This window comes from bacterium (assembly GCA_016702305.1).
In the GTDB taxonomy this organism is placed as follows: Bacteria; Electryoneota; RPQS01; order RPQS01; family RPQS01; genus JABWCQ01.
On the sequence record JADJEH010000001.1, the window covers coordinates 57,672 to 288,357 of the forward strand.

Here is a 230,686-nt window from a genome sequence, read left to right on the forward strand (position 1 = left end):
GATAGCGCCGCGAGAGCGCGCCCGGCTGTGGGGGCACCGCCCGCATCGCCCCGAAGCATAGAGTTTACGAATTTCCCCCCGGAATCTCAAGCTGACGGACGGTTTCGCCAGTGGCAAGACGCCGACACGGCGTCCGAAAATGTGAAGGGACTAACACTTCATCCCCTTGTTTCTGAACGCCATTGTCCCCATCTTAAAGAACCCCCCATTTTACAGCTTTTTATCCATTTTAATAGGAGTTCCCATGCAAGATATGCGAGTTGGCCCCAGCCCCGGGATGGTCCTGCGCATCTTTGGTGCGATCATATTGGTGATCATCGTCCTGCGCTGCTTCACCGTGATCCCCGCCGGTCACGTCGGCGTCGTGGATTTCTTCGGCAACGTGTCGGCTGAAACGCTGAAGCCCGGTATCAATTTCCGCAATCCGCTCTCTGCCGTCCACAAATTCTCCGTGAAAACTCAGGAGAAAAAAGAAGTTATGGTCGTCCCCTCGAAAGAGGGTCTGTCCGTTACTCTCGAAGTATCTGTGCTCTACCATTTGAACCCCGAGACTGCGGCGGAAGTCTACAAGACCATCGGCCCCGACTATCAGACCATCATCTTGGAACCCAATTTCCGCTCTTTGACCCGCGGCGTCACCGCCGGGTACGAGGCCCGGGCGCTGTACACCTCCGAGCGGGAGGTGCTGGCCCAGCAAATCAAGGATGAGCTTGAAAAGGCCGTCGCCCCGAGAGGCATTACCATTGAAGCCACGCCGCTCCGGCAGGTCAGCCTGCCGCCCAACCTGACCGCGTCCATCGAGGCCAAGCTCCAATCCGAGCAGGAATCTCAGCGGATGGAGTTCATCCTGACCAAAGAGTCCCAGGAAGCCGACCGCAAGCGCATCGAAGCGCAGGGTATCGCCGACTTCCAGAAGATCGTCTCACTCGGTTTGAATGACCAGTTCTTGCGCTGGAAAGGCATCGAAGCTACTGAAAAATTAGCAACTTCCACCAATGCCAAGGTCGTGGTCGTGGGCTCCGGCAAGGACGGCCTGCCGATTATCTTAGGCAATCAGTAGGCCAATCGAAACGCCCATTTCGTAAAATCACGAAACTGCACGAGGCGACCGCAAGGTCGCCTCGTTGTTTACTGGCCGCCGTCCTCCGTACAAAGGGGACGGTCCCGGGATACGGGTCAGACAAACCTCCGGTCCGCTGCGTACTTCCCGCCGCCGATGAACATGAGGGCGGCGAAGCTCGCAAGGTAGATGGCTGCCTTTTCCCAATTCCCATCGCCTGCACCAAGATGCTTGAAGAGTGCCGTGCCCATGGTGAACGACAGCAAAAATCCCCACACCCGGGTGCCCAACCCAAGCGCGATGCAAAATCCGCCAACCAACTCGCTAATCACCGCCGCCCACGCGAACGCATCGGGATACGGGAAGCCGATCTTCGCCACGCCTTCGATAAATTTCTCTGAGGGGGGCATCTTGCCCAACCCGTGTGCCAACGCGATGCTCAGTCCGGTAATCAACCGCATCACCAACAGCCCGAAATTCGCGGCGTCCGACTTCAGGCTCTCGCCGCCAAACAGTAGTCCCTTCACAACTCTTCTCCCGCCAATTGTCTTTCCGAACGCGTTTCCGTAGATTGAACAAACGGCAATATACGGATTTCCCCCAATGAAAACACTCGGTCTGATCGGCGGCACCACCTGGCACTCCACGGTGGACTACTACAAGCTCATCAATGCGATGGTCGCCGAGCGGCTGGGCGGCTTGCAAGCGGCGCGACTGATTCTCTATTCGATGAATTTCCACGAGTTCTATCATGACAACCAGTCCGGCGGCTGGCCCGCATCCGAGCGATTCCTGAGCCGGATCGCCCAGAAACTCGAGGCTGCCGGTGCCGACGGGCTGATGCTCTGCGCCAACACACCGCACATGGCCGCCCCCGCCGTGCAGGACTCCATCGGCATTCCCTTGATTCACATCGTCGAGGCCACCGCCCGCGAAATTTCCAAACAAGGCCAGTCGCGCGTCGCTTTGCTCGGCACAGTCTTCACCATGGAGCAGCCGTTCTACCGTGAGATCATGGCCAAAGCCAATATCGAAATCGTCGTCCCCGAAGAACCCGTGCGCGATTGGATTCACAACACCATCGTCCACGAGTTCGGTCAAGGCATCTTCACTGACGAAACGCGCCAGGAATATCTGCGCATCATGGAATCGTTCAAGACCGCCGGCGCGCAAGGCGTCATCCTCGGCTGCACCGAAATCCCCATGCTCATCAAACCCGAAGCCTGCCCCTTACCTGCCTACGACACCACCGTCATCCATTGCAAGGCCGCGGTGGATTGGATGCTGGGGTAGTTCCTCTGCTTCTGTTTTCCCCCCAAATTTCGCCGCGAAATTTGGGGGGACTAAGAAGGGCTTCCGCTCTCCCCCCGCGATGCGCGGGGGGACAAAGGGGGGTTCTGTTTCCCCTCAGTCCTCTGGGGGGATAAAAGGGGGGTCAAGCACCCAAGCGCCTCCACTTCCACCTGCTCGCTTTTCTATTTGATATTTTCTATTTTCCCGTCCAGGCCACGAAAATGACAACGCGAATTCTATCTGTATTCAGTCTTCTGAAGCGGGTGGGGTTCGTGTTTTTGTTGTGTGCGCAAGTGGTGTTTGCGCAATGGACGGAACCTGAGCCAATGGAGCCTGATTTCGGCACGGCCATGACAGCCGTTTGGATCAGCAATGATGGCTTACGGCTCTATCTTTCGGCAGGCTTGGCTTTTGTCGGATGGACAGAGCGAGACAGCGTCAATGGAGAATGGGGCCAATGGGCCGCCCTGCCACCGCATATAAATGCCTCCAATACACAAACCTCAATGTGCGAAAGCCCGTCGGGCGATACGCTGTATTTCACGAGCAACAGTGATGAGCGGGGAGATGGCTTTGGGTGGATGGACATCTACTATTGTGTTCGCACAGATACGGGCTGGGGACCCGCATTAAACGCAGGGCCGAATGTCAACGGCACTGGCCGCGAGTGGTCGGTGGGGATTAGCCGTGACGGTTCGATGCTGCTTATAGCGGGGCAAAACCCACCAGAGGCCGCAAGTCACAATCTATACTTCTGTCAACGCCAGTCGGACGGCACATGGGGGCCGAAGATTAGTTTCGGGCCAAACATCAACACGGCGCGGGAGGAAGAACATCCGAGCCTGTCGCCGGATAACCGCAAGTTGTACTACTTCAAACTTGGACCGAATGGGGGTGACATTTGGGTGAGCGAACTTGTTGACTCAATTTGGGCAGAAGGCGTGCAGTTACCTGCACCCGTCAACTCGGAGCAAACCGAGATGAATCCGTGTATCGCGAACGATGGCAGAACTCTTTGGTACCGGAGGGGTCTGCTTCAGCCGGGCTATCGAATCGTAACATCAATTGACACGACGGCAGTAGGCCTTGGCCCGCAGGAATACGTATCAGTAGACGAGTATGAACTACATGCCTTCCCCAACCCCTTCAATTCCTCAACCCACATCACACTAACCTTGCCGCCGCACATTTATCACGCGGAGTTGCTCGTGCACAATCTGCTCGGGCAGGAGGTGATGATGCGCGAACTGAACGCAGAAAACGGTCATGCCGAGTTCGCCCTCGATGGAACAAACCTCGCAACCGGAGTATATCTCGTATCAGCCCGAGCAGGCGAGCGCATCGTGACACAAAAGGTGATGCTTTTGAAATGATGAATGCTGAATGGGGGAGAGCAGAACAAAAAACGGGCCGGTCAGTTGACCGGCCCGTCCATTTCTGCAAGGGCGGAAGGCATTCCGCCCGCAATCATCAACTAACTCTTCGCCACCAGCTCCAACGACTTCTTCGGGTTCATCAGCTTGACCGTGCGGTCGCCGGCCTTCTGCTCGTCCGCGCCGTTGATGATCAGGTCGCGCAACTGCGATGCCGTCAAATTCGGATTGATGGCCAGCAGTTTGCCGGCCAGATTCAACACCTGCGGCGAACTCATCGAAGTACCGTTGAGCTTCATCTGCGTGCCGCCGGGCACATAACTCAACACTTCAAAGCCGTTGCCATAAACATCCACCTTGCCAAAGCTCGTGAAGCTCGTCTCTTCGCCGGCCTGATCCACCGCGCCAATCGAAATGATGTTCGGCAGATCATAGCTCGACGGATAGAACTCGGCAAATTCGTTGTCGAGGTTCGAATTGCCCGCGCTGGTGATGAACAGAATGTTCGGCGCGTTCATAATTGCGTTCTTAAACGCCGTGTCGCCAATCGTATAGATCTTGCGTGCCAACGCCTTGCGCTCTTCCACCGTGCCGCCCGCGTTGTTCGCTTCCAGCGCAGATTCAATGCTCGACAGCGAACCGCCCCAGCTCATGTTGACCGCGCGCACGCCGTTCTTCTTGAAGTAATCAATCGTCTCAACCAGCGCCGCCGCATCCTTCGTCGCCTGCTCAATCGTCGGCGTCTCCGGCTGAATGCGATGGTCAAACGTCAGACGCGCGCCCAGAATCCGGCAATACGGATTGCCCGCCGCCGCGATACCTGCTACGTGCGTGCCATGGCAGTAGTTGCCGTAAAGACCAATCGCCTCGATAAACGGCTGTACGTCTTCCTGCTTCAGCGTCGAGATGTACTTCTTGATCTCAGTCGCCTCGTCGCTCTCAACGGCCGACTGCACATCGCCCAGACCCTTCATCCAACGGCGCATCTGATCTTCGTCGGCCTTCATCTCGTAGTTGCCAATCGGGAACAGCAGGGAAGTCTCCTTGTTCGAGTGCAGATCCCAGGCGATGCCGTGCACGTCGTCCACGAATCCGTTCTGGTCGTCATCCTTGTTGTTGCCCGCGACTTCTTTGTCGTTGACCCACATCTGACCAAGCGGTCCGAAAATATTATAGTCCACGCCCGAATCCCAGACCGCCAGCGTCACGGGCTTGTAGCTGCCGCCCTTGGGCAGGTCCACGTTGCGGTCGGCCCAGATGTCGGCCTTCTGCACGTTGTGAGCGTCAATATACTCCGACAGCGCCGCAATGAAAATCTGCTTCTTGGGAATGTAATAGCGCAGAGTAAAGTACGGGCTCAACAGGCCTATTGCATTATCCTGCGTCATCTCACCATTCGTCAAATCCAACTGCGGCTGCAAACCGGCTTCCAAGCCACCGACCACGACTGCCGGCGAAGCCATCTCGGCCGAGCCCTTCTGCGCCTTGACGTTGGCTTCCACAACCTCGTAAGGCATGTTGGCCAGCATCGAGCGGATTTCCTTGTCAACATTCTGATCGTAGTTCTCGTTGCCCTTAAGCTGCGCCTTGGCAATCGCCCGGCCCACCATCGCCGTCGTGTGCTTGGCGGCTTCCTTGTCCTCAAGCGCGATGCGAAGGTTCACATATTCAAGGTAGCGCGCCCAATCGTTCTCGATCATGGCAATCGTACCCAGACTCGCGTACATTCCTTGCAGCGTCGCCTTGTCGGAAATCTCGTACTTCTCGAGATCGGCCAGAATGTCTTCCTTGACTTCGGCGGCGAGCTTCTTGATCGCGGCGTCGTCCTCGATGAACGACACAACCGACTGATCAATCTTATACGTATGCCGCGGCAGGTCGTCGAGTTTCTCAATCTTGATTTTCTGAGCCAGCGCTGCAGATGACAGCAAGCCCAGCATTACCAACAGCACCCAAGTGCGTTTCATGTTCTTCTCCGTGCGGGAAAGTGAATTGGAAAGTTTGAAATATGAAGTCTGAAGTCAGAAGTCACGGCGGCAGGATTCTTGAACTGCCTCACAGGGGCGAGATGCTTCCGGAGCTTCGGCCCTGCGGCAATCGGTCCAGCGGCCACGCAAGCTCATGAGATTAGATACCCGTTTGCCCCGCTTTGTGGCAATGGAGCAGGGTGGAAGGGAGGAGCGTGCCGAAACGGCTTGCCGGTTTCAAACCGTAGCGCCGCTTCCAGTGAATCGAACCAGGGGCGAAAACCGACTGCCGCCAGCTTCGCTGGTTGGACATTCAGGCTACCCAGCAGGAGCTCCCGACCCATCTCACCAAAGATAGTATTTACAACAAATTCCGGAAGCGGAGCCCACGTGGGTCTGCGTAAAACTCGCCCAAGGGTCTCCGTAAATTCTTTATTGCTTAGCGTTTGACCTGAAGCCACATTTACAGGGCCCACCAGCCGTTCGTCGTACATTGCCCACAAAAACACCGCGAGGAGGTCGTCGAGGTGAATCCAGCTCATCTGCTGGCGCCCGGTGCCGATCCGGCCCCCGAGCCCCAGTTTGAATGGGAGGAGCAACTTCGGGAGGGCACCACCCCAACCCGAGAGGACCATGGCGATGCGCGGATGCACCACCCGAATGCCAGCCGACCGCGCTGGATCGGCAGCCGCCTCCCACGCACGGACCACATCGGCGAGAAAGCCCGGCCCCTGTGGCCCGTCCTCGGCTAACGGAGCCGTTCCCGGCGCATAGAGACCCGTACCGGACGCGCTGATCAGAACTTTCGGCGGCTGCTTCAGCTTGGCCAGCGATTCGGCGATCAGGCGCGTGCCGCGCGTACGGCTGTTCAGAATCTCGCGCTTAACGCGGTCGCTCCAGCGCCCGCCGCCGACATTCTTCCCCGCTAAATGCACCACGACATCAAAGCCCTCGAGCTTCTCCGTCTCAATTTCCCCGAGTTCCGGATTCCAGTAGATTCCTGCGCCGCCGCGTGATCGCACTAACGGTGTGACGGCGTGACCACCGGTTGTCAGGAAGTGCGTCAATCCTTGGCCGATCAGCCCGGACGCTCCGGTAACGGCCACCTTCAGCCGTGGCTGACCTGCAAACTTCGCGTGGCGCGTCAAGTCAATCCACGTGCGCTCGTGCCGCCATGGGAACGAGGTGTTTACCATCCAGTCAACCTGCGATCTGCCTGCCAGCGCTCCGAATTTCCCCAGCGGAAACTCGTAGTCAATCCGGTCTTCCAATTCGCTGCGGCCGTCATCGCGATCCGTGCACAGATGCAGGTGAACCCACTTGCGAAATGGCCCGCGTTCCTGCTCGTCAATGAACTGCCGTCCCTCGACAATGCTGTGATGCTTGGCCAGCCATTTCATCTGGAACGGGCCGGCGGGCACCAGCAGCTCGCGGCGGCTGCCCTCACGGACTTGCTCGTCACCCCACGTGACCTTGATCGCCGACCACGGTGGAGTGAGGCGCTCAAGGGCCCCTATCCGCATATGCCACGCGAACAGCTCGGCCGCGGGCACCGGAAAAATACTCTTCAGTCTGAATTGAGGCATTCTGGACCGCGTGGCTGCCTAATGTGGATAACCCCGTAATATACAACTTCCTGAACCAAGGTGAAAGGCCACCGATCCGCTGACGCTGCGGAGATGAGAAATCTTCGGTTGAACGGTTGAATTCCGAGGAGTCATTCCGTATCTTTTTTGATTGACTGTCAGCTGAACTTCCGCTTCCCTACCCCTTACTTTCCCCTATGGCTCTGATTTTCAAAGGCTCGCCCGAACCCACGCTGGGCGTCGAGTGCGAACTGTTGCTGATTGATCCGAAGACCTGGCGCGTCGTCAACCGCGCCCCGGAACTGTTGGCCGAACTCGGTCCCAATGAGTGGGCCAAACCGGAAATGCTGCGCAGCATCATCGAGGTCATCACGTCGCCATGCCGAACCGTGGCTGATGTCAAACGCGAACTCGTAGACAAATTCCGTATCGTCGAGGCCGCTGCCAACCGCTTGGGCATGACCACGTGCTTCGTCGCCACGCATCCCACCTCGCAGTGGGAAGAGATGGTTATTACCGACAATCCGCGCTATGTGAATCTGGTCAACCGCATGCAGTGGCCCGCCCGCCGCGCCATGATCATGGGTTTGCATGTGCACGTCGGCGTGAAGTCCGCTGAAAAAGCGATCGCCATCTTCAATGCGATGACGACGTTTCTCCCGCATCTCCTGGCGCTGTCCGCCGCGTCGCCCTATTTCATGGGCGAGGAGACCGGACTCGCCTCCTCACGCATCAAAGTGTTCGAAGCGATGCCCACCGCCGGACTGCCGCAGCGCATGCTCAATTGGGCCGAGTTCCAGCGTTTCATGAAGACTCTGATTCACGCCGGCGCGATTCAGTCCATTCAGGAAATTTGGTGGGACGTGCGCCCGCATCCAAAATTCGGCACGCTGGAAATCCGCGTGTGCGACGGCACACCCGATCTTGACGACGTGCTCGCGCTCGTGGCGATGTCGCAATGTCTCGTCTGCTACCTCGAAGACCTCTATGACAACGGCGAAGAGCTGCCGATTCATCGCTACTGGTTCATCAAGGAAAACAAGTGGCGCGCCACGCGCTGGGGGCTCGACGCCGATATCGTCCACTCCGACGACGGCACCACGCGCCATATGCGGGATGACCTGCAGTTGCTCGTCAAGGCCCTTACGCCGTACGCCATTCAGCAGAATTGTCTCGAAGAGCTGAACCACATCGCCACGATCATTGATCGCGGCGGAAGCTACGACCGCCAGCGCGCCGTTTACCGCAAGACCGAGAGCTTCCCGGCCGTCGTCGAGTCCGTCGTCAACGAATTCCACGAGAGCGTCAAGCGCGCCTAAGGTGCGTCCGTGAGCGACAGACTCTCTCCCGAAGTCAAGCGCCTCGGTTGGGTTTCGTTTTTTACAGATGTGTCGAGCGAAATGCTCTACGCCGTGACGCCGATCTTCCTGACCACCGTGCTCGGCGCGGGGCCCGGCGTCGTCGGCGTGATCGAAGGCGTTGCCGAAGCGACCGCGAGCATTCTTAAGGGTCTCTCCGGCTGGTATTCGGATCGCATTCGCCGACGTCGGCGCTTCATCCTCGTCGGCTATGCGCTGTCCGCATTCGCCAAGCCACTGATCGCGCTGGCCGGCTCGTGGCTGTTCGTGCTCGTCGCGCGCTTTCTCGACCGGTTGGGCAAAGGCGTACGCAGCAGCGCGCGGGACGCCTTGATCGCCGATGTTACGCCCGCCGCGTTGCGCGGACGCGCATTCGGTTTGCATCGGGCCATGGACACGGCGGGCGCGCTGCTTGGCGTCGCGGTGACGCTCCTGATCATGGAGCGTTTCGGCGGTACGGGCAAGCCCGAAATTCTCCTGCGTAATCTCTATTGGCTCGCGTTCCTGCCTGCGCTGCTCGGCGTCCTGATCATCTTTTTCGTCCGCGAGCCGCGCCGCGAGCAGAGCGCCTCCCCGGGCATGGCGCCGACCGGGCGCAAACCCCTTGGCAAATCGTTCTGGTGGATTGTCGGTCTGGCGTCTATCGCTTATCTCGGTTTCAGCAGCGACGCCTTTCTGATCCTCAAGGCGCGTGACGGCGGCCTGACCGTGACGCAAGTGCTGATTGGCTACCTGCTCTACAATCTCAGTTACACACTCGCCGCGTGGCCGGTGGGTAAACTGGCCGACCGGTTGCCCAAAGAGCTGCTGATTGCCGTCGGACTGTTCATCTACGCGCTGGTCTACTTCGGTTTCGCCGCCCTGGATTCGCGCTGGCTTGTCTTCGCGCTGTTCGCCGCCTATGGATTGTATGCCGCGCTGACCGAAGGGGTTTTCCGGGCGCTGATCGCCAACGTCGTTGCGCCCGACGTCAAAGCCACTGCGATCGGACTCTTTAGCATGATCACCGGCATGCTCGCCCTCATCGCCAGCCTCGCAGCCGGATGGCTATGGGAAAACGTCTCCGCCGACACGCCGTTCCTACTCGGCGCAGCCTGCGCCTTCATCGCGGCCTCGGGCTTCCTGTTCCTGCGCGTCAAACCGGCCGCCGCCGCTTAACGCGCTCTTCCTTCTACTTCCGTTCCCTTCACACTTTTTTACTTCTTATGCAGCGCGAATATCACAAATGGTACAGTCCGGCCCTGGGCCGCGAAATGGAATTGCTCGCCTTCGGGCATTACGGCCGACCCCTGCTCGTCTTCCCGTCGGCCCAAGGCCGTTTCTTCGATTACGAATGCAATCACATGATCGAGACGATTCGCGGCACTATCGAGGCCGGCGGCGTCAAAGTCTTCTGCGTGGATGGCATTGACTCTGAAAGCTGGTTCAATAAAGGAATGTCGCCCGACTTGCGCGTCAAAGCGCACGGCTACTACGAGCAGTATATCACTCACGAAGTCTTTCCCTTCATTCACGCGCACTGCCACTCGCCTAATATGCGCATCGCGGCGACCGGATCAAGCTTCGGCGCGTATCACACGCTGAACTTCGCGCTTAAATACCCGTGGAATTTCAGCCATGTGCTCTGTCTGTCCGGCAACTACGACATTCGCGAGCGACTGGGCGGCTATTACGACGACAGCTTCTATTTTCAGAATCCGATGGACTACCTGCCCAATCTGACCGATCATGACACGCTGGAAGCTATCCGCCGCATCAAGATCGCCCTCGTCGTCGGGCAAGGCGCGTGGGAAGGCAATTGCATTGACCAGACCAAGCGCATTTCGGCTATCATGAATGACAAGGGTATCGCGCACCATCTCGATCTGTGGGGCGCCGACACGCCGCACGATTGGCCGTCGTGGCGCCGGATGATCTCCGTCTATATTCCGCAGATTGACTAATCTTTCACACACGCATGTCTCACCCCGACAATCTTCCGCACACGCTGCGCCGCATCGGTCTGACGCTCGGCAACGAATACGCCTGGCCGCTGGCCTATGAAGCCCTGATCAAAAAACTCGGATCGCATCTGAACTACCAGGGCCGCCGCTTTGACTTTGAAGTCGAACGGCTGACGATTGAACCGTTCAGCCTGCGCGAACCGGTCCTGCGCCACGTCATCATTGACCGCTTGGGATACTGGCACATGACGGTGCGCGAGTGGCTCAAGAAAGCCGCGCTCGTCAACGATTCCCATACCGTCAACAATCCGTTCACGTTTCAGTCCATGGAGAAACACTCGGCCTACTGCGTGATGATTCGCCTCGGATTCGACATTCCCGAAACGTGGATGATCCCGCAAAAAGAGTGGGATCCCGAAGACGACCGTGTGAAAGTCACGACGGAAACCTATCACAAGATGTTCGATCTTGAAGATATCGTCGCCAAGACCGGCGGCTATCCAGTGTTCATGAAACCCTATGACGGCGGCGGCTGGCGCGGCGTGTCGCATATCCGGAACCGTCACGATCTGCAGCGGGCCTATGACGAATCCGGCAAGCAGACCATGCACATTCAGAAGGGCATCACTGACTACGAAGTCTTCTGCCGCTGCCTGGGCTGCGGCCCGCAAATCCTGCCGATGCGCTATGATCCTGATCAGCCGCTGCATAATCGCTATCGCATCGAACACGGTTTCCTGAACGAGTATCAGGGCGAGTACTTAACGAAATTGACGCGCATCATCAACGCGTTCTTCGGCTGGGAATACAACTCGTGCGAGTCGCTCCTGCGCGGTAAGGATATCTATCCGATCGACTTCGCCAACGCCGTTCCCGATACGTCGCTGGTGTCACTGCACTACTACTTCCCGTGGGCAATCAAGGCACTCGTGCGCTGGTCGCTCTACTGCGCGGTCACCGCACGCAAGACGCGCATTGATTTGCAGACGCGCGACTATTTCGCTATCGCCGACCGCGACATTCCGTTCAGCGAGAAGCTCGATCTCTATCACGATCTCGCGCAGCGCTACTTCGAGGCCGAGCGCTTCGACGTGTTCTGCGCGTCGCACCTCGCGCAGCTCGATCAACTTACGCTCGATTTCTTCCAGTCGGGAGAATGGGATAACATTCTGATCGAACGCTGCCGCCGCTCCTTCCCCGCGCATGAACAGGAACAGTTCATCGCGCACTATCGCGGGCTGATCGCCTATTGGTGCAAGACCGAGCACGATCGCCTCGCACAGCTCTAACCGAATGTCCGAGAAAACTTCCGTTATTATTATCCGCGCGCCCGCCGATACACCTGCGGGCGCGCCGCTCTTTATCGCCGGCGATTTCAACGGATGGTCGCCCGGCCATCCGCTGTCGCGCCTGAAGTCAGCGCCCGACGGCACGTTCCGCTTTGACTTGCCAAACGACCTCGAACGCGCCGAGTTCAAATTCACGCGCGGTTCGTGGGATTCTGTGGAGTGCTCCGCCCAGGGCAAACAGATTGACAATCGCGTTTGGACAAGCGACCACTCCAACGGGACTCTGACGCTCCAAATCGGCGGTTGGTGTGATGTGCATCCCGCGGCCGCCGCCTGGCGTCCGACGCATACCGTCGTCGGCGATCTGCGCGTGATCCGGGACATCTTTTCGCCGCAGCTCGGCAGCATCCGCGACATCTACGTTTGGCTGCCGCCCGAATACGACGCGCGCAAATCCGAACGCTATCCCGTCCTGTATCTCCACGATGGACAAAACCTGTTTGATGAAGTCGAGGCCTACAACCACGAGTGGGGCGTGGATGAAGTCTCCACGGAGCTCGCGGAACGCGAAAACCTGCGCCATATCGTCGTCGGTATTCCCAATATGGGGCTATCGCGCATGCACGAGTACTCACCGTGGGAGGATGACTTCCGCCGATCGCGAGGCTGGGGTGAGCGCTACGTCCGTTTCATTGTGCAGACGATTAAGCCGCAAATTGATGCACAGTACCGCACACTGCCTGCGCGGGAGTGCACAGCCGTCGGTGGCTCGTCCCTGGGTGGCCTGATCTCACTTTATGCGGGACTAACGCGCCCCGATGTCTTTAGCACGGCGTTGTGTCTCAGCCCTTCAATGAACATCGCCGGCGGCCGCATCCTGAAACTTGCGACGACCTTCTCTGGCGACGTGCGCTTCTGGCTGGACTACGGCGAACGCGAATTCGGCGGCTTCCGCGGTCTCTCCGAGCAGATGATTGAGGCCGTGCGCGAGTGCGGCCGCCTGCTCAATTCAAACGGCGCCCGTGCCCGCGTCCTGATAGACCCCGAGGGCGAACATGACGAAGCATCGTGGCGCAAACGCCTGCCCGACATTCTGCGCTGGTGGCACGAACGTCTGCCCAAATAACAACGAAAAGCCCGGCTCAAACGAGTCGGGCTTTTTCGTGTCAAACGGCGCCGGTGCTACTCTTTGGCTTCCGGCTTGCGTATCCCTTTCAAATGCTGGTCGAAGAACTCGACCTGCTTGCGGTACTCGGCGATGACGTTCTCGCGATTGGCCGAACCGTGACCTTCATTGGCGAAGATCAGCGTGTCGCACGGCGTGCCCAGCTCGGCGAGCTTCGCCGCGATCTGCCGCGCTTCGCCGACGGGGACACGCGGATCATTCGCTCCGTGCACGATCAATAACGGCGTCTTAATTAAATCAGCCTTGTGAATCGGCGAAATCTCGTGCAAAAACTCCGGATCGGTGAGCGGGCCGTACTCCGCCTCCCGCAGCGCGCGGCGGTACGGTGCGGTGTTCTCAAGGAAAGTCTGGAAGTTCACGATGCCGACATTGTTCACCGCCGCGTTGTAGAGATCAGGATATTCCGTGATCATGCCCATGGCCACATAGCCGCCATAGCTGCCGCCGCGAATCGCAATCATACCCTGCTGCGTGTAGCCCCGCGCGATCAGCCAATCTGTCGCGGCCTTGTAATCCTTCAGCGAGTCCTTGCGCTTCTTATAATTGTCCATGGCGAGGAACTCGCGGCCATAGCCTGACGATCCGCGCGGATTCAACGCGAGGATACCGTAACCGTTCAGCATCATGTATTGGAAATTGCGAATGAAACCCGGACGGAATTGGCTCTCCGGTCCGCCGTGCGCTTCGACAATGAACGGCACAGGCTTGCCTTCTTCATACGATGCGGGCAGATAGAGAAACCCGGAGATCTCCAAACCGTCAAAGCTCGGCATGCGCACCAAGACCGGATCTCGAAACAGCTTCGGATCAATGCCGGCATACATGGATTGCGTGAGCTGCGTCAACTGCTCCGTCTGCGGATTCCAGCGGTAGACATCCGGCGCTTTAGTCGGACTCGAAAACGAAAGTATCAGTTCGCCCGTCTCTACGAATCCCGCGACGTTCAAAAATCCGTCCAGCTTCGGCAGCTTGACCTCCTTGCCCGTCGCCACTTCCCGCACCTTCATGCGGCCCCAACCGTCTTCATTCGTCGAACCCGCCATGTACTTGTAGTCGCGCGAGAAACCCACGCCTTCGCATTCCCACTTCGGGTCCAGCCAACCGTCACTCACGAACGTCACCTTCGGCGAGCCCAATGTCATCTTGGCCAATCGCGACATCCCTTCCGGATTGTCGTTGCAGACCAGCCAGATGTTCTTGTTGTCAGGCAGCAGCGTGATCGAACCGTAAATCACGTCGCTTTTGTCCTTAGTGAACGTCGTCCACTTGCCCGTCGTCAAGTCCAAATGGTGCAGATCGTTGTTGACATTCGACGTATAGGTGCCGATAATCATCTGCTTGCCGTCGTCCGACAGCTCGGCAATGTAATTCGTGCCCTTGACGCCGTCAAAAATTTTCTTCGTCGCGCCGGTCGTAATGTTCATTTCGTAGACGAAGAAATCCGTTCCGTTCTCTTCGTTTGACGTGTAGAATATCTTCGAATCGTCGCGCTGCCAGACCACTGAGCCGAATTGCACCTTCGGCTGATTCGTCAACTTGAGAATCTGGCCTGTCTTGACGTCCATTAGATAAAGCTGGGAATTCTCGTCGCCGCCGACGGATGCCGAGATTATCGCGACATGGCCGTTGCGCGCGAGATCAAAGCCCTCGATGCCGTCTTCAAACGTCGTCAACTGATACGGCCAGCCGTTTTCTGTGATGCGATACACCTGCGATTCACCCGACGCCGACGACATCACATACACGTCCTTGCCGTCCCAACTGTTGCCCGCCGGGCTCCAATTGCTGATCTGCAAAAACGTCGCGATGTCCGGTATATACTGTCCTTCAGACAGCAGCGTGGCCGGCGGATTGGCGAATGCCGCCGAGCAGCCGACAAGGAGTAACAATGCCAAACGCTGAATCATGAGTGGGTCCTTCTATGCTGATTTGCGTGGAAACTGGTCAGACTTGTATGCCGCAAACAGGTGCTTGCACTTGTTGCGCTGGTATTTTCCGGTAGATGTTACGGGGAATTCGTGGCCGAACACCACCACCTTCGGGCACTTGTGCGGCTGCAGCTCGCCATGACAGAACGCGATGATCTCCGATTCGGTAAGCTGCGCGCCGGGCTTTAAGCAGACGTACGCGCCAACCTCTTCACCGTACCAGTCGTTCTCAAAGCCGACCGCCATCCCCTTGTCTATCCCCGGAATTTTGGCCAACACCTCATCAATCTCAAAGGGCGATATGTTCACGCCGCCGCGAATAATCAGCTCCTTGATGCGACCCGTAATGAAGAAAAACTTGCGGCCGGCTGAATCGAGCTTGTAAAATCCTTCGTCGCCCGACCGGAACCAACCGAACTCAAACGTCTTCTCGTTGATCTCCGGCGCCGCGAAATAGTGCTTCATTACATTGACGCCGCGAATCACGATCTCGCCCTTCTGCTCCGGTGCCAGCGCCTGCCCCTTGTCGTCGTGAATCTCCATCTCGTTCTGCGGAATCGGAACACCGATGGACGGAAAGCCAAATTCCCGCAGCCACTGCCGATGTTCGCCATCCGACAGCTCCACCGGCAGAAAACATGAATAACAGGTTGTCTCCGACAACCCGTACCCGTGAACGATCCGCAGCCGGAACCGATCCTCAAACGCCGCGGCCAGTTCCACGGTCAGCGGCCCGGCCCCGCAGATAATATGACGGAAGTTCGGGAGTGAAAGTTGCTGACCGTCCAGGCTCTTCTCGTGCAGCAGGAATTGCAGCAGCGTCGGCACGACGCTGACCACCTGGACATCCTCCTGCGCGATGCGCTCGAAGAAATGCGGGCTGGAAAACTTCTGATTGAGCACCACTGTGCCCCCGTAGTAGAGCGGGGTCATCAGGGTCACCACTGTGCCGTTCACGTGATGTATCGGCAGGACGCACATCATCCGCTGGCCCGCGGTTAAGCCGTGCCATGCCGAAATCCCCTGCGCGTCCGTCAGCAAATTCTGCTGGACGAGCACGACGCCCTTCGGATTGCCTGTGGTGCCTGACGTGTAGACGATCAGCACATCATCTTCAAGGCCAACCTCGGGAAAATCGAGCGGCGCGCCCGAATAGCGCTCCAGTTCGTTCGTGAAGTGGTGATAGTCCGCCTGCGCCGCGCCGCCCGTTTGCACAATCGTCTTGAAGAGTGGCAGCCGCTCGCGCAAATGCGCGATGCGTTCAAGATACGGTGCGCGCACGAAGGCAAGCTTGGTATCCGAATTCGCCAGAATGTACTCCACACGGTCATCCGTCTCGCCCAAATTGACAGGCACAACCACCGCGCCCATCGTCCACGCGGCGACATAGTGCAGCACCGTTTCCGCGTGATTGTGTGAAACCGTCGCGATGCGGTCGCCGCGCCCGATGCCGTGCGCCTGGAGCAGTCGTATCGTCCTGTATACCAATTCGGCGAACTCGCGATAGCTCCACGAGTAGCGCGTGCCCGCATCGTCGTAGAAGATCAGATACGGTTGATCCGGCCGAGCGGCCACTTGCGCCCGCAAGAGCGCCGCGACATTCTGATACGGAAGAAGGGAGAGAGCGACCGCTCCCTCCCCCAATCTCCGTGCATGTGCAATCTTATCACTTAACGAACTCAATCGGCCTCCGTTACTTGCCCGGTTCGTAAAATCACATTGCCTATCAGCGAGACTTCTGTCAGAGTCGTTACGTGAACCCGCCTCGCCCCAAGTCCAAAATAGTCTCTTCGGGTCACATTTTCAACCCAAGCCGCGCTCGATGACGGCCAGCACTTCAATTTCAGGCGTCTGCGGAAAGAAGTCCACCGGCTGCACCGACTTCGCGGCCCAGCCATGTTCCTGCAGAATCCTCAAGTCCCGCGCCAGCCGCGCCGGATTGCACGAGAGGTACACGATCCGCCGGGCGCCGGAGGCATTCAGATGCCCCAGTACGTCCGGGTGACAGCCGCTGCGCGGTGGATCAAGAATGACCAGATCGTCGGCGGTCATGTGCCGGGCCATCTTGCCCAGCAGTCGGGCCACTTCCCCTTGGTGAAAGCGTGCCACTGCCCCCGGCCGCAGGGCGGACAGCGCGGCAAAGGCACTTTCCGAAAATCCACTCTGCTCAACCACTTCTAATGCTGCGCCGTCCGGTACGGCTGCAAAGCCTAGCGCCCCGTAGCCTCCATACAGGTCCCACACCGTTTTGGGTCGCCACGAGTCGCGAAAGGCCGCCAATTCCCGCAGGACCAAATCCGCAGAAGACTGGTTTGCCTGCGAAAAACCAGCCGGATGGACCGCGATAGGGTGGCCCAACCATCCAACGTGAATGGAACTGCTCTCCTCTTCTCTCCAAAACGTGCCTCGGCTCTCCACTAAGCCAGACTTTGTCCCAGTCGCCGCCCATATCCCTCCGTCCAACGGCCACTCATCGGCAAGCTCAAGAAATTCCAAGACATCGGACTCTGACACGCGGCTGGTATAGATCGCCAGTGCTGCCGCTCCGGTTTCGGCGCGGTAGAGCGTAAGCCGGTTCGGCACAATCTCGGGCCGTACGGTCTTGAGGTCTCGTACCTCCGCGAATATCCCGCGCAAGGCCACCCGAATCTCCTCGTCGGCTAATAGGCAGTCCTTGATCGGGACGATCCGGGCTTCCCGCGCCGCCAATGCGTACCCGAATTCCATACTGCCTCGCGCCGTCGGCAGCACATTCAGCGTCAGCCGATTGCGATAGCCCCACGGCTGTGGACTGGGCCACATTTCCGCGACCAACTCCGGCTCAACCACTCCGCGCAGCACGCGTCGGACGAGTCCGGTCTTTTCCCGGACCTGTGCCTCGTAGACGACGATGCCCCACTCGGAAGCCGGACAAGTTTTGGCATGCGGACAGGGGTGGTTCCAACGCTCCGGCGACTTGCGCAGAATCTTGACCTCGCGCGCTGCGGGAGGTTTGGCCGTCAGATCCGGTATGAAGGCCACGCGGTCCCCCGGCACCACGCGTTCCGCAAAGAATATCTGTTCCCGTGCCTTCACGATTCCACGGCCATCGCTCGACAGTGCCGTAACGTCCCCGGCTATCCGGGTTGTCGCAGCACTTTCAGGTTTAAAGTCGGGCTGGAGCGATTCTTGCCGTTCTTCTGGAGGGTTAGAGTCCGGGGCTGGTTGTTTGGGCACGGATACGGTCACTTTCTGTTACGGTTTGACAACCGATAAGTTATGAAAATTCTGGGAATTGTGGTAGCCCGACGGGGATCTGAGCGCTTGCCCGGCAAAGTGCTCCGCGACCTCGTCGGCAAACCGATGCTGCTGGAGGTTCTTGCCCGCGCCGGACGCGCCAAGCGCCTCTCCGGGCTTGTCGTGGCCCTGCCCGACAATAAGAACGATGACGCCATCGAAGCCGTCTGCACGAGCAACGGAATCTACTGCTTTAGAGGTGCCGAGTACGATCTCCTCGACCGTGTCTATCGTACCGCTATTGCCTACGGCGCGGAAATCGTTGTGCCGCTGCGATCGCATTGCCCCCTGCTTGATCCCGATCTCATTGACGAGGCGGTCAAACGTCTTTTGGACGATCCGGCTGCGGATTGGTGCACCAATCGCTTCCCATTGCCGACTTTCCCGCAGGGTCTGGAGGTTGACGCCATCCGCATCGAGACGCTGCGCGTCGCTTGGCAAGAAGACAGCCACCCCGGATCCCGCCAGCACGTCGAAGGCTATCTCTTGCGACGCCCCGAACAATTCACGACCGCTACATTCGCGTGCGAGACCAATCTGGCCGACGCACCTTGGTCCGTGGCCACATTGCAGGACCTTGATCGTGTGCGTACGATCTTCGAAAAATTCAACGGTTCCGCATTTACGTGGCGCGAGGCTCTCGATGTCTGGCAAAGCATGCCGCGCGACAGTCAGCCCACCGAATCCGGCACACATCAATACTGGTACCAGAGCGAAGCCTAACTCTTTTCCGACATGATTACATTTCGAGCTAATCGTCCGCTGCAAGCAGCACCCGTATCGCCCCTAACGCCGCGCAGCGTGCTTGTAATCGGCGCCGAAAATTCGCTCGCCTACTATCTGGCGCACGCGCTGCGCGACGGTGGAACCGCCGTTGCAGTGCAGGCCGTTTCCCCCGAGACGATTCTCGCCGCCCGCCGCTCATTCAATGTCATTGAACAGCCGCTGGCCGATCTGCGCTTCGCAGAGCAATTGCAGCAGTTGCAGCCTGACGTTATCCTCTATGCACCGCCCGAACCGGGCCACGGCCGCAATAACTGGCGGCCCCTCGAAGTATTCAATCGCGTCGTCAGTCGTGTCGTTTCCGTCTGCGACGCGACGCGGAGGTTTGCGCCCGATGCGCGGCTGTTGCTGTTGTCGTCGGCCGACGTCTACGGCGAGTGCGGCTCGCCCGCGCAAGAAGAGCAGCCGCTTATGCCGGCAACGCTCACGGGGCGCTACTATCACATGGCCGAGCAAATCGCGCAGGATTTCTCCGCGACGCACCAGTTGAAGCTGATCATCTGCCGCACGTCGTCCGTCTATGGCCCTGCCGTGCGCAACAACCCTGTGCATGACCTGATCATGAATCTGCTGGGGCCGCAAGGCACCGACAACCATGTGCCGCTGGACCCGCATGCGTTGCGCGATCTCCTGCACGCAGGCGATTTCGTGGAGGCCGTCAAACTCCTGCTGGCACAAACCGCCTGCGGCGTCTACAACGTGGGTTCAGGCACCACGCACTCATTGGAAGAACTCAATGTGCAACTGTGCGATTTGCTGGAACTCCCGCGCCTGTTCCATCGCGCCGAACCGCAGCCGCATCTGCCCCAACGGCAATGGCTCGCCACGACGCGCCTCGAACAGTTGGGATTCAAACCCGGAGTCCCGCTATTAGAAGGTCTGCGCGGCTACATCGGCTGGTGGAGCGGCATCCAGGCGGCATAGCTGATCCCGTCTAACGAAAATGCAAAAAGCCCACTTTCACGAGTGGGCTTTTCATTGTCATGATGGCGGCGGAAAATCGGCTACTTCAGCAAAACCAATTTCACCACACTTGAGACCCGGGTGGCCGTCAAAGATATTCCTATTTTTGCTCAAGCCTGCTCTGTTCCACCATGACGTCACGCACTTCCTGCATCAGCGGAGCGATCATCTCCGCTGAGAAATCGAAGTGAATACCCGCCGCAGAAAATAGCTTCGGCAACGGACGCGATCCGCCCAGCGCCAAGCCGCTCTTGTAACCGCGCAGCGCTTCCGCCGGATGCTTGCGCGACTTGCTCCACATTTGCAGCGCACCCAATTGCGCAATGCCGTATTCAATGTAGTAGAACGGCACTTCAAACAGATGCAGTTGCGCGTGCCAGCGATAGTCACGGGCTTCTTCATGGCCGCCGTGATCGGCGCCCGCGCCAAAACGCTCTACCAACGAACGCCAATAGGCGCGCCGTTCATCGCGCGTGTGCTGCGGATGCGTGTAGATCCAATGCTGAAACGCGTCAATCGTGGCAATCCACGCCAGAAGCCCGAGCTTGCCCTCAAGCTCCGTACGGATCGTGCGCGCCTGATCGGCCGCACCATAGAATTCGTCGAGAGCGGGCATCGCCAGAAGCTCCATGCTCATCGAGGCCACTTCGCTAAACTCCATCGGAGCGCTGCGGTATGAATAGAGGAACGCATCCGAGGCCGCGAACGAGTGAAACGCGTGACCGCCTTCATGCAGCAGCGTGAATACGTCGTCGTTTGTGCCCACCGCGTTCATGAAAATGAAAGGAACGCGCGCTTCGGCCAAGTCGGTCTGATAACCGCCCGGCGCTTTTCCCTTGCGGCTTGACAGGTCGAGAAGGCCCAAGTCGTGCATCTTGTCAAACTGACCGCCAAGTTCACCGTCCACACGATGAAAAACCCGCGAGCAGCTCTTGATCAGTTCATCAGCGGTCCCGAACGGGCGTAACGGAGGACGCCCGTAAGGATCACATTCCATGTCCCATGGCCGCAGCGTTTCGACGTTGAGCGCCAAGCGTCGCCGTTGCGCCGCTTCGCGCACGACGGGCACAACTTGTGCGGCCACCGCATCGTGATAGGCCTGGCAATCGGCCGGAGTGTAGTCAAAACGCTCCAACGCGCGAAACATATAGTCGCGGAAATTCTCGAAGCCCGCGTTCAGGGCGATCTGGTGGCGCTTGGCCACCATCTCGTCAAAAATATCTTCCAGCTCATCTCGGTCTTGCAGCCGCCGCTCCGCCACCAACCGGTACGCCTCTTCCCGCACCGCGCGGTCCGGCTCTTCTAACAGCGCCAGCGCGCGCGGAATCGTAATCTCGGCGCCGCGCCACATCACGCTCATCGCCCCAAACAGCTTCTGATACTGCTGCGAAAGCCGTTCAATCTCCGTTTCAATCGGCACATTCTCCTCGCGAAACAGTTCCACGGCGTTCCGGCACGACCGCATGAACACCTCGTATCTCGGAGGTAGACTCGCCGCAAAATCACTGCCGACAAGTTTGCGATTCAGGCGATCGGACGCAGCCTTCTTGCGCGGCATGATCTCTTCAATGAAATACATGTACGCTCGCTCGGCCGATTCATCGTCCGTGGCGCACGTCATGCCAATGTAGCGCCGCGAACTCTCTTCGCCGAGAAAGGCCGACAATTCACTTTCGTCCTGAATCCACGCCTCCAAGTCCGCCGCGCAGGAAAGCAGTCGCCCTTCAAGTTCGCGAAAAAACGGTTCAACATCATCCCAAGTCTGTAACGTCAATGCCGCCGGTAAATAGCGCCGTGGAAATTCCGGCGCGGGTCGGCGCAATTCGCCCACGCGATTCTCAGTCTGTACCATTCCGACTTCCATCTCCTGCTGAGTGACGCTGCGTTCAGCGATTTGCCGTTACAAAATAAAATCCGACCGAATCGAGGGAGGTCGTATCCAGGTAACCCGTGTCGGTAACCGTGGACAGAATCATCGAGTTAAGCGGTGTCGCCGGGAACTCCATGCCGCGCCACACCGTATAGCTCGACGCGCCGGTGGCCGGCTGCCAATGGAGCTGCACACCCGTGTCCGTCATTACTGCGGTCAGCTCCTCAGGCGGCAGTATGCCAGATGCTAAAATGCACACATCGTCTACCGCGGCCTCCACAAGCGATCCGGAGCCTTGATCCTGCGCAATCACGCGAATCTGCACCTGGCTTGTCAACGGAACGTAGTCGCCAATGACAAAAATCAGCCGCCGCCACTCTTCCCAGTCAGTCAGCTCGTGAAGCATTGGCGTCCACGTTGCGCCGCCGTCGGCAGACGCGTCAATGTCCAAGAAATCTTCGCCGGGGTTGTTGCCAAGATCATTGCTGTACCATACATACATTTCGGCGACCACGCCTTGTTCGGAACTCAAGTCCCACACCGGCGACAACAGCGTCGTCCGGCCGCCATCCACGTCGTTGCTGCCCGCCGATGATCCGGCGATCCCGTTTGTGACAAAACAGTTCACACCCGCCAGCGTGTGATCGTCACCGGGCTGAACAACCGAGCCGCTATTCACCGTCTCTTCGGGATCCATCCGGCCCCACTGCCCCGAGGAGGCGTTGTCGCCCGGCGCACCCGCAGTCCAGCCGTGATCGGCGCCTTCAAAATCAAAACAGAAAAGCTCCGTCGGCATGTAGAAATCAACCGTCGCATCGGCGGTCAACAAAACGGACGCGTCACTCGCACCACGTGTACCCAGCGCGCGCAGCTCGTACTCATTGCCCGTTGGCAGCAGCAGCGAATAGAATCCATCGCCATCGCTGGTGACCGGAGCTACGGGCGCATTTAACACGGAAACCGGAATGTCCGCAAGCGTCGCGCCACTCGCGTCAAACACATGACCCGAGACCGTCGCCGTTGGAGCCGACGTCAGTTCCACGTCGAGCACGAGTGTGTCGCCCATAATAACCGCTACGTTGTTGATCACCTGCGTGATATAGCCGAACTTGCTGAACACTACCGTGAACGTTCCTTCGCTTGATCGCAGCAAGTAGTCGCCCGTAGCTGAAGTCATTGCCGTGCGGCCAGTTTCGACGATCCGCGCTTCCACGCCGACCACAGGGGTGCCCCCTGCGGTCACATTGCCCGCGATCATACCCAGATTGTAAACGGCGTTCACCGCCGCATAGCCGTCAATGAACCCATACCCCCACGTATTGTCATCGCCCGTGGAGCCGTAGCCACTGTCAATCGCCGTGTTGATCAGCGCTTCCTTGATGGTCACCGGATCACAGTCGGGGCAGGCCTGCCGCATCAATGCCACGATGCCGGCGACGTGCGGTCCAGCCATCGAAGTGCCGCTGAATGTTCCGTTGTATCCGCCGCCCGGGACGGACGAGTAGACATTTACACCCGGTGCAACGATCTCAGGCTTGATGAATGTCCCGGCACAGGGGCTTGGTCCGCGACTCGAGAAGCTGGCAATTGCGTACGGCGGCGAGTCGCCCGCGGCAACGTCGGCCGCGCCGACCGAAAAGAACTGCACCTCGCTCAGGGCGTGAATCGCCGGGCTGCGGTGCGTACCGGCCGCGGGACCTTCATTGCCCGCGCTGAAGGTCACCACGCAACCAAGCGCCTCAAGATTCACAATCGCCGTGTTCCAAAAATCAAAGCACTGCGAATAGCCCGGGAAATTCTGATTGACGCCCCAACTGTTCTGCACGATATCCGGCACGTCGGTAAGCGTCGCTGAATCACCGTCGGGATTGGCGAACCACTGAAACGCGTTGATGACATCGTTATTGAAGTCGTTGCTTACGCCCTGATCAATCGCATTGCACGCGATCCACTCCGCATCGGGAGCGCTGCCGACCGTGTTCGTATCGCCGTTCGAAATCTCGCGGCCGCAGATCGTGCCCATTACGTGCGTACCGTGCGAATTGTTGTCTTCGGGGAAGTTCGTGCCGCCGCCCAGCACGTCAAGCCATGCCGCAGCCGGTGGCGAAGTCAATCCGCGCCACCGCGCCGCCAGCGCCGGGTGATTTCCGTCCACACCAGTGTCCAGATTGGCCACCAGCACGCCTTGACCGGTGATACCCATCTCACGGTTGACTCGCGTCGCGCCGATCGCATCCTGACCCGGCGTCGTCTGCTCATCCAGAGGATTGCGCACCGGACGGCGCGTCTCATCTTGCTCCGCGCCGCCGCCGTTGTCGCCGCGAATCGGTTCGATCAACACCGCTTCGAAGTTCTCCGACAGCGCTTTGATGTCGCCGCGATCCTTCAATGCGTTAAAAAACTCCGGCGTCGCATAAATGACGAACAGATTCTCGATCCAATATGCCGTGTAACCGGCGACCTGCCCCTGCGCTTGCGCACGCTTCAGCTCGGCTTCAAATTTTGGCTGCGTCTGCCGCGCGTTTTCCCGCAGTGCATGGTATACCTGCTCGTACCGTTCTACTCGCCCCGCGCCTTTGGCGTGCAAGGCCGCGTCCAGCGCGCGTACGTCCAACGGACTCTCAAGGATCACAATGCCGGACACGAACTCGCCCGCCCGCGCCTGATTAAGTTGCCATTCGAAATTCGGCGATACCTCCGCCGCACGCGCCGCGCAAACAAAGGCGCCCCACACGAGTACTGTCCACAGCATGCTTCTCATTGATTGCCTCGTCAAAAGGGTTGTTGGTGTCCGCTATTGCTCTGATATGATGATGAAGTACTGCGGACCGCCTTGCGTGGCCGCGACCGTGTACTCCGTCGTCGTCGTCGTGCCAAGCTGCGCGCAATTCAGCAGCGTAGGCGGCCACTCCGTGCCGCTCCACACCGAGTAGAATGTTGCGTTGTCCGCCGGAGACCAGCGCAGGACCACATCCGCGCCCACCGGTGTAATCGTCAAATCGTCCACAGCGACCGGAGGCAGCAAACCGCCCGCGTCAATGGTCACCGGTACGTCCACTGTCCCGTGCACCGGGTCATTCGATGTCAATCGCAGCGTCGCCACTGTCGGACCTGTCGGAACACAGCACGATGACAGCCGCAGCGTCACGACGGACTGCTCGCCGATGGCCACGGTGCCGGAAACGGGAATCGTCTGCAGGGCCGACGTGGGACAGTACGACACAGCCATATTGCTCGCCATGTACGCCCCGTTGAAAATCACGGTGCCGCCGTTGGTGCGGTCGCTGTTCTGCCAGCCGATTGTCGCCGATTCCAGACGCGCAGCGCCCATATTGCCATATTGATACACGATCCGGCCGTCGGCAGTCAATATCACTTCGAAATTGTATACGCCGCCGCCGCTGAAACTTTGCACATTCTGGAAGGAAATCACGCAGCTATCCGTGTTGTTGGTCCAGCGGCGCACATTCGTTCCCGCGCGCTGCGGACTTAGGTCATCCCACCAGCAAGCCAGCAGATTTTCCGGCGCTGTGTTATTCGGCAACTGCAAATTGGTGTATGACGTCGCGCCGGTTGCCGTGGACGTGAACGACAACCAGCCGTTCGCCGCCACGCGGATCTGCGAGTAAGTCTGACCGAAGAACGGAAACGTGAAGCCCAAAGCAAATGGCCCCAGGTTCTGATCGTCCGAAGCAAATGTAATCGCCGTTCCAATCGTGCTGATATCCACCCAACTAACGGCCGGGCCGCCCGGCGCATTGCTGTCACTCCAACGTCCGCCCCCGATCGGCGCACCATAGTGACTCGTGCTGAACGGAACCTCTGCCGAGCTCCAGCTCAACGCCAGCTCACCTGTGTTGCCGATCGTCAGATCCACATCGTAAGTGCCACACAGCGGCACAGCCTGCGTCAAGGCATTCGGTGTCACCGTAATCTCCGGACGCGGCAGCGGCGTCAACTGAACGTCCAACAGCGTCGGCGTGCCGTCCACCACGACGATGTTGTTCACCACTTGACTGACATAGCCTGGCGCGCTGAACGTCAAGGCATACGTCCCGGGACGCAGCATGCGAAAATAATCGCCGTGCAGCGCCGTGCTGTAGGTCAAATACGGAATGTTCGCCAGCATGATGTTCGCCCGCACCGGCCCACCGGATTCCGCGTCCGTCACAAAACCGCGCACGCCTTCACGCGCCTCGAGCAGGTACTGGATCATGCTCTCGCGATTGTCGTTCCACAGACTGTCAAGCGCACTCTCCGGACCGGATTTCGTGTTAGAGATTTCAAACGTAACCTCCTTGTCGCCCATCCACACGTAATTCCAGTCCTGCATCCCGCCCGATACATGATACCAATCCGCGCCGTTGCTCGTGCCGTCCGGCGGAAACTCCGGACTGTTGAACAGCGCGTCGCTATGCGAAGAGTAGACGTACGCCAGATGATAAAACAGCGCATTCTCCGGAGTGGGGGAGAACGTGTCCGTACCGTTGTAGTTGCTGTCCCACGGATAATTGGCTACCATCGCGCCGCCGTGAAAATTCGCCGAAAGCACAAAATTGCGAGTCGCCGTAAAATTCATCACCGCCGCTGTCTCCGGCGCGCGGCCGGCCACCGTGTTGACGGAATCCCACACCCGGTCCGGGAAATCGCGGTTCAAATCTATACCCTGCGAGTTCCACCGCTGACCAAGCGTGCCCACGTCGCGGCCGTCGGGATTCATCAGCGGCATGATATAGATTTCGTAATCCTCGACGAGCTCTGTCAGCACCGGATCGGTGCCGTAACCCGTCAAAAGAGTATCTATCAGCTTCATGCAATTCTCAAGCCCGGTCAGCTCGTCGCCGTGCATCGCTCCGATGTACTTCACTTCAATTTCCGCTTCGTCCGTTCCCACATTGTCCGAAATCTTCGCCATCAGCATCGGCCGTCCGCCGGGCGTCGTGGCAATGCTCTGGTAGGAAAACAAGTTGCCATACGCTGTCGTATAGCTATTGAAGTCCGCTTGTATCTGCGCGTTTTCGTGATACTGATCCAGTGCGCCGTGCTCCTCGCGCACTTCCGGCAGCCAAGCCATCACGAACCCCCGCGCACGCAACGCCTCAAAATCCTCCGGTAACAGATAAACATGGGCCTTCGGGCCCTTGTAGTGATCAAAAATACCGCCCGCGTCCTGAATTATCTGCGCGTCGAGCGGCGACGTGATTTCGATCTCCGCCAGTCTGGAATTCAACATATTCTTCAATACGGGCCGCGCCTGCGACATGGACTGGATTCCTGATAAGCCTGCCAGCGCCAGCGCCAACATGATCCTGAACCGTAACATCTTTTCAATCGTCCTAAGTTAATATGCGTCCGGCTGTGGGGTGCAATTCGATCCATTCGCTCCACGATCCGGAATAGAGTTGTATTTTGTAGTAGCCGGCCTGATCGAGCGCCAGCAGCAACTGACAGGCTGTGACTCCCGACCCGCAATACGCCGTGACAGGTTGATCGGGCGTTATACCCTGGGCCATAAGCTGCGCCCGCAGCTCCTCGGGACTCTTCATGTGCGCGGGCGAACCGGTGATCAGCGTTCCTAACGGAATGCTGCGCGCGCCCACGATATGCCCGGCGCGCTTATCGAGTGCTTCGACCTCGCCGCGAAAACGCTCCACAGCCCGGGCATCGAGCAGCACCTCACCGCGCTGCAATCGGTATTCGACGTCCCGCGCACTAAGCATCAGGCCGGGCCGCGAATGAATTGCGTAGGGCTTGACCACTGCCCGCGTCGTTTCCGTGGTCTCCACCGGTCGGCCTTCGTCCTGCCATTTGGCCAGACCACCGTCAAGCACCGCGACATCGTCCACTCCGATCCACCGCAACAGCCACCACAAACGCGCTGCAACCTTGAAGCTCTCGCGCTCGGTCGCGATCACGCGTTTCCCTTGTCCAATGCCCTTGCGCGCCAGCCGTTCCACCAGCTTCTCGGGTGTGGGCAATGGATGCCGGCCCCGCCGCGCGTCGCCGATTTCCGACAGATCGCCGTCCACGTCAATGAATATAGCTCCGGGCACATGGCCCGCGAGATAGTCCGCATATGCCGCCGCCGAATCCTGGTGCACCCAGGCCAGATGCGCCACAACAATGTCTTCGTCGTTTAAATGCTCCGCCACCCACTCCGTCGTCACGACTGTTTGCATTATGGGAGATGCTCCACAGTCACGTGGAAGAAGCCCTTGGTGGGGTGCAGCGGCAGCGCCAGCGGCACCGTGACCGTCGTATCGGTTGTCACCGCCAAAATCGTCATGAAATTCCCGTCTTGTAAGGAGTCCGTCTTTACCGTAAATAAACCCATACCGTCATAGCTCCAGGTCAACCGCAAACTGTCCGCGGTCGCCTTCAGAGTCAAATCGTCAATCGCCGCCGGCGGCCCGCCAAGCTGCGGACCGTGGTAACCCTGATCCGCAACACCGGCATCGGCCAAAAAGTCCACGCGAGTTGTGCCCACTGGCGCTGTCGCCAACGTATCCGCCGCATTGACAGACGGCGAATCCTCGATCCCGCCCGCCGCCATCTGTTCAAGATAGAAATCGTAACCCGTTCCGCTCACAAATTGCGGATCGATCTGTATGTTGCGGTAACGGTCGCACGGATCGCCGTTCGCGTTCAAACTGTCCAACGCGCCGACGCCGACGGGCGCCTGCGCCGGTGAATTGGCGAAGAACACGAAATTGCCGCTGTCGTTCTGCGCAACACAGTTGAATTTGACCACGCTGGTCGGCGCGACGAAGAAGAATATCCCGTCGCCGTGATTGGCCGAGATGATATTGTTCTTGATCTGCGACGAACCAAAACGCATGTACATGCCCGCACCGTCCACGGCACTGTTACCTGCCAACGTGTTAAACTCGGCCGTTGTGGTAATGCCGCTAATGAACAGGCCACCGCCCGCGCTCCCCGCACTGTTGCCATAGATCAGGTTATTGCGCAAAATCAGCGGTGAGGAGTCGAGGTGAATGGCGCCACCCGCCGCTGCCGCGGAATTCTCATGGAACCGGCAATTTTCAATGATGCCCGATGCGCCGAAGGCCAGTACAGCACCTCCGGCCGTCGCACTGCCGAACGAAAAATCGCAGCCGCTAAGGGTCAGATTGGTCCCCGATTGCACGTCAAAGATTCCGCCCGAGTCCGCCGAGCATTCCCGAAAAACGCAATCCGAGAATATCGGTGAGCCGCCCACGCAATAAACCGCGCCGCCGCGAAGCGCACCCGCGCCTTTGATCGTGCTGCGTGAAAACTGCGGAGAGACCTGATTCAGATTCAGCGCGCCGCCATGAATGCGGTCCGTTGTCAGTGCGCGCGCTTCGCTGATTTTGACAAAGTCGCACACGCTCGCACCCGCATTGCCGCTGAGCGTCAGCCCGCGCCAACGGCCCGGATTCGTCGCCGTGAGCGTCGTGAACTCGATCGAATCTACCGCCGTCCCCTGCGCCGTCAAGATGCCTTGAATATCCAATCCGCTGGGACCACAGAACAGCATTACCGTCCCCGGCAGCAATGTGAGATTGTCCGTGGCCTCAACCACTGCATCCGCGACAATCTTGACCGTGTCCGGACCCAACGTCCCGGAAAGTGGTCCAAATGCAAACGGAGTAGCGGCGCCTGCTGTGCCCTCGATTGCACCGGCATCCGGTAACGTGCCGGTTGGTACCGGCCGCGCGTTGCCGTAATGATCCACCGCCACCGTATTCCAATTCCCCGCGCCTATCGCAACGCTGCCGCTGCCCGGTGACCAGTCACCAAGAGCCGTGTCGGCAAACTGCGGTTCGCCAAGCACGTTGAAATACGTGTCGCAGAGGTCGCCGTTGGCATTGACCGTCACGACCTGACCGAGAAACTCCGGAGCTTCAGCCGGATTGTTGCCCGCATATTCCAGCGGCCCGGAGATAACGGAATAGGCAATCCGCGAATCCTCCGCCGCGCTGAAATACGCCGCGCTGCCTTGCGACAGCGCAATGATCGAATTCTCCATATCCACGACCGACGATTCCACGCGGACGCCGCCGTTCGTGTTGCCGGCAATTGTGCTATGCACAACGTCGATATGGCTGCTGTTCGCGGCCGCCACGCCGCTGCCGCCTAACAGCGCGCCGTTTTTCACGATCAGGCAGTTCTCCGCGCGCAGCGTGCTCTGGTTCGCCGATACTCCGCCGCCCGTCGAGTCCGCGCTGTTGCCACTCATCTCGCAAGCCAAGAACTGCGCGTCCGCCGCTTCCCACAGATGCACCGCTCCGCCGTCCGCCGTCGCGTGATTCGCCCGAATCCGGCAATTCGTCAGCGTCGGCTGTGACTGCCGTATCGAAAGTCCGCCGCCATTGCCAAGGCTGTTATTGCTGTCAAAATCACACCCGTTGAACGCCGGATGAGCGTTGTTGCGCAGGAACACGCCGCCGCCGTAAAGTCCGGCCGTATTCCCGACCACCGTGCAGCTATTAAACGTCGGCGCCCCGTCGAGCGTAACCCAGATGCCCGCCCCCTCGCCCTGAGCCGTATTGCCGCGCACTTCGCAAAATTCAAACAGGCCATTCGACGTTTCACGGTAGCTGTGGATACCGCCGCCATCGTCGGCCGAGCGATTCCGCAGCACCTGACAGCGAACCATGTGCGGTGATGATTCCCACAGGTAGACGCCGCCGCCATCGAAATTGCTCGTATAGTTGTCCGCAAGAATGCAATCGTATATCTGCGGCGTCGAGCCCTCGCATGCCAATCCACCGCCGTGCCCGCGACCCTGGTTATTGGTCAATATCGAACTGTCCAAGCGCGCCTGCGAGTTCTTGAACATGATCCCGCCGCCGTTGACGTTGGCGAAATTGCTGTCCATCGTGCAATGCGCAAAAACCGGCGTACTGCCACGGACGTAAACTCCGCCCCCGCTTCCCGTGGCGCGGTTCTTGTAAAAGCGAGTGTGCCGCACGTCGCTTGCCACCGAATTGTGCAGAAACAGCCCCGCGCCCTCGGCCCGCGAACTGTTAAACGAGAGGTCGCACGAGTCCAGCCGCAACGTCGAGCCGGTCACATAAATGCCTCCGCCGGCAAGCTCGGCGCGGTTGTACCGAAAGCTGCAATGCTCAACACGAACCGTCGTACCGCCGCTCACGTATAACGCGCCGCCCGAACTGTCCGCGGACAGGGGGCCAGGTGCATAAGCGAATTCAATGGCCGCGTACCGGATGAAGCTCGAATCGTCCGCGTTTGGCATGTTGATCCCGCGCCACTTCGCTGGATTCGTCAGCGTGTCGGTCGTGAACACCACCGAGTCTTCCGCTGCGCCCTCCACACCAAGATAGCCCGATACCAACAGGCTGTACGCGCCCGCAAAATAGACGCGCACTCCCGGCGCAATCGTCAAACTGTCGCCGGTCGCGACCGTAACATTGCCTTGCACAACATACGGACTGCCCAGCGCCGCCCAGTGGCCCTCAATATTCCCGGCGGCCACGAATGTCGTGTCCGCCCGCAACACAGAGGCGCTGCAGGCACCCAGCAGCGCCGCCAGCACAATGCGCCATGTCCTATCCCATAACATTCGCCTGATCATCAGCCCGTCCCTGTCGTCAACATTACATCCGGCATCTCTGGTTCGCACCCATCCATACAATTTGCAACCGATTCCGGCTGAATGCAAGCTCGCGACCGACAGCATGTGCATTCACCGGATCCAATGATTGATACTTAAATACAAATAAAGTAATAACTTACGTTTAAACACAAATTGAAAATTCCGACGTCCAATCGAACCACGAGGAGTCTGTGGCCCTTCGCTGCCCAAAAAGTAATGCACGTCAGGCAATTTGCTTGCATCTCTTGTTGCAAAATCACACCTTTAGAAACTTACTGGATTCCCGGGTCTTTCATTGAGGAGCTGCACGATGTTCTATGGGAAGAAGACTATCCTGGCGTTGACATGGATCTGCGCTACGCTGATGCTGGTAGGTTCAGCATTCGCGGTCACCGAAGCCGACATTATTCGCCTAAAGGCGAAGGCGGCACGCGGCGAAACCTTTACACAGGCAGAACGCCTTCTGGCCGACCAGGCCAGACGGGAGTTCGGCAGCCTGTTTGCGCCCCCGCGTGTGCCCGACGCGCCGCGCCTGCCGAACAACACACTGGACGAATACATCATCGCGGATGTGCCCTATGAGTGGGTAGACATCACTGAGGTGGGTAACGATGCGGAACTCGTCAACGACGACCAATCGGTCGGGCCGTTCGATCTGGGCTTCTCGTTTACCTACTACGAACAGACGTTCACGCAGGTCTATATGACCTCAAACGGCTGGTGTACCTTTGATGATCAGGGCGGATGGGCCTCATATTCCAATATGGAGATTCCGGACGGCTTTGAGCCCAACAACGCAGCTTACATCTTCTGGGATGACCTCTATCCCCCCAATGGCGGCCAGTACTACTACTACGCCGACGAGGCCAACCAGCGGTTCGTGATGACTTGGGTGGATGTACCCCACATCGGTACAACCGATGAGTTGTATACCTTCCAGATCATCCTTACGCCCGACGGCAACATTCGCTACAATTACCAGCACGTGCATGAAGGCGGGATCTACGGAAACTTGTCGTGCACGGTCGGTATCGAAAACAGCACCAGCGATGAAGGCGTCCAGCGCTGTAATGAAGGCACTGGTGATCTGCCCTTGTCGGAAACCTCGGTCCTCGTCGGTCAGCCCGACGGTGTGCCCGGTCCGGTCACCAACTTGGCCGCCGTCGTGAACGATCATGACGTTACGCTTACTTGGATCGAACCGACTCAGGATACGAACGGCAATCCCGTGACTTTGACGAATCTCGAGGTTTGGATCGGCCGTCCCGGTCAAGGTGCCCTCGTGACCACGGTGGCGCCCGGTGCGCAGTCCGTGACGCTGACTAACCAGAACGACGGATCGCGGACGATGTATGTGCGGGCCTTTGCCACACCGTATTACGGGGGCTCAGACTTTGTCAACATCATCGTCGGAACGCCGAGCTATGCGAATAACTTTGACGTAGACGAAGGCCTCTGGACGACCGACAATGGCTGGTACTGGGGGACGCCGACCAACCCCATTGGACCGCTGCCCTATTCGGAGCCCAACACATGGGGGACCGACTTCGTGGCTGGCTATCCTGATGAGGCCGATTACTCGCTGTATCTCGATGTCGGCCTCACGGTGGCAACCGAAGACGCCGAAATGGAATTCTACGCCTGGTTCGACAACGAGTTCTTCTGGGACGGCTGTAACATGAAGGTCTCCCTGGACGGCGGTGAGACTTGGGAAATTGTTGAGCCCGAAGGCGGCTATTCTGTAACCATGCTTAACGAAGGCACGGCCAATCCGCTCGCCGGCGAACCCGCCTGGTCTGGTCAGTCCGACGGTTGGACGTACATCGATATTCCGCTTGGCCAATACGTCGGCCAGGCGCCGCTGTTCCGACTCCATTTCGGTTCCGATGAAGTTGTCTCCGGTTACCCCGGTTTCTACTTCGATGACATGATTATCTGGGGCCTCGCCGAACCCGTGCTCTCGACTGTCTCGGGCTCGATTACCATGGACGGCGGTGCCGGAAGCGTAACCGCCGTAACCGTCCGTGCCGACGGCTTGGGCAGCCCAAGTACGCATCCGCTCGGCGACAATAGCTTCACGATTGATAACGTGCTCGTCGGTAACCGCCGGATCCGCGCCACGCTTGACGGATATCACACGGCGCAGACGCAAATCGCCGTGCCCGAAGGCGGTATCAACGGCGTCAACCTCACACTGACCCGCCTCGATCCGCCGCCGGCCACGAACCTTGTCGGCACCGTTAACAGCGTATCTGGTCTGTGCAACCTGACCTGGACAGCCGCTGCCGATCCCCTCGTGGACGAGTATCACATCTTCCGTCGCCTGGCAGGTGATCAGGACTATGTGCAAGTCGGTACGTCTCCCACAACATCGTTCTCGCAGACCCTGACGGCGGATGGCATCTACCAATATACCATCACCGCCGTTGACCTCAATGTCTCCACGCCGGTCGAATCCGAGCCCTCAAACGTCGTCACGGTGCTCTTCGGCGAACTGCCGGTAACGTCGCTTGGGGCCAATGGCAACTTTGACGATCGCATTCGCCTGTCGTGGCTCACGCCCGGCACGCTCGAGGGCACGGAATTGGGATACGATGACGGCTCCGCCGAGCAGTTCTACGTCGTGGCCTTCCCCGCCGGTCCGGAAGATTACTTCTGCGTGCGCATGACGCCGCCCGATGACGCCAGCTATCCGATTCTGTTGTTTGGTATCAATATCTTCGTTGAAGACCAGCTCAATGTCCCGTGGATAGCGCTCTGTCCGCCCAGTGCCGCCTTTGAAGGTCCGGACATCACCGCGCCGCTGTATGTATGGACCGATCTGCACGCCGATGAAACCCCCGGCTGGATCTATGCAGAAACCGCAGGCGACGCGTTTCTGACTGAGGCCGGAGATTTCTACATCGTCTACCAGTTCCCCCAGGGTCAAGATGATCAGCCTGCGGTCGGTTCCGACCTCAATGAAGTTGACAACCGCTCGTATTGGACGCAGACACCAAACGACTTCTGGAACCTGTGGACCGCGCATGACTGGATGATGCGCGCCTGGCTGGGTGGACCCCCGCCGGAAGACCCGGGTGCGAACCATGCCCCGCAGGACTACTATCTGCTTTCGACCGGCTCCGCGACCGGTTATTCCATCGAACGGGTCGCGTCGCTCCCGGTCGTGGGGAACCGTCCCAATCCGACCGAAATTACGTCGCGCGACGTTGACGAGATTCGCGCCGCCGGGCCGCGCCGCCCAATCGTGACCAATACCAACCCGCTCGACCGCTGGTTTGCGCCGTATGTGCAGGCTCCCGAGGTCCAATTGGTATCGCGCGAAGGCCGGGACGCCCTCGACGACATCGTCAACTACCGTGTCTATCGCGACGGCACGATGATCGCACAGCCTGTTGAAACCAACTACACGGACCTTAACCGCATCGAAAACACGTCGTACAGCTATCATGTAACGGCGATGTACGATAACGGTATTGAATCCCCGCCGTCGCCGACGCGCACCGCGATGTGCAACATGGAACCCGCGGCTCCGACCGGGTTGGTCGGCACCCCGCAGGGCAATACGCAAATGGTGCTGGCGTGGGTCGGACCGACGACCAATGCCGACGGGTCGCCCTTGGTGGACCTCGCGCAGTATCGCGTCTATCGCAACGGCGAACAGATCGCCACGACCGCGCCCGGTACGACCACCTACGTTGACACACCGCCGCAGAATGACGGCTACTACACCTGGACGGTTACGGCTCTGGACGAAGTTCCGAACATCTCGGCCCCCTCTGATCCCTATGTCGGTGCGGTCGTGCTACCCTATGAATCCGTGGACTACGAATGGGTAGACATTGAAGGAAACGGCACCGAAATCGTCTTTGACTGGTGGGGCGCAACGGCCGGCCCGTTTGACCTCGGCTTTGCTTTCCCCTACTTCGAACAAGAGCATACGCAGGTCTGGATCTCGCCGGGCGGCTGGGCGGCCTTGGTCGAGCTCTTTGGCGGCTTCTATTCAAATCAGAACCTGCCCGCTCCGTTCGAACCGCATGGCGCAATCTATCCGTTCTGGGATGAACTCGCCGCCGGACTCGACGGTGGCCGTGTACTCTATCTTCAAGACGATGGCCGCTTCATCATCTCTTGGCTGGATGTGCCGCACCTGTGGGACTTCACCTTCCGCTATACCTTCCAGTTGATTCTGGATGACAACGGCGGCGCTACGTTCAACTACCACACGATACCCTCCGATGCATGGCCCGGAAATCAGGACTGCACCGTCGGCGTCGAGGACCAGACCAGCACCAGCGGCGTCAACGTCTACTCATACGGCGTTGGCGACATCGCGCCCGTCTCCGAAACGGCTATTGCCTTCTGGGGCGGCCCCTCGGGTGAGATTACCGGATTGATTCGCGAGTTCGGTTCCAATGTGCCGCTGGGCAACGTTGAAGTCCGAGTGGATCAGGTGCCTGATGTGTTTGTCACCTCCGATGCCGGTGGATTGTACGTGCTCGAAGTGGAACCCGGCACCTACACTCTCCGGGTGCATCGCCAAGGCTATTGCGACCAGGTGGTCAACAACGTCGTCGTCGTTGAAGACGGATCGGCCACCAATAACTTCAGCATGCGTCAGCCGAATGCCACCTTCAGTGTCACATCACTGAATATTCTCTCGGTGACCGGACAAAACGCCACGGCGTCGTTCGAAATCACGAACCCCGGAGCCACCTGCGATCTTGAATACACCATCACCGCAACCCAGCCGTGGCTGTCCGTCACTCCGGCTACCGGCGATGTTCAGTCGAATCAGACGCAGACGATTAACGTGACCGGTGCGACAGCCAACTTCGCTCCCGGCGACTATACCGCGACCATTAACGTCGCGCACAACGACAACAACAGCCCGCTCGCGATTCCCGTCACCATCAGCGTCGCTCTGTCGCATGACGATGCCGCGGAAATCCCGACCGCCTTCGCGCTGCACCAGAACTACCCGAACCCGTTCAACGCGACCACCGTTCTGCGCTTCGATGTGCCGACGGAAAGCCGTGTTGAGGTCGTGCTGTACAACGTGCAGGGCCAGGAGGTCGCACGGCCTGTGGATCAACTGATGGCCGCCGGCCGTCACGAAGTCAACTTTGACGCCGCCGGTCTGCCGACTGGTATGTATCTGGCCAAAATGTCCGCTGCAGACTTCTCGGCCGTTCAGAAGATCGTCCTGCTCAAATAACCGAGCATGACAAGTGGATCATGGCAACAGCCCGCTTCGGCGGGCTGTTGCCATTTCAAGAGGCACGGAATCTGCGCTATTGCTTTACGTTTATCTCGGCTTTCTGCTATACACGTCCACAACAAGCGAGGTTCGATCCGACTTGGCTACCATAATGATTTGTTTTTCAAACACTTCATTTAACAAGAGTGAAAGACAGACCACCCCTAAGGGGTGGAATCTGCCGTTACCCCGTTCCCTGTGGGCGGCAACCCTGTGCACTCTGCCCGGTACGGCCTTAGCCTACGATCCGCTGTTCACCGTGAACACCTTCTGGATTGCCATGGCCGGACTGTTCGTCGCCGTGACGTTGGCCGGAATCTGCGTCCACGCCATCCGGAAGGCCTTGAAACTGTCCACGACCGATGAAACAACCGCGTGGGAATCGCTGGCTGCAAACGTCGCCGAAACCGTTCTCCTGCTCGATAAGAATGGCGTGGTGCTCTACACCAATCGTCCAAACGAATGGACAGGCGCCTTGGTCGGCGAGCCATTCGATCAGCGATTGCATGATGATGACCGCCGGAAGTGGGCAAGCTACCTCGCCGAAACCGATGCCTCGGCCTGCGCCAACGTCGTCTTTCACGTTACTGCCGCGAACGGCGCCGAACTACTCTGGGAAGTACGGCTCTCGCCCGTGCCCGACGGACCTTTGGGCGCAAAATTTCTGGCCTGCTGCCGCGATATCACCGAGCGCAATCGCCGTGACTCGACACAAAACGTCCTTTACAAAATCTCGCTCGCAGCGTCACGTATCGAGTCCGTGCGCGATCTCATGTCTGTGGTCGTCACTCAGCTCAACAAGCTGACCGATACGGCTAATTTCTACATCGCCCTATATGACCAGGCAACGGGCCTCTATTCTAAACCGCGCTGGCGTGACAACGGCGATTCAGGGTCCATCGAAACGCCTCAGCTTGATCTGACCGGCGGATTGACGGACTACGTCCGCACCACCGGCAAGCCGCTGCTGATGAATGAGGAAAACCGTGCCCGCCTGCGCGAGGTCATCGGGATCAAGAGATGCGGATCGCCCGCCGCCTGCTGGCTTGGGATTCCGCTGCGCACCAATGCCGGCGTCGTCGGCGTGCTCGTTCTGCAATCATACTCTGACCCGCATCGCTATACCTATTCCGATGTCGCCTTGCTTACGATTGTCGCGGGCTCGCTGGCCCGTGCTATCGAACGCCAACGGGCGATCGGTGCACTCAGACAGCGCGAAGCTAAGCTGCGCCTGCTCACGGAGCGCCTGCCCGCCCTGATCTGGTCGCAGGACGAGGCCGGGTACATTACACACGTCTCCGGCGCCGCACTCGATGTTCTCCAAGTCCCCGCCCCGGATTGGCTGGGCCGCAAAATTACCGACTTGCTCGGCTGCGGCAAAGGAAACGAATTCGCTTTGGAAGCCGCCCGGCTGGCCGTCGCTCCAGCAAAACTGCATCTGACCGGAGTGCATCGCTCGTTTGACGCCACCGTGGAAGCGGTCTTTGACGAAACGGGGCACTTCATGGGTGCAACCGGGGTTGCGCTCGATGTCACCGAACGCGATCATGCCGACGCCGAACTGCGGCGGTTCTTTGACATCAATGCCGACAGCTTTGTAGTCTTGGACCAGCAAGGGCGGGTGCAGCGAATCAATGAGACGTTCAGCGCCACGACCGGCTATAGCTGGGACGAGTTCAATGCCAAAACGCTCGCCAACGTTGTGCATCCCGACGACGCCGTCGCCGCACAGGCCGACATGATCGCCGTGTTCGGCGGTGTTCCACTCATTGGCCGCGAGCTGCGCGTCGTCTGCAAAGACGGCTCCTGTCGGTGGATGTCGTGGAATGCCGTGCTCGGCGAAGACGGCCGGATTTACGCCAGCGGCAAAGACATTTCGCATCGCCGCGAAATGGAAATGGCGCTCGTCGAACGCGAAGAACAACTGCGGCTCTTCGTGCGGCACTCGCCCGCAGCGTTGGCGATGTTCGACAACGACATGCGCTACCTCGTGTGCAGTGAACGATGGATTCAGGATTACCGCTTGGGGAATCGCGATATCATCGGCAAAACACACTATGAGGTTTTCCCTGAAATTGGCGAAGAGTGGAAAGCGGTCCACCGCCGCTGCCTGCGCGGCGCGACCGAAGAGTGCAGTCGAGAACCTTTCGCCCGCGGCGACGGTACGCTCGATTGGGTGCGCTGGGTCGTCAAACCCTGGCTCTCCGGCGACGGCAACATCGGCGGCATCATCATGTTCACCGAAGTTATCACCTCGCAGGTCGAAGCCGAAGTCGAACTGGAGAGGTCACGCAGTCTCGCCCGCCAAATCGTGGATTCGTCGCTCGATGCCGTCGTGGCCGTTGACCATCACGGCGCCATCACCGAATGGAATCCGCAGGCCGTTGAAATCTTCGGCTACACGCGGGACGAGGCCATAGGTCAGCAAATTGATGAACTGATCGTGCCGGAACGCTTCCGCTCCGAGCACCGCAATGCCTTCAACAATGCGCTGCATGTCGGCCAACGCGACACCACAAACCGGCAAATTCAACTGCCTGCCCGCCGCAAAAACGGAAGCGAGTTCACCGTTGAACTCTCGATCGGTACCATCGCCCTCGGGGATCGCCGGCACTTCTCGGCATTTATTCGCGATGTCACCGAGCGTGAAGCCCGGGAAACTGAACTGCGCGAAAATAGAGCGCGGCTCGCCGATGCGCAGCGCATTGCCAAACTGGGCTTCTGGGATTGGGATGCGCAGAAGGACGAGATGCAGATCAGCGCCGAGAAGCTCGAACTCTACGCCCGGCCAGGACTCAACAGCCCAATTACCTTTGCGACCTTTCTCGACATCGTTCACCCTGACGACCGTGCAGTGATTCTCGAACAGCATCGGCAAATGGACGAAGGGCTCGATCACTTCGAAATGCAGTATCGCATCGTGCGAGCGTCCCATGAAATTCGTCACGCGTTCAGTCAAGGCGAAGTCGTGCGCGATGCCTCCGGACGTGTCATCCGCATCTTCGGAACAACCCTCGACGTCACCGAACGCGTCCGCGCCGAATTGCGCCTCAAAGCCAGCGAACAACGCTTGGCCCTCGCGCTTGAAGGATCGTCTGACGGATTCTGGGACTGGAATCTTGTCACGGGCGAGTGCTACTGCAGTTCCCGCATCGTGGAATGGCTCGAATGTACGTCCGCAGAGTTCGTGCATACCACCGAGTTCGTAGATTCGTTCATGTCGCCTGAAGACCTACAGGGCTTCAATCACGCCTTCGCCGAACATGTCGCCGGGCATACCCCTCAGCTTCAGGTCGAAGAACGCTTCCTCACCAGAAACGGTAAGGTTGTCTGGCTGCTCACGCGCGGCAAAGTAATGGAATGGGACGAAAACGGCAGGCCGATGCGCGCTGTTGGAACGTGCACCAACATCACTTTGCGAAAGAACATTGAAACACGCGCAGCACAGCTCGGACAAATCCTTGAAAATGCCACAAACGAAGTCTTCATCGTAGACGTCGAGTCCGGCAGAATCCTCGAGGCAAACCGGCGTGCCCTGGCAAACATTGGCTATTCGCTTGAAGAGGTTCGCGAACTCTATGCGCAGGACATTGCCGAGGACAAATCTCCGCTCAGCCAACGTGAACACGTGCAGGCAATGCTGAACGGCGAAGCCGACGAAATGCGCAATTTGGGCATCCGCGTCCGCAAAGATGGAACGACCTACCCCTTTGAACACGTCGTGCAGTTGATGGAATGGTACGACCGCAAAGTATTCGTCTCCTTTGGAACGGACATCAGCGCGCGCCTGAATGCCGAACAAGAGTTGGGCCGTCTCGAAGGGCAATTGCGGCACGCGCAGCGACTGGAAACAATCGGCACGCTGGCCGGAGGTATCGCGCACGACTTCAATAACATCCTGACGCCGATCCTGGGCTATGCCGACATGGCGGCTGCTGATCTCGAACCCGGCTCCCGCGGTCGCCGCGACATCGAACAAGTGATTCAGGCCGCCTATCGCGCCAAAGGTCTCGTTCAGCAGATCCTCGCCTTCAGCCGCCAATCGGGTCAGGCTAAACAGCCGCTGCGGGTTGATCTCGTCGTCAAGGAAACCCTTCACTTGCTGCGCGCGTCGCTGCCGCCTAATGTCGAACTTACGCAGAATATCCACTGCGTCGGCAACGTGCTCTCGGATCCGACCTTGATCAATCAGATCGTCATGAACTTGTGCACGAACGCGGCACAGGCCATCGGCGCAGACGACGGCACCATCGGTGTTACGCTGACATACGAGGCCGTCACGCCCGTTGCAAACCCAGACGGCAATACGCTCGCGCCCGGGGAATATGCCGTGCTCACCGTGGCCGATTCCGGCGGCGGCATGGACGAAGAGACGCTCGGACGCGTCTTCGAACCGTTCTTCACGACCAAGGAAGTGGGGCAGGGGACCGGCCTCGGACTGTCCGTCGTCCATGGCATCGTCGCCGCGCATGCAGGTGCTATTCGCATTCAGTCCGCGCTCGGCAAAGGCACGCGCGTGACCGTCTGGCTGCCCCTCTATGGAGCAATCGAGCTCGCCGCCGTCTCCTACGATCCCGCGAAAATCAGCGGCACCGAGCATATCATCCTCTGCGACGACGACGAGACCATTGTTCTGCTCGGCAAAGAGATGCTCGAGTCGTTCGGCTACAAAGTGACCGCCGTCGCCGATCCCGTGGCCGCATTGGCCGCGCTCCAGGAGGCAGCACCGCGACCGTCCGCAATTGTCGTGGACGATGTCATGCCGATTCTCAGCGGCCGCGACGTTGCCCTCGCCGCGCACGACTTCGATCCAGATCTTCCCGTTATTCTACTGTCGGCCAGCGCCATGCACAGCCCCGATCCGCACACAGGTTCCGTGGTCCTGGCAAAACCGGTGAGCGCCAATGAACTCGCGCAAGCTGTTCGCGACGCCATTGATCTCGCTACTCAGAAGGCACTTTGTAAGGAGTAACCATGATTCGCATCCTCGTCATTGACGACGATCCCAACGTCCGCCAAATGCTCTGCAGCATGCTCGAACGAGAAGGATTTGAAACAGAGACCGCCGTCAACGGTCACCAAGGCATGGCTCAATTTCGCGCCAACCCGGCCCAATTGGTCATCACCGACATCATTATGCCCGAACAGGAAGGGATCGAAACCATCCGTCAACTCAAAACGGAATTCCCCGACGTGCCGGTCATCGCAATGTCCGGCGGCGGCCGAATCGGGCCATCCGACTACCTGAGCATGGCAAAACTCCTCGGGGCCGCCTACACCCTGTCCAAGCCCTTTGATCGCGCCCAATTGCTGATCGCCGTCCGCGACGTGCTCGGCGCGTCGCTGGTCTGATGTAAGAGCCCCTGTCCATGGGGCATTTTGCCCGCATGGAGAGGCACCGAGGACTTCCCGCTGGTTCTATCAAACCAAATTTCGCTGCGAAAAAAACTACACACTTGTTAATCAGGCGCTTAGAGCCTGTTCCCCGATCTGCCCACGTGGTGAGATTCTCACCGATCTCCCCATGCTCGCTTGACTTCCCCCCCCTCCCGTGACTATACTTAGTCGTGCATTTCATCACTTTGCACAGCCACGATTATTGACCCTGTACGATAAGTTTGTCATGAACCCACATTAGGAGATTTCGATGAAGTTGAGAATGATCTGTATGGCTCTCGCGCTGATGGCGCTGGCGTCGGTTAGCTTCGGCCAGTTTAACGCGGTGTTGTACACCACGGACACGTTCACGACGGGTTGCGACGGTGGCGATATGCTGCCGGACGGTAGCCCCGTGGTGTCGGTTTATTGGGATGCGAACAACAACGGCCCGGACGCGGCCGACGTGATTGCCCCTGACGCCGTGCAGTCGGTGTACGCGTTGAATGGCAACGACTATTTGGGTATTCCGGGCGCGTTCTATACGGACCCGGCGTTCACGTACAATGCGTTCACGCCTGCCGTGAGCAAGTTCTACGTGGTGGTTAATGCTCCGTCGGCTCGTTACACTTCGCGTGTTTTGACGATTCCGAACGCCTACAGTGAACACGACCTGACGGGTTCTTGGACCTGCCAAGTGACCGTCGTCCCCTGCGACGAACCGACCGAAATCAATATTGAGACCGTTGGTGGCCGCGACTTCCTTCCGGACGGCGCGACCTACACGAATTGCTTCGGCGCTTGCGCCGGCACGACTGTGACCATCTGCCTCGGTCCGTTGGCTCCGGACGAAATGCCGATTGCCGGTTTTGGTGAGTGCCAGGGCACGCCTGCATCGTTCTCGTTCGGTCAATGGCAGTATGTCGGTAACGCAATTTCTGGTATGTGGTGCTTGCAGCTCGTTATTGAGACCGAAGGCTGCATCTGCTTCCGTCTGGATGACATCCTCGCCGCTGAGCTTGGCAGCTTTGATGCCGTCGCGCGTGACAACAGCGTTGAACTGCGCTGGAACACGATTTCCGAATCCAACGTCGAAAGCTTCTCGGTCCTGCGCAAGATCGCCGGCCACGAGTCGTTCGACCTGATTGGCAATGTCGCTGCGGCCAACTCGGCCACCGGTGCGACCTATTCGTTCGTGGACAACGGCGCTGTCAACGGCACGTCGTATGAATACACGCTCGAAACCGTCAACCTGAGCGGCTCGCGTGAATCGTGGGGCGTTATCGCTTCGGCCACCCCGTCGGTTGACGCGGCCGTTGTGACGGAATACGCTCTGCATCAGAACTACCCGAACCCGTTCAACCCCTCGACGAACCTCGTGTTTGACGTGGTGGCTGAGAACGTCGTGAACCTGACGGTTTACAACGCGATGGGCCAGGAAGTTGCTTCGTTGGTGAACGGCACGATGGCCGCTGGCCGTCACACCGTTTCCTTCGACGCCGCCAACCTGACGTCGGGTCTGTACTTCTACACGGTGAAGATCGGCAACGAGTTCACCGCCACGAAGAAGATGCTGTTGGTTAAGTAAGCTTACCCCTTACCTTATGCAACGGGCCGCCCATTCGGGCGGCCCGTTGTTGTTTGACTTCCGACTTTTGCAAGGCTATATTGTGTTAGGTAGCTCGTAAAAAAGAACTCAATTGAGTCCGAGGTTGCCATGAGACTCGTTTCCTTTCTGTTCTTATGCATTGGCTTGTCTGCAATGGCGAAAGCACAATTCAACGCAATCCTTTACACGACTGAACCTTTCCGTAACAGGTGTCTTTCGAATTGCTGGTCGTACGTGCCCGAAAATCCGGCACACATGGTAAAAGTGTTCTGGGACCACAACAACAATGGTCCGGATGCCTCCGACCCGCTGGCTCCCGGCGCGGTTCAGAATGTCTACCACTTGAACGGTGCCGAATATCTTGGTATTCCCGGGGCGTTCTATACGGATCCGGCATTTACGTACAGCTCCTACACACCTAATCCGAGCAGGTTCTACGTTCAGGTCGAGATATATTGGGTCGAATGGTTTTCCGAAGTAATCACAATCAATCCCGGATACAGTGAACATGATCTAACAGGAACATGGTCCTGTTGGACCGAAGGTGTTCCGTGCCAGTCTGATGATGTTCATTTCTATTCTGATCCGTGGAACGACCCGGCGGAGGCATGTTTGAGACTGTGCGCTTACTTTCCAACCCCGATTTGCTTTCACGAACGAACTGAAGATGAGCGCCCTGTCGTTACGGTCGTTCCCTTATATCCCAGTTGCGCGACATTCAGCAACTGCTATGAAGATTGTTGCCCCGCTTCGTTTGCTTATGATGACGCCGGCTGGACGTATTTCCCCGAGCAGGCCACATGGTGCAATTGGATCTACCCGACGACCTACGGCTGCGCATGTTTAGTGGAGCAGTACCTTCCGGTCGAGTATGGCGCGTTCGAAGCATTGCCACGCAATCAAGCTGTGTTGGTGCAGTGGTCAACTGCGTCTGAGCATGACGTCGCCGAATTCAGGTTGTTCCGTGATGGCGATTTGATTCATCGAGTCGCGGCCTCTAACTCGGCGACAGGGATGCAATACGAGTTTCTTGACGAAGATCTCACCAACGGGACGCCATACACCTATTCGCTTGTTGTGGCCAACCTTGATGGATCGCTCGACCATTGGCCCACGACTGCCAGCGCATCACCGGTTTCCGACGCGACAGTCGTGTCCGAGTACGCGCTGCATCAAAACTACCCGAACCCCTTCAACGCCATGACGAGCATCGAATATGACGTTGCATCAGACAATCATGTGACGCTCGCGGTGCGCAACCTGTTGGGGCAGACGGTCGCGGAGTTGGTGAACAGCGGACAAGCCGCTGGCCGTCACACCGTCAGCTTCGACGCTGCCAACCTGACGTCGGGTCTGTACTTCTACACGGTGAAGATCGGCAACGAGTTCACCGCCACGAAGAAGATGCTGTTGGTTAAGTAACCAGCGTAGACGCTGGACCCAGTGCCGCTGGCGCGTGGGCCTGACGCTGTTGGATTTGCATTAGCGGGCCGCCCAATTGGGCGGCCCGTCGTTGTTTGCGAATTTCGTGCGAATCAGGGTATCCACTGCCGCCCTCACGGGGCAGTAGTGTTGCCATTCGTAAACAAATCTCCCGGACGTACCTGAAAATAAAACGAAATTGTGCCAAGGGCTTGCCTTGCCCTGAAAATGAGCGTAAATTCACTGGTTACCTGTTTTCCATATCCGCCAAGTCCTCATGTAACCGTAGGTGAAACAATATGAAACGTTGGTCCCGGATCGTATTTATTGGACTCTGTCTCCTGGCCGCCTCGTGGGCGGGTGCTGCGGAGTTCTCTTCGGCGCTGGAAGAAAAGCTCACGACCGTCAAGCCTGATGACTTCATCAGTTCGATCGTCATCCTCCCCAGTGCGGTAGACATTCGCGCACTCGACAATGCGCTGCACGCGCGTAAGGCCACCGTCGCCGAGCGCAATGCCGAGGTCATCTCGGCGCTGAAGTATAACGCCGCGCAAAATCAGCCGGCCTTCCTGTCCGAACTGGATGTCATGACCCGCGACGGCGTTGTCAAAGGCTACACGCCCTACTGGATTGACAATCTCGTGGTCATTTACGCGCAGGCGCAGTATCTCGAATCCTTGCGCATCCGCGGAGACATCGAATTCGTCACGACGAACTTCTCACCGGAACTGATTGAACCGCTGCGTATTCCCGAGAAGGGCGCCGATATGCGCGCGCCGCATAATCCGCTCGACACCGAAACCACCACGCCCGGCCAGAACGCCATCGGCGCTACCCGCGTCAATCGCGAACTGGGTATCACCGGACAAGGCGTGCTCGTCGCCAATTGCGACACGGGTGTGGATGGTACGCACCCTGCACTCTCCGCGCGTTGGCGCGGTAACTTCGCGCCCGTCAGCGAATGCTGGCGCGATGCCGCCGGACTCGGTCACGCTACGCCCCAGGACGGCAACGGCCACGGCACGCACGTCATGGGCACGATGGCCGGACGCGCCATCTCCGGCGTCGATACCAACACCGTCGGCTCCGCGCCGAACGCCCGTTGGATCGCGACCAATACGATTAACCAGGGCACCGGCTCCAATTTCGACAACGACGTGATTGCCGACTATCAGTGGTTCGCCAATCCCGACGGCAATATCAACACCACCGCCGATCTGCCCGACGTCATTCAGAATTCGTGGGGCGTGCACTCCGGCTTCGCAGGCTACTCACAGTGCGACACGCGCTGGAACTCCTTCATCCTGAACTGCGAAGCGGCCGGTCCGGTTGTCACGTGGTCTGCCGGTAATGAAGCCAGCTCCGGTCTCCGCACGCCGGCGATTCACTCAATGAGCGCCTATCAGATTTTCTCGGTCGGCGCCGTAGATGCCCAGGACGGTGCAGCACCGTATCCGATCGCCAGCTTCTCGAGCCTCGGACCCACGCCGTGCACTCCCGCCAGCCCCGATAACATCAAGCCCGAAATCTCTGCGCCCGGCGTCAACATCTATTCGTCCGTGCCGGGCGGCGGCTACAGCGGGACATACTCCGGCACCTCGATGGCCGGACCGCACGTTGCCGGCGTCGTTGCACTCATGCGCGAAGCCTGCCCCGATTGCGATCACATCACAATCAAAGACGCGATCATGACCACGGCCCTCGACCAAGGCACGGTCGGTCAGGACAATACCTACGGCCATGGCGTCATTCAGGCGTACGAAGCCGTCTTGGCCGTCTCGAATCTCGGCCGCATCGGCGGCGTGGTTACCGATGGCGCCAGTCCATTGTCCGGAGTGAAGGCCTATATCGCCAGCGCCGGCGCGCAAACGCTCACCGATGTCAGCGGTCAGTATTACATCGCTCTGTCGGAAGGCACCTACTCCGTCGAATACTCCAAATTCGGCTATGTCACGCAGACCATCGGCGGCTTGACCGTCGTGATTGACGACACAACCGTTCAGAACGTCACCTTATCCTTAGCCGCCACTGGCATTCTGTCCGGTGTCGTGACCGATTGCTTCGGCGCTCCGGCCGTGGGTGCGACAGTGGAACTACTGAATGTTCCGGTTGCTCCGACCACGACCAACGGCTCGGGCTTCTACTCCTTCACGATTCCGCAGGGAACGTACGATGTGCAGGCGTCCGGCGCGGGCTGCGGTGAGGCCACGGTAGCAGGCGTCGTCGTAACGGCCAATACCACTCAGAATATCACATTGCCGTCTGACCCGGCGTACGACTGCAGCGCGCCCGACGCGGGCGGCTATAGCGCTTGCGAAAACGGCGATGCCACTGGCCCGGTCTTCAATTGGTTTGAAGTCGCACCCAGCGCTGGCGGCCCCGGCACCGCGACGACGATCACGCTCGATGATGCCGGCCAGTCCGTTGCGCTGCCCTTCACGTATCGTCACTATGGTGTGGACTACAACAGCGTCTGGATCTGCTCGAACGGCTATGTGAATCTCGGCGGAACGAGCACGGCCTACGACAACGAAGCGCTGCCCAGTGCGACCATCGGTGCAGCCGTTGTTGCCTTCTGGGATGACCTCTATCCGCCTGACGGTGGCCAGATTGCCTACTATCACAATGCGGCTGAAAACGCCTTCATCATCGAGTGGTACCAAATCTCGCACTTCCCGTCGGGATCCAACTCGCCTGAGACGTTCCAGATCTGGCTCTACAATGCGGCAACCAATCCCGGACCCAACGGTGATAGTCAGGTCCGCATTCAGTACCAAACAACATCCAACATCACGAGCAACTCCGTCGGTATCGGCAGCGCCGCGGTCGGCAGTACCTATGCTTTCAATGGAACGCTCGACGTAACGTCGCAAGGCCTCGAGAACAGCCGGGTGATTACCTATGGCGGGTTCACGGTGCCTGAGTTGGGCACAATCTCGGGTACGGTGACGGATGGCTCGAATCTCCCGCTCGCCGGCGTGTCGGTTACCGTGCAAGGCTATCCGCAGAATGACATCACGGATGCCAACGGCCTCTACAGTCTCACGCTCACACCGGGCAGCTATGACCTGGACTATGCGAAGCTCGGCTATGGTCCGCAGACGCGCACGGGCGTCGTCGTGGTAGATCAGCAAATTACCGACGAAGACGTGCAGATGTTTGCCTTGCCGGTTGTGACGTTTGTGGATGAAGACTTCGAAACGGGCGCACCGGGCTGGACCCACGACGCCGCGGCGGGTTGGGTGGACAACTGGCATGTTTCCACCGAGCGCGCGCTGTCGGGCACGCAGTCGTACAAGTGCGGTGATGTTGCCACTGGCAACTATGCGAACCTCTGCGACGCTCGTTTGACGTCTCCCGTGTGGTCGAACCTCCCGGCTTCAGCGAGCTTGAGCTTCGCGGCGCAGATCGAATCGGAAATCTCCGGCGTCTATGCGGACTCAGCCTATGACGGCGGCTGGGTGGAAATCTCCGTTAACGGCGGCGCGTGGACCAATATCGTCCCGACGCCTGCCTATGACAAGACGTTCCGCTATCGCGCAGGCGGCGGCAATCCATACAGCGGCCCCGTCCCCGGTGGGCGCTGCTATGCCGGTACGATTACGACGTGGACGAACTACACTCTTGATCTCGCCGCGTACGAAGCCCAAAGCGTGCAGCTGCGCTTCCGCTTTGGTTCTGATGCCGGTACCAACCGCGAAGGCTGGTACGTGGATGACATCATCGGCACCGGCTACGGCGACGCCGTTCCCGATGCACCGGCCAACCTGACCATCGCCGTCAGCGGCACGGATCTCGTGTTCCGCTGGGACGGTACCGGCCCGCTCTATCACCTGATGAGCGCTGCCACATCGGACGGCCCGTACGAGACGATTGCCGGAACTACCGCCGCCACCACGTTGACGATACCCGTGCCCGCCGACGGGACGCGTTACTACGTCGTTGTGGCCACCAACGGCTTTGCCGTGTCGGCGCCCTCGATGCCGCGCAGTTTGAATTTGCGCTGATCGCAGATTCCCATGCATCACAAAAAGGCCCTCGCGCAAGCGAGGGCCTTTTGTCATAAGGAGTATTCCGTTGTCCGTCTTATCGCACCCGCAGTGCCCGCGCGTCGCGCCGGATTGCTAAAGGAATGTAGTCGCCCCGCCGCGCCACAACCGCCAGATGATAGCGTTCGCCGATCGTCAACGCAATGGTCGCCGTGGTTGCCGTGCCCGGCACTTCAGCCTGCCACGCCCACACCGAATCCTCGGGCTGCGCGCGATAAATGTCGTACGCGTCGGGCTCGAACGGATGGCCTAACACATCGTCCGTCACCGCCATCCAATAGAGACGCAGCGAGTCACCCTCCACGTGCAGGGTCAGGTCCTTCGCCGCCGACGGCGGTGCGTCCGGCGCGGATGCAACCAGCAGCATCTGATCAAAAATCGCCTTCCATCCCGTGGACAAAGCATTCTTGCCCGGAGTCCGCACCGTGACCGTGTTGTAACCTGTGTTCAATGTCACCGTGTTGCCCCACAGAGTATCCGTGCGCTCCCAGCTCTGATACAGCGTGTTCAAATACATATCCGTCGTCGCCAGCGCCGCCTGACCGTTCACTTCAATGCTCACCTGCGCAGCGTTGCTTGTGCGGCCGAAAAAGAACGCTGTCTGGAAACTGCCGCCAGTCGGTGCCCAAAACGGAAGTGTCACGAAGCTCGTCCCATTCGCGCCCGTCAGCACATACGCCGCCATCCGGCCCCACGGATTCGTATTGTCGTGCCGAATCCAATCCCGACACCACTCTTCCTTGATCCGCGCGCCTGACCAACTGATATGCCGCAAAATCTCAGGCTCAAGCCGAAACCAATAACGATAGTGTAACAAACTATCCGCCACCGCCACGCCGCTAACTTCCGCCGCCGCGGTAACCGCATAGTCGCCTTCATACAGCCCCGCCGGAACGCGGACTCTGCCGGTCAATGTCCGCAGCGCCGTAGCATACGGAGTGGGACCGGCCCACGGACATGGCAGGCCGTCAATCGAAATCGTCGCCGTTTCCGTTTCGTGTAATCCATGCAGCTCAATATCCAGCGTATCCCCGGCGCTGACAATATTGCCAATGTCCACGCGCACGGGTCTGAACCACAGCGTCGGCCCGCCCAGATATTCCCAGGCCGAATCCACGGTGTCCAGCCCCGCGTCCGTCCACATGATCAGCGGATAAGTGCCCATAGGCAGCGAATCGGCCATGCCGAATGTCGCGTCAAAAATCGAATCGGGATTGACCGTCAGGAATGAGGTCTCGTGCAACTCGAGCGGTGTGTCGCCTAACTGTGCGCCATACACCGCCACCTGCGGATCCAGCCCTGAACCAATAATGCGCAGTGTTTCACCCGCATGCGTCGCCTGATCGCCGCTTTCGTCCACGGCCCGCCATGTCGGTCGCTCAAGATACGCGTAAGCCATTGTCCGATAGTGCCCCGCCAGATTATTGAAGCGGCCCACCTCGGTATCGTAATGCAGACTCGTCGTGAATGGAATCGGATCGTTATTGTGCCAGCGATAGGCCGCCGCTGTGTCCGCCAAATAGGCTACGCAGCCGTGCAGCGGCAATTGCGTATAGACGGGCGTCCAATAACGGCCGCCTTTGAAATAATCCTCCGTGCCGGTTCCGTGCCACGTCGCCGTGGACTCGCCGTCAATGTAAAAATACTCATCGCCTTCCAGCACGTGATTGTCCGGCTGCTGCATGTCCTGAACCGTGCCGACAAAATTCCCCGCGCCTTTGAAATCAGCGATTACGTAGTTCTCCCACAGCCGCGTAGGATCAGCCTCGCGGTACTGCCCCGTCAACCGGTACGGACCGACATCACCATTAGCCGTCTCAATCGTGAAGGCGAACGGCTGCGCCTGCGGCGTGCGGTTCTCAAACTCAATGTGCAGCTTGCGGTCCGTCACAATGGGCAAATTGAAATAGAGCGAATCCCCCGTCTTGCCCGCGCCTGTGGATTGAAATATGCGCCAGCCAATCGGCGTCGCCCATGCCACCGACAGCGGGCCTTCAATATCTGGCAGCGGATAACCGTCGGTGAAGACGCGCACCCAGAAATTCTCGAACACAGTCTGCGTGCGATTCTGCAATCTGAGTAGCATCCTCCGGGTCTGCCCGTTAAGCTCCTTATCGTACACCGTCACCGTCTGCCCGATCCCCAACACTCCCGACGTATCGTGAAATGCGTCTCGCGTCACGTAGATCGGCGTCGCCGGAGTCGTCAAGCGCGCCGCCAACGAATCGAGATGTTCCATATAGTCGGGACTCGGTGGCATCGTGAAGGATGGCACCTGCGTGCCCGCCGGCAACTTCAGTACCGTCACGTGAAAGTAAATGTCCCACGCGTCGTTATACGTTATACGCAGATGATTCTGAAACGGAATCGGTACATAGCAATAATATCCGCCCGACGAACTGTCGGCCACCGGAGGCAGGAACGGAGACATGTCGCCGAACGGTGCCGCCAGCGGTGTGTCAATTATGGCCGTGGCGAGATTGTCAACATACAATCGCCAGCGCCACTGCGGAGTGGTATTGTCCTGAGTCCACCACATCGCCGTCACCACGCCCGGTCCCTCGATATCGCACAGCTTCTGATAGCCGTCCGGGGCCGTCCCGTAATAATAGCCCAGATCACTGTTACTCCCATTGCGCGCCCAACTCGAAAAATGCACAACCTCGCCCTCCAGCGGCCACGACAGCCGCTCCGGGTGAAGCATGTAGTCCCAATACGACTGACCCCAAACCACAGCGGCTGGAATCAGAAATAACATAAGCCTCACGAAAATCATGCGGTCCCTTCAGTAATATTCATTCTGACCATAAGTTAGTTGCCAACCCAAGCCAGTGCAACGTCCGGGAACGCTCCACTTTTATTTGTACCATTGTATGTCTGGCCTGAAAGTGTTAATATTATCCAACCTGTCCAATTTTTTGTCTTTGTTTTATCAATATTTAAGAAGACGCTTGTATGGAATTGCTGCTTGCACCGTGGCCATGGTATGTCAGTGGACCCTTGATCGGCCTGACTGTGCCTCTCCTGCTGATCCTTGGCGGGCGAGTCTTCGGAATGTCCTCCAGCCTGCGCCATATCTGTGCCGCCGTTTACCCCGCTAAGGTCGAATACCTGAACTACGACTGGCGGCGCGAAGGCCTGTGGCTCATCCTCATGGTCGCCGGATTGGTCATCGGTGGATGGATCGGCGGTAACCTGTTGCGCGCGGACAATTCCGTGGACCTGGCCGGTGCCACCGTCAATGAACTCGCGGCACTCGGAATTTCCGACATTCAAGGTCTGGCCCCGCCCTCACTCTTTAGCTGGTCCGCGTTGCGGACTTGGCCGAGCATCTTACTCCTTGTTGTTGGCGGCTTCTTGATCGGATTCGGAACGCGCTGGGCCAACGGCTGCACCTCTGGTCACGGCATCACCGGCCTGGCAAACCTGCAATGGCCCTCGCTGCTCGCCGTCATCGGGTTCTTCATCGGCGGACTGCTCGCCACGCACCTGCTCTTCCCCCTGATCTTCTAATGGCCAAGAACAACAACAAACCCTTCAAGCTCTCCCTGCGTCAGACGATCATCTATCTCGCGCTGGGCATCTACTTCGGTATCATCATCTCCAAGTCCGAGGCGATCTCGTGGTTTCGCATTCAGGAGATGTTCCGCTTTCATTCGTTTCACATGTACGGCTTGCTGATGGGCGGTGTCGTCACGGCGGCTTTTTGCCTGAAGCTGATTCGCTCCTTCGGCATCAAGAACATTGACGGTGAAGCCATCGAAGTACCGCCCAAAGAAACCGAAACTTGGAAGGCCTATCTGCTCGGCGGCGCCTGCTTCGGAATCGGCTGGGCTTTCACCGGCGCCTGCCCCGGCCCCCTCTATACGCTGGTTGGTACCGGCATGACCATTATGCTTGTCCCGCTGTTCTTCGCCCTCGTCGGTGCGTGGACATACGGCTATCTCAGACCCAAACTGCCGCACTAAACACTCGATGTACTTCCGTCAGATTGAAGACCCGTATCTCGCGCAGTACGCCTACCTGATTGGCTGTCAACGCACGGGCCAGGCGCTGGTGATTGACCCTGAGCGCGACATCGATGTCTACCTCAATATCGCAGCAGAAAACGGCCTCACGATCGTCGCCGCAGCCGAAACTCACATTCACGCTGATTTCGTCAGCGGCACCCGCGAACTGGCACGGCGGATTCCAATAACGGCGTACCTGTCCCGCGAAGGGGGAGCCGATTGGCAATATGAATGGAAACCGGCTCTGCCCAGTCGTGTCCGGCTGATCCAGCACGGCGACAGCTTTCGGATTGGCCATATCGAAGTCCAGGCGGTGCACACGCCGGGCCACACGCCTGAGCATCTCTGCTACCTGGTTACCGACCACGGCGGCGGTGCCGATGAACCCATGGGCATGGTCAGCGGGGACTTTGTCTTCGTCGGCGATGTGGGGCGGCCTGACCTGCTCGAGTCGGCGGCCGGCGTCGTCGGTGCCAAAGAACCGTCGGCCCGGGCGTTGTATCGGTCCCTGATGGATTTCATGACGCTGCCCGACTATCTGCAAGTCTGGCCCGGACACGGCGCAGGCTCGGCCTGTGGCAAAGCCCTCGGCGCTATTCCCGATTCCACCGTTGGCTACGAACGCCGCTTCAATCCCAGTCTGCGGGCCGCGCAAAGTGGGGAAGAGCGCTTCGTACGCGAAATCCTGCACGGTCAACCTGAACCGCCGCTCTACTTTGCTCAGATGAAGCGCTGGAACAAACAAGGTCCGCCGCTGCTGCCCGAGTCGTTTCTGCTCGAACGCTTCCTGCCCGAGCGCCTGCCGACTTTCGCGGATCATGCCGAAACCGTTGTGATTGACACGCGTGAGGGCGCGCAATTCCGCGCCGCCCATGTGCCGGGCAGCGTCTGGCTGCCGCTTTCGAAGAGCTTTGCCAGCTACGCGGGGTCGTTGATTCGCGCCGAACAATCCATCGTGCTGCTCTGCCACGAAGCCCAGGCCGACCTTGCCGTGCGCCTGTTGTGGCGAGTCGGTCTCGACAATATTCTCGGCTTCGTCGCACTATCCGACTATCACGCGTGGAGCGGTGGTACCGTGCTCGACGCGATGAATACTTTTACCTTCGCGCAGGCGCTGGCCTCCGACGGTTTGATCGTAGATGTGCGTGCCGAAATTGAATACGACGAGGGCCATCTGCCCGATGCCGTATCGCTGCCCTATGCGCGCATTCTCACTCGTCTCGACGAACTCCCGAACGAACGCCTGCTCGTTTTCTACTGCTCAGGCGGCAGTCGTTCCGCGGCAACGGCATCCGTGCTCGCCCGCCTCGGCTATCGCGTTGCAATGATTGATGAACCTCTCGAAGCCGCCGCCCGCCTGCTGGTCAGCGAGCACGCAGCCTCATAGAACGATCAAGCACTTCCCTGAAACGCCAGCGGGCCAGAGAATCTCTCTGGCCCGCTTCTTTATTCAGTGTCCGCCGCAGCAGGGTGGAGGCCCGTGATCAGCCGCTAATCCCGCTACGCCGCGCCATAACAGCACAATCGCCGTCGCCGCCATCAGCGCACCTGCCGCCGCATTGCCGTAACGGCTGTAACGCGCCGGAATGCGTTTGATCAGCGCACCCAAACCCAGCAAAGCAGGCATCGTCCCCACGCCGAACGCCTGCATGATCAACATGCCGTTCCACGGAGAATCGGCCGCCGCCGACCGCGCCACCATGGCATAGAGTACACCGCACGGCAACAGCGCCGCCGCCGCGCCCAGTCCCGGTGACATCCACTTGCCCCAGCGCAACGCCCGCTTCGACATCGCTACCGAGATCTTTGATAAGATCCCGCCCGATGTCCTTGAGAAATACGCGAATCCTAAGGCGGCCAGCATCAGCACGCCACCCGCCAGCGATACCCACGCCGCGGCGCGCTGCAATCCAACCTGATTCATAAACAGCGAACCAAGGGCAGCCGCGAGGACACCCAGCGCAGAATACGACAGCAGCTTCCCGAGCGAGAAGCCCAGCGGCGCCCACGCGCCGCCCGTCATCTTAGAGCGGCAGCCCAGCGTCGCCAGCGGACCGCACATGCCGATGCAATGCGCGGAACTCAGCAGTCCCACAACAAACGCCGGCACGATATCTACAGTAAAGGCGTTCATGTTAGTTCACAAATAGTGCGATGCGGTCGTGAAATACCTTCTCGCCCCGCGACAGCTCGGCCACGCACTCCCACGCGCCGCGTTTAAGCGGCTGCGGAGTCCGTACCGCATACTGACCGTTGCCCATCGCCAATACGCGCACGGCTTCCATATCAAGACCCTTGTCGGACGGACGGTAGAGTGCGCATGAGCCCAGCAACGAATCGCAGGGCAAGCCCGCCGCGTCAATCACCGACAATACCACCAGCGAAGCATCGTCAAGCGCCGCCGCCGTCACCTTCCAACCTGTGCGCAGCGTGGCTTGCTTCTCGCCCACCACCTGCTTCAAATTCGCGCCCTTCTCGTAATAGTGATCCGTCACGAGTTCCGGCGGATTCTGCATCGCCACGGTGACCAGCACCGCGTTCATCGCAATCGTCGCCGTGAGTATCGAAATGATAATCATCGGCCACAAGTTCTTGTCGAGAAATTGCTGAATCTTCGTACGGGAAATCTCTGTCATCGTTGTCCCCTGTTTCGTTCCCTCATGCATGCCTACTTCCCGGTGTATACAGGCCCCAGGAATTTCGCGACCGCTTCACCGATCTCTTGCGTCCCGTCCATCAGCTTGAATTCAAGCGGCGTCGCCGCTGACTTGATCTGATCCCGCTTGATCAGCACAAAGGCTTCGGCCTTGATACGCTCGCCGGGCTTGATCAGGAACGGCTCGCCCAGAACCATTAATTGCGCGGGCACGTCGCTCGCCAATTTCACCGTCACCGTCCGCGTCCGCGTGTCCGTGTTCGTCAAGTGCAATTGAAGCATGTTGCGCACCAGACCGTCTTCCTGCACCAGGTACGGCGTGCCCGCCGAGCGCACCACTGCGAAGTCCACGATTTCCCGCGACGACAGACGCACGATGAACATCGTCGTCACCAACGCGAACACGACCATATAAAGTATCACACGGGGCCGCACATACTTGCGCGACTTGTGCTCGATACCCGCCGCCGAATCGTAACGGATCAAGCCAACCGGACGGCCGATCTTGCTCATCACCGTGTCGCAAGCGTCTATACAGGCCGTGCACTGAATACACTCGAGCTGCAGGCCGTTGCGAATGTCAATGCCGGCCGGACAAACCTGCAAACAGCGCTTGCAGTCCACGCAGTCGCCCTTCTGTTCCGTCTCGCCGCGCCGCATCGGCGCCCGCGGTTCGCCGCGCACCGGATCGTAACCGATGATCAGGCTGTGCTCGTCCAGGAACACCGACTGAATGCGGGCGTACGGGCATAGAAAGTGGCAGAATTGCTCGCGGAACCACGCAAAATTGAAATACGTGATCGCCGTCATCACCACCGCTACCGCCATCGCCGTCGGATGCGCTGCGCCAAACGTCCAGAACATCTCGTAAGATGCCTGCGGACCAATAAAAAACGCTGTGAAGCTCAAACTCATGGCCGACGAAATCAACCAGAAGATCAGATGCTTCGCCGCCTTCCGGGTCCAATAGGCGTCGTCATGCTCGCCGTTGTCCAGCGCCCGCCGTTCACGCGGATTACCCTCGAGCCAGCGCTCCACCCGATAGAAGATGCCGTCCAGATAGACCGTCTGCGGACAGGCCCAACCGCACCACAACCGGCCGAACATCGCTGAGAACCAGAATAGCGCCAAAACGCTTAACACCAGCAGCAGCGCCAACAAATACAAGTCCGTCGCCAAAAAGGTCTGTCCGAAAAACGAGAACCGGCGGCTCACCAGATCGAACAGCATGAACGGCTGACCGTTCATCGAAACCCACGGTGCCAACAGATAAAACAGGATCAAGACCGACGTGACGACATTCCGCCGCTTCGTCCAGAACCCTTTGGCCGGTTCATGATAAACCCATTTCCGCTTGCCGTGCGAGCCGATCGTGGCGCTGCGCTCCGGCATATGCGGTGAGTTCATCACCGGCAATTCAGTCTTCTTTTCCACATTGCTGTTCCCCCTCCCCTGGAGACCTTTCGCTGTTACAGCTTCTGCGTCGTATCCGGCGCCGCTGCTTGTTCCTTCGGCGCTCGAATCGTCGCCATGTCGTACTGTTCGCCTTCCGGCTTCTTACCGGCCGTCGGCGGAGGTTGGTTCCATAAGGTCATCACGTACGTCGAAATCATCTTGATCTTGCGGTCGCCCAGAATCGGACCCCACGTCGGCATACCTTTCGCAGCCACGCCGTTCGTGATCGTCGCGATAATCTGATCTTCCTCGGGACCGTGAATCCAGTAAGCGTCCGTCAGATTCGGGCCGATCCCGCCCTCACCGTAACTGCTGTGGCAGGACACGCAGAAGATACCGAAATACTTCTTGCCGGCGCCTACAGGATCCGCATCGTACGCACCCGACGCCATCAGTTCGGCCTCGCGCATTTCGGCAACCGTCGCCGCCTGCGCAACGTCCCGCGCCAGATAGTCCTTCGGAAGCAGATTAAACATGTGCACCAGCGGCGTATAAACCACCGCAAACACGACGCACATCAAGAATAACTGCACCCACCACTTCGGCAGAGGATTGTCCGCCTCCATGATCCCGTCGTATTCGTGCTCCAGCAACTGCTGCTCGGGGATGAAATCGCCCGGCAGCAGCTCTTCAGGCTTGTGATCTTGCTCTTTATGGCTCATGAGGAAAGTCCTCTCGTTGATTTCATGTCCTGCTCCTGCTCGTCGTCGAGCTCCAGCGGAAGGTTGCTCTCATTCTCAAACCGGTTCTTGCGGCCGGCATACGTCCACACCAGCACAGCCGTGAACGCGACCAGCATAATCAGCAGCGAGATGATGGGCCAAATGCTTGGCCCCGTGTTGGAGAGTACGTCGCGCAGCATCGCTTAACGTCCCGCCAGCAGATTCACCGGCTGCTTGCCCATCCGCTGCAAATACGAGATCAGGGCCACCATCTCCTTGTCTTCAAGGCCGATAATGCCTTCCGCCTCCAACCGCTTGCCGATCTCGGCAGACTGCTTCTTCATGGCCGCCTGAGCGCCGGCAATGTCATCCTTCGTGTAGGGCACGCCAACGACCGCCAATGCGCCCATCTTGGCTTCGGTATTCGACGTGTTGAGCGCATTCTCAGCCAGCCACGTATACGGCGGCATGATCGAACCCGGTGACGTCGAGCGCGGATCCATGAAGTGCAGATAGTGCCAATGATCCGGATACTTTCCGCCCACCCGCGCGAGGTCCGGGCCGATGCGCCGCGATCCCCACTGGAACGGATGATCGTATTCAAACTCGCCCGGCTTCGAGTACTCACCGTACCGCAAAATCTCATCGCGCAGCGGCCGAATCATCTGCGAATGGCAGTTGTAACAGCCCTCGCGGACGTAGATGTCACGGCCCTCCATTTCCAACGGCGTGAGCGGAATCGCCGCGCTCGCGTGCACCGGTACATAGCTCTTGGGCATCAGCAGCGGCCCGATCTCAACGATGCCGCCGATCGTGATAAACACAACCACAATCATCGAAAACGCAAACGGCTGGCCTTCCAGAAGATGGTGCCACGAGTTCGCGCCCTGATAGACCGTCGGCTTCCAGGTGGACTGCGCGGGTGCCGTCGCCTGTTCGTCTTCAGGCGCCGGAGCCCGTTTCACCGTCAGCCACACGTTGTAGCACATCAACAGCGCGCCGCTCAAATACATCAGACCGCCCAGCACGCGAGTATGGTAGAACGGAAGAATGCGCTGCGTCGTCTCGACGAAATTCGGATACTGCAACAAACCGTCCGCGTCAAACGCCCGCCACATCAAACCCTGCATGATTCCCGCGGTCCAGATCGGCACGATATAAAGCAAGATTCCGATCGTCGCAATCCAGAAGTGCGTCGTCGCCAGACTCTTTGAATAAAGTTCGGTCTTCCACAGCTTCGGAACAAGGTAGTAAAACATGCCGAATACCATGAAACCTACCCAGCCCAATGCGCCGCCATGCACGTGCGCCACCGTGTAGTCCGTGTAGTGCGTCAGCGAGTTGATCGCCTTGATGGACATCATCGGGCCTTCAAACGTGGACATGCCGTAGAACGTAACCGACAGCACGAAGAACTTGAGAATGGGGTCCTGCCGCACTTTGTTCCACGCCCCGCGCAGCGTCAGCAAGCCGTTCAGCATGCCGCCCCACGACGGCGCGATTAGCATAATGCTGAAGACCGCGCCCAGCGTCTGCGCCCAATCCGGCAGCGCCGTGTAATGCAGATGGTGCGGTCCCGCCCAAATGTATAGAAAAACCAGCGCCCAAAAGTGGATGATCGAAAGACGGTAGCTGTAGACCGGACGATTCGCGGCCTTGGGCAGGAAGTAATACATCATGCCGAGAAACGGCGTCGTCAACAAAAAGCCCACCGCGTTATGACCGTACCACCATTGCACCAACGCGTCCTGCACACCCGCGAAAACCGAATAACTCTTCAAAAATGTCGCCGGAATCGCCAGACTGTTCACGATGTGCAGCATCGCAATCGTCGCCACCGTCGCGATGTAAAACCAGATGCCCACGTACAGATGCTTCTCACGGCGCTTAATGATCGTGCCGAAGAAATTGATCGCGAACACCACCCACACCAAGGCTATCAGAATGTCTATCGGCCATTCCAGCTCCGCGTATTCCTTCGACGTACTGATGCCTAACGGCAGTGTCACCGCCGCCAGCACAATGATAATCTGCCAGCCCCAAAAATGTATTCGGGACAGCGTGTCGTTGAACATGCGCGTCTTCAAGAGTCGCTGCATCGAGTAATAGACGCCTGCAAATACCGCGTTGCCCGCAAACGCGAATATCACCGCGTTCGTATGCAGCGGCCGCAAACGACCGAACGTTAGAAACGACGTCCCAAAATTGAGCTGCCAGAACGCCAACTGCCCCGCCACGATCACGCCCACAAGCATGCCAACTACGCCCCACAGCAGCGTCACGATGACAAACTTTCGGACGATATCGTAGTCGTACCGATAGGTTTCCATGGACATACGGTTACTTCCCGTCTTTATGTGAATCCAATTTCTGATCGTCAAGAAGGATACGGTGCGCCGGGCTTTCAAGGTCATCAAACTGACCGCCGCGCACCGCCCATAAGTAAAAGCCCACGAACGCCAGGATAAACACCACGGCCAGGGCCATCAACAAGTACAACACGTTCACGGCTTCGAGCCCCGGACGGCCAGCGTCAACACCGTGACCGACGACAAGGGCATCAGCAGAGCCGCCCATAACGGCGAAATCAGGCCGGCCATCGCCAAACTCGCCCCCAAAGCGTTATAGGCCACGGCGATCACCACGTTGCGGCGGATCGTGCGCATCGTGTTATGCGACAATGACACCAATTCCGCAAACGCCAACGGACCGCGCCGGGAAACAAACACGTCCGCCGCGCTGCGCGCCACGTCCGCCGCGTCGGCCGCCGATACGCCAATCGTCGCACGCGACAGCGCCGCCGCGTCGTTCACACCGTCGCCGAACATCGCCGTGCGTGTGCCCGACTGCTCAAGTTCCACCGTGCGCGCTAATTTCTCTTCCGGCGTCACTTCGCCGCGCGCATGCAAAATCCCCAGCGCCGCCGCCACCCGCGCCACTTCGATCGAGCGGTCGCCGCTTAACAACTCAATTTCAATCCCCGTATTGCTCAACGCTGTCACCGCCCGCCGGGCGTCCGGCGATATCGGATCGGCCACGGTCAGCACCGCTGCAAGCACTCCATTCCGGGCCGCGAAAACATTCGCCTGAATATCCCGTGCCCAGTCTGCATCGAGACACTCACACTCCCGCAGGAAGCGCCGCGATCCGATCACCAACTTGTCTCCTGCCACGGTGCCGGCAATACCCTGCGCGTGCACCGTAACGTCCCGCACGTCAAGCGGCAAGGCATCCGTGCGTCTCAGCGCCTGACCGACCGGATGCACGGAATAGCTTTCCAGAGCGGCGATCAGCGCCAAAACATTCTCACGCTCGTCGGTTCGACAGTCCGGCGCAAACACGGCCTCAACAAGTTCCATCTTGCCCGAGGTCAGCGTTCCCGTCTTGTCCAGCAACGCATGCCGCACCGTTGCCGCACGTTCAATCGCTTCCGCGGACTTGATAAATATTCCCCGTTTCGCCGCGCGACCCATCGCCACCGATAGCGCCACGGGCGTCGCCAGTCCTAAAGCGCAGGGACAGGTCACCACCAGCAGCGCTGCCACGTTCCACAGCGCTCGCGTCGGGTCAAGCTGCCACCAGAGCACCAATGTCGCCAGCGCCAGCAGCAGGACCGTCGCCACAAAATATCCCGCGATGCGATCATGCAAGCGAACGATCTGCGCCCGCGCACTGGCCGCCTGCCGCACCATCTCCGCTAATTTAGACAGCCGCGTGAACGCTCCCACCGCCGTCGTCTGGACGCGCAGCGGCATCGAGACAATCTGCGAACCCGCGTAGACCGGATTGCCCGGCTCTTTCAGAACGGCATCCGCTTCGCCGGTCAGGTGCGCCTCCGTCACCCAACCGTTTTGCAAAGCCACACCGTCCACCGTGATAAGATCACCCGGCAGAAAGAGCAGCGTATCCCCGCTCTCCACGGCGGCTAACGCAACCTCCTCAATCTTGCCGTTCGTCTCGCGGCGCACCGTCTGCGGCGCCTGTTCCATCAACGTCTCCGCGGCATCCGCCGCCCGCGACGACGCCCGACTGAGCAGCATCCGGCCAACCAACAGCAGAAAGATCAAGACCGATAAACTGTCGTAGTAGACTTCGCCGCGGTTTTGCACCGTCGCCACGACGCTGACCGTCATGGCCGCGATGATCCCGAGGCTGATCGGCAAATCCATGTGCAGCATGCGTGCTCGCAGCCCTGCCACCGCGCCACGATAAAACGGCATCGCCGAATACAATACCGCGGGCAGCGCCAGTCCGAAGCTCACCCAGCGGAATAACGTAGCCAGATTCTCTTCAATGCCTGTGAACTCACCGGCATAGAGCGCCGCCGCCAGCAGCATGATGTTCCCAGCCACCGCGCCCGCCACGCCCATCCGCAGGAGCAGACTCCGCGTCTCCTTCTTGCGCGCCTGCGCGACCGTGTCTTCCGAAAGCGGATGCGGAGTATAGCCGAAGCTATCCAGCGACTGCGCCAGCGTACTGAGCTTCACCTGCACTGGATCGAATACGATCTCGACGACACTGCGGCCTAAATCCAATTGCGCGTACGCCGCTCCGCCGCGCTCAAGCAGAACTTTCTCCACAAGCCACGAACAGGCCGCGCAATGCACTCCCTCGAGGTAGAAACGCAGCGCCACCCGCCCTTCAGGCCGCGCCTGGCTGTATCGTATCAAAAACTCGGGGTCGTCAAAGAAGCCAAAACTCTTGCCGGTAACCCTGGCCGGACCGCGCTTCCCCGCGCCCAACTCCTCCCGCAAAGCATAGTAATCATCAAGATCACTATCGTGCAGAATCGCGTACACCGCCTCGCAGCCCGCGCAGCAAAACACGGCCGACGCACCCGTCCGTCGAGCCGGCGGGACGGCGAGTCCGCAGTGCGCGCAGCCGGGTTCAAGACTGGTGCTAAGGGATGCTTGCGTGGCGGTGCGGGACAAGGGAGAGGAGTTCGAGAGGCGTGGTTTTTGGAGTGCTATGTAAAATGTTCTGCTCAACCTAACTTTGCCCGTTTCATCAAAGGCAAAGTTGACAAACTCAGTCCATTTCTAACATGTTGTTTTGGGGTCTCACTCAAGCACTATCGCTATGCACAATCGAACACAGTAGTTACAAGGAGCAACGCCGCCATATCATCTTTATCATAATGCTTCATTGCCGCAAATGCAACCCCGCGCGTGCTTACCGTTCGCGTGATCCTGTACCCCCAAAAAACACACGAGCCGGGTGGTCACCCGGCTCGTGCGTTCAATCAACAACTACGTCTACGGCATGGCCGAGCGCACTCGCAGCCGCAGCACCTGCTCAAATGCTGTACCGTCCGGCACAACGCACATCGTGTCCGTGGTCGTAAGCACTGTCTGCCAGACATCGGCACTTATCTCGCGTTCCACCACGAAGCTCAATCCGTCGGTTTGACATAACCGTGCCAAATCTCCGCCATGCGACCACGTCAACGCCATACCCCCGCTGTCGTGAACACACACCGCCAAATCAAGCGGCTGCCATAAATTCTGTCCGTGCGCAGTATGGAACGCTCCGATTTCCGCAAGCGACAGGTCCGGGTCGCACGCGAGCGTCGGATCCGCCGCATCCAGGCATGGCGAATTCTCACTCAAATGAAAATTCTCGCCCCCCAGATCCGCATAGAGCGGATCCCGATACAGATTCAGCCGATGGTCTACCGCTTCATCCAGGTGATTGGTCGAATCCACGACGTTCAGACCCGTCGGCCCTTGATTGCGGTCGCCATTTGCATATTCAAAGTCCCGTGTGTCGTTCCCGAACATATTGCAATACGACACATCCGCGGTCCCGCTATTGCGGAAGTAGAACGCCGTTCCATTGTGCGTAATCTGCGACGAGTTTACGGCCGCCCGCGAGTCACCCACATAAAAAGCTGCTCCGTACGGTGCGTCGTTCTGCACGAGCGTGCACCGCTCAAATCGGCTCGAATCATTCGTCAAGATCGCCGCACCGCCGCCCACCCCCGCTTGATTACCGTGCAGAACTACCCGGTTGAACTCCAGTCCACCTCGCTCGATGAAAATCGCGCCGCCATTCACACTGCCGAAATTGCTGCGCATCTCGATTTCCCCCAGCGCACCCGAGCTCGATTGCGCGAAGATCGCCCCGCCTGACTGAGCACTGTTGTAACTCAGGTTCCCCAAGGCGGCCGTCACCGTCGAATTCAACACCAACAGCGCGCCGCCCTCTTCCACCGCTGTGTTCTCCTGCATGCGGCAGTCCGCGATCGTAATCTGCGAATTGCGGGCGTGTACTGCGCCACCCGCCGTGGCGCTATTGCCGACAGCATATATTCCCAGCAACGTCAGCGTCCCGCCTTCTACCGACAACGCACCGCCTAAATTGGCGCTGCAATTGATTAGCGAACACTCGCGCAGCGTCAATTGCTGGCCGGGCTCAACCCGCGCCGCACCGCCAACGCTCGCCGAACAATCAAAGAACTCACAATTATTTAACGTCGGAGCGCCGGCCGCCACGCGCAAGGCGCCGCCCGTGCCGCCCGCCGAACAGCGCTCAAACCTACAGCTATTCAATTCCGGCGCGCAACCCCCAAAGAAACCCGCCGCGCCGCCGCTCGTGTCCGTGCCCAACACCGCCGCATTCAAGATCATCGCATGATTCACGCGCGACGCCGAAGCTGCCGGTCCGTAAAACCGCACGCCGCGCCAATGCAGCCGGTCTTCTTCATCCTCTGAATGCAGCGTCACCGGCTGCAATGGGTTTCCGGCAACGAACAGCTCACCGTAGACGAGAATGCCGTAAGGCCCCATGAACCGCAATTCAGTCCCGGCGCTGATCTCCCACCGTGAACCGAACGGCACGATCAAATTCCCAAAAACCCGATAGCTTCCCGATGCCAGCACTCCCGATTGTGAGCCCCATAAGCCGCTGCCCTGCCCGTTCTGCATCGCCTCGACGCAGCCCATGTCCGGCAACGAACCGCTCGGCTCCGGCCGCGAAGAGCCCGGAAGATCGCTCACCGCCGCAGTCAATGCTCCCGCATTGACCGCCGGGCTTGCACCCCCATCCGTCCGTAGCGCATACGGCTCCGCACCTGTCCCCACGAATCCCGGTTCGCCGAATACATTGCCATAGCCGTCGCACGTTTGACCGTTAGCATTAGTAGATGTCAACTGCCCAAATCCGTCCGCAATCACCCCGGCATACTCCGGTATGCCCGGCTGATAGAACAGCGAGTTGCGCAATATCCACGGCAGCGGCGTTGCCACCAAACCCGATCCCGTCGGCGCGCCGCCGTTACCAGTTTCAAAATCAGCATTCGCGACAATCGAATTCAGCAGAGTCCCCTGCGAATTCTCCGCATACAGGACATGCCCGGCCCCGGCATAGTTGTCCACGATTGTGCAATGCTCCACCAGCGGCGTGGCATCTCCCACATACAGCGCTCCGCCGCGCGAACGCGACTGATTGTCCGTGATCAGGCAATTGAGTATGTGCGGCAGTCCCTCAAACAAATACAGGCCCCCACCCAAACTGTCCGCCAAATTGCGCTCTACGCGGCACCGCTCCACGTCCGGCGATGACAACCGCAGCGAAATGCCGCCGCCAAACAGCTCCGCATGGTTATCGCTGATCCGGCAATTGCTCATATCAACGTCGCATGAATACGCGCTGATGCCGCCGCCCAGCGAATCGGTGGTATTTCCGGCAATGGTACAGTCCACGAAGCGTGGATTACTCTCGATCGCGCCGACCCCGCCGCCGCTGCCTGCCGACTGGTTGTTCTCGATCAAGCAGCGGGTGAACACAGGCTCGCATTGTAATCTGCAGAACACTCCGCCGCCCGATCCGCCTGTCGAATTTCCCCGAATGACACAGTCTGTCAACGTCGCCCGCGAGAACCGGCTGATTTTGACGCCGCCGCCGCGATCCGCCGCAAAGTTGTTCTCAAACAGACAGCGCGTGAATGTCGCGTTGGAACCATTGCGGTAGCAGTGGATACCCCCGCCGTCGTCCGCCGACCGATTGCCCACGAATTGACAGTCTGTAAACCGCGGCGCAGCTTCCCAGCAATACGCGCCGCCGCCATCACGAAGCAGCGTGACATTATGGGCGATGCGGCAAGAGTCCAATGTAACCGCCGCTAAACTGTCATAAAAATAAAGTCCGCCGCCTTGCGAGGCGATCGAGGTGTTCCCTTCAAAAACACAACGGCGGAAGCTGGCCTGGCCTGAGGCCATCACTGCTCCGCCGCTGTTGAAACACGAGTTGTCGCGAAACTCGCAATCAATATAAGTCGGTGCGCCGCCCCGCGAGTGAATTGCGCCCGCTTCCTTACCCGATGTATTCCGCTCAAATTCGCAGCGCTCAAACCGCGATAGCGTCGAACCGTTTACAAACGCCGCGCCGCCATCTTTATCCGCCTGATTGCGAAAAAAACGACAGTCCGTGCAAATAGCACCCGTACCGCCCGTAACGAATAGCGCGCCGCCGTTCAGCGTCGCCCGGTTGTTCTCAAAAAGGCAATGTTCAAACGTCACGACCGAGGCGCTGCCCAGAAACACGCCGCCGCCCGTGCTGTCGCTCGAACTTGTCAACCGTGCCACGCCATCTTCGATCCGACAATAGCGAAATTGCGTGCTGTCAGCACCAATGAGCCGCAGACCCTTCCAGCCAGCTACGTTACCGCGCTCAGCGCGAAACACGATTGAGTCCGTCTCCGTACCCAAGGCGAGCAGATGCCCGTTCACCGTAAATTTATGGTGCCCCGAAAATTCCACAATAACGCCGGCCTCGACGACCAGGCTGCTACCATTGGGCACGGTGATACTACCCGTCTGGATCACATACGGACTGCCCGCCTGCGTCCACGTGCCGGACACGTTGCCCGGCACCACGAGCGTTCGCCCGTAGCCCGGGATGGCCAGCGCCAACCACAAAACCGCGATTCCTCGGAGTCCCAACGCGCAAAAAATTCGCAAACTTCGTCCTCATCCGTACTTAGTCACGTAAACAGGCCCGCAAACGCGGGCGGAATCGCGGCTTGTCATCGTTGCCACATCTATAGGAAATATACTTGCCCGACACCGCATGAGTCAAGGAGTTTCAACCAAATTGTGAACTTTGAGTCAGTTTCAGACCCATCGCTCCAATATCGTTGCCGTCTGTGAAACTCGACAACTTCGAAACCTCTAATCTTAATATAAACAACTCGCAACCGTCAACAGACGAAAGCCGCTCGGGCCGGCCTGCCCGATGCCTCTTGCCCAATCTCTTGCACGGCAACTCGCCCCCACAAAAAAACCGGCCAAGGGCCGGTTGATCCACGCGAACTCCGTGACGCAAGCCTCGCCCGACTGGCTGCTACCCTCCGCGCAGCACCGTCCGCAAATGCGCTTGCAGGACAATCCCCAGAACCACATAGCTGGCCGTCAAAATCCACGGCGCCGCAATCAGCCCCAGCATGGACACCAGCACGATATTCGCAATCACATTCAGGACCACGATCAGCACGATCCACGGAATAGCATATCGCGGTTGGCCCAGACCTACCAGAATGTTCGCCCCCGTGCTGAATAACGGTTCCAACAGCGCCGCCGGCAACAAGAACAGCACGAACGGAATCGCATCCGCGTACTTCTGCCCCAAAAGCATCGGGATCACCGGATCAGCATAGAGCCACAGGGCCACCGTCGCCGGTACGCCGACCGCCCACACGCCCATCAGGGCAACCTTGAGTTTCCCAGCCAGTTTCGGTAGATTGCCCTCCGCCGCCAACCGCGCCGCCATCGGATACAACAGGAAATTCATCGCCTGCGACATCAACGCGAACAGGCGCAGAAATGTCTTTGCCGCAATGTAGGGAGCCAACAACGCCGGATTAAGCACCGCGCCGAGAATCAGCAGATCTCCCTGCTGAAAGTAGATATCCCCGATCGCCAGCATGCCCGTCCACTTGCCGTAGCTTGTAGCCTGCCGATAGTCGCTGACGATGAACGTCGGTTTGAGAACAACCGGATAGCAAATGATGCCCGCCAGCGACGACAGCACGATCGCCCCCGTGTTCACCATCAGCGCCGTCTCAGCGTCATTCAGCAATCCCCGTTGGGCCAGCACGATGAAGCCCAGCAGACTTCCCATGAAGTAGCAGGCTTCGATGACAAACACCCGCCGCAGCTTGGACTCGGCCTGGCCCAACGCCATCGCCAAGTCGCGCGGCACCAGAATCAAGAGCGAAAAACAGGTCAACGCCGTTTCCATCGGTGACAAGCCCAAGGCCGGCAGGATCACCACACCCGCCGCGATGCCGAGTAAGGTCGTCAACAACGAGAGCCCGACGATTGCTCCCAGCACCGCCTGACCGGCACCTGACGCCCAACGCTGCACCAGCGTCAACGCCCATAGGCCGCGAGTGCACATGGCCGCCACATTCAAAAAGGCCCAGGCCACTCCATACGACCCGTATTCCTCCACCGGCAGCGCCCGCAGCAATACAAAGATGACCCCCAACCCATAGATGGCCGGGAGCCCCTTGATCGCCAAGGCCCATCCGGCGCGCACTAACGCCCCCGGGCCGCCTGCCTGGTGCACGAACCTCTTCACGTCCCTCGGATTTCCTCTGAAAAAGCCCAATTTAGCAACATTCCGCCGAACTTGATAGTCCGCCGGGAATCATTTCGGCGGCTTTGTGCGTTAATATGGGGTAACACTAACCGGATTATTCTCTTGTTCCTCCGCTTACTCTTCTGTCTTGCTCTTCTGGCCACGCAAGCCCTCGCGCAACGTCCCAACTTCTCCATCACCGGCACCGTCACCGATTCCCTGACTCGGGAACCCCTCGAGTATGCCACCGTCATGCTCCACCGCGCCGCCGATTCTACCCAAGTCACCGGAATCGCCTCCGACCGCCATGGTGGCTTCCAGCTCGATAGCCTGCGCCCCGGCGACTACTTCGCACGGGTCAGCTTCTTAGGCTACGATCTCAAACCCATCACCGGCATCAAACTTTCGCGCGAACGTCAGCATGTGGACCTGGGCAATATCGCTCTCGCGCCGACAGGTCTGGTCGCTGACGAAGTCAACATCACCGGCGAACGACTGTCCGTCGAATACCACGTCGAAAAGAAAGTCATCAACGTCGCCAAACAAAACATTGCTCCGACCGGGACGGCAGCCGATATCCTGGCCCAAGCTCCGTCGGTCTCGGTGGATATCGAAGGCAACGTCAAACTGCGCGGCAGTTCCAACTTCACCGTGATGATTGACGGTCGCCCGTCAATTCTCGAAGCCAATGATGCGCTCCAGCAGATCCCGTCCGGAACGATTGACAAGATCGAGATCATTACCAATCCCTCCGCCCGCTTCAGCGCCGAAGGCACGGCTGGGATCATCAATATCATCCCGCTCAACCGCTCCGCCATGACCTCCGGTTTGATCAATGCGCGGACCACTATTGATGAGCGGCGCGGCCTCGACTTCACCTTCACGCGTCCCGTCGGAAAAGTCGGTCTGACCGTCGGCGGTAACGTCGGCATTGGCCGCGATCCCGGCGAGTCGCGTTCCGAAACCCGCACGACTTTCGAGGGCACGACGGCAACCGTGAACACCAACGGCTCATCCACGGGCAAGCGCGACAACATGGGTCTCCGCGCCGAAGTGGACGCGCCGCTCAGCCGCCGCGCCGGTCTGGTCGTCGGCGCGCGCTTCGGCACGCATAACTTCGGACGCGACGCCGCTCTGGAGCACACCGAGTTTAGTTCCGTGGACCCCACTGCCCTGAATTCCACCACCAAGAGCGGCTTCGACCGCAAGATGCAGCACATGCACGGATTCGCCGCTTTCAAACAACGCTTCCCGCAGGAAGGACGGCAGTGGTCCGCCGAAGTCAACATCGGCCATCGCGGTGGGGAAGAGGAGAATCGAACCGAACAGTTTGACTCCGCCGATCGTCTCATCAACGGCGTCATCGCCCAAGAAGATGATCCGGGCGGACGCATCGAGGTCAAAACCGATTACGTCCATCCCTTCAGTCAGCAGCGCAAGATAGAAACCGGTCTCTCATCACAATACAGCGCCGCCAAAGACGATAATCGCTCACTCGAGTTCGACACGACCACCGTCAGCTACACAAGCAGCGGGCAATACGACACGGACACAGACTTCCGCCGCAGCCTGCACGCGGGCTACGGGATGTACGCCGACAAACTTTCGTCTATCGAGTACCAGATTGGTCTGCGCACCGAATATCTTAGCCGCTCGATTGACGAAAATAACTCGCATCAGACGTTCGCGATTGACCGACTCGATCTCTTTCCGTCCCTGCACACGGCCATGTCCCTCGGCGGAGCCAAACAGTTGACGGGCGGCTACACCCGCCGCGTCGAGCATTCCCGCCCGTGGTACCTTGAACCGTTCCTGACCTGGGATAACGCCTACAGCGTGCGTCAGGGAAACCCTGATCTCTTACCCGAGTTCACCGACTCCTATGAGTTCGGCTACCAGACGGAACTGTTTGGTCAATTCACCTCCGCTGAAGCGTTCTACCGGGTCAAACACCATCACGTCGAGCAGCTCCGCACCGTGTACTCCGAAAATGTCACGCTCACTACGCCCGAAAACGTCGGACGGCAATTCTCCCTCGGTACGGAACTGCGCACCGATGTCACCGTGCGCAAAGGCTGGTCGCTGAATCTCTCCGGCAACCTCTATGAACAGCGCCTGAAAGGCAGTGCCGCCGGCCGCAGCTTTGATGAAAGCAGTCTCACTTGGGATGCCAAACTTAACAACATCACGGCGCTCGCCAAATCCACGCGCATTCAGCTCGATCTGAATTTGAATGGACCGACCGTAACGTCCCAAGGTGATACCGAGCCCTTCGTCACGGCCAACGCCGCGATCAGGCAGGAATTCTGGAATCGCTCGCTCAACATCGCCCTGCAAGTGCGCGACATCTTCGCCTCCGCCAAACGCGAGTCCACGTCCATGTCCCCCGGCTACTACAACTACGAATATCTCAAACAGGACGCGCCCGTCGTCACCCTGAGCGTAAGCTACGTTTTCAACAACTTCAAGAAGCAAAACGGCCGCAACGAAGACGGCGGCGACGACTTCTAAACTCGCACGCCCTGTACTCGAGCAAAAAATAAACGGGTTAGCTTCAACAGCTAACCCGTTTCGCATTTCTCGAAAGAATGCGTATCACACGATGTGAATCCCCGCATCGGTCAGCAGGCTCATCGCCCATTCCGATTGCGCTTCGTCTGTCAACAGGATCTTTACGGTCACATTGCCGTCGTTGGTCATGCGCTCCACGCCTTCAATTCCGACGCGTGCTTCCGCCAAGACGCGCGCCGCACTGGCGAAAACCTGCACATTGTTTCCGCAATCCAGCCACAGCTCGCGGCCGTGCGACTTGCGGTCTTCCACCGGTGCCGGAGCAACGGGTTCCTCGACAGCATAAGACTCGTCCGGCGACCAGGTCGGTTCATAGACCATTTCGTCTTGTTCCGCAACCAACACCTCCACTGCTTCCTCATGCAGGGCAACCGGCGCACTCACCGGCGGCTCGTAGGCAGGCAGCGGCTCGGGCATCGGCACCGGCGCGGGCTTGATGATCTCCGCCACCGGCTCGGGCGCCTGCACTTCGGCGGCGGGCGCCTGCGCTGTCATCGCCAGCGGCTTGGTCTCCTGCAAACAACTGCGCGTGCGAGCGAGCAGTTCGCGGACCATGTCGAGATTCGGCGTGGTCTCGCTCTCGCCAATATTCTGCTCCAACTGCTCCAACGTCTGCCACACATTGTTCAGCATTCCAAGCACGCGTTCAACCGACGGCTTGCCCGTGACGGCTTCCGCGGTCGGTGCGCTGGCGATCTCCGGCATCGTCCGCAGCTCGCCTACCTGCCGCATGAGCTGCGACATACTGTTGCCGAGCTTGTCCGTTTCAATCTCTTGCCGCAGCATCTGCAAGTAGCCCTGGTAGGCGTCCAGCGCGCTTAACACATCCGTCTTGCACACCGTCACTTCTTCAACCCACTCCGCCTGCTCACGGCGTGACATGCCGCCCAAGTATTCGAGCATCGCCGTGCTCAACAAAGCGGCCCGCGCGTCCAGCACGTCCGAACTTTCACACCAGAATCGCACCACCGGCAACATTGCCAATCGCGGCATGTACGCCACGTCCGCCAACCGCCGGTCATGCTGCTGCGGGCTGTACGCCGACACCTCCGCGCCCAGTGAGCGCAGGACCTCATGCAGCAGCGAGAACGGCTGCAAGTCCTCAATACTCGACGGCGTTAATCCCACCAGACGCTGACCGTACAGATCTTCAACGCACGTACTGGCAGGCTTATATTGATCCAGCAATCCGGTGAAGCCGATGCTCACGTAATGTACGTCGTCGCGATTGAATTCGCGAATCAGACGCAGCGCTTCCGATACCGGACGACCAAACTCGCAGATCGTCGTACCCTGTTCGCAGCCGCTGATCGTCTCACGCAGATTCCATATCTGTGAAGCATTGTGCCGCGCGATCAACACAAGATCGGCGCGCCGCAAGCCTTCAAACAGGTTATCCGTCATCGTGTTGACGGTCGCGATGCCCTGCAGTTCCGGATACTTCATCTCCGAACTGACAATCGCGATCTCGCATTGCGGGAAGCGCTTCTGCATTCCCATGGCCAGCCGTGCGCTCCACCCGTCCGGGGCGACCAAGCAGACTCGTTTGAATCCTGACATGTATAGCGTCCTTCCGCTAAGGCGTACATAGATTTCTTAACCGCTTCGCAAATTGCAAAGCCTGTACCGCCGCCAAAGCGCTCGCCCATTTCGTCTAAACCCCCGTATTTCGGCTCCGTTTGGACGGAATCGGCACCCCGAAAGAGTGGGGCAGGGCACTTTCTTCCGTCCGCCCGCGCCAACTTTGGCCCCGCCTGCCTCATGAACTTATCCAAAATAAAACGGGCTAGCCGCGCTGGCTAACCCGTTTCCTTGCCCCAATTCCATCCCGTTACGCCGTTGCACCCGCCTGTTTGTGGCCGCCGGCCATCCACTTCCGTGTTAACAGCAAGCCTAACGGTGACGCCAGCGCGATCAGTCCGTAAACCGTCCACAGCATCCCGCTATTCTGTGCGCCGTGCTCGGGTATGAACGCCTCAAGCATTAGGCCGGAATAGAATCCGGTGGTGAACTTCGCCAGAAACCACGGAATCCCCGCCAATCCCATATAGGCCCCCACGCGACCAGCCGGCGCCAACTCCGCCACGTACTCGAAAAAGCGGCTCGACCAGATCGCCTCACCCATCGAGAACACGAGAATATACAAAATCAACAGCGTCACATCCGGCGCGGGCGAGAGAATGAATGTTGAAGCCGCCGAGATCACCGTCCCGACCACCATCATCGAGATAATATTCACCTTGCGCGTCAGCGCCGCCACCAGCGGCACGGCAATCGTGATAATCAACGGATTGAGCGCCTGAAACCACTCGTAGCGCGAGCCCACGGACTCCGGGAAACAGCGCATGATATAGTGCGGCATCGTCAGCCATTGGTGCGCGAACATCGTCCGCACCGGCAGCAGCACAAAGATGAACGCCATGAACCGCGCGTCGAGAATCGGCAGCGCTTTGATCTTCTGCCCGAGCGATACCTGTTCCGCCGGAACAGGAGCCACCTCAACGACCCGATCGCGATCCTCGACCTTCTTCGTGAACAACAGCAGGATGGCCAGCAGCACAACGCCATTGACCGCCGCCATTGTCCAAAACACCGCCTCGATGCCGCCGTGTTCGCGAATGTAGGGCGACATGAAGCTCTCGATCATGATCCCGAAATTCATGATCGCGTAGACCAAACTGTAGCTGATTGCCGAGGTGCGCGGATCCGAAAACTCCTTCGCGCCCGCATACAGCGTCGGCTGCAGGACGCCTGTGCCCAGGGCCATCAGCGCCAAACTCGACCACAGCAAAACACCCGTCGCGTCAAACAGCGGACTCGACGTCAGAAAAACGCGCCCGATCAGCAGCAGCAAGAGCGACACCATCAGCGCCTTGCGCACGCCGAGCCGGTCCGACAAAAAACCGCCGAAAAACATGAACAGCGTCACCGCGCCCGTAAAAAACGAAACTGCGATGCCTGTGTAATGATCGGTCAGACCGAGCTGATCATGAATGAACAGCGTCAGTAGATTGAGAATGCCAAAATAGGCGATGCCGTCGCCGAAATTGACCAGATTGACCAGCCAGTAGGCGCGCGAAGCCCCGAACATGATCCGGGCGCTCTCGCGCAGCGTGAGATTTTGATCGGCGGAGTGGGAGGGTGAGGTCACGGGTGATAACGTGCGGTTGGAGTGAGGTACGTCATATCAAAGTGCATAACACGTTCAAGTTACGCTAACATTTCGAAATCGTCAAGCGCCGGTCTCCTTGCCCCTTGACGGGCGGTATTTCGTTCGGGTCTGGGCGGCAAACTTAGCCGCTGTCCAATCCGCCGCGGCCGGTACCTCGGCGGACCCACCTGCGCGCAGGCGGTAATCCAGTCAGCCTTTTCAGAGTTCCTGACCTCCTAATCGCAAACTTGCGCATCCGGTGCGCCGCCGCCGATCCCGACGTTGCCAAACCAATACATGACCAAGAGCTTGGCATAAGGATTGTTTACTTGGCCAAAACGGTCGGAAATGAGCAGATTCCTGTCACAAGTTCTTCAATTGATTGTGCTCGCCCATCGCTCCGATCCGTCACGCGAGCCGCACCATGTCCGGGGGGGACCGGTAGCGCAATCTCGTAATCAAATTGCAACAACATAGAGTGTGAGTCCGGGTATGAATCCGCTAATCCTTGGTTTCCCCGCCCGCCCGCTGCGAATTCAGCACAATGGCCCCCGCACGGCCGTCCTGCCACTCGCCAGCCTCATCTTCATTTTGATGTGCTCGCCGCTGCTCGCCGACACCACGCAGGTTGATCCTGTTGACCTGTCGGCCCTGTCGTTGGAAGAGCTGATGAACATCGAGATTACCTCCGTTTCCAAAAAAGCCGAACCCATATCGAGTGCCGCCGCCGCCGTATTCGTGCTCACCGCCGACGACATCCAGCGCTCCGGTTTCAACAGCATTCCCGAATTGCTGCGACTCGTCCCTGGACTTCAGGTCGCTAAAATTGACCTCAGCGACTGGGCCATCTCGGCCCGCGGCTACGCCGGACAGTTTGCCAGCAAGCTATTGGTCATGGTGGACGGTCGCAGCGTCTATTCACCCTGCTTTTCCGGTGTCTTCTGGGATCAGCTTAGCATGCCGCTCGAAGACATCGCGCGCATCGAGGTCATCCGAGGCCCCGGTGCCACCATGGGAGCCAATGCCGTAAACGGTGTCATCAACATCATTACCAAGGACGCCCGGCAAACGCAGGGAGGCGTCGTCAACGCCGCTGCCGGCAATAACGAAAAAATCTCCGGTAGCGCCCGCTACGGAGGTAAGCTCAGCGACCGCACATTCTACCGAGCATACCTCAGCGGCTTTGATCGCTCGCAGGACGGTGAAGCCACTCTTACGGGCCGCGATGACTATTGGAACGACCTGCGCATCGGCCTTCGCTTGGACCATGACTTCTCGCCCCGCACCCAATTGTTGCTCGAGGGCAACTGGTACGACCTGAATACCCGGCACGAAGTCAACGCGCCCGAACTCACCGCACCGTACTACTCCTACCCCGAAATGGACGCGTACTACCGCGGAGTGTATTCCATTGCCCGCCTGAAACGGCAACTCAGTCCAACTTCCGACGCCACGCTGCAAGCCTATATGGACGTAACCGACGGCAAAACGCTCTTCTATACCGAAGAGCGCAGCACGATAGACGTTGAGTTCAAGCACAGCCTGCAACCGTTGCCGCGCAACACCTTCGTATGGGGACTTGGGTATCGTAATAGCCAGGACTTTCTGCCCGGCCTCACGGACCCCGAGCGTTTCACGCTCGAACTCTTCAATGCCTTTGGACAGAATGAATGGAATGTCATTCCGGGCCGACTTCGCCTGATCGCAGGCTCCAAGTTCGAGCACAACACCTATACGAAGTGGGAAATACAGCCCAGCGTGCGTACTGTTTGGAGCCCCCACACAAACCACACGATCTGGGCCTCAGCTTCCCGCGCCGTCCGAACTCCGTCCCGCGGTGAACGTTCGGCCTCGATCGGACTGGTCACCATTCCACCCATGTCCGCGCTGAACCCGTCGCCGCTCCCCATTCTGAGCGCCGTAACGGGCAGCGATGATTTTACGTCCGAAAAATTGAACGCCTATGAAATTGGCTGGCGCTCACACCTGAACAGGATCACCAACGCTTCGGTAGACGTTTTCTACAACGACTACGCCGACTTCCGCTCAGCCACCTATGGCGCACCCATCCCGATGCTGACCGAACCGGTGCCGTACATGCTGCTGCCCGTCGTCCTGAACAATGCCAGTGAAAACAGCAGCTATGGTTGTGAAACTGCGGCGGAATTCCGACTCGACAGATTTTGGCGGCTCATCGCGTCCTACAGCTACCTGCATCAGCAGGAAGGCGCAAGTCAACAGCAGACTGCCCTCGGCACCGAATTCATCTACCCCAAGCATCAGGCCGTGCTGCGAAACTCCTTTGACATCGGTCGTCACGTGCGGCTCGACGCCGACGCACGATATGTCAGCAAGCTCACAAACTCCGAAATCGGCGAATATTACACCGCCGACGTTCGCATCGGATATCTACCCGTCGAGTCCGTCGAGGTCTTCCTCGTTGGCCAGAATCTGTTCGAAGAATACCATCAGGAGTTTGGGACGCCGATCGCCTTTCAGTCGCTGCCCGCGCAGATTGAGCGCACCGTCTACATCGGAACACGCTGGAACTTCTAAACCCTTCAGACGGAATCTCGTTTCGAATCTAACGTGACGACTGCAATCTCACATAGCCGCGCGCACACGACCTTGCGGCTAACAATGCCCATAACGGCGCTCTGGCTGGCGCTGCTCTGGCTCGCGCCCGCGCGCGCCGCCGACGACGGACCGACCGAGTACCAGATCAAAGCCGCGTTCCTGTTCAACTTCGCCAACTTCACGACCTGGCCGGATAGCACGTTTTACGACGGCACAGCGCCGTTCGTGATCGCCATTCTCGGTGACGACCCGTTTAACGGCGCGCTCGATCCGGTCCAAGGAAAAGTCATCACCAGCGGACGCACCATCCGCATCGAACGGGCCCAAACGCTCGCCGATCTCACCCGCTATCACATGCTGTTCGTATGCGAATCTGAACGCAACTCGCTTTCTGAAATCATCGCCGCCCAGCAAGGCCGCGCCGTCCTCACGCTAAGCGATGACAAAGGAGCATGTGACCACGGAGCCATGATCGGCTTCTTCAACGAGAATAACAAGATTCGCTTTAACGTCAATCTGAGAGCCGTCGAGGCATCCCTCCTGCGCGTGGACCCGCGCGTCCTGAAACTGGGACGCATCATTGCCGGAGGCGATCAATGACCTCCGCTGTCCCGCGCAAGAAACCGATAAAGAACCTTCGCCGCTGGCTCATCAACATGTCGATCCAGCGCAAGATCACGCTGATCATCGTCGCCGTCACGCTGATTGCCGTCGCCTTGACCACTGCGTCCTTTATGGTCTATGATAACATAGTCGCCAAAAAGCAGCTCGCCGTACGCATGACGACCTTGGCGGACATGATCGGTGACAACTGCCTGGCCGCGTTGACGTTTATGGACCCCGATGACGCGGAACGCACGCTCAAATCGCTGGACGCTGACGCCAATATCGAAGAAGCTGCCGTCTGGGACGCGCAAAACAACCTGTTCGCGCTCTATCAGCGCAACAAAGGCGCGCGCGTGCCGATACTTGGCCTCGACGGCCACTACTTCACCAAAACCCATCTGACCGTCACCCGTACGCTGCAATTCAGCGGCGGAAACGTCGGCCGCATCATGATTCGCTCGAATCTCCAGCATCTGGTCTCGCGCCAACGTCAGTATAGTGCCATCGCCTTCCTACTCGCCATGCTGTCACTCGGTATCGCCACGCTACTCGCGGCAAAGTACCAGCGAATCATCTCGAACCCGATTGTCTCGCTTGCCGAAGTCGCGCGCGGTGTTACAGAAAGCCGCGACTATTCCGTGCGCGCGCATCGTCTCGGCAATGATGAAGTGGGACTCCTCATCGAGTCTTTCAACAACATGCTGTCCGAAATCCAGCGCCGCGATAGCGACCTGCTCCCGCGCGCAGGTCGCCCTCCAGGAACGCGCCGTTGAACTCCAACTCGAACTGACTGAACGGCAGCGCGCCGAACAGGAAGCCGCCCGCATGCAGGCCTTCCTGCAAAATGTTATTGATTCGATGCCCTCCGTGCTCGTGTCCGTGGACACTCGATATCGCGTAACCCAATGGAATCTCCGCGCCGAACAGGTCACGGGCGTCAGCCGCGAAGCCGCACTCGGGCAGAACGTCTCCAATGTGTTCCCCGATCTGTGATGAGTCCTGCAATTCCATTGAGAGTGCCATCGCCACACGCCAGCCGCAGAAGCGCGAACGCGTCCCCATGCCCCTTGGCGACGACGGTCGCGTGGTGGACGTCACGATCTATCCGCTCGTCACCACCAGCGTGCAAGGCGTCGTGCTCCGCGTGGACGACATCACCGACCGCGTGCGCATGGAAGAACTGATGACGCAGACCGAGAAAATGATGTCAGTCGGAGGCCTGGCCGCCGGCATGGCGCACGAAATTAATAACCCGCTTGGCATTATACTGCAAAGCGCGCAGAACATCAAACGCCGCACATCGGGTGACGTCGCCAAGAACCACGAAGTAGCCCGCCGAGTGAACATCAGCCTCGATGTGCTCGCTCAATATATGGAAGAGCGCGGCATCTTCGAGTTCCTGAAAGATATTGACGACGCCGGCAAACGCGCCGCCGCGATCGTGAGCAATATGCTCAACTTCAGTCGCCGAACCGAATCGGAACGATCGAGTGCGAAGATCGAAGACCTGCTCGATACGTCGGTTCAACTCGCCGCAAATGACTACGATCTCAAAAGAAATACGATTTCCGAACAATCGAAATCGTCCGCGACTACGGCGATGGTGTCCCGCCCGTGCCATGCATTGTCACCAAACTCGAGCAGGTGTTCCTGAACCTGCTCAAGAATGCCGCCCACGCGCTCGCCGAATTCCACGCCGGAGATCGGCCGCGCATCACCTTGCGCACGAGATTGCAGAAGAACAACGTCCGCATCGAAATTGAAGACAACGGACCGGGTATTCCTGAAGACGTGCGACGCCGCGTATTCGAGCCTTTCTTCACAACGAAAGAAGTCGGTACCGGCACGGGCCTCGGCCTGTCCGTTTCATTCTTCATCGTAGCCGACAACCACGGCGGTACAATCGAAGTCGAGTCCGAACCCGCTCAGGGTGCACGTTTCATCATAACGCTACCATTGAACCAAGCATGATCATCCACAGTGCGGAGTGTTACGCAGCATGAGCGAACTGCAAATCCCTTACGGCGGCGCACAACCTCAGAGAATCCTGACTATTGACGACGAACCTGGTGTTCGTCGCTCGCTCCGAGCCTATCTGGAAGACAGCGGCTTCGACGTGATTGAAGCCGGCAACGGCCGCGAAGGCATCGAAAAGATCCGCTCGGCCGCGCCCGACCTCGTGCTCTGCGATCTGCGCATGCCCGAAGTGGACGGCCTCGATGTTGTCCGGTTCGTCGGTGAAAATCTGCCGGAACTGCCAATCATTATCGTCTCCGGCACCGGAGTCATCGGAGACGCCGTCGAAGCCGTGCGCATGGGCGCCTGGGACTATGTGCTGAAACCTGTCGAAGACATGGCCGCCTTTGAGCACATCATCGTCCGGTCACTCGAACGCGCCGCTCTGCGCCGCGAAAACAGGCAATACAAAGAACACCTGATTGACGAAGTCCGCCGCCAGACAGCGGAAATCCGCGACCAAGCCGAACAGCTTGAGAGCATCAACTCCGCGCTCCGTAACGAAATCGCCGAACGTCAACGCGCTGAATTCAGTATTGCTGAGAGTGAACGCCGCTACCGCGAACTCGTCGAGAATTTGCAGGAAGGCCTCTGCACCGTCAACCCAAAGACGGAATTCACCTACTGCAACCCGGCCATGGGCCGGATATTCGAAATGCCGGCTGCCGAACTCGTGGGCCGCAGCGTCTACGACTTTCTCACCGAAGAAGGTCGCACACGCATGAAACAGCAGACGCGGGAACGCTCGCAAGGCCGTCACGGTCACTATGAACTTGAGATTGACACGCCCTCCGGTAATATCAAACATGTCATCGTGCGCTCACGTCCGCTGTACGACACCAATGGCGACTATTGCGGCGCCACGGCCATCGCCCAGGACATCACCGAGCAGAAAAAGCTCGAAAGTCATCTGCGACATGCTCAAAAGATGGAGACGGTCGGCACCTTGGCAGGAGGAATCGCTCACGACTTCAATAACATCCTGACGCCGATCCTCGGCTTCGCCGGAAATGGCCGTCGCCGATTGGGACGACAAGGTCAGTCGCCGAGAACATCGAGCAAATTGTCACTGCCGCACTCCGCGCTCGTGATCTTGTCAAACAGATTCTCGTCTTCAGCCGCCAGACTGAAAGCACGCGCGAACCAACCGAAATTCACCTGATTGTACGCGAAGCTGTTAAGCTGCTGCAGTCCACGCTCCCCGCCAACATTGAAGTGATCGAAGACGTGGACAAAAGCTCAGGACTCGTGATGGCCGATGCGACTCAAATCCACCAGCTCGTCATGAACCTCTGCACCAACGCCTACCACGCCATGGAGGATCACGGGGGAGAGCTCGAAGTCAGTTTGCAGCGCTGCGAAGTGGACCGCGACTTCGCGGAAGCCTATCCCAGCCTGAAACCCGGACCACATCTGCGGCTGACCGTCAGCGACACCGGCTGCGGCATGACGCGTGATCTGCTCGAGAAAGTATTTGAACCCTTCTTCACGACCAAGGGTGTGGGCAAGGGTACAGGTCTCGGCCTGTCGCTGGTTCATGGCATCGTCGCCGAACACTCCGGTCAGGTCACGGTGTATAGTGAGCCCGGCATCGGCACGACATTCCACATCTACTTGCCACAATTCACCGGCGGTGTTGCCTCGGTCGAAGAAACGTCTACCGCGCTGACCGGCGGGGCCGAACGCATCCTGTTTGTGGATGACGAAGCGCCAATCGTCAGAATGGCCGAAAAGGCCCTTCGCAAGATGGGCTACCACATCGTCACCTCTACCAGTAGCCCAGCAGCACTCGAATTGCTTGAATCCGATCCCACGGCATTTGATCTGCTCATCACAGACCTCAATATGCCACAGCTTAACGGACTCGCGCTGATCGAACGCGCTCAGGAAATCCGGCCTGATCTTCCCATCATCCTGGCCAGCGGTTTCAGCGAAAGAGTCACGCACGAGAATTGCGCCAAATATGGTATCCGCGAGTTCTTGATGAAACCGGTCATCGCCAAGGACCTGTCTTCCGCCATCCGCCGCGTCCTGGATTCTGAACCAAAACTCAGCTAACTGCACCGACACACACAGCCTCACTGAGCACAGTACCGTATCCCCGGCAGGGCCACGGTCTTCCCAACGAGAAAAGGTAAGTAGATGATTCTACTTACCTTTTCTCATGGTAGCGCGTACGGGATTCGAACCCGTGTTACCGGCGTGAGAGGCCAGCGTCCTAGACCCCTAGACGAACGCGCCGAAGGGAATCGCAAATATAAGATTTTACCAGCTATAAGTCAAGGCTGGGGTTTTGAATGCCCGCAGTCACGACCATATTGCGTCTTGCTGGCCGCCACCCGGCTATTTAGTTGATTTGCTCAACTGGGGCGATTTGTTTAGATTGTGTGAGCAAACCCACCACCAAGCCCCGCGCCCAGCGGCAACGAACCGGTTAACCCACCCACGGCAACCGCCAATTCCGGACTAAACACATGAGATTGGACAGAATCCTGCAAGCGCTGCTCCCCCACGATGAGCAGTTTTTCGCCTTGTTCGAAGAATCCGCGCACAACATCGTGCTGGCCTCCGAAACCCTGCTTCGCCTGCCCGGAGCCACCCCCGAAGAGCGCATTGACATTGTCGCCCGCATCAAGAGTCTTGAACACATGGGCGACTCTGTTACTCACCGCATCTTCTCGGAACTGAACGGCACGTTCGTTACGCCGATTGACCCCGAGGACATCCACGTGCTCGCCTCATCGCTCGATGACATCCTCGACAACATGGACGGCGGGGCTGGCAGGTTCGTCCTCTATAAGGTCAAGGTCTGTCCGCCCGAGATGCTGAAGCTCATCGAGTGCCTGAACGCGTCCGTCGTCGAACTCGAACGCGGCGTGCACCTCCTGCGGCGCATGAATAATCCAACCGAACTGCGCTCGGTCATTGAACGCGTCAATAACCTCTTCGAACAGGTCAGCGACCCCATCGAGGTCATCAAGCTCAAGGAGATCTTCGTGGCCTTCGAAACGGCCACCGACCGCTGCGAAGACGCCGCCAACGTGCTCGAGACCATCCTGATTAAACACGCGTGATGGTGAAATCATGACGATGCTCGTCATCACCATTATTCTCGTCGCGCTGGTCTTCGACTTCCTGAACGGATTCCACGACTCCGCGAATTCCATCGCGACCATCGTGTCAACGCGCGTCCTCACGCCCCGCAAAGCGGTACTGTGGGCGGCCTTCTTCAACCTCGTCGCCGCCTTCTTCTTTGATGTCCACGTCGCGAAGACCATTGGCAAGGGTCTGGTCGAACTCGCCGCCATCAATGAATACGTGATTCTCTCCGGTTTGCTCGGCGCCATTACGTGGAACTTGATTACCTGGTACTACGGCATTCCCTCAAGCTCGTCTCACGCGCTGATGGGTGGCTATGCAGGCGCCGCCATCGCCCACGCCGGATTCGATTCGATTATCTACTCGGGCTGGACTAAAACAGTCGTTTTCATCGCCGTCGCCCCGCTCATGGGCATGGTCATGGGGTTCTTGCTCATGGCGGTGGTCATGTGGCTCTTCCACAAACGGCGCGGCTCCAACGTTAATCGCGGATTCCGACGCATGCAGCTCGTCTCAGCCGCGGCCTACAGCATCGGACACGGCACCAACGACGCCCAGAAAACCATGGGCGTGATCACCGGGCTGCTGGTCACCGCCGGCGTGCTGTCGAGCTTTGAAGTCCCCTACTGGGTGATTCTCATGTCGCACTTCGCCATCGCCCTCGGCACGCTCTTCGGCGGCTGGCGCATTGTGAAGACGATGGGTACGAAAATCACCAAGCTGAAACCCTCCGGCGGCTTCTGTGCCGAAACGGCCGGTGCGATCACATTGCTCGTGACCGCCTTCTCAGGCATCGCCGTCAGCACCACGCACACGATCAGTGGTGCCATCATGGGTGTCGGCGCCACCCGCCGCGCGTCGGCTGTCCGCTGGGGACTCGCGGGCAACATCGTTATCGCCTGGATCTTGACCATCCCCGCCTCCGCTCTCGTCGGTGCGGTCGTCTCATTCATTATCGCGTTGTTCGTGTAACGCGCGGGACACATACCTGGAAACGCAAGAGCCGGTCAACCGGACCGGCTCTTGCTGTATTCAAACTGGCGCTGGCTACTTCGCGTCCATCGCCAGGCCGCCGCGCTTCGAGAACATAATCGCGCCCGCCAGCACCGCCAACGAGACGGCCACGACTGCGTAACCGCCGCCCGTGCCGTACATCACCACCGTGCTCGGCGCAATCAAGATCGAAACAAGATTCATCACCTTGATCATCGGGTTCAGCGCCGGACCCGCCGTGTCCTTCAGCGGATCACCCACCGTATCACCAATCACGCCGGCCTTGTGCGCATCGGTGCCCTTGCCGCCCAAATAGCCGTCTTCAATCTTCTTCTTGGCGTTGTCCCACGCGCCGCCCGCGTTCGACATAAACACCGCCATCAACTGACCCGTCAAAATACAGCCCGCGAGGAAGCCGCCCAACGCGTAAGGCCCAAGCCAGAAGCCGCACAAAATCGGCGCAAAAATCGCCAACAGTCCCGGTCCCAATAGTTCCTTCTGGGCCGCCGCCGTTGAAATCTCCACGCAACGCGCGTAGTCGGGCTTACCCTTCTCACCAACACCCTTATATTCCATGATCCCTGGAATCTCGCGGAACTGACGGCGAACCTCTTCCACCAGCAGCACCGCCGCGCGCGACACGGCCCGAATCGCAAACGATGAGAACAGGAACGGCACGGCACCGCCGAGCAACAGACCGATGAAAATCTCCGGCAGGTTTACCTGAATACCCTTCGTCAGAATTTCCGGGTCCTGCACCGCCACCGTGTCAATGTAGGAACGATACAGCGCCACCGCCGCAATGACCGCCGTCGCAATCGCAAAACCCTTCGTCAACGCCTTCGTCGTATTGCCAACCATATCGAGGCGGGCGACGATATTGTGCGCCGCGTGATTCTTCGAACCGTCCGCATTAATCAATGCGCCCGACATTTCGAATACGCCGTTAGCGTTATCCGAAATCGGTCCGAACGTGTCTTCTGCCAGCACGTAGCCCGTCGTCGCCAACAAGCCCAGACCCGCTAACGCAATCGCGTATGCCGCCATCGCCGGATCGTGGAACAAGGCGTATGCACCGTAAATCGTCGCCGCAATCGAAACCGCCGACCACACGGAAGACTCCAGACCTTCCGCCAAGCCGGACAGAATCAACGTCGCCGGACCTGTCTTGGCGGCCGTCGCAATTTCCGTCACAGGCTTCTTCTCAGCTGCTGTAAAGTACTCTGTCAGCTTGCCGATCACGTAGGTCAGCACGATACCAAAGAACGTTGCCAAAAATGCGTAGAACCAGAAGTCGCTCACGATGCTCGCCAAATCCGGGTTCGCTCCCGCCGGCACCGGCGGCAATCCCGTGCGGAACACCCAATAGGCCACCGCCAGGAAGCCCAGCGACGCCGCAACGATTGAAACCGTCGCACCGCGGCTGATCGGATCCATCGGGTTCATCTCCGGATCATCTTTGCCCTTAACGGCCATGATGCCGATAATCGAAGCCACAACACCCACAGCGCGCACGAGCAGCGCGTAGATGACCAGCTTCAACGTGAACACGGACGTGAACGAACCCGCCGCCATCAAACCGCCGAAGCCGTTCGCCGCCAGCGTGCCGCCCACTGCGGCCGCCAGAATAATCGCGGCTACCAGCGTCACTTCGTAAGATTCAAACACGTCGGCGGCCATACCGGCACAGTCACCGACGTTGTCGCCCACGTTGTCCGCAATCGTCGCGGCGTTGCGCGGATCGTCTTCAGGAATACCCGCTTCTACTTTACCTACCAAGTCCGCGCCGACGTCCGCCGCCTTCGTGAAGATACCGCCGCCGACACGCATAAACAACGCGGCCAGCGATCCACCGAAGCCGAAGCCCACCAGCACGAACATCGCGTTCTCCTGGTAGACCATAAACGTAATCGTCGCGCCTAACAGACCTAAGCCCACCGTGAACATGCCTGACACTGCACCTGCCGTGAACGCGATCTCCAGCGAACGCTTGAAGCTCGTCAACGCCGCATGCGCCACGCGCATGTTCGCCTTTACCGCCACGCCCATGCCCACGTATCCGGCCAGATACGACGCCGTCACACCCAACAAAAACGCCAACGCCACGCCGATACCCAGACTCGTGGCCTCATCGGGCAGGATGGTCTGGTATTGTGACTTGTACAGGAAGAACAGGCCGATCGTAATCAGGATGACCAGCGGAATCATCGTGCGCACCTGCCGCGCCAAATACGCGAATGCGCCTTCCTGGATCGCCTTGCCTACGCTTTGCATGCGCTCGCTGCCCGGACTCTCACTATTCGTCTTGCGCGACCAATAGTAGCCGAACACCAGCGCCAAGATCGCGCCGCCCAGTACAATGTAAAGCGGCAGCCACGCGTCCGGACCGAACGGCAACTGAATCGCTTCACCGTGGCCGCCGGCACCGCCGCCGTGGCCGTGATTCGGAGCCAGCATCGGCGCCGACGGAACACCATCCGTCGGAGAGGCCACAAGCGTCGGACCGAATACAAGGAAACCCGCACTAAGTACGACCAGTGCGACGATCAGCCACATCGGCTGCCGCCGGCGTCGCCCGAAGTTCTCATTCTTCTTCATGGACACCCTTTGGGTTGTTCAAGATTTAACTATCTAACAAAAAAGAAATTAGGAACAATATGGAAGGGACAGAAGCAAGAGCCCCGGAGCGCTGTTGAAGAACGTTTCGGGGCTCACCAGGTCGGGGAGGTCATGCGGGCCGGGTCACACCAACTTCGCGCAATCTGGCACAAAGATAATCATTTCATCCGCGTTTGGCAATGGAAACAGAGGAGAAACATACATTTCAGGACGAGGTCTGACAACTTAATCGCACCCAAAATAGCCCATTGGCGTTATCTGCGAACGGCAACCTGATAGTGAAGCAGCGGATCAGGCGGAAATGGCAAAATGAATGACGGTTCCATCGTCAGCAGACCGGTCGGGACGTAGATCATCCCGTCAGGGGATTGCATGAGTTCATATTGCCGAGCTCCTGGAATCTCCGTCCATCGGAAGTGCAGCAAACCGTCGGCGTACAACAAGGTCAAATCGTGAATCGTCGGATCAATGACCTTGGCTGCGAGCCGCACGCGCGTGCCATTGAAATTGTCCTGTGCCAGCACAAATTCTCCGGCTTCAAGCGGTCTGTTGAGTGCGCAGATACCGTGCACGCCGTCCATCATCACCATTGAGCCGACTTCGCCGAACGTCATCCCACCCACGGAGTCCGTACTCATGACCGAGATGTGATGCTGCCAACTCGCGTAGAGATTGACCGTCATGTCTCCTGCCCAGGGGATGTTTCCGCCGGCCACGGGCAGAACTTCCTTGAAGGCCCAAAGATTCACAGGCATGCAGGCGTCAGCAATATGGTTGTGATCATTGTCCGGCAGGAACCAGAACATGTCCGACAGATTGTGATGCGGCGGAAGGTGCACATCATTCGTATTAACTAATAGTCCGCTGCCCAGCCACGGACTTGTGACATAGTCTATTCCCCGCGCTTCGGCAAGAACCTCGAAACCCGGCATTCCCAGACTGGCATATTCGCTGAAAAGAATCTCGGGAAGTCCGTCCAGATTGATATCCATCATGGCCAATACTTTGTGGCCCAGCGTGTCGAGATAGTACTGAAAGGCGGGGTCCGGCCCGCGCGCCATTGAATAGAAATACATCGGCGGATTGTCCGGCGGCGCGAAAATGCGCGGTGGAAGCACAGCGAAGACTTCGCCTTCAATTAGATCGTAGGCGAATACTCCGGCTTCTCCGGTCATGGGAAATCCACCGCAAACCACTGCCAGTGAGTGACCGGGCGGCACGAGTGGACTCGCCTCAAACAACTTCATGTCCGAGGCTCGATGGTCAAATTGAAATGTGGACCAGACGTTTTCTCCGAATCGAAAACCCACTAACGAATCCACGCCTGCGACACGGTTGGAGTCAAACAGGATGTAGTACTCATTGCCATTTGTGAATGACGGCCACAGTGGGCGCACTGCGCAATCCTCTTCGCCGATTTCGGCGATGCGTGCCTCCATGTAGGCAATATCCTGTGAAGCTACGAAGCGGTACTCCGGATCGTCATAGCCCATGCCAATTGCGTTCTTGTAGGCCAGCTCACAGCGATAAGCATCCAACTCCCGAGCGTTGTCCGTCGGGTGTTGGGCGGTAGTCTGCTTCTTGTGCGCCCATTCGTGAATCAGAGTTTCTTGCAGATACTTCTGACTTCCCGGAGCCAGCCATTCGGTCAGCTTGTTGCTGTTGATCGTCATCTGATCGTTGTAGGGACTCTCAGTCATGTCAATGGTTGCTTCAGCATACTCGCCTGGTCCCATTGGGAGCGCATCTATGCGGCCCGTGGACAACTGCCATTGCAGTTCCGCGGCGATGACCGCCCCAAATGCGGTTTGATTTCCATTCCCGCCGTTCCATGAGAATGAAATGGGCGGCCCGCCGGCAATCGTGTTTATGGCCGATTGAATCTGGGCAATCTGCTGATCGGAAAGATTGCGGGTGTAATCCACTCCAAGCGGGCGCGGCACGCCCGGGACCGATAGTGTCTCTTGAGCGGTGAAGGTTGCAGCCAGTACGATCAGAAGCAATCCGATCCACGTCTTGACAGATCTAAGATGGTGATTCGTCCACATCTCAAACTCCTTTCTGGCGGTTCCGCGATAAAAAAAGGCAAACTCCCGCGGTGATTGCTAACGGGAATTTGCCCAGATTGATGCAGAACTCGCTGACGCCCGCCAAGCAACGTTCTGTTATGCTAAAATGCTACGACGTTATCCCGCCAATGTCAAGTAGCCTGTGCTTTACCGTATCTTTTTTGTGTACGCTACTTGTGCCCAAAAACAGCCAATGCTTATGGTTGCAGTTATCTGCCATGAACCAGAGGTAATAGGCACTTTCGATATTAAAGTCGCAATCCACTTTCCGCAACAAAAAATCCCCGGGCAAAAGACCCGGGGATTAGACAAGCGCTATCGCAAACTTCAACCTAACACAGCCTGGTCGTATTCCCGCTCAAGACTTTCCATCAGTTCCTTCACCGACACAATCTCCGTCACGCGGTGCGCATTCGCCCCCGCAAATGCGAAACCATACTTCAGATTTCCGCGTTTGGCATTCTGCAGTGCCATCGCGATGCAGTACGGAGTATTCGGATAGTTGCAGGTACGAATACAATGATAAGGGCAGGCGTGCGGCATGCGCTCGCCGCGCTCGACCGAATCAATAAAGCTATTCCGCAGCGCCCGGCCCGGCATGCCCACCGGACTCGAGATAATCGTCATGTCGTCCGCGGTCGCCGTTACATAACACTGCTTGAAGGCGTCCGATGCGTCGCACTCATGCGTCGCCACGAACCGCGTCCCCATCTGTACGCCGGCGGCGCCCAAGCGCTCGAACTTCAGAATGTCAGCGCCTGTGTAAATTCCGCCGGCGGCAATCACCGGAATCGGTCGGCCCGACTGCACGGCATAAGGCTCTACGGCTTCAATCACATCCACCACCAGCTTTTCCAGCCGATAGTCCGGCGAGGCAATTTGCTCTTTAGAAAACCCCAGGTGCCCGCCGGCCAGTGGCCCTTCCACGACTACCGCATCCGGCACCACCGAGTACTTCTCGAGCCAGCGCTTGCAGATCATCGCCGCCGCGCGTCCGCTCGATACGATCGGAGCGAGTTTCGTCTGTGAATCGGCCGGGCGCATCTGCGGCAGATTCAGCGGCAATCCCGCGCCCGAGAAGATCACGTCAATTTTCTCTTCAATCGCCGTGCGCACCATGTCCGCGTAGTTCGTCAGCGCGACCATGATATTTACGCCCAGTATCCCCGCGTCGCTTCCCGAGCCTTGCGAATCTCCTTGCGCAGGGCCCGCATATTCGCTTCCAGAAAATCCGTATAAAAATCCGGCCCGGCCATCCCCACTCCGGCGGTCGCAATCACGCCCAGTCCTCCGGCATTGGCCACCGCTGCCGAGAGCCCGGACAGCGATATCCCGACCCCCATACCACCCTGAATAATCGGGCGCTCGGCAATCAACTCGCCCAAAGATAATGTTTTCAAACGCTACGGCTTTCTCTATTGGCTTTCTCCGCCTCTCGACCCGTGTCGCCAAAGCCCACCAGACCCGAGAGTAAGGCATATCTTACCAAGATATTGAATTCTTGGCGCACATGCCACTCCGTATGCTCCTCGTCCCCGCCGCCTCGCCGCATTCCCTGTCAGTTTTCTGGGGGGGATCACCCAAACAGAATCACAACGTGAAGCCCCACGCGCCAGCGGCAAAGGGTCCAGCGTCCACGCTGCTTACTGGCCTGGATGGCCGTACTCTGCGTTGTCCCGCCGCTCAAAATGGTAGCGGTACTCCTCGTCACGGATCGTCGAGTCCCAGACTCCGGTCAACTTCGCTGTCAGCACAAACACCAAGAACACGCCGGCCACGATCAGGGCCAATTGCCGGGCATTCACCTTCGTCTGCGGCGTCGGGCCAAGGGTAATGCACTCCTTGATCGGGCACGCCGTTTCACAGCGCAAGCAGCCTGTGCATTCCGGCGAAATGATTCGCAACTTCGCGGCTACGGGCAAGCGCGACGGGCAGGCCTTGGTGCAGCGGTCGCAATCAATACAGGTCTCCGTGTTGCGGCGAATCTTCAGCGGCGAAGCCCATGAAAACAGGCCCAGCATCGCGCCGTAGGGACACCAGTAGCGGCACCAGAATCCTTCCACAAAGATACTTCCGATCATCAGAACTGCCAGCACAACGAGGCCAAGCACCCCGATCTCCACGAAGAACAGCAGCATCTTCACATCAGCCAACTGATTGTAAGGGCTATTCATGAAGCCTGCCATCCCGCGCGTGCCCATCATCACAAATGCCGACAAAAACAGTCCAAGCAAAATGTACTTCAAGCTCATCAGCGGATAGTCCAGCCAGCGGGGCAGTAGGAAATTCCGTTTGAACAGCTTGCGCCCCAGCAGCGCCAGTCCTTCGCTGAGAGTTCCCACTGGACACACCCACGCGCAAAAGGCCTTGCGCGCCAAGAAGGCCATCGCGATGAAACACAGAACGAGAATCGCCGAGGCCGGATGAATCAGATTCAACTGGCCTCGCGCAAACCAATCTATCACGCCCATTAGCCCCGAGATGGGCAGCCACGCCTCCACACCTGCCGGACGCGACGTCAGCGGACCGTCTCCGCCCATTTCCAGTGCGCGCACAAACCACCAGAACTCGATGCCCAGCCAGACATTGAGCGCCGCGAAGGCCAACTGCGTGATATGCCTCGCCGTCCAGAAGCCTTTGTAGACCTTCCCCTTGGCCGTCCCCGGTACCGGCGACTTCGGCGTTCGAGCTAACTCAATAATATCCATAGTTTCCAGACCTGCAATGACCTATTTTGGATTCAATAATCCATAATTCTACTGTAGTATACGAAATTCCTGTCCGCAAGTTGTCACAGAATTGTCATTTTTCGTGAACAATACGGAAGACACGGCGCTATGCCTCCCGGCGGGAAGCACTGTCTTTATATAGGTGGCAATTGTCAGCGACCGCTGTGCTTTTGCGGTTGTTCGTTCTACGTGGTTGGCACGCCATGGCGAGTCGTGCCGCACCCCTCCAAACAAAAGCACCCGCGACTTTGCTCGTGGGCGCTTTTGAAATTGGAGTGCGGTACACCTGCGGGCCGCCATTGAAACTTTTCATAACCTGTTCGGCTCGCATCGTTTGTAAGCATCCGTCCGATTGATGCTTCTGCTAAATAGTACATTTGGAGTTCAACATTGCAAATCAACCTGTGCCGCGTGATCCGCGGCGGACTGGTCGCGGGCTTGCTGATTATCATCAGCGCGGTCACTATGGTGCCGGTGGTCGGCGACGACATGAACATGGCACTCGCGCGCTTCAATTTGCCGCCGCTTAGTCTGGGCGCGATGGTCTATTTCGCGTTCGTCTCAATATCCATGGGCATTCTGCTGGTGTGGCTCTACGCCGCCCTGATTCCCCGGTTCGGCAAAGGCCCAAAGACCGCACTGATCGCGGCCTTCATCCTCTGGTTCATGGGCAACCTGCTGCCTAATGTCGCCAACGTCTTCTACGGCTTCATGCCCGTCAAACTCACCATCATCGGTATCATCTGGGGGCTGGGGGAACTCTTCGTTGGGAGTTTGGTGGGGACGAGAATTTATCGGGAACGGGAGGGGGAAGTCCAACCATAAATGGCGTGCGAAGCGCAGCTAATCCATGTTCAAAACCTGGTGCCCGCAGCCTTCACACACCCACTCGCCGGATTCATCCACCAGCTTGTACTGCGGTTCGTATTTCTTGCCGTGCTTGCTGATGTGATCCACCGCCTCCAGTAACACCTCAAACTCCTCCTCGCTCACCGTCGGAGACAGACTGATCCGCACCCAACCCGGCTTCTCGCCAATGTGTCCATGATCTAACCGCTCGCGGATTTCCGCCGAATGCGTCTGCTCAATGTGCAAGAGCAGGTGACCATACGGTCCCGCGCACATGCAGCCGCCGCGCACCTGAATTCCGAACAGATCATTGAACAGCGCCGCCGCTAAATTGTGGTGCAGGTCCTTGAAGATCACGCTGAATACTCCCAGCCGCTTCGCTTCCGTCAGGCCAAGAATCAGAATCTTGTCGTTGCGAATCCACTCCTTCAGCGCGCGCTGCATGTAGTCATGCTCAATCCGCGCAATGCGCTCTGTGCCAATCGCCGCCTTGAGATCGAAGGCCAGTCCGGCTTGAATACTCTGCACAATCGGCGGCGTGCCGCCCGTCTCGCGGTGCGCAATTGAGGACAGATAGCGGTGATCCCACGGCGAAGTATAAAGCACCGTCCCGCCGCCCGGCTCCGCCGGAACACGGTTCGTGAACAGATGCTTGTTCGCCACCAAAATCCCCGGCGTGCGCGGGCCGCCCAGAAATTTGTGCACCGACAAAAACACCGCGTCGAAATAGCCCTGCGGATCGTGCTCCGGATGCATGTCAATCTCCACGTACGGCCCCGCTGCCGCGTAATCGAAAAAGGCGTACGCGCCGTGCTCATGCAGCACCCGCGCCAATGCGTGGCAGTCGTTTAGAATTCCGGTCACGTTCGACGCCGCGCTGAACGTCCCGAATTTCAATTTCCTATTCTTGTACGGCTGCATCTTCTCGGCCAGGTCATTCGGACAAATGCAGCCGCGCTCGTTTAGCTCAACGTAGACCGTCTCGGCAATCGTCTCGCGCCAGCAAATATCGTTCGAGTGATGCTCCATCAGCGAACGAAAAACGACGGGCCGCTCGCTCGCCGGAATGTGATCGCGCAGACAATATTTCTCGTCCAACTGATCCGGCAAGCGCAGACCCAAAACGTTGATCAACCGGTTGATCGTCCCCGTCGAACCCGAGCCCACCGGAATCACCACGTCGTCCTCATTGGCCCGCATGTAGCGCGCGATGCGGCGAAACGCGTTCTCAAACAGATGCGTCATGTGCCGCCCGGTGAACGAGCTCTCCGTGTGCGTATTCGCCATATACGGCAGCACGCGCTCGGCAATCTCCTCTTCAACGTCGCGATGAAATCGGCCCGAAGCGATGAAGTCGAAATAGCGCAGCGGCTTCGTGCCGTACGGCGTCTCCATCGCAACGCCCGTGCCGATCACACCGGCCCGGAGACGCTCGAGAAATCGGCGTTCGTCGGCCTCGTCACGCGTCTGGACCGGACCGCGCGGTGCGGCCTGAGTACAGTCACACAGTCGTTGCGAAAAAGGAGCGGGGGTCGTCATCCGAGGGTCCTCTATAGCTGAATACCACACGCCTGTACGGCGCGGCGAAACGAATCTTTGTCCACAATCCGGCCAATCGGGTAGCGGTTGGTGCGATCGTCCCAATAGACCGACTGCTTGTACCAGTAGTTCAGACGATCGTCGGGCGACCGCGCGAAGGCCGTGTCGCTCGCGAGCTTCCGCTGAAAGTCTTCCATGAGTTCAGGCCGCGCGCGCACCATGCTCTGCGCCAACGTGTCGAGAATATCCGCGTCGCCGCCTTCTTTTTGCTCAAAAATCGAAGGCAAAAATCCCCACTGCACAAAACTGTCCGGACCATCCGGTTCCAGCAGATTGAGCACGCGCAGCGCTTTGCGGTGATTCAGCGGAATGAGCACCGAGCCTTGTGGCAGGCGCCATTGCTGACGCTCCGTTTTGGCGATGTGTGCAGTCGTGCGAAAATGGCTCTCGTAGGGCGTCGCGGCAAAGGTTACGCTGTCGAATAGATACGTTTCGACGGTGATGGTCACGGCAGTGTCGAGTTCCAAGGCCGGGAGTCCGTGGGCCTGAATGACGTCGCGCACTTTGATCCACCACGGCCGGGGAATCACATAGCCCAGCGGCGGCACGGCGGAATGCGTGACCCGCGCCTGTTCATAGAGCGGTATCTGCCGCGTCCACGGTTCAGAGCTCCACGTCAAAATTGAATCGCCGGCAAACTCCGACCAGCGCTTGTGTTCTTGTCGGCCCTTGAATCCGACCATCACGCTGTCGCCGGTCAATTCCAGGTCGAGCGGCCACGCGGATTGCGCGGCCCGCAGCGAGTCGGCGAGCGATTCGGCCTGCCGATCCGCCGTGCGGGCCATGTCGAGCAGCACTTGCGGCCGCGCGGCGAACAGCGCGAGCGTCTCTTCGAAGAACACCCGCGTCGCTTCGACGCGCTCGGGAAACGGCTTGCGGCTGTGAGTCTCAATCAACAGGAACGGCCGTCCGAGCACGCCGCCGAAACCCGTCGAAAAACGCGGCTCCCAGACCGGCCGCACCCAACCCGAAGCGGCGTCCGGGCCCTCCTGAAAAAGGGCGTAAGGCGCGAAGTCGTAGCCGCGCTTGGCCATGCGCTTTTGAATGGACGGCAGATACACATCGCGTGAATAGCCGCGTACCGCCGGAAGTTCATTAGCCGCGGTATTCAAACCCCACGAGATGACATAGTCGTACTCCGCACCGTCGGTCACGTGAATGTCGAGCAGAAACGCCGGATCGAGTTCGTCAATCAAAGCGATCATGGCGCGCATTTCAGGTGTATCGGCCTTCAACCAATCACGGTTGAGATCCTGATACCAAAGCGTCGTGCGGCGGCCCTGTGTGTGCGGGCCGATCTGGTTGATGCGGTGAAACTCGCCGCGCAACTCATGCCCGTCCACGTTGAAGATCGGCACGAAGGCAATGCGCAGTTTGTCCCGCACGTCGCGATATTGATCCGTCTGCACGAGTTCCCGCAGGTAGATCAGGCCAGCATCTTTGCCGTCAATTTCTCCCGGATGGATCCCAGCAAGCACAAAGATCAACGGTTTGGCCGGGTCAGCGCCGCCGCCCACGAGTACGGGCATGTCGAGCCCACCGGCACTAACGCCGAAGGAGCGATAGTCCAACCAGTCGCTCGTCGCGGCGAGTCGCCGACAAAACGCGACGGTCTCGCCGTAGTCCGAAGTCTCCCGGCCATGAGACCGTTCAAACAGCGTTTGCCAGTCCGCGGGAACATCCCGCGCGGCTAAGGGTGCGGCGAACGCCAGCACGAGCAATAGGAAATAGTGCATCCTTAAAGATAGTCATTCCGACTGCGAGCGGCAAGGCCGAACCGGGCCGCATCGCGGTCGGAGGACCTGTCCACCATGCAACAGGCCGCCCCTTTCGGGACGGCCTGTTCGCTTTGAACTTATGGGCGAGCACTACTCAGCGCAGACATCGAAGTAGTAGAGTGAGGCCGGCATATCGGTGATCTCCATGATCCACTGGGTTTGCTGGGTGGAGCCGAGGTCAAGAGGCGTATTGTGCAGTTCGTCCAATGTCGCTCCTCCGCGAATGCGATAACCGTTAGCTCCCGACACCGGCTGCCAGACGAGGGTCGCCGTGGTGCCGTCCACCAGCAGGGTAAGCCCGGTCGGAGCGGCAAGCTGCGCCTGATAGAGGTATTCATCCGCGCCGATGCAGGGCGGCGATGTGCGTGCATCGCCGTCAATGTCGGCTGGCGATTCCGACAGCAAGACGCCGGTCTGATAGAGAGTCGGATCCGTGGCCTGTATGTGAAGATCCGTGGCCGAGCGATAGAGCGGATGAGCGCTGAGACTCTGCGCATCCTGTCCGGTCGCTTGCCAGGCCGCCAGTGTGGCGTAATGACTCGTGCCGAGCCCCGCGACGTGGAAGTTGGCCGAGTTACCCCACAGGCAATTATAATCCGAGAGCACTTCGGCACCGGCCTCAATATCCAACCCGTGTGCCATCACGTCGTTTTCGTAGCAGAGCACGCAGTTGTTGTATAGCTCATGCTGCGTGCCGGTCGAGACGAAGATACCGGCGGTTTCGTTGTCCGCCGGTGTGTCGTCCAAACGAATGCTGTTGTGCGCGACCAGATGCGTACCGCTGGAAAGGTAGATCGCGCGGGAACGCAGCGTCGTTAACGCGCCAAAACCGTAGATGAAGTTGTTGACGATTTCCACGGACGCGCCGACGCCGGGCGCAGAATAGACTCCGGCGGCGCGGTTGGTGCGGGGACCGCTGCTGTCGAGAAAACCGTGCAGGCGATTGCGCTCGATGCGGACGGAGCCTTGCGCACCGAGTTGGAGTACATAGACGCCGTAGCAGGCACCTGCCGGGCCCGTGCTGGAACCGGGTTGGACATCGTTGTCTGTGACGAGCGCCTGACGCTGGTGGTCCACCCAGATGCCGAAATAGGTATCGCTGACGGTGTTGCGGGAAACGGAGTTCTGTTCGGCAATTGTGCTGTCCGTGCCGGTCAGTCCGATGCCCACGTAGCTCGCGCTGACGGTGCAGCTATCCACCCGATTGCCGTGACATGTTGAGCCGGAAATGACGATACCCGACGTGTTCAAATCCGCAGAACCGTGGCCGATCACGCGGCAGCCGATGATATTGTTGTGGCAGGATTCAGCATTTAAGGCGACGCCGACAGCGGTGCCCAAGCCCGCAATAATTTCAAGATTGCGCAGCGTAACGTAATTGGCAGCGGTTAGCGCTACCACGGACGGCGCGTTCACCGCGGATATGGTCACGGGCTGATTGGTGAGCGGTTCGATGACCAAGCCAGTTGTGCTGTCCAGTCCGGGCACGCCCGAGATTTCGAGCGGGTCGGAGTAAAACGGATCCGCGAGCGAGACGCGGAGCGGTCCGGACAGGCCTCGCCAGCGCAGATGGTTGGACAGGTCGGTCAAGCTGAACAGATCACCACCGGCGAAACCGACGACCACACTGTCAGCCAACGGTGTTCCGGCAATGACGACCGTTTGCGATAGTGTATTGTTCTGTGCCACGACGTCGCCCGCGGCGAACACTTCGACACGCAGCGTTCCGAAGGCCAAATCCACCGGAGGAGTCGGCCATTGCCATATCAAATCGGTGACCGCTCCGCCGGCGAGATTGAGCGTCTGCGAATCGCCAGGTACTTCGTTGTAGTAGAGCACCACCTGAGCGCCCGCCACATCCACAAGACCGACGTTGCACACGGTGCTTTGCAGAGTCTGCAGATCGTTCGCGGGAAGCGGCATGGCGGAAATCTCAATAGACTCGATGGCTAAATCGAGCACGGCGGCCGTGAAGTTGTATTCATCGGCGCCGATGTCCGGCTCGGTGGCGCGCGTCTCAGCATCGAAGTCGGTCGCAACATAGGAGAGCGCGGCACCGCGATTCGACGGTCCAAAGGCATCGGGCCTAATGTGCAGATCGTGAGCGGCAATGAATCCGGCGGGGGCGGCCACGCTTTGGCTATCCAGCCCAGTGGCGCTGATCCACGAGTTCAACGTCTGGTAGTCTTCATCGAGTGCGCGATGCGCGAAGCGAAACTGCGGATTGGTTCCCGGGGAGTCGAACAGATTGTGATTGGCGGCAAGACTTCCGCTTGTCCACGTGATGAAGCGCGCTTGCGCCAGCGGGTCGCTGATCTGCACGCAGTTGTTGGCAAACATGACATTGGATTGCTGTCCGTTGACCGAAAGGGTGGTGACGCTGCCGGACGATGTGGAGCCGATGCTGATGCTATTATGTGCAATCAGGGCGGTGCCGCTCGTGACAGAGAGCGCGGTCAATTCGCCGGTCAACGCCGCGTCGGGATTGCCGAGCCAGTTGTTCACGGCGAGCATTGTGCCGCTCGCGGCTTCACAACTGATCATGGACATGGTCCCCTGCGAGTGCGCGTCTAACAGCCGATTGGCGAGCACGTGGACCGTATCGCCGGCTTGCAGCGCGCCGATGCGGATCCCGTAATTCGGCGACGGTGCGCCGGGATAGCCGGGCTCAATTTGGCACTGCTCAATACGCAGATCGCGCTGCCATTGGGCCAACACCGCCGTGCGTGTGGTGGCGATGGTGCAGCCCCGAACAACGTTGCCGGAATCGGCGGCCGTACTCGCTCCTTCCAAACGCAATCCGTGGTAGGCCGAGCTCAGGTCGAGCTGTTCGAAGAGGTTGCGGGAGCAACCGCTTGACGCGTGAATCGCGGCGGTGGCCGTTTGCGCGACCGAGGAGCCGGTGATGCGGCAACCGCGCAGGATATTGTCGCTGCTATTGGCAAGCCACACGGTCTCGGCGGAATTGGAGTTGCTCTGAACGACCAGATTCTCCAACGTGACGAACGAGACATCGGCAAGATGCACGGCGTGGATTTCGGCGGGCGGCGCGATCACGACCAGGCCATCGGCGAAGGGATCGGGGCGAATCGTCAGCGTGTTTTGCGCGGATAGTCCGGGGATTGCGCTGAGCATGAGCGGTTCAGCGTACAGCCCCGTGGCGAGTTCAAGCACGACTGCGCCGCCGAGACCGCGAGCGCTGAGATCGGCGCCGACGGCGGCCAGCGTAGAATAGTCGCCCCCGTTACCGACACGATAGACGCCGATCAGCGGCTGCCCCGTGATGGTCAAAGTGAAATCGCTGTAGTTATCGAGCGGATGCGCGTCCGCGGGAAGACCGGTCTCAAAACGCAAGGGGGCTTGCGCCCGGGCTGCGGCTGTACTCCAGACGACCAAAACGGTGTCGGCCTGCGACGGCGGCAGCGTGACTAACACTTCGGCGCGAACGGTGTCGTCGTAGGAAAGTCTCAGCGGGAGATCCAGCAGCGGGAAGGCACCGCGATTTTGCACGACAACTTCGGCACGCAGGAGGGTTCGTTCGGGAACGGCGGGCAGGAGGCCGTGAACGCTTAAGATGGCGGCATCGTAAGGCGGCGCGGCGAAGCTGTATTCATCGGCGCCAATGTCGGGCGGCTGGAAACGCGACGACTGATCAAAATCGAACGGCGTATCCAAGACGACGGCACCACGCTGGTGGGGCCATTCAGACGTGCTCTGGAGATGGAGATCGGTTGCAGAAACAAACAGCGGATCGCCGGTGACGCTCTTCGTGTCTTGGCCGGTGCCGCTTTGCCATTGGGCCAACGTGCCGTAGGCCGAGCCCGACCAGCCTAAGACATAAGACGCACCGGTGCCGTGGTACAGGTTGTGATCGGATTCGAGCGGTGCGGCCGGAGTGAGGACGAAGAGATTGTAGGAGGGCCGTGTGCCTTCAAGGTTCGCCAGAATATTGTTCAGGAGTGTCAGGCGCGATTCGGGCGAAGTCAGGCCGTTGTAGACGGTATAGGCCGTTCCGGTGGCGGCGACATCGTTGACGCGGGCGCTGTTGTTCACGATGCGGTTGAGGCCGCCGGAAAAATAAAAAGCCCGGACCTGTGAGGATCCGGTGTTTTGAAAATCGTAGATGAAATTATTGGCGGCGAAAAGGCGCGCGGTGGCGACGAGGGGATTATGACGTAGGGCGACCGCGTAGCCGCTGCCTGTGCGAATTTGGTGTAAGCGGTTGCCTACAACGAAGACGCTGTCGTCCGGATTTTGCGTGCCGATCAGAACGGCCGTTGCGCCGCTGCCCGAGCTTGAGTTCGGACGGATGTCACAGAAGGCGATGCGGCAATCGGTCTGGTAGGAGATATTGACGCCGCGTTGAACGCTGTCCACCAGGGTGTTGATCACGGTGGCGCCGACCGCCGAGGCGGTCAGGCCGTTAAGATAGACTCCATCACCGCCGCGCCGAATCTGGCAATTGTCTACGGTAATACCGCGCAGATCCGGTCCGATCAATTCGACGATGCGGCCTGTGCCACTGCCGTACAGCGTGCAGCTTGAGAGCTTGAGGTTATTTGTGGAGTCGGCGACGCGCAGGGCCGGCTGGGTAGCAGCGGGGGCGAGGATCGTCAGGCCAGAAACCGCAACGTTGTGCGGTCCCGCGACCAGCAGGGTCGGCGCGGTGGTATCCAGCGAAAGCAGCGTGACGACGGCGGATTCTTGTGCGGTGATCGAAAGCTGGTACTGTGCGGTGCCGGGGATTGGGGGAATGACGAACGGTCCGGTCTGGATTCCGGAGGTTATCTCGAGCAGGACCTCGCCGGATATGCCGCAGAGGGCAAGGCTGTCGAAGGCCTGCGCCAACGTGACGAAATCACCGTTTGGCCCGACCACAAAGCTACCGCTCCACTCCGCTCGACTGACGAACGGGGTGAACCCAATTCCGGCCAAGAGTAATCCAACACAAAAACGTAACAGTCTGTTCATGCGATTCCGCGGGTGACCATCGTTCACTGCGAATCTTATTGCGCAGTCTAAGGTACAACATCCGCTGTGCAGAGACAAGGTTTGGCGCACATTCTTCACAAATCGTAGATGGGTCTTGAACTTTGTGACAATGTCGCCTGACCCTGAGAATGGGTGGCAAAAAGAGTTGAGAAAATGCCGAAAAATGCGTATTTTGGGCTGTTAGTTCATAATACTCATAACTTACGATTTGTTGCCTCCCATCAGAGGTAAACTGACCGGCAGTCGGGCAGTTTGGAGCCTGCACAAGGCCAGGAGGCGGCGCTGGGCAGATGAGGATGACGTTAGGATTTCACAGGCCGATTAAGAAAGGGTTTGTTTGATGGCACAGGATATTCAGAAGACATACGCCGAGCTGACCCGGGAATTCAAGCAGTATAGCGTCCTGGGGAGTATCAGTGGGATGCTCAGTTGGGACATGCAGGTCAACATGCCGCCCAAGGGCGCGGAGAAGCGGGCCGATCAGTTGGCGTTGATCAGCGGACTGGCGCATGAACGGTTGACTGCGGCGCGCATCGGTGAGATGCTCGAACAGCTCAAGGGGGCCAATGGCAGATTGAACGAGGCCGAGGCGGCCAATGTGCGCGAGATGGCGCGCGACTACGACCGGGCGACGCGCGTGCCGCAGGAGCTGGTCGAGGAACTTTCGCGGCAGGAGTCCATCGCGCACGAAGTTTGGGCGCGTGCACGGGAGAAGGCCGACTATGGGATGTTCGCACCGGAGCTTGAGAAGCTGGTCGGACTGTCGAAGAAGTTGGCCGAGGCCTACGGCTACCAAGGGACGCCGCTGAATGCGTTGATCGAGAGCTTTGAGCCGGGCGCCACGGTGGAAAGTTTGACCAAATTGTTTAACGAGGTGAAAGCGGTGACGGTGCCGCTGACGGAACGCGTGATCGGGTCGAAAGTCAAGGCCAAGTTTGAGTTTGAAAAGAGCCGATTTGCGGCTGAGAAACAAAAAGCATTTGGTGAAAGTCTGATTGAAAAGATCGGCTTCGACAAGCAGGCCGGTCGGCTCGATACCTCGATTCACCCCTTCTGCTCCGGCGGCCTGGGCGACGTGCGGCTGACCACTCGCTATAACGAGCATGCGCCGCAACAGGCGATCTTCGGAATCATTCACGAGACAGGTCATGGTCTATACGAACAGGGGGTTGCGCCGGGGACTTACGGCACGCCGCTGTCTGAGGCGTTAAGCTATGGCGTACACGAGTCGCAGAGCCGGATGTGGGAGAACTATATCGGGCGCAGCCTGCCCTTCTGGATTCACTTCTATCCGCACCTGAAACATCATTTCGAGAACGAATTGAAGGGGATGTCGGCGGAGGACTGGGTGCTGGCGGTCAACCACGTCGAGCGCAGTCTGGTGCGCGTGGAGGCCGACGAATTGACTTACGATCTACATATCATTCTGCGTTTTGAAATCGAGCGCGATCTGTTTGCCGGAACGATTTCGGTGTCCGATCTGCCGACGGTGTGGAATAAGAAGATTCAGGATTATCTGGGCATCACGCCGCCCAACGATGGCAAAGAAGGCGTGCTGCAGGACGTGCATTGGAGCGGCGGCGCGTTCGGCTATTTCCCGTCGTACAGCGTCGGGAACATTATCGCCGGACAGTTGTGGAAGAAGATGAACGCCGATATGCCCGACATGACGAATCAGATCGAGCGCGGCAATTTCGCGGAGATATTGGCGTGGCTGCGCGAAAACGTGCATCGCCACGGGCGGCGCTACTCCCGCGAAGATTTGCTCAAATTGGCGACGGGCAAGCCGCTTGGTACCGCCGACTATCTCAGCTACTTGACGGAGAAATTCTCCTCACTTTACCGTTTGTAGCCTTGTGCCATAAGGGCGGCCTTGAGGCCGCCCTTGTTGTGGCGGAGCGGACCCCCTCCCCTGGCCCCTTCCCCGTGAACCGAGGAAGGTGACCTAAAGGGGATGTCGCGCGGAGAACCGATTAGGTTATTCTTGAAGAGGGCTGTTGGAGAATGCGGGAGCATTCAATTTGCGAGATTTCGACGATGGGGCCGGGCCGCGCTGTGGAGCGGACGGTTGCCAGCTTAGGTATTAACCTTGAGGATATATGAAGCGGATCGTATTGTATGCACTCCTCTTGTTGATCACAGCGTGGCCTGCGTGGGCCACGACGCTGTCCGGCAAGATTAAAGATGCTGCCACGGGAGAGTCTATTCCCGCCGTGGCCGTTGTGGTGGACGGCGCCAATCGCGGCACCGCCGCCAATGTGGAAGGTTTCTTCTCGATTCCCAATCTTGAGCCGGGGGACTACACGATCGTCTTCAGCTCACTGGGCTATGAGATTCTGCGGTTGCCGGTGACGCTCGTGGCCGGGAAGGACCAGAACATTCAGGTCAAGATGCGGGATGCTGCACTGCAATTCAAAGAGGTCGAGATCGTGGCCGACCGACGCAAGGAAGCTGAGTATGCGCCGAAGGTGGCTCAGATTGAAGTGACGCCGCGCGAGCTGCTAAAGTTGCCGCAGCTTGCCGAGCCGGATCTGTTTCGGGCCCTGCAAGCCACGGCCGGAATTCTGCCGTCGAGCGATTTCTCGGCGGAGCTGAATATCTGGGGCGGCTCGGGCGATCAGAACTTGATTATACTGAACGGTATCAACGTGTACAAACCGACGCACTTGGGCGGGTTGTTCTCGATCTTCAATATGGATGCCGTCAAAGATGTAAAGTTGGTCAAAGGCGGATTCGGCGCGCAGTACGGCGGACGGCTGTCGGCCGTCGTGGACGTGGCCGACCGTGAAGGTAATCGTAACGAGGTCAAGGGCAAGGTCGGGTTATCGCTATTGTCTTCGACGGGCATGCTGGAAGGGCCGTTGCCGCACGGATCATGGCTGGTGGCAGGCCGCCGCACGTATGTGGATTTTGCGACGAAGCTGTTCAAAGATGCGGGAGTTATCGAAGATGATTTTCCGTATTATTTTTACGATTTTAACGCGAAACTGACACGCGACTTCGCCAACGGCGACCGCCTGTCCCCATCCGGCTACTGGGGTGACGACATTCTGCAATTGACTTCGGCGACGGGGGACCGCCTGCGGCTGACGTGGGGTAACCGTACGTTCAGCGTGCCCTTCGTGCATATTTTCTCCCCGAAACTGTATTCGCACACAACGCTGGCCGGGAGCAAGTTCTACGGTCGGCAGCGCTTCGAGACGACGGACTCGTGGTTTGAGTGGAACAACGAAATTGACGATTTTACGGTCGAGACGGACTTGACCTACTACGCAAACGCGCGCAACACGGTGCAAATGGGCGGAGAGTTCAAGAAGTTCGACGCGTTTCTGCAGGGCGTGTCGTCGGACTATCTGGTGGGTTACAATCGCTACAAAGGCGACTTATCGTCCATCTATGTTGCCGATGATTACCGGTTTACGGACAAGTGGACGTTCACGCCGGGCGTGCGGTTTGAGCATTACAGCCTCAAGGAGTCAAACGAAGTCCTGCCGCGCTTGGCGGCGCGCCGGGACTTGGCGCCGGGGATGTATATCAGCGGCGCGTGGGGGCTTTACACGCAGTACTTGCAACAGATGCGCGTGGGTGAAGATTTTTCGTCGCTGTTTGACTCGTATATCGCGCTGGGCGAGCGCTTCGGCGTAGCACGCGGACAGCAGTTCGCGCTGTCATTCGTGGACGACAGTCTGGGCCGGTTCAAACTGTCGGCGGGCGCCTACTATAAGAACTTCCAGAATATCGCGCAGCTCGACCTGTTCAATTCGACGGACGACGGCGACACGGATATGGAAGACCTCGTCCGTATGGGCAAGGGGTACGCGTATGGCGCGGACGCGACGATCAGCGGCGATTTCGGGCGGTATGAGATGAGTCTTGGCTATGCGTGGGGGCGCTCGCGCCGCGTGTTTGGAGCGTTCGGCGGGTTCGAGGCGATTGACAACGGACTGACTTTCCCGGCATTTTTCGACCGGCAGCATAGCACGAATTTATTTGTCAGCCGCAAGATTCGCAATCGCGGGAGCCTCGAGTCGCGGATCAACTATCAATCTGGTCTGCCGTACACCAAGGCCATGGGCGCATACAGTCCGGGCTTTGGTTGGCCGGGACACTTTTTCCAAGGCGGACCGCAGTATGGCGAGCGGTTTACCCCGTATGTGCGTGTGGACGTGGCGTATCGGTTGAAGTACGACTGGAAGTGGTGCAATTTCGCGCCGTACATCGAGATCATCAACGTGTTTGCGCGTAAGAACGCATTCGTGCAGTCGCTGGACATCAGCACGAATCCGGTCGGTTATGATATCGTCGGCCAGTTGCCGTTCCTGCCCACAGTCGGCTTTACCGCGGAGTTCTAAACATGAAATACCTATCCTATATCCTGCTGGCTGTGTTTGTGGGTTTTGTCCTGACGGCCTGTGACGACGAGAAGCAAGTGGATTTCGAGGAAGCGCTGGTGGTGGACGGTGCGATGTATGTCGGTCAGCGGCTGGAAGTGCGGCTGACGCATACGATTCCGTTTGATCAGGCGTACTATCCGGACGAGGTGCGCGTGACGGGAGCTGACGTGTGGGTGACGGTCAATGGCACGACAGCGTACGCGTTGACAGAGGAGGTGTCAGGTGTGCCGGGGACGTACGCGCTGCCGGATACGGTGGCCGTTGTGACTACGGGCAACCGCTATGACTTGTTGGTCGTGTGGGAAGGAGATTCGAGCTGGGCGTATACTTACGCAACGGGGCCGATCGAATTGACGGAGGCGGTCTTGATCAATGTCAACAATGAGATCACCGACACGGCCCCGGATACGCTGGAATATGGCGGCGATCAATTGCGGCTGACGTGGACAACCGATCCGGCGAATTTCGGGTATGCACTGCAGATTGAAGCGATGGATGAATCCAAGTACGGTGAAGACTGTGACGTGGGCGATGACAACGGCCCGGGAACGTACTTGTTCACGTGGACGACGAGGTTCATCAATTCGCAGGACTTGCCGTGGATCAGTTTGTGCTACGACGGGCCGACGATGATCCGGGTGTTCACCTGCGATACGGCGTATTGGAATTTCGCTTCAACGACGCTTATCGGGGATCCCAACAACGATCCCGTGTCGAACGTTGAGAACGGGTTCGGGGTGTTTTGCGCGATAGACTGCGACACGTTTCAGTTCATGTTGACGGACACGCTGGAGGATTAGGCGGCCAAGCGGTGACCGAGCCGTGAGACGAGCAAGCGCCTTCCTTTGGGGAGGCGCTTGACTTTTCAGGGAAAGGACAGTAGATTCCAGAGTATTGGTGGGTCCAAGTTAATTCTTTCCTGGAGGTGTCCCATGGAACGCAAGTGGTTATTGCTGTTGCTCATCCTGGCCGCGACTGCGGTGCAGGCGAAACCAGCCAAGGACCGGGTTGTCGGCCCGGTGGCGACCAATGGCACGGAGACGGTGCAGACGCTATCGGCTCCACGCCCGCACAACCCGCTCGATGACGAGGGCGGGACAGCGAATTCGACGTACGAAATTGTGGGGACGACCTGGTACGACTATCAGACGAACGGCACGCACGGCAAGCAGATAGCGCTCGACGCGTTCGGCAATATTCACGTCGCGTGGACGAATGGCGAGCAGGAGGGGTCGGCGGAGCGCCACATTTATTACAACTGCTGGTCGGCGACGGCGGATAGTTTCCTGTACATAGGCGGCGTGCGCGTGGATGCGGGGACGCGGGCCGGGTTCTGTAACATGGCGGCCGGGGCCAACGGATTTGGCTTCCCGGCCTTTCACGAGACGCTGGGCCCGTTGCCGCACGCGACGGCCTCGATAGACTTCACGCCGTGCGCGGGTGCGTTTACGGGTATCATGGTGCCGTTTCCGGCCAATGAACCGCAGATTATCTGGCCGCGCATTGACATGGACCGCAACGGCAAGATTCACATGGTAGCGACGGAGAGCGGCGGCGCCGCCGAAGAGTACTATGCGCGCGGCGTCCCGCAGTATGACGGCGGGTTCGGGTTGGACATTGTGTGGGAACAGAGTTTTACCGATCCGTGGGAACCGGCGACCTTCGTGACGATTGATGTGGCGTGTTCGCGCGTATCGAATCGCGTGGCCGTGGCATGGATCGCCGATCCAACGGATGTGCCGCCGTTTCTCGACGACGAGAATATCATGCTGAAAATTTCGGAGGACGGCGGCGAGACGTGGGGACCGACCGTTCCCGTGACGAATCTGGCACCGGTGGATACGTCGTGCTTCAGGCAGGGAGGCACTTATGAAACGTGCGTGGGCGACACGTTCCGACCGTGGATTGACCTGTCCGTGATTTTCGACGACAACGACAACGTACACCTTGCGTTCACGGCGCAGGCCTACTATTCGATTGACGAAGAAGGCACACCGGGACCGTTTGGCTTTGTCTATTCGACGCTGTGGCATTGGGGTGAAGATCGTGAAGAATTCAACTTGATTAATCAGGCGTTCTTCGCCAACGACTCGGTCGCGCTGGGCGTCAACAACCTGATGTGTCACCGTCCGAGTCTGGCGATTGACACCACGACGGGCTATTTGTATTGCTCGTTCCAGCAGTTTGACCAGCATGCTTACAGCGACGCCGGTTATCCGTGCGGCGAGTTCTACATGAGTGTTTCAACCGACAACGGGCAGACGTGGGCAGTGCCGACGAACGTAAGCAATACGCCCGGTGAGCCGAACATGCCGACGGGCAATGATCCGAGCGAGCGAGACATTACCACGGCGAAATATGTGACCGACGGGGCAATCCATACGCTGTATTTGCACGACTACGCGTGCGGCAGTGCGGTGGCCTCAAGCGGCCCGGAAGGCCCGCCAACGCAGAATGACGTTGTCTACATGCGGATTCCGGTGGGGGACATTCCGACGACGCCGTTGCAGGAGATTTGGGCGTTCCGTTCGGACTCGGTGGGCTTCCCGGATTTCAATTCGGTGTCCGAACACGGCGCGCTGCCCGGGCAGTTTACTCTGCATCAGAACTACCCCAATCCATTCAACCCGAGCACGACAATTCAGTTTGATCTTTCGAAAGCTGGGAATGTCGAGCTCTCCGTGTTTGATGTAACGGGCCGGACGGTGGCTACGTTGGTGGATGGCGGGCTGAGCGCCGGTGCGCACACTGTGAATTTTGATGGGGCGAATCTGACCAGCGGTGTCTACTTTGCGCGGCTGGAAATGGGCGGAACGAGTCAAGCCCGGAAGATGGCGCTCATCAAATGAGAAATTAGAAATTGGAAATTAGAAACTGCCTAAGCCCGGTTTGCCGGGCTTTGGTGTTTTTGGCTCGCTGCCTCGCTTGACTATTGTCTTCTCTGTCCGTAGATTCTCGTTCAGGGTCCCGCGACTTCAAGAACGGAGGTGTCCCATGAAGCGCGTGGTTTGGTTGGTTTTTCTGCTGAGTGCCGGGCTAAGTCTGGCGCAAGAGGGTGGTACGCCCAATTCGGAGTGGATGTATGTTGGGAACACGTGGCGGGATTATCAAGGGAACGGCACGCTGGGAAGGATGATCGCGGTCGGGCCGAATGGGGACGTGCATTTCGTTTGGACCAATGGACTCAGCGACGGCCTAGCTAGAGATTGCTTCTACAATTGCTGGGATGACGCATCAGACAGCTTGCTGTCGCAGGACGGCTATTCTATGAACGGATTCCACCGTTCGTCTTATCCGACGATTGTTGTGCATTCACATGGATATGGCGTCAGCTCTTTCAATTCGCTTCATTACACCGGTCAACCCGCAGTTGCGACTGCATTCGACTTCTTCCCGTGTTCCGGAGCCTTCACGCCCTATTGGGCCGGGGTCGGCGATTCAATCGCCTATTGGCCCAAGACCGATATGGACCGCCAAGACCGAATTCACCTTGTTGGCACGAGTTTCGAGCCAGAAATGCGAATCTACTATGCACGTGCCTTCATTGACGATACTTCGAACATGGACTTTGAAATTATTTGGGACGTGACGCTTGTTGAAATTGCTTCAGAAGGCATCATTTCTCCCGGCGTGGACATCGCCTGCTCACGCTTGAGTGACCGCGTAGCCGTAGCATGGGTTGTTGATCCGCCGGGCGACTACGACCCCGAGAACATCGTGATGCGCATTTCAGATGACGGTGGCGAGACTTGGAGCGGTGTTTTGCCCGTCACGGATTTGCCGCCAATTGATACGATGTGCACTCAGGCGCCAGAAATCTGCAACGGTGATACATTCAGGCCTTGGCACGATCTTTCAATTCTATTGGACGACGACGACAATGTGCACATCGCGTTCTCGGCGAGTGGCTACTACTACTTTGATGAGAATGGTGAGGCAAATCCGGGGCACACGTATCTCTCGTCTATTTGGCACTGGTCGGAATTCACTCAAGAATTCACTCTAATTGGCGAGGCGTGGCATCCACACGACACCCATGCGCTTGGCGAGAACAATCTGATGTGCCAAAAACCAAGTCTTGCGATTGATACCACAACCGGATACATGTACTGTGGCTTTCAGCAATTCGACCGCCGCGCATACAGTGTGAGTGGCTATCCGATGGGCGAATTCTACCTCAGTAAGTCGTGGGACCTTGGTGCATCGTGGACGCTGCCCATTAATGTCAGTAACACGCCGGGTGATACAGCGATGCCAGAGAACGGCGATCATCCGTCGGAACGCGACATCACGTTGGCGAAATACGTCACCGATGGCACGGTGCATGCGCAATATATCCACGACCGCTCAGCAGGATCAACTCCTTGGTTCGAGGGTGAGACGACCCTGAATGAAGTCGTTTACATGCGCGTCCCTGACAGAGACATGCCCTGGCTGCCCTTGCAAGAGCAATGGCAATTCCGCGCGACAGGCACCAGTGCAAACGATCTTCCGCAGCTTCCGAGACAATTCACGCTCTACCAAAACTACCCCAACCCGTTCAACCCTAGCACGACGATTCAGTTTGACCTTGCGAAAGCGGGCAATGTCAAACTCGCAGTGTTTGATGTGACGGGGCGGACGGTGGCGACGCTGGTGGATGGGGCGATGAGCGCCGGGGCGCACTCGGTGGAATTTGATGGCGCAAATCTGACCAGCGGTGTCTACTTTGCGCGGCTGGAAATGGGCGGAACGACGATGACGCGGAAGATGGTGCTCATTAAATAGACCTTTCGAGATTGAAAACCAGATATTGCCAAAGCCCGGTTCGCCGGGCTTTGGTGTTTTTGGGCGGGAACTCAGGCCCCCATCCCCTTGCCCCTGGCCCCGTGAACGGAGGAGGGGGACGCGGAAGCGAACGTCTGGCAGGTGACTCGAGCCTTAACTTGCCCGGATTTCTTGGGACTTGGGGGCACACACTGCGCTTGACTTTTGAGGGATTCGGCAGTAGATTCAAATTAGTCGTTGAGTGCTGTTGGGTCGGCTGGCTTGACCTAACCTTGGTTACTCGACGAGTTATCCACACGCAGATATTTGATTCGGTTAATTATATCCCATCCTGCCCCGCCTACCATGACTCTCGTCCCACCCTTTATTGAATCGCTGATTCCCTATCAGCCCGGCAAATCCATGGCGCAGATTCGCGCGCAGTACGGCATCGAACATATCGTCAAGTTAGCGTCGAACGAAAATCCGGTCGGGTCCAGCCCGAAGGGAATCGCCGCAGGGCAGGCCGCCTTTCATGATTTGCAGCTCTATCCCGAGGCCGGCATGCTCCTGCGCAGCAAGCTGGCGAAGCTGTTTGAACTGAAACTCGACAACGTCGTCGTCGGGAACGGTTCGGAGTCCATTCTGGCCAACATCGTGCGCACGTTCATGTGCGACGACGAAGAAGTGCTGACCGGAGAAGGGACGTTCATCGGAATCTACGTTGCGGCACGGTCGCGCGGCGTGAAGCTGGTCACGATTCCGCTCAAGGATTACGCGTTCGATCTCGATGCGATGGCCGATGCGATCACGCCGAAAACCAAGATTATTTACCTGTCGAATCCCAACAATCCGACGGGCACGTATTTCACGCGCGCGCAGTTCGAGCGCTTCATGGAGCGCGTGCCGCGGCGTGTCGTGGTGATTCTCGACGAGGCCTACTTCGAATACGCGCAGGACTTCGACGACTATCCGGATTCGATGATGTACCGCATTGACAATGTGATGACGCTGCGCACTTTTTCCAAGGCGTACGGTCTGGCGGCCATGCGCATCGGCTACGGTTTTGCGCACGAAGATTTGTGCCGCAACGTGCTCAAGGTGAAGCTGCCGTTTGAGCCGTCGGTCGTCGCCGAAGCGGGCGGGCTGGGAGCGCTGGACGACGATGAGTTCTTAAGCGTGACGAAGGCGACCAACCGCGCGGGACGACTCAGCATGCCCGCGGTTTATGACGAATTGGGATTGAAGTATGTGCCGTCGGCGGCAAATTTCTTCATGCTGCCGTTTGAGACGGAAGCGGAGGCGCTGCAGTTTGCGCTGGCTCTCGAGCAGCGCGGCGTGATCGTGAGGCCCTTGCGTGGCTTTGGACTGCCGCATTGCGTGCGGATTACCATTGGCACACGGGAACAGAACGACACGCTGACGGCGGCGCTCAAAGAGGTGTGTTCGGTCAAGGCTTAGTTAGCGTGGATGCTCGATGCGGTACCGGAGGGGCGAAGCCCTGTGATTTCAGTATCCTGCTCGTGTGGTTTACCCTTTTGACCCCCCCCCGGGAAGACCGTGAGGAATGTGAAAGCAGCCCGTTTTGGCGGGCTGCTTTGCTTTTTGGGAACCGCGAGCGTTCGGTCAGAAGCCTGTGACATCGGTCACATAGACTTCTCCTTCGTGGGTGAAGGCGACTTGGGTGCCGTTGCTGTTCAGGGCTGGCTCGTTGGGCCAGAACTGGTTGATGCCCTGAATGGACCGGATTTGACCGAGTTCAAGGTCGTACACCACGAGCTCGGCGTATTTCACGCTGGGTTTGTCGCGGATGAACACGAGCCGATTGCTGTCGGCTGACCAGCCCGGCCAGCGGCCGCTGCCCAGGTCGAAGGTTTGCCCCGTGGCAATGGTGATGAGCCGGAGCTGTTTGCCGGACGAGGTTTCATATACTGCGGCGACCAATTGGCCATCTGGTGAAATATCAAAGCCTTCGGCTTTTTCGTCGGAGGCGGACTGATAAACTTCGCGGCCCGCATGGCTGACGGTTAGCCGCTCATCATCCAAGTTGACGGCGCTGTCCCACTCGGTGCCGTGGAGGTTGACAAAGGGGGCCTGCAGGTCGGCACGGTAGTAGACTTCATCGCCGATGCGATAAGGGCCGAGGATCGGCGTCGTGTTATGAGTGAGCATCACCGGGTCGTATACAAAGTACGAGACCGAGATGATCCGGTCGGGCGATCCGGGCAAGGCACCTGCCGGACGGCGGAGGGCCATGCGGTCTGCTCCGGGCATGAAAACGAAGCGACGTCCCACACCTTCGCCGTGCGCTATCTCATACAATTTCTTTGTTTTTATATCTTTATTGACCTCGACCAGCAGAAGCTCGTCTTGATCCTCGGTGGTATAGGCAACGTAGCGATTGTCCGGGCTCCACGCAGGAGCAGCGCAGCCCCGGCCAGCACGGTCGGCGATCTTGGTGGTCTCGGCCTCTACCTTGACGGCCCCGGCGAGCAAGCAGAGGGCAGTCAGGACGGGGACGAGGGGGTGCCAAAGGGCGTGATTCGGGCGGGTTTGAGAAGGTTGGCGCATGGGGTCAAAAGGTTCGGCAAGGGTTGTTTTTCGTGGAACTTGCGGAGTCGGAAGAGTTGACTGCTTCATAAGAAATGGTTATCTTACTAAGCCCTGCATGGAATCTCTAACAGATTCCCGGGTTCTGCATTGTTTAAATCATTGGAAGATAAAAACCTGAGCGAGGAATTGCAAGACATGGCGCGGACACCTGATATCATGGTCGCCCGGGCAGCCACCGTGCGTGCCCGAACGGCCTGTTGCCTAACAGGCGACCGGACTCCCTACCCCTGTTCCAAAACCATGCGGACGACCAACGAGTTCCGCTCCGGCTCGTTCCGAGCGCCGATAGCCACTGTGGAGGTGATGTGATGAAACTGAAAACGATGTTGATGGCCGCTTGCCTGTTGTTCTCTGCGGGCTTGGCTCAGGCGCAGTTCAATTGCGTATTGTACTACATTTGTAATCCGCCGTTGACGACGGAGTGCGACGGTGGAACGATTCTGCCGGACGGGACGACGACGGTCGAGATTTTCTGGGATCGCAATAACAACGGTATTGACGCCGCCGACGAGTTGGTGCCGGTGGGCGCGGGACCGGACTCCGCGAACCTGAATTCGATCGCGATGAACGGCATTGACTACCTTGGTTGCGAGGGTGGTTTCTACACCGATCCGGCGTTTACGTTCGCGGCGAATCAGCCCGTGCCGAACACGTTCTGGGTGCGTGTGTGCGTGCCGGGCCAAGCGCGGCAGTGGCGGTCGCAGGTGGTGGCGATCCAGCCGGGTTTCAGTCAGGTTGAATTGACGATGACGTGCGTAAACGAGAGCTGCGGCGATTGTACGACTCCGCTGCCGGTCACGGGCTTCAATGCGACCGACAGCTCGTGCACCGACGTGACCTTGACTTGGAACACCTACCCCGTTGAGCCGAATGTCAACAGCTTCCGCATTTTCCGTTCGGGAACGCGGATCGCGACGGTGCCGAGCAATACGACGAGTTACGTAGATTTGAACGCCGTTCCGGGCCAGGAGAACGCGGAGTATCGTCTGGTTGTGGCGCGTGATTGCGGCCCCGGCGACACGGCGTTGTCGGCTGGTGCGGTTGATCCGGGTACCCGTGTGCAAGCGGCTTTGGCGCCGGCGGACACGTCGGTGCAGGTCACGGCGTTGACGAGTCAATGCGGCGCGGTGTTGGTGCGCTGGCGCGTGCCGACCAGTGTGGCTTCCATTGACTCCTTCTGTGTTTTGCAGAACGGTGTGGAAGTGCTGCGCACTCCGCGCGGGAATATTGGGCAGGTTGTCAGTGATACGGTCTTTACTTCGCTCACGGGATCGCAGAATTATGCCGTGGCGGGCTGGAACGTCGAATGCGGGCACGGCACGCCCACGCCCAACCACCCGGCTACGGCGGCACAGCCGCCGGCGGCACCGGGAAACGTGCAGGCGAGTAACGGCGCTTGTGCTGTTACCGTTACGTGGAATGCAGTGGCCGGTGCGACGAACTATCGCGTCTATCGCGAGAACGTTTTTGTGACCACCGTAGCGCCGCCGAACACGCAGTTTGTAGACAACGTAGCGACGCCGGGCGCCGTATCGTGCTATCAGATTTCGGCAGTGGTCAGCGGCAACCCGGTCTCCTGTCAGGAAGGGCCGAGATCGTCGTGCGCGAACGGTTCGCGGATTGGACCACCGAACCCGCCCAGCAACGTGCAGGCTTCGGATTCGACGTTTTGTTCTCACATTGCGGTGACGTGGACGGACAACAGCGCGGATGAAGACAGTTTCATCGTGCGGCGTGACGGCGTAAACCTACGGACGATTGGTCCGAACCTGTTAAGTTTCAATGATTCGACCGCGACACCCGGTGTGCATACGTACACGGTGGCGGCGATGAACGAGTGCGGAACGAGCGCGTTCCCGACGACGAACAATGGTTACAAGCGTCCGGTGCCCGCGATTGTCACGGGCGTGAACGCGACGGACAATCTGTCTGACCGCGTGACCGTGACGTGGGTCAACGTGGCGCTGGAAACGGGCTACACGATTTTCCGAGACGGTCTGAATATCGGCAGCGTCGGCGCTGACGTGTTGACCTTCGACGATACCGGTGGCACGCCCAATGTGACGTATACTTACACCGTGCAGGCGTTCAACGAGTGCGGCAACGGTACGGTGTCCGCAGGGAATAGCGGTATTCGCGTGGTCACGGTTGCGCCGGCGACAAATGTTGCGGCGTCGGATACGATTTGTACCTTTGTGCGCGTAACGTGGACGGATTCGGCGGATGAGACGACGTACGACATTCGACGCGACGGCGTGGCGATCGCGACTGGTCTGGCGGCGAATACGACGAGCTACAACGATGCGACCGCCGTGCGTGGCCAGGTCTATTCCTACGTCGTTCGAGCCAACGGAACGGGTGGTTTTGCGGACAGCAGTCCGGACAACGGACAGCTTGCGCCGTTGCCGGGCGAACCGGTACTGACGCTGTCGGATGTGACGTGCGATCAGATCCTATTCACCTGGGTGGTCGGTGCGAACAGCGATTCCATCGCGATTTACCGGGACGGGGTGCAGCAGGTTGTCGTCTTCGGCCAGAACGGGAATTCGAGCATTGAGATTCCGACCGACGGCACGCATTCTTACTACGCGCTGGGCGCGAACGAATGCGGCCGCGGCGACACGTCCAACGTACTGACGGTGCAGCGCGATCAGGTGCCGAGTCCGGTGGTGGACTTGGCCGGAACGAGCGACGATTGCGCCTCGATTCAGATTACTTGGACTTCTCCGGCGGACGCGGACAATTTGGATTTGTACGTGAACGGCACGTTCTCAGGTTCGCTAGCCGCGACGCTTAGCTCAGCAACGATTCCGACGGGCAACGGTCCGGCAACTTGGGAAATTTACCTGATCACCACGAACGAGTGCGGCGACGGCGACACGAGCAACGTGATCAACGTGGCGGTACAGCAGTCGCCGACGGTGCCGACGGGCGTGACCGCGTCGAATGACGAGTGCACGACCGTGACTGTGGCGTGGAACGCGGCGAGCGGCGTGGTGGACGGCTATAGTATTTCCCGCGACGGATCGTTCATTGAATTAGTCGGTCCGGGCGTCTTGCAGTATGTAGACACACCCGGCGACAGCGACCCGCACAGCTACACGGTCGTAGCCATCAGCAATAACTGCACGAACTCCGCTCCGAGCAGTGCGGCGGTTGGCAGCACGTTGGAACAGGTCGGGACTCCCGGCAACCTAGTTCAGGACGGCAACAATTGCGGGATGGTCACCATTTGCTGGACGGCCGCGACGGGTGACTTGGACGGTTATACGGTTTACATTGACGGTGACTCGGTCGGCGTTTCGTCGAGTGAAACGTTGTGCTACACCTATGCCGGTGCAGGCGGTGTGTACAACGCGCAAGTGGCGGCCTATTCCGCAATCTGCGGCGTGGGTTCGCTGACGGATCCTGTGCAAGCTGTGATTTACAATCTGCCTGTGACTCCGCCGGACTTCACGGCCAGTGATGACCGCTGCGACGGCGTACTGCTGACGTGGGGTGCGCAACCTGAGCCGAGCGGCGAGACCGGCTATACGATTCTGCGCAACGGTACTGAGATTTTCTCGGGCGGTTCGCTGAATGACACGCGGGTGTTTTTGGACGTTGACGCCGAATTGGGCAGCAATGAGTACTCGATTGTGGCGTTTTCGACTTTGGAAGATTGCGACAACTCAAGCGCGGCGCTTACGACAGGCACGCTGTTGCCGGAAGCGACGCCGCCGACGTCTGTGAGCGCATCGGACACGAGCTGTTTGGATGTGCGCATTTCATGGACAGCGAGCACGGGTACGTTCGACGGCTATGTCGTGTTCAGAGCGGGAACGATTTTGGACACGGTTATCGCGCCGACGACAGAATTTGTGGACAACACGATTCTGCCGGGCACGACGGCATCCTATGACGTGCGCGCGTGGGACGATGTCTGCGGGATGACCGGACCGAGTGTTGCGGACAACGGCACGCGGCTTGAAGGCCCCGACGCCCCGACGGGTGTGCTGGCGTCGAACACGAGTTGTGATGAGATAACGATTACGTGGGACCCGGCTCCGGGCGACGTGACGGAATATCGCGTCTACCGCGACGGCGCTTTGGCCGGTTCGACCGATCCGGAAACGACGATGTTTGAAGATTCGCCGACGGCCGGTGTTTACGAGTACACGGTGACGGCGTTCAGCGTGAACTGCGGTGAGACCGCGCCGTCGCTAGGTGAAACGGGTGAACGTCTGCCGCAGATGGGGCAGATGACCGTCACATCCGCTTCGGTGGATAGTTGTAACGGAATTCTTGTGTCGTGGGCGACTTACCCGGGCGCGGTGTCCTATCGTCTCTATCGCGACGACTCACCGACGCTGCTGGCTGAAATCAACGCCCCGACAACGCAGTATTTTGACGCGACGCCGCTACCCGGCGTGGCGCATATGTACTACATGACCGCGGTCAATAGCTGTAACGAAGGTCCGACCTCGAACGAAGTCAACGGCCAGCGCGCCGAGACGCCGGAACAGGTGACGGGCTTAACAGCGACGACGACCTTGATCAGTCAGGTGTGCTTGACCTGGACGGACGTGGCGGGTGAGCTTAGCTATATCATCTACCGCGATGGCACGCCGATTGACACGGTGCCGGCCAATACGACGGAAGTCTGTGACTTGACGGCGACGCCGGGAACGACCTACGGGTACACTGTTGCGGCGACGAACGTTTGCGGTGCCGGCGCAATGTCGGATGAAGTTGAAGGTGTGGCCGTGTTCAGCCTTGGTCAGGTGACGGGCGTGACGGCGACGACGACCGATTGCGGTCAGATCTGCCTGACGTGGACGGACATTGCCAATGAGACGAACTACGAAATCATGCGGAACGGTCAGCCGTTGGCGACGGTCGGCGCGGATGTTGTAACGTACTGTGACTTGACGCCTGCGCCGGGCGAGTGCTTCAGTTATACGGTCAACGGTTCCAATATCGGCGGTGACGGTCCGTTGTCGGTTGCTGTTGAGGGTTGCCGCCGGACGATTCCGACGCAGGTTACCGGATTGGCGGCGACAACGACGAACTGCACCGTGGTGATTTTGACATGGACTGATGCGACGAACGAAGACAGCTATGACGTGTACCGCGACGGCGGGTTGCTGGTGCAGAATGTGCCGGCGAACACGGTAACTTATACGGACAACACGGCCGCGCCGGGCGTGGCCTACCAGTACACGGTGCTGGCGCGGAACGCGTGCGGCGATGCGGCGCAGAGCGCGGCGGTGACTGGTGCGGTGGCGATGGTGCCGCCGGTGGTGCAAGGCGTCGTGGCGTCGGTGGATGTGTGTAACCAGATCAGCCTGAACTGGACCGATCAGTTGTCGGAAACGGGTTATTCGATCTATCGTGACGGCAATGTGCTGAGTCCGATTGGAACGGTGCCCGCTAACACGACCTTCTATGTAGATAATAACATTACCGGCGTGCACACGTACAACGTGCGCGCGACGAATAGCTGCGGCAACGGTGATCTCGGGAATGCGGTGCCGGGCGAAGGCCTGACGGTGCCGGGCGTGGCGACAAACGTGGCGGCGAGCGAAAACTGCGGCGACGTCACGGTGACGTGGAACGCGCCGAGCACGCTGCCGATCAGCGAATATCGCGTGCTGCGCAACGGTGTTCAAGTCGCGATTGTTCAGGCTCCGGGAACGACGTACATTGACGAGAATCTGCCGGCGGGATCGTTCAGCTACCGGGTTGTGACGGCTAACGTCTGCGGCGCGGGCACTCAATCCGCGGCGAGCAACAGCGTGACGGTCATCGCGACACTGGCGCAGGTGACGGGCTTCAATGCCGTGGCCAGTCCGTGCTTCTGCGTTGATCTGACGTGGAGCAATGTGGCAAACGAGTCCGGCTTCTACATTTATTGCGACGGCGTGATCGTGGACACGGTGAATGCCAATGTCACATCGCTGCGTTACTGCCCGGCGGATACCGCGCAGTGCGTGCTGCAAGTGGCGGCATTTAACGGCTGCGAAATTGGTCCGTTGTCGGATACGGAAACGGTGACGCCGAATACGTACCCGGTGGCGGTGACCGGTTTCGGCGCAAGCGAAAACCTGTGTGACCGCGTGCGCCTGTCATGGCAATCGTACAGTCAACCGGGCGTTACTCTATTCCGGCTCGAACGCAACGGCGTGCCGTTCGCTTTTGTGCCGTCGAGCGCGGTGCAGTACGACCACATGGGTCTCTGGCCGCAGAGCACATATCAGATTCATGCGCTGCGCGTATGCGCCGCGGGTGATACCATTGCGACGGTGAGCGCGGATGGCGGTCGGACCGCCCCGACGCCGGTCGGTCCGTCGCAGATGGGGGCCAGCGACGACGGTTGCGGCATCGTGACTTTGACCTTCACATTCAACAATGTGGATGGTCAAGATTCGGTGCTTATCAAGCGCGACGGCGTGATTATTCAGCGACTGGGGCCGAGCACGATTAATGTTCAGCGCTCGATTGTGGACAGCAATCCGCTGGCGAACCCAGTCGAATATGAAGTGTGCGCGGTTTCGAACCTGTGCGGCGAAGGCGGCTGCGCCAGCGATATCGGCCAGGCAGCGCCCGTGGCGGGTGTGGTGACCGATTTGACGGCATCGCACAACCGCTGTACGTCCATTCTGTTGGAGTGGGTGGGTACGCAGCACGCTCAGAACTATGTCGTGCGCCGGAACGGCACGATTATCGCCACGGTGCTGCAGGGCACGTTCACCTACACGGATTCGCCGCTGAATCCGGGTGTGACGAACAACTACACCGTGGCCGCGACGAACGCGTGCGGCAGCGGTCCGCAGACGCCGCCGACGCCGGGCTCGACCGTGCCGCTGCCAAGCGTACCGACGGGCGTAAACGCGACGGACGGCCTGTGCAACGTTGTTATTGTGTCGTGGAATGAAGTGGCGGTAGTGGACTCGTATCACGTCTTCCGCAATGGCACGCAGATCGCGGTCGTTCCGGAAGGGATTGAATTCTATAATGACGCGGCGGTGCAGCCGGGCGTTACATACAACTATCAGGTGCGCGGCGTTAATCAGTGCGGCGTGGGCAATCTGTCGGCGCAAACGCCGGGCTTCTCGGCGCAGGTGATCGGCACGGTTACGAACCTGGTGGCCTCGATCAATCTGAACGACCGTGTGCATCTGTCGTGGAACAATGTGACGCAGGAAGTGGGCTACGAAATTCTGCGGGGCTTCCCGGCCCAATTGATCGCGACGGTCGGCGCGGACGTGACCTCGTACGAAGACTTCTCGGCGACCCCGGGTGAAGAATATGAGTACCGCGTGCGCGCATTCAACGGCTGCGGCACGGGCGCGGCATCCAACGTGGCCTATGGCTACCGCGTGCCGGTCAATCCGATTCCGTTTGGCGTGATTACGCTTACGGAAGAGATGTTCGGCTGTATGTCAGCGGTGCCTGCGGACATTGACGACGACGGTGACATGGATGTCGTGGCGGCCGGTATGTTCGCCGACAAGGTCATCTGGTACGAAAACAACGGCACGTGGGATTACATTCCGCATGTTGTCGTGGAGAACTGGGACGGCGCACGTTCGGTGGAAGTGGGCGATATTGACGACGACGGTGACCTGGACATCGCGGCCGTCGCGCAGTTCGCCAATCAGCTTGTGTGGTTCCGTCATAACGCCAACGGCACATTCTCGACATTGGTGATCGCGAACAACTACGCCGGAGCGCGGGACGTCAAGATTGTTGACCTCGACGGTGACAACGATAAGGACCTTGTGACGGCGGCGTGCGACGCGAACGACGTGTCATGGTGGCGCAACAACGGCAGCGAGGTGTTCACGCGTTTCGTAATTGATAACGACTTCACGGGCGCGCGTTCAATCGAATTGGCCGACATCGGCAACGACGGCGACCTCGACGTGCTGGGCGCGGCTTACGAAGGCGGCATGCTGGCGTGGTGGTCGAATAACGGCAGCGAAGCGTTCACTCGCCACGTATTGATGGAAGACGTCTACGGCGCTTCCTACATTAATGCGGCCCGTCTGAACGAAGATAACGTTCTGGATATCTACTTCTGCGTGGCGCAGGAACCGTTGGTGGCATGGTGGGACGGCGCGACGATGGAACAGAATTACATTACATCGCTGGTACCGTTCCCCCGCGAACTGGATGCTGTGGACATGGACGACGACAACCGGGCCGATCTGCTGATGGCCGCCAACGAAAATCAGGAGATTTCGTGGTGGCGTAATACGGACAACCGGTTCTACCGTAATATCATCACGAGCACGCTGTGGCAGGCATCGGTCGTGCACGGCGGCGACTTTGACAACGACGGCGACACTGACGTTCTGGGCGCGGGTGAAGGCACGATCAAGATTTGGTTGTCCTCGCTTGCTGAAGATGTGCACGCCGCAGAACTGGCTCCGATTGACGAAGACGGCGGCGCCATTCAACCGCAATTCGGCCAGCCGGTGGTGCCCGTGAACTATGAATTGTCGGCGAACTATCCGAATCCGTTCAACCCGACGACGCAGATCCGCTTCGGCTTGCCGGAAGCCAACTTCGTGCGCCTGACCGTCTATGACGTGACGGGCCGCGAGGTGGCGCGACTGGCGGAAGCTGATTTTGGCGCGGGTTACCACGTGGTCAATTTTGACGGCACGACGCTGGGCAGCGGCGTGTATTTCTATCGTCTTGAGGCGGGCGACTTCATTGCCAGCCGCAAGATGGTCTTGATGAAGTAAATGCTGACCCGCGGCCGGGTGAGCTAACTACGATGCACAAAGCGACGGAGTCTATCCGTCGCTTTGTGCATGCGCCAGATTGGTTTACAAAACGCACTCACTATCGCAATTGAGCGGAGCTCTTCATGTCTGAGGTTCTTGATCGGTTATGCGTCAATACCGTCCGCGGACTGGCCATTGACACGGTGCAAGCGGCAAACTCGGGGCACCCGGGGTTGCCATTGGGGGCCGCAGTGATGGGCTATACCGTTTATCAGAAGCATCTACGCCATAACCCTATGGATCCGGGTTGGGTTAACCGAGACCGATTTGTGCTATCGGCGGGACATGGATGCGCGCTGCTATATTCGCTGCTGCATCTGACGGGCTACCCGTTGCCGATCGAGGAACTGAAACGCTTCCGACAGTGGGGCAGTCTGACGCCGGGGCATCCGGAATTAGGCTTGACGCCGGGCGTGGAGGCGACGACGGGGCCGCTGGGCCAGGGCGTAGGGAATATCGTGGGTATGGCAATCGCACGCGATATGCTGGCCGCGATGTTCAATCGCGAGGGACATGAGGTTATTAACTACCGCGTGTTCGGCATCTGCTCGGACGGCGATTTGATGGAAGGCGTGGCGGCGGAAGCGGCGTCATTGGCCGGGCATCTGGCATTGGGTTCGATTGTCATGCTTTATGACGACAACAAGATCACCATTGACGGCTCGACGGAGATTGCATTCACCGAAGACGTCGGCGCGCGGTTTGAGAGCTATGGCTGGCAGGTACTGGCGTGCGACGGAATGAATCCGGGCGAAGTGGATCAGGCGATCCGCGAGGGCTTGGCCGAGACGGAACGGCCCACATTGATTCGCTGCCGGACGCAGATCGGATACGGGTCGCCGAATCGCGCGGGCACGTCGAAGGTGCATGGCGCTCCACTCGGCGAAGAGGAACTTGCGCTGACGAAGCGGGCGTTAGGGCTGCCGGAGAAAGAGTCCTTCCATGTGCCGACGGAAGTGTTCAAGCACATGGGCGCAGCGCGGCAGATCGGTACAGAGCAGCAGGCGCAATGGCAGACGGAACTTGAACAGTCTTTTGCCGCGGAACCGGGCTTGCAAGCACGTTGGCAGCAATTCTGGTCACGGCGACTGCCGGAGCAATGGGCTGACAAACTTCCGGTGTGGAAGACGACGGATAAGCCGCTCGCGACGCGCAAGGCCTCTGAGATGTGCATCCATGCCATCACGGACCTGCCGTGGGTCGTAGGCGGCAGCGCGGATCTTGTGGAATCAAATTTGACCTATCTTGAAGGCAAGGGCGACTTCCAGCGTGACTCACGACATGGCCGGAACATTCGATTTGGCATTCGTGAACACGGCATGGGGGCGATTCTGAATGGGATGGCGAGTTGCGCGCCGTTCATCGCTTTCGGCGCGACGTTCATGAACTTTCTCGATTACATGAAGCCGTCCGTGCGGATCGCGGCGCTGTCGCACTTGCCAGTGTTGTACGTTTTCACGCACGACAGCATCGGCCTCGGCGAGGACGGGCCGACGCATCAGCCGATCGAGCATCTGACGCACATGCGCGCGGTGCCGAATCTCTGGACGATGCGTCCGGCGGATGCCAACGAGACGGCGCAATGCTATCGCGCGGCGATCGAACGCACGAATGGGCCGGTGGCGTTGTGCCTGACGCGGCAGACGCTGCCGGTGCTTGACTATGCGGGCGAGCGGGTGCCCGTGGAGCTGGGCGCGTACGTGCTGTCCGAAGCGGCGGGGAGTCAGCCGAGCGTCATCCTTTTGGCGAGCGGCAGTGAAGTGGAAATTGCGCTGGCGGCGCAGAAAATGCTCGAAGAACGGCACGTCGCGACGCGCGTGGTGTCCGTGCCATGCACGGAGCTGTTTGACGCGCAGCCGCAGGCGTATCGTGACAGTGTTTTGCCGCCGAACGTGCGGGTGCGAATTGCGATTGAAGCCGGCGCATCGTTGTGCTGGTGGAAATATGTCGGGTTGGACGGAGACGTGATCGGAATTGACCGCTTTGGAGCATCTGCGCCGTACAAAACGCTATACGAGAAACTCGGACTGACGGCGGAAAATGTCGTTAAGCGGGCGCTGGCCGCCAAGGAGAAGTGCGCGTGAAGATCGCGATCGGATGTGATCATGCGGGTTATGCGTTGAAGCTCGAACTGGCAGAGTGGCTGCGCGGACAAGGTCACGAATTGACCGATGTGGGCACGCACACTGCCGAGGCGGCGGACTATCCCGATTTCGCGCGCGCCGTGGCGACGGAAGTGACGAGCGGACGGGCGGAGCGCGGAGTGATCGTGTGTGGCAGCGGCGTGGGGGCTTGCATCGCCGCGAACAAGGTGAAGGGCGTGCGCGCGGGATTGTGTCACGACACGTTTTCGGCGCGGCAGGGAGTCGAGGACGACGACATGAACACGCTGTGTCTGGGAGCGCGCATTATCGGCGGTTCGCTGGCTCGGGAAGTGCTCGGCGCATTCCTCGGCGCGAAATTCTCGGGACTGGAACGGCACCAACGGCGGCTTGACAAAGTCCTCGCCATTGAAGCGGCCGGCAAGTAGCAAACTATTGACAAGGAGATAGAGATGGGTCATCCGATCATGAAGGCCACGCTCGATTTGGGACAGTCGTTGTGGCTCGACTATATCAGCCGTGAGTTAATGGACTCCGGCGGATTGGAGCGCCACGTGGCTGAAGGGCTGCGCGGCATGACGTCGAATCCGACGATCTTCGAGAAGGCGATTGCGGGAAGCGGCGACTACGACGATGACATTCGCAAGGGGATCGCCACGAAATCGAGCGCGAGCGAGGTGTTTGAGAATCTGGCGGTGGCTGATGTGGCGCGCGCATGCGGCATGCTCGCTTCGGTGTATCGCGACTCACAGGGATTGGACGGCTATGTGAGTCTGGAAGTATCGCCAACGTTGGCGCACGATACGGCGGGGACGGTCGCCGAGGCCTTGCGGTTGTGGGAGCGCGTGAATTGTCCGAACCTGATGATCAAAGTGCCTGGCACAACCGCGGGAATTCCGGCCGTGCGCGAACTTTTGACGCGGGGCGTGAATGTGAACATCACGCTGCTGTTTACGCTGGGCCAATATCGCGATGTGCTGGAGACATACGTCGCGGCGCTCGAAGCGCGGCACGCCAAGGGCGAAGCGCTGGGCGGGATCGCATCGGTGGCGAGCTTTTTCATCAGCCGCATTGACTCGGTAGCGGATGCGCAGCTTGAGAAGTTGGGCCGCAAGGATCTGCTGGCGAAGGCCGCGATTGCCAATGCGTGCCTGGCGTACAAGCACTTTGAAGAGGTGACGGCATCCCCGCGGTGGCAGAAGCTCGCGCAGGCAGGCGCGCGCGTGCAACGGCCGTTGTGGGCCTCGACTTCGACGAAAAATCCCGCCTATCCGGACGTGCTGTATATCGAGGAGTTGATTGCGCCGCACACGGTGAATACGGTGCCGCCGCAGACGCTTTCTGCGTACAAGGACCATGGCAAGCCGAGCTCAAAGTTGTTCGGAAATCTGAAGAGTGCCAGTGCGACGATCAGCGAGATGAGGGAGCTCGGTGTGGACGTTGACCGGATCGCCTTTGAATTGATCGAGGATGGCGTGGTGAAGTTCGGTCAATCGTTTGACACGCTGCTGGCGGCGATTGACGCCAAGTTGAAAGCGGGCAACGCGGCATAAGATGGGGGCGAAGATAGAACAAGCAAAAGCGGCAGGTCATTGAGACCTGCCGCTTGGCGTTTTGACGGGGAGCGGTTAGTGTTTTTGCTTCGCGCTATTGGGATTGGGGCGCGCCGCATGCTCACTTTCGCGTTTGGTCGAGGCCACCTTATCCGTGCGCGTGCTGAGCGTTGGCTTGACTTCGGCGGCGTGCTCAGTGTGAGAGTTGTCGGTCGGCTCGTTCTTCCAATTAACAGCGCTGTATTGGGCTTGCCAGTTGACCGCGCCGGACTCGATATCGTAGACGGCGGACAGAACAACGCATTTACCGCCGGTGACGGCCTGCTCGATGGCTCGCGAACCGGCGACGAGTTCGGACGCTCCGGCGCGCGCGTTTTCTTTGATCGCGCCTTCGTAGAGATCGTCCGCGTCGTAGCCCTTGTCGTGACAGGCTTCGACGACGGGGCGAATCTCCTCGACCAGCGAGTTCAGGGGTTCGTCGAATTCGGATTCGGAAAGTGCCGCGGCGACTGCACCGCATTTGCTGTGGCCCATGACGATGACGACGGGACAATTTAAATGACCTACCGCATAGTCGGCTGAAGCAATGACTTCGCGCGGCGTCACGTTGCCGGCGACGCGGATGACAAATAGCTCGCCTAAGCCCGCGTCGAAGATCTGTTCGGGCGGGACACGCGAGTCGGCGCAGGAGATGATACAGGCATAAGGCGTCTGTCCGGCGGCAAGCTTTTCACGGACATCGGTGCCGCTGTTCCAGGCTTTGGGTTTGCCTTTGACAAAGCGTTCGTTGCCCTTCTGCAACCTGTCGAGCGCCTGCTCCGCCGTCCATGCGGAGCTATGCTCCCCGGCACAGGCCGTCAGGGCGTATGAGAAAAGCAGTATGGCAATCCAGTACATTTCAGTTCCTCCAAACTTAGCACCCTCCAGGGCGCAAAGGCCGTTCCAATCTAGTGTGGTCAATTCGACTCGGGAACGGCGTGTTTCTTGCAGCAAAGCGTTCCGATTCACATGCCACTAATGACGCAACTGCACCGAGCATGAGTAACTCTATAGCAACCTCAGTCCATGTTCAACGATCACGGCTGGACGAAATCGGCCTTGGCGATCCGGATTTTACAATTGAACTAATTGATATCATGCTGGAAGACGGACTGGAACGCACCCGTACGCTGCGGGCGGCTTACCAGGCGGAGCGTATGGCGGATGTCGCGGCGATTGCTCACGCGTTGAAAGGCTCCGCGCTGAATATTGGCGCGGTCACGCTGGCGCAACTGTGCGCGGAGATTGACAATACAGTGCGCAAGTTGGGCCAGATGATCAGCGAGCAGGACGTGGCCATGGTGGAGGTTGAATTTTCGATTGTCGCGGACGAACTGACTACGATCAAACGGGATTTGACGGAATGAAAGTACTGGCAGTTGACGACGATCGCATGACGATGCGAACTTTGTTGCGGCTCCTCGGGAAATTCGGCTACGAGGCGATGTCCGCAACCAATGGAACGGACGCACTGCGCTTGTTCCTTGAGCACCGCCCGCAGATTATGATCACGGATTGGATGATGCCTGAGATGGAAGGCCCCACCGTCGTCAAAACGATTCGCGCGCTAACGGAATCGCAATATACGTATATCATCATGCTGACATCGCGGCAGGAGAAGGAGGACGTGCTGGCGGGGTTGTTGGCAGGAGTGGACGAGTTCATTGTGAAACCGATTGATCCGGACCAACTGAGGGCGCGGCTGCGCGTTGCGAAGCGAATCATCTCGCTGCAAGAGAGTCTGGCGTCCCGGATTCAAGACCTCGAACAAGAGCGGCAGCATGTTAAAATGCTGCAGGGATTCCTGCCGATCTGCGCGTATTGCAAGAAGATCCGTGACGACGAGAATTTGTGGTCGCAAATCGAAGAGTATATCTCGGATCACCAGGAAAATATTCAGTTCTCACACTCGATTTGTCCGGACTGCATGGAGACGAAAGTCAAACCGATGCAGGCGGCGTATTATGCCAAAGTGAATGCCGCCGGCATCGCCGCGGCGGCGGGGTAAGTGGGCCAGTCAGTGCGAACATTGAGCCACGAGTTTTCGTGGCTTTTTTTTGCTTGCGAAATTGATGGCGGACTCGTATATTCGTGGAAATCACCAGGAGTCAGAATGAATCGTCTCGAGATCGCCGCCCGGATTGACCACACATTGCTGAAACCGGAAGCTACGCCGGCGCAGGTCGCCCGGCTGTGTGGCGAGGCTGCGCACGCGAATTTCAAGACCGTGTGCGTGAATCCGCGATTTGTCGCGCAGTGCGCCGAGGCGTTGCGCGGGACGCCGGTCGGTGTATGTACCGTGATTGGTTTTCCATTGGGGGCAAACGACACGCGGATCAAGGTGGCTGAGGCGCGGCTTGCTCTCGATGATGGCGCAACGGAGCTTGACATGGTGCTGTGGGTGGGCGGTGTGATCGGAGGAGAACTTGCGACCGTTGAGCGAGATGTTCGCGCACTTCGAGAAGTCTGTCAGGGCCGTGCGGAGCTCAAGGTGATCTTGGAGACGGCATTGCTAAACGAGACGCAGATTGTCGCGGCGTGCGAGGCGACCGTGCAGGCGGGGGCACAGTGGGTGAAGACGTCCACGGGATTCGGACCGGGCGGCGCGACGGTCGAGGCCGTGCGTTTGATGCGGCAGAGTGTCGAAGCGCATGGGCTGCGCGTGAAGGCTTCGGGGGGGATTCGCACGCTGGCGGATTTTGAGAAGATGTGTGATGCTGGAGCGCAGCGCATTGGCACATCGAGCGGCGTGAGCATATTGGCGGAACTCGGCGCATAGACGAGGCCATGTGGGTAACGCAAGCGGGCGGCTCGTGAGAGCCGCCCGCTTGCGTTGTTCAAGGTGCGCGCTTAGTTCGGCAGTCGTTTGATGCTGGCGCTGAGATTGGTTTCCGGCGGTGCGTCAGCGGATTCGCTGAGTGTAATATTGAAACCGACGGACACAGGCACGCACAGGCCCGCATGTTCGTCGGTGCAATACGCGAAGGCGATCATAGCGGAGAGTGGACCGGGTTTGAGTTGTGATCCGGGAATCGTCACGCGCAGCGGCAGCTCCGGTCGGGTGGCCAAACCTTCGGTGAGCGCGGTGTTATTGGCGGTTACTGCGTAGCTCAGCGGCGCTTCCTTATTGAGGTGCACACCGGAAGGCAACGCGGCCGTGAGCGTGAGAATCAAATCAGCGCCAGGGCGGTAGGATACGGCCGCGGTTACGGTGGCATCGTGGTCCATGGTCATGCTCTCGGCGGTGCGCAAGCCGCTCAGCGTGAACTCGCTCCAGGTGTTGTCCAATAACGAGGCGCGGATGATGCGGTCGTGATTGGTGTCGGCGATATAGAGCCAGTCGCCCTGCACGGCAATGCCGCCGGGTTCATAGAGCGAGATCGCGGCGGGAGTCTCGTTGGGCAGTTCGGTATGGCCTGTTCCAAGCAGGTCGGCGCTTTGACGGGCGGGAACATCCAGCCGTTTGATTTTGTGATTGTAGGTGTCAGCGACCAATACCTTGCCGTCGTGTATCGCGACGCCGAGCGGATGCTGCAGCAGCGAGCGCTGGAAGGCGCCGGTTCGGTCACCGAACTCAAATAGACCGCTGCCGATCAGCGTTTCGACCTGCGCGGTTTTGATGTTGGCGCGGCGCACGGCGCTGACTTCGCTGTCCGCAAAATAGAGCCAGTCGCTGTCGAGTGCCAGTCCGGAGGGTTGGGCAAGCGCGGCGCTCCGTGTGCCGGTGCCGTCAATAACATCTTCACGGCCTGAACCGACCCAAGCGCGTGCGACGCCGGTGGGCAAGTCGAGTGTCCATAATTGATGCGGCCCGGCCATGGCAATGTAAAGCGTTTCGCCCAACAGGACAAGATCCCACGGACTGTTCAGGCCTTGTGCCGTGCCGAGGCCCCCGCCGAGCCGGTCATAGACTTGTTCGCCCGTGCCGGCGATCGTGGACACGGTTTGTCCGGCGAGATCGAGTTTACGGATGAGATGATTGTCGGTGTCGGCAACGTAGAGCAACTTGCGCTGGGCGTCGTAGGCCATGCCCTGCGGATTGGCGAACTGCGCCTGCGCGAATGAGCCGTCGGCTTGGCCTTTCGCGCCGGAGCCAGCGATGGCTTGGACCCTGCCCGTCGTGTCGGCGATAACGACGCGGTCGTGATTGGAATCTGCGATGAAGACCAAGTCGCCGTGCGCGTGGACCTTGCCGGGAAAGGCGAGGCCCGAGGCGGCGGGTACGCGGGAGTCGCGTTTGTATTCGGGCGGGCCTGCGGCGAGCACGCCTTTGGCGCGGCCTTCATCGAGCAGAGCTTGAATAACGCCATCGAGAATCTCACGATTGCCTTCCCCGGAGAGCAGGCCGACGACACGGCCTTCGGCATCTACCACGCCGAGCGACGGCCAGGCTTGCACGCCGTATTCAGACCAGATGCGGTGCGATTCGTCCACGACGACGGGATGGGCAATGTTGTAGCGCTGGCAGGCCGTGAGGATATTCTGTTTGTCGCTTTCGTTGTCAAACTTGGCCGAGTGCACGCCGACCACGACGACGGGCTGTCCGGCATATTTATGCTCGATATATTCGAGATCGGGCAGGATGTGCATACAGTTGATGCAGCAGTAGGTCCAGAAGTCAAGCACGACCAGGCGGCCCTTGAGTTCTTGACCGAAGTAGAGTGGACGATCGGTGTTCACCCACGCGAAATCGCGGGGAAACTCCGGCGCGCGCACGCGCTGCGTCGGAAGTTGCACTTGCGGCATGGCAGAGGTCTCCGTGGAGGATGCGCCGCCGACAGTCTCGGCGGCCGTTTTGAAAGGGAATGGCAGCCGCGCGGGAGGCGGCGAACCGGAGCAAGCGGCGAAGGCGAATATCAGAGACAGCGAGGCAAGGGTCAGGAGAAGCGGACGAAAACGGGTCATTGGGTTTGGGGTCGAAAGAGTAAGGGCGGGTCGGCGCGAGGCTTATCCCAAAGACGACGGGAACTGGAAAAAGTTCCACCAGATTCCGGCTGACATGCATCAAATGCAGTATTAACAGTGCTGTGGGGTGCCCGTGCCGGAACCTCACCCGGAGGATTGCCGGGGCGTTCCTTGAATGAGACGCGGATATTGTGTATAATAGGCCTCGATTTAGGTAGCCATAGACTTCATGCCCCACAAGATTACATCGCAAACGTCTGATCCGCTGGTCGGCACCGGAAGCTCGCTGCACGGGACGCCGCGCGTGGACGCGAACCTCGACTCCCCGACGGAGAACTTAGCTGCGGTGCGCGTGTTGCGCCGGGCGCATTCGCATGATACCATCGTTGCCGTGCGCGGCGTGGCGATTGGTGGACAAGAGCTGACCATTATCGCCGGTCCGTGCGCAGTGGAAACGCCGCAGCAACTGTTCGCGGCGGCGGAGTTGGCGGCGGCAAGCGGTGCGCATTTGCTGCGCGGCGGCGCGTTCAAGCTGCGGACATCGCCTTATGCGTTTTCGGGATTGGGTGAGGCGGGGTTGAAGCTGTTGAGTGAGGCACGGCGCGTGTCAGGCTTACCCGTGGTGACGGAAGTGGTGGATGAAGAGAGCGTGCTGCTGGCGGCGGCGCATGCGGACATGCTGCAGATCGGCACGCGTAATATGCACAACTATGTGCTGCTGAAGCAAGCGGCGGCGACAGGCAAGCCGATTCTATTGAAGCGCGGAATGGCGGCGACGCTTGAAGAATTTTTGCAGGCCGCTGAATATATTCTGGCGGCGGGTAATGCGCAAGTCGTATTGTGCGAACGGGGGATTCGGACATTCTCGGATTTCACGCGCAATACGCTCGATTTGAACATCGTGCCTGCGCTGAAACTGATGACACACCTGCCGGTGATCACCGATCCTTCGCACGGCACGGGCCGCCGCGATCTGGTGATTCCCATGGCGCGCGCTTCGGTGGCAGCGGGCGCGGATGGCGTGTTAATCGAGATGCATCCTGATCCTGAGCGGGCGCTGTCGGACGGCTATCAGTCGCTTGATCCCGAGGAGTTCGGCGAACTCATGCATGACCTGTCACGCATAGCCACCGCGGTGGGTCGTACAGTGACGCGCCGTGGTCAGTAGCGGACTCAGCACGCGCATACGGGCCGCGCGTGAACCGTTGCGAGGCAGCTTAGCCCTGTCCGGCGACAAATCGGTTTCTATACGAAGAGCGCTATTTGCGCTCTTTTCGCACCGGGACGTTCGCCTGCAGAATTACGGCACGGGCGAGGATTGTCAGACGGCGCTGCTGTGTCTTGAAGCCCTGGGACAGACGGTCGAACGCACGGCTGATGAAATCGTCATTCGCAGCGGACCTCTGCGCAGCGGGGTGACGCTGGACTGCCGTAATTCGGGCACGACGGCGCGGTTGTTAATGGGGCTATTGGCCGGGCGGGACGGGACGTGGATCATGCGAGGCGATGAGTCACTCTCGCGGCGACCCATGGCGCGCGTAACGGAACCGCTCGCAAAAATGGGCGCGCGGATTGATCTCGCCGACGGTAACAAGCTGCCCGCTCGAATCATGGGCAGCGCGCTGAGCGGATGCGATCACGATCTGCGGATCGCGAGCGCACAGGTGAAGAGCGCGGTACTCTTGGCCGGACTTCATGCTGACGGAGTCACGCGTGTGCGCGAACCACTACCTTCGCGGGATCATACGGAGCGGCTGTTGGGATTGCGGCAGAGTCCGGAACGCTTCTGGATGGTGGACTCGACGACGCTTGAGACCTTGCCGATTGACCTGGACGGTGTGATTCCGGGAGACATATCGAGCGCAGCGTTCTGGGCGGTGGCGGCGCTGCTGGTTCCGGGTTCTGAGATTGTGATTCCACGAGTGTTGTTGAATCCACTGCGCGCGGCGTGGTTTGACGCGCTGCGCACTGCGGGCGCGGACATTCAGGCGCATGTGGAGGGAGTCGTGTGCAATGAGCCGGTGGGCACGCTGCGCATTCGGCATAGCGAGCTCCGTCCGCTGCATGTGCGCGCGGCCGATGTACCCGGGTTGATTGATGAGATTCCAGCGCTGACGGTACTAGCAACGACGATACCCAATACGTCGAGATTTGAGGAGCTCCGTGAATTGCGCGTCAAGGAGAGTGACCGGCTGCAAGTTGTCGCGGATCATCTGCTGGCGCTGGGTGTGTGCGTGGCGGTGGAGGGCGACGATCTCGTTGTCAACGGCGGAGCGGAGTTGCGCGGGACAGACTTAAACTCGTACGACGATCATCGCATTGCCATGGCCTTCGCGTTGGCCGGACTGGTGGCGAGTGGCGAGACGACGATCCATGACGCGGATTGCGCTGCCGTGTCATATCCTGAATTCTTCGCGGAATTGAATAAGCTAACCCACGACTCGGTCGTAATGTATAATCCATGAGCTATCGCTTCGGCCTGATCGGCGAACATATTGCATCGAGTTTGTCGCCCGTGCTTTTCTCGTGGGCTTTTCAGCACACGGGCACGTCGGGTTCGTATACGCTCTTTGACTTTCCGCGCAGGCTGGCGCGCTCGTTTCTGCTGCGCGCGCGTGTGGATTGGGACGGATTGAACGTGACCGCGCCGCACAAAGACCTGGCGTATACGCTGTGCGATGAGCTGTCGGAGACGGCGCGCACGGCGCGAGCGGTGAATACGCTCGTGCGGAGACAGGGGCGGTTGATCGGCTACAATACCGACGTCGCGGGTTTTCGCTACGCGCTTGAACAACGGCTCGAAGAGGTTTCGAAAGTCGAGCGCGTGCTGGTTATCGGCACGGGCGGCGCTGCTCGCGCGGCGATGATCGCGGTCAGTCAGGTTGTGCAGCCGTTGGAGTTGGCGATTGCATCGCGGCGTCCGGCGGATGCGATCGAGCGCGTGGCGCCAGTGCTGCCCGCACCGTACGCGCCGGTGCTGTTGACACACGCAAAGGCCCGGCGGAGGCTGCCGGAGTTTGATTTGATTGTGCAGGCGACGCCGGTCGGGCACATGGCCAATCCGGGTTTTCCACTGGAACCGCCATTCACGTTTAAGCCGGGTGCGCTGGTGTTCGATCTCATTTACTCACCGCGCAAAACGCTCTTTCTGGAGGCGGCTCGTTCGTTTGGCGCGGTGACGGAAAACGGGTTGGTGATGTTGTTGGCGCAAGCTGCCGAGAGCTATCAGATCTGGACGGGTCAGCCGTTTCCGCTGGAATTGGCGGTGCGTGAACTCTTGCCGGACCTGCGTAATTCATGATTCGATTCCTTACGGCAGGCGAAAGCCACGGACCGGGTCTGACGGGGATTCTGGAAGGGATGCCGGCGGGACTTGCGATTACCGAAGCGGAGATCGCGGCGGATCTTGCGCGTCGTCAAAAGGGACATGGACGCGGCGGGCGCATGCAAATTGAAACGGACATCGCGAAGATTCTTGGCGGCGTGCGTTACGGTCAGACGCTGGGATCGCCGATCGCGCTGTTTATCGAGAATCGCGATTGGGAAAATTGGCGCGTAAAGATGGCGATTGATGATCCCGGTGCTGAATTGCGCAGCGAGAAGTTAACCAACCCGCGGCCCGGGCACGCGGATTACGCGGGATCTTTGAAGTATCAGCAGGACGACATCCGCAATATCATCGAGCGTTCGTCGGCGCGCGAGACGACGATGCGCGTGGCGTTAGGGGCGATCTGCCGCAAGTTTTTCGGCGAATTTGGCGTGCGCGTCTATTCGCATGTCGTGAAAATTGGTGGCGTGACCGCCGCAGGGCTGGAGAGCGATGCACCGCTTGAAGAGTATTTTGCGCGAGTGGAAAAGAGCCCGGTGCGCTGCGGAGATGCGAGCGCCGAGCGCGCCATGATGGAGGTTATTGATCGCGCGGTCGAGACGAAAGACACGGTTGGCGGAGTGTTTGAAGTGATCGTTGCGGGGCTGCCGGTGGGACTCGGGAGTTTTGTACACTTCGACCGGCGGCTCGACGGTATCTTGGCGCAGGCAATGGTCTCGATTCATGCGATGAAAGGCGTCGAGTTCGGGATGGGCTTTGAGGTCGCCGATGTGTACGGGAGTCAGGTGCACGACCGACTCTATCCGGCAGCGGACGGCGCCCGGCGGCGCACGAATGCGGCGGGCGGAACGGAAGGCGGAATGAGCAACGGTGAGCGCATCGTGATGCGCGTGGCGATGAAGCCGCTGTCGTCGCTGATGCAGCCGCTCGACTCGGTTAATCTGGCGACGGGCGAGGCGATTGCCGCGTTGCGCGAGCGCAGCGACGTCTGTGCGGTGCCCGCGGCGGGTATCGTCGGCGAAGCGATGGCGCTGTTGGCGCTGATGAATCCGTTTCTGGAAAAGTATGGCGGTGATTCCATGAGCGAGATTCATGCACACGCGGCGGCGACGCCGAGGTCGCCATGGCGATAGTTTACCTGTGCGGCATGCCGGGAGCGGGGAAGAGCACGCTCGGTCCGCTGCTGGCGGAGTTGCGCGCCCAGCCGTTCATTGACCTCGATACGATGATTGAGCAGCGCGCCGGAATGACGATTCCGGCGATTTTTTCATCGGTGGGTGAGGGACAGTTTCGAGATTTTGAGAATCTGTCGCTGGTGCAAGCGGCGTCGCGGGGAGACAGCGTGATTGCATTAGGCGGTGGCGCGCTGGAACGCGATGACAATCGCGACGTGATCATGGCGAGCGGATTGCTGATATTGCTCGAGGCGCCACTGCCGCTGTTGGCGGCGCGCACGATGTCGCAAGTCGGGCGACCGCTGTTTCGGGACGGTGAGTCGCTGGCCGAACGCGTCGGCGTACTGCAGATGCTGTGGGAACGGCGGCGGGAGTATTTTGAATTGGCAGCGCTGACATTTGAAACGGATGACGCCGACCCGCAGCAGACGGCCCTAAAGATATTCGAGGCCATTGATGGACTCGTTTAATTTGCGCACATCGAGCGGGATCGTACCAATTCGCTTTGCGCGGGCCGAGGCCGCGTGGATCGCGGCGGAGATCGCTGAGAGTTTTGGCGCGCGCAGGCCGCGGGTGCTGCTGGTGACGGATGAAAACGTGGCGCTGCATCACTTGCAGAGTGTGGCGGGCGCGCTGACGGGGCAGGGGTTTGACGTGACACCGGCCGTGATGGCGCAGGGAGAAGAGCAGAAGAAGTGGTCACGTGCCAAAGAGTTATTGGACATTCTCACGCAGAAGCGGTTTGCGCGGGATGACTTCGTCGTTGCCCTTGGCGGAGGCGTGGTGACGGATTTGGCGGGATTTGTCGCGAGCATCTATCTGCGCGGCATCGCGTGGGTGGCGGCGCCTACTTCGCTGTTGGGGATGGTGGATGCGGCGATCGGCGGGAAAACGGGCGTCAATCACGAGGTCGGGAAGAACTTGATCGGCTCGTTCTATCAGCCGAAGCTCGTGGTGGCCGAGCTGTCCATGCTGGGGACGCTTCCAGAGCGCGAATTGCGTTCGGGTGCGGCGGAGATCGTCAAAGGGGCGCTGCTCATCGGAGGCGAATTCTGGCAGGAGATGCGCGAGGCCGGACCCGATGCGCTGATGTGGAGCGGCGATCAGCTTGATCGTTTCATCGTGCGCGGTGCGCAGGTGAAGATTGAGATCGTCGCACGGGACGAACACGAGCAAGGCGAGCGGGTGCTGTTGAATCTGGGGCATACATTCGGTCATGCGCTCGAACAGGCGGCGGGGTATGGGACGTTCACGCACGGTGAGGCGGTGTTTCACGGGCTGCGGGCAATGCTCAGGATTGCGAAAGGAATGCTGATCATGAAGCCCGAGCCATTCCGGCTCATTGATGAATGGCTGGCGAAACTACCGCTGCCGGGCGTGCCGTGTGATGCCCGGGTGATCGGTGATGCGCTGCAAAGTGACAAGAAAAGTGCGGCCAAGCGGTTGCGGTGGGTGGTGCTGCGCGATGCGGGACAGCCGCTGGTGAGCGCCGAGGTGCCGAACGCGTTGGTGCGCGAGGTGGCGGAGTGGCTGGCCGATGACCTTGCTCATCGGCGTGCTATGCGGCCCGGGGCGCGGCCCAGGCGAGTGTTAGTACTCAATGGGCCGAATCTCAATTTGCTGGGCACGCGCGAACCTGCTGTATACGGAACGACGACGCATGACGACCTGGCGGAGCTCTGCAGGGCGTGGGCCGAGGAGCTGGGGATTGAGCTAATCGTGCGGCAAAGTAATTCGGAGGGGGAATACGTCTCCCTGTTACAGTGGTCGCGCAATTGGGCGGATGGGCTGGTGCTGAATCCGGGGGCGTTCACGCACACGTCGGTGGCGGTGCGCGACGCGCTGGCGGCAGTCTCATTGCCCGCCGTGGAGGTGCACATATCGGATCCTCTGCAACGGGAGGAGTTCCGACATGTCTCGCTGATTGCGGACCTGTGTCAGTTGAGTATTCGCGGGCAAGGGGTGGAGGGCTATCGGCAGGCTATAACGGATTTGGCGCAGATTCGACCGGAAACCCCGTAGACACGCGGGCGGTACAATGGATGCGAGGATGCGGCGGCAGGCTTGAAGTTCCGCCGCTTTTTTTGTAAGTTGAGTATTCACCGGAATCTATGGTCTCGATTTGTGAACACAATCACAAATCGTGAGCAAGATCGGCATCTTCCGGCTAAACTATTGATCATACAGGACTTTTGACAAGATGAGTGGCACGATTCACAATGTGGTCATCATCGGCTCCGGGCCGGCGGGTTTGACGGCGGCAATCTACGCCGGACGCGCCAACCTGAATCCAGTCGTTATTGACGGAATTCAGCCGGGAGGACAGTTGATGATAACCAGCGATGTCGAGAATTATCCGGGTTTTCCTGAGGGCGTTACCGGGCCGGAGTTGATGGACCTCATGCGGCGGCAGGCGGCGCGATTTGGCGCGACCTATATCGAAGATGAGGTGACGTCGCTGGAAGTCGGACAGCGGCCCTTCAAGATCAACCTCGGTTACCTCGAACCGATTTATGCGCATTCGGTGATATTAGCGTCGGGCGCATCGGCGAAGTGGCTGGGTCTCGAGAGCGAGAAGAAGCTGCAGGGCCGGGGTGTTTCGGCGTGCGCGACGTGCGACGGCTTCTTTTTCCGTGAGAAGGTCGTGGCGGTTGTCGGCGGCGGCGATACGGCGATGGAAGAGGCGTCCTATCTGACGCGGCATGCGTCGAAGGTGTATTTGATTCACCGCCGGGATTCGTTTCGCGCATCGAAAATTATGCAAGAGCGCTGCCTGACCAATCCCAAGGTCGAGGTGATCTGGAATACGCATATCCTGGAAGTTCTGGCGGACGCGAATCAGACGCACGTCAACGGTCTGCGGCTGAAAGACGCCATCACGGGCGCCGAGCGCAATTTGCCGATTGACGGTTTCTTCGTGGCCATCGGACACGAGCCGAATACGAAGATCATACGCGACATACTGAAGACTGACGAGAATGGTTACGTGCTGCACCATCCTGATTCGTCGTGGACGGATATCGAGGGATTGTTCGTGGCGGGTGACGTGCATGATCATCACTATCGTCAGGCGATCACGGCGGCGGGCGCGGGCTGCATGGCAGCGATTGACGCCGAAAAATGGCTGGAAGCCGAAGCGCACGCGGGCAACCTCAGGCGCGTGGAACAAAATGCAACCGCGACGGCCTGAGCATGAGTGCAACTGAATACGACGTCGTCGTTCTGGGCGGCGGCCCCGGCGGCTACGTGGCGGCGATTCGCGCCGCGCAATTGGGTTTGAAGACGTGCGTGGTGGATGAGCAGCCGCTGGGCGGTATTTGCGTCAACTGGGGCTGCATTCCATCCAAGGCGCTCTTGAAGACGGCGGAACTCTATCAGAACATCCAGCACATCGCGCCAGAGATGGGCATTCACGCCAAAGTTGATGGCTTCGACTGGACGCGCGTTATCAAACGCTCGCGCGAAGTGTCGGAAAAGAATTCCTCAGGCGTTGAGTTCCTTGTGCGCAAGAGCAAGATTCACCGCCCCAACGGACGGTTTCGCATCGTCGGCGATCATGAAATCGAAGTGCATGAGCGCAACAAGCCGGACAAGGTGATTGACCGGATTCGCGGCAAGCACATGATTATCGCGACAGGCAGCACCAATCGGACGCTGCCCGGAGTGACGATTGATCGCAAGCGCATCATCACTTACATGGAGGCGATGTCCCTCGAAAAACAGCCGAAGGCGCTGATCATCGTCGGCGCGGGTGCGATTGGCTGTGAGTTCGCGTATTTCTACCAGGCGCTGGGGACGCAGGTGACGCTTATTGAAGTGCAGCCGCGTATTCTGCCGCTGGAAGACGTCGAGTCAAGCAAAGTCGTCGAGACATCGTTTAGGAAGAGCGGCATGAACGTGCTGACCAACTCACGCGTCAGCTCGATCACCGCGACGGACAAGGGCGTTGCGGTACAGCTTGAGGGCGGCGACAAGCCGCTGGCGGCGGACCACTGTCTGGTGGCGATCGGATTCGCCGCGAACGTTGAGGGCTGGGGTTTTGACAAGACCGGCGTGGCGCTGGAACGCGGATTCATCAAAGTTGATCCGTTCCATCGCACCAACGTGCCGGGCTATTATGCGATTGGCGACGTGGTGGGTGCGCCGCAGCTCGCGCATACGGCGTCGCACGAGGGTGTGATTTGCGTGGACGCGATTGCGGGTAAGCATCCGCATCCGATGGACTACTCGAACAATCCGGCCTGCACGTATTGCCAGCCGCAGGTCGCGAGCGTGGGATACAGCGAAGAGAAATGCAAAGAGCTTGGCATTGAGTACAAAGTCGGTAAGTTTCCGTTCAGCGCATCAGGCAAGGCGCGCGCGATCGGGCACACCGAAGGGCATGTCAAACTCCTGTTCGACCGCAAGTACGGCCAGTTGATCGGCGCGCACATCGTCGGCTCGGAAGCGACTGAGATGATCGCGGAGCTGGCGCTGGCGAAGTCGCTTGAATGCACGGCCGAGACGATCTATCAAACCGTGCATGCGCATCCGACGTTAACCGAAGCGGTCATGGAAGCCGCGCTGGCCGCGGATGACCGCGTCATTCATATGTAACGAATTGGAGTTCACTCATGAAGTTGCTCCTACTCTTGCTCGTGCTGCTGTGCGGCGCGGCGTACGCCGAAGACTACACCACTCTGCCGCAACTGGCGCAGGTGGAACAGCTTGATGTCCGCTCGGCGCCGCCGCGCGTGATGCCGCTTTATGAACAAGGATGGAATGAAGGCGTTAGCGCCGGAGACGCGCGTGCCGGCAAGATCGGCTGGTTTGGCATGGGCTTGCTGGGCAATGTGCCGTTCGTGTGGCTGCCGTGGGTGGTAGAGCCGCGCCGACCGGCCAAGCCGCCGATTCAAGCTGAAGAAGAATTCAACAGCGGATTCAAAAACGGCTACCGCGCCGGATGGAAGAACGCGCACAAGGGATTCTATATCGCCGGGGCGGTCATCTCCACTGCGGTTTATGGAGTTATGATCGCAGACAACCAAGGATGGCTCGAGCAATCCAAGAGTGTAGATGAATGAAACTACTCTTCCTGCCACTGATTCTGGCTTTGTTCCTTTGTGGCTGCGGCAAGAAGGCCGAAGAATCGAATGTCCAACAGGCGAAGCCGCAACAAGAGATGCGCACGGCGGATCCGGCGGCGTTCGTGACGGCGACGTTTCACAGCGAACAGCAGACGAAGCGGGACTCACTGCGCAAGCAGATTGATTCGCTGACCGCACAATCGGTCATTGACCGCAAGCAGGTGGTGCAACTGGTCAACCGCCGCAAGGGCGAATTGATGAGTATCAAGAAGAGTATCCGCAACAGCACGATGTACAACGCGACGCAGCGCGATTCCCTGATCGCGCCGCTCGACGACGAATCCCTTGAACTGGCCGGCGATCTGGTCGCCGTGTCGAAATAAAAGACCCTACATGGCCAAGAACATCACCCCTCGCAGCAAAGATTACTCCGAGTGGTATCTCGATCTCGTTCGTGAAGCGAAACTTGCCGATTACTCGCCCGTTAAAGGCTGCATGGTGATCCGACCCAATGGCTATGCCATTTGGGAAGGCATTCAGCGGCAGCTTGACAAGATGTTTAAGGAGACGGGGCACGTCAACGCGTATTTCCCGATGTTGATTCCGCAGAGCTTCATGGAAAAGGAAGCCGAGCACGTCGAGGGATTTGCGATGGAATGCGCGGTCGTGACACACTCGGGATTGGAGCCGGATGGCACGGGTAAGCTTAGACCGAAGGGCAAGCTCGAAGAGAATTATGTGCTGCGTCCAACATCGGAGACGGTGATCTGGGCCAAGTACAAAGACTGGATTCAGAGCTATCGCGACTTGCCGATTCTCATCAACCAGTGGGCGAATGTCTATCGCTGGGAGATGCGCACGCGGTTGTTCCTGCGCACGGCGGAGTTCCTGTGGCAAGAAGGGCATACGGCGCACGCGTCGGCAGAAGAGGCGGTCGAAGAGACGCTGAAAATGCTGAATGTATATCGCGATTTCGCTGAGAATTACATGGCGATGCCTGTGCTGCACGGATTGAAGAGTGAAGGCCAGAAGTTCCCAGGCGCAGTCAATACCTATTGCATCGAGGCTATGATGCAGGATAAGAAGGCGCTGCAGGCGGGAACATCGCATTTTCTCGGTCAGAATTTCGCTAAGGCATTTGATGTGCAGTTCCAGACCGACCGCAACACGCTCGACTATGTGTGGGCAACGTCGTGGGGCGTATCAACGCGATTGATTGGCGCGATCATTATGGCGCATGGTGATGATGATGGCGTGATCATTCCGCCGCGTCTGGCGCAATGGCCGGTGATCATGATTCCGATTGCCAAGAGTGCCGATGAGCGCGCCCAGGTGATGCAGGCGATGCACACCATTGGCGCCGAGCTGAAAACGCATCAGATTGGCTTCCGCATTGACGAACGCGACAATGTCACGCCGGGCTTCAAGTTCGCCGAGGCGGAGTTGTACGGTTATGCGGTTCGCATTGAACTTGGGCCGCGCGACCTTGCCGCGGGGAACTGCGTTGTGACGCTGCGCCACAACCGCGAGAAGATCACGCTGCCGTTAACGGCCGTCGCCGGTCAGGTGCCCGCGCTGCTTGAACGCGTGCAAAATGAGCTCTTTGCGCAGGCAAAAGCGCGGATGAAAGAGAATACCCACAAGGTTGATTCCTACGCCGATTTCAAGGACTTCATCAAGGCTGATTCGGGCTTCGCGCTGGTGCATTGGGCGGGTGATACGGCCGACGAAAAGCGCGTACAGGATGAAACAAAAGCCACTTTGCGCGTGATTCCGATGGAGGGCGAAATGGAACCCGGCGTGTGCATGCTGACAGGCAAGCCCGCGACGCAGCGCGTGATCTTCGCTAAGTCGTACTAAGTATATTTGATTGGGTCGGGTCCCGGACGATTCTTACCCGCATTGCGGAGGTGCAACATGGTTGGCGCTTCTCGATCCGCAAGTTTCTCGCTGCTGCTTGTGCTCGTCATGTTTATGATGGCGCAAGCGGCCGACTATTCCAACGGTTTGTCGTGGGGATTCACGCGGACGTATTGGGAGGGCACATGGTACGGAGACGGTTATGCTGAAGCTGGGACGGGCGGCAATGTAATCGGGCTGCGGCACGAGCGGTCCATCGCCGAGCATACGCTGTTAGCGATTGTCGGCAGCTACAGTTGGATGGGACACACGACGACGACGCTGCGGGAGCCCGTGATTTTCGATCCTGAAACGGACGAGGTGATCTCCGGAGGCTCATTGGATACGCGCACGGACAAGACTTATTTCCGTGAGGCGGAATTGGCGGCGCATGTTCACTACTTTCTCGATGATCGGGGCCGTCAGAAGTTCTACGTCGGCGGAGGACCGTCGGCACGATGGGGAGCGGCCGGGAAACGGGAGCAGGACGCGCATCGCGCCGAGTTTCATACGCAGGCGGCCTGGTTCGGCTTCTCGGCACTGGCCGGGTTGCGGCAACAGTGGAGCGAAGACGGACTCGTGACGTTTTTCGAGCCGCGGCTGCTGTGGAGCCCGGATGGAGCGGATCGCTATCAGACGACGTTCCCGCCAGTTAATTTGATTTTGTCCATGGGTATTCTCTGGTAATTGCTTTGAGCGAAACTGAATCTACTGCAAATTCGGCGGAACGCGTGGCGCCGACCGGTCTTGTACTGATTAACACCGGCGACGGCAAGGGCAAGACGACCGCGGCGCTGGGCACCGTGCTGCGAGCGGTCGGCTACGGGCATCGGGTGCTCATTGTTCAGTTCATCAAAGGGAGCTGGACTTACGGCGAGATGAAGTCCATTCAACGGCTCGAACCGGAGGTGGAGTTTCACCGGATGGGCAAGGGGTTTGTCGGGATTCTCGATGACACTTTACCGCGTGAAGTGCATGAGCAGGCCGCGCGGGCGGCGCTGGATTTTGCGGTGGAACGCATGCAGTCGGGCGACTATCAGCTTGTCCTGCTGGATGAGATTTTTGTGGCAGTAATGTTGAAGCTGCTGACGGTGGCCGATATACACCGTGTGCTCGACCTCCGTCCGGAGGCAACGACGCTGATTCTGACGGGCCGCGGCGCGCCGCCGGAAATTATCGAACGCGGTGATACCGTGACGGAAATGAAAGAAATCAAACACGCTTATCAGCGGGGGATCCTCGCGATCCGCGGGGTGGACTACTGACCTTGAACGAATCACAAGAAAACAAGAAGCAAAATTCCAATAAGGTGCCGCAGGTGGGCGGGAAGAAATTCAATTTCTCGCTGTGGTACCTTGTGGCCGTGCTGCTTGCGCTGTTCATTGCGCAGGCGTATATGGGCGGACAGCAATTTGAGAAGCTGTCCTATTCGAAATTCAAAGAGTTGCTCAACGAAGACCGGATCAAGAACGTCATCATCACGCAGGAGAACATTCGCGGCGACGCAATGATTGATTCCGCCGGCGTGATGGTGCAGACGCCGTTTGAAGCGGTGCGCGTGGAAGATTCTGAGCTCGTCAAGCAGCTTGAAGCCAAAGGCATTGAATTTGAGGGCCGGTTTGAGTCGGACTGGATCAAAGGCTTTTTCTTCGCCTGGATTTTGCCGCTGGGCATCATCATCCTGCTGTGGAGTTTCGTGATCCGGCGGATGGGCGGGGGCGGCACAGGCGGTCTGATGTCATTCGGCAAGTCGCGCGCGAAAGTCTATGTCGAAAGCACGACAAAGATCAATTTCAGCGATGTGGCGGGAATTGATGAAGCCGTCGAAGAGCTGAAAGAAGTGGTGGATTTTCTCAAGCATCCGGCAAAATTCCGCGCGCTGGGCGCGCAGATACCTAAGGGCGTTATGCTTGTGGGACCGCCGGGCACGGGCAAGACATTGCTGGCGCGCGCCGTCGCGGGTGAAGCAAATGTGCCGTTTTTCTCGATCTCGGGTTCGGACTTCGTTGAGATGTTCGTCGGCGTCGGCGCGGCTCGTGTGCGCGACTTATTTGCCCAAGCGCAGACTAAAGCGCCGTGTATCGTCTTCATTGACGAGTTGGACGCCCTGGGCAAGGCGCGCGGCGCGAACCCGTGGGCAAGTCATGACGAGCGCGAGCAGACGTTGAACGCGCTGCTGGTTGAGATGGACGGTTTTGAATCGTCGAAAGGCGTGATTATCATGGCCGCGACCAACCGTCCCGAGATTCTCGACATGGCGCTGATGCGGCCCGGCCGTTTCGATCGTCAAGTGGTCGTGGATCCGCCGAATATTGATGGACGCGAAGCGATCTTGAAGGTTCACATCAAGGGCAAAAAGGTCGCCAAGGAAGTGAATCTGCGGGTGATCGCGGCGCGGACGCCGGGATTTGCCGGGGCGGATTTGGCCAATGCGATCAATGAAGCTGCGCTATTGTCGGCGCGGCGCGGTAAAAAAGAGATCGGCATGCGCGAGCTCGAAGAAGCGGTTGATCGTGAAGTGACCGGTATCGAACGCCGCAGCCGGGTGATGACGCCGAAGACGAAAGAGAAGATCGCCTATCACGAGTGCGGGCATGCGCTGGTCGGTGCAAAACTGCCCAACACGGACCCCATTCACAGAGTCTCGATCATTCCCCGCGGCACATCAACCTTGGGTCATACGCTCTATTTGCCCGCCGAAGAGCAGCATTTGATTTCGAAGCAGGAGATCATTGACAAGATCAAAGTCGCCCTGGGCGGGCGGGCCGCCGAAGAACTTATCTATGGCGAAATTACGTCCGGCGCCTACAGCGACTTGCAGCAGGTGACCGCCATGGCGCGGGCGATGGTGATGGACTACGGTATGTCGGAAAATCTGGGTCAGGTCGTCTACCGCCGCCGCAGCACATCGCCGCGTGACAATCCGTTCCAGACGCAGGACGACTATTACGGCGACAAGACCGCCGAGGCGATTGATCACGAAGTGCGGACGATTATTGACACGTGTTATGAAGAAGCCAAACGTATCTTGGGCGAACACGTTGATCTGCTGCGCGACATGACGACAGAGCTGCTCAAGGTTGAGATCCTGGAGGGTGACGCGCTGGCCCAATTCTTGGGCAAGGATCGCATCACGGACTATTCGGCGCACGCGGCAACCGTCACGCCGGACGAACCTGCGGCGACGGAGGGTCAGACTTCACCGGACGAAGACGATCCGAACGTTGGCAAAAAGGTTGATCGAGCCGGTTGATTTGCGCCAGTTTCGCTGTTTGCCGACCGACTTCTGCAAGCTGTTCGCGTTTTGCGACGGCAAATGCACCAAAGCCGGACGGCAGTGGCGGTTTTTAGGCATTTCCTATGATTTGCGGCAGGCACGAGCCTTGCCGCTGTGATGACTACACCAGCCGAAGGATGATACTTATGTGGCCGCTCGTCTTACTTCTACTGCTTTCCGCCGTGACTTTTGCGGAAGAGCAACCGCCCGTGCAAATAAACTTCAATCTTGTGCAGGTCAACAAGTACCCGGCGCAGGAAGAAGTGCTTGCCGATGTCGTCGCGCCGGGGCAGCGCATTGTGATCGACGTGGGTAACAGCGAGACGATGCTGCAATATCTGGCGGCGACGGCGCGTGTGCCGGTCAAGGTGCGGTCCGTTGCTTACTCGATCAGCGGCTCCACCACTGACGCCATAACCATTGATTGGGACACGCACCGCGTATTCTATGCGCCAAGCGGCACCGACTCATTTCTTGTCTCATCATCGCGCACCGGCTGTCCGGGCACCGAAGTCGCCCCGTCGGTCGCGGTCGCGTTTCCGACGAAGGGGGGTTGGAGCGATCCGCCGATCCGGTTCGGCCCGCTGACAGCCAACACGACGTGTCCGCTTGGGCACGGCTTCACGCTGGAAGTCAACGGGCAGGGCGGTATGGCGCCGCGAGTGAAACTGATAGAAGGTAATTCCTCTATGTATGGCAAACGATAGGGGCTGGACGGACACTTGGAAAAACGAACAAAGCGGGCGATGAGGTGACTCATCGCCCGCTTTGCATTTCCGGCGGCCAGACTCGCTTAGAGTTTCAGGCGAATGCGGCGCAACTCAGCTTTTGAGCCCGCGCCCATTTCGTATTTTGCTCCGTCAATCGTGTACCATTCGCCGACGCCTTGTACGGGCGAAAACGGGCGCGGCAGATAGAGATATGTGCTCGGCGTACCGCATGTCCCGAGTAGAATGAGGCGCTCGCCTTTCTGATTGCGGCAGATGTCCATCACCATGCCGACCCAGCTCTCCTTTTCGTTCCGCAGAGCGATAATCAGATCGCCGATGGCAACGGAATCATCCACGATCCCTTCGGTCTCGCGGCGCAGCGCGATGGCGCCCATCTCTTCGGCGACAAAGCTCAAGTACTGCTCGAAGTTGCCGCGACTGCCGTCAGGGCCGACCTGCTGAACAAACGTAAAGCGACCGCCAGTCTTCCGGGGACGCAGGCCGTCGTACCAGTCGCTCCAGCGCGCCGGCTGGCCGTTGTCGAGCGGGAAGGCGATCTCGCCGCGGCGGCCATGCTCCCATAGATAGTCGCCCCACAGCCGCACGACGCCGTCCACGCCCGCGTCCTGCGCGTTGTCGTATGGCTCGATGCGGGTCTTACCGAGAATCGTCTCGTCGCACAGTACAGTCTTTCCGTCACCTGCCAGGATTTCGACAACCGGATCAAGCGGTGTGGCGCGGAGCGTCGCCGCGAAATCTCCCGCGACCTTGCCCACCCGGACGTAACCCGGAGGGGTCGGTATGTCGCCAATCGTCTGCGCAGTGGTATGTGCCGCGCCGATAAACAGCATCAGCACGAGGAGTAGGTGTTTCATGTTGCTCAGGGGAAGAAGAATAGGAATCTCACACCGACAGCCGCCAACACAGCCAACAGAATACCACGAAACATGCGCGCACGCATGCGCGAGACCAGGACTTTGCCAAAATAGGAACCGGCGACCATCAGGACGGCCAGCGGCAACAGCAGCATGACGTCTTTCATGGTCAGAACCGATGTGCCGCCCCAGACGCCGATCTTGGCGATGTGCGTGCCTGCCGCCGCCAGCGCTTCGGTTCCCAGAAAGCTCTCTTTGATCAGGCCGTAGCGCAGAAAATAGGGTGCGACGATCAGGCCCGCGCCGCCGACCACACCGCTGGAGACACCGGCCGGAATGCCGATCCAGCGAATCGCCGACAGGGTGGCCGTCTTAGGCCATTGCACGCGCAGGAAATTCAGGCCGACATAGATGACCAGATAAGCGCCGAGGATGCGGGCAATCCAATCGGCCGGAAGATAGGAGTATGCAAGTGCGCCGATCGCGGCGCCGGGCATTGCTGTAATTAAGAATGCGCGCAATACCTGCCAGTCAATGCCCGAGCGCGCAAACCACGCACGTGAGAAATTACCGGCGAGCAGAAGCAACGAGAGATAGGGCACGGCCAAGCGCATGCCGACGACTTCGGCGAGAATCGGCAGATAGACCATACCGCCGCCGACGCCGGCTACACCCGACACGGTTGAAGCGAGCAGCGCGCCGGCCGCTAGAATCAGATAATCCGAAGTCGGCAATCGATCAACCGCCGCCGGCGCCAGCGCTCTGCAGATCGGGATCGGTCAGCTTGCGCGGATCGAGAATGTCCTTGATCTGTGCTTCGGTCAAGAGCTTGTGCTCGCGAATAAGATCCACGATTGACTTCCCCGTCTTCACGGATTCTTTGGCGAGTTCGGCGGCCTTCGCATAGCCAATGTACGGATTCATGATCGTGGCCATGCCGACGGACGATTCGAAATACATTTGACAGCGGGCGCGGTCCACGGTGATGCCGTCCAGACATTTCTGCGCGAAGACTTCGATCGCGTTTCTCATGATGTGCAGAGCCTGCTGCAAATTGTAGTTCACGACGGGCATCATCACATTCAGATCCATCTGTCCGGCCTGTGCGCAATAGGCGACCGTCTGGTCGAAACCGACCACCTGATAGCAGACCTGGTTCATCATCTCGGCCATCGAGGGATTGACCTTGCCGGGCATAATAGACGAACCGGGCTGCACGGCAGGCAGATAGATTTCCTGCAGACCCGTGCGCGGACCGCTCGAGAGCAGACGAATGTCGGAAACGATTTTACCGAGTTCCAAAGCCAAGAGCCGCAAGGCAGACGAAAAGTATAGGAAGTCGCCGAGGCTTTGTGTGACCTCGATCAGGTTTTCAGCCGGCTGAAAGGCGATGCCCGTGCGTGCGGAAATTTCCTGGGCGATGCGCACACGGTACTCGGGATGCGCATTCATGCCCGTCCCGGCGGCGGTGCCGCCCAAATTGAGTTGGCGCAGGCCAAGTTCCGCTTCGACGAGGCGAGCGCGGCAGCGCTTCATGATCATCGCGTAGCCGCCGAACTCCTGACCAAGACGAATGGGCACGGCATCCTGCAAGTGCGTGCGCGCACTCTTGATGACATCGTCAAATTCGCGGGCTTTCGAATCAAGCGCGCCGACCGCGAGATCCACGGCCTTCAGCAGATCGGGGAATTTCATGGAGAGTCCGATGCGCATCGCCGCCGGATACGTGTCGTTCGTGGACTGCGCCATGTTGACATGGTCGTTGGGATGCACCCTGCTGTAGTCGCCGAGCTGCAAGCCCAGCAACTGCGCGGCGCGGTTGGCGATCACTTCGTTGACATTCATGTTCGTCGAAGTGCCCGCGCCAGCCTGATAGACGTCCACGACAATCTGGTCGGCGTGCTTGCCGGCGAGCAATTCGTCGGCGGCGCTGATAATGGCCTGTACTTGCTGGTCGGTGAGCAAGTGCAGATCGCGGTGCACCACTGCTGCGGAGCGCTTGATCGTGACGTAGGCCTTAACAAACACCGGATGCGGCCGCAGCCCGGAAATTGGATAATTGGCGACCGCGCGCGCGGTTTGTACGCCGTAGAACGCGTTGGCCGGGACTTGGAGTTCCCCCAGCGAATCCTTCTCGATGCGAAATTCCGTACTCATGAGATATGTGCTTGGATTATTCGTTCGCCACGCCATCCGGCAGCGTCAGATCGTCGCGCCGCTCGCCGGTCAGTTCAAACATGCGTTCGAGCGCGTGACGGGCACGCGAACGCACGGGTTCATCTATAGTAATCTCAAATTGCATCTTCAACAACGCCTGTTCAACATCGTCCATCGAGATCGCCTTCATGAAGCGGCAGATTTTGCAGGCGCGATAGAAATTCTTGTCGGGCACACTAATTTGCAGCAGGTCCGACAGACCGCATTCGGTTACCGCGAGGAAATTCGTCGCGGCGCTTTGCTGAGCGTATTCGACCATGCCTGATGTGGACAGCGCGGCGTCGGCCAAGGCCACGACGTCGTCGCGGCATTCGGGATGCACGAGAATCTTGATGCCGGGAATCTGCCGCCGCATCGTCTGCACCGTTTCAGGTGTGATCTGGTGATGCACGTAACAGTAGCCGTCCCACGCGATAACTGTCTTATCGGGCACATGCCGAGCCACATGGCGCGCCAGATTCTGGTCGGGAACGAACAGAATGTGCTGACTTTCGAGCGAACGAACGACGGACACGGCGTTGGAACTTGTGCAGCAGGCGTCGGACTGCGCCTTCACGTCAGCCGTGGTGTTGACGTAGGTGACGACCTGCAAATCGGGATAGGTCTTGCGCAACTCCGCGGCGCGCGCGGCGACGTCAGGTCCCGTCGCGGTATCCGCAAGCGAACAGCCCGCCGCGAGATTCGGCAGCAGCACGGTCTTTGATGGATTGACAATCTTCGCCGTCTCGGCCATGAAATGCACGCCGCAGAACACGATGACTTCAGCGTCGCGCACCTGCGCCGCTTGCAGCGACAAACCGAGCGAATCACCCATAAAATCGGCGATCTCGAAAATTTCGGGCCGCTGGTAGTTATGCGCCAGCACCACCGCATTGCGCTCACGTTTCAAACGGCGAATGCGTTCGATCGAGGCGGCCAGCGGCGCAACGCGATCCTCAGTGTAATACTCAGGATCAAGGCAGTGCAGTTTGTCATGCAGAAGAGTCGTGCTCATCACCTTAGCCGTTCAGGAAGCGGCGCAAGTTTGCGCCAAACAGACAGAGAATGTCATCGCGGGTGAAGCCGATCTCGTACAGTCTGCGCAGCGCGGCCTTGTGTTCGCTTTCGCGCAGTTCGGGATAGGATTCGCCGAAATTGAGATGCACATAGCGTTGCCGCGCATTGCGCAGAGTCTCGAGCTGCTCGGCTGTGGGCTCCGAAATTACGTCGAGAAGAACGAGCGCGGGACTGGTGAGCAGCGAATCGCGGACTTCCGCGGGAGACTGCGCGAATTGATCGAGTGTCGCGGTGACGATGGCGTGCGAACCCCACGCATTAACGCGCGCGCCGGTTTTGAAATCGAGGGGAATCAGCGCAAAGCTGCCCGCGTCCCTGAGCGCTTTGGCAGCCTGTTCGGTCAAGGCCGTCTTGTCCGCGTCGGCACCGGGTGTCAGATGCACCAGCGAAAGGCCCATGCGCGCCAGCGCGACAATATCGGCTTGCGTGCGCTTGAAGAGTGCTGCTTCGGTGATGGCCAGCACAACAGCTTGATCCAATTTGCCGCGCTGCTCAATGGCCTTCTTCAGTCCGTCGCTGGCAATCATCTTGTCCGCGCAATAGGTGTGCAGCAGCGCTGAACGATTGAGCATGTCCGACGTGGTTGTGCGCGCGTCGTACGGAAGCCAAGCGACTGTAATGGCGTCGGAAGCACTCACCGTGCCGGTCTGATCTACGAAGAACCCGTCAACGTCGAGAGTGACGGCGAAGCGCGACAATACGCGCAGTGAATCGCTGCGACAGGCTATGGCCGTTTGTTGCATGGCGACATTTCGGATCAGCGCTTCGGCCTGCGTGCCAACGGCGGCAAACGACTCGGGATTGAGCCAGGCGCCGTCGTCCGAAAAGTGATGATAAAAGGGATGATCGCCCGACGAGTAAAACGCGATGGCGGGCGCGCCGGCTTCGGCAAACGGTGCGTAGTCGCTGCTGCCGCGGCCGCGATAGGCGCGGATGCGCGGAGCTTTCGCCAGGGTCGCGAGCGAATCGGCGTAGGCGTTGCCGAGCCCTCCGAGCAATTCGAGACCCACGACCGTGGCGTTTCCGTCGCCCTGACCGACCATGTCGAAGTTAAACATCGCCGCGATATTGCCAAAGGGAATCGTTGGCTGTTCGACGAAGTGGTAGCTGCCGAGTAGTCCATCTTCTTCGGCGGTGAACCAGATGAACATGACGCTGCGCTTGTAGGGGCCGCCGTCTTTCAGCGCGCGCGCCAATTCGCCAATCAAGCCACTGCCGGAGGCGTTATCGTCCGCGCCGTTGTATGGAATCCGGCCTGCGTTGATGCCGCAATGATCGAGATGCGCGCCAACGACAATAATCTCGTTGCGCAGCACGGCATCGTTGCCGTAGAGCATCGCGCAGACGTTGCGTCCCACGCGGTCTTTCAACGGTCGCACCTTGACATTGAGGGCCGCCTGTTTGTCGGTGGTCAACGGCACGGACCTGGTCTTGAGCGCCTCCTTATAGCTTGCTATTGAATAGCCGGAGTTTTCAAGAACAACTTGCAGAACGCGCTCACCGACATACATCAGTGGCAATTCCGGATCGTAGAGCTCTTCGCGAATCGCGGCACCGTTTAGAGGCATCGCGTCAGCATACCACAACACCGCCGCCGCGCCGCGCGCCTTGGCTTCTTTCAGCGTGTGCGTGCGCGTGTTCTCGTCGTCAAAACTGTAGGCGCTGGTCGGCGCGCCGCGGACGATGACGACGACTTTGCCGTTGACATCAAGATCTTGATAGTCATCACGGCCTTTGGCCGGACTGACGATGCCGTATCCCGCGACAACAATGTCCTTCGTGAAATAGCCCGATCCGCTATGCGTGATCAGATTGAAATCGAGTCCGTGCGTGAACGTTATCTTGCCGAGTTCCGAACCTGTGACGGCAAAGCTCGCGGCCTGTTCTTCGGTGACCAGCAGCGGTACTGCTTGAAAATAGCCGTCAGTGCCGACAGGATCGAGGCCAATTCCCCGGCAATAATCGGCGACGTACTCTTCAGCCAGTTTACCGCCGGCGTGGCCGGGTTTGCGGCCTTCGAAGCGATCGTCTGACAACTGGCGCGCAAGGTCCAAGGCACGTTCGGCGTCAAAGGCGAGCAGGTTTGCGGCGAGCGCCGCGAAGATCAGCAGGCCGTGCAGCATCATGCGGGGCTGACCTCGTTGCGGCGGCGGCCATTGCTCTTGGCGACGTCCGCGTTGCGGCGCGCTTCCAGTTCGAGTTTCAGATAGCGGCCCGTGTGACTGAGTTTGTGTTTGGCGACGTCTTCGGGAGTGCCGGCCACGAGAATCTCACCGCCGCGCTCGCCGCCTTCGGGGCCGAGGTCAATGATCCAGTCCGCCGTTTTGATCACGTCAAGGTTGTGTTCAATCACGAGTACGGTGTTGCCGCGGTCTACAAGCGTGTGCAGGACTTTGAGCAGCAATTTGATGTCGTGGAAGTGCAGGCCGGTCGTCGGCTCGTCAAGAATATAGATCGTGCGGCCCGTGGCGACGCGCGAGAGTTCAGTGGCGAGCTTGACGCGCTGTGCTTCACCGCCGGATAGCGTTGTCGCCTGCTGACCGAGATGAATATACCCCAACCCGACTTCTTCGAGCGTCGCTAATTTGCGGGAGATGGACGGCATGGATTCGAAAAACTCGCGCCCTTCGGAGACGGTCATATCAAGCACATCGGCGATGGACTTGCCTTTCCAGCGAACTTCGAGCGTCTCGCGATTGTAGCGCTTGCCGTGGCAGACTTCACAGGGGACATAGACATCGGGCAGGAAGTGCATCTCAATTTTGATGATGCCGTCGCCCTGACAATTTTCACAGCGCCCGCCCTTGACGTTAAAGGAGAAGCGGCCCGGTTTGTACCCGCGCATCTTCGCTTCGGGAAGTTGGCTGAAGAGATCGCGAATCTGCGTGAACAGACCGGTGTAGGTCGCGGGATTGGAGCGCGGCGTGCGCCCAATCGGTGACTGATCAATGTCAATCACCTTGTCGATGTGGCCAAGTCCGGTCAACTGCCCATACGGCAGCGGCGGCTCTTTCGAACTGTAGAACTTTTGCGCCAGCGCGCGATAGAGCGTTTCGTTGATGAGCGTGGACTTACCCGAGCCCGACACACCGGTGACGACCGTGAAAGTACCAAGCGGAAAATCCACCGAGACGTCTTTGAGATTGTTGCCGCGAGCGCGGCGAATGCCCAAGTTCTTGCCCGCGCCCGGACGACGCTGCGACGGCACCTCGATGCGATCCAATCCGCTCAAGAAGCGACCGGTGAGCGAATGCTCGATTTTGGCGACTTCAAAGGGAGTGCCCTGCGCGACGACCTGTCCGCCGTGGCGACCGGCACCGGGGCCCAGATCCACGACGTGGTCGGCGGCTTCAATTGTGTCGCGGTCATGTTCGACCACGATGACGGTGTTGCCGATGTCGCGCAAGCGTTTCAGCGTGGCAATCAAGCGGTCGTTGTCGCGTTGATGCAGGCCGATCGAGGGCTCGTCGAGAATGTACATCACGCCGGTTAGTTGCGATCCGATTTGGGTCGCGAGACGGATGCGCTGCGCCTCACCACCGGACAGACTACCGGCGGCGCGATTGAGCGTCAGATAGTCCAAGCCAACGTCGAGCAGAAAGGTCAAACGCTCGCGCACTTCTTTCAGAATCTGGCGCGCAATGAGCGTGTCGCGTTCATTCAGCGTCAGACTGCTGAAGAAATCGTGCGCGTGCCCGATGGATAGATCGCAGACGTGATGAATGTTTTGTCCCTGCACGAGCACGGACAGCGCTTCGGGTTTCAGACGCGCGCCTTGACAATCGGGACAGGGGATGTTGCCCATGAAATCTTCAATCCACTCACGCACCTGCGTCGAGGTGGTCTGCTGATAGCGGCGCATGAGATTGGGAATGATGCCTTCCCATTTGCCCGTCGTTTCAAAGCGGGACTTCTGGCCTTCCCAGACGAACGCAACTTCCTTTTTGCCCGAGCCGTACAGAATGACCTGTGTCTGCTCGGGTTTCAGCTTCTTCCAGGGCACCGTGAGCCCGATCTTGAACTTGCGGGCGACGCTGTCGAGCATGTTGCCCATCCAGCCGTCCGTACCGCCCGAGAGACTGGCAATGGCACCGTCTTCAATTGAGAGTTCATCGTTCGGGACGACGCGCTCAGGATCGATTTCCATCTTGAAGCCCAAGCCCGTGCAGCGTTCGCACGCTCCGAAAGGTGAGTTGAAGCTAAACAGGCGCGGTTCGACTTCCTGAATCGAGATGTTACAGTCAGGACAGGCGAAACGCTCGCTGAAGATGCGCTCCTTGCGGCCTTCGATTGTGGCGATCAGCAGACCGCTTGACAGGCGAAGTGTCGTCTCCACCGAGTCAGTCAGGCGGCCGCGCAGGCCGTCCTTAACGACCAGACGATCCACGACGACTTCAATGGTATGACGGCGCTTCTTATCGAGGTCAAATTTCTCATCGAGTGAACGAATCTCGCCGTCTACGCGGACGCGCACGAAGCCGTCGCGCTGGATGCTCTCGAAGATCTCGCGGTACTCACCTTTGCGGCCTGTGACGACCGGAGCGAGCAGTTGGATCTTGGAGCCTTCGGGGAGATTCAGCAGGGCATCCACGATTTCCTGCGCCGTCTGCCGTTGAATCGGTTTGCCGCAGTTCGGGCAATGCGGTTTGCCGATGCGCGCATAAAGCAGACGTAGGTAATCGTAAATTTCGGTGACTGTCGCAACGGTCGAACGCGGATTGCGAATGCCGGCCTTCTGTTGAATGGAGATCGCGGGTGAGAGTCCTTCGATTGCATCAACGTCCGGCTTCTCCATCAGTCCTAAGAACTGACGGGCATACGCCGACAGGGACTCGACATAGCGTCGCTGACCCTCGGCGTAAAGCGTATCAAAAGCCAAGGAGGACTTCCCCGACCCGGAAATCCCGGTGATGACAATCAAGTGATTTCGTGGCAAGTCCAGCGAGACATTCTGGAGATTGTGTTCGCGGGCGCCCGAAATCCGTAAAAACGGCGATTCCATCTATTTGTTTATCCCAGTCTTAGCATGAACATTCAATGTACCGAAAAAACAGCCGATAATCAAGGCGAGTGGCATAACACGCTCACTTGCGGCAACAGTTTCCCCCGGCAATTTCTGCTTGACAAACTCAATATGCCTTCGTATATTGCGCCCGCCTATGGCAAAACATGATATAACTTGCCAGAATTAGGTGGTTTGCAACTATATCTGCTATAGTAGAAGAGAGTGCGGGACTTGCCGTTTTTTCCCGAAACTGCCCGACCTTGCCCGCATTCCCGACCCAGACCCAGCCATCCCACAGGAGTTCGCACCGCATGGCCAAAAACCGTATTCTTGTTGTAGATGACGAACAGCACTTTCGCGATTGGTTGGTCCAGACCCTGAAACGACGGAACTACGCCGTCGAGGCCTGTGAGGACGGTCAATCCGCACTGAACTTGTTAGAAGAGGGTCAGCAGTTTGACGTAATCGTGACGGACGTTCGGATGCCGAAGATGTCCGGTCTGCAGCTCTTGCGGACGACCCAGGAGCGTTTCCCGGGCGTGGACGTGGTCATCATGACCCAATACGGCAGCGTCCCGGAGGCGGTCGCGGCCTTGAAGGACGGCGCGATTGACTTCCTCGAAAAACCCTTCCCGCAGGAGACCCTCCTGCTCAGAATCCAGAAGGCGTTTGAGTCGCGCAAGCTGAAGCTTGAGAATTTTGAGTTGAAGCGCGAACTTGGTTCGAAATTCCAGTTCAACAACATTCTGGGGCAGTCGCCCAAGATGATTGAAGTGCTCGAACAGTTGGAGATGATCGTGCCGACCAAGGCGACGGTCTTGATTCAGGGCGAATCGGGGACGGGCAAGGAATTGATCGCGCGCGCTCTGCACGAAAACAGCCCGCGGCGCGGCGGTCCGTTTGTCAAGATTAACTGCGCGGCGATGCCCGAGACGCTGATGGAATCCGAGCTGTTCGGCCACGAGAAGGGCGCGTTTACCGGGGCGATCAAAACGGTCGAAGGCCGGTTCGCGCTGGCGCACGGCGGCACACTGCTGCTGGATGAAGTCAGCGAGATGTCCACGGCGATGCAGGCCAAGCTATTGCGCGTGCTGCAAGAGCGTGAGTTTGAAAAACTGGGCGGCCGCGAGACGATCAAGATAGATGTGCGTATCGTGGCCACGACCAATCGCGACTTGAAGAAGGCGATTGCCGACGGTCAATTCCGCGAAGACCTGTTCCACCGCTTAAACGTCTGCCCGATCAGGGTTAGCGCGTTGCGCGAACGCCGCGAGGACATTCCGGTACTGGTCAGCCATTTCGTGGCGGCCTATTCGAATGAGTACGCGAAGAATGTGCAGGGAATTGACGAGCAGGCGATGGAGCAGCTCATCAGCTACGATTGGCCGGGCAACGTGCGCGAGTTGCAGCACAAGATCGAACGCGCCGTTATCATGTGCGACGACAGCCTCGTGCGCACCAAGCACCTTTATCTGGACGGAATCGAGACAGCGCCGCAATCCGAGACAATGTTCACGCTGGACGCGCAGACGACGGCGACGCTGGCTGAGATCGAGAAGGCCGCGATCTTCCGGGCATTGCGAGTCCACGACAACAACCGCACCAAGACCGCTGAGTCGCTGGGGATCTCAATTCGTACGCTCCGCAACAAGTTGCGCGAGTACCGTGAAGAGGGCATTGCCGTAGATTAGATTGGTACACTTCGTGACAAATGTGAACGCGGCGACTCAGATGAGTCGCCGCGTTCTTATTTGCGACTACTTTGACAAGTTAGTCTAACGTTCGGCGATAGAATCCGACCGCGATGACCAGCATCGCCGTGCCGAAGACCATCATGGGCCAGATGTCGGGCCAGAGATCAGGCAGAGTGTTGCCTTTCAGCACAATGCCGCGCACGACTCGATGGAAATGGGTCAACGGCAAGACGTTGCCGATGTGCTGCGCCCACATCGGCATGCCGCGGAAGGGAAACATGAAGCCTGACAAAAGAATATTCGGCAGGAAGAAAAAGAAGGTCATCTGCATCGCCTGAAGCTGGTTGCGCACGAGCGAAGAGATGGTGATGCCCACCATCAGATTGGCCGCAACGAATACGAACGCCGCCAAATACAGCGTCAGAAGACTGCCAAACATGGGGATATGGAAAAGCACTCGCGCTGCAATGAGAATGATCGTCGCTTGCAACAGGCCGATCACGATATACGGGACGATTTTGCCCGCCATCACCTCGAAGGGGAGTACCGGCATCGCCAGGAGGTTTTCCATGGTCCCGCGTTCGCGTTCCCGCGTAATGGCCAGTCCGGTCATCAGCACCATCGTCATCGTGAGAATCACGCCCATTAAACCGGGAACAATGTTGAAGTGCGTGTTGCCCTCGGGATTGTAGAGCCGTTGTACCCTGACCTCGAAAGGAGCAGGGGAGGGGGCCAAGTGCGACAGGGCGCCGGTCAATTCACGGCGGGCCGTCAACTCGGCCAGAGTGCTGACGGACGAGAGCGCCATGCCGGTCGCGGCGGGGTCGGTGGCGTCCGCCTCAAGGAGTAAAGCCGGATGTTCACCGCGCAAGAGCTGGCGCGTGAAGTCCGGTGGAATGTTGACCAGAAATTGTATCGTACCCTGCGCCAACGCGGCACGGCCCGACTCTTCGTCAGGAACTTCCCCGACGATGGTGAAGTAGTCTGAATTCTTTAGCGTCGCGACCAGCGTGCGGACGATGTCGCTGTGGTCTTGTATCAGCAAGCCGGTCGGCATGTGCCGCGGATCGCTGTTGATGGCATAGCCGAACAACATTAATTGAATAATCGGAATGCCGATGATCATGCCGAATGTCAAGCGATCGCGTTTGAGCTGCAAGAACTCCTTGACGACCATGCTCCACCAGCGGGACGCGCCCTCGGGGCTGTAGAATCTCATGACGGGCTCCCATTCTGCGGGGCGGCCGTTTTCATCAGATAGATAAACACGTCTTCTAGCCCGGTCTCGACCTGCTCAACCCGACGCGATGTTCCGGCGACGGCGCGATCAATCGTGGCACGCGTCTGTGCCGCGTCCAGGCCGCTGACATGCAGAGCGGTGCCAAACAGAACAGTCTGAGCAATCCCCGGCGTAATCTGCAGGGCCTCGGAGAGTTCGAGCAGATGCTCGCCGTAGACAATAAAGGTGCTGAGGTTCTGCGACGCCACAATTTCGGGTGAGGTGCCTTTGGCCAGCAGTTTCCCGTTAGCAATGTAGGCCAGCTTATGACAGCGTTCCGCTTCGTCCATGTAGTGCGTGCTGACCAGCACCGAGATCCCACGGCTGGCCAAAAGATGAAGTTCCTCCCAAAAATCGCGCCGTGCCGAGGGATCCACGCCGGCGGTCGGTTCATCCAACAAGAGCAGTTCCGGCCGATGCAGCATACAGGCGGCCAGCGCCAGCCGCTGCTTCCAACCACCGGAAAGTTGGCCGACCAGTTGATTGGCGCGCGAGGTCAAGCCGAGTTCGTCGAGCGTGGTGTTGACTGCGGTGCGGCGATCCGGCATGTAGTACATGCGGGCCACGAACTCGAGATTCTCGCGAATTGTGAGATCTTCCCAATACGAAAAGCGCTGCGTCATGTAGCCTACATGCCGCTTGATACCCGCGCTCTGCTTGAGAATGTCGTAGCCCAAACAGGTACCGCTGCCTGAGTCGGGAGTCAGCAGGCCGCACATCATGCGAATCGTCGTCGTTTTGCCGCTGCCATTGGGCCCGAGAAAACCGAATATCTCACCGCGCTTCACCTGCAGCGAGACCTGATTCACCACGCGCTTGTGGCCAAAGCACTTGACGAGGTCGTGGACGTCTATCGCAAGTTCGGAGTTCACGGGAGTCTTACGCTCACAGGCTGGCCGACGTTGAGGCGTGTAGCGCCATCAGCGGGTCGCGCTTCGACCATGAAGACAAGTTTGGAACGCGTTTCGTTGCTGTAGATGATCGGCGGCGTAAATTCGGCACTCGCGGAGATGTAGGAAATCGTAGCCGGAAGCTCGCCGGTGCGGCCATCTATCGTCACGAGAACGGATTGGCCGGGCGACAGCTTGCCTAAATGCGTCTCCGGTACATAGAACCGCAGTTTGAGGTTTGCTGGCGGAAGCAGTCGGACCACGGGCGCTCCAGTTGGTACCCATTCCCCCACCTCGTACAATACATCGTAAACCAACCCACCGGTCACGGCGCTGACGGCTTTTTGGTCGAGCCGCCACTTGGCCTGGTCGTAGGCGGCTTGCGCCGCCTGCACCAGAGCGGCCTGCGCCTGCACCTGATCCGAGCGTGCGGGGAGAGAGGCGACTTTCAGTTGGTTTCGCAACTCGCGGACCCGAGCGGCGGCCTGGTCGGCCTGGGCGCGCACAATTTCCATTTGCTCCGGGGACACTCCGCCAGATTTAAACACGGCGTCCTCGCGGCGGAGGGTGGACTGCGTGAGCTTCTCGTTCGCTTCGGCTTGGGCCAATTGCGCCTGAATCACGTCAATTTCTTGCGGACGACGGCCCTGCTGCAAGTCCTCAAGCTGCGACCGGGCGGCCAGCAACTGCTGTTCGGATTGCCGCAGTACTGCCGACTCGACTTGAGCATCCAACGAAAACAATGGGGCGTTTGCGGCCACGGTCGAGCCGCGCTGCACCATGACGCTGTCCAAGCGGCCCGGCTGAGACGAAGCCACGTTAACGAAGTCGCCTTCGACGTAACCTTGATACTGGTCCGGAGGCTTGGTGCCGCAGCCGACCACCAACAGCAAGCCTGTCAGCCCCGCAAGGATAACAGAGAGCAGCGTTGAGAATTTCGGTGTCTTCATGTCCAACCTAGTCGGTCAATGGGTGATACAATACAAGTACGGCAATTTCAGCGTGCCTCGCAAGGCCGTTTCCCCGCGCCTTGGGCGACATTGTACAAGGCGAACGGCACCGCAAATGTCATGTCTCATGGCCGGACAACTTCAACCACCTCCGCCGGGAAAATGGTGCCGCAACGAGAAGCCCAGGGCGGCAGAGGAAGGTCAACCGAGGTGACCCACTCACACGCTAAGCTATTTAAATAAATTGATTTAAACGATGCCACAAGGCCGAAACTCAAGTTTTCGGGGGGTCGGCACGATAACTGCTTATTGCTCCGGTGGCAAAAAAGCTCAAGGGTCGCTTGATGGAACTTCACCCCCTATTCTCTGGCATGAATTCGAGTGTGTCGGGCATGACAGCCCAACGCAAGCGCATGAATGCCATCGCCGAGAACATTGCGAACATCGAAACGACTCGCACGGAGGAAGGCGGCCCGTACCGCCGCAAGGTCACCGTGCTGGCCGAAGATGAGCGCTTTGAAACCGCGCTGGAGCGGAGCACAAACCAGAAGCTAGCGCGCAGCGACAGCGATCACATGTTCGGGCGCGATGAAGACAAGCTGCTATCGCCGATGAACGGTGTCCAGGCGACCATCGAGCGCGATCCGTCGGCGTTTCGCGAGGTCTATGATCCCGATCATCCCGACGCTGACGAAAACGGTATCGTGAAGTTGCCCAACGTGGACTTGGTGCAGGAGATGACAGAATTGATCAGCGCCTCCCGCGCATTTGAAGCCAATGTGACAGCCTTCAACGCAACGAAAGCCATGATGAAAAAGGCGCTCGACCTGTAGAATGAAGATCAATACATCCTATACACCGCCCATTCAGCCGCCGCAAGCCCGGCCCGCGGCGGCACCGCAAAGCACAGAACGCGATTCCGCCGAGTCCAGGCTGCGCGAACTGATCGCGCAGCGGCACGCCGAATTTGAGCGCCATAGTCCGATCGAAGAGCTCGGTAAACACCTTGATCTGAGGGCCTGATCCATGATCTACGGAATTGACCGGCTGACGCCGATTCCGCCAATTGCCTCCGGTAAGAACGAGAGTTCGCCGACCGGCGGCGCGAGTTTCGGTGACACTCTATCTCAGTTTATCGGTGATGTGAACAAAATGCAGGTTGAAGCCGGCGAGAAGACGCAACTCTTCGCCACCGGCCAGATCCAAGACGTTCACGAAGTCATGTCGGCCGTCGAAGAGGCGTCCATCTCGATGGCGCTGCTGTTGGAAATTCGCAAGAAAGCGCTCGAAGGCTATCAGGAGCTGATGCGCACGCCCGTGTAATCGGACGCGCAAATCACGGATCATACGTAAATGGGAAATCCACTCGATACATTGCGCGAATTGTGGCAGCGGCTGACCGTTAATCAGCGGGGCACGCTGGTCATCGGCATCGGGCTCATCGTCGCGATCGCGGCCGCCGCCGTGTCTTACACGACGCGGCCTGTTATGGCGACACTGTATAGCGGCTTGGAAGCCAAAGACGCCGCCGCCGTTGCCGATCAGCTTCGCGACCAAAAAATCCAGTTCGACGTATCCAGCGACGGCACGATCAAGGTGCCGCAGGAGCACGTCAACTCGCTGCGGTTAACGTTTGCCGAAAAGGGCATACCGCATTCCGGCGAATTGGGTTATGAACTGTTTGACAAACCGATGCTCGGTCTGACCGATCAATTGCAGAAGCTCAACCAGAGGCGCGCGATTGAAGGTGAACTTGCGCGCACGATGGGCGCCATTGAAGGCGTGGAAAACGCCCGCGTGCACCTGGTGATACCGGAGCAGCGTCTATTTCGCGAAGATCAGAAACCCGCAACGGCCTCGATAGTGTTGACCTTGAAGTCAGGCTATTCGATGAATAAGAAGCAGGTCGCGGCGCTGACGAGTCTGACCGCTTATGCCGTGGAAGGGCTCGACCCGCAGCACGTCACGATCATGGATTCAGAAGGCAATCCGCTCACCAACGGCCCGCGCGATGAGTTGGCCGGGTTGTCCTCGACTCAATTGGAAACGCAGGCACTCGTTGAGCAGGAGCTCGAGCGGAAGGCGCAGGCGCTTCTGGAAGACGTCGTCGGGACGGGGCGCTCGCGCGTGGAAGTTACGGTCAAGCTTAACTGGAATCGCGTGGAACGCACGCTGGAAGACTTTGACCCTGACCGCATCGCGACACTCTCCGAGGAGTCGCAATCGAGCGACGATCCCGCGACCGGGACGACAGAAAAAATTGTGACGAACTATCAAGTGCCCCGCACAGTCGAAAAGATTGTACCGGCGGTCGGCACGATTGAGAAAATATGGGCCTCCGTCTTGATTGACGGGAGCTATTCGAGCGCGACGGGCGCGGACGGCGCGCCGACACAACAGTATGTCGAGCGAACGCCGCAGGAATTAGAGAAATTTCGCTCGATGGTATCCAGTGCGCTGGGAATTGACGCCGACCGCAGCGATGAGCTGACTGTCATGTCCTTCCAGTTCTCGCAGGACAACGGCCCGGCGGCGGACGAAGTCGCGCAGCCGACAGGTTGGCTCAGTTTGCTGCTGCAATTCGCGGATAAGATCATCCTGGTGATCGTGCTCGTGCTGGCGTTCTTCGCCGTGCGCGGCGCATTAAGCAAGATGAGTCAGCGACTTCCTGCGCTTCCCGGCGCTCCGGCTGTGACGATGATCGGATCGGGCGAACACGCGCAACTCGCGGGCGCCACGGCCGGTCACGCGCATTCCGGCGGCGCAGCATCGCAACTTCAGCAAAGTCCAGTTGCCGGGATGGCCGCACTAAGCGGCGGCGCGATGTCGCCGATGGGACAAGCGACCACGGTAATGAGCAGCGACGGTTCGCCGAAGGTCGTCTTCAAGAGTGCAACGAGCGGCACGCAACTGATCGAACTCGATGACGGCGGTCCGTCCGTGGAAGCGCTGAAAGCGCAAGAGATGTTGAATCGAACGGTTGCCTTCGTCACGGCGAAGCCAGACAATGCAGCGCAAATCCTGAGAAGCTGGGTGATGGATGGCACCAACTGAAAAAGGTCTAACGACCAAACTCACGAATATTCAGAAAGCAGCGGTCTTTCTGATCTCAATCGGACCTGATGCATCGGCGGAGATCTACAAGCGGATGCAGCAGGACGAAATTGAGGACATTACGAAGGAAATGCTGCGCATGCGCAACGTAGATTCAATGACGACCAATGCCGTCGTTGAAGAATTCTACCACATGATGTCCGCGCAGGACTTCGTGGCGATTGGCGGTATGCAGTATGCCGAAGAAGTGCTAAACAAATCGCTGGGACCGGAGAAGGCGATTGAAGTCATCCGGCGCATCGAACGGTTGATCCGCGTCAAAGGCTTCAACGTGCTCAAGAACGTGGACCCCAACCAGTTGCTGGCGTTCATGCAGAAGGAACATCCACAGACGATCGCCTTCGTGCTCTGTCAATTGCAGCCGCAGCAGGGCGCTCAGATCTTGGCCGACCTCTCGCCAGACTTGCAGGCAGAAGTCATGATGCGTTACGCGAACATGGAACGCGTCGCGCCCGAGACGATCTCGGCTGTGGAGTCGGTGCTGGAGTCGCGTATTGACTTTTCGCAGAACTCGAGCAAACTTGGCGGCGTCAAGGCCGCTGCCGAGATTCTGAACATGATCGGCACGTCGGCCGAGCGCTCTATTCTCACCAAGATTAATGAACGCGCGCCAGACCTGGCGACTGAGATCAAGAATTTGATGTTCGTCTTCGAGGATATCGTCCAATTGGATGACCGCTCCATTCAGAAGGTGCTTAAGGAAGTAGATAACAAGGACCTGGCATTGGCGCTCAAGCATGTCAGCCCCGAAGTGAAGGAGCGCGTGCTGTCGAATATGTCGGAGCGCGCGTCGGAAACGATCAAGGAAGAAATCGAATACATGGGCCCGGTCCGCCTGCGCGAAGTCGAAGTGGCGCAGCAGCAGGTCGTGGACATCATCCGCCGTCTCGAAGAGCAAGGTCAAATTGTCGTCATGAGCGCCGGTAAGGGCGAAGTGATGGTGGAGTAACGCATGGGTCGAGTCTTGAAATTAGCGGATGATCCGCGCATAACGCCGGTTCGCTTCGAGTCGTTTTCGGATCGTCCTGTCAATTACTTTCGCGAAATGGTGACTGATCCATCGCGCGCCGCGCGCGCGGCGCAGCCGCCGGCGCTGCCGCAACGCATGCGGGACACGGAAAGTGACAAGCGGAAGCAAAACGCCGAATTGGACCGTGCGCGCGCTGCCGCATTCAATGAAGGAATCGCGCGCGGCCGGGCGGACGCACAGAGTGAACTGAGCGGCGCGGCGCAACTGCTTGAGCAGTACGGAACGATGCTGCAAGCTGAACGTTCCGAGGTCGCTGAACGTTTTGAAGCGCAGCTCGTGTCTCTGGCGACCCAAATGGCAGCGAAGATTCTGCACGCCGAACTTTCAGTGAAGCCGGATCTGCTGCTCGGCATGGTTAAGAATGCGATGAGCATGCTTGGCGACGCGAAACAGGTGACCGTGCGCGTCAGCAGCCGCGACTTGCGCATGCTGCAACAGCACGGCGAGGAAGTCAAAGCGAAGCTCAGCACGTCAGCGGCCTTAGAATGGCGCGCAGACGATTCATTGAAGCCAGGGGACTGCATGATTGACTCAGACCTTGGAACATTAGATGCGCGCTTGGATACGCAGCTTGAATCACTGAAACAGCAGCTCGAAGCCTCGCTGGAGAAGAAGGCATGACCGATCTGTTGACGCAAGCACGAGGGATTCTGAGCGAAGCGACCGCGGTGCGTGCGGTGGGCCGTGTCAGCAGCGTGCGCGGCCTTGTGCTTGAAGCCAAAGGACCGCGCAGCGCTATCGGAAACTTGTGCAAGGTTGTAACAGAGCGCGGAGACAAACTCGCCGAAGTCGTCGGCTTTGACGGGCCGCTGACGCTGCTCATGGCGCTTGAAGATTTGAACGGCGTGTGCCCAGGCGATGAAGTGATTGACCTGGATCGGACGCAGTTGATTCCGGTTGGACGCGGATTGTTGGGGCGCGTCATAGACAGCACCGGCGCCCCGCTGGATGGCCGCGGGCCGGTGCAGGCGCAGGCATATCGTCCGCTGACAAATGACAGTCCCAACCCGATGACGCGACCGCGCGTGACCGAACCACTGCAGGTTGGCGTACGCGCCATAGACGGACTGTTAACGCTCGGTCAGGGACAGCGAGTCGGGATTTTCGCGGGAAGCGGCGTTGGTAAGAGCGTGCTTTTGGGAATGATCGCGCGCAACACAAGCGCCGACGTCGTCGTCGTCGGTTTGATCGGCGAACGCGGCCGCGAGGTGCGCGATTTTATTGAAGAATCACTGGGCACCGAAGGCTTACAGCGCGCTGTCGTCGTTTGTGAAACGTCGGATCGCTGGCCGCTCTTGCGCATCAAGGGAGCGTTGGCGGCTACGGCGATCGCCGAATACTATCGTGATCAAGGTCTGCGTGTACTATTAATGATGGATAGCGTGACGCGAGTCTGTCACGCGCTGCGAGAAGTGGGGTTGTCGCTGCATGAGCCGGTGGCTACGCGCGGCTACCCTCCTTCCGTGTTTTCAGCCCTGCCCAAATTGCTTGAGCGCACGGGCAACTCGGATAAGGGTTCAATCACGGCCATCTATACCGTGCTTGTGGATGGCGACGATATGCTCGAGCCGGTGGCCGACACGATGCGCAGTATTCTGGACGGGCATATTGCGTTATCGCGGAAACTGGCCGCGCGCGGACACTATCCCGCGATTGATGTTTTGAGCAGTATCAGCCGTGTCATGCCGAAAGTAGCGAGCGATGACCAGATGCGCGGTGCGGCAAAGATCAAAGAATGGCTCGCGGCCTATCAAGACGGCGAAGATTTGATTTCGATCGGCGCATACGCGCGCGGCTCGATGCCGGTCCTAGACCAGGCGATCGAACGGTTGCCTTTGATCCACGACTTCTTGCGGCAGGACACTCTGGCGCGTACTGACATCGCCGAGGCGGTGCGCGGTGTGCGGGAGATCGCCGAGTCGTGAAAAAGTTTCGATTCAGCTTGGAGCGCGTGCAACGCGTCCGCAAGATCCAGGAAGCGATGCGCCTCGCCGAGCTCAAGCGCGCCGAACGCGCCTTGGCGGCGCAACAGCAGAAACTGTCGCTCTTCGCCAATGAGCGCGACGCACAGTCACAGGCGATGAGCGCCAGCAAACTGAACGAGTTTCGCATTCTCGATTGTCAGACGGATTGGCGATATTTGCAGCGCATCGAACGCATCGTGCGATTTCAATCTGACGTTGTTACTGAGTACACTCAGCACGAAGATGCGGCGCGTCAGCGGTTTCGCGTCGCGCGGCAGCGGTCGTTGGGCCTTGAGAAGCTGGGCGATCACCAGCGATTGGCGTGGAATAAGGACCTGATTGATTTAGAACAGAAGATCGCGGACGACCAGCCGCGCAAGCATAGCAGGCACCCACAATGAAAAAGTGGCTTCCCCAAATTGGCTTATACCTCGGCACGTTCATAGTCTTGAACGTGGTGATGTTCTTCGTCTTGAAGATGACGCAGCCGAAGAGCGCCGTGCTAGAACATCTGGCCGGGGCCGACTCGCTGGCGGTACACGCGGACTCACTGCATGCCGACAGCTTGCAGGCCGACATGCACGCCGAGTCGGACAGCACGCATGCTGGAAGCGAGACGGCGCTGTTTGATTCGGTCGCGGCGCCGGAAGATAGTTCGCTTGCGGAAATTGCGGAAGGCGGACACAGCGACTCTGCGGCAACACAGCACAACGCAATAGAAGACGCTGCGTTGACGGCGGAGGTCATTAGTGACGACGCAGCCAACGACACCGAAGCAATCGAAGGCGATGCAGAATCTTCGGCATCGGTAAATGCGTCGCCAGTCGTTGCCGATGCGCCGCAATCCACCGCCGAGATTTCAAAGTTGGCCAAGATGCTCGAGGGCATGAAACCAACCGAGGCTGCCGTGATCGTCGAGAGTCTGCCGACGGAAACAATCGTGCAATTGGTGATGCGCATGAAGAGCCGCAGCGGCGCTAAGATGATGGCGTCCTTGCCGGTGCCGGTCGCGGCATCTGTGGCCTCACGTATGGCTGAAATTTCGGGAGTGCGGAACCCGTCGTGAAGCCCAGTTTGTTAAAACTACTCGGCAGTACGCCATCGAAGTCCGGCGTCACCGGAAAGGAGAAGTCACCGAGCGGTGACTTCAAGACGGTGATTGCCACAACCGAGCGACTGGCGCCACCGAGCGCAACGCCAACTGAGCAGAGTCTTCCACCGCCGGTGATAACACCGGCGGTTTCGTTTGTGCCGCGCTATAGCGAGCAGCATACTCAAACCGATGACAAGCTCAAGTCGAGCTTGAATAAGATACCGGAGGACCGCAAGCGGGCGGCGGAGGTCAAGACGCACGCGCCAGCGGAGGCGACGCACGCTCAACCCGTCGCGGTGCCGCTTGATGTGCCTGTTTCCTTGGGCACACCGGCACCCAAACCCGTGGTCACGATAGAACGAGATGCGAAGTCGCCGGAACTCATCAAGAACGCACCCGTTCCAGCGGTCGAACCCCCACCTTCCAGGGGACCAGCAAGCGCGCACACCGCAAAGTCGGTGAGTGTTCGGGCAGGCCTCTCGGCGGAGCGGAATGCGAAGGGCGAGACGCTGACAGCGACACGACCTTCCACAGCTCCGGTGATTAGCGCGTTTGATCGCGATGTTGCAAAAGAACGCAAGCCTGAGCGGTTAGAGGCCGCGCCTGCGCCGCAGCCGTTGGCGCAGCGTCGTGAAGCGGTGTTAGGAATCAGATCTGTCGTCGTCAACGATGCTGCCGACCAGCCAACCTCCTTGTCCACGCCGCTCGCCGAATTGGGCAGTCCGGTGGGACAGGCGACAGCGTCGTTCGTGGGCACAACGAAACCAAAGGTCGATGCGGAGCAGGCGCCTGTTGCGATGCCACGTGTAACGATGGCAGCGAGTCCGCGAGTTGTTACGAGCGTTGCCGATCAGATCAAGATGGATTCAGCAAGTTTGCCTGGTCTCCGCGAGAATCGTGAACGACATGCTCCGCAGCCCGTGCCGAGTGCGACGAATGCGTCGCCGCGACACATTGGTTTGGATCGTCGGCCGCTTGTAGACGTGCCCAAAACGCCTTCCGGAGCGCCTGATGTCGTGATTCCAAGGCCCACCGAATTGCAGGTGCCGTCGCGCCGATCTATTCAGCAGAATGCGCCGGCACCCGGTAGCGAAATGCCGCAGCCCGTGCCGAGCGCGACGAATGTGTTGCCGCAACACAGAAGTTTGGATCGTCGGCCGCGCGTAAACGTATCGGAAACGCCGTCCAGAGCGCCAGATGTTGCGGTTCCAAGGCTAACCGAATTGCGGGTGACGTCGCACCGATCTGTTCAGCAGAATGCATTGGCACCCAGCAGCGAAATGCCGAGAACGGAGATTGTACGCGAACTGCTAACATCTGTGCGCAGTGTAGGACATGCCCCACCTGAACAAGTGCCGAGCGCTCGTCGAGCTACCGAGCGGCCTGTGGATACAGCCGCTGTGCCGTTCCAACGAAGTCAGAGTTCGTTGTCGAGTGCGGGTAGTGCCGACACAACTGGAATGACGAGTCTGAAGACTGAAGGCACTGCAACGCCGCCGCTTCCCGTGTTCTCAAGCACGCCAAGCACTTCGCCGCGAAGGAGCGAGAACGTGGAGTCAAAGCCGCCGATTACAGTACGCCCGGCGGACGGTACACTACGTACGGAACGCAATTCACTGAATTCGACGCGCTCGGCACAAGTGTCCCCGCAGATGGATGCTAAGCCGCTGGCGGTGGCCGGTAGGATGGAAGAGGCGGCAATCCCGCCGAGCAACACGGGCGTGAGGCAAAAGCAAGTTCTGACAACTCCGCCGGAGAGCGTGCGAGCTCCCCAGCTTGTGCCTGAGTTGCCGCGCTTGCGACCTTCCCAAATTACGGCAGAACGCAAGTCAGCTGTTCCACAGGATAGCCCACGCGTGACGACGGCAGCGACGACGGCCCAGAGCGCGCCGCGCCCAACGACTGTTGAAACTTATCTTACTACTGATCTGCCTGCGAAACCGCTTGCAGGCAACTTAGTAAATGAACCGGTCCGGGCGCAGACGATGCCTGAGCGAATCGATGATCGGCCAAGCCGGATGGTTGAACCGACGATACCGGCGTCGCCGATGATGCAACAACCGACAAACCGTCTGGCGGCGACGAAGCAGACCGCGCAAGTCAGCCAAAAAACAGCACGACCGGACACGCTGCCCGATAAACACGGGCAGCAGATTCATGCTCGCGAACGAACGGTTCGGCCTGCGCAACTTGGTGCAACTCGCGAGAACAACTCCGCGATTCCAGTGAGCATCGGCGATGCGCGCGCGCCCGCGGTTAATGCGAGTCACACTCAATATGTTTCCGTCGAAAAGCAAACGGCGACGCGCATCGAGCAGCCTGTGCGCCAGATCAACGGAACCACTCCGCGTGCCGAAATACTGCGGAAGGACACGTCGGCTCCGGCGAAAGTTCTGACGGACCGAGTTGACACTCACACCATCGCCGACAAGCCTGGCGCCCGAGCGGGTTGGGCTGCTCCAGTAATCGGGAAGACTCACGCGACGTCTTCCCCGACGGAGATGGGCACGACTCGACGTGAACACACGCGAACCGAATCGCCGAAGCCAAACGAGAAGTCAGAACGCCCAACTCACGCTGCCGCGAAGGTCGAGTCTATCCCCGCAACGCCGCCGTTAGCTGGCAAGCCGACGATCTTGCAAACTGAAGCAAGAGCTCTTAAGGACGAAGGAGTCAACCGTCGAGTTGATCATCAGGTCGTTGCCGATGTGCCGCAGAATTTGAAAGTAGAAGAGAGCGCGCGGCATGAAGGCGTGCCCGTTGAGATGCCGATCCATCGCCCAAATCGCCCGGTAACCGACGGGCGCGTGCCGCAACCCGTGACAGTTGAATCGTCAGCTAATGCGACGCTCCCACGGGACGCTGCCCACGCGCCGCATTCCGCGCTACCAGGACGCGAGCCTGTTGCGCGGCAGACAACGATGCCGCGACCGAATGAGACGGTAACGGCCGACCCGCCTAATCAGAACCAAACACCGCGCATGAATGGGTTCGATGCACGTCAGTCTGAATCGCCCACACCGTATAAGGTCGAGCCACAGCAAATCACGCGCGACCATGCGCCGGAGACCAGCGTCGCAACTCTGCGCGGCACCGCTGTTGAATTCCCGACGATGCCCATTAGCCAACCAGACGGCGCGGGCATCGTGCCGCGGACGGTGCTGACGGATTCCCTCAAGGCGGCGCTGGAGAAGGCACTCGAACAATCGCGCAAACGGCTGGTCGAGCCTGATGAAGTGCGTTTGACGCTGCCGTTTGGCGAGATGGGCACGCTGGAGATTGACGTGGTGCGGCGCGCCGACCAATTCTCGATTCACATCGCCGCCGAACCGGCCGCCGCCGCCGCGCTGGAAGAGTCCCGCTTGGCGATGGCCGTTTGGATGCGCGAACAGGGTTATGCGGTGGAGCGCATTGATCTGTCCGTCCGTGACGGGCTGTCGCAGCAGTCACAGGCGGGTGTGGATGAACAGGCGACGCACAAAGGCGAGCACCAGCGCAATTCCCGGCACTCGGGAGTGCGCACCGGGTTGGACACCAACGTAGCAGAAGCCGTCGCTCAACCACGACCGACGTTGAGCGGAGCACGGGTGTGGACGGCATAGGCCAGAATTGCCGTATACAGATGTTCAACTGCTCTTCTGAAATTCTTAAAGTGAGTATTGATAATTCCTTGAAGCAGAGAATGCGCTTGGCCCATGCTTTGCTAAATCTGGTTTGAGCATGAAGTCTCCATCGAAAAGAATGCCCGTTTGTGCCTGTGGCGGCCAGAAGTTCCGCACCGCAGGTGCCGGAAAATCCCGCAGCGGCAAACGTACCTATGCGGTCGTGTGCCTGACCTGCGGCAACGAGCTGGACGTGAGCAAGACCGCCTATGCGCTATGCAACTACCTGGCGACCCGCGCTCCCAGCGAAGCGTTCTTGAATCTGTACCAATTGGAGCGGTAACGTGGAAGTAACCCCCACAACGAATCTGTTTCAAACGCCGCCCGCGGACAAGATAAGTTCGCGGACCGACACGCTCGACCAGATTGACTTCCTGCAAATGCTGATGGCGCAATTGCGTGCGCAGGATCCGATGAATCCGCTGCAGGGCCATGAATATGCGGCCCAACTTGCGCAATTCTCGTCCGTGCAGCAGCTCGAGGCGATTCAATCGTCGCTGGAAGAGTCCATCAACATGAACCTGATGATGACTCAGTCCATTAACGGTAACTTGGCGGCCGCCTTGGTCGGCAAACTTGTACGCGCACAGAATAATACGGTGGCCATGGCGAGCGGCGGCGACGCTGACTTGCGATTTACACTGGGCGCCTCGGCGACGGACATTGAGGTAAACGTGCTCGACTCCGAGGGCAATGTCGTGCGCACGATAGCCGGCAACCCGCATGAAAGCGGCGACGCTGCCGTCTATTGGGACGGCCGCGACAACGACGGCAATCACGTGCCCGCCGGAACATACTCGTTTGAAGTGAGCGCGAAGGATGCCGGCGGTGCGGATGTGACCGCAACGAGTTATGTCGAAGGAATCGTGAGCGCGGTGAACTATGGTGACGGTCAGGTGACGCTGACGGTCAACGGCCAGGCGCTGTTCCTCGGCGATATTCTTTCGGTCCTGACGGCCAGCAGCGAAGCGCCCGACGGAGCCAACCAGAGTCTACGCGGTTAAACCATGAACGAGTTGAATCCGCTATTTACGCGCGTGCAGCCGATTGGTTCGGTGGGAGAGGTTGGGCCGGTTCGTCCGGCGCAGCCAGCGCGCAAGCCGGACGGAGCAGGCTCGTTCGATCGTTTGCTCGAGCAGACCGTTCGTGATTCGCAGCCCGTCAAATTCTCGTCGCACGCGCAGAATCGCTTGCAGCACCGACAGATCGCCTTGACTGAACCGCAAGTGGCCCGCTTGGAAAAGGGAATTTCGAGTGCAGCAGACAAGGGCGCTGAGTCGTCTCTCGTTTTGCTGGACAATCTGGCCTTCATCGTGAGCGTGCGGAATCGCACCGTGGTCACGGCGCTGGACTCGGCGCAGACCAACTCACATGTTTTCACGCAAATTGACAGCGCAGTAATCGCATAAAAAATCAAACAAACGTGAGCCGGTCCTCTTGCAGGAGGCTCCACAACGGGCAGAACGACTGATGCCCGACGAGGAAACCACACTATGATGACATCTCTGTTCAGCGCCGTGGCGGGTCTTTCGACCCACCAAACCAAGATGGACGTGATCGGTGACAATCTCGCCAACGTCAACACCATTGGTTTTAAGAGCAGCCGCGTCTCGTTCGCGACCGGTTTCTCGCAGCTGCTGAAACCCGCCGAAGGACCGATCGGAACGCAAGGCGGTTCGAACGGCATTGAAGTCGGCCTGGGTACGCGGATCAACTCGATTGACCGCATCTTCTCCCAAGGCAACTTTGAGAACACCGGCAACCGTACCGATCTCGCGGTGCAAGGCGACGGATTCTTTGTACTCGGAGACGGCCAGCGCCAGTACTTCTCACGCGCGGGCAATTTCCAGGTGGACGCAGATGGTTCGCTGCTGGCCGCCGGCGGCCGCATGCATGTGTTGGGCCGCTTGGCCGACAAGAACGGCACGTTGATTCCGTCATCGGCAATTGAGCCGCTTACGTTGCCGTTCGGTGAAAAGGATCCGGCCCGCGCCACGACTGATATTCGTTATTTCTGTAATCTCGACGCAAACTCGAGTAAGCACCAGACATTCGGTGCATCGTTCGCCTTCAACTCCAACAACGTTCCCGCCACGCGAGCAACTGAACTGAACGACCTCGACCAGTCCACGGCCGACATTGACGACGGCGATATCATCCGCCTGAATGCGACGCGCCGTGACGGCACGTCCGTGAGCGTCGCGTTTACCTATGGTGCTTCAAATGACGGCACCACCGTGGGCGACTTGCTCGACCGTTTCAATTCGGCGGACGGCTTCAACTCAGCCGAGCAGACCGGTTCTACGCTGGCGATTGATGCCGCCGGCAAGATGATTCTAAAGGACAATATCGCGGGCGACAGCGAAACCGCGATTTCAATCGGCTTTGAAGACCTCGGCGGCTCGGGAGCCTCCTCGATGCTCCTGCCGACTTTCGTGAATACTGAGAAAGGCCTGACCGGATCGCACTCGGTGTCAATCTACGCCTATGACAGCCGCGGCGAACGCCACAAAGTCGAAGTGAATTTCACGCAGGCAACGGCAGAAGAGAATACGTGGAATTGGGAGGCTGTCGTAGACGACGGCGGTATTGACGAGATCAACGATCGCCTCACGGGCTTTACCGGTGCGGTACGTTTCAACGGTGATGGCTCGCTGTTGAGCTTCGACGGCGGCCCACTCACGTTCACGCCGCCGCAGGCACAGACCATGGTGATTGACTTGAACGCCGGCACCGTCGGTACCTTTGACGGTATCACGCAGTTCTCGGCGCCGACCACGACCATCGCCATTCACCAGGATGGCCACGGCATGGGCGTTCTGTCGGACTTCACCGTGGACAATGAAGGCAAGATTATTGGCAGCTATTCAAACGGCATTTCGCGCACGCTGGGTCAGATTGCACTGGCGCGTTTCGCGAATCCGTCCGGCTTGACGCTGTCCGGTGAAAATATTTATAGCGCGACGGTCAACTCGGGCGACCCGCTGATTGGCGTAGAAAGTGGAAACGTCAACCAGATCTATGCCGGTTATCTTGAGTTGAGTACGGTGGATATGGCGGAACAGTTTACGGAGATGATTATCGCACAAAGAGGCTTCCAGGCCGCATCCCGTGTGATCACGGTGGCCGACCAGCTTCTCAACGAAGTCACCCAGCTGAAGCGGTAAGTTAAGCGCCGGGCGGCGCGCAAGTCGCGCGCCGCCCGGCTGCCCCAACCGCAGTTCCGATCCTTTCTCCTTCCCGCAATCCGTCGCCAACTACCGGCCCGCTCACGGTGCCGAGCACGCTCACTCCGCTCCAACAAGGTGAACGATGGCGAAAGAAAAACCCGAAAAGCAACCGGAAGCCGCGCCCGCGGAACCGAAGAAAAAGCTGCCGCTCAAGAAGATTCTCATTATCGCGGGAATCCTTGTCGCGCAGACGGCCGCCGCGTATTTCATCCAAAAGACGATCTTCTTTCCAACGCCTGTAAACCCCAACGCCGTGGCTGAACACGTCAGCGAAGACGGGGGCGAGCACGGCGAAGAAGCTGAGGCCGACGCCGAATCCGAAGGCGAAGAGTCCGAAGGCGGAGAGCATGGCGGCGGCAAGGGTGCAGAATCCAACGTCGCGATGCTCGACGAGATCATCGTCAATCCCGCCGGAACGGGTGGAAGACGCTTCCTTTCGACTATCGTCGGTTTCTCCCTCAAAAATCCTAAGTCAGCGGCATCCCTCGAAGCGCAAATGCCTATGGTACGCGACGCCGCGATCACGTTGCTCTCATCGAAGTCGCTCGATCAATTGGCCAGCATCGCCTACCGTGATACGCTGAGGGCCGAACTCGTCGCGACCGTGAATGGTTTGGTAAAGGAAAAACCTGTGACCGGTGTAGTCTTCTCAACCTACGTGCTCCAATAATCCGCCATGAGCAAAATTCTCACACAAGAGGAAATTGATTCCTTACTGCGGAATGTCTCGACAGGTGAAGTCGCGGAGTCATCACCCGGTTCTTCGGATCGGCCCATCCATCTCTACGATTTCAAGCATCCTGACCGCATTTCCAAGGACCAACTGCGCGCGCTGCGCACGATTCATGACGGATTCGCGCGCGCATTCGGTACGTATCTTTCGGGCACGCTGCGCACGCTGGTGGACATCAACCTGCTCTCAATAGACCAGGCGGCCTATTCCGAATACATGCTGTCGCTATCAGTGCCGTCGTGTCTGTACATTGTCTCGTCGAATCAGCTGAAGGGATCGCTGATTCTTGAAGTGTCGCCGCAGTTCTCGTTGCTGGTTGTGGATCGCTTGTTAGGCGGTCTTGGCACGCGACAGGAATCGCTGCGCGAAATGACGATCATTGAACAGACCATTCTGCGCCGCGTAATTGACTCTGGATTGTCCGCGCTGTCCGACGCCTGGCGCACGGTTCAGCCGATCACGATGTACGTTGAGTCCTACGAAGCAAATCCGCAGTTCGTGCAAATTGCGCCCGCGTCGGAATCGGCGGTCGTGATTTCCTGCGAGATCGTCGTCCGGGATTTCACCTACCCGATGAATCTCTGCTTCCCGTATTTCGTGCTCGAACCGTTGATGAACAACTTGACGACGGGCTGGACCAATGTTAACACCAAACCGATTCGACCGCAAGAGAAACATGAATTAGTGGATCGCGTGCGGCTCAGTAAACTGCCGCTTCGCGCGCAACTGGGCTCGGCGATGATCAGCATGCATGAATATCTGGGCCTCAAGCCAGGTGACGTAATCATGCTCGACCAGCGCACCGATGATCCAGTAAAAGTTTTCGTGGATAAGAAAGTGAAGTTCTGGGCCGAGCCGGGCAATTCTAAGTTCCAGCAGGCTATTCGCATCACGCGAGTTATCTCGGATCAAGAGGAGATCGTCCATGAGTGAAGTATTTCGCAGCGCCGTTACCGAAGACACACGCGTTCAAGCCGAGCGGCGGTTTGCAGATCAGTTCACCAAGAGCCTGAGCACGTTCATTGAACGTCAAGTCAGCGTCAACCTCGGCGGCCCGTACGCGTTTGACTTTAAAGAAGTCAAAGCGCAACTGCCCGGTGAGATCGTCTCGTGCGCGGTCGGCTCCGCCGACCTCTCCGCGGGACGCACGCACTTTCTGATGACCAAACGTGCCGCTGGCACGCTGGCCGACTTGATCAACATGGGCGACGGCACCGCCGAGTTCGTGGCCGAAGAGCACCTCGAACCGATCCGTGACCTCTTTAAGGAGATTGTCGGCGGTTTCTTCGGCGACGTGGCTAAGAATGGCGGTCCGCATCACGTGTGCGACGATGCCAAAGCGGTCGTCATGGACATCTCACCGACGGATTTCATCGGCTCATGGACGGTCACAGAGTTGATCGTTGGACCTGATCCGGACGTGACGCTGATAAAGTTAACCAGCAACGAACTCATTGATGCGCTGTTTCCGCCGAAGACATCGCCGAAACGCACCGGCACCAATGGCGACGGCTCGGATCTGCTCGATCCATCCGTAAAGAAGGAAATGAGTCTGGTGATGGATATTGAATTGCCAATCGCAATCGAACTTGGCCGGACCAACATGCTGATTCGTGACATTATCAAGCTCGCGCCGGGTTCCGTCGTCGAGCTCGATAAACTCTCCGGTGAACCGGTGGATTTGTATGTCAACAACAAACGGTTTGCACGCGGTGAAGTTGTGGTCGTCGAGGAGAACTTCGCGGTTCGCATTACAGACCTGATTAATCCCGAAGAGCGCTTCACGAGCACGAAGAACTGAACATGGGCGTTGACGTTCTCAAGACATTCGCCGCGTTGGCCTTCGTACTTGGTTTGATCTTTGTGCTGGCCTGGGCCTACCGCAAATATCTGCCGACAGGATCGCCCGTAGGCCGAGAACAAGAAGGCTGGAGAATGCTCGGTTCGCGCGTGTTGGGGCCGGGCCGTCAGATCATCGTCCTCGAAGTCGGCAGCAAGCTCCTTCTGGTTGGAATGAGCAAGGAAAACATGACGGCATTGATGGAGATCGAGTCGGACAGCGATCGCAAACTTGTTAGTGACGCGCTGGCCAGCAAACCCGGACCAAGTTTCGCGGACATTCTTAAGAGGACGCGCGCTTCGTGAAGCGGTTTGGCCTGATACTCGTTGCGTTGCTGATCGCATTGCCCGCGTTAGCGCAAACGCTACCTACGATTTCGCTGCAACTCGACAGCAGTCCTGATCCGGCGCGCACCGTGACAACTTTGCAGATCGTCGGTCTGATGACGCTCCTGGCGCTTGCGCCGGCGCTGGTCCTGATGATGACGAGTTTTACACGCATCATCATCGTCTTTCATTTTCTGCGGCAAGCGATGGGAGCGGCACAAGTACCGCCCGCCCAGTTAATGGTCGGTTTGGCGTTGATACTGTCGTTCTATATCATGTCACCGGCCATCAATGAAGCGAATACCAACGCACTGCAGCCCTATCTGCGCGGTGAAATTGAGCAGAAAGCGGCATGGGAAAGCGCGGCTAAGCCGTTCAAAGAGTTCATGCTCCGGCAGGTGCGAGAAAAGGACCTGGCGCTATTCGCGAAGATGGCGAACGATTCAGCGCCGGCAAGCATTGATGACATTTCTATGGCCGTGCTGTTACCCGCATATGTCGTCAGTGAGTTGCGCATCGCCTTCCAGATCGGCTTCGTAATCTACCTACCTTTCCTGATCATTGATATGGTCGTGTCGTCGGTGCTGCTGGCCATGGGCATGATGATGCTGCCGCCCGTTACCGTCAGTTTACCATTCAAAATTCTGCTGTTTGTGATGGTGGACGGATGGTACCTGCTTGTGCAATCGCTCGTTGCGAGCTTCCATTGAGGATTTCATGACTCACGAACTTGCCGCCTATTTGACCAGCCAGGCGCTGACGACTGCGCTGATTGTAAGCGCTCCGATGCTGCTCGCCGGAATGATCGTCGGAATTGCGGTTTCGATATTTCAGGCGGTCACGCAGATCAATGAAATGACGCTGGCCTTCGTGCCCAAGATCGTGGTCACGGCGCTCGCGCTGCTGATATTCATGCAGTGGATGGCGGCGAAGCTGGTGGATTTTATGCAATATGTCTTCGCACTTATTCCTACGATTGCACAATGAAGTCAAGAGAAGAAATATCCCAGGTTCTGCGCGAGATCAAAACCCTGCCGACGTTGCCGGATGTAGCGGCGCGCGTCATGCAACTCTCGGAAGACCCGGAGGTCTCGCCGAAAGCCGTGGCCGAAGCGGTTGAACGCGATCCGGCGATCGCGACGCGGCTTCTGAAGCTGGTCAACTCGCCGTATTTTGGCGTACGCGGTACGATTACGAGCATCCAGCAGGCGCTGGTGTTTCTCGGTGTATCGAACCTGCGCAATCTTGTATTGTCGTCGAGCGTGATGGACCTCTTCAATCAGGACGGTGAAGTCGGTTCGTTCGAGCGACGGGGTCTATGGGTGCACTCGATGGCCACCGCGCTGGCGGCCCGCGCCCTATCGCGCAAGATGCGGGTGGCCGAGCCTGAGATCGCCTTCACCGCCGGTTTGATTCACGACGTTGGCAAGGTCGTACTCGACAAGCATTTTCACGCCGAGTTCACGCGGATCGTTGAGTTGATGGATGCACACAAAGCGGCGATGGTGGACGCGGAGACGGCCGTAATTGGAATTGACCATGCGGAGGTTGGGCACTATTTGACGCAGCGATGGTCGCTGCCCGAAGTTCTACAGGAAGCCGTGGGCTTCCATCATGCTCCGCGCGGTGCGACGCAGCACGCACAGTTGGCCGCGCTGATCGGCTATGCCGATCACGTCGTGCGAGTGCTTAAGTTGGGTAACGGAGGCGGCGAGGCGCCGGTTCTTGATCACGAGTTCCACGTTGTGCTGCCGCTGCCAGAGGGATCGCTCGACGCAATGTGCGAAGAGCTTGAAGAGTCGTTGTCCGAGCAGGTGAATGCACTTGTAGCGCTCTGATCTCATGCAGCTCCCGTTCAGCATCGGATCGGTCGAGCACTTTGTGCTCGTGTTCATTCGCATAACCGCGGCCCTTGCAGTGCTACCCGTGTTTGGTCGGCGGGCGATTCCCAGTTCGATCAAAGCCGCGCTCGGTGTCGCACTTGCGCTGCTGATTGCGCCGAGTGTGCCGCAGCATCAGATGCCGATGACCGGCACGATTGCCGACTACCTGTTGTTGGGATTGAACGAGACGCTGTGCGGTGCGCTAATCGGTTTCGCCGGACAGTTTCTGTTCTACGCGGTGGAAATTTGCGGGCGCATACTGGGTCTGCAGTCGGGCTTGTCCATCGTTTCAAGTATTGATCCAAACAGTGAAGCGCAGAGCGATGTGCTGACTCAAATCTATGACATGCTCGCCGTACTTGTGTTCCTTTCGATTGACGGTCACTTGATGATGCTTGAGACCCTGCGCGCGAGTTTCGACAGCGTGGCGATTGGCGCGGTCTCCTTGGACGGGAAACTCGCCGATTGGTCCGTGACTCAAGCCGGCCTCGTTCTGGCGCGCGGCGTGCAATTGGCCGCGCCAATGATGGTTACGCTCTTGCTGAGCGACGTGGCACTCGGCATTCTGACGCGCGTGGCGCCGACCATGAATGTGTTTGTCCTCGGATTCCCGTTGAAGATCGGGATAACGCTATTATTCGCGGCGCTGACCACGGGCACGATTGCACAGATCTTCGCGACGCAGTCAGGGCAGTTCATGCAGGGTATGCCGGACTTTCTTCAACTCCTCAGCGGTTCGTAGTCCATGTTCGACCGCGATTCAAAGACTGAAAAACCGACGCCGCGCAGGCGGCAACAGGCACGCGAGAAAGGCTCTGTCGCCCGCTCGCAGGACTTGAATGCAGCGGTGTTGTTGTTTGGCGCGGCGCTGACTTTGTCGGTGTTTGGCGCGGGAATGATCGAAGGTCTCGGCGAAATTCTCAAGCAGATGCTGCGGCAGGCAGGGACCACCGAGTGGACGCAGTCATCCACCGAAGCGCTGCTCAAGAATCAGACGATGGCCGCCTTTCGCGTCTTGATGCCGTTTCTGTTGATGATCATGCTGATCGGCGCGTTGGTCAATGTCTCGCAAGTTGGTTTCAAAATCTCGTGGCAGGCCGCCGCGCCGCAGTGGAGCAGGCTGAACCCGATTAACGGATTTCAACGGTTCGTTTCGGTGCGGGCTCTTGTGGAACTCGGCAAGAGCGTTCTTAAACTGTTGTTTGTCGGTCTGGCGCTCTATTTCGCGTTGAAAACGGCTGCGCTGCAGACACCGTGGCTGTTCTATATGCCGGCCAATCAGGTGATCGGTGAAATGGGACGGCTGTTGGACAGTCTTTTCACGGCAGCGGCCGCTGCGCTGCTCATCATTGGTATCGCAGACTATCTCTATCAGCGCTACGATCTCGAGCAGTCGTTGATGATGACGAAGGACGAAGTCAAGGAGGAAGCCAAGCAACAGGACGGCGATCCGCGCGTCCGCGGCAAGATCCGCGAGATCATGATCAAGACGACGCTCAAACGCATGATGAAAAACGTGCCGCAGGCGGATGTTGTGATAACCAACCCGATTCACTTGGCCGTAGCGATCAAATATGATCGCGAAAACTCTTCGGCGCCGATTGTTGTTGCCAAAGGCGCGCGGAAAGTGGCCGAGCGTATCAAGGAGATTGCCGCGGAGAACGGCGTGCCCATTGTGGAGAACAAACCGCTCGCGCAGGCGCTGTACAAGGCCGTGGAAATCGGCATGGAGATTCCCGTCGAGCTGTATAAGGCCGTCGCGGAAGTGCTGGCTTACGTTTATCGAATTAAAAACCGCTATTTCGGCGTCGCATAAATAGACTATGAGTACAGTAGCGAAAGCACCGGCGAAGGCCGGAGGATCATCCCTCGGGAACCTGCTGAAACAGAGTGACATCATGATGGCGCTCGTCCTTGTGGCGATCGTCGTGGTAATGATCATTCCGATTCCGACGTTCCTCCTGGATATTGCTCTGGCCTGTTCGATTTCATTGTCGTTGGCAATCCTGTTGACGGCACTTTACGTTGAAGAGCCGCTGCGCTTCTCCGTGTTCCCGGGACTACTGCTCGTGGTGACGCTGTTCCGTCTGGCTTTGAACGTCGCCAGTACACGGTTAATTCTGGGCGACGGCGACGCCGGGGCGATCATCACGGCGTTTGGACAATTTGTCGTCGGCGGCAACTATTTTGTCGGCATTGTCATCTTTATCGTGCTCGTCGTTATCAACTTGATCGTGATCACGAAAGGTTCAGGCCGCATCGCTGAAGTCGCCGCACGATTCACCTTGGATGCCATGCCGGGTAAGCAGATGGCGATTGACGCCGACTTGAATCAAGGCATGATTGACGAGGCGGAAGCGCGCAAGCGGCGCGAGAAGATCGCCCGCGAAGCAGACTTCTATGGAGCCATGGACGGTGCGTCGAAGTTCGTGCGCGGCGACGCGGTCGCCGGTTTGATGATCACTGCGATCAATATTCTGGGTGGTTTTGCGGTCGGTATGGTGCAGATGGGGATGAGCTGGCAGGATTCAGCGGCGACCTTTACAATTCTCACCGTCGGCGACGGCCTTGTGTCGCAGATTCCGGCGTTGTTGACATCGGTCGCGGCAGGTATCATCGTCACCCGCGCCGCTTCGGAAGGCAATCTCGGTTCGGATGTCGTTAGTCAGTTGCTCGGCTACCCGCGCGCACTGTACATCTCCGCCGGTGTATTGGCCCTGTTTGCGGTTACGCCGGGATTGCCCACGATTCCGTTCATGACGCTTGGCGCAGCGACCTTCATGCTCGCGCGGATCAGCGCCAGCCGAAATGAGGAAGAAGCGAAGAAGCCCGAAGGCAACAAGCCCGCCGCGCCGAAGCCGCCGGATCGTCTCGAAGATTACGTGTTGGTGGACCCGCTGGAAATTCAAATCGGTTACGGTTTGATACCGCTGGTGGAAGGCGGACCCGGCGGTGATCTGCTCGATCGCATCACGGTGCTGCGCAAGCAAATGGCGGCGGAGACCGGCTTCGTTATTCCGCCCGTGCGCATCCGGGACAACACGCAGCTGTCGCCCAACATCTACATTATCCGCATTCGCGGCAGTGAAGCTGGCCGGGGCGAAATACGGCCGGGCATGCTGATGGCGCTGAGCAACGGCGAGAGCCAACTGCGGATCGAAGGAATCCCCACGCGAGATCCCAGTTTCGGCTTGCCTGCGATATGGATTACCCGCGACCAGAAAGAAGTCGCGCAGTCGCGCGGCTATACCGTCGTCGAACCGGCGGCCGTCGTCTCAACGCATCTTTCGGAGATGCTGAAGGCCGAGGGCTATCGCCTGATGTCGCGCGACATGGTACAAGAGCTGCTGGAGGCCGTCAAGCGCACGCACAAGGCCGTCGTCGAAGAGCTTGTCCCGGGACAGTTGGGCATCGGCCAGGTGCAGAAGGTGTTGCAGAATCTTCTGCGAGAAGGTCTGCCGATTCGGGATATGTCCACGATTCTCGAAACGCTGGCGGACTACGCGCCGATGACCAAAGACCCCGAGTACCTCACCGAAGCTGTGCGCTCCGCATTGGCCAAAGCTATCGCCGAACGCTATGAAGACGAGCCGGGCAGCCTGTCGGCGATGACGATTGAACCACGATTGGAGCAGATGATCGCGGACGGCCTGCGCACCGCCGCAAAAGAGGGCAGCGACTTCGCGCTGCCGAGTGCCGTTACACAGCGCGTGGTCGGGACGATCAAGCAACTTGCCCAAGGTATGCTAAATCGCGGATTTCAACCTATTGTCATCACGGCACCGGGTATCCGTGCATTCTTAAAACGCCTATTGGAAGCAGAACAACCCAATCTCATCGTCCTGTCCACGGCCGAACTGCCGCCCTCGACGCGCGTGCAGCCGATGGGCATGATCAAGATTGAAGGATAAGCCCTATGACTCCCCGCACTTTTACTGGACGGACGTTTGCCGAAGCCCTGGGCAAAATCAAGCTCGAAATGGGCGATGGAGCCGTGATTCTCAAATCCGAGAAGAAGTCGCAAGCGAATTCCTTTGGTTTGGGTGGGCGCGATCTCTATGAGGTGACTGCCGCCCTGCCTTCCGAAGTTAAAGCAGAGCTTGAAAGTGGCACCGAATTTGCCCAAGAACTGTCTGTGCAAATGCGTGATGAGACCACTCCCCGCGGTCAGGCGGGCTCGACTTACGAAATCGCCCTCCTGCGATCCGAAGTTCAAGCCTTGCGTGGTGCCTTAGCGGACATTGCCAAGCATTTCAGGTACAATAATTTACCGACAATGCCTGAGCAATTGTCGCGGTCGCTGACGCAGTTGACCGAGGCAGGATTGGAGCGCGAAATGGCCACCGATCTGACCACCGAGGCGCTGGTCCAACTGGGCCCGGATGCCCTCACGTCCCCGGAAGACATTTCCGCATTTGTTATAGCAAAGCTCAGCAAAATCGCGCCGCCCGCACCGAACCGGCTCCTGCCGCGGACAGGCCGGCAGACGAAAATTGCGCTCGTGGGTGCGCCCGGAGCGGGGAAGACCTCCACGCTGCAAAAGCTGGCGACAGATCCTGCGGGATACGGCAAGCAGAAGATCGGCCTGATTTCGCTGGATACGCATCGCCTGGCGGCCATTGAGCAACTGCGCACGTTCGCGCGCGTCACCGGACTGCCGCTGGAGATTGTCTACCAGCCGAAAGATGTGGCCACGGCCTTACACCGGCTGAAGGACGCACAAATCGTGCTGATAGACACCGCCGGCTGTGCCCCCAATGAGATTCAGCGCCTCGCCGATTTGGCCGCCATGCTTGAAGCTCTGGCGCCGGACGAGACGCACCTTGTGATTAACGCGACCTCGAGAGTCGTTGAGCAGGCCGCCGTGGCGCGTCGTTTCCAGTTGGTTGGCGTGACCCATCTCTCCCTGACGCGATTGGACGAGTCCCAGCAGCCCGGTGCGCTGGTCACGATTTCCCATGAGACCAAAAAGCCGATTGCGTGGCTGGCCAGCGGGCAGAATTTTACAGGGCAGATCGAGCGCTATCGCCCTGAATGGCTGCGCCGTCGGATGTTCAATACTACCGCGCCGCAAAGCGAATTTGTTCCGCTGCGCGCCACGACTGTCAACGTTTAAGCAATATGGCTAAGAAGAGCAACTCCGCTTTGCATGACCTTTTTGTCGCGGTGCGCCGCGTCGTCGTTCTGGTCGTGACCGCGTTCGGGCTGGCGATGCAATGGCCACTGCCTGTCGTCGCCATACGGGTGGCGGTCCTGTGGGCCGTGCTCGTCGTGCTGTCAGGCTTTGCCGAAATCATGTTCCAGTATCTGAGCCACCGCGCCTTACTGCAGCAGCATGCCGCCGCAGTTGGTGATCAAGCCAATGGAGCGTCGCGCTCCTAATTGAACGCATGAAAGCCATCAATACGGCCGCACGCAGTTGGGAAGCCTACGTTCGCACGCAGAGCCCGGAGCTGCGCGAACAGTTGCTGCTCGAATATCTGCCCATGGTGCGCCGCATGGCCATGCGACTGCTTGGCACCCTGCCCCGCAGTGTGCGACTCGACGACCTCGTCTCCGCCGGTGTGATGGGGCTATTGGCCTCGATTGACCACTTCGATCCGTCGCTCGGGATCAAATTTGAAACCTACGCCATGACGCGCATTCGCGGCGCGATGGTGGATAGCCTGCGCGAACTCGATTGGGTGCCGCGCTCGATCCGCCAGAAGGCGCGCAAGCTCGAACAAGCCGTCGAGACGATCACACGCAGACTCGGGCGCTCGCCCGAAGACGCCGAACTCGCCGAGCATCTCGGGATCGAACTGGACGACTACCGCTCGCTCCTCGACGAAGTTAATGTGGCCGTCCTGCTCTCGCTTGATGAAACGCTGAAAGGCCAGGACGGCAGTGAGTCGTCCATATCGGAAAGCACGGCGGATCTGTCCCATGGCACGCAGGACGAAAAGCTCGAAGAACAGGAAACGCGCGACCTGCTTGTCCACGGCCTGCGCGACATGCCCGAGCAGGAGCGGCTCGTCCTGGCACTCTACTATTACGAAGAACTTACTCTGAAAGAAATCGGCGAAGTGCTCGGTCTGACCGAGTCACGCGTCTCGCAAATACACTCAAAAGCACTGCTGCAGTTGCGGGCGCGTCTGCGTTCGCGCATGTCCGGATAATTGTCACGACGACGGAGGAGCCATGTTCCGGCCGATCAATAGCGACGATCACACGCGCTTTCGCCCGCCAGTCGAACAGGTGAAGCAAGCCGAAGGCGCATTTCACGGTCAAAAGCGCGATTTCTCGTACGAGATCGAACAGATTAACGAGAAACACAAAGAAAAGCAGCGGGAGCCAGGCGAGCCGTTTGGCGAGGACACCTTCGAACCAAGCAGCGACGAAGAGCAGACCGCACCCGATTCCGATTCCAATTCCAAGCCCGAAAAATCCGAGCGCACACCACCAGAGTCCGGCCATGTTGATCTTCAGGCATAAACCGCTTCTTGCCGCACTGCTCCTGCTGTCCGCGACAGCAGTGTGGGCCGCCACGCTGGAAAATGTGCGATTCGGCTCGCACCAAGGTTTCGACCGCATGGTGTGCGAGTTCGACGCGCCCATCCAGTACGTTTTACGGGACGGCACCAACGGTTCGATTGAATTGCATCTGAAGTCTGTAAGCGTCACGGATAAGTTCGCGCTGCCCAAACTGCCGTCGCAGATCAAATTGCTCAATAGCGTCGAGGCCTTCCGCGAAAACGCGAGCGATATCATTCTGGAAATCCGCGGCGCCGTGCCGTTGTCCGCGGTGCCTTTGGAGCTGGCGGGGCCGACGTGGCGATTGGCGATTGATCTGGCGCGGCGCGGTGAGCAGTTGCAGACCCCGACGCAATCTGCTAACGATTCGACGGCCACGGCCAAGCCGGTGACTCCGAAGAAGAGTGCAAAGCCCAAAGAGCCGGAATATATTCCCGGTGATCGGCCGATTGAAACGAAGTTGGCTGAGGGCACGACTCCGCCACAAACCGAATCGCAGGCAGTGACGCCAGCCGATCCGCATGTTGCGCAGGAATCGGCCGCTCATGCCGAGCCTGGGGTCAACGCGCACGCCGAGCCGGAGGCCCAGCAACTGGCTACCGCCGACAGCATTAAAGCGCTTGAAGTGCTGGCCGATTTCTATGGAATTACCGGCGACTCGCAGGCCGCACGCGAGTATGGTGCATTGCACAAGACGCGCGCCGGCGATACCATGGATGCTGCCGAACAAGCCGTGACGGAGCATTCCGCGTCGTCAAATGCGCCGCTGTGGATGTTTATCGCGATTGCCTTCGCGGCCGGGATAACAGGTGGAGCCATCGGTGCGCGGCTTCGCATGCCCAAACTGAAACTCAATCTCAAGCTGCCCAAATTCGCACTGCCCAAATTCACGCGCAAGCCCAAGAGCCCCGATGCCGCGGCGGAAATCGCCAAGGACCTTGACACGCTTGATAAGGCTATCGCTGCCGAGAAGCGCGAGAAGCCCAAGCGCGAACCTAAGGCCAATCCGCCCGTGACGGCCAAGCCCGAACCCGCGCCCGAGCCCGAACCGGACTTCCCTGACAGCGAACCTGCGATGGAGGTCGCGATGAAGGAATCGCTGATGGACCGCCGCGTCAAGCGAGTGCTTGAACTTTCTGCTGAAAACCGTTCCCTGGCCGAAATTGCGCAGGAGCTCGACATGGGACAAGACGAAGTTAAACTCATACTCGATTTGAATTCATAAGGCCCTCCGTGTCTCAAACCTTGATCCCCCTCCGCGTCGGCGAAATCCTCACGACCAAAGTTCGCCGCAAACTCTCTACGTCACGTGTCTTGATTGATCTTAAGGGTCGAATGCTCGTCGCAGACCCTGAACAACCGGTCTCGGTCGGCGATCCCATCACCGTACAGGTCTTGGCCATCTCGCCGCGCATTCGCTTGCGCCTGCTCGCGCCAGTGCCGACGGACGCTCCCAACGTCGCCTTCCCACTCGACCTCCGCACCTGAGCCAACCTTAAGTCCCACTTCAACGCTCCGGCAGTTTGTGCCGGAGCACGGATCCTGCCCCGGTTTTCCCCTACCCTCTGCACTTCCTTAACTTCTGTTTCTTAAGCGGTTAAATTGACCTCCTGGATTGCTTAACTTGTTATAGCGCTTGGCACCATCCTTGCAAAGATTCTGCAAGGGTAACAGGACCTCGCTATGATCAAAGGCATTTACAGTTCAGCCGCCGCCATGCGCGCGGGCATCGTCCGACAGGACTTGACCGCCAACAATTTGGCCAACGCTTCGACCACCGGTTTCAAGCGCGACCGCTTCGTCATCGAGCAGCAGCTTGACGGCGCAAACGTGGGCGATTCGCGCAATTTGCTCGATGCCGTGAAAGGTGCGGGTTACACTGCTTTCAGTGCGGGACCACTCGAGTCTACCGAAGCACCGCTCGACTTTGCGCTCCAGGGCTCCGGCTTTTTCGTCGTCACAGACCAAGAAGGCACGCACTATACGCGCAATGGCCGCTTCGATCGCAACGCCGAAGGTCAGCTGGTGGATGCCGAAGGCCGCCGCGTGCAAGGCGAGGGCGGCGACCTCACGATTCCACCGGGTATCGTCACCGTCAGCGATGACGGCCGAGTCTCTGTAGACGGCGTAAGTCTCGACAGATTGCGCGTCGTCGAGTTTGAAAATCCCGGCGAGCTGGTCAAAACCAAAGACAGTCTGTTTTCCGATCCGGACAACGCCGCCGGTGAGCGCGCCGTCGCCCGCACCAGCGTTGCCCAGGGATTTCTCGAACAATCGAATGTAGACGCCGTGCGCGAAATGGTCGAGATGATCGCCACCGCGCGGCACTATGAAGCAAGTTCCCGCCTGATGACGGCGCAGGACGCATCGCTCAATCACGTCGTCAATGACATCGGTCGAGTCTAAGGCAATTCATGATCAAAGCTCTCTACACATCCGCTTCCGGCATGCAGGCTCAGCAGCGCAATCTCGACAACACCGCGAGCAACATCGCCAATGCCAACACTACCGGCTATAAGCGCAGCCGCATCGAGTTCCAAGACTTGATTTACGAAAACGTGCGCATTCCCGCTCCGACGGATCAGGGCACCTCGCTGCCCGTTCCACTGCAAATCGGCGGCGGCACGCGCGTTGTCGCCAGTGTGAAGAACTTCGAGATGGGAACGCCGCAGGAAACCGGAAACCCTCTCGACCTGATGGTTCGCGGCGACGGATTCTTTCAAGTGCTGATGCCCGATGGTACGCTGGGATACACGCGCGATGGTTCATGGAAGCTCACGGCCGAAGGTCAGATCGTCAACGCGCAGGGCCTGCCGATGGAACCGCCGATCAACATCCCGAGCGACGCCACGTCGGTCATGATTTCGCCCGAGGGCCGGGTGTCGGTGATGACCCAAGGCAATACAGATCCCAGTGAAATCGGTCAGATCGAAGTCGCGCGCTTCGTCAATCCCGCGGGCTTGTTGAGCGACGGCGGCAATCTCTACACACAAACGGTGTCGTCGGGCGATCCGTTGACGGCGACCCCTGGCGCAGACGGCACAGGAACGATCGAACAGGGTTACCTGGAAGCGTCAAACGTCAAGATCGTTAACGAAATGATCAATCTGATAACGGCGCAGCGCGGCTACGAACTGAATTCGCGCGCGATCCGCACCGCTGACGATATGATTAACATTGCCACGCAGCTCAAACGCTAATGCTGCGTGAACTGGTCCTTCTGCTTAGCCTGTTTCCACTAATGAGTCTCGCGCAAGACATGACGCGCCTCGAACGCCTGATTGCCGCCACATGGGCACCGCATCAGGTCGCGTGCCAATGGGAGCCGGTGTTTGGCGATGCGGCCGCGCTGGAGTCGTGGATAGAAGTGATTGTCGCAAGCGAACTGCCCGAGTCCGCGCATGACCAACTGACCATCGGCTTGACGGGCCGCGATGCCGCCGGACAGCCCGCGCATTTGACGGTCAAGGGCCGGGCGCGAATCTATGGCGCGGCCTGGTCGGTAAACGACCGCGTGAAGCTCGGCGCGGAAATCCGCCGCGAGGATCTGCATGAAATCGAATGTGAATGGAGCGCGTTGCGCGATGTCGCGCTGTTGGACGCGCAGACCATCGTCGGAAAATTCGCCGTGCGGCCGCTGGTGCCTGGCCGGGCGATTCTCGCGGCGGATGTGCGCCCGCGAGCCATCATTCACTCCGGCGATCCCGTCGTGATTCACTACGAGCAGGGCGGAGTGATTGTAAAAGTAGAAGGCGTCGCGATGAAGGACGGCGGAGTCGGTGAGACAATTCCCGTGCGCGTGCCCGAAGTCGAACGCAATAGATTGCAAGGAGTGATCCAAGATGATGCCACGCTGCGCTGGATTCGTTAGTCTGCTTCTTTTGTCGAGCGCCGCGCTTCTGGCCGGCGTCCACGGCAACGGGCTTGCGCCATCGTTCTACAACGATTGCAATGCGCGTAATGTAGGCGATCAGCTTACCGTGCTGATTATCGAAAATTCTTTGGCCTCCGCGTCAGCCCGCACCAATACCAAGGGCGAGTTTGATGCCGAATTGCAAGCCGCCGGTTCCGGTCCGCTCGATTTCATTCCGCTTCTGTCCGGAAGCGGTTCCTCTAAGAGTGAACACAAAGGCACGGGCACGACTACGCGGCAAGGCACGTTTCGTGGCAGCGTTGTGGTCCGTGTAATCGAAGTGCTTCCCAACGGCGACATGCGTATAGAAGGCCAGAAATCGGTCGTCATAAATGGCGAACGGCAACTCACGATACTGTCCGGCACGGTGCGCCAATCCGATGTTACGCCTGACAATACAGTCACGTCCGACCTCATTGGCGACGCGGAAATCTCGTACAAGGGCAAAGGGGTGCTGGGCAACACCGAACGCCCGGGCGTGATCGCGCGCATCTTCGATTGGATCTTCTAATGCGAATGACTATCGTTTCCATATTGCTCGCAGCGGCCACGGCCTTCGGCGGCGTGCGCGTGGGTGACCTAACCGGCTATCCCAACACGACGCCCGTGACGCTGACCGGATACGGTCTCGTCGTCGGATTGGCAGGCACTGGCGATGGCAGCAAATCAACGTTTACGCCACAGACCTTCGCGAGCATGCTCAAGCAATTCGGCATCGAAGTCGCGCCGGGCGAGTTGAAGCTGAAGAACGTCGCGGCGGTGATGATCACCTGCGAAATGCCCGCCGGGGCGCGGCGCGGCGCGCGCATAGACGCACTCGTTTCGTCGCTTGGCGATGCAACCAGCCTACAGGGCGGCACGCTCTTGCGTTCCGTGTTGAACGATCCGTGGGGCAATCCGATCGCCGAGGTGCAAGGTCCAATTTCCATCGGCGGCTTTAACTTTGAAACTGGGGGCAATCGCGTCTCGCGCAATCACGCCGTCGCCGGACGCATTCCGGGAGGGACGATTCTTTTCGCGGACGGCCCGCAACTTCCCGCGCCTGCGGATACCGTTGTCCTTGTGCTGGAGCAGCCTGATCTGCGCACTGCCGTCGCGATTACCAAAGCAATCAACGCGCACTACGGCGGCAGCGCGCGCACCGACGACCCGGCCCAAGTTGTGGTCAACGTGCCGACGATGTACGAAACGCAGAGCGACCGTTTCGAATTTCAATCTATCATTGAAGACATTCAGATCGAGCCCATCGGGACGGACCGCATCGTTATCAATGAGCGCACTGGGACAATTGTCGTCGGTACGGGTGTGACGCTGATGCCGACAGCGATTGCGCACGGCAACTTGACCGTGGAAATTTCCGAGCGCCCGGTGATCAGCCAGCCCAACGCTTTCGGCCAAGGCGAAACTGTCATCGAATCACAAAGCACCATCAGCGTCGAGAATGCCGGCGAAGGGCTCAAGGAGATTGAAGGCGCGGCATCGGTTGGTGACGTGGCACGCATGCTGAATTCCCTCGGCGTGACGCCACGCGACATGATTGCGATATTCCAGGGACTGAAAGCGGCGGGCGCTCTGCGCGCTGAACTGGTAATTATCTAATGAAAATTCTACCGACGAATCAACCCATCGCTTTGACGCGGGCGGCGACGCATCGTGAACCGACCGTCGCGGAAGTTTCCGATCAGTTCGAAACTCTGCTGACGCATCAAATCTTGCAGGAACTGCAAAAGGGCCTGGAAGGCGAATCCCTGTTCGGAGATGGAGTGGAGGGTAATACGCTTGGAGCCGTTGCGCAATGGGAGCTCGCGGAAAAGTTGGCCGGCTCGCTCGATCTTGGAATTCTCGCGCAGCTCCGAACCGCCGAAAATACCGAGCAAAGAGGTGACAAGTGAGCCCTGAAGCACACGATTTCGTCCGGGAATTAGGCTGTCTGAAGATTCACATCCAGCGGCTTGAAGATCGCCTGCGTAAGAATGAGCTGGCCGGTATTGAAGGTGAGGCGGCCGAAGTTGAGACCAATCTGGTGCGCCTGCTTCGCGCCCAACGTGCGCTGCCGCGCAATGAGCAGCAGCAGATGCGCCGCCGGTTTGTCGCGCTGCGTCAGGATGCTTTGAAAACACTGGAGATTTCGCGCCGCATACTTGACGAGAGTCTGCGAGCGACCGTTGAGCTGCTCGAGGTTATCGAAGCCAACAATAATTATGACGGCCGACACGGTGGCCGTTCAATCATGATTGACCGCAAGGCGTAACGCATGAGTACACTCTCCAACATACTCGAGCAAGGCCGCCGCGCACTTCAGGTTCAGCAGCTGGCGATGCAAGTCATCGGTCACAATACGACCAATGCGGGCACCGTCGGCTATTCGCGGCGCCGCCTCGATCTGGAAACCGCGCCGCCCGGCGAAACGGGCATGTGGGACACTGGTTCCGGTGTGGACGTGCTTCGTCTGGCTCGCGTGCGCGATCGCCTGCTCGACTCGCAGATTCGCGGCGAAACCAGCGTGGCGTCTTATTGGAGTGAACGTGAGGACCGACTCGGCCGCGTTGAAGAAGTGTTCAACGCGCTCGGTGACAACAACCTTGGTAAACTGATGGACGATTTCTGGAGTGGCTGGCATGATCTGGCCAATGACCCAGAGAGCATGGCTCCGCGCTACGCTCTGCGTGACCGCGCAGGTGCGCTTGTCAGCAGTCTCAAACGCGTTCACCAGAACCTTGCTCAGCAGATCGAAGATACCAACGCCCGCATCGGTGACGCCGTGAACGGGATGAACGATCTTACTTCGGCGATTGCGGACTTGAACGTCCGCATCAGCCGCGCCGAGCTCAGCGGTCAGGAGGCGTCGGACCTTCGGGACTCGCGTGATCTGCTCGTTGAACAATTGGCGCAGATCGCCGACATTTCCGTACAAGATCAAAGTGACGGTTCGATTAATGTATACATTGGCGGCCAGATAATCGTTCAGCGCGACATGGCAGTCCGCGTGAATGCTGATGAAACAACCAGCGACCCGAAGCGCAAATACAATTTGACGTTGGGCAGTTCGCCGCTAACGTGGAACCCCATGGGCGGTGAATTGGGTGCCTTGATAGAGCAGCGGGACGTTGAATTGCCGGGCATGATTGCCATGCTGGATCAGTTCGCGCGAGAATTGAGTTCGTCCATCAATGAACTGCACATGCAGGGCTACGGGCTGAACGGCTCCCAAGGTCAGGAGTTCTTTCGGGTGGGAGCGACGGGCGTAGCCGATCTGGCGTTGAGCGCGACCATCATGGATGATCCGGCCAATATAGCGGCGGCGAGCGGAGCGAATGCGCCGGGCGACAATTCCATGGCGCTCGCCATCGCGCAGTTGCAGCACAGCACGAGTATAGACGGTGTCACGCTTGATCAATGGCTGCGGAATATACCGCTTGAAGCGGGCAGCCGCCGTGCTGCGGCAATTCAACAACGTGACATTGAGAATGCAGTGCTCGAGAATGCGGTGAACCGCAGAGCGTCCATCAGCGGCGTAAGCCTCGATGAAGAAATGGCCAGGCTGCTTGAATCGCAGAAAGCCTATGAAGCCGCGGCAAAAATCGTTCAGACCGTAGATGAAATGATGCAAACCGTCATTAACCTCAAGTAACATGCGCGTTTCTCATTTGCAGCAGCATCAGAGTTTCGTCCGGGACGTCGACCAGCGCCTCTATAACATGACGCGCATCCAGCAGGAGCTCGGCGCGGGACAACGCATCTTTCAGCCGTCCGAGGACGTCGCATCGGCGGGACACGCCATGGACTCTCGTTCGCAGATTGAGTCCATCGCACAGTATCGTCGCAACATCGAGAATGGTCAAGGCTATGTTGAAGCCGCGGACGCTAAACTAACATCGCTGGTCGAACTGCTTAACGAAATAGACGCGCTGGCACTGCAAGCCGATAACGATCACGTGACGCCGGAGGATCGCACTTTCGCGGCGCAAGAGTTGAATCAGAAGCTCGAGTCCCTGCTCGAATATGCCAATGCACAGGTCGGCGACCGCTATCTGTTTGCCGGGCACGGCACGACAGCGGCGCCATTTGCCGTGACACGAGACGCCAACGGATTGATAACATCAGTTGCGGCTGTTAACGAGTCCATCTCCGGCCGCGTCTACCGTACTATTGACGAGAACGAGAATGTTGCTATCAACGTGACCGGTGACCGCCTCTTTCAGCCGCAAGGCGAAGCCGGTACCGCGAGCGATATATTCTACGTCGTTGCTCAGTTGCGCGACACGATTGCCAACGACAACACGCCGCCCACAGGCGAGGAGGCAACGTTGAGCACTCATGTTCTGCGCGATAACCTCGATGCCGTTCGCCAACGCATTGTTGAGCAGCAAACGTATCTTGGCGCGCTGGGCCAGCGACTTGAAAACAAATTGAATGATCTATCGCAGGCCGAAATCAACTGGACAGAGCAGTTGGAGCAAGCGCAAGGCGCGGACATGACGGATCTCGTCTCCCGACTTGCGGTGGAGGAGGGCGTCTACAACGCCCTGCTCGCCATACAATCCCGTGTGCTTTCACGTTCACTAATAGACTACTTAGGCTAACATGAAGAAACGAGCGCTCATCACAGGCGTCACCGGCCAGGATGGAAGCTACTTAGCGGAGTTACTGCTCGACAAGGGCTACACCGTCTTTGGAATGGTGCGCCGTGCCAGTACCGAGAACTTCGCTCGCATTGAGCATCTGCGTGAAGATGTTACTCTCTTGCAGGGGGATCTGCTCGACGCGAACTCCCTTGAGCAAGTGCTGAAAACGTCACGGCCTGATGAAATCTACAATCTCGCGGCGCAGAGCTTTGTGCCCACGTCGTGGCAGCAGCCTATTCTTACGGGCGAATTTACGGCGCTGGGAGTCGCCCGCCTGCTGGAAGCGCTGCGCAATGTCTGCCCGGAGGCACGGTTCTATCAAGCTTCCTCGTCCGAAATGTTCGGGAAAGTCCGCGAAGTGCCGCAGTGCGAAAATACGCCGTTCTATCCGCGCAGTCCTTATGGCGTGGCTAAGGCGTTTGGCCACTATATCACGGTAAACATGCGCGAATCGTACGGCTTGCACGCATCGAGCGGAATTCTCTTCAATCACGAATCGCCGCGGCGCGGTCTGGAATTTGTCACGCGCAAAATTACGCGCGCAGCCGCGGCCATTGCCCTCGGCTTGCAGAAACAGCTCGAACTCGGCAATCTTGACGCTCGACGGGATTGGGGATTTGCGGGCGACTACGTGGATGCGATGTGGCGCATGCTGCAGCAGGACAGTCCCGGCGATTACGTTGTGGCTACCGGGGAGACGCACAGCGTGCAGGAGTTCGTGAACGCGGCATTCGCTTGTGTCAACCTTGACCCAGAGAGTTTTGTTCGTATTCGCGCCGATCTGATCCGTCCCGCCGAAGTTGATCTATTGGTCGGTGATCCTCGTAAAGCACACGCAGATCTCGACTGGACGCCGAATGTGACGTTTCAGGGATTGGTTGAGATGATGGTGCGCGCGGACTATGACCACCTATTGCGAACTGCGACGCCGCCGCCGCGAACGATAGCGGCGAGGAAGACTGTCACATTGGAACGAGCCACGCCACCGGTTATTCGGTAGGCGAAGCAGGCGACGTGGCAAATAGCATGTTACAAGAGAAGGCCGCGCAATTGGCGCAACAGCGATCGCGCTGCGGTGCGGGCGAACGCCGTTGGCTGCGCTGCTACGAGCTGGCCGAGCAAGAGACGAATCCAGCGGCGGAAATCGCGTTGGCGCAAGCCGCGTCGCTTCTCACCGGAATGGACAGCGAATGGTATGCGGCAAGCCGTGATCGAATCGCCTCGTGGGTTTCGCCGAATGCTCTCGCAAATCTGACCTCGGAGTTGGAGCTTGATCTTGTCCGCGTCAACAAGCGTCTTGCGGCGTATGCAGGTTCGTTCCGTGCAGCGCCTGCTGCACAAGACCTGTCTGCGCGTCGAACGACGTCCGGAAAATTGCGAGTTGGCGTGGATATTCGTCCATTGGCGATTCCATCTACTCGCAAGCGCGGCATCGGCCGCTATGTGATCGCCACGGTCAGCCGTCTCCTGCGTTTAGGCTCCATGCACGACTTCGTGCTGCTAGCAGAACCGGGAATCGCTCCGGACGAAGAACTTTACAGAGAGTTTGCGAGTCCTAACGCGAGCTTCCGCGCGATGGGCGCTGGCTGTGACGTTGACCTGGATGTATTTCTGCTGACTGACCCGTCGCCGATGCTCGCCGGACGGCGAACTGCTGCTCTGCCGATCGTCCGCTGTCCCTGGATTTCGATCATCTACGATTTCATTCCGCTTGAGTTTCCCGATCTGTATCTACGCGGCAGTCTTCAACTCGTAGATGAGTACTTGGAGAATATCGAGACCGTCGCCGCTCGCTGCGAACGCGTCTTTCCGATTTCCAATTACGTCGGAATCCAGTGCACAAACTATCTGGACTTGCCCGCAGAACGTGTCACCCCGATTTTTGGCGGTGTTGACAATTTCTTCTTTGATGTGGCAGCGGCTGACCAATCTGGACAGCGCTCTGCACCCTACTTCTTGTATGTTGGCGGGGCCGACGCTCGCAAAAACGTGCCGCGCTTGATTGACGCGTTCGCGCACGCGACTCGACAACTGCCTGCTGATACGCAATTGCTGTTCGTCGGCGAAATGAACGATGTCAAGACGCGCGACACACTGAATGCCCTGGGTGCGAATTTCCTTGCCGATAGAGTGATTGGTTTGGGTTCAAGGTCCGACGAGGAATTGCGCGCGCTGTACGCTAATGCATTGGCGACCGTGTTTGTATCCCTGAGCGAGGGACTTGGCCTGCCGGCACTTGAGGCAATGGCCGCCGGGTGCCCAGTTATTTCCTCAAACACGTCCGCATTAGGCGAAACGGTTGGCGACGTCGGATTGCTTGTGAATCCGAACTCAACTGAAGAAATTAGTGCGGCCATGCTGCGAATGTCATGTGACATGTCCCTGCGTGAGTCGTTGAGTCGCCGCGGCGTGGCGCACGCGCGTGGATGGACGTGGGATGACGTCGCCAACAAGATCCTCGCTGAATTGCCAAAGCACGCCGTGCGTCTATCCGCGCGGCGGCGGACATCGCGGAAACTTCGCGTGGCAATGATAAATCGCGCCAACGTGTGGGATGCGCAAGGCGGTGATACCCGTGTCATGCTGCAAATGCAGCGCGCGGCGCAGATGTCGGACATAGAAGTCTTCTTCCCTGAGACGGACGAGCAGACTGTTGCCGCAGATATCATTCACGTGGTCAACATGACGTTGCCGCGGCTGATGCAGCACGCGTTGACATTAGCTGAGCAATCAGGCAAGCCGCTCGTCGTCACAACGCTGTTCGAAGACTGGCCGCGCTACTTAAACGCTTCGCATGAGGCCTTTGCCGTTTATCATGCCTGTCGCGCGGGTCGTCTTCCCCGGGAAGAATTGCAGACGGTGCTTAGCCGTATCGGCCGGGGTGCCGTGGCTCCGCAGGCTGCACAGCATGATGTTCGAGGTGTGGCGCGATTTCTGGCGTGCAGCGCGAGTGAAGCCGCCCGCTTGGCCGAGGCCTTTCCTGCCAGCGCCGATCGTATCCGAGTGGTGCCCTTCGAGGTTGAGGCACCGCTGGCGGCTGAAGACAAGACACTCGCATCTTTGCGAGGTGCGCTTGGATTGGAGGAGTACATTCTATGTATCGGTCGCCTGGAAACACGCAAGAATCAACTGGCATTGCAGGCCGCGCTGGAGCATGATGACATTGCCATCGTCTACGCGGCAGGAGGATACTCGCCGCAGCCTGAGTATGCGAACACTGTCAAGGCCTGGCCGCGCCGAGGTGTAACCAAGACGCTGGATCGGATGCCGTGGCATCTGATGTCCGCTCTGATTCGCGGCGCCGCGGCGCACGCTCTGCCGAGCTTCTATGAGCTGCCGGGGCTCGTACACCTCGAATGTGCCGCTGCCGGCGTTCCGATAGTCGCGGCGGATTGGGGTGCGCTGCCCGATTACCTGCCAGCAGAAGCGTTTCATGTTTGCGATCCACTGGACCTTGATTCGATTCGTGTTGCAGTGAGCGATGCGATGTCGAACACGCCATCGCCGGCAATCGCTGAAAGTGCCGCGGCATTCTCCAGCGAACGGCTGGCCGACCGATTGCAAACGGTCTACGACGAAGTGATGAATGAGTTTAACAATACTGGAAAACGAGACCAGCGCGCAGCACGTGCGCTTAAATCTCCCTTTGTTCCCGGAGGAACTTATGCCGCTGTCTGAAAATGCATATCAGTACGACGTGTCCATCGTCATCCCCGTTTTCAATCGCCGTGATTTAACGGAGCGCTGCCTGGAAGCCATCGCGCGCAGTTCCAACCACGCGTCCTATGAGGTCATTGTGATAAACAACGGCTCTACGGATGACACGGCGCAGCTCTTGTCGAGCATCGAAGGCGACATGACCGTGATAACCAACAAGACCAACGAAGGGTTCGCGGCGGCCTGTAATCGCGGTGCGCGTTTGGCGACCGGACGTTATCTGCTCCTGTTGAACAATGACACAGAAGTCTCCGACGACTATCTTGACAATATGCTCGCAGCTGCAAACGCTCAGGACAAGTGCGGCGCGGTCGGCACGAAGCTGCTCTATGCAAATGGTCGCGTTCAGCATGCTGGGATCGCTTTTAATCAAGATGGCACCCCTTACCACATCTTCCAGAATTTCGCAGCCGATCACCCGGCTGTCACGACATCGCGCATGATGCAAGCCGTCACTGCAGCCTGCATGCTCGTTAGCCGGGAGGTCTACAATCAATTTGGCGGCTTTGACTCAGGCTATCGCAATGGATTTGAAGACATTGATTTCTGCCTGCGCCTGACAGAGCAAGGTTATCGCAATTACTATTGCGCCGATTGCGAGATCCTGCACCACGAGGAGTCAAGTCCTGGTCGCAAGGATAATGATCGCGAGAACTTGCAACGATTCAACGCGCGCTGGGCGGCGACGATTATTCCCGACGAAGAGCGTTATCTGGCCGAGTTTAATCTGCGCCTCGTGTGGGGAGCGCAAGGCGGACGTTACGAATCACTAACCGGCGACCAGACCGGCGGCAATCCGGATACGCCGTTGGACATCGCGTCGCTGCTGGATCGTGCGCAGAAGAAGTACTTGGAAGGAAGGCACGATGATGCCGCGACCATATTGCATACAATTGTTGAACGCAAAATGACCTTTGCGCGCGACGACGAGTTTGAAACGTGGCAACTGCTCGGCAACTGCATGGCACGATTGAATCGCGCGGCTGAGGCGGAGACGGCGTTCATTCACGCAGCCGAAGTAAACAACGAATCCGAACGTCCGTTCTTGGGCCTGGGTTCCGTGGCGTTAATGCAGGAAAATTGGACCGCGGCGCAATACGGTTTCCTTGCGGCCTTAACTCGTAAGCCTGCCGCACCACGCGCGGAGTTTGGTTTGGGCATCAGTTTGGCCGCCCGGGGACGCCACAATGAAGCCTTGAAGCACTTTCAGCAGGTCGTCGCGGCCGATGCTCGCAACAGCGAGGCCGTCTTCTATTTATATAGATCCGCGCTCGAAGTCGGTCAGCCTGATGCAGCGATCAGTGCGTTGTCGTCCTACTTGGAGCAATTCCCCAATGATGCTGACTTCTGGTTCCATCTGGCCGGCGCACTGTGGAAGAACGGATCTCCCGATGACGCCATTGAAGCATGTGAGCGCGTACTGGACTTGAATCCGCAGCACGCTGATGCGCAAAGTACGTTAGAATACATGGAAAGCCGTGTCGGAGCAACGGCCTAATCTACTTGTCTTGCAGTGGGCGCGATTGGGAGACTTATTCCATTCGCGCCCGGCAATGGCAGCGGCGTGGCGCGAGTGGCGTCCCGCGCGCTTGGTCATGTGTTGTGATGCAGCGTATGAGTCAATTGCCCGCGAGTTTCCTGAAGTCGATGATGTTCTGCCGATTGACTTTCGAATCCTGACATCCGTACTACGAGGAGACACTGATCTGCCGGATGCAATGTCCGAAATGCTTCGCATTGTGGGCGCGTCGCAGTCCTTTGACATTGTTCTCAATCTGACGAATCACGGCGCGGCATGGCAGTTTGCGAAAAGCACCGGAGCCGCGCGTTGTCTTGGCTACGGTGCGGCAGGCAGTCAAGACCACAATGACGGCGGCTTTGGAAGTCCGGGTCTGCCATTTGGCCCGCAACACATTTCATCAGTCTGGTCGGCCTTCATAGTCAACGCCAATCAGCCGGTGCCGCGCAGTCTTAACACCTCGCGGAGCGTTCCGTCCAAGAGCGATGTGGCCATTCTGTGTGACGCGGGAGAGAGCGAGCGCGATCTCACCGCGGATCTGTTGGATCGCATCATTGAAGCGGTTCAACGCGCAGGGATCGGCACCATCACTCTGCTTGGTGCGCGCTCTGCGAACAACACTTTCAGTACGCTTGGCTGCCTGCGTGATCTGCGAGGTCAAACTTCGCTATTGGACCTAAAACGCGAGCTCGGCAACTCGGTCGCGGTAATCGGACCGGATACTGGCGGCCTGCACTTTGCCGCTGCTCTGGGAAAACCGGTGTTTGGAATCTACCTTGCGGGCGCGAGAGAACAGCTCACAGGCCCACTTAGTCATCGCTGTCACTGTTTGCAAGCAATGACAGCAGCAGAACTGACGCCAGTGATTCAGGACGAGCTTGACGCGTGGTTAATGAAACTTTCAACGTCGACGACCTTGGACCATATTGCCGCTACAAGTGACGCATGGTCAATGGACGTCAGCATTGTCATCCCCGAGCACGCACAGACATACTATGCCGACGTGCTGCTTCGTCAACTGGCGCAGTGGCGGCCGACGCTGCGCGCGGAAGTCATCGTCGTCAGCGGCGGACTCGATTCGCTTGATCTGTCCCACGCCCGTGCAAGAAGCCTGGTCGTAGTGGACGCGCAGTGCGAGGTGCGCACGTTTGCGCAAGCCTGCAATCGCGGTTCGTTGATGGCTCGCGGCGCGTGGTTACTCTTTCTGAACGACGACTGCGAACTGACTCTTGAAAATCTCGATCAGCTCCTGTCTGAACGAGTTTCTGGGAAAATCAGCGGACCGCGTCTGCGTGACTGGGATGGTGAATTGCAAGCCGCTGGCTTTCACGTTTCGCGCCGCGGTGTTGTCGAGCGCGGCGGAGCAGGCGAGCAATGTGAACTCGACGGGGGCCACGTACACGGGTTGTCAGCCGCAGCAATGCTCATTGAGCATGATCTGTTCGACGATCTCGGTGGCTTCGCCGATTGTTACCGCAACGGGTACGAAGATGTGGACCTGTGCTTGCGCGCAAGTGAACGCGGGATTGCCATGCATGTGGCGAATGCCGATATCATGCATTATCGCGGTTCGGCGCCGGACCGCTATCAAGCAGATAACAGCAATGCTGCGACTTTGCGAAATCGTTGGGAGGACCGCTTGAGGGGCGATGCATCAGCCATCGCTATTCAGAATGGCGTGGGTTGCCCAATTGTGATCCTCTCCGACGAGCACCCGCATAGCGCCGGCGCGGTCTTGCGATGGCGCTCGCCATTGACGAAGATTGGTTTGCGCGAAAATCGCGACTTCGTGTGGCTGCACGCTATAACCGAAAACACCGCGCAAGTCGCCGGTATCCTCGGTGAGGCCAAAGTGCTCGTCGTGTTTCGCTCTATCAGCGATCCGGCACTGCGGGAATTAGTCCTGACGACTCAGCGTCAACGAAATCTCACTCTGTGTTTTGACGCCGACGACATTCTGCTTGACCGCTTTCCAGCCGGAAGCCGACGATCGGTGTTGCGCGCGGACTTCGAACGCGGCGTCCGCGAGATCGCCGCTGCCGCCACTACTGTAACAGCTCCCAACGCCGCAATCCTCGCGAATCTTACGGTGCGAGCGTCGCGGACACATGTCATCCCGTCGCTGTCGATGTCCGAGCACTTCTCGAAACCGCTGCTCTCTAACGATGCGAGCTGCACGCGAATAGGATATGCAGGCGGAAAGGCGCATGCTTTGGATCTTGCGCTGGTCACTCCTGTAATCGAAGATATCCTTGAGCAGAATGAACGCACGTTCTTCTATTGGTGGGGCGCTCATCCCGGACCCATTGCGTACCATCCTCAAGTGCGCCGCGGCGGAAGCTGGCAATCGAATTACATGCGGCATCTTGCCCGGCTCACTCGGGCGCCGATTGATCTTTGGCTCGTGCCTCTGGCCGAATCGAGATCCAATGCTGCGCGTTCACCGATCAAGGCATACGAATACATCGGTGCAATGCGTCCCTGCCTTTTTTCACAAGTGTCACCTTTCAGCGACCTACTGAGTGATAGTGCGCCGGGGCTGTTGGTAGAGAACACGCATGCGGCGTGGCGATCAGCCATAGAGTCATGGCTGTTCTCGAGCGACCGGAGTCGTAGGCTGGAGCAGTTACTGGCGGCGCGGACACGAATCCAGCTAGCGTCGCAAGATACCTCTGCTTACGAAAGTTTCACTGGAAATATGCTCAAGACGCGCCGCGAATCGCTTGCCGATCATGTGGTAATGGCATGAATCAATTTGTGCTTAAACGAGCGGAGAGCGGTGAGTGGACCGCCATGCACAAGGAGACAGGAGTACTCGTGCATAGCGCCGTGTCACCGCAAAGCGAAGCCGAGCGTGCGGCCTTGAGCATTCAGGCCCTCAGTGACGATCCGGTCATCTTGATCGGCGTTGGCCTTGGCTATTTGGCGCGCGAGCTCGCCAGTCGAGGAATGTCAATTCAATGCTATGAGCCATTTGCTGACCTCACACTGCATCTCGAAACTGCGCAGTTGCAGTCAGGCGACGCCGGCGAAGTCTTCAGCGGCCTTGAATTGCTTGCGGATGCTACATCTGGTGTTGGTACCGGTAAACGCACAATCATCGCACCTTACGTTCTTGCACTGCAATCCTATCTACCGCAGCCGCTTCGCGAGTTGATCGCGGAAAAGCATGTTCTGACGCAGTCACGCAAGAAGTACGCGCCAATTATCAAGCGTAACATTGACGCGAATCTCCTATTGTGGCACAAGCTGCCGAAAATTCAGTTGAGTGCGCATCAATCACCAAAACTTGGCGTGGCTGTTGGCGCCGGGCCTACGCTCACAGCTTGCGTAGAGACGCTGTGCGCCGCGCGCAGCAAATTGCTTTTGGTCGCTGCGTCGGGAGCCGTACCAGCACTGATGTCGGCAGGCATCGAGCCGGATTGGATTGTTGTGTTAGAGTCGAGTGACGCGGCAGAACGTGATCTTGATTTTGTTTCGCCGGCGAGTCGACTTGTGGTCTTTCCCTGGTCACATCCCGCAGCTCTCGAATGTAACCGTGGCTTGGTTTTCGCTGCCGACGAGGACGATCTCCATACGCACAGCGGAACGAGCGGAATTGCCGCAGCCGATCTGGCTTTGAAACTTACCAACCGCGAGCTGTTTTTGGTTGGCATGGAGTTGTCGGATGCGGATGGCGAGTATGCCACAGGTGCGTTGCGTGAAAGCGCCAATGTGGCGCGTTCTGCACCGAAATTCATGGTCATGCGTCATGCGGCGGAGGAGTGGGCCTTGCAAAACGACATGTGCAGCATCATGCAAGTCGTTCCAAGTGGTGTTGCGCCGGTACGGGGAATGGAGCCGGTGCTAGCAGGTGACTTTTCAAACGCTTTGCATTCACGCATCTCAGCACGTATCCAGGCGTCTGTATAAACAATGATTCGACTCACACACACTTCCATGGACATGCGTCTGCCGCAACGCACGATTGTTGTGCCAACACCGCTTTACGGCGGCAGCCTACCGATCGCGTATCACGCGGCATCGGCCTTCGAGCAGTTGGGAAACAATGTGCATGTGCTGCCTTTTGACAGTGCGTACTCGCTTTATGAGTTGTTCGGTGGAGTGGGTGCCATGGCTCCGCGACTTAAGGGGCGGCTTGCCGAGTTGTTGGCGGACTTCGCGTGTGAAACGGCTATTGCCCTGCATGCGGACCTCGTGTGGTACACCGCTCAAAGCCCGGTGACCATTGCTGCATTGCAACGACTTCGCGAGGCCGGTATTACCACCGCGCTCTGGTTCGTTGAAGATGTGCGGCGATTCGACTACTGGCGCCACATCGTAGCTGACTTTGACTGCGTCTATACTATTCAGGTCGGCGACGCTGCAGAGGCACTGCGGCAGCATGGCGCGCGAAAAGTCGTGTACTTGCCGATGGCGGCCAATCCCGCTTTGCATCGACCGCTCACAATCGCTGATGCCGATCGCTTGCGGTACGGTGCTCCGGTGTCGTTTGTTGGCGCAGGATATCCCAACCGTGTCGCGCTGTTCGAGCGTCTGCCCATTCCCGACCTAAAGATCTGGGGCAATGACTGGCCGACAGAGTGGAACAGCCGTCTGCAGGAGAATGGCCGCCGGGTAACGTCTGAAGAGACCGCGCTAATTTACAACGCTTCCAAAATCAACCTGAATCTGCACAGTGCGGTCAATGACGAGCTTCTGATGCGCGGTGACTTCGTCAATCCGCGCACCTTTGAGATTGCCGCCTGCGGGGCGTTTCAACTCGTAAACGACCAAGCGCCATTGGCCGATCTGTTTGATGATAGCGAAGTTGCCGTGGTTCGTTCGCTTCAAGATCTTGTCAGCGCGCTTGAGCGCTTCTCCAAAGACGAGGGAATGCGTTCGGCGATGGCCGAGCGAGCTCGCCAACGTGTGTTGCGCGAGCATACTTATGTTCAGCGGATGCGAGCCGCGCTCGAGGCGTTGTTCCCAAATCATGGAACAGTGGATCGGTCGCCGCAAAAGGCTGCCCGTTCGACGGCACTTTACACCATGCGCGATCTGAAGGATGCGGCTTGGGGCGACGCGGATATGCAGGAATTTCTTTCGCAGTTTGCTGACAACGAGCGTGCGGCGCTTGATACGTTGGTTTCCAAACTTCCCAACGGAACGCGCTCGATGACACGTGCCGAGATGATCGTCCTTCTCATGAAGGAGTTTCGGCAGTGGGGAGTGGACAAAGGAGTCATTGTAGCGTGAAGCGGGCACTGGTCATCGCTATCACCCGGCTCGGCGATCTCATTCAAATCGAGCCGATGCTGCGCGCACTCAAAGCAGCCGGACGCGCCGAGCACATAACCTTGCTGGTGGAGAGATCCTTTGTCGATATCGCATCCGAACTGCCTTCAGCGGATGATCTGCAAGTTGTGGACTTCGCGAAGATTCTCGGTACCCTAAACGGCAGCTCGGGTGTGCTTCCAGTGGCCGACTATATGGCACTGTCACATGCAATCGTGCGTGAAAAGCACGCGACGCTTGTCAACGTTACGCACACTCGACCTTCGATGGTCCTCGCGGCGCTTGCGGGAGAAGATTCCATTGGCGTAACACTTGACCGGGACGGTCATCAAGTCGTGAACAACTCGTGGCTGCAGTATTTCTTCGCGACGAATTTGGCGAGGCCATGGTGCTCCTTCAATCTTGTTGATATCTACGTAAACGCCATTACGCCACAGACGAAGTTCGCTGATCGAAAGCCGCAGCTACTCGACTCGGCGCCCGGACAACGGGCTGTGCGGAGAGACTGGCAGGGTCTGAAAGTGCTGCTGCACGCGGGTGCGTCTCAATCGGATAAGCAATGGCCGGAGCAGTCGTTTGTTCATTTGGCCAAGGCGCTTCTGGACCGCGGCGCGAGCATCGCCCTAATCGGCGCGCGGCGTTTGGAGTCGAATCATCCATTCCCGACGCACGCTCGCTTGCAGGACCTGACGGGCCGAACGTCGGTGCGCGATGTGATTGAGCTATGCCGCCAAGCGGATGTTATGGTGTCCGCGGATTCCGGTCCGGTGCATATTGCGGCGGCGACGCGCTTGCCATTAGTTGTGATCGAGGGCGGATCGGCGCATGCCTTTGAGACGGCGCCCTATGATCTGAACGCGCTTGTACTGCAGCCCCATCTATCGGATGTCACCAAACGCATTCCGAGCAAGTCGGTGACGTCGGCGCCCGCGGAAGTCGTACCGGTTACGGCTGTGCTTGCCGCGCTTGAACTGCGGATGTTCGGCGAGCCCATCGCGTTGCCGACTCGCGAGTACACGATCTATGAAACGCGTGAAGATAGGAACGTTCCCGGGTTGATGCTTGCGCCGGTGGTCGGTACGCATCGCGCTTATGAATCATGGCAACGCAGACTGCGGCGTTTCTGGTCCCAGGCCATCGGCGGTGAAGCGTCGTTGAACGCCAGCGTTGAGGGCGAAATCGCTCGTCTATTTTCGGACTGCGCGCAGCAGGCGCAGCGCGTAAGCAGGGCGGCATCGTCTGTTGCGACGCTGCAAGCGCGCGCCAACGCTTTGTCCGCGGCTGAACGAAAACTACAAGAGCGACTCCTGCGCCAGCCCGCCCTGCATCACGTCGCGCAGTTCCTGCAAATCGCCCGTTCAAGCGTTCAGGGTGACGTGGCGCGGCAGGCCGATGCGTTGGCCGCGCTGTATTCCGCTTGCAGTATGGCGGCCGACGCGCTTGACAAAGCCAACAGTGAAATGATTAACATGACATATCGCAACACTCCATCCCTCGAGGGGGTAGCATGAAGATTCGCCTTAACGGTTTGGAACTATCGAAGGAAGCTACCGGTGACCTGCTGGTCGGTCAGGTGCTCGCCGAAGTTCAACAAGAGATTCATCTCGGCGGCAAAATTCTGTTAGCCGCAAGTATTGACGGAACGCCGGTTGAAAACGGCTTTCGCCGCAAACGCCAATTGGCAACGCCCGTGACCCGCGTCGCAACGCTGGACCTGATGGTGCAGGAATCTTCGGCAGTAACCGAACAAATCCTCAAGGATTCCCTGCAAATTCAACAACAAGTTGCGACCGAATTGCCGGAATTGGCAACCAGTTTTCGAATCGGCGACGAATGCAACGCCAATCAACGGCTGGCGGATACGCTGGATCGTGTGATGCTGTCGTTGAAGGGGGCCGCACTGGCCATGCAGAAGGGCAAAGAGCGTTCGACTTACTACGCCAGTTTCAATAAGGCCGGCACAGCCCTGATGCCCGTTCTTGATCGCGTGCTCGCGGCGCAGACGGCCGGTGACTATACCGCTCTGGCAGACGAGCTCGAATATCGCTTGCCTTCGGCTTTGCGCAACTGCCAGGACTGCATGGCCCAGATGGTAGCTAACCCGGTCAACTGCGGTGCGGAACGGACCCATGAAGCAAATTAAAGTTCTCCGTCGGGTATTCCGATAACCTGAGTGTAAGGAAAACGTATCAATCGGAGTACTTGAGATGAAACACGATGAGATCCTAACGGTGCCGCGTACTCGATCTGCCAGGGCCCCCAAACTCTATTCGATCGGACAGGTTCACGCCATCACCGGCATTCCCAAACCGACGATCCGCTACTGGGAGAAGGAGTTCGAAAGCTATCTTGAACCGGCCCGGACCACTGGCAACCAGCGACGCTATGACGACAAGGCGATCGCCGATCTGGAGAAGATCAACTATCTTGTGAAAGTCCAGGGTTACACCCTGGAAGGCGCCAAGCGCAAACTCGAACTGCTGCGCAAGGTTGACACGGAACGACCTGTCAGCAACGATCCCATGGCCGAATTGGCCCGCGCGATGTCCGACTATCTGTTAAAGAAACTGTCCCGCGATTAGCGGGGAAACCTAATATCTCGGGAGTAACATGAGCACTCGTATCAATCACAACCTTCTGTCGCTATCGGGCCAGCGCTCGGTCTGGACGGCGCAGAATGACCTCGACTCCGCGGTACAGCGGCTGTCCAGCGGTCTCCGTATCAACTACGCGTGGGATGACCCCACCGGACTCGGCATCAGCGAACGCCTGCGCTCCGCCATCGGCGGTATGGTCGAAGCTGAAAAGAACGCAAGCTACAACATCAACATGATGCAGACCGCTGAAGGCGCGCTGGCCGTCATTGATGAGAAGCTTATCCGGATGCGCGCCATCGCTATTCAGGCGGCCAACGGCGTGCTAACCACGCTTGACCGTCAAGTCGCGAACGTGGAGTTTCAGCAGCTCAAGAGCGAAATGGACCGAATTGCCCGCTCGGCAAACTATAACGGATTCTATCTGCTCGACGGCTCGCGCCAAGCTTCGACGCTCAGCACCGACCCGACGCTCGCCCTCGGCTACAACGCCGTGACCACATCCGCCGAAGCGTCTTCGATCAAGTTCCACATCGGCGAGAACAACGAGACGGGTCTGGATTTCTACTACATTAATATCGCCGGCATGACGGCATCGGATCTTGGTGTAGCAGGTTTGGATGTGTCGAATACCGCTACGGCGCAGAGCGCCATTGAATCGCTGATTGACGCGATCAATTCGAAGGACACCACCCGTACGTTCCTCGGCGCCATGGTCTCGCGGCTGCAGAACACGATTCTGAATCTCAAGATCCAGCGTGAAAATGCCACCGCTTCGGAATCCCAGATCCGCGATGCAGACTTCGCCGCCGAAATGTCCAACTTCACCCGCGCGCAAATCTTGATGCAGACCGGCGTCTCCATGCTGGGCCAGTCAAACCAGATCCCGAATATCGTCGCCCAATTGGTTGGCTAATGACGCATGATTGAAAAGACAGAACAGCCTATTACCTCTTCTCCAAACGGCGTAGATCTGCCTGAGCAATTCAGGCGGATCTCCGCCGCTCTATGGGAGGCGGTCGAACGCCGCGATACCGAGGCGGCGGGTGAACTGCTCGACCAGCGCCAGCAGCTGCTTGACAGCATGCTGAGCGCTGCGGCCCTGAGCCCGGAAGTCAAACGCGAGCTCAAAGCATTTCAAGCGAGCGATAAATACATGATCTGGCAACTCAGCGGCGAGCTTGAATTTCTCAGCCGCCGATTGAGCGGTATTGGCAAGCGCCGGGCGGCTTTCAGCGGCTATGGCCAAAGTCCCTCCGCAAAATCACACGTCCAACGGACCGGATAACGATGTGCGGCTCCGCAGCCATCCTACGGGATGAGCAATCCGTCGAACCGGCCGTTCGTGCCGCGCTGAAACTCTTGGAATCACGCGGCCCGGACGGTTCCGGAGTCATAATCAGTGGCAGCGGCGCACTCGGTCACTGCCGATTGTCGTTGCGCGATTTCGCAGGCGGAGCACAGCCGCTGCGCTTGGCTGATGGCCGCACTTTGGCGTTCGTCGGTGAAATCTACAATGACGAGAAACTGCGTCAACTACTGCAGCTAAACGGATGGACCCCAGCCAATCACAGTGATACGGAGATTCTCGCCGAGGCCGTGACCCGCTATGACAACGCTGCCTGGGAGCGCCTGGACGGGATGTTCGCGGTCATGCTCCTCTCCGCGGATGGCCGTGCCCTCGAAATTATCCGCGACCGCTTTGGCATTAAGCCTGCCTACTTCTCCGTCAGTGGTACCAGCGTTGCCGCCGCGAGCGAACCGGCGGCGGTTATAGAGCTAACGGGAAGACAAAGTGCCGCGCGCGCCGTAGTCCTGCATTTCTTGCAAACATCGCAGGTTGCGTCGAATGGCAGCACGGTTTGGCGAAACATCCAGCTCGCCCCGCCGGGCTCGACCACAACGCTTACGACCAACAGCATCCGGCAGGACACGTGGGCGCCGCGCATGCTCACTCACCATGAATCCGGTGATGACTCGGCCAACCCTGCAAAACTGCTCTATCTGCTGGGTGAAGCCGTCTATCGTCAAGCGCGGGCCGACTTTCCCATCGGCGTCTTTTTGTCCGGCGGCCTCGATAGCTCGCTTTTGGCCGCGCTCTACGCGCGCCAGAACGCTGCACCTATTCACACATTTGCCGTGGCCCTCGCGGGCGATACCGACGACCTACAGCACGCGCAGCGTGTGGCCGAGCAGATCGGCAGTACGCACCGCGCCGCGATCGTCTCAATAGAAGATTTCTTCACAGGCATGCGCGACCTCACTGTCCAGCGTGGTTTGCCTGTGTCATTGCCCAATGAAGTGCTTATCTACCGTCTGGCGCAGGTCGCCAGTCGCGAGGTCAAAGCCGTCCTCAGCGGGGAGGGGGCTGATGAACTGTTCAGCGGCTATCAACGACTGCTTGCGCGTCTCCGTCAATCCGCGCATCCGCAGGCGGACATGCCGTCCGCATTTCGCGCTGCCACCACGTGGTTCAGCGCCGATGATCTGCGCAACAGTTTGCGGAGTGTTGATGACCTCGAATCGCTGCAGTACACGGATCACGCCGCGCTGGGCGCACAGCTTGAGGGCGTGCCGCTTGAGCAGGCGCCGCGCGCCCTGCTGCTCGCGGATCACTTCCCCCACCTCTTAATGCGCTTGGATGGCGCGTCCATGGCCGGCTCGATTGAAGGGCGGGTCCCGTTCACCGATCCTGACGTCGTCCAGTTCGCCCTGTCACTAAGCGCACACGACCTGCGTCCACAGTTCGGACTCGAGAAACCGATCCTGCGAAAAGCCGGGGTGGGTCTGTTGAGTGAGAGCTGTTTGCGGAGGCCGAAACGCGCTTTCCATGCCTCGCTACCTCTGCTGTTCTCGTCCAGCGTGGGTCAGAGTGTCTTGAAGCGCGCGTTGCAACAGCCGCTGATCGCTCAACTATTCGATCAAGAATCACTCGAGCGGCTCTTGAACGAGGATTTTAGAAACCAAGTGTTTCATAGAACTTGGCTCATTTGTTCTTTGGGAATGTGGTGTGAACTCTGCCGGGTCAACGAGATTAATTGACCCTAACCTCAATACCGAGGGGAATTTAAGTTCAGGATTGGGTCGCCGATAATTCTGGTGAACCGCGCCCATAACGGGTGCCAATAATTCACTTTGAGCTTAACGGTAACTTTTCCAGACAAGCTCCCTCGGAGGAGGAAGGCATGAGTACACGTATCAACCACAACTTGTTGTCCCTGAGTGCACAACGCTCGGTGTGGGCATCACAGAACGACTTGGACCAGTCCGTACAGCGACTGTCGAGCGGTCTGCGCATCAACTACGCGTGGGACGATCCCACGGGTCTAGGCATTAGCGAGCGGCTTCGCTCTTCGATCACAGGTATGGTCGAAGCGGAGAAGAACGCCACGTATAATGTCAACATGCTGCAGACGGCCGAAGGCGCGCTGGCGGTCATTGACGAAAAATTGGTGCGTATGCGCGCCATCGCGGTGCAGGCTGCCAACGGTATCCTCACCACGCTGGATCGCCAGGTCGCCAACGTCGAGTTCCAGCAGCTGAAGTCGGAGGCCGATCGTATCGCGAAGGCCGCCAACTATAACGGGTACTACCTGCTCGACGGATCGCGGTCCGCCGCTACCGCCAGCACGGACACGACGCAGGCCCTCGGTTACAACGCCGTCTCGACGGCCGCCGATGGTTCGAGCATCAAGTTCCATATTGGCGAGAATAATGAAACCGGTATTGACTTCTATTACGTCAATCTCGGTGGCGTTACCGCCGAAGACCTGGGTATCACCGGGCTGAACGTTTCGGACACGGCGTCCGCGCAAAGCGCGATTGACACCCTGATCTCGGCGATCAACTCGAAGGATACCGAGCGCACGTTCATCGGTTCGATGGTCGAGCGCTTGCAGAACACGATTCTTAACCTGAAGATCTCGCGTGAAAACGCCACGGCTTCGGAATCGCAAATCCGCGACGCCGACTTCGCCGAGGAAATGTCTAACTTCACGCGCGCTCAGATCCTGATGCAGACGGGCGTCTCCATGCTCGGCACGGCCAATTCGCTGCCGAACATCGTCGCCCAGCTCGTCGGCTAATCGGAAGAAGTCTCCCCTTATCGTCTTGGTCAACCGCGCCCGTGAGCGCGGTTGACCGGACGGAGGCCCTTCCGTAACAGGAACTCCGTCCAGTACGATAAGGAGAAACAGTGTCACAGCCATCAACCACCGTTTCGGGATTGGTGTCCGGTATCGACTGGGACAGCACAATCCAGCAACTCATGCAGATCGAGAGGCGCCGACTGGCCCTCTACGAGGAACGCAAGAGCGACAACGAAACAAAGCTCAATCTGTGGGCGCAGATCCAAGGCAAGATCTCCGGGCTGCAAGGTGCAGCGCAGAATCTTGACAGACGATCCGAATTTGTGGTCAAATCGGCTTCCTCCTCCGATTCGTCCGTGGTCACGGTCCAAGCATCGTCAAGCGCCGCGCGCGGCTCGCATACCGTCGAAGTGCTTGCACTGGCGAAGGCTCACAGCATTGCGGCTCAAGGCTTCAATGACAAGAATAGCGTCGGCGTCGGTGATAGTGGTGGAGACCTGGTCATCCAAATCGGTGACGAGACCATCACAATCGCCGACGCCGATCTCTCTTCGGCCACCACGCTCGAACAGCTCAAAAACCTCATCAACAACTCGGGCGACAACGACAACCTGTTGACCGCTTCGATTCTCGATGATGGTTCCTCCAGCGGACGTTATCGGCTTGTCCTGACTGCCAACGATCCGGGGCTCGATCATCGCATTTCACTCTCGTCTAATCCGACGACGCTCAATTTCACGGGCAAGGTGATTGACGCCGCCGAAACCGGATCGGGGTGGAGCGGGACATCCACATTGACATCCGGCGGATCCTACAGCGGCACCGTCAACAAGAGCTTCGTCTTCACCGTCACGAACGGCGGCACAGTCGGCACTACCAACGGTATCCAACTGGCGTGGACGGACAGCGCCGGCAACTCCGGAACGCTGACCGTCAACAGCGGCGACGTGGGAACCCCCGTCACGGTCGCCAACGGCGTGACCATGACCTTTGGCGCGGGCACGCTGGTCACCGGCGACAGCTTCTCAACCGACGTGTTTGTCCCGACGCTGACCGATGCGCAGAATGCCAACGTGCGCATAGACGGCATCTACGTCTCGCAGTCGAGTAATACTATCGAGAACTTCCTCGACGGCGTGACGCTCAATCTGCTGGCCGCCGATGTCGGCAACGAGGTGACCGTAGCCGTGGACGACGACAAAGAAGCGATGAAGAACAAGATCCGCGGCTTTGTGGACGCCTACAATTCGGTCATGCAGGACATCTCGACATATTCCGCGTACGACGAGGAAAACGAGGCCGCGGCACCGCTCCTGGGCGACGGATTTCTGGCATCCATTCGAAGCGAACTGTCTGCTGTCGTCGCGCAGCAGGCCGCCGTTCTGCCCACGGATCAGGAGCTGACGCATCTCGCCGATGTCGGGATTCTTTCTTCCAGCCGCGGACTGTTGACAATTGACGAAGCTGATCTAAGCGCGGCCCTCGATGATCGTTTCGACGAGGTCGTGAACCTTTTCACGCAGTCATTTGAAGCAGGTGACAACAAGATCGGACTTGTCTCGAGCAATGAAGTCACGCGGGGCGGAAACTACTCGCTCGTCGTCAACTATGGCGCGAACGGCGTCCCGACCTCCGCAACGATAAACGGACAGGCCGCGACCATTGATGGCTTCCTGATTCGCGGCGCCGCCGACACGGCCGTAGAAGGATTAACTCTGAGTTTCACACCGCCGGGAACGGGCATCGCCGGCAGTGTCAATACATCGTTCCGCCTGGGCAAGGGCATCACCGAGCTTGTGGCCACCGCCGCGAGCGCCATCACCGACGAAGACACGGGCACAGTTCACTACGCGCAGCAGAATCTGGAAACGCAAAACGAGAATCTCGATCGCCAAATCGTTTCTTGGGAACGCCGTCTCAAGACGACCGAAGATCAACTGCGCCGTCAGTATTCTAATCTCGAAACGCTGCTCTCAAGAATGAGAAACCAAAGCAATTACCTTGCGGGAGTTCTGGGATAACATGAAAGTCGCTCCGAATTTTTCTACCTATCGCGTCATGGATGCGGCGTGCAGCACCCCGCAGTTAGTCCTCATGCTTTGCGATGGCGCCATTCGTTACACACGTGAAGCCGCCGACCATATGCATCACAACCGCTGGACCGAAAAGGGCCAGGCCATTGAGTCGGCGATCGAGTGCATCGGTGAGTTGCGCAAGACGCTTAACCTGAGCGAAAGTTCAGAAATCGTGCGCCAGCTCGATAACACCTACAGCTTCCTGTCCACCAAACTGACTATCGGAAACGCCAAGCGCGACATCTCCCAGTTGCATCAGGTCGCCGATGCCCTGGCCCAGATTCGCACCGGCTGGGCCGAGCTGTTCGAGCGCCTCAAGGCACAAGGCGCACTCCCCACGGCCGAATTTGCCGCGCTCGCCCGATAAGCCAGCGCCAGTGGCACAACAGTTGCTGAAATCTCTGCTATAACATTTCAACCCGGATCGCTGCCCATGAGAATTGAATCCCCAAGGCCATACGGACTTCCCAATTTGGGACCGGATGCCAAGGAAACCAACGCCGAAAAGGCCCCGAAACTCCCGGAACGTGCGGTCAATCTCGCCGGCGACCAGTTTGAACTGTCGTCAGAACAAAAGGTTACGCAGGCTGCGCTGGATACGGCCCGCTCCGCCGCCCGGCTGGAGCCCCTGACCCCGGAACGGTTGGCCGAAATTCGGGAACGGCTCGCGACTGGGCAATACCTGACACCCCGGGCGGCAGACCTGACTGCTGAGGGTCTGTTAGATTTTCATCAGTAACCGAATTGCCCTGACCGGCTCCCGCGAGATGCGCCAAGGAGCCGGATTTCCATGCTTCCCGGCTTGCTTTGTCAAAGTGCCTCTGGTCTGCCTGACCGAGGCACTTTTCGTGGTACGAATGTTGCCCAATTACAAGTGAATCAAAGTGTATTGACACGTTTGGATACGTCAACTTGTTGATCAACCCCCTACCTTCGCCGCATGTCCTGATCATTGACGATGACCAGGATGTCTCCAGCGTGCTCGGTGCGGCTCTCGAAGTCGTCGGTTGCACCGTGACGATTGAGACCAACTCGGCGCGGGCCGAAGATACGTGTCAGAGCGCCAACCCGGACCTCATTCTGGTGGACATGATGATGCCGGGTCGGAACGGCATTGACCTGATTCGACCGCTAAATGAAATCGCACCGGAGGCGATCATCTGCCTTATGACCGGCTTGGGCGATCCCGGTATCATGCAGAAGTCGCTAACACTCGGCGCCTGGAACGTGCTCTGCAAACCGTACTCGCTGTCGGATATCGCCGAGCTGATTGACCTGAGTCTGCGGCTGTCTGAATCCCTGCGCCACGAGGCCGGTGCCGGATATGTGTCCAACGAATTGCAGCTCGAGTTTCCCGGTGACCACAAACCGGTACCTGCGGATCTGGCGCGCTTAATCGCCGTGGCCGCAGAATCAACAGAAAACCGTGATGTGGCCTACCGCCGCTTGCCGCTCCTCGCCGCTGAATTGATGGACAATGCCGTCGAACATGGAACACACGGTGATCCTGCCGCCCGCTATGGCGTGACGCTCAACAGCGACGGCGGAGAAACCACTCTGAAAATCTGGGACAGTGGCAGCGGCTTCGACGGGAACACCGTCATGCGGCAATGCCGCTTCGCACCGCCCCACGGCAAGCTCAGCGGACTGCAATTGGCCGCGGCGCTCGCCGATAAGGTGTCCTTCGCTAAGAATCCTCGACGGTCACCGTCGTCTGGCATAATCGAATCGTCCAAGAGCAATGAGCTTGAATCGTCACCCCTGCGAGTCCCCAGTCCGCCCCGCGCCGGCGGACTGGCGACCGTGTTGATCGCCGTGCCGGATGAAGGCGTGCGGGCACTGATCAAACACACGCTCCACAGCGTTGAGGGCGTCGAAGCCCAATTCGCGGCCAATGGAAACGATGCGGTTCGCATGATCGAGACGCGCATGCCCGCCGTGGTCATCGCGGATGTAAATCTGCCCGACTTGGACGGGTTCCGCCTCTGCCGATTGCTGAAACTGCCGCTGCATAGCGGTACGGATCAGGTTCCCGTCGTTTTAGTCGGGACCTCGTATCGTGACGTTGTCGCCGAGCACGTCGCGCGCAAAGCGCAGGCCTACGCCTTCTTAAAACTGCCTGAAGAGATCGGTCTTCTGCCGCGTACCGTCGAGCTGGCGCTGCACAGGCTGCTTACCTCGCCCAAAGACCGCCAACTGCTGACGCACAAAGGCGATGTGCAAATGGTCACGGCTGACGACAGCTTAGGTCACACGCTGCTCACCGCGCTCGAATTGGACGGATGGCGCACCGAACGCGCGCGCTCAATGCAGGAAGCGACGACCGCCTGGCCAGCGCGCCTGCCGCAAGTGCTCTTCGTGGACGTTCCGCTGAGCGGACATACCGTGCTGCCGGATGTGCTGAGCGGTTCCGCCTACGACCGGCCTGTCGTGATCGCCATGCTGCACCGCGCTGAACCCGATGTCCTGTTGGAGCTGATGCAGCACGGTGTGGATGACTATCTGATCCTGCCCTGTGATCCTGCCCGCGTGGTCTCGGCATGCGGCGATGCGCGCGTGAAGTACAACTTCCGTAGCATGCATCAGGAATTTGAAACGCACCTGATTAAGCTAAAGTCGGTCAGCGACTATCTTGAGTTGGTCATCACGCATTCTCATGAAGCAATCTTCACCTGCGACCCGACCGGAGTCGTCAAACTGTGGAATAAAGGAGCCGAACGCGTCTACGGGTATGAAGCAGAGGAAATCATCGGCAAGAATGTGGATGACTACCTCGATCCGCCCGGATTCACCCGTAAGTCACCGAGCGTCGTGCGCCTCCTCCAACAGCGCGGTTCCATGACGGATCCCGAAGTTGAGCGGCAGCGCAAGAACGGCGAAGTCTTCCCGGTTTCCGCGACGTACACCCTGATCAAGGACGAGAGTGGCGAAGTCCTTGGCTTCTCGGTCATTGAACGCGATGTCACTCCGATCAAAGCGCTCGAAAACGAACGGATCAAGTCGGCCCGACTGCGCGCCATTACCCAAACCGCGGTGACCGCGAATGACCATATCAATACGCCGCTCGGCATCATTCTCGGCTACGCCCAATTCCTCGAATTGAAATTCGCCGCCGCCGATGCGCAGGACAAACAGGCTCTTGAAGTCATCCAACAGCAGGTGCACAAGATCAAGGGCATCATGAACAAATTGAAACTGATCTCGGACCCCATCGTGAAGAACTACTCCATTGAGGGGTGACCATGCTGGACCTGTCCAACTCACAACTCACAAGCGAATCTGCAAATTAGCCATAGAAATGCCGCGAGGTCTCAATGGAATCTCTGAAGAAAAAAGTTCTGGTGGTGGACGACGACGAAGTGATCCGCGATCTCCTGATCAACTTCTTGAAGTTCTCGGGCTACGAAGGCATCGGCGCGCCTAACGGCCAGAAAGCCCTGGAAATGATCATCGCCGATGCGCCCGACATGATCATCACCGACATTCATATGCCGCTGATGAACGGCTTCCAGCTCCTGCGCGCCGTCAAGCGCATTAACCCCGACTTGCCCGTGATCTTCATCACCGGCTTCGCCCACTTCCGCCGCTTCTTCGCGGACAAAACGGCTCGCGCTGACGGGTTCCTCGAAAAACCGTTCTCGCTCGAGGCCATAGACGGTCTGGTCAAGAAGTACCTGTAACAGCGGGACGCTTGACTTTCTTGGTCGGCTGGGCTATCTTGCTATCGCACTATGCTTGACCGAGAAATTCTAATTGTTGATGATGACGCCGCGGCCCGCGAGGCGTTGGCGACTGTGCTCTCCGAGCATGGCTTTGCCGTGCATCAGGCCGGCGATGGGGCGGCCGCTCTGGCGCTGCTGCACCGCCGCCGCGAAATCCGCGTCTTGCTGACCGATGTCCGCTTGCCCGGCATGGACGGCATCGAACTTCTGGCCAAGACCCGGCTGGCCGACCCCACGGTTCATGTGATTCTGGTCACCGCCTTCGCGCAACGCAACTTGGCGTTGCGCGCGTTGAAGCATGGAGCAGCCGACTTCCTGCCCAAACCGGTGGATTCGGCAACGCTCTTGAACGTGGTGGAACGCTGCTTCTACCGCTCCCGGCTCGATAAACTCGCGGCCATCGGGAAAGAGGCATTGGGTAAGCTGCGCAGCCGCGCCGTGCTCTGCTCAATGACGGAACAGTTCTGTCGGTGGCCCCCGACGTGGCCAAACTGTTGGGTGCGGGCCAGACGGTCATCACCGGGCAGAAGCTCTGGCAGGTGACCGGAATGCTCGAATTGCGCAAGCTGTTTGAACACGATCTCGGCGGACCTGTGGTGATCCCACGCGGCGAATTCTCGGTTCAGATTCAAAAACTGCCGCTGGATCCCGACGGACAGCAAGTTGTATTGCTCCTAACTGATATCTCCAGCCTGCGCCAGATCCAGCGCGACCTGCTCGCGGTCACTGAGGATATTGAAGCACGCGTCGCCGAACGGACGCGCTTTTTGTCCGAAGAAATTGAGTTTAGCGACCGCCTGTTGGATACGGCTGATGTGCTCATTGCCTATGTCAATCCCGACGGCCGACTTGAGCGCTGGAACGATTTCGCCGAGCAAGTCACCGGCATGCGCATGGAGGAGGCCGCCCAGCAGATCAGCGAGTACTATCGTGATCGCAACGCGCCGTTGGCGGAGGTATTTGATCCCGCGTGGGAGCATGAAGTGACCGCGCGAATTGCCCCCATCATGGGACCGGAGAATAGTTCGCGGTTGCTCACGTGGAGCGCCCGCCGTTTTCGCGAAGGACCCGGACGGCATGGCCGGTTAATCGTCGGCATGGACGTGACCGAGCAGAAACAGCTCGAATCCACTTTGCAGCACTACAATGCGTACCTCGAAGATATCGTGCGTCAACGGTCGCGGGAACTGAAAACGAAGAACGCGCAATTGATACACACCGCGCGCCTCGCGTCGCTCGGCGAAATGGTCGGCTCGATCGCGCATGAGATGAAACAGCCGCTAAATGTCATCGGCATTACGGCGGACTTGATCAAACTCCTGCGCAGAAATGGCAAGTTGACTGACGACCTGCTCGAGAACAATCTCGAAAGATTCGTGCAACGGTGGACCGTATGTCCACGACCATCAACCATCTGCGCGGGTTCACCCATGTAGACACCACGACGTTCAAGCGGCTGACGCTCGCCGACGTGGCCCAGGGCGCGATGACACTTGTCGGGGCGCAAATCGGCCAGGATGATATCGAGATTCGTGTCAACGTGCCGCCTGACGCCGCCACGTTCCGCGGCGACCGCAATCAAATCAGGCAGGTGCTGATTAATCTGCTGGTCAATGCCCGCGACGCCGTGCTCGATGCCGCGGCCTCGGGGCACAATGCTGCCGACCGGCGAGTGATTGACCTGCGCGCGGTGAGCACCAGCGACGACAAGTGGCTGGCGGTTGAAGTGGAAGATCGCGGCGGCGGAATGGCCGCTGAAGTCGTTCAGCACATCTTTGAACCGTTCTATACGACAAAGGCGCGTCGCGCGGCACAGGACTCGGTCTGTCCATCTGCCTGAACATTGTCCGTGCACATGGCGGTGATATTGAAGTCGAGTCTACACCCGGTATGGGCAGCGTCTTCCGACTGCTCCTGCCCGTAGACATGGAAGCCGAGCTAACACCGGAACGACGCTGAATACGGATGAATAGCTAAGTCGTTGCACAGGAGGTCTCGTGACTGCTCAACTCTCTTGGTTTGAACAATGGGATCGCGCGGTATTTGGCATGGTGAACCAGCTCTTCACGAGCTCGTTCTTCGATGCGATCATGCCTGCGCTTTCCGATATGCGATTGTGGATGATCCCGCTCGGCTTAGTGTGGGTCATCTTCTTCTTTCGCACCAAGCGCCGCGGCCGCATCGTTGCGCTTTGCTGTTTCCTCGTTGTGGCCGCCACCGATCAACTGGCTGCTACGGTCATCAAACCCGCCGTCCAGCGGATTCGACCGTGTAACGTCATTCCGCAGACGCATTACTATGACGAGGATAAGGAACGGTGGATCTACACGGACAAGTTCGCTTTGACAACGTACAAATCGTCCTTCAGCTTTCCGTCCAATCATGCCGCTAACATGGCCGGGCAGGCTATCTACTGGAGCTACTTCTATCCCCAGATTAGCCCCGTGCTGATCATTAGTGCGCTCGTCGTGGGTTATAGCCGTGTCTACCTCGGTTATCACTACCCGACTGACGTTGCGGCCGGGTATCTGCTGGGTATCTTCGTCGCGCTGCTGATTGCCTGGCCGATGCGCGTCTGGATTCTGCCCGATGAGTAGGCCGAATAACTGCTAACAAAAGCCCTGCTTCGCCATGAAGCAGGGCTTTCCTGACCAGAATATCTGTTTAGCGGAACATCGCCTTGATGGATCCCCACGTCTGCTGGACCGCCGAGAAATTTAGCGAAACTTCCAGCGACTGGGAGAAGGTGAAAGTGCCGTCGTCGTTCAAGAGCTTCAATCGGTAGAAAAACATCCGTTCGCGCTCAACATCCAGCGGACTCTCATCCGTATAGGCATACTCTGAGAACGATCCACGGGCGTCAATCTGGCCGACCGGAATGAAATTTGTGCCGTCTGCAGAGCGCTCGACGACGAACTTCTGGAAGTCAATCTCCTGCCCAGTGCGCCACTCCAGCCGGGCGTGATCACCCAGACTGTAGACGTTCCAAGGTCAACACCTCCACGCCCGCCCACGTGGCCGGGGCGAGGGCTGCCAAGACAATCAATGTTGCGAACCATCGCTTCAGCATGTGCATCCTTCGAGGCTTTTCGATTCGTCAATAATAACGAACCCACGGCTGAGTCAACCGCCGGGCCAATTCCTGATTGTCCAGCCCGGGCATGAAACATATCTATAACAATATAAAATAACAATTTGAAATTCTTGGCAGGTTTCGCTGGCTAGAACCCGAGGCATCGTACTACCTGTCGCAAACCCAGGGCCGAACAACCTGGCCACAAGCCTCGTGCTAACCAATAAGTTTACCCAGAATGAAGCCGATTACAATTCCGACGATAAGGACCACGGTCAATATGCGTGACTGAACGACTGGTTCCATGTCCCCGGCCCGCCAGAACCACCGACACAAAATAGCCTGCACCGTTGACCAGCCAGATGACCGGAATGGAGAGGGCTTTCACGAGAGAGGCCCAAGCCACGGAATCAGCGCCAACAATCCCAGAACGCCCGCAAAGGCTTGTGTCAGAAGTCCAACAAGCGTTGCCACGGCGGCGACCAAAGTCTTGTCCCAGCCGGCCAAAGGCCGACAATAGTGAACAACACCACGGCCCCGGAGGCCAATCAGCGTCCGGCGGTAAGTTGCCCAAAATATTGCAAAACTGGGGATGTACATGATTTCTGCGTAGTTCCGGCTGGTAGCATATTACCACTCCGGCAAGGGAATGTCAAGTCTCAAGTTCGGCTAACGGGGTTGTCTCCCCGAAACCTGAGGAAACAAGAGTTTGCGAGACGAATCTCGCGGATATGATTTGCCTAACCCTATAACTGTTTGTATATTACTTTTTCTATGCTGACTGTTCCTACCGTCGCGGCAACGCTGAGCCCGCCTGTCTACTTTGTCCTCGGACGCTCATTTGGGCGCAGAACCCAGAGCCAATCGCGACGCAGCAACTCACGCGCATGATCGAGCTGATTCACCATGTGCGCAGCGAGAGGGCGGCTCGCTCGTGATCAACGGTGACTTGTTCGATTTCTGGTACGAGTGGAAAACGGTCATCCCCAAGCGCTTCTTCCGCATTCTCCGGACCCTGCAGGAAGCTACGGAATCGGGAACCCCAGTCTATTTGCTGGCAGGGAATCACGATTTTCGCCTGCGCGGCTTTCTCGAACAGGAGATCGGCCTGCGGACCATTCAGGACGCCCTGACTTTGCAGATTGCCCGACAAAGCATCTTCGTGTTTCACGGCGACGGCGTTTTGCGTTCAGATTACGGCTATCGTCTGTTGAAACGCATCCTGCGCAATCGCTTGGCGCAACGGCTTTTCTGTGGCTGCATCCAGATCTCGGCATGTTGCTTGCGCGAGGTACCTCTAAACAGAGCCGCAATGCCACCAAAGGTAACCCGGCCGAAGACGCTGACTACATTGCCTTCGCTAAACACAAACTCGATAACGGCTTCCAAGGCGTCATCCTCGGACATGCACATCGTCCAATGCAGATTGAACACAATGGCGGAACCTACGTCAATCTGGGCGACTGGATTTACCACTACAGCTATGCCGTGCACGACGGTCAGACGCTGACGCTACGGCAGTGGCCGGAGCAGGGGTGGGCCGGTGAGCTCACCGCCAGCATCGCGCCGTGCTCTTTGGATTGCGCTTGCCGTTGGCGTCGGTTTGGTTATCGGATTGTGGGCCTATGTCGCCTATCTGCGTTCCGGTCTGCCGTCGGTGGAAGAGCTCGCGAATATTAATCCTGCGCTGGCCACCAAAATCCTCGATCGCAACGGGCAGGTTATCAAAGAGCTGTACACGCAGCGTCGCAGTTACGTGCCGCTAAAGACGTTCCGCCCGTTGTGCTTCAGGCTTTTCTGGCGACCGAGGATCACAAATTCTATGAGCATTGGGGCATGCGCCCGGTAGCGCTGGCGACGGCCGTGCTCAAGGCTGTGGTCACGCTGGATCTGCATCCGCGCGGCGCTTCCACAATCACGCAGCAGCTTGCCAAAAATCTCTACTTCGGACCGCAGCGAAAACTAACTCGCAAGCTGTGCGAGCTGCTGACCGCCATTGAAATCGAACGCTACTACTCCAAGGATGAAATCCTGGAGATGTATCTGACGCAGACCTATTTCGGTGCGGGCGCCTATGGCGTCGGCGCAGCGGCGGCCACATACTTCTCCAAGAGCGTTAATGAGCTCGGGGTGAACGAGGCGGCCACGCTGGCGGCGATCCCCAAATCACCCACGCGTTACAATCCGCTGCAGAATCCTCAGAATACGCTCGTGCGGCGAAATCTGGTGTTCAGCCGCATGGAGGCCGTAGGCTTTATCACAGAAGCCGAGCGCGACAGCTTGGAACAGACGCCTCTGCCGCTCCATCCGTCCTTGGAAAGCGCGTACGAAGGCATCGCGCCCTATTTCACGGAAAACGTCCGGCAGGAGCTGAATCAGCTCGGCAAACGCCACAATTTCGACCCCTATCAGGACGGACTGACCGTCTACACGACGCTCGACGCGCGCCTGCAAGCCTGCGCGGAACGCGCCGTGGCCAAAATACTGCCGGAGCTGCAGGATAAGGTCAGCGGAATCTACAATAACTCGCAATTGAAATTGCGGTTGAAAGAGCTCTATCCCGATTCGACGACGGCGAGCATCCGCAAACTCGCCAACAACAAGCGGCTCGCCGACTCCCTGGCGCAGTCCGAGATGCCCGTTGAGTTGGCCTTCGTGGCGCTTGACCCCAATAACGGCCACATCCTGGCCATGATTGGCGGCCACGATTTCGAAGTCACGAAATTCAATCGTGCAACCCAGGCCATCCGCCAGCCCGGTTCGAGCTTCAAACCGTTCGTCTACGCGTCGGCCATTGACAAGGGGTTGCCGGTCTCGGCGAAGATTTCCAATGAAGAACTCGTGGTCACACTCGAGAACGGAGATCTGTGGGCGCCCAAGAATTTCTCTGACGAGTACGGTGGCATGGTGGACCTGCGGCAGGCGCTGGCCAAGTCGTTAAACGTTGTTAGCGTGCGCCTGATCCGCGAGCACACCACTCCGCGCGACGTCGCTACCCTCGCGCGCAACTGCGGTATTACAACTAAGTTGGATCCTTACGATGCTCTGGCGCTCGGCGCGTCCGGTGTGATTCCCCTCGACATTGTCGGTGCCTATCAGGTGTTCTACACGCTGGGCGTCTGGTCCAAACCGATCGCCGTCACAGGGCTCGATGATCAATATGGCCAGACGATCGAACAGTTCCACAACGAACGCAAAGTCGTGATGTCCGAGCAGACGGCGTTCCTCGTGCAAAGCCTGATGCGCTCCGTGAGTGATCACGGCACGGCGGCGTCGCTGCGATCAAAATACGAGTTCCGCGAGCCCACCGCCGGCAAAACGGGGACGACCAACGACAATACCGACGCATGGTTCATCGGCTTCACACCCGACTTGCTGGCCGGTGTGTGGGTCGGACTCGATGACCCGTCCAAGTCGCTTGGGCGCGGGCAGGAAGGCGGCAAAGCCGCCCTGCCGATCTGGGCCGAGTTCATGAAAGCAGCCTACGAAACCATGCAGTATCCGCCAAGTGAATTTCAAGACGCCGCGCGGCGTGGTGACGGCCGAAATCTGCGTGGAATCCGGTGGACTGGCCACGTCAGGGTGCACCGACGTGCGCACTGAATTTTTCGCGCGCGGCAATGAATTGCCGGGTCCTGTTCGCTCCACGGTTCCTTCCGCTCACCGCGCGGACGTAAACAAAGCCTCTTTTAACGCCAATGATGAATATCCAAAAAACTGGGAGAATGACGCCATGAACAATCCAAACTGTGCGCAGCGCGGCGGCGTTGCGCTCTGGGCAACGATCGCCGTCGTCGTGATCGTGCTCGCGATGCTCGGCTTTCACTTCTTCTCGCGCATGGAACCCGCTGAAGTCCGATCGTTTCAGGAACTGGTGAATCGCGTCGAGAAGATCAATACACAAATCTCCGAACGCGAAGGTCAAATCTCCGACCTCGTCGGACGCTATAACAAGTCGCATCCGGGTAACGGATTGATACAACGGGCATGTCCGCGATGGGACTCACCGAGGAACAGTCGCGCCTCTTGGCCAACCGTGTCGCGCAGGAGCAGGACCTATCCTACCGCGGACTCCTGCAAGAGGTGATTGACGTTACCAAAGACCTCGATAAATTGCGCACCGAGTTAGGCGAGGTCCGCTCGCGTCTGCGGCCGCCAATCGTCGCGCAGAAGGGCGATACCCATTTGGCTATCAGTCTGAAGTTCCTGACCGACGAAATCGGTATGAACGAAACCGACGCCTTGGCGCTGATTGAAAAAGAGGCGCTCGTCCCCGAACTGCTGCCCGGTTTTGAAGTCTGGAACTACTATGGCGAAGGCGTCTTCGGGACGTTTGTCACGCAAGGTCAGGCGCGGATTACGCCCAATGAACTCACGCGGGCAACAAAGCGCAAGATTGACGCGGAGCGCCAAACGCTGATTCAAGAACGGAATCAGAAACAATCGGAAGTGGACGACCTGGAAGCGCGTAAGTCCGAATTGCAGCAGCAGATTCGCTCGCTTGAAGAGGAACGCACCGCGATGATGGACCAGGTCACCAAAATGGCGGCTAACAATGACAGCCTGTCGCGCGAACTCAATTCGCTGAAATACCACGTCGGCACCTTTCGCGATCTCGAACGCGTCGGTGCGATTCGCAAACCGACCCTCGGTAAGTGGAACACCGGCGATATTGAAGCCGTCGCCCACACCGGTTCTCTTGACCTGCGCCGCGATACCCGGATCGTCGTCAACGCCGCTTCGCTGGGTTTGAGCAAGGTTGAGAAGATCCTCGTCTTCCCGCGCTACTTCGACGAAGACAAAGACTATCGCGTAGAGCTCTCGCCCGATCGAAGCACCGCCACCGTGGTGCTTGAAAAACCCTCGAAGTTCAATCTTTCGCGCCTCGTCATTGCCGTCGGTTAAGCTGAGGATCGTCCATAGACTAACGAGAAGAGACCGCTGCGCGCGGTCTCTTTCGTTTAGCCAAACAGTCCGTGCCCGGATCGCCGCTGCCGCCACCACAGGTATATTGCTACCAGCGTGAACAGGACATTCGGGGCCCACATTGCCGCGGCCGGACTCACTGTGCCGCGGTCCGCCAGGTCTTCACCGGCGATCAAAACACCCAGTAGATCAGGAAGAAGGCCATACTATAGCCCGCCGAGACGCCGATGCCGCTGCGGGCGCACCAGTTGGCCTAACAGGCCGCCGAGCGCCGCGAAGATCAGGCATGCGGCCGGGATCGAGAATTTCTTGTGGATTTCGACTTTGTAACCGCAAGATATTCTTCGCATTCTTCTCGACGTCGTTGGCGCGATAGTTCGCGATGCGTTCGCGCAATTGGGCGACGTCCATCTCGCGGTCGCCGCGCCATTCACTTGTCGTCCGCCGCAGCGACATGTCCGCCGCGTGAATTCGGAAGACTGCGCTCTGAAACTCGATGCGGTGATGTTCACCAGGCCGAGATCGATCTGAACGCAGAATCTCGCCATTCTGAAGCGTAAACTCGAAGCCCTCAAACCACTCTTCGTATTTCAGCTTGCCGGAGTCCGCGATGACCGTCCCGCCAAACCGGGGATCGTCGTCCTGATAGACCATCACGTCGTGAATCACTGAGGTCTCATTGTCAACATCGCGGGCATAAAGCACGTGCCCCGGAATGTCCGAGAGAAACACGCCCGGCTCCAGCACCATCGCAGGTTTGAGGCGCTTGATATCCGATTGCAGCTGCCGGGAACGGTAGTTAAGGTCCGGCAAGATATTATTGTTGAAGTGCGCCAGCCCCGCCGCCGAGAGTAACCCAAATAGCACGGCCGGAGTGATCATCTGCCAGGGCCCCACCCAGGACGAGCGCAACGCCGTCACCTCGTTATCTGAGGACAGCCGCCCATACGCCGATAGCACGGCCACCAGCACTGCCATCGGAACGGCCAGCGCCAGCATCCAAGCCAAATTCAGCCCAAAAAACTCAACCACCGTCCAGACCGGCAGACCCTTGCCCACGATCCGGCCCAGCATGGTGAACACCAGATTGAGGGCAAACAGAAAGACGATCAGCGACAGGCTGAAGAAAAAGGGCGGGATGAACTCCCGGGTAAGGTAGCGGAAGAGAGTCATGGTCAACCAGTTTCCTGCCGCAAGTTAATAAAATTGAACAACATTTCCCACACCTACCCGCTTGCTTTTTTCCCCGAAATGGGATATACTCTCTGTTTCGGGGACGGACGGCCCTCCGCCCGGGAGGACTAGACCTAATTGGTAAGGCAGCGGTCTTGAAAACCGCCGGGCGAAAGCCCTTGGGAGTTCGGAGTCTCCCGTCCTCCGCAAGATTTTGTTTTTGCGTGTTACGTAGCGCGCGACCCCGGAGAGGTGGCCGAGTGGCTTAAGGCGGCGGTTTGCTAAACCGTTGTATGGGGTAAACCCGTACCGGGGGTTCGAATCCCCCCTTCTCCGCAAAGTAAGTCCGAGGGACTTATGGACAGAATTGACAAGACAGCAATCCGCAAACTGAAGGTCGGCGAGTAAGATGAAGACAAGCTGAACTTAGGTATTGGTTGTCGAAGACGCCGGATGAACGCGTTGAAGCCGTGGAAATCCTCAGGAGACAGTGCTAGGGAAATCTACCAAGACTTCAAAGAGTTTGTCGCCGGATTAATCGAGCACTAAGTTGAGTATTTGATTGTCGGTGCCCACGCCCTTTATATTGGTCGCAGTCAGTTCATCGCCAACAAACTCGCTACCGGTAGACATAGAGACCTCGCCGACTTCGAAAGTATCACGAAAAAGTAGGGGCGAAGCCTCTCGCGAACTGACTTTTCCCCTACCGTCCGGCCGTGACTTAGGGGATTTTTGTTAACAATACTACCAATGAACAACATTACCGATTCAACCGCTCAACGCACGCGCCGCCGCGCCGCCATCCGCATGTGGATCGCCGGCGTGCTGATGCTGGCTGCGCTGATCGTCGGGGTGTTGTCCTGGCTGCGCGAAGAGTCCGCCGTGCTGATCGTCCCATCGTCACCCGCCGGCGGCGAAGTTCTATTGAATTTCCGCCCGAGCGGCGCCAAGACCAACGCGTACATTTCTGACTTGCCCGCCGACTCCGTTATCGTCTCATTGCGCCGCGACGGCTTTCGCCCCGTTCCGCCGGAACAGCATATTCGCTTGCAGGCAGGCGACACTACGCGTTTGGCGTTCTTCATGCGCCCGATCGAACGCGGTGACTCGCGCGAATTGCCGCGCGCGAATGGCCTGCCGTATAAGTGGCAATGGAAGTACGTCGCCGTCAACTCCGACCCACCCGGCGCCGAAGTGGTTATTGACGACGTGCATACCGGTCTGATGACGCCGGCCAATTTTGTGTTTGACCGCGGTCTGCATCACCTGCAAGCGCACTGGCCCAATGGCGCGAAGTCCTTCAAGAATGTCGTGATTGAACCGTCGTCCACGCAGCCGGACATTCTGTTCCGTCCAGCCACCTATATAAGGCCGGAAGAATAATGCGTCGCGAAATTACCCGCATCGAACCGCGCAGCGCCATCCGCGTTGGCTTTTTCATCGGGATGCTTTTCGGCATCCTGTTCGGGCTGTATAGCGCCGTTCTGCTCAAGGGCATGGGCGATGCCGGCATGCAACTCTTCGGCGCCGCCGACGCCGCGCAGTTGAAGTCGTTGACCGGCGTCTCGACGTTCCTGCTCGCACTGTTCATGGGGTTGATGGGCGCGCTGTTCTATTCGCTCATCAGCGGCCTGTGCGCCGTGGTGTACAATCTCGCCGCGCGCTGGTTCGGCGGCATTGAATATCAGGTGCAGGAGATTGAAGACACGCTGCCCAACGCATCCGGAGAAATGAATGACTGATACCCGCGTCCGCTTCGCTCCGAGCCCGACCGGCTATTTGCACGTCGGCGGCGCACGCACGGCCATCTTCAATTGGCTCTATGCCCGGAGCGTCGGGGGGAGCTTCCTCGTCCGCATCGAAGACACCGACCCCGTGCGCTCGCGCGGTGAATTGGCCCAGGTGATTCTCGACGGCCTGGCATGGCTGGGTTTGCACTCGGATGAAGAGATCGTCTACCAGTCCGACCGCAAAGAGCGCTTCGTCGCCGTCGCGCACGAATTGGTCGAGCGGGGTCGTGCCTACTACGATTTCACGACGATCGAAGATCTTGAAGCGGCCCGCGCGGCCTCGCAGGCGCGGGGCGAAGCGTCGTTCCGCTTCAAGGCGGATCTCGCTAAAGTCCGTGCCGCGGCACCGGACCTGTTCGCCAGCGGCAAGCCTTACGCCGTGCGTTTTGCCGCACCTGAGGAAGATATCGGATGGGACGATCTCGTGCATGGGCCCGTCAATTATCGTGGCGAAGAGCTTGAAGATTTCGTTCTCTTGCGGTCGGACGGCTCGCCGACCTATCACCTATCCGTCGTCTGCGATGACCACGACATGCGCATCTCCCACGTGCTGCGCGGCGACGACCACATCTCCAACACGCCCAAACAAATCGCGCTCTATCGCGCGATGGACTGGGATGTGCCGCGTTTTGGACACGTGCCGTTGATTCTCGGTCAAGACAAGAAACGGCTGTCGAAACGTACCGGCGCCACATCCGTCGGCGAGTTTCAGGAGAAAGGTTTCCTGCCGCAGGCCTTGTTCAACTTCCTCACGCTGCTCGGCTGGTCACCCGGCAAGGGCGACCGCGAAATTTTCACACGCGATGAACTTGTGCAGTTGTTTACGACTGACGGCATTCAACCAAAGTCCGCTGTGTTCGATGAAGCCAAACTGGAGTGGGTGAACGGCGAGCATCTGCGTCTACTCAGTGACGATGACGCCGTGCAATACATGCTCGATCACGCACAAGATTCGTCGGCCACATCCGAGCAGGTGCGTGCCGCCTGGCCGCTGATCCGCGAGCGCGTGCGCATGCCGCATGACGTGTTCGCCGAGCAGGCCTATCTTTTCGCCGACCCGCAGGAGTACGACCCCAAAGGAGTCGAAAAACACTTGGCCGATCCCGCGATTCTGTCGCACCTGCAATCGTATACCACGGCACTTGCGAGTGCCGAGTTTGAAGCCGCCGCCCTTGAAGCAAATTTGCGCGAATGCGCGGACGCGGCATCCATCAAAGCGGGCCAGTTGATTCACCCGATCAGGCTGGGGCTGACGGGCCGCACGGTGAGCCCGTCGCTCTTTGACATGATGGCCGTGCTGGGCAAAGAGACTGTCGTGCGCCGCCTGAACCGGCTGCTCCGGCAATTCCATACCGCGTGACGCTGCTCGATCGCTATATCGTCTCCGCGTTCGCGCGGAGTTTTTTCTTTGCGATGCTCGCCGCCGCCATCGTCTTCGTCACGATTGACCTCGTCGAACACCTGGATAAATTCGTGGACGCCGGCGTTGGTTTCAAGCTCGTTGCGCGCTACTACGCGCTTTATGTTCCGTTCATAGTCTACCTGACCATTCCAGTCGGAGTGCTCTTGGCGACACTCTTCACGATCGGCGGCTTCGTCTATCGCAACGAGCTGACGGCTATGCAGGCGTCCGGCGTCAGCCTCTGGCGCATCCTGTCCATTCTGTTGCTCGTCGCGGTGCCGCTGTCCGCTTCGGTTTGGTACCTCGGCGAAAACATCGTCCCCGGGTATAATTTCGAGCGCAAAGAACTCTATCGCGTCCACGTACGCAAGGGCAAAGGTTCGGTCTCGTCACGCCAGGGCCGCATCTATTTGCAGACCTCGCCGACCGAATTTCTGCGTATGGAGAGCTACGACCCGAGCCGTGCGACCGGCTACCGGGTGCAACTGCAAACGATTCACGACGGACGGGTCATCTCCCGCGTCGAGGCCGACAGTGTTCGCTATATCCTCAGCGGATGGGTGTTCACACCCGCTACGGTCACGGAGTTCAACGAACGCGACGTCGTCATGACGCACCGCGATTCGCTCGTGCGTACCGATTTTCAGTTTACGCCCGACGATCTCATTCGCCTCAATATCGAACCCGAAGAGATGAGCTATCGGGATATTCAAAGTCTCGTCGGCCGTCTGCACGCCGCCGGTATTCGCGCGGTGCGCTGGTCGGTGGACCTTGCATTCAAGTTCTCGCAGCCTTTTGCCACGTTCATCATCGTCCTGTTTGGCGTCCCCTTCGCGGCCTTCCGAAGGCGCGGCGGCTTGGTCTTAGGCTTCGGTCTGTCACTCTTGGTTTGCTTTGTCTATTTCGGTTTCCAGCAGGTCGGCAAAATCCTCGGCTACGGCGGCGCGCTGTCCCCGCTATGGGCCGCGTGGATCGGTAACGTCGTCTTCGGCATCTTCGGGATGTACCTCGTCTGGCGCGCTCCGAAATAGCAATATGAATTGGAAGAATGAGAAGAGGCCGCGCACACTGCGCGGCCTCGTTCATTTTGTGCAAGACCCGGGACTACCAGTGCAACGCATGGCTGAATCCCAATGAAATTCCGCGCGCCGAATCGAACAAACCTCCGTGCCACGAACAGCCCACATCGAACGAGTAGCGCGCCGTGTGCAAACCGCCGCCTATCGCGACCCGCGTGCCCAATGGTCCGCCGGCTCCAAAGCCCGCGCGCACAAGCCACGGTCCGCGCACGCTGTATTCGCCGCCCAGCATCGCTTCCGTGCCTCGTTTGCCCTGCGCGGAATCGTCGAACCTGGCGCGCAGCGTGCTGACAAAGAGCATCCGCGGCGTATAGGCAAAACGTCCCGACAGTTCAATCGTCGCCGGCAATTTTGACTCGATGCTCCCGCCTGTGAGCACGCTTGTCGAGGACTTGAAGGCGCGCTCGACATAATCGTCATCGTCAAGTGAATCCACGATCAAACCGGCCGAGTCAATCTCAAATGCCTCAAGGGTCGCCTCGTCCACAACCCATGTCACGCTGCTGCCGATCTGCCGCAGCGCGGCGCCAACCGACCAACGATCGTCTATCTCGGCCAGCAACCCCAAGTCGAAACCGATGCCGTCACCGTGCTCGGCATGCACGCGCTGAACCGCGCCGTAACCCGTGATTAGCGAATCCGTGGCCAGAAATTCGCCCGATGCATCGGTGATCTTGTCATACAATGTGCCAAGGTAAAAATGAAACCCGATGCCACCGTAGAGCCCTTTGACATACTCTTGTTCAAACCGATAGCCCACGGCCATCCCCGCGTCGAACAGCGTGTATTGCTCGCCGCCCAGATCGTTGAGCTTGTAACCGCGATTGAGCTGATTGCCGTAGAGCGCCAATTCAAAAGCTCGCGATCGGCCGTGACATTCACGGCCGTCTGTTCAGAGAACTGCAGCGCCGCCTGCCGATAGACGATGCCCGCGATTGGCGCCGAAGCCATGCCCGAAACTTCGAGCCCGTCGGCCGGAATACGATCCATAATCTCGCGCTTGTCCTGCGCCGTCAGATAGTGATCGCGCGCGATCTGATCGTTCCAGTAGTTGACGCTGAACGCATTGTTCATCGCGCCCGCCGAGATGCGGGGCAAGTCCAGCCGCCACTTCTGCCGCGACGACCGCGCGAGCTGCGCGGCATTGCCGACCAGCACATCGCTGGATTGTTCGTAAACGTCCGCCGCACCGCCGAAACCTAATGACCGGCCTGCGGGAGCTTGAGCTGCGCCGATCTGTACGGTAAGCAGGAGTAGAATTAACATTCTCATTCGATGTCTCCCGGCCGCACTGTATAGACGAGCCGCGCGAACGGCTGCACCGAAATATAGTCGCTGCCGACTACGTTCAGAGTATCGCCGATGGCCGACGACGCTTCGATTTGCGTACGCACGTAGAACCCATCGGATTTGAAATACTCAAGCCAGCGCGGCGTTAGGTCCACCGTGAACTCAAATTCTTCGGCTTCAGTGGCGCGGCCGTTGCTGACGGGCGGGCTCGGGATATCAATCTCGAACAGCGTGTCCACATCCGCGCCGGCGTTGGACTGGAGCTTGAGACTGTCGTAGTC

Annotated in this window: 176 protein-coding genes, 3 tRNA genes and 1 pseudogene (1 of these 180 running past the window's edge); 132 read left to right on the forward strand and 48 right to left on the reverse strand. The window is 58.7% G+C overall.

The genetic code is table 11. The features are described 5' to 3' along the window. Nucleotides 1–244 precede the first annotated feature (244 nt). Nucleotides 245–1,060, forward strand: a complete 816-nt coding sequence (locus IPH10_00235; protein ID MBK6909356.1) for a prohibitin family protein — start codon at nt 245–247, stop codon at nt 1,058–1,060. Nucleotides 1,061–1,176: 116 nt separating this feature from the next. On the opposite strand, the gene IPH10_00240 is transcribed toward IPH10_00235, so the two are convergent. Then, nucleotides 1,177–1,521, reverse strand: a complete 345-nt coding sequence (locus tag IPH10_00240; protein ID MBK6909357.1) for a DoxX family protein — start codon at nt 1,519–1,521, stop codon at nt 1,177–1,179. Nucleotides 1,522–1,663: 142 nt separating this feature from the next. Here IPH10_00240 and IPH10_00245 point away from each other — a divergent pair, with 142 nt between their 5' ends. Next, nucleotides 1,664–2,353, forward strand: coding sequence for an aspartate/glutamate racemase family protein (locus IPH10_00245; protein MBK6909358.1), 690 nt, complete (start codon nt 1,664–1,666; stop codon nt 2,351–2,353). A gap of 221 nt (nt 2,354–2,574) precedes the next feature. Beyond that, complete coding sequence (locus tag IPH10_00250) at nt 2,575–3,726, forward strand: PD40 domain-containing protein (protein MBK6909359.1); 1,152 nt, start codon at nt 2,575–2,577, stop codon at nt 3,724–3,726. Nucleotides 3,727–3,827: 101 nt separating this feature from the next. Here IPH10_00250 and IPH10_00255 read toward each other — a convergent pair whose 3' ends face one another. Both IPH10_00255 and IPH10_00260 read right to left on the reverse strand, forming a co-directional pair. Then, the gene (locus IPH10_00255) at nt 3,828–5,693 is read right to left on the reverse strand and encodes a S8 family serine peptidase (protein ID MBK6909360.1); all 1,866 of its coding nucleotides are present in this window, start codon (nt 5,691–5,693) and stop codon (nt 3,828–3,830) included. 152 nt (nt 5,694–5,845) lie between these two features. Beyond that, nucleotides 5,846–7,279: a TIGR01777 family protein gene (locus IPH10_00260; GenBank protein MBK6909361.1), complete on the reverse strand. Its 1,434-nt coding sequence runs from the start codon at nt 7,277–7,279 to the stop codon at nt 5,846–5,848. A 197-nt stretch (nt 7,280–7,476) separates the two neighbouring features. Here IPH10_00260 and IPH10_00265 point away from each other — a divergent pair, with 197 nt between their 5' ends. From IPH10_00265 to IPH10_00285, 5 genes are read left to right on the forward strand one after another with little or no spacing between them, the layout of a single operon-like run. Continuing rightward, nucleotides 7,477–8,598, forward strand: coding sequence for a glutamate--cysteine ligase (locus IPH10_00265; GenBank protein MBK6909362.1), 1,122 nt, complete (start codon nt 7,477–7,479; stop codon nt 8,596–8,598). Between the two features lie 9 nt (nt 8,599–8,607). Further along, nucleotides 8,608–9,795 (forward strand): MFS transporter, encoded by a 1,188-nt coding sequence (locus IPH10_00270; protein ID MBK6909363.1) that lies wholly within the window; start codon nt 8,608–8,610, stop codon nt 9,793–9,795. Between the two features lie 47 nt (nt 9,796–9,842). Further along, nucleotides 9,843–10,580 carry an esterase family protein gene (locus IPH10_00275; GenBank protein MBK6909364.1) on the forward strand — a complete coding sequence of 246 codons (738 nt, stop codon included), beginning with the start codon at nt 9,843–9,845 and terminating at the stop codon, nt 10,578–10,580. Nucleotides 10,581–10,594: 14 nt separating this feature from the next. After that, a complete protein-coding gene (locus IPH10_00280; GenBank protein MBK6909365.1) occupies nt 10,595–11,869 on the forward strand; it encodes a hypothetical protein in 1,275 nt (424 codons plus the stop codon). A 4-nt stretch (nt 11,870–11,873) separates the two neighbouring features. Continuing rightward, nucleotides 11,874–12,995, forward strand: a complete 1,122-nt coding sequence (locus IPH10_00285; protein ID MBK6909366.1) for an alpha/beta hydrolase — start codon at nt 11,874–11,876, stop codon at nt 12,993–12,995. A gap of 56 nt (nt 12,996–13,051) precedes the next feature. On the opposite strand, the gene IPH10_00290 is transcribed toward IPH10_00285, so the two are convergent. The 3 genes from IPH10_00290 to IPH10_00300 all read right to left on the reverse strand — a co-directional run bounded on the left by IPH10_00290 (nt 13,052) and on the right by IPH10_00300 (nt 18,058). Next, on the reverse strand, nt 13,052–14,962 hold the full coding sequence (locus tag IPH10_00290) for a S9 family peptidase (GenBank protein ID MBK6909367.1): 1,911 nt from the start codon (nt 14,960–14,962) through the stop codon (nt 13,052–13,054). Between the two features lie 12 nt (nt 14,963–14,974). Next, nucleotides 14,975–16,666 (reverse strand): acyl--CoA ligase, encoded by a 1,692-nt coding sequence (locus IPH10_00295; GenBank protein ID MBK6909368.1) that lies wholly within the window; start codon nt 16,664–16,666, stop codon nt 14,975–14,977. Nucleotides 16,667–16,786: 120 nt separating this feature from the next. Continuing rightward, entirely contained in the window at nt 16,787–18,058 is a 1,272-nt protein-coding gene (locus IPH10_00300) for a class I SAM-dependent RNA methyltransferase (GenBank protein MBK6909369.1), read from the reverse strand. A 183-nt stretch (nt 18,059–18,241) separates the two neighbouring features. Here IPH10_00300 and IPH10_00305 point away from each other — a divergent pair, with 183 nt between their 5' ends. Both IPH10_00305 and IPH10_00310 read left to right on the forward strand, forming a co-directional pair. Next, nucleotides 18,242–18,982: a hypothetical protein gene (locus IPH10_00305; protein MBK6909370.1), complete on the forward strand. Its 741-nt coding sequence runs from the start codon at nt 18,242–18,244 to the stop codon at nt 18,980–18,982. A gap of 12 nt (nt 18,983–18,994) precedes the next feature. Beyond that, a complete protein-coding gene (locus IPH10_00310) occupies nt 18,995–19,966 on the forward strand; it encodes an NAD(P)-dependent oxidoreductase (protein ID MBK6909371.1) in 972 nt (323 codons plus the stop codon). 139 nt (nt 19,967–20,105) lie between these two features. Here the strand turns inward: IPH10_00310 and IPH10_00315 are convergent, their stop codons facing one another. The 5 genes from IPH10_00315 to IPH10_00335 are packed head-to-tail and all read right to left on the reverse strand — an operon-like array spanning nt 20,106 to nt 31,443. Then, nucleotides 20,106–21,857, reverse strand: coding sequence for a M3 family oligoendopeptidase (locus IPH10_00315; GenBank protein MBK6909372.1), 1,752 nt, complete (start codon nt 21,855–21,857; stop codon nt 20,106–20,108). Between the two features lie 34 nt (nt 21,858–21,891). Further along, complete coding sequence (locus IPH10_00320) at nt 21,892–24,636, reverse strand: S8 family serine peptidase (GenBank protein ID MBK6909373.1); 2,745 nt, start codon at nt 24,634–24,636, stop codon at nt 21,892–21,894. Nucleotides 24,637–24,669: 33 nt separating this feature from the next. Next, entirely contained in the window at nt 24,670–27,198 is a 2,529-nt protein-coding gene (locus tag IPH10_00325) for a carboxypeptidase regulatory-like domain-containing protein (GenBank protein MBK6909374.1), read from the reverse strand. 13 nt (nt 27,199–27,211) lie between these two features. Beyond that, nucleotides 27,212–28,054, reverse strand: a complete 843-nt coding sequence (locus IPH10_00330) for a sulfurtransferase (GenBank protein ID MBK6909375.1) — start codon at nt 28,052–28,054, stop codon at nt 27,212–27,214. Further along, nucleotides 28,054–31,443, reverse strand: coding sequence for a right-handed parallel beta-helix repeat-containing protein (locus tag IPH10_00335; GenBank protein ID MBK6909376.1), 3,390 nt, complete (start codon nt 31,441–31,443; stop codon nt 28,054–28,056). Before IPH10_00335 ends, IPH10_00330 begins: the two co-directional genes overlap by 1 nt. A 343-nt stretch (nt 31,444–31,786) precedes the next feature. On the opposite strand from IPH10_00335, the gene IPH10_00340 reads away from it, so the two are divergent. The 6 genes from IPH10_00340 to IPH10_00365 all read left to right on the forward strand — a co-directional run bounded on the left by IPH10_00340 (nt 31,787) and on the right by IPH10_00365 (nt 49,150). Beyond that, nucleotides 31,787–36,694, forward strand: coding sequence for a T9SS type A sorting domain-containing protein (locus tag IPH10_00340; protein MBK6909377.1), 4,908 nt, complete (start codon nt 31,787–31,789; stop codon nt 36,692–36,694). Nucleotides 36,695–36,995: 301 nt separating this feature from the next. After that, nucleotides 36,996–41,708 carry a PAS domain S-box protein gene (locus IPH10_00345; protein MBK6909378.1) on the forward strand — a complete coding sequence of 1,571 codons (4,713 nt, stop codon included), beginning with the start codon at nt 36,996–36,998 and terminating at the stop codon, nt 41,706–41,708. 2 nt (nt 41,709–41,710) lie between these two features. After that, entirely contained in the window at nt 41,711–42,088 is a 378-nt protein-coding gene (locus IPH10_00350) for a response regulator (protein ID MBK6909379.1), read from the forward strand. A 295-nt stretch (nt 42,089–42,383) separates the two neighbouring features. After that, entirely contained in the window at nt 42,384–43,700 is a 1,317-nt protein-coding gene (locus tag IPH10_00355) for a T9SS type A sorting domain-containing protein (protein ID MBK6909380.1), read from the forward strand. 276 nt (nt 43,701–43,976) lie between these two features. Continuing rightward, on the forward strand, nt 43,977–45,143 hold the full coding sequence (locus IPH10_00360; GenBank protein MBK6909381.1) for a T9SS type A sorting domain-containing protein: 1,167 nt from the start codon (nt 43,977–43,979) through the stop codon (nt 45,141–45,143). Between the two features lie 299 nt (nt 45,144–45,442). Next, nucleotides 45,443–49,150: a carboxypeptidase regulatory-like domain-containing protein gene (locus tag IPH10_00365; protein ID MBK6909382.1), complete on the forward strand. Its 3,708-nt coding sequence runs from the start codon at nt 45,443–45,445 to the stop codon at nt 49,148–49,150. Nucleotides 49,151–49,229: 79 nt separating this feature from the next. Here the strand turns inward: IPH10_00365 and IPH10_00370 are convergent, their stop codons facing one another. Beyond that, nucleotides 49,230–51,950 (reverse strand): DUF2961 domain-containing protein, encoded by a 2,721-nt coding sequence (locus tag IPH10_00370; GenBank protein ID MBK6909383.1) that lies wholly within the window; start codon nt 51,948–51,950, stop codon nt 49,230–49,232. A 197-nt stretch (nt 51,951–52,147) separates the two neighbouring features. Between IPH10_00370 and IPH10_00375 the strand changes: the two genes are divergently transcribed. The 3 genes from IPH10_00375 to IPH10_00385 are packed head-to-tail and all read left to right on the forward strand — an operon-like array spanning nt 52,148 to nt 54,589. Then, nucleotides 52,148–52,705 (forward strand): YeeE/YedE family protein, encoded by a 558-nt coding sequence (locus IPH10_00375; GenBank protein ID MBK6909384.1) that lies wholly within the window; start codon nt 52,148–52,150, stop codon nt 52,703–52,705. Beyond that, on the forward strand, nt 52,705–53,160 hold the full coding sequence (locus IPH10_00380; protein ID MBK6909385.1) for a YeeE/YedE family protein: 456 nt from the start codon (nt 52,705–52,707) through the stop codon (nt 53,158–53,160). The genes IPH10_00375 and IPH10_00380 overlap by 1 nt, the downstream gene beginning before the upstream one ends. Before the next feature lie 7 nt (nt 53,161–53,167). Next, nucleotides 53,168–54,589 (forward strand): MBL fold metallo-hydrolase, encoded by a 1,422-nt coding sequence (locus IPH10_00385; GenBank protein MBK6909386.1) that lies wholly within the window; start codon nt 53,168–53,170, stop codon nt 54,587–54,589. 63 nt (nt 54,590–54,652) lie between these two features. On the opposite strand, the gene IPH10_00390 is transcribed toward IPH10_00385, so the two are convergent. The 10 genes from IPH10_00390 to IPH10_00435 form a co-directional block, all read right to left on the reverse strand. Continuing rightward, entirely contained in the window at nt 54,653–55,336 is a 684-nt protein-coding gene (locus IPH10_00390) for a sulfite exporter TauE/SafE family protein (protein ID MBK6909387.1), read from the reverse strand. Nucleotide 55,337: 1 nt separating this feature from the next. Further along, a complete protein-coding gene (locus IPH10_00395) occupies nt 55,338–55,838 on the reverse strand; it encodes a FixH family protein (protein MBK6909388.1) in 501 nt (166 codons plus the stop codon). A 32-nt stretch (nt 55,839–55,870) separates the two neighbouring features. After that, nucleotides 55,871–57,292 (reverse strand): cytochrome c oxidase accessory protein CcoG, encoded by a 1,422-nt coding sequence (gene ccoG / locus IPH10_00400; GenBank protein MBK6909389.1) that lies wholly within the window; start codon nt 57,290–57,292, stop codon nt 55,871–55,873. 35 nt (nt 57,293–57,327) lie between these two features. Next, nucleotides 57,328–57,975 (reverse strand): c-type cytochrome, encoded by a 648-nt coding sequence (locus IPH10_00405; GenBank protein MBK6909390.1) that lies wholly within the window; start codon nt 57,973–57,975, stop codon nt 57,328–57,330. Further along, nucleotides 57,972–58,175, reverse strand: coding sequence for a CcoQ/FixQ family Cbb3-type cytochrome c oxidase assembly chaperone (locus IPH10_00410; protein ID MBK6909391.1), 204 nt, complete (start codon nt 58,173–58,175; stop codon nt 57,972–57,974). Before IPH10_00410 ends, IPH10_00405 begins: the two co-directional genes overlap by 4 nt. A gap of 3 nt (nt 58,176–58,178) precedes the next feature. Next, nucleotides 58,179–60,311: a cytochrome-c oxidase, cbb3-type subunit I gene (gene ccoN, locus IPH10_00415; protein ID MBK6909392.1), complete on the reverse strand. Its 2,133-nt coding sequence runs from the start codon at nt 60,309–60,311 to the stop codon at nt 58,179–58,181. Nucleotides 60,312–60,315: 4 nt separating this feature from the next. Beyond that, nucleotides 60,316–60,483: a cbb3-type cytochrome oxidase assembly protein CcoS gene (gene ccoS / locus IPH10_00420; GenBank protein MBK6909393.1), complete on the reverse strand. Its 168-nt coding sequence runs from the start codon at nt 60,481–60,483 to the stop codon at nt 60,316–60,318. Further along, the gene (locus IPH10_00425; protein MBK6909394.1) at nt 60,480–62,906 is read right to left on the reverse strand and encodes a heavy metal translocating P-type ATPase; all 2,427 of its coding nucleotides are present in this window, start codon (nt 62,904–62,906) and stop codon (nt 60,480–60,482) included. The genes ccoS and IPH10_00425 overlap by 4 nt, the downstream gene beginning before the upstream one ends. A gap of 324 nt (nt 62,907–63,230) precedes the next feature. Next, on the reverse strand, nt 63,231–66,935 hold the full coding sequence (locus tag IPH10_00430) for a right-handed parallel beta-helix repeat-containing protein (GenBank protein MBK6909395.1): 3,705 nt from the start codon (nt 66,933–66,935) through the stop codon (nt 63,231–63,233). 382 nt (nt 66,936–67,317) lie between these two features. After that, on the reverse strand, nt 67,318–68,556 hold the full coding sequence (locus IPH10_00435; protein MBK6909396.1) for a lipopolysaccharide biosynthesis protein: 1,239 nt from the start codon (nt 68,554–68,556) through the stop codon (nt 67,318–67,320). 123 nt (nt 68,557–68,679) lie between these two features. Between IPH10_00435 and IPH10_00440 the strand changes: the two genes are divergently transcribed. Further along, on the forward strand, nt 68,680–71,067 hold the full coding sequence (locus IPH10_00440) for a TonB-dependent receptor (GenBank protein ID MBK6909397.1): 2,388 nt from the start codon (nt 68,680–68,682) through the stop codon (nt 71,065–71,067). Nucleotides 71,068–71,151: 84 nt separating this feature from the next. Here IPH10_00440 and IPH10_00445 read toward each other — a convergent pair whose 3' ends face one another. Then, nucleotides 71,152–72,687 carry a prephenate dehydrogenase/arogenate dehydrogenase family protein gene (locus IPH10_00445; protein MBK6909398.1) on the reverse strand — a complete coding sequence of 512 codons (1,536 nt, stop codon included), beginning with the start codon at nt 72,685–72,687 and terminating at the stop codon, nt 71,152–71,154. 271 nt (nt 72,688–72,958) lie between these two features. Continuing rightward, nucleotides 72,959–74,278 carry an MFS transporter gene (locus IPH10_00450; protein ID MBK6909399.1) on the reverse strand — a complete coding sequence of 440 codons (1,320 nt, stop codon included), beginning with the start codon at nt 74,276–74,278 and terminating at the stop codon, nt 72,959–72,961. Nucleotides 74,279–74,770: 492 nt separating this feature from the next. Between IPH10_00450 and IPH10_00455 the strand changes: the two genes are divergently transcribed. From IPH10_00455 to IPH10_00490, 8 genes are all read left to right on the forward strand, one after another. After that, nucleotides 74,771–76,834 (forward strand): TonB-dependent receptor, encoded by a 2,064-nt coding sequence (locus IPH10_00455; GenBank protein MBK6909400.1) that lies wholly within the window; start codon nt 74,771–74,773, stop codon nt 76,832–76,834. Nucleotides 76,835–76,918: 84 nt separating this feature from the next. Beyond that, nucleotides 76,919–77,455: a YfiR family protein gene (locus IPH10_00460; GenBank protein MBK6909401.1), complete on the forward strand. Its 537-nt coding sequence runs from the start codon at nt 76,919–76,921 to the stop codon at nt 77,453–77,455. Further along, complete coding sequence (locus tag IPH10_00465) at nt 77,452–78,234, forward strand: HAMP domain-containing protein (GenBank protein MBK6909402.1); 783 nt, start codon at nt 77,452–77,454, stop codon at nt 78,232–78,234. The genes IPH10_00460 and IPH10_00465 overlap by 4 nt, the downstream gene beginning before the upstream one ends. Nucleotides 78,235–78,286: 52 nt before the next feature. Further along, nucleotides 78,287–78,454, forward strand: a complete 168-nt coding sequence (locus IPH10_00470) for a PAS domain-containing protein (protein MBK6909403.1) — start codon at nt 78,287–78,289, stop codon at nt 78,452–78,454. Further along, nucleotides 78,435–79,115, forward strand: a complete 681-nt coding sequence (locus tag IPH10_00475; GenBank protein ID MBK6909404.1) for a hypothetical protein — start codon at nt 78,435–78,437, stop codon at nt 79,113–79,115. Before IPH10_00470 ends, IPH10_00475 begins: the two co-directional genes overlap by 20 nt. Then, entirely contained in the window at nt 79,076–79,432 is a 357-nt protein-coding gene (locus IPH10_00480; protein MBK6909405.1) for a GHKL domain-containing protein, read from the forward strand. Before IPH10_00475 ends, IPH10_00480 begins: the two co-directional genes overlap by 40 nt. A gap of 28 nt (nt 79,433–79,460) precedes the next feature. Next, nucleotides 79,461–80,639, forward strand: a complete 1,179-nt coding sequence (locus IPH10_00485) for a response regulator (protein MBK6909406.1) — start codon at nt 79,461–79,463, stop codon at nt 80,637–80,639. Nucleotides 80,640–80,728: 89 nt separating this feature from the next. Further along, a complete protein-coding gene (locus IPH10_00490; GenBank protein MBK6909407.1) occupies nt 80,729–81,535 on the forward strand; it encodes a response regulator in 807 nt (268 codons plus the stop codon). 107 nt (nt 81,536–81,642) lie between these two features. On the opposite strand, the gene IPH10_00495 is transcribed toward IPH10_00490, so the two are convergent. After that, nucleotides 81,643–81,718, reverse strand: a tRNA-Glu gene (locus tag IPH10_00495). A gap of 233 nt (nt 81,719–81,951) precedes the next feature. On the opposite strand from IPH10_00495, the gene IPH10_00500 reads away from it, so the two are divergent. Further along, complete coding sequence (locus IPH10_00500) at nt 81,952–82,551, forward strand: DUF47 family protein (GenBank protein ID MBK6909408.1); 600 nt, start codon at nt 81,952–81,954, stop codon at nt 82,549–82,551. Nucleotides 82,552–82,561: 10 nt separating this feature from the next. After that, nucleotides 82,562–83,548 carry an inorganic phosphate transporter gene (locus IPH10_00505; GenBank protein ID MBK6909409.1) on the forward strand — a complete coding sequence of 329 codons (987 nt, stop codon included), beginning with the start codon at nt 82,562–82,564 and terminating at the stop codon, nt 83,546–83,548. A 75-nt stretch (nt 83,549–83,623) separates the two neighbouring features. On the opposite strand, the gene IPH10_00510 is transcribed toward IPH10_00505, so the two are convergent. The 4 genes and pseudogenes from IPH10_00510 to IPH10_00525 form a co-directional block, all read right to left on the reverse strand. After that, nucleotides 83,624–86,026 (reverse strand): sodium-translocating pyrophosphatase, encoded by a 2,403-nt coding sequence (locus IPH10_00510; protein MBK6909410.1) that lies wholly within the window; start codon nt 86,024–86,026, stop codon nt 83,624–83,626. A gap of 416 nt (nt 86,027–86,442) precedes the next feature. Beyond that, complete coding sequence (locus IPH10_00515; protein MBK6909411.1) at nt 86,443–88,236, reverse strand: hypothetical protein; 1,794 nt, start codon at nt 88,234–88,236, stop codon at nt 86,443–86,445. Between the two features lie 348 nt (nt 88,237–88,584). After that, a pseudogene (locus IPH10_00520) lies at nt 88,585–89,600 on the reverse strand (nitronate monooxygenase). 300 nt (nt 89,601–89,900) lie between these two features. Continuing rightward, nucleotides 89,901–90,965 carry a 4Fe-4S binding protein gene (locus IPH10_00525; GenBank protein MBK6909412.1) on the reverse strand — a complete coding sequence of 355 codons (1,065 nt, stop codon included), beginning with the start codon at nt 90,963–90,965 and terminating at the stop codon, nt 89,901–89,903. 411 nt (nt 90,966–91,376) lie between these two features. Here IPH10_00525 and IPH10_00530 point away from each other — a divergent pair, with 411 nt between their 5' ends. Further along, nucleotides 91,377–91,811, forward strand: a complete 435-nt coding sequence (locus tag IPH10_00530) for a hypothetical protein (GenBank protein MBK6909413.1) — start codon at nt 91,377–91,379, stop codon at nt 91,809–91,811. Between the two features lie 18 nt (nt 91,812–91,829). Here IPH10_00530 and IPH10_00535 read toward each other — a convergent pair whose 3' ends face one another. The 3 genes from IPH10_00535 to IPH10_00545 all read right to left on the reverse strand — a co-directional run bounded on the left by IPH10_00535 (nt 91,830) and on the right by IPH10_00545 (nt 100,183). Beyond that, nucleotides 91,830–93,374, reverse strand: a complete 1,545-nt coding sequence (locus IPH10_00535; protein MBK6909414.1) for an aminotransferase class V-fold PLP-dependent enzyme — start codon at nt 93,372–93,374, stop codon at nt 91,830–91,832. 11 nt (nt 93,375–93,385) lie between these two features. Further along, the gene (locus IPH10_00540) at nt 93,386–95,170 is read right to left on the reverse strand and encodes a hypothetical protein (protein MBK6909415.1); all 1,785 of its coding nucleotides are present in this window, start codon (nt 95,168–95,170) and stop codon (nt 93,386–93,388) included. 132 nt (nt 95,171–95,302) lie between these two features. Then, on the reverse strand, nt 95,303–100,183 hold the full coding sequence (locus IPH10_00545) for a hypothetical protein (protein MBK6909416.1): 4,881 nt from the start codon (nt 100,181–100,183) through the stop codon (nt 95,303–95,305). A gap of 361 nt (nt 100,184–100,544) precedes the next feature. Here IPH10_00545 and IPH10_00550 point away from each other — a divergent pair, with 361 nt between their 5' ends. The 6 genes from IPH10_00550 to hisC all read left to right on the forward strand — a co-directional run bounded on the left by IPH10_00550 (nt 100,545) and on the right by hisC (nt 110,805). After that, on the forward strand, nt 100,545–102,056 hold the full coding sequence (locus tag IPH10_00550) for a carboxypeptidase M32 (GenBank protein MBK6909417.1): 1,512 nt from the start codon (nt 100,545–100,547) through the stop codon (nt 102,054–102,056). Nucleotides 102,057–102,303: 247 nt separating this feature from the next. Next, nucleotides 102,304–104,556: a TonB-dependent receptor gene (locus tag IPH10_00555; GenBank protein MBK6909418.1), complete on the forward strand. Its 2,253-nt coding sequence runs from the start codon at nt 102,304–102,306 to the stop codon at nt 104,554–104,556. A 2-nt stretch (nt 104,557–104,558) separates the two neighbouring features. Further along, nucleotides 104,559–105,398, forward strand: a complete 840-nt coding sequence (locus IPH10_00560) for a DUF4249 family protein (protein ID MBK6909419.1) — start codon at nt 104,559–104,561, stop codon at nt 105,396–105,398. Between the two features lie 132 nt (nt 105,399–105,530). Continuing rightward, nucleotides 105,531–107,447: a T9SS type A sorting domain-containing protein gene (locus IPH10_00565; GenBank protein MBK6909420.1), complete on the forward strand. Its 1,917-nt coding sequence runs from the start codon at nt 105,531–105,533 to the stop codon at nt 107,445–107,447. A 145-nt stretch (nt 107,448–107,592) separates the two neighbouring features. Next, the gene (locus tag IPH10_00570; GenBank protein MBK6909421.1) at nt 107,593–109,365 is read left to right on the forward strand and encodes a T9SS type A sorting domain-containing protein; all 1,773 of its coding nucleotides are present in this window, start codon (nt 107,593–107,595) and stop codon (nt 109,363–109,365) included. A gap of 345 nt (nt 109,366–109,710) precedes the next feature. Beyond that, complete coding sequence (gene hisC, locus IPH10_00575) at nt 109,711–110,805, forward strand: histidinol-phosphate transaminase (protein MBK6909422.1); 1,095 nt, start codon at nt 109,711–109,713, stop codon at nt 110,803–110,805. A 165-nt stretch (nt 110,806–110,970) separates the two neighbouring features. On the opposite strand, the gene IPH10_00580 is transcribed toward hisC, so the two are convergent. Next, nucleotides 110,971–111,840: a PD40 domain-containing protein gene (locus IPH10_00580; protein MBK6909423.1), complete on the reverse strand. Its 870-nt coding sequence runs from the start codon at nt 111,838–111,840 to the stop codon at nt 110,971–110,973. A 425-nt stretch (nt 111,841–112,265) separates the two neighbouring features. Here IPH10_00580 and IPH10_00585 point away from each other — a divergent pair, with 425 nt between their 5' ends. The 4 genes from IPH10_00585 to tal all read left to right on the forward strand — a co-directional run bounded on the left by IPH10_00585 (nt 112,266) and on the right by tal (nt 124,389). After that, on the forward strand, nt 112,266–120,692 hold the full coding sequence (locus tag IPH10_00585; protein ID MBK6909424.1) for a VCBS repeat-containing protein: 8,427 nt from the start codon (nt 112,266–112,268) through the stop codon (nt 120,690–120,692). 125 nt (nt 120,693–120,817) lie between these two features. Next, nucleotides 120,818–122,818 carry a transketolase gene (gene tkt / locus IPH10_00590; protein ID MBK6909425.1) on the forward strand — a complete coding sequence of 667 codons (2,001 nt, stop codon included), beginning with the start codon at nt 120,818–120,820 and terminating at the stop codon, nt 122,816–122,818. Then, nucleotides 122,815–123,264, forward strand: coding sequence for a ribose 5-phosphate isomerase B (gene rpiB / locus IPH10_00595; GenBank protein ID MBK6909426.1), 450 nt, complete (start codon nt 122,815–122,817; stop codon nt 123,262–123,264). Before tkt ends, rpiB begins: the two co-directional genes overlap by 4 nt. A gap of 24 nt (nt 123,265–123,288) precedes the next feature. Continuing rightward, on the forward strand, nt 123,289–124,389 hold the full coding sequence (tal, locus tag IPH10_00600) for a transaldolase (GenBank protein MBK6909427.1): 1,101 nt from the start codon (nt 123,289–123,291) through the stop codon (nt 124,387–124,389). A 75-nt stretch (nt 124,390–124,464) separates the two neighbouring features. On the opposite strand, the gene IPH10_00605 is transcribed toward tal, so the two are convergent. Then, nucleotides 124,465–125,286, reverse strand: a complete 822-nt coding sequence (locus tag IPH10_00605; protein MBK6909428.1) for a carbonic anhydrase — start codon at nt 125,284–125,286, stop codon at nt 124,465–124,467. A gap of 140 nt (nt 125,287–125,426) precedes the next feature. Between IPH10_00605 and IPH10_00610 the strand changes: the two genes are divergently transcribed. From IPH10_00610 to deoC, 3 genes are all read left to right on the forward strand, one after another. Further along, the gene (locus tag IPH10_00610) at nt 125,427–125,795 is read left to right on the forward strand and encodes an Hpt domain-containing protein (GenBank protein ID MBK6909429.1); all 369 of its coding nucleotides are present in this window, start codon (nt 125,427–125,429) and stop codon (nt 125,793–125,795) included. Further along, a complete protein-coding gene (locus tag IPH10_00615) occupies nt 125,792–126,436 on the forward strand; it encodes a response regulator transcription factor (protein ID MBK6909430.1) in 645 nt (214 codons plus the stop codon). The genes IPH10_00610 and IPH10_00615 overlap by 4 nt, the downstream gene beginning before the upstream one ends. A gap of 105 nt (nt 126,437–126,541) precedes the next feature. Continuing rightward, nucleotides 126,542–127,207, forward strand: a complete 666-nt coding sequence (gene deoC / locus IPH10_00620; GenBank protein ID MBK6909431.1) for a deoxyribose-phosphate aldolase — start codon at nt 126,542–126,544, stop codon at nt 127,205–127,207. A 71-nt stretch (nt 127,208–127,278) separates the two neighbouring features. Here deoC and IPH10_00625 read toward each other — a convergent pair whose 3' ends face one another. Further along, on the reverse strand, nt 127,279–129,174 hold the full coding sequence (locus IPH10_00625) for a redoxin domain-containing protein (GenBank protein MBK6909432.1): 1,896 nt from the start codon (nt 129,172–129,174) through the stop codon (nt 127,279–127,281). 388 nt (nt 129,175–129,562) lie between these two features. Between IPH10_00625 and aroF the strand changes: the two genes are divergently transcribed. From aroF to IPH10_00700, 15 genes are all read left to right on the forward strand, one after another. Further along, nucleotides 129,563–130,501 carry a 3-deoxy-7-phosphoheptulonate synthase gene (aroF, locus tag IPH10_00630; protein ID MBK6909433.1) on the forward strand — a complete coding sequence of 313 codons (939 nt, stop codon included), beginning with the start codon at nt 129,563–129,565 and terminating at the stop codon, nt 130,499–130,501. Further along, a complete protein-coding gene (aroA, locus tag IPH10_00635; protein ID MBK6909434.1) occupies nt 130,491–131,798 on the forward strand; it encodes a 3-phosphoshikimate 1-carboxyvinyltransferase in 1,308 nt (435 codons plus the stop codon). The genes aroF and aroA overlap by 11 nt, the downstream gene beginning before the upstream one ends. After that, nucleotides 131,795–132,634, forward strand: a complete 840-nt coding sequence (locus IPH10_00640) for a shikimate dehydrogenase (protein ID MBK6909435.1) — start codon at nt 131,795–131,797, stop codon at nt 132,632–132,634. Before aroA ends, IPH10_00640 begins: the two co-directional genes overlap by 4 nt. Next, nucleotides 132,631–133,794 (forward strand): chorismate synthase, encoded by a 1,164-nt coding sequence (aroC, locus tag IPH10_00645; protein ID MBK6909436.1) that lies wholly within the window; start codon nt 132,631–132,633, stop codon nt 133,792–133,794. The genes IPH10_00640 and aroC overlap by 4 nt, the downstream gene beginning before the upstream one ends. Continuing rightward, complete coding sequence (locus IPH10_00650) at nt 133,785–134,306, forward strand: shikimate kinase (protein ID MBK6909437.1); 522 nt, start codon at nt 133,785–133,787, stop codon at nt 134,304–134,306. Before aroC ends, IPH10_00650 begins: the two co-directional genes overlap by 10 nt. Continuing rightward, nucleotides 134,293–135,858 carry a 3-dehydroquinate synthase gene (gene aroB, locus IPH10_00655; protein MBK6909438.1) on the forward strand — a complete coding sequence of 522 codons (1,566 nt, stop codon included), beginning with the start codon at nt 134,293–134,295 and terminating at the stop codon, nt 135,856–135,858. The genes IPH10_00650 and aroB overlap by 14 nt, the downstream gene beginning before the upstream one ends. A 178-nt stretch (nt 135,859–136,036) precedes the next feature. Further along, complete coding sequence (trxB, locus tag IPH10_00660; GenBank protein ID MBK6909439.1) at nt 136,037–137,026, forward strand: thioredoxin-disulfide reductase; 990 nt, start codon at nt 136,037–136,039, stop codon at nt 137,024–137,026. Nucleotides 137,027–137,028: 2 nt separating this feature from the next. Then, nucleotides 137,029–138,432 carry a dihydrolipoyl dehydrogenase gene (gene lpdA, locus IPH10_00665; GenBank protein MBK6909440.1) on the forward strand — a complete coding sequence of 468 codons (1,404 nt, stop codon included), beginning with the start codon at nt 137,029–137,031 and terminating at the stop codon, nt 138,430–138,432. A 17-nt stretch (nt 138,433–138,449) separates the two neighbouring features. Beyond that, complete coding sequence (locus tag IPH10_00670; GenBank protein MBK6909441.1) at nt 138,450–138,899, forward strand: hypothetical protein; 450 nt, start codon at nt 138,450–138,452, stop codon at nt 138,897–138,899. Beyond that, nucleotides 138,896–139,285: a hypothetical protein gene (locus IPH10_00675; GenBank protein ID MBK6909442.1), complete on the forward strand. Its 390-nt coding sequence runs from the start codon at nt 138,896–138,898 to the stop codon at nt 139,283–139,285. Before IPH10_00670 ends, IPH10_00675 begins: the two co-directional genes overlap by 4 nt. Nucleotides 139,286–139,295: 10 nt before the next feature. Next, nucleotides 139,296–140,762, forward strand: a complete 1,467-nt coding sequence (locus tag IPH10_00680; protein ID MBK6909443.1) for a proline--tRNA ligase — start codon at nt 139,296–139,298, stop codon at nt 140,760–140,762. 57 nt (nt 140,763–140,819) lie between these two features. Then, nucleotides 140,820–141,488, forward strand: coding sequence for a hypothetical protein (locus IPH10_00685; protein MBK6909444.1), 669 nt, complete (start codon nt 140,820–140,822; stop codon nt 141,486–141,488). Between the two features lie 5 nt (nt 141,489–141,493). After that, nucleotides 141,494–142,066, forward strand: a complete 573-nt coding sequence (gene cobO, locus IPH10_00690; protein ID MBK6909445.1) for a cob(I)yrinic acid a,c-diamide adenosyltransferase — start codon at nt 141,494–141,496, stop codon at nt 142,064–142,066. A 53-nt stretch (nt 142,067–142,119) separates the two neighbouring features. Next, nucleotides 142,120–144,054: an ATP-dependent zinc metalloprotease FtsH gene (gene ftsH, locus IPH10_00695; GenBank protein MBK6909446.1), complete on the forward strand. Its 1,935-nt coding sequence runs from the start codon at nt 142,120–142,122 to the stop codon at nt 144,052–144,054. A 170-nt stretch (nt 144,055–144,224) separates the two neighbouring features. Further along, nucleotides 144,225–144,785, forward strand: a complete 561-nt coding sequence (locus IPH10_00700; protein MBK6909447.1) for a hypothetical protein — start codon at nt 144,225–144,227, stop codon at nt 144,783–144,785. A gap of 86 nt (nt 144,786–144,871) precedes the next feature. Here IPH10_00700 and IPH10_00705 read toward each other — a convergent pair whose 3' ends face one another. The 6 genes from IPH10_00705 to uvrA are packed head-to-tail and all read right to left on the reverse strand — an operon-like array spanning nt 144,872 to nt 153,938. After that, nucleotides 144,872–145,663 carry a hypothetical protein gene (locus tag IPH10_00705; protein MBK6909448.1) on the reverse strand — a complete coding sequence of 264 codons (792 nt, stop codon included), beginning with the start codon at nt 145,661–145,663 and terminating at the stop codon, nt 144,872–144,874. A 5-nt stretch (nt 145,664–145,668) separates the two neighbouring features. After that, on the reverse strand, nt 145,669–146,397 hold the full coding sequence (locus IPH10_00710) for a sulfite exporter TauE/SafE family protein (protein ID MBK6909449.1): 729 nt from the start codon (nt 146,395–146,397) through the stop codon (nt 145,669–145,671). Nucleotides 146,398–146,401: 4 nt separating this feature from the next. Further along, on the reverse strand, nt 146,402–147,820 hold the full coding sequence (locus IPH10_00715; GenBank protein ID MBK6909450.1) for an aspartate ammonia-lyase: 1,419 nt from the start codon (nt 147,818–147,820) through the stop codon (nt 146,402–146,404). A gap of 16 nt (nt 147,821–147,836) precedes the next feature. Further along, nucleotides 147,837–148,874 (reverse strand): quinolinate synthase NadA, encoded by a 1,038-nt coding sequence (nadA, locus tag IPH10_00720; GenBank protein ID MBK6909451.1) that lies wholly within the window; start codon nt 148,872–148,874, stop codon nt 147,837–147,839. Between the two features lie 4 nt (nt 148,875–148,878). Beyond that, nucleotides 148,879–151,062 carry a M28 family peptidase gene (locus tag IPH10_00725; protein ID MBK6909452.1) on the reverse strand — a complete coding sequence of 728 codons (2,184 nt, stop codon included), beginning with the start codon at nt 151,060–151,062 and terminating at the stop codon, nt 148,879–148,881. Further along, complete coding sequence (uvrA, locus tag IPH10_00730; GenBank protein MBK6909453.1) at nt 151,059–153,938, reverse strand: excinuclease ABC subunit UvrA; 2,880 nt, start codon at nt 153,936–153,938, stop codon at nt 151,059–151,061. Before uvrA ends, IPH10_00725 begins: the two co-directional genes overlap by 4 nt. 314 nt (nt 153,939–154,252) lie before the next feature. On the opposite strand from uvrA, the gene IPH10_00735 reads away from it, so the two are divergent. Then, nucleotides 154,253–155,632, forward strand: coding sequence for a sigma-54-dependent Fis family transcriptional regulator (locus IPH10_00735; protein MBK6909454.1), 1,380 nt, complete (start codon nt 154,253–154,255; stop codon nt 155,630–155,632). A 79-nt stretch (nt 155,633–155,711) separates the two neighbouring features. Here the strand turns inward: IPH10_00735 and IPH10_00740 are convergent, their stop codons facing one another. Genes IPH10_00740 through IPH10_00750 form a run of 3 tightly spaced genes read right to left on the reverse strand, consistent with a single transcriptional unit; the run spans nt 155,712 to nt 158,754 of the window. Further along, nucleotides 155,712–156,854: an ABC transporter permease gene (locus tag IPH10_00740; protein ID MBK6909455.1), complete on the reverse strand. Its 1,143-nt coding sequence runs from the start codon at nt 156,852–156,854 to the stop codon at nt 155,712–155,714. Beyond that, entirely contained in the window at nt 156,851–157,786 is a 936-nt protein-coding gene (locus tag IPH10_00745) for an ABC transporter ATP-binding protein (protein ID MBK6909456.1), read from the reverse strand. The genes IPH10_00740 and IPH10_00745 overlap by 4 nt, the downstream gene beginning before the upstream one ends. Then, entirely contained in the window at nt 157,783–158,754 is a 972-nt protein-coding gene (locus tag IPH10_00750) for an HlyD family efflux transporter periplasmic adaptor subunit (GenBank protein MBK6909457.1), read from the reverse strand. Before IPH10_00750 ends, IPH10_00745 begins: the two co-directional genes overlap by 4 nt. Before the next feature lie 344 nt (nt 158,755–159,098). Between IPH10_00750 and flgC the strand changes: the two genes are divergently transcribed. The 65 genes from flgC to IPH10_01075 all read left to right on the forward strand — a co-directional run bounded on the left by flgC (nt 159,099) and on the right by IPH10_01075 (nt 222,348). Further along, nucleotides 159,099–159,587 carry a flagellar basal body rod protein FlgC gene (gene flgC / locus IPH10_00755; protein ID MBK6909458.1) on the forward strand — a complete coding sequence of 163 codons (489 nt, stop codon included), beginning with the start codon at nt 159,099–159,101 and terminating at the stop codon, nt 159,585–159,587. Nucleotide 159,588: 1 nt separating this feature from the next. Beyond that, complete coding sequence (locus IPH10_00760; GenBank protein ID MBK6909459.1) at nt 159,589–159,777, forward strand: hypothetical protein; 189 nt, start codon at nt 159,589–159,591, stop codon at nt 159,775–159,777. Between the two features lie 3 nt (nt 159,778–159,780). After that, nucleotides 159,781–160,077, forward strand: a complete 297-nt coding sequence (gene fliE / locus IPH10_00765; GenBank protein MBK6909460.1) for a flagellar hook-basal body complex protein FliE — start codon at nt 159,781–159,783, stop codon at nt 160,075–160,077. 30 nt (nt 160,078–160,107) lie between these two features. Next, nucleotides 160,108–161,808 (forward strand): flagellar M-ring protein FliF, encoded by a 1,701-nt coding sequence (gene fliF, locus IPH10_00770; GenBank protein MBK6909461.1) that lies wholly within the window; start codon nt 160,108–160,110, stop codon nt 161,806–161,808. Next, nucleotides 161,795–162,817: a flagellar motor switch protein FliG gene (gene fliG, locus IPH10_00775; GenBank protein MBK6909462.1), complete on the forward strand. Its 1,023-nt coding sequence runs from the start codon at nt 161,795–161,797 to the stop codon at nt 162,815–162,817. Before fliF ends, fliG begins: the two co-directional genes overlap by 14 nt. Nucleotides 162,818–162,820: 3 nt before the next feature. Continuing rightward, nucleotides 162,821–163,519: a hypothetical protein gene (locus IPH10_00780; protein ID MBK6909463.1), complete on the forward strand. Its 699-nt coding sequence runs from the start codon at nt 162,821–162,823 to the stop codon at nt 163,517–163,519. Then, a complete protein-coding gene (locus IPH10_00785; GenBank protein ID MBK6909464.1) occupies nt 163,516–164,823 on the forward strand; it encodes a FliI/YscN family ATPase in 1,308 nt (435 codons plus the stop codon). The genes IPH10_00780 and IPH10_00785 overlap by 4 nt, the downstream gene beginning before the upstream one ends. After that, nucleotides 164,820–165,263: a hypothetical protein gene (locus tag IPH10_00790; protein ID MBK6909465.1), complete on the forward strand. Its 444-nt coding sequence runs from the start codon at nt 164,820–164,822 to the stop codon at nt 165,261–165,263. The genes IPH10_00785 and IPH10_00790 overlap by 4 nt, the downstream gene beginning before the upstream one ends. After that, entirely contained in the window at nt 165,260–165,928 is a 669-nt protein-coding gene (locus IPH10_00795) for a hypothetical protein (protein MBK6909466.1), read from the forward strand. The genes IPH10_00790 and IPH10_00795 overlap by 4 nt, the downstream gene beginning before the upstream one ends. Continuing rightward, the gene (locus IPH10_00800) at nt 165,925–169,557 is read left to right on the forward strand and encodes a hypothetical protein (GenBank protein ID MBK6909467.1); all 3,633 of its coding nucleotides are present in this window, start codon (nt 165,925–165,927) and stop codon (nt 169,555–169,557) included. Before IPH10_00795 ends, IPH10_00800 begins: the two co-directional genes overlap by 4 nt. A gap of 118 nt (nt 169,558–169,675) precedes the next feature. After that, nucleotides 169,676–169,900: a hypothetical protein gene (locus tag IPH10_00805; protein ID MBK6909468.1), complete on the forward strand. Its 225-nt coding sequence runs from the start codon at nt 169,676–169,678 to the stop codon at nt 169,898–169,900. Nucleotide 169,901: 1 nt separating this feature from the next. After that, entirely contained in the window at nt 169,902–170,621 is a 720-nt protein-coding gene (locus IPH10_00810; protein ID MBK6909469.1) for a hypothetical protein, read from the forward strand. A gap of 3 nt (nt 170,622–170,624) precedes the next feature. After that, on the forward strand, nt 170,625–171,026 hold the full coding sequence (locus IPH10_00815) for a hypothetical protein (GenBank protein ID MBK6909470.1): 402 nt from the start codon (nt 170,625–170,627) through the stop codon (nt 171,024–171,026). An 84-nt stretch (nt 171,027–171,110) separates the two neighbouring features. Further along, nucleotides 171,111–172,784 carry a flagellar hook protein FlgE gene (locus tag IPH10_00820; GenBank protein ID MBK6909471.1) on the forward strand — a complete coding sequence of 558 codons (1,674 nt, stop codon included), beginning with the start codon at nt 171,111–171,113 and terminating at the stop codon, nt 172,782–172,784. 145 nt (nt 172,785–172,929) lie between these two features. Further along, nucleotides 172,930–173,517: a flagellar basal body-associated FliL family protein gene (locus tag IPH10_00825; protein MBK6909472.1), complete on the forward strand. Its 588-nt coding sequence runs from the start codon at nt 172,930–172,932 to the stop codon at nt 173,515–173,517. Between the two features lie 6 nt (nt 173,518–173,523). Further along, the gene (fliM, locus tag IPH10_00830) at nt 173,524–174,513 is read left to right on the forward strand and encodes a flagellar motor switch protein FliM (GenBank protein ID MBK6909473.1); all 990 of its coding nucleotides are present in this window, start codon (nt 173,524–173,526) and stop codon (nt 174,511–174,513) included. Then, a complete protein-coding gene (fliN, locus tag IPH10_00835; GenBank protein MBK6909474.1) occupies nt 174,506–175,381 on the forward strand; it encodes a flagellar motor switch protein FliN in 876 nt (291 codons plus the stop codon). Before fliM ends, fliN begins: the two co-directional genes overlap by 8 nt. A 2-nt stretch (nt 175,382–175,383) precedes the next feature. After that, nucleotides 175,384–175,725, forward strand: a complete 342-nt coding sequence (locus tag IPH10_00840; GenBank protein ID MBK6909475.1) for a flagellar biosynthetic protein FliO — start codon at nt 175,384–175,386, stop codon at nt 175,723–175,725. Next, the gene (gene fliP / locus IPH10_00845) at nt 175,722–176,456 is read left to right on the forward strand and encodes a flagellar type III secretion system pore protein FliP (GenBank protein MBK6909476.1); all 735 of its coding nucleotides are present in this window, start codon (nt 175,722–175,724) and stop codon (nt 176,454–176,456) included. Before IPH10_00840 ends, fliP begins: the two co-directional genes overlap by 4 nt. 7 nt (nt 176,457–176,463) lie before the next feature. Next, a complete protein-coding gene (gene fliQ, locus IPH10_00850) occupies nt 176,464–176,733 on the forward strand; it encodes a flagellar biosynthesis protein FliQ (protein MBK6909477.1) in 270 nt (89 codons plus the stop codon). Next, on the forward strand, nt 176,730–177,584 hold the full coding sequence (locus IPH10_00855; GenBank protein MBK6909478.1) for an HDOD domain-containing protein: 855 nt from the start codon (nt 176,730–176,732) through the stop codon (nt 177,582–177,584). Before fliQ ends, IPH10_00855 begins: the two co-directional genes overlap by 4 nt. A gap of 4 nt (nt 177,585–177,588) precedes the next feature. Beyond that, the gene (gene fliR, locus IPH10_00860; protein MBK6909479.1) at nt 177,589–178,371 is read left to right on the forward strand and encodes a flagellar biosynthetic protein FliR; all 783 of its coding nucleotides are present in this window, start codon (nt 177,589–177,591) and stop codon (nt 178,369–178,371) included. A gap of 3 nt (nt 178,372–178,374) precedes the next feature. Beyond that, nucleotides 178,375–179,445, forward strand: coding sequence for a flagellar biosynthesis protein FlhB (gene flhB, locus IPH10_00865; GenBank protein MBK6909480.1), 1,071 nt, complete (start codon nt 178,375–178,377; stop codon nt 179,443–179,445). 7 nt (nt 179,446–179,452) lie between these two features. Next, nucleotides 179,453–181,540: a flagellar biosynthesis protein FlhA gene (gene flhA, locus IPH10_00870; GenBank protein ID MBK6909481.1), complete on the forward strand. Its 2,088-nt coding sequence runs from the start codon at nt 179,453–179,455 to the stop codon at nt 181,538–181,540. A 5-nt stretch (nt 181,541–181,545) separates the two neighbouring features. Beyond that, on the forward strand, nt 181,546–182,745 hold the full coding sequence (locus tag IPH10_00875) for a hypothetical protein (protein ID MBK6909482.1): 1,200 nt from the start codon (nt 181,546–181,548) through the stop codon (nt 182,743–182,745). A 5-nt stretch (nt 182,746–182,750) separates the two neighbouring features. Then, a complete protein-coding gene (locus tag IPH10_00880; protein ID MBK6909483.1) occupies nt 182,751–183,011 on the forward strand; it encodes a hypothetical protein in 261 nt (86 codons plus the stop codon). 8 nt (nt 183,012–183,019) lie between these two features. After that, entirely contained in the window at nt 183,020–183,787 is a 768-nt protein-coding gene (locus IPH10_00885; GenBank protein ID MBK6909484.1) for a FliA/WhiG family RNA polymerase sigma factor, read from the forward strand. A 22-nt stretch (nt 183,788–183,809) separates the two neighbouring features. Next, nucleotides 183,810–184,103, forward strand: a complete 294-nt coding sequence (locus IPH10_00890) for a hypothetical protein (protein MBK6909485.1) — start codon at nt 183,810–183,812, stop codon at nt 184,101–184,103. Beyond that, nucleotides 184,084–185,367: a hypothetical protein gene (locus IPH10_00895; protein ID MBK6909486.1), complete on the forward strand. Its 1,284-nt coding sequence runs from the start codon at nt 184,084–184,086 to the stop codon at nt 185,365–185,367. Before IPH10_00890 ends, IPH10_00895 begins: the two co-directional genes overlap by 20 nt. Before the next feature lie 20 nt (nt 185,368–185,387). After that, nucleotides 185,388–185,630, forward strand: coding sequence for a hypothetical protein (locus IPH10_00900; protein ID MBK6909487.1), 243 nt, complete (start codon nt 185,388–185,390; stop codon nt 185,628–185,630). 195 nt (nt 185,631–185,825) lie between these two features. After that, entirely contained in the window at nt 185,826–186,548 is a 723-nt protein-coding gene (gene flgF, locus IPH10_00905) for a flagellar basal-body rod protein FlgF (GenBank protein MBK6909488.1), read from the forward strand. Nucleotides 186,549–186,556: 8 nt separating this feature from the next. Then, nucleotides 186,557–187,342, forward strand: a complete 786-nt coding sequence (gene flgG / locus IPH10_00910) for a flagellar basal-body rod protein FlgG (protein MBK6909489.1) — start codon at nt 186,557–186,559, stop codon at nt 187,340–187,342. Beyond that, nucleotides 187,342–188,013: a flagellar basal body P-ring formation protein FlgA gene (gene flgA / locus IPH10_00915; protein MBK6909490.1), complete on the forward strand. Its 672-nt coding sequence runs from the start codon at nt 187,342–187,344 to the stop codon at nt 188,011–188,013. Before flgG ends, flgA begins: the two co-directional genes overlap by 1 nt. After that, nucleotides 187,985–188,566, forward strand: coding sequence for a flagellar basal body L-ring protein FlgH (locus IPH10_00920; protein ID MBK6909491.1), 582 nt, complete (start codon nt 187,985–187,987; stop codon nt 188,564–188,566). Before flgA ends, IPH10_00920 begins: the two co-directional genes overlap by 29 nt. Before the next feature lie 5 nt (nt 188,567–188,571). Further along, nucleotides 188,572–189,654: a flagellar basal body P-ring protein FlgI gene (locus IPH10_00925; protein MBK6909492.1), complete on the forward strand. Its 1,083-nt coding sequence runs from the start codon at nt 188,572–188,574 to the stop codon at nt 189,652–189,654. Next, nucleotides 189,654–189,947, forward strand: coding sequence for a hypothetical protein (locus tag IPH10_00930; GenBank protein MBK6909493.1), 294 nt, complete (start codon nt 189,654–189,656; stop codon nt 189,945–189,947). Before IPH10_00925 ends, IPH10_00930 begins: the two co-directional genes overlap by 1 nt. Further along, nucleotides 189,944–190,306, forward strand: coding sequence for a hypothetical protein (locus IPH10_00935; GenBank protein ID MBK6909494.1), 363 nt, complete (start codon nt 189,944–189,946; stop codon nt 190,304–190,306). Before IPH10_00930 ends, IPH10_00935 begins: the two co-directional genes overlap by 4 nt. Nucleotides 190,307–190,309: 3 nt before the next feature. Next, entirely contained in the window at nt 190,310–191,686 is a 1,377-nt protein-coding gene (gene flgK, locus IPH10_00940; GenBank protein MBK6909495.1) for a flagellar hook-associated protein FlgK, read from the forward strand. 1 nt (nt 191,687) lies between these two features. Next, complete coding sequence (gene flgL, locus IPH10_00945; protein ID MBK6909496.1) at nt 191,688–192,638, forward strand: flagellar hook-associated protein FlgL; 951 nt, start codon at nt 191,688–191,690, stop codon at nt 192,636–192,638. Nucleotide 192,639: 1 nt separating this feature from the next. Continuing rightward, nucleotides 192,640–193,680: a GDP-mannose 4,6-dehydratase gene (gene gmd, locus IPH10_00950; GenBank protein MBK6909497.1), complete on the forward strand. Its 1,041-nt coding sequence runs from the start codon at nt 192,640–192,642 to the stop codon at nt 193,678–193,680. A gap of 26 nt (nt 193,681–193,706) precedes the next feature. Beyond that, entirely contained in the window at nt 193,707–196,358 is a 2,652-nt protein-coding gene (locus tag IPH10_00955; GenBank protein MBK6909498.1) for a glycosyltransferase, read from the forward strand. After that, nucleotides 196,345–197,895: a glycosyltransferase gene (locus tag IPH10_00960; protein MBK6909499.1), complete on the forward strand. Its 1,551-nt coding sequence runs from the start codon at nt 196,345–196,347 to the stop codon at nt 197,893–197,895. The genes IPH10_00955 and IPH10_00960 overlap by 14 nt, the downstream gene beginning before the upstream one ends. Before the next feature lie 229 nt (nt 197,896–198,124). After that, nucleotides 198,125–200,665 (forward strand): hypothetical protein, encoded by a 2,541-nt coding sequence (locus IPH10_00965; GenBank protein ID MBK6909500.1) that lies wholly within the window; start codon nt 198,125–198,127, stop codon nt 200,663–200,665. A gap of 149 nt (nt 200,666–200,814) precedes the next feature. Beyond that, on the forward strand, nt 200,815–201,828 hold the full coding sequence (locus IPH10_00970; GenBank protein ID MBK6909501.1) for a DUF115 domain-containing protein: 1,014 nt from the start codon (nt 200,815–200,817) through the stop codon (nt 201,826–201,828). Nucleotides 201,829–201,831: 3 nt separating this feature from the next. Next, nucleotides 201,832–203,154 (forward strand): glycosyltransferase, encoded by a 1,323-nt coding sequence (locus tag IPH10_00975; GenBank protein ID MBK6909502.1) that lies wholly within the window; start codon nt 201,832–201,834, stop codon nt 203,152–203,154. Further along, the gene (locus IPH10_00980) at nt 203,151–204,704 is read left to right on the forward strand and encodes a glycosyltransferase family 9 protein (protein ID MBK6909503.1); all 1,554 of its coding nucleotides are present in this window, start codon (nt 203,151–203,153) and stop codon (nt 204,702–204,704) included. The genes IPH10_00975 and IPH10_00980 overlap by 4 nt, the downstream gene beginning before the upstream one ends. After that, nucleotides 204,701–205,336, forward strand: coding sequence for a hypothetical protein (locus IPH10_00985; protein MBK6909504.1), 636 nt, complete (start codon nt 204,701–204,703; stop codon nt 205,334–205,336). Before IPH10_00980 ends, IPH10_00985 begins: the two co-directional genes overlap by 4 nt. A gap of 64 nt (nt 205,337–205,400) precedes the next feature. Next, nucleotides 205,401–205,775, forward strand: a complete 375-nt coding sequence (locus tag IPH10_00990; protein MBK6909505.1) for a MerR family transcriptional regulator — start codon at nt 205,401–205,403, stop codon at nt 205,773–205,775. A gap of 28 nt (nt 205,776–205,803) precedes the next feature. Then, nucleotides 205,804–206,703 (forward strand): flagellin, encoded by a 900-nt coding sequence (locus IPH10_00995; protein MBK6909506.1) that lies wholly within the window; start codon nt 205,804–205,806, stop codon nt 206,701–206,703. Nucleotides 206,704–206,709: 6 nt separating this feature from the next. Beyond that, nucleotides 206,710–207,075, forward strand: coding sequence for a hypothetical protein (locus IPH10_01000; protein MBK6909507.1), 366 nt, complete (start codon nt 206,710–206,712; stop codon nt 207,073–207,075). A 2-nt stretch (nt 207,076–207,077) separates the two neighbouring features. After that, complete coding sequence (gene asnB / locus IPH10_01005; protein ID MBK6909508.1) at nt 207,078–208,829, forward strand: asparagine synthase (glutamine-hydrolyzing); 1,752 nt, start codon at nt 207,078–207,080, stop codon at nt 208,827–208,829. Between the two features lie 143 nt (nt 208,830–208,972). Then, nucleotides 208,973–209,872: a flagellin gene (locus IPH10_01010; protein ID MBK6909509.1), complete on the forward strand. Its 900-nt coding sequence runs from the start codon at nt 208,973–208,975 to the stop codon at nt 209,870–209,872. Between the two features lie 110 nt (nt 209,873–209,982). Then, complete coding sequence (fliD, locus tag IPH10_01015) at nt 209,983–211,896, forward strand: flagellar filament capping protein FliD (protein ID MBK6909510.1); 1,914 nt, start codon at nt 209,983–209,985, stop codon at nt 211,894–211,896. 1 nt (nt 211,897) lies between these two features. After that, nucleotides 211,898–212,317 carry a flagellar export chaperone FliS gene (gene fliS, locus IPH10_01020; protein MBK6909511.1) on the forward strand — a complete coding sequence of 140 codons (420 nt, stop codon included), beginning with the start codon at nt 211,898–211,900 and terminating at the stop codon, nt 212,315–212,317. 66 nt (nt 212,318–212,383) lie between these two features. Continuing rightward, nucleotides 212,384–212,689, forward strand: coding sequence for a flagellar biosynthesis anti-sigma factor FlgM (locus tag IPH10_01025; GenBank protein ID MBK6909512.1), 306 nt, complete (start codon nt 212,384–212,386; stop codon nt 212,687–212,689). Between the two features lie 173 nt (nt 212,690–212,862). Continuing rightward, entirely contained in the window at nt 212,863–215,190 is a 2,328-nt protein-coding gene (locus IPH10_01030) for a response regulator (GenBank protein ID MBK6909513.1), read from the forward strand. Between the two features lie 74 nt (nt 215,191–215,264). Next, the gene (locus IPH10_01035; protein MBK6909514.1) at nt 215,265–215,630 is read left to right on the forward strand and encodes a response regulator; all 366 of its coding nucleotides are present in this window, start codon (nt 215,265–215,267) and stop codon (nt 215,628–215,630) included. 51 nt (nt 215,631–215,681) lie between these two features. After that, complete coding sequence (locus IPH10_01040; GenBank protein MBK6909515.1) at nt 215,682–216,215, forward strand: response regulator; 534 nt, start codon at nt 215,682–215,684, stop codon at nt 216,213–216,215. Next, a complete protein-coding gene (locus IPH10_01045) occupies nt 216,155–217,108 on the forward strand; it encodes a PAS domain-containing protein (GenBank protein ID MBK6909516.1) in 954 nt (317 codons plus the stop codon). Before IPH10_01040 ends, IPH10_01045 begins: the two co-directional genes overlap by 61 nt. Further along, nucleotides 217,066–217,512, forward strand: a complete 447-nt coding sequence (locus IPH10_01050; protein ID MBK6909517.1) for a hypothetical protein — start codon at nt 217,066–217,068, stop codon at nt 217,510–217,512. The genes IPH10_01045 and IPH10_01050 overlap by 43 nt, the downstream gene beginning before the upstream one ends. Further along, nucleotides 217,497–217,631: a hypothetical protein gene (locus IPH10_01055; protein ID MBK6909518.1), complete on the forward strand. Its 135-nt coding sequence runs from the start codon at nt 217,497–217,499 to the stop codon at nt 217,629–217,631. The genes IPH10_01050 and IPH10_01055 overlap by 16 nt, the downstream gene beginning before the upstream one ends. 38 nt (nt 217,632–217,669) lie before the next feature. Further along, a complete protein-coding gene (locus IPH10_01060; protein ID MBK6909519.1) occupies nt 217,670–218,269 on the forward strand; it encodes a phosphatase PAP2 family protein in 600 nt (199 codons plus the stop codon). A gap of 1,317 nt (nt 218,270–219,586) precedes the next feature. Next, entirely contained in the window at nt 219,587–220,255 is a 669-nt protein-coding gene (locus IPH10_01065) for a UDP-2,3-diacylglucosamine diphosphatase (protein MBK6909520.1), read from the forward strand. 33 nt (nt 220,256–220,288) lie between these two features. Further along, complete coding sequence (locus IPH10_01070) at nt 220,289–220,594, forward strand: hypothetical protein (protein ID MBK6909521.1); 306 nt, start codon at nt 220,289–220,291, stop codon at nt 220,592–220,594. Then, nucleotides 220,528–222,348, forward strand: coding sequence for a PBP1A family penicillin-binding protein (locus tag IPH10_01075; GenBank protein MBK6909522.1), 1,821 nt, complete (start codon nt 220,528–220,530; stop codon nt 222,346–222,348). The genes IPH10_01070 and IPH10_01075 overlap by 67 nt, the downstream gene beginning before the upstream one ends. Here the strand turns inward: IPH10_01075 and IPH10_01080 are convergent. Then, nucleotides 222,323–222,670 (reverse strand): hypothetical protein, encoded by a 348-nt coding sequence (locus tag IPH10_01080; GenBank protein ID MBK6909523.1) that lies wholly within the window; start codon nt 222,668–222,670, stop codon nt 222,323–222,325. The two genes, IPH10_01075 and IPH10_01080, sit on opposite strands and share 26 nt — an antisense overlap. A gap of 62 nt (nt 222,671–222,732) precedes the next feature. Here IPH10_01080 and IPH10_01085 point away from each other — a divergent pair, with 62 nt between their 5' ends. Beyond that, a complete protein-coding gene (locus IPH10_01085) occupies nt 222,733–223,650 on the forward strand; it encodes a hypothetical protein (protein ID MBK6909524.1) in 918 nt (305 codons plus the stop codon). Nucleotides 223,651–223,860: 210 nt separating this feature from the next. Here the strand turns inward: IPH10_01085 and IPH10_01090 are convergent, their stop codons facing one another. Continuing rightward, on the reverse strand, nt 223,861–224,850 hold the full coding sequence (locus IPH10_01090; protein MBK6909525.1) for an LptF/LptG family permease: 990 nt from the start codon (nt 224,848–224,850) through the stop codon (nt 223,861–223,863). Nucleotides 224,851–224,966: 116 nt separating this feature from the next. Between IPH10_01090 and IPH10_01095 the strand changes: the two genes are divergently transcribed. The 6 genes from IPH10_01095 to IPH10_01120 all read left to right on the forward strand — a co-directional run bounded on the left by IPH10_01095 (nt 224,967) and on the right by IPH10_01120 (nt 229,067). Further along, a tRNA-Ser gene (locus IPH10_01095) sits at nt 224,967–225,051 on the forward strand. 39 nt (nt 225,052–225,090) lie between these two features. Continuing rightward, a tRNA-Ser gene (locus tag IPH10_01100) sits at nt 225,091–225,180 on the forward strand. A gap of 414 nt (nt 225,181–225,594) precedes the next feature. After that, on the forward strand, nt 225,595–226,227 hold the full coding sequence (locus IPH10_01105) for a PEGA domain-containing protein (protein ID MBK6909526.1): 633 nt from the start codon (nt 225,595–225,597) through the stop codon (nt 226,225–226,227). Continuing rightward, complete coding sequence (locus tag IPH10_01110) at nt 226,227–226,586, forward strand: DUF3566 domain-containing protein (GenBank protein MBK6909527.1); 360 nt, start codon at nt 226,227–226,229, stop codon at nt 226,584–226,586. The genes IPH10_01105 and IPH10_01110 overlap by 1 nt, the downstream gene beginning before the upstream one ends. Next, on the forward strand, nt 226,579–227,994 hold the full coding sequence (locus tag IPH10_01115) for a glutamate--tRNA ligase (protein MBK6909528.1): 1,416 nt from the start codon (nt 226,579–226,581) through the stop codon (nt 227,992–227,994). The genes IPH10_01110 and IPH10_01115 overlap by 8 nt, the downstream gene beginning before the upstream one ends. Continuing rightward, a complete protein-coding gene (locus IPH10_01120; GenBank protein ID MBK6909529.1) occupies nt 227,991–229,067 on the forward strand; it encodes an LptF/LptG family permease in 1,077 nt (358 codons plus the stop codon). The genes IPH10_01115 and IPH10_01120 overlap by 4 nt, the downstream gene beginning before the upstream one ends. Nucleotides 229,068–229,140: 73 nt before the next feature. Here IPH10_01120 and IPH10_01125 read toward each other — a convergent pair whose 3' ends face one another. Together IPH10_01125 and IPH10_01130 are read right to left on the reverse strand one after the other, a co-directional pair. Next, nucleotides 229,141–229,965, reverse strand: a complete 825-nt coding sequence (locus IPH10_01125; protein ID MBK6909530.1) for a hypothetical protein — start codon at nt 229,963–229,965, stop codon at nt 229,141–229,143. A gap of 418 nt (nt 229,966–230,383) precedes the next feature. Then, nucleotides 230,384–230,686, reverse strand: partial view of a hypothetical protein gene (locus IPH10_01130; protein ID MBK6909531.1) — the 3' portion only. 1,653 nt of this gene lie beyond the right edge of the window; the window shows 303 of its 1,956 coding nt (coding positions 1,654–1,956); the start codon falls outside the window, past its right edge — the gene reads right to left on this strand; the stop codon is at nt 230,384–230,386.

Excerpts from the sequence above, each read along its gene's own strand:
- IPH10_00235 (MBK6909356.1), top strand. The coding sequence starts at position 245 with ATGCAAGATATGCGAGTTGGCCCCAGCCCCGGGATGGTCCTGCGCATC.
- IPH10_00240 (MBK6909357.1), bottom strand. The coding sequence starts at position 1,521 with ATGCGGTTGATTACCGGACTGAGCATCGCGTTGGCACACGGGTTGGGC.
- IPH10_00245 (MBK6909358.1), top strand. The coding sequence starts at position 1,664 with ATGAAAACACTCGGTCTGATCGGCGGCACCACCTGGCACTCCACGGTG.
- IPH10_00250 (MBK6909359.1), top strand. The coding sequence starts at position 2,575 with ATGACAACGCGAATTCTATCTGTATTCAGTCTTCTGAAGCGGGTGGGG.
- IPH10_00255 (MBK6909360.1), bottom strand. The coding sequence starts at position 5,693 with ATGAAACGCACTTGGGTGCTGTTGGTAATGCTGGGCTTGCTGTCATCT.
- IPH10_00260 (MBK6909361.1), bottom strand. The coding sequence starts at position 7,279 with ATGCCTCAATTCAGACTGAAGAGTATTTTTCCGGTGCCCGCGGCCGAG.
- IPH10_00265 (MBK6909362.1), top strand. The coding sequence starts at position 7,477 with ATGGCTCTGATTTTCAAAGGCTCGCCCGAACCCACGCTGGGCGTCGAG.
- IPH10_00275 (MBK6909364.1), top strand. The coding sequence starts at position 9,843 with ATGCAGCGCGAATATCACAAATGGTACAGTCCGGCCCTGGGCCGCGAA.
- IPH10_00280 (MBK6909365.1), top strand. The coding sequence starts at position 10,595 with ATGTCTCACCCCGACAATCTTCCGCACACGCTGCGCCGCATCGGTCTG.
- IPH10_00285 (MBK6909366.1), top strand. The coding sequence starts at position 11,874 with ATGTCCGAGAAAACTTCCGTTATTATTATCCGCGCGCCCGCCGATACA.
- IPH10_00290 (MBK6909367.1), bottom strand. The coding sequence starts at position 14,962 with ATGATTCAGCGTTTGGCATTGTTACTCCTTGTCGGCTGCTCGGCGGCA.
- IPH10_00305 (MBK6909370.1), top strand. The coding sequence starts at position 18,242 with ATGAAAATTCTGGGAATTGTGGTAGCCCGACGGGGATCTGAGCGCTTG.
- IPH10_00310 (MBK6909371.1), top strand. The coding sequence starts at position 18,995 with ATGATTACATTTCGAGCTAATCGTCCGCTGCAAGCAGCACCCGTATCG.
- IPH10_00315 (MBK6909372.1), bottom strand. The coding sequence starts at position 21,857 with ATGGTACAGACTGAGAATCGCGTGGGCGAATTGCGCCGACCCGCGCCG.
- IPH10_00320 (MBK6909373.1), bottom strand. The coding sequence starts at position 24,636 with ATGAGAAGCATGCTGTGGACAGTACTCGTGTGGGGCGCCTTTGTTTGC.
- IPH10_00325 (MBK6909374.1), bottom strand. The coding sequence starts at position 27,198 with ATGTTACGGTTCAGGATCATGTTGGCGCTGGCGCTGGCAGGCTTATCA.
- IPH10_00330 (MBK6909375.1), bottom strand. The coding sequence starts at position 28,054 with ATGCAAACAGTCGTGACGACGGAGTGGGTGGCGGAGCATTTAAACGAC.
- IPH10_00335 (MBK6909376.1), bottom strand. The coding sequence starts at position 31,443 with ATGTTATGGGATAGGACATGGCGCATTGTGCTGGCGGCGCTGCTGGGT.
- IPH10_00340 (MBK6909377.1), top strand. The coding sequence starts at position 31,787 with ATGTTCTATGGGAAGAAGACTATCCTGGCGTTGACATGGATCTGCGCT.
- IPH10_00350 (MBK6909379.1), top strand. The coding sequence starts at position 41,711 with ATGATTCGCATCCTCGTCATTGACGACGATCCCAACGTCCGCCAAATG.
- IPH10_00355 (MBK6909380.1), top strand. The coding sequence starts at position 42,384 with ATGAAGTTGAGAATGATCTGTATGGCTCTCGCGCTGATGGCGCTGGCG.
- IPH10_00360 (MBK6909381.1), top strand. The coding sequence starts at position 43,977 with ATGGTAAAAGTGTTCTGGGACCACAACAACAATGGTCCGGATGCCTCC.
- IPH10_00365 (MBK6909382.1), top strand. The coding sequence starts at position 45,443 with ATGAAACGTTGGTCCCGGATCGTATTTATTGGACTCTGTCTCCTGGCC.
- IPH10_00370 (MBK6909383.1), bottom strand. The coding sequence starts at position 51,950 with ATGTTATTTCTGATTCCAGCCGCTGTGGTTTGGGGTCAGTCGTATTGG.
- IPH10_00375 (MBK6909384.1), top strand. The coding sequence starts at position 52,148 with ATGGAATTGCTGCTTGCACCGTGGCCATGGTATGTCAGTGGACCCTTG.
- IPH10_00380 (MBK6909385.1), top strand. The coding sequence starts at position 52,705 with ATGGCCAAGAACAACAACAAACCCTTCAAGCTCTCCCTGCGTCAGACG.
- IPH10_00385 (MBK6909386.1), top strand. The coding sequence starts at position 53,168 with ATGTACTTCCGTCAGATTGAAGACCCGTATCTCGCGCAGTACGCCTAC.
- IPH10_00390 (MBK6909387.1), bottom strand. The coding sequence starts at position 55,336 with ATGAACGCCTTTACTGTAGATATCGTGCCGGCGTTTGTTGTGGGACTG.
- IPH10_00395 (MBK6909388.1), bottom strand. The coding sequence starts at position 55,838 with ATGACAGAGATTTCCCGTACGAAGATTCAGCAATTTCTCGACAAGAAC.
- IPH10_00405 (MBK6909390.1), bottom strand. The coding sequence starts at position 57,975 with ATGAGCCATAAAGAGCAAGATCACAAGCCTGAAGAGCTGCTGCCGGGC.
- IPH10_00410 (MBK6909391.1), bottom strand. The coding sequence starts at position 58,175 with ATGCTGCGCGACGTACTCTCCAACACGGGGCCAAGCATTTGGCCCATC.
- ccoN (MBK6909392.1), bottom strand. The coding sequence starts at position 60,311 with ATGTCCATGGAAACCTATCGGTACGACTACGATATCGTCCGAAAGTTT.
- IPH10_00445 (MBK6909398.1), bottom strand. The coding sequence starts at position 72,687 with ATGTCAGGATTCAAACGAGTCTGCTTGGTCGCCCCGGACGGGTGGAGC.
- IPH10_00455 (MBK6909400.1), top strand. The coding sequence starts at position 74,771 with ATGAATCCGCTAATCCTTGGTTTCCCCGCCCGCCCGCTGCGAATTCAG.
- IPH10_00460 (MBK6909401.1), top strand. The coding sequence starts at position 76,919 with ATGCCCATAACGGCGCTCTGGCTGGCGCTGCTCTGGCTCGCGCCCGCG.
- IPH10_00465 (MBK6909402.1), top strand. The coding sequence starts at position 77,452 with ATGACCTCCGCTGTCCCGCGCAAGAAACCGATAAAGAACCTTCGCCGC.
- IPH10_00470 (MBK6909403.1), top strand. The coding sequence starts at position 78,287 with ATGCAGGCCTTCCTGCAAAATGTTATTGATTCGATGCCCTCCGTGCTC.
- IPH10_00475 (MBK6909404.1), top strand. The coding sequence starts at position 78,435 with ATGTGTTCCCCGATCTGTGATGAGTCCTGCAATTCCATTGAGAGTGCC.
- IPH10_00485 (MBK6909406.1), top strand. The coding sequence starts at position 79,461 with ATGAGCGAACTGCAAATCCCTTACGGCGGCGCACAACCTCAGAGAATC.
- IPH10_00490 (MBK6909407.1), top strand. The coding sequence starts at position 80,729 with ATGGCCGATGCGACTCAAATCCACCAGCTCGTCATGAACCTCTGCACC.
- IPH10_00500 (MBK6909408.1), top strand. The coding sequence starts at position 81,952 with ATGAGATTGGACAGAATCCTGCAAGCGCTGCTCCCCCACGATGAGCAG.
- IPH10_00505 (MBK6909409.1), top strand. The coding sequence starts at position 82,562 with ATGACGATGCTCGTCATCACCATTATTCTCGTCGCGCTGGTCTTCGAC.
- IPH10_00510 (MBK6909410.1), bottom strand. The coding sequence starts at position 86,026 with ATGCTGGCTCCGAATCACGGCCACGGCGGCGGTGCCGGCGGCCACGGT.
- IPH10_00515 (MBK6909411.1), bottom strand. The coding sequence starts at position 88,236 with ATGTGGACGAATCACCATCTTAGATCTGTCAAGACGTGGATCGGATTG.
- IPH10_00525 (MBK6909412.1), bottom strand. The coding sequence starts at position 90,965 with ATGGATATTATTGAGTTAGCTCGAACGCCGAAGTCGCCGGTACCGGGG.
- IPH10_00535 (MBK6909414.1), bottom strand. The coding sequence starts at position 93,374 with ATGACGACCCCCGCTCCTTTTTCGCAACGACTGTGTGACTGTACTCAG.
- IPH10_00540 (MBK6909415.1), bottom strand. The coding sequence starts at position 95,170 with ATGCACTATTTCCTATTGCTCGTGCTGGCGTTCGCCGCACCCTTAGCC.
- IPH10_00545 (MBK6909416.1), bottom strand. The coding sequence starts at position 100,183 with ATGAACAGACTGTTACGTTTTTGTGTTGGATTACTCTTGGCCGGAATT.
- IPH10_00550 (MBK6909417.1), top strand. The coding sequence starts at position 100,545 with ATGGCACAGGATATTCAGAAGACATACGCCGAGCTGACCCGGGAATTC.
- IPH10_00555 (MBK6909418.1), top strand. The coding sequence starts at position 102,304 with ATGAAGCGGATCGTATTGTATGCACTCCTCTTGTTGATCACAGCGTGG.
- IPH10_00560 (MBK6909419.1), top strand. The coding sequence starts at position 104,559 with ATGAAATACCTATCCTATATCCTGCTGGCTGTGTTTGTGGGTTTTGTC.
- IPH10_00565 (MBK6909420.1), top strand. The coding sequence starts at position 105,531 with ATGGAACGCAAGTGGTTATTGCTGTTGCTCATCCTGGCCGCGACTGCG.
- IPH10_00570 (MBK6909421.1), top strand. The coding sequence starts at position 107,593 with ATGAAGCGCGTGGTTTGGTTGGTTTTTCTGCTGAGTGCCGGGCTAAGT.
- hisC (MBK6909422.1), top strand. The coding sequence starts at position 109,711 with ATGACTCTCGTCCCACCCTTTATTGAATCGCTGATTCCCTATCAGCCC.
- IPH10_00585 (MBK6909424.1), top strand. The coding sequence starts at position 112,266 with ATGAAACTGAAAACGATGTTGATGGCCGCTTGCCTGTTGTTCTCTGCG.
- tkt (MBK6909425.1), top strand. The coding sequence starts at position 120,818 with ATGTCTGAGGTTCTTGATCGGTTATGCGTCAATACCGTCCGCGGACTG.
- tal (MBK6909427.1), top strand. The coding sequence starts at position 123,289 with ATGGGTCATCCGATCATGAAGGCCACGCTCGATTTGGGACAGTCGTTG.
- IPH10_00605 (MBK6909428.1), bottom strand. The coding sequence starts at position 125,286 with ATGTACTGGATTGCCATACTGCTTTTCTCATACGCCCTGACGGCCTGT.
- IPH10_00610 (MBK6909429.1), top strand. The coding sequence starts at position 125,427 with ATGAGTAACTCTATAGCAACCTCAGTCCATGTTCAACGATCACGGCTG.
- IPH10_00615 (MBK6909430.1), top strand. The coding sequence starts at position 125,792 with ATGAAAGTACTGGCAGTTGACGACGATCGCATGACGATGCGAACTTTG.
- deoC (MBK6909431.1), top strand. The coding sequence starts at position 126,542 with ATGAATCGTCTCGAGATCGCCGCCCGGATTGACCACACATTGCTGAAA.
- IPH10_00625 (MBK6909432.1), bottom strand. The coding sequence starts at position 129,174 with ATGCCGCAAGTGCAACTTCCGACGCAGCGCGTGCGCGCGCCGGAGTTT.
- aroF (MBK6909433.1), top strand. The coding sequence starts at position 129,563 with ATGCCCCACAAGATTACATCGCAAACGTCTGATCCGCTGGTCGGCACC.
- IPH10_00640 (MBK6909435.1), top strand. The coding sequence starts at position 131,795 with ATGAGCTATCGCTTCGGCCTGATCGGCGAACATATTGCATCGAGTTTG.
- aroC (MBK6909436.1), top strand. The coding sequence starts at position 132,631 with ATGATTCGATTCCTTACGGCAGGCGAAAGCCACGGACCGGGTCTGACG.
- IPH10_00650 (MBK6909437.1), top strand. The coding sequence starts at position 133,785 with ATGGCGATAGTTTACCTGTGCGGCATGCCGGGAGCGGGGAAGAGCACG.
- aroB (MBK6909438.1), top strand. The coding sequence starts at position 134,293 with ATGGACTCGTTTAATTTGCGCACATCGAGCGGGATCGTACCAATTCGC.
- trxB (MBK6909439.1), top strand. The coding sequence starts at position 136,037 with ATGAGTGGCACGATTCACAATGTGGTCATCATCGGCTCCGGGCCGGCG.
- lpdA (MBK6909440.1), top strand. The coding sequence starts at position 137,029 with ATGAGTGCAACTGAATACGACGTCGTCGTTCTGGGCGGCGGCCCCGGC.
- IPH10_00670 (MBK6909441.1), top strand. The coding sequence starts at position 138,450 with ATGAAGTTGCTCCTACTCTTGCTCGTGCTGCTGTGCGGCGCGGCGTAC.
- IPH10_00675 (MBK6909442.1), top strand. The coding sequence starts at position 138,896 with ATGAAACTACTCTTCCTGCCACTGATTCTGGCTTTGTTCCTTTGTGGC.
- IPH10_00680 (MBK6909443.1), top strand. The coding sequence starts at position 139,296 with ATGGCCAAGAACATCACCCCTCGCAGCAAAGATTACTCCGAGTGGTAT.
- IPH10_00685 (MBK6909444.1), top strand. The coding sequence starts at position 140,820 with ATGGTTGGCGCTTCTCGATCCGCAAGTTTCTCGCTGCTGCTTGTGCTC.
- IPH10_00700 (MBK6909447.1), top strand. The coding sequence starts at position 144,225 with ATGTGGCCGCTCGTCTTACTTCTACTGCTTTCCGCCGTGACTTTTGCG.
- IPH10_00705 (MBK6909448.1), bottom strand. The coding sequence starts at position 145,663 with ATGAAACACCTACTCCTCGTGCTGATGCTGTTTATCGGCGCGGCACAT.
- IPH10_00715 (MBK6909450.1), bottom strand. The coding sequence starts at position 147,820 with ATGAGTACGGAATTTCGCATCGAGAAGGATTCGCTGGGGGAACTCCAA.
- nadA (MBK6909451.1), bottom strand. The coding sequence starts at position 148,874 with ATGAGCACGACTCTTCTGCATGACAAACTGCACTGCCTTGATCCTGAG.
- IPH10_00725 (MBK6909452.1), bottom strand. The coding sequence starts at position 151,062 with ATGATGCTGCACGGCCTGCTGATCTTCGCGGCGCTCGCCGCAAACCTG.
- uvrA (MBK6909453.1), bottom strand. The coding sequence starts at position 153,938 with ATGGAATCGCCGTTTTTACGGATTTCGGGCGCCCGCGAACACAATCTC.
- IPH10_00735 (MBK6909454.1), top strand. The coding sequence starts at position 154,253 with ATGGCCAAAAACCGTATTCTTGTTGTAGATGACGAACAGCACTTTCGC.
- IPH10_00740 (MBK6909455.1), bottom strand. The coding sequence starts at position 156,854 with ATGAGATTCTACAGCCCCGAGGGCGCGTCCCGCTGGTGGAGCATGGTC.
- IPH10_00750 (MBK6909457.1), bottom strand. The coding sequence starts at position 158,754 with ATGAAGACACCGAAATTCTCAACGCTGCTCTCTGTTATCCTTGCGGGG.
- flgC (MBK6909458.1), top strand. The coding sequence starts at position 159,099 with ATGGAACTTCACCCCCTATTCTCTGGCATGAATTCGAGTGTGTCGGGC.
- IPH10_00760 (MBK6909459.1), top strand. The coding sequence starts at position 159,589 with ATGAAGATCAATACATCCTATACACCGCCCATTCAGCCGCCGCAAGCC.
- fliE (MBK6909460.1), top strand. The coding sequence starts at position 159,781 with ATGATCTACGGAATTGACCGGCTGACGCCGATTCCGCCAATTGCCTCC.
- fliF (MBK6909461.1), top strand. The coding sequence starts at position 160,108 with ATGGGAAATCCACTCGATACATTGCGCGAATTGTGGCAGCGGCTGACC.
- fliG (MBK6909462.1), top strand. The coding sequence starts at position 161,795 with ATGGCACCAACTGAAAAAGGTCTAACGACCAAACTCACGAATATTCAG.
- IPH10_00780 (MBK6909463.1), top strand. The coding sequence starts at position 162,821 with ATGGGTCGAGTCTTGAAATTAGCGGATGATCCGCGCATAACGCCGGTT.
- IPH10_00785 (MBK6909464.1), top strand. The coding sequence starts at position 163,516 with ATGACCGATCTGTTGACGCAAGCACGAGGGATTCTGAGCGAAGCGACC.
- IPH10_00795 (MBK6909466.1), top strand. The coding sequence starts at position 165,260 with ATGAAAAAGTGGCTTCCCCAAATTGGCTTATACCTCGGCACGTTCATA.
- IPH10_00805 (MBK6909468.1), top strand. The coding sequence starts at position 169,676 with ATGAAGTCTCCATCGAAAAGAATGCCCGTTTGTGCCTGTGGCGGCCAG.
- IPH10_00815 (MBK6909470.1), top strand. The coding sequence starts at position 170,625 with ATGAACGAGTTGAATCCGCTATTTACGCGCGTGCAGCCGATTGGTTCG.
- IPH10_00820 (MBK6909471.1), top strand. The coding sequence starts at position 171,111 with ATGATGACATCTCTGTTCAGCGCCGTGGCGGGTCTTTCGACCCACCAA.
- IPH10_00825 (MBK6909472.1), top strand. The coding sequence starts at position 172,930 with ATGGCGAAAGAAAAACCCGAAAAGCAACCGGAAGCCGCGCCCGCGGAA.
- fliM (MBK6909473.1), top strand. The coding sequence starts at position 173,524 with ATGAGCAAAATTCTCACACAAGAGGAAATTGATTCCTTACTGCGGAAT.
- fliN (MBK6909474.1), top strand. The coding sequence starts at position 174,506 with ATGAGTGAAGTATTTCGCAGCGCCGTTACCGAAGACACACGCGTTCAA.
- IPH10_00840 (MBK6909475.1), top strand. The coding sequence starts at position 175,384 with ATGGGCGTTGACGTTCTCAAGACATTCGCCGCGTTGGCCTTCGTACTT.
- fliQ (MBK6909477.1), top strand. The coding sequence starts at position 176,464 with ATGACTCACGAACTTGCCGCCTATTTGACCAGCCAGGCGCTGACGACT.
- IPH10_00855 (MBK6909478.1), top strand. The coding sequence starts at position 176,730 with ATGAAGTCAAGAGAAGAAATATCCCAGGTTCTGCGCGAGATCAAAACC.
- fliR (MBK6909479.1), top strand. The coding sequence starts at position 177,589 with ATGCAGCTCCCGTTCAGCATCGGATCGGTCGAGCACTTTGTGCTCGTG.
- flhB (MBK6909480.1), top strand. The coding sequence starts at position 178,375 with ATGTTCGACCGCGATTCAAAGACTGAAAAACCGACGCCGCGCAGGCGG.
- flhA (MBK6909481.1), top strand. The coding sequence starts at position 179,453 with ATGAGTACAGTAGCGAAAGCACCGGCGAAGGCCGGAGGATCATCCCTC.
- IPH10_00875 (MBK6909482.1), top strand. The coding sequence starts at position 181,546 with ATGACTCCCCGCACTTTTACTGGACGGACGTTTGCCGAAGCCCTGGGC.
- IPH10_00880 (MBK6909483.1), top strand. The coding sequence starts at position 182,751 with ATGGCTAAGAAGAGCAACTCCGCTTTGCATGACCTTTTTGTCGCGGTG.
- IPH10_00885 (MBK6909484.1), top strand. The coding sequence starts at position 183,020 with ATGAAAGCCATCAATACGGCCGCACGCAGTTGGGAAGCCTACGTTCGC.
- IPH10_00890 (MBK6909485.1), top strand. The coding sequence starts at position 183,810 with ATGTTCCGGCCGATCAATAGCGACGATCACACGCGCTTTCGCCCGCCA.
- IPH10_00895 (MBK6909486.1), top strand. The coding sequence starts at position 184,084 with ATGTTGATCTTCAGGCATAAACCGCTTCTTGCCGCACTGCTCCTGCTG.
- flgF (MBK6909488.1), top strand. The coding sequence starts at position 185,826 with ATGATCAAAGGCATTTACAGTTCAGCCGCCGCCATGCGCGCGGGCATC.
- flgG (MBK6909489.1), top strand. The coding sequence starts at position 186,557 with ATGATCAAAGCTCTCTACACATCCGCTTCCGGCATGCAGGCTCAGCAG.
- flgA (MBK6909490.1), top strand. The coding sequence starts at position 187,342 with ATGCTGCGTGAACTGGTCCTTCTGCTTAGCCTGTTTCCACTAATGAGT.
- IPH10_00920 (MBK6909491.1), top strand. The coding sequence starts at position 187,985 with ATGATGCCACGCTGCGCTGGATTCGTTAGTCTGCTTCTTTTGTCGAGC.
- IPH10_00925 (MBK6909492.1), top strand. The coding sequence starts at position 188,572 with ATGACTATCGTTTCCATATTGCTCGCAGCGGCCACGGCCTTCGGCGGC.
- IPH10_00930 (MBK6909493.1), top strand. The coding sequence starts at position 189,654 with ATGAAAATTCTACCGACGAATCAACCCATCGCTTTGACGCGGGCGGCG.
- flgK (MBK6909495.1), top strand. The coding sequence starts at position 190,310 with ATGAGTACACTCTCCAACATACTCGAGCAAGGCCGCCGCGCACTTCAG.
- flgL (MBK6909496.1), top strand. The coding sequence starts at position 191,688 with ATGCGCGTTTCTCATTTGCAGCAGCATCAGAGTTTCGTCCGGGACGTC.
- gmd (MBK6909497.1), top strand. The coding sequence starts at position 192,640 with ATGAAGAAACGAGCGCTCATCACAGGCGTCACCGGCCAGGATGGAAGC.
- IPH10_00955 (MBK6909498.1), top strand. The coding sequence starts at position 193,707 with ATGTTACAAGAGAAGGCCGCGCAATTGGCGCAACAGCGATCGCGCTGC.
- IPH10_00960 (MBK6909499.1), top strand. The coding sequence starts at position 196,345 with ATGCCGCTGTCTGAAAATGCATATCAGTACGACGTGTCCATCGTCATC.
- IPH10_00965 (MBK6909500.1), top strand. The coding sequence starts at position 198,125 with ATGCTTCGCATTGTGGGCGCGTCGCAGTCCTTTGACATTGTTCTCAAT.
- IPH10_00975 (MBK6909502.1), top strand. The coding sequence starts at position 201,832 with ATGATTCGACTCACACACACTTCCATGGACATGCGTCTGCCGCAACGC.
- IPH10_00985 (MBK6909504.1), top strand. The coding sequence starts at position 204,701 with ATGAAGATTCGCCTTAACGGTTTGGAACTATCGAAGGAAGCTACCGGT.
- IPH10_00990 (MBK6909505.1), top strand. The coding sequence starts at position 205,401 with ATGAAACACGATGAGATCCTAACGGTGCCGCGTACTCGATCTGCCAGG.
- IPH10_00995 (MBK6909506.1), top strand. The coding sequence starts at position 205,804 with ATGAGCACTCGTATCAATCACAACCTTCTGTCGCTATCGGGCCAGCGC.
- IPH10_01000 (MBK6909507.1), top strand. The coding sequence starts at position 206,710 with ATGATTGAAAAGACAGAACAGCCTATTACCTCTTCTCCAAACGGCGTA.
- asnB (MBK6909508.1), top strand. The coding sequence starts at position 207,078 with ATGTGCGGCTCCGCAGCCATCCTACGGGATGAGCAATCCGTCGAACCG.
- IPH10_01010 (MBK6909509.1), top strand. The coding sequence starts at position 208,973 with ATGAGTACACGTATCAACCACAACTTGTTGTCCCTGAGTGCACAACGC.
- fliS (MBK6909511.1), top strand. The coding sequence starts at position 211,898 with ATGAAAGTCGCTCCGAATTTTTCTACCTATCGCGTCATGGATGCGGCG.
- IPH10_01025 (MBK6909512.1), top strand. The coding sequence starts at position 212,384 with ATGAGAATTGAATCCCCAAGGCCATACGGACTTCCCAATTTGGGACCG.
- IPH10_01035 (MBK6909514.1), top strand. The coding sequence starts at position 215,265 with ATGGAATCTCTGAAGAAAAAAGTTCTGGTGGTGGACGACGACGAAGTG.
- IPH10_01040 (MBK6909515.1), top strand. The coding sequence starts at position 215,682 with ATGCTTGACCGAGAAATTCTAATTGTTGATGATGACGCCGCGGCCCGC.
- IPH10_01050 (MBK6909517.1), top strand. The coding sequence starts at position 217,066 with ATGTCCACGACCATCAACCATCTGCGCGGGTTCACCCATGTAGACACC.
- IPH10_01085 (MBK6909524.1), top strand. The coding sequence starts at position 222,733 with ATGTCCGCGATGGGACTCACCGAGGAACAGTCGCGCCTCTTGGCCAAC.
- IPH10_01105 (MBK6909526.1), top strand. The coding sequence starts at position 225,595 with ATGAACAACATTACCGATTCAACCGCTCAACGCACGCGCCGCCGCGCC.
- IPH10_01110 (MBK6909527.1), top strand. The coding sequence starts at position 226,227 with ATGCGTCGCGAAATTACCCGCATCGAACCGCGCAGCGCCATCCGCGTT.
- IPH10_01115 (MBK6909528.1), top strand. The coding sequence starts at position 226,579 with ATGACTGATACCCGCGTCCGCTTCGCTCCGAGCCCGACCGGCTATTTG.